The sequence below is a fragment of the Ruegeria arenilitoris genome (assembly GCF_013031355.1).
In the GTDB taxonomy this organism is placed as follows: Bacteria; Pseudomonadota; Alphaproteobacteria; order Rhodobacterales; family Rhodobacteraceae; genus Ruegeria; species Ruegeria arenilitoris_C.
Genome location: NZ_WPZO01000002.1, coordinates 228,031 through 458,716, shown reverse-complemented (window position 1 = coordinate 458,716; position 230,686 = coordinate 228,031). Strand labels below are relative to the sequence as shown.

208 protein-coding genes, 2 tRNA genes and 1 pseudogene (2 of these 211 running past the window's edge) are annotated in these 230,686 nt (G+C 54.9%); 107 read left to right on the top strand and 104 right to left on the bottom strand.

The annotated features are described in order from the left end of the window. Nucleotides 1-1,932, top strand: the 3' portion of a protein-coding gene (locus tag GOX63_RS07765; protein ID WP_367646738.1) for an adenylate/guanylate cyclase domain-containing protein. Its footprint begins 129 nt before the window's first position; only the last 1,932 of its 2,061 coding nucleotides appear in the window; its start codon lies off the left edge, out of view; the stop codon is at nt 1,930-1,932. Nucleotides 1,933-3,274: 1,342 nt separating this feature from the next. Here the strand turns inward: GOX63_RS07765 and GOX63_RS07760 are convergent. Next, nucleotides 3,275-3,472 (bottom strand): transporter substrate-binding domain-containing protein, encoded by a 198-nt coding sequence (locus GOX63_RS07760; RefSeq protein WP_302478368.1) that lies wholly within the window; start codon nt 3,470-3,472, stop codon nt 3,275-3,277. 457 nt (nt 3,473-3,929) lie between these two features. Then, on the bottom strand, nt 3,930-4,811 hold the full coding sequence (locus tag GOX63_RS07755; RefSeq protein ID WP_170545425.1) for a LysR family transcriptional regulator: 882 nt from the start codon (nt 4,809-4,811) through the stop codon (nt 3,930-3,932). A 103-nt stretch (nt 4,812-4,914) separates the two neighbouring features. On the opposite strand from GOX63_RS07755, the gene GOX63_RS07750 reads away from it, so the two are divergent. The 5 genes from GOX63_RS07750 (at nt 4,915) to GOX63_RS07730 (ending at nt 13,124) form a co-directional block, all read left to right on the top strand. Continuing rightward, nucleotides 4,915-6,090: an acyl-CoA dehydrogenase family protein gene (locus GOX63_RS07750; RefSeq protein ID WP_170545423.1), complete on the top strand. Its 1,176-nt coding sequence runs from the start codon at nt 4,915-4,917 to the stop codon at nt 6,088-6,090. A gap of 35 nt (nt 6,091-6,125) precedes the next feature. Then, nucleotides 6,126-7,748, top strand: coding sequence for an AMP-binding protein (locus GOX63_RS07745; protein ID WP_170545420.1), 1,623 nt, complete (start codon nt 6,126-6,128; stop codon nt 7,746-7,748). Nucleotides 7,749-7,897: 149 nt separating this feature from the next. Continuing rightward, nucleotides 7,898-9,559, top strand: a complete 1,662-nt coding sequence (locus GOX63_RS07740) for a GMC family oxidoreductase (RefSeq protein WP_170327434.1) — start codon at nt 7,898-7,900, stop codon at nt 9,557-9,559. Between the two features lie 356 nt (nt 9,560-9,915). Then, complete coding sequence (locus GOX63_RS07735; RefSeq protein WP_254435886.1) at nt 9,916-10,797, top strand: FecR family protein; 882 nt, start codon at nt 9,916-9,918, stop codon at nt 10,795-10,797. A 92-nt stretch (nt 10,798-10,889) separates the two neighbouring features. Further along, the gene (locus tag GOX63_RS07730) at nt 10,890-13,124 is read left to right on the top strand and encodes a CHASE2 domain-containing protein (RefSeq protein ID WP_170327435.1); all 2,235 of its coding nucleotides are present in this window, start codon (nt 10,890-10,892) and stop codon (nt 13,122-13,124) included. Nucleotides 13,125-13,246: 122 nt separating this feature from the next. On the opposite strand, the gene GOX63_RS07725 is transcribed toward GOX63_RS07730, so the two are convergent. After that, nucleotides 13,247-13,990 carry a pyridoxine 5'-phosphate synthase gene (locus GOX63_RS07725; protein WP_170327436.1) on the bottom strand — a complete coding sequence of 248 codons (744 nt, stop codon included), beginning with the start codon at nt 13,988-13,990 and terminating at the stop codon, nt 13,247-13,249. Between the two features lie 9 nt (nt 13,991-13,999). Continuing rightward, the gene (locus GOX63_RS07720) at nt 14,000-14,650 is read right to left on the bottom strand and encodes a pyridoxamine 5'-phosphate oxidase family protein (protein WP_170327437.1); all 651 of its coding nucleotides are present in this window, start codon (nt 14,648-14,650) and stop codon (nt 14,000-14,002) included. Nucleotides 14,651-14,710: 60 nt separating this feature from the next. On the opposite strand from GOX63_RS07720, the gene GOX63_RS07715 reads away from it, so the two are divergent. Beyond that, nucleotides 14,711-16,147: a PLP-dependent aminotransferase family protein gene (locus GOX63_RS07715; protein ID WP_170327438.1), complete on the top strand. Its 1,437-nt coding sequence runs from the start codon at nt 14,711-14,713 to the stop codon at nt 16,145-16,147. Between the two features lie 129 nt (nt 16,148-16,276). Then, nucleotides 16,277-18,196 carry a DUF3604 domain-containing protein gene (locus tag GOX63_RS07710; protein ID WP_170327439.1) on the top strand — a complete coding sequence of 640 codons (1,920 nt, stop codon included), beginning with the start codon at nt 16,277-16,279 and terminating at the stop codon, nt 18,194-18,196. Nucleotides 18,197-18,320: 124 nt separating this feature from the next. Here the strand turns inward: GOX63_RS07710 and GOX63_RS07705 are convergent, their stop codons facing one another. The 5 genes from GOX63_RS07705 to GOX63_RS07685 form a co-directional block, all read right to left on the bottom strand. After that, entirely contained in the window at nt 18,321-18,566 is a 246-nt protein-coding gene (locus GOX63_RS07705) for a hypothetical protein (RefSeq protein WP_170327440.1), read from the bottom strand. Between the two features lie 137 nt (nt 18,567-18,703). Continuing rightward, nucleotides 18,704-23,035: a beta strand repeat-containing protein gene (locus GOX63_RS07700; RefSeq protein ID WP_170545417.1), complete on the bottom strand. Its 4,332-nt coding sequence runs from the start codon at nt 23,033-23,035 to the stop codon at nt 18,704-18,706. A 375-nt stretch (nt 23,036-23,410) separates the two neighbouring features. Then, entirely contained in the window at nt 23,411-23,899 is a 489-nt protein-coding gene (locus tag GOX63_RS07695) for a helix-turn-helix transcriptional regulator (RefSeq protein WP_170327442.1), read from the bottom strand. Between the two features lie 195 nt (nt 23,900-24,094). Beyond that, complete coding sequence (locus GOX63_RS07690) at nt 24,095-25,039, bottom strand: DMT family transporter (protein WP_170545414.1); 945 nt, start codon at nt 25,037-25,039, stop codon at nt 24,095-24,097. A gap of 9 nt (nt 25,040-25,048) precedes the next feature. Then, nucleotides 25,049-25,663 carry a nitroreductase family protein gene (locus tag GOX63_RS07685; RefSeq protein ID WP_170327444.1) on the bottom strand — a complete coding sequence of 205 codons (615 nt, stop codon included), beginning with the start codon at nt 25,661-25,663 and terminating at the stop codon, nt 25,049-25,051. A 161-nt stretch (nt 25,664-25,824) separates the two neighbouring features. Between GOX63_RS07685 and GOX63_RS07680 the strand changes: the two genes are divergently transcribed. Next, a complete protein-coding gene (locus tag GOX63_RS07680; RefSeq protein WP_217356186.1) occupies nt 25,825-26,703 on the top strand; it encodes a LysR family transcriptional regulator in 879 nt (292 codons plus the stop codon). Here GOX63_RS07680 and GOX63_RS07675 read toward each other — a convergent pair. From GOX63_RS07675 to GOX63_RS07655, 5 genes are all read right to left on the bottom strand, one after another. Beyond that, nucleotides 26,700-27,548: an enoyl-CoA hydratase/isomerase family protein gene (locus GOX63_RS07675; protein WP_170327446.1), complete on the bottom strand. Its 849-nt coding sequence runs from the start codon at nt 27,546-27,548 to the stop codon at nt 26,700-26,702. The two genes, GOX63_RS07680 and GOX63_RS07675, sit on opposite strands and share 4 nt — an antisense overlap. A 71-nt stretch (nt 27,549-27,619) precedes the next feature. Beyond that, nucleotides 27,620-28,408: an SDR family NAD(P)-dependent oxidoreductase gene (locus tag GOX63_RS07670; RefSeq protein WP_170327447.1), complete on the bottom strand. Its 789-nt coding sequence runs from the start codon at nt 28,406-28,408 to the stop codon at nt 27,620-27,622. 12 nt (nt 28,409-28,420) lie between these two features. Further along, nucleotides 28,421-29,386: an LLM class oxidoreductase gene (locus GOX63_RS07665; RefSeq protein WP_170327448.1), complete on the bottom strand. Its 966-nt coding sequence runs from the start codon at nt 29,384-29,386 to the stop codon at nt 28,421-28,423. Nucleotides 29,387-29,399: 13 nt separating this feature from the next. Further along, a complete protein-coding gene (locus tag GOX63_RS07660; protein ID WP_170545411.1) occupies nt 29,400-30,176 on the bottom strand; it encodes a CmcJ/NvfI family oxidoreductase in 777 nt (258 codons plus the stop codon). A gap of 55 nt (nt 30,177-30,231) precedes the next feature. After that, on the bottom strand, nt 30,232-30,927 hold the full coding sequence (locus tag GOX63_RS07655) for an NAD(P)H-dependent oxidoreductase (protein ID WP_254435885.1): 696 nt from the start codon (nt 30,925-30,927) through the stop codon (nt 30,232-30,234). 110 nt (nt 30,928-31,037) lie between these two features. On the opposite strand from GOX63_RS07655, the gene GOX63_RS07650 reads away from it, so the two are divergent. The 5 genes from GOX63_RS07650 (at nt 31,038) to GOX63_RS07630 (ending at nt 40,704) form a co-directional block, all read left to right on the top strand. Then, entirely contained in the window at nt 31,038-31,952 is a 915-nt protein-coding gene (locus tag GOX63_RS07650) for a LysR family transcriptional regulator (protein ID WP_170545408.1), read from the top strand. Nucleotides 31,953-32,404: 452 nt separating this feature from the next. Further along, on the top strand, nt 32,405-33,433 hold the full coding sequence (locus GOX63_RS07645; protein ID WP_170545406.1) for a LytTR family DNA-binding domain-containing protein: 1,029 nt from the start codon (nt 32,405-32,407) through the stop codon (nt 33,431-33,433). 51 nt (nt 33,434-33,484) lie between these two features. Continuing rightward, entirely contained in the window at nt 33,485-34,090 is a 606-nt protein-coding gene (locus GOX63_RS07640; protein WP_254435884.1) for a helix-turn-helix transcriptional regulator, read from the top strand. A gap of 596 nt (nt 34,091-34,686) precedes the next feature. Beyond that, complete coding sequence (locus GOX63_RS07635) at nt 34,687-39,018, top strand: beta strand repeat-containing protein (protein WP_170545403.1); 4,332 nt, start codon at nt 34,687-34,689, stop codon at nt 39,016-39,018. 339 nt (nt 39,019-39,357) lie between these two features. Beyond that, a complete protein-coding gene (locus tag GOX63_RS07630; protein ID WP_170545401.1) occupies nt 39,358-40,704 on the top strand; it encodes a ferredoxin reductase family protein in 1,347 nt (448 codons plus the stop codon). Nucleotides 40,705-41,261: 557 nt separating this feature from the next. Here the strand turns inward: GOX63_RS07630 and GOX63_RS07625 are convergent. Then, nucleotides 41,262-42,161 carry a LysR family transcriptional regulator gene (locus GOX63_RS07625; RefSeq protein ID WP_170327455.1) on the bottom strand — a complete coding sequence of 300 codons (900 nt, stop codon included), beginning with the start codon at nt 42,159-42,161 and terminating at the stop codon, nt 41,262-41,264. A gap of 134 nt (nt 42,162-42,295) precedes the next feature. On the opposite strand from GOX63_RS07625, the gene GOX63_RS07620 reads away from it, so the two are divergent. The 4 genes from GOX63_RS07620 to speB all read left to right on the top strand — a co-directional run bounded on the left by GOX63_RS07620 (nt 42,296) and on the right by speB (nt 46,254). After that, nucleotides 42,296-43,312, top strand: coding sequence for a TRAP transporter substrate-binding protein (locus GOX63_RS07620; RefSeq protein ID WP_367646739.1), 1,017 nt, complete (start codon nt 42,296-42,298; stop codon nt 43,310-43,312). Between the two features lie 71 nt (nt 43,313-43,383). Then, nucleotides 43,384-43,986: a TRAP transporter small permease gene (locus GOX63_RS07615; RefSeq protein ID WP_170327456.1), complete on the top strand. Its 603-nt coding sequence runs from the start codon at nt 43,384-43,386 to the stop codon at nt 43,984-43,986. After that, nucleotides 43,986-45,266 carry a TRAP transporter large permease gene (locus tag GOX63_RS07610; RefSeq protein ID WP_170327457.1) on the top strand — a complete coding sequence of 427 codons (1,281 nt, stop codon included), beginning with the start codon at nt 43,986-43,988 and terminating at the stop codon, nt 45,264-45,266. Before GOX63_RS07615 ends, GOX63_RS07610 begins: the two co-directional genes overlap by 1 nt. 22 nt (nt 45,267-45,288) lie before the next feature. Next, entirely contained in the window at nt 45,289-46,254 is a 966-nt protein-coding gene (gene speB / locus GOX63_RS07605) for an agmatinase (protein WP_170327458.1), read from the top strand. A 486-nt stretch (nt 46,255-46,740) separates the two neighbouring features. Here speB and GOX63_RS07600 read toward each other — a convergent pair whose 3' ends face one another. Next, nucleotides 46,741-46,893 (bottom strand): ectoine synthase, encoded by a 153-nt coding sequence (locus GOX63_RS07600; protein WP_170327459.1) that lies wholly within the window; start codon nt 46,891-46,893, stop codon nt 46,741-46,743. A 17-nt stretch (nt 46,894-46,910) separates the two neighbouring features. Then, the gene (locus tag GOX63_RS07595; RefSeq protein ID WP_170327460.1) at nt 46,911-47,660 is read right to left on the bottom strand and encodes an SDR family oxidoreductase; all 750 of its coding nucleotides are present in this window, start codon (nt 47,658-47,660) and stop codon (nt 46,911-46,913) included. A 118-nt stretch (nt 47,661-47,778) separates the two neighbouring features. On the opposite strand from GOX63_RS07595, the gene GOX63_RS07590 reads away from it, so the two are divergent. Further along, nucleotides 47,779-48,657, top strand: a complete 879-nt coding sequence (locus GOX63_RS07590) for a LysR substrate-binding domain-containing protein (RefSeq protein WP_170327461.1) — start codon at nt 47,779-47,781, stop codon at nt 48,655-48,657. 351 nt (nt 48,658-49,008) lie between these two features. On the opposite strand, the gene GOX63_RS07585 is transcribed toward GOX63_RS07590, so the two are convergent. Next, a complete protein-coding gene (locus tag GOX63_RS07585) occupies nt 49,009-49,647 on the bottom strand; it encodes a cysteine hydrolase (protein ID WP_170545398.1) in 639 nt (212 codons plus the stop codon). A 305-nt stretch (nt 49,648-49,952) separates the two neighbouring features. Here GOX63_RS07585 and GOX63_RS07580 point away from each other — a divergent pair, with 305 nt between their 5' ends. Both GOX63_RS07580 and GOX63_RS24080 read left to right on the top strand, forming a co-directional pair. Then, nucleotides 49,953-50,888, top strand: coding sequence for a LysR family transcriptional regulator (locus GOX63_RS07580; RefSeq protein ID WP_170327463.1), 936 nt, complete (start codon nt 49,953-49,955; stop codon nt 50,886-50,888). Continuing rightward, nucleotides 50,881-51,021: pseudogene (locus GOX63_RS24080) on the top strand (IS5/IS1182 family transposase); the annotation flags it as partial. The gene GOX63_RS07580 and the pseudogene GOX63_RS24080, both read left to right, overlap by 8 nt. A gap of 433 nt (nt 51,022-51,454) precedes the next feature. Here GOX63_RS24080 and GOX63_RS07570 read toward each other — a convergent pair. Next, nucleotides 51,455-54,298, bottom strand: coding sequence for an autotransporter outer membrane beta-barrel domain-containing protein (locus GOX63_RS07570; RefSeq protein ID WP_254435908.1), 2,844 nt, complete (start codon nt 54,296-54,298; stop codon nt 51,455-51,457). A 260-nt stretch (nt 54,299-54,558) separates the two neighbouring features. On the opposite strand from GOX63_RS07570, the gene GOX63_RS07565 reads away from it, so the two are divergent. From GOX63_RS07565 to GOX63_RS07545, 5 genes are all read left to right on the top strand, one after another. Further along, nucleotides 54,559-56,655, top strand: a complete 2,097-nt coding sequence (locus GOX63_RS07565) for a tetratricopeptide repeat-containing sulfotransferase family protein (protein WP_170545392.1) — start codon at nt 54,559-54,561, stop codon at nt 56,653-56,655. A gap of 855 nt (nt 56,656-57,510) precedes the next feature. Continuing rightward, entirely contained in the window at nt 57,511-58,107 is a 597-nt protein-coding gene (locus GOX63_RS07560; protein ID WP_217356185.1) for an SET domain-containing protein, read from the top strand. Between the two features lie 75 nt (nt 58,108-58,182). Further along, entirely contained in the window at nt 58,183-59,370 is a 1,188-nt protein-coding gene (locus GOX63_RS07555) for a hypothetical protein (RefSeq protein ID WP_170327466.1), read from the top strand. Between the two features lie 70 nt (nt 59,371-59,440). Next, on the top strand, nt 59,441-60,085 hold the full coding sequence (locus GOX63_RS07550; protein ID WP_170327467.1) for an SET domain-containing protein: 645 nt from the start codon (nt 59,441-59,443) through the stop codon (nt 60,083-60,085). A gap of 52 nt (nt 60,086-60,137) precedes the next feature. Continuing rightward, complete coding sequence (locus GOX63_RS07545) at nt 60,138-61,238, top strand: polysaccharide pyruvyl transferase family protein (RefSeq protein WP_254435905.1); 1,101 nt, start codon at nt 60,138-60,140, stop codon at nt 61,236-61,238. A 709-nt stretch (nt 61,239-61,947) separates the two neighbouring features. Here the strand turns inward: GOX63_RS07545 and GOX63_RS07540 are convergent. The 3 genes from GOX63_RS07540 to GOX63_RS07530 form a co-directional block, all read right to left on the bottom strand. Next, nucleotides 61,948-62,250 (bottom strand): SH3 domain-containing protein, encoded by a 303-nt coding sequence (locus tag GOX63_RS07540; RefSeq protein WP_170327469.1) that lies wholly within the window; start codon nt 62,248-62,250, stop codon nt 61,948-61,950. Nucleotides 62,251-62,898: 648 nt separating this feature from the next. Next, nucleotides 62,899-64,941, bottom strand: coding sequence for a dockerin type I domain-containing protein (locus GOX63_RS07535; protein ID WP_170327471.1), 2,043 nt, complete (start codon nt 64,939-64,941; stop codon nt 62,899-62,901). Between the two features lie 217 nt (nt 64,942-65,158). Then, nucleotides 65,159-67,537: a calcium-binding protein gene (locus GOX63_RS07530; RefSeq protein ID WP_170545390.1), complete on the bottom strand. Its 2,379-nt coding sequence runs from the start codon at nt 67,535-67,537 to the stop codon at nt 65,159-65,161. A gap of 1,068 nt (nt 67,538-68,605) precedes the next feature. On the opposite strand from GOX63_RS07530, the gene GOX63_RS07525 reads away from it, so the two are divergent. Beyond that, nucleotides 68,606-69,088 (top strand): hypothetical protein, encoded by a 483-nt coding sequence (locus GOX63_RS07525; protein ID WP_170327473.1) that lies wholly within the window; start codon nt 68,606-68,608, stop codon nt 69,086-69,088. A gap of 206 nt (nt 69,089-69,294) precedes the next feature. Here the strand turns inward: GOX63_RS07525 and GOX63_RS07520 are convergent, their stop codons facing one another. Beyond that, nucleotides 69,295-69,504, bottom strand: coding sequence for a hypothetical protein (locus GOX63_RS07520; RefSeq protein WP_170327474.1), 210 nt, complete (start codon nt 69,502-69,504; stop codon nt 69,295-69,297). A 627-nt stretch (nt 69,505-70,131) separates the two neighbouring features. Here GOX63_RS07520 and GOX63_RS07515 point away from each other — a divergent pair. Next, on the top strand, nt 70,132-70,776 hold the full coding sequence (locus tag GOX63_RS07515; protein WP_170327555.1) for an acyl-homoserine-lactone synthase: 645 nt from the start codon (nt 70,132-70,134) through the stop codon (nt 70,774-70,776). Between the two features lie 318 nt (nt 70,777-71,094). Here the strand turns inward: GOX63_RS07515 and GOX63_RS07510 are convergent, their stop codons facing one another. Together GOX63_RS07510 and GOX63_RS07505 are read right to left on the bottom strand one after the other, a co-directional pair. Beyond that, complete coding sequence (locus tag GOX63_RS07510; RefSeq protein ID WP_170327475.1) at nt 71,095-71,247, bottom strand: hypothetical protein; 153 nt, start codon at nt 71,245-71,247, stop codon at nt 71,095-71,097. A 65-nt stretch (nt 71,248-71,312) separates the two neighbouring features. Continuing rightward, complete coding sequence (locus GOX63_RS07505) at nt 71,313-72,566, bottom strand: MFS transporter (RefSeq protein WP_170327476.1); 1,254 nt, start codon at nt 72,564-72,566, stop codon at nt 71,313-71,315. 182 nt (nt 72,567-72,748) lie between these two features. Here GOX63_RS07505 and GOX63_RS07500 point away from each other — a divergent pair, with 182 nt between their 5' ends. Further along, entirely contained in the window at nt 72,749-73,036 is a 288-nt protein-coding gene (locus GOX63_RS07500; protein WP_174825901.1) for a hypothetical protein, read from the top strand. 289 nt (nt 73,037-73,325) lie between these two features. Beyond that, entirely contained in the window at nt 73,326-73,541 is a 216-nt protein-coding gene (locus tag GOX63_RS07495) for a hypothetical protein (protein WP_170327325.1), read from the top strand. 52 nt (nt 73,542-73,593) lie between these two features. On the opposite strand, the gene GOX63_RS07490 is transcribed toward GOX63_RS07495, so the two are convergent. Continuing rightward, nucleotides 73,594-74,223, bottom strand: a complete 630-nt coding sequence (locus GOX63_RS07490) for a response regulator transcription factor (protein WP_254435883.1) — start codon at nt 74,221-74,223, stop codon at nt 73,594-73,596. 219 nt (nt 74,224-74,442) lie between these two features. Here GOX63_RS07490 and GOX63_RS07485 point away from each other — a divergent pair, with 219 nt between their 5' ends. The 5 genes from GOX63_RS07485 (at nt 74,443) to glyA (ending at nt 80,145) form a co-directional block, all read left to right on the top strand. Continuing rightward, nucleotides 74,443-75,684: an aminotransferase class V-fold PLP-dependent enzyme gene (locus tag GOX63_RS07485; RefSeq protein ID WP_170327324.1), complete on the top strand. Its 1,242-nt coding sequence runs from the start codon at nt 74,443-74,445 to the stop codon at nt 75,682-75,684. A gap of 28 nt (nt 75,685-75,712) precedes the next feature. Beyond that, nucleotides 75,713-76,909 carry a malate--CoA ligase subunit beta gene (locus GOX63_RS07480; protein WP_170327323.1) on the top strand — a complete coding sequence of 399 codons (1,197 nt, stop codon included), beginning with the start codon at nt 75,713-75,715 and terminating at the stop codon, nt 76,907-76,909. After that, complete coding sequence (gene sucD, locus GOX63_RS07475) at nt 76,909-77,796, top strand: succinate--CoA ligase subunit alpha (RefSeq protein ID WP_170327322.1); 888 nt, start codon at nt 76,909-76,911, stop codon at nt 77,794-77,796. The genes GOX63_RS07480 and sucD overlap by 1 nt, the downstream gene beginning before the upstream one ends. Further along, nucleotides 77,796-78,767 carry a 2-hydroxyacid dehydrogenase gene (locus GOX63_RS07470; RefSeq protein WP_170327321.1) on the top strand — a complete coding sequence of 324 codons (972 nt, stop codon included), beginning with the start codon at nt 77,796-77,798 and terminating at the stop codon, nt 78,765-78,767. The genes sucD and GOX63_RS07470 overlap by 1 nt, the downstream gene beginning before the upstream one ends. Nucleotides 78,768-78,849: 82 nt before the next feature. Further along, a complete protein-coding gene (glyA, locus tag GOX63_RS07465) occupies nt 78,850-80,145 on the top strand; it encodes a serine hydroxymethyltransferase (protein ID WP_170545387.1) in 1,296 nt (431 codons plus the stop codon). 62 nt (nt 80,146-80,207) lie between these two features. Here glyA and GOX63_RS07460 read toward each other — a convergent pair whose 3' ends face one another. Next, on the bottom strand, nt 80,208-80,582 hold the full coding sequence (locus GOX63_RS07460; RefSeq protein ID WP_170545384.1) for a hypothetical protein: 375 nt from the start codon (nt 80,580-80,582) through the stop codon (nt 80,208-80,210). 49 nt (nt 80,583-80,631) lie between these two features. Between GOX63_RS07460 and GOX63_RS07455 the strand changes: the two genes are divergently transcribed. Then, nucleotides 80,632-81,432, top strand: a complete 801-nt coding sequence (locus GOX63_RS07455; protein ID WP_437436604.1) for an alpha/beta fold hydrolase — start codon at nt 80,632-80,634, stop codon at nt 81,430-81,432. Between the two features lie 4 nt (nt 81,433-81,436). Here the strand turns inward: GOX63_RS07455 and GOX63_RS07450 are convergent, their stop codons facing one another. The 5 genes from GOX63_RS07450 to GOX63_RS23955 form a co-directional block, all read right to left on the bottom strand. Further along, entirely contained in the window at nt 81,437-81,811 is a 375-nt protein-coding gene (locus GOX63_RS07450; RefSeq protein WP_170545382.1) for a rhodanese-like domain-containing protein, read from the bottom strand. A 77-nt stretch (nt 81,812-81,888) separates the two neighbouring features. Next, nucleotides 81,889-83,241, bottom strand: coding sequence for an HlyD family type I secretion periplasmic adaptor subunit (locus GOX63_RS07445; RefSeq protein ID WP_170326722.1), 1,353 nt, complete (start codon nt 83,239-83,241; stop codon nt 81,889-81,891). A gap of 11 nt (nt 83,242-83,252) precedes the next feature. Further along, the gene (locus GOX63_RS07440) at nt 83,253-85,061 is read right to left on the bottom strand and encodes a type I secretion system permease/ATPase (protein WP_254435882.1); all 1,809 of its coding nucleotides are present in this window, start codon (nt 85,059-85,061) and stop codon (nt 83,253-83,255) included. A 463-nt stretch (nt 85,062-85,524) separates the two neighbouring features. Then, a complete protein-coding gene (locus GOX63_RS07435; RefSeq protein ID WP_170326724.1) occupies nt 85,525-87,483 on the bottom strand; it encodes a type I secretion protein in 1,959 nt (652 codons plus the stop codon). A 128-nt stretch (nt 87,484-87,611) separates the two neighbouring features. Next, nucleotides 87,612-89,927: a hypothetical protein gene (locus tag GOX63_RS23955; RefSeq protein ID WP_170545379.1), complete on the bottom strand. Its 2,316-nt coding sequence runs from the start codon at nt 89,925-89,927 to the stop codon at nt 87,612-87,614. A gap of 600 nt (nt 89,928-90,527) precedes the next feature. Between GOX63_RS23955 and GOX63_RS07425 the strand changes: the two genes are divergently transcribed. From GOX63_RS07425 to GOX63_RS07415, 3 genes are all read left to right on the top strand, one after another. Next, nucleotides 90,528-91,295 (top strand): helix-turn-helix transcriptional regulator, encoded by a 768-nt coding sequence (locus GOX63_RS07425; protein WP_170545376.1) that lies wholly within the window; start codon nt 90,528-90,530, stop codon nt 91,293-91,295. Further along, nucleotides 91,288-91,785 (top strand): hypothetical protein, encoded by a 498-nt coding sequence (locus GOX63_RS07420; protein WP_170326727.1) that lies wholly within the window; start codon nt 91,288-91,290, stop codon nt 91,783-91,785. The genes GOX63_RS07425 and GOX63_RS07420 overlap by 8 nt, the downstream gene beginning before the upstream one ends. Nucleotides 91,786-92,159: 374 nt before the next feature. After that, complete coding sequence (locus tag GOX63_RS07415; protein WP_170326728.1) at nt 92,160-93,641, top strand: hypothetical protein; 1,482 nt, start codon at nt 92,160-92,162, stop codon at nt 93,639-93,641. A 152-nt stretch (nt 93,642-93,793) separates the two neighbouring features. On the opposite strand, the gene GOX63_RS07410 is transcribed toward GOX63_RS07415, so the two are convergent. The 5 genes from GOX63_RS07410 to GOX63_RS07390 form a co-directional block, all read right to left on the bottom strand. Beyond that, a complete protein-coding gene (locus tag GOX63_RS07410) occupies nt 93,794-94,021 on the bottom strand; it encodes a hypothetical protein (protein WP_170326729.1) in 228 nt (75 codons plus the stop codon). Nucleotides 94,022-94,562: 541 nt separating this feature from the next. Next, nucleotides 94,563-94,970 (bottom strand): hypothetical protein, encoded by a 408-nt coding sequence (locus GOX63_RS07405; protein ID WP_170545373.1) that lies wholly within the window; start codon nt 94,968-94,970, stop codon nt 94,563-94,565. A 569-nt stretch (nt 94,971-95,539) separates the two neighbouring features. Beyond that, entirely contained in the window at nt 95,540-95,935 is a 396-nt protein-coding gene (locus GOX63_RS07400) for a thermonuclease family protein (protein ID WP_170326731.1), read from the bottom strand. 125 nt (nt 95,936-96,060) lie between these two features. Continuing rightward, nucleotides 96,061-96,306, bottom strand: a complete 246-nt coding sequence (locus tag GOX63_RS07395; RefSeq protein ID WP_170326732.1) for a hypothetical protein — start codon at nt 96,304-96,306, stop codon at nt 96,061-96,063. A 10-nt stretch (nt 96,307-96,316) separates the two neighbouring features. Further along, on the bottom strand, nt 96,317-97,081 hold the full coding sequence (locus GOX63_RS07390; protein WP_170326733.1) for a glycoside hydrolase family 108 protein: 765 nt from the start codon (nt 97,079-97,081) through the stop codon (nt 96,317-96,319). A 252-nt stretch (nt 97,082-97,333) separates the two neighbouring features. Between GOX63_RS07390 and GOX63_RS07385 the strand changes: the two genes are divergently transcribed. Continuing rightward, on the top strand, nt 97,334-98,560 hold the full coding sequence (locus tag GOX63_RS07385) for a hypothetical protein (protein ID WP_170326734.1): 1,227 nt from the start codon (nt 97,334-97,336) through the stop codon (nt 98,558-98,560). Nucleotides 98,561-98,696: 136 nt separating this feature from the next. On the opposite strand, the gene GOX63_RS07380 is transcribed toward GOX63_RS07385, so the two are convergent. The 6 genes from GOX63_RS07380 to GOX63_RS07355 form a co-directional block, all read right to left on the bottom strand. Then, nucleotides 98,697-99,041 (bottom strand): hypothetical protein, encoded by a 345-nt coding sequence (locus GOX63_RS07380; protein ID WP_170326735.1) that lies wholly within the window; start codon nt 99,039-99,041, stop codon nt 98,697-98,699. Further along, nucleotides 99,020-99,478 carry a DUF1064 domain-containing protein gene (locus GOX63_RS07375; RefSeq protein ID WP_170326736.1) on the bottom strand — a complete coding sequence of 153 codons (459 nt, stop codon included), beginning with the start codon at nt 99,476-99,478 and terminating at the stop codon, nt 99,020-99,022. The genes GOX63_RS07380 and GOX63_RS07375 overlap by 22 nt, the downstream gene beginning before the upstream one ends. Further along, nucleotides 99,478-99,756: a hypothetical protein gene (locus GOX63_RS07370; protein ID WP_170326737.1), complete on the bottom strand. Its 279-nt coding sequence runs from the start codon at nt 99,754-99,756 to the stop codon at nt 99,478-99,480. Before GOX63_RS07370 ends, GOX63_RS07375 begins: the two co-directional genes overlap by 1 nt. Before the next feature lie 75 nt (nt 99,757-99,831). Further along, entirely contained in the window at nt 99,832-101,418 is a 1,587-nt protein-coding gene (locus tag GOX63_RS07365) for a DUF2235 domain-containing protein (RefSeq protein ID WP_170326738.1), read from the bottom strand. A gap of 275 nt (nt 101,419-101,693) precedes the next feature. Continuing rightward, nucleotides 101,694-101,778: transfer RNA gene (locus tag GOX63_RS07360), tRNA-Leu, on the bottom strand. Between the two features lie 1,098 nt (nt 101,779-102,876). After that, complete coding sequence (locus GOX63_RS07355) at nt 102,877-103,110, bottom strand: hypothetical protein (protein WP_170545370.1); 234 nt, start codon at nt 103,108-103,110, stop codon at nt 102,877-102,879. 135 nt (nt 103,111-103,245) lie between these two features. Between GOX63_RS07355 and GOX63_RS07350 the strand changes: the two genes are divergently transcribed. From GOX63_RS07350 to GOX63_RS07305, 10 genes are all read left to right on the top strand, one after another. After that, on the top strand, nt 103,246-103,998 hold the full coding sequence (locus GOX63_RS07350; protein ID WP_170545368.1) for a Crp/Fnr family transcriptional regulator: 753 nt from the start codon (nt 103,246-103,248) through the stop codon (nt 103,996-103,998). Between the two features lie 446 nt (nt 103,999-104,444). Next, a complete protein-coding gene (locus GOX63_RS07345) occupies nt 104,445-104,753 on the top strand; it encodes a hypothetical protein (protein ID WP_170336653.1) in 309 nt (102 codons plus the stop codon). Nucleotides 104,754-104,756: 3 nt separating this feature from the next. Continuing rightward, on the top strand, nt 104,757-105,110 hold the full coding sequence (locus GOX63_RS07340) for a hypothetical protein (protein ID WP_170336655.1): 354 nt from the start codon (nt 104,757-104,759) through the stop codon (nt 105,108-105,110). Then, complete coding sequence (locus GOX63_RS07335) at nt 105,100-105,954, top strand: hypothetical protein (RefSeq protein ID WP_170545366.1); 855 nt, start codon at nt 105,100-105,102, stop codon at nt 105,952-105,954. Before GOX63_RS07340 ends, GOX63_RS07335 begins: the two co-directional genes overlap by 11 nt. A 92-nt stretch (nt 105,955-106,046) precedes the next feature. After that, complete coding sequence (locus GOX63_RS07330; protein ID WP_170545363.1) at nt 106,047-107,246, top strand: DUF1611 domain-containing protein; 1,200 nt, start codon at nt 106,047-106,049, stop codon at nt 107,244-107,246. Further along, nucleotides 107,243-108,364 (top strand): alanine/ornithine racemase family PLP-dependent enzyme, encoded by a 1,122-nt coding sequence (locus GOX63_RS07325; protein ID WP_170545360.1) that lies wholly within the window; start codon nt 107,243-107,245, stop codon nt 108,362-108,364. The genes GOX63_RS07330 and GOX63_RS07325 overlap by 4 nt, the downstream gene beginning before the upstream one ends. Before the next feature lie 379 nt (nt 108,365-108,743). Continuing rightward, complete coding sequence (locus GOX63_RS07320) at nt 108,744-109,316, top strand: hypothetical protein (RefSeq protein WP_170545357.1); 573 nt, start codon at nt 108,744-108,746, stop codon at nt 109,314-109,316. Between the two features lie 557 nt (nt 109,317-109,873). Further along, a complete protein-coding gene (locus GOX63_RS07315; protein ID WP_170403722.1) occupies nt 109,874-110,506 on the top strand; it encodes a tyrosine-type recombinase/integrase in 633 nt (210 codons plus the stop codon). A 1,639-nt stretch (nt 110,507-112,145) separates the two neighbouring features. Next, nucleotides 112,146-112,835 (top strand): hypothetical protein, encoded by a 690-nt coding sequence (locus GOX63_RS07310; RefSeq protein WP_170328729.1) that lies wholly within the window; start codon nt 112,146-112,148, stop codon nt 112,833-112,835. A 74-nt stretch (nt 112,836-112,909) separates the two neighbouring features. Beyond that, nucleotides 112,910-113,158 carry a ParB N-terminal domain-containing protein gene (locus tag GOX63_RS07305; protein ID WP_039524390.1) on the top strand — a complete coding sequence of 83 codons (249 nt, stop codon included), beginning with the start codon at nt 112,910-112,912 and terminating at the stop codon, nt 113,156-113,158. On the opposite strand, the gene GOX63_RS07300 is transcribed toward GOX63_RS07305, so the two are convergent. The 3 genes from GOX63_RS07300 to GOX63_RS07290 all read right to left on the bottom strand — a co-directional run bounded on the left by GOX63_RS07300 (nt 113,150) and on the right by GOX63_RS07290 (nt 115,335). Further along, a complete protein-coding gene (locus GOX63_RS07300) occupies nt 113,150-114,163 on the bottom strand; it encodes a fatty acid desaturase (RefSeq protein ID WP_170328728.1) in 1,014 nt (337 codons plus the stop codon). The two genes, GOX63_RS07305 and GOX63_RS07300, sit on opposite strands and share 9 nt — an antisense overlap. Nucleotides 114,164-114,235: 72 nt before the next feature. Further along, entirely contained in the window at nt 114,236-114,442 is a 207-nt protein-coding gene (locus GOX63_RS07295) for a cold-shock protein (RefSeq protein ID WP_170328727.1), read from the bottom strand. 503 nt (nt 114,443-114,945) lie between these two features. Further along, complete coding sequence (locus tag GOX63_RS07290) at nt 114,946-115,335, bottom strand: MerR family transcriptional regulator (RefSeq protein ID WP_170545354.1); 390 nt, start codon at nt 115,333-115,335, stop codon at nt 114,946-114,948. Between the two features lie 98 nt (nt 115,336-115,433). On the opposite strand from GOX63_RS07290, the gene GOX63_RS07285 reads away from it, so the two are divergent. Together GOX63_RS07285 and GOX63_RS23740 are read left to right on the top strand one after the other, a co-directional pair. Beyond that, nucleotides 115,434-115,757, top strand: coding sequence for a hypothetical protein (locus tag GOX63_RS07285; protein WP_170499188.1), 324 nt, complete (start codon nt 115,434-115,436; stop codon nt 115,755-115,757). 4 nt (nt 115,758-115,761) lie between these two features. Continuing rightward, nucleotides 115,762-115,980 carry a GDCCVxC domain-containing (seleno)protein gene (locus tag GOX63_RS23740; RefSeq protein ID WP_237217120.1) on the top strand — a complete coding sequence of 73 codons (219 nt, stop codon included), beginning with the start codon at nt 115,762-115,764 and terminating at the stop codon, nt 115,978-115,980. 575 nt (nt 115,981-116,555) lie between these two features. On the opposite strand, the gene GOX63_RS07280 is transcribed toward GOX63_RS23740, so the two are convergent. The 6 genes from GOX63_RS07280 to GOX63_RS07255 form a co-directional block, all read right to left on the bottom strand. Continuing rightward, nucleotides 116,556-117,971 carry an FAD-binding oxidoreductase gene (locus GOX63_RS07280; RefSeq protein WP_170326741.1) on the bottom strand — a complete coding sequence of 472 codons (1,416 nt, stop codon included), beginning with the start codon at nt 117,969-117,971 and terminating at the stop codon, nt 116,556-116,558. A gap of 115 nt (nt 117,972-118,086) precedes the next feature. After that, nucleotides 118,087-118,344, bottom strand: a complete 258-nt coding sequence (locus tag GOX63_RS07275) for a DUF4242 domain-containing protein (protein WP_170326742.1) — start codon at nt 118,342-118,344, stop codon at nt 118,087-118,089. Nucleotides 118,345-118,371: 27 nt separating this feature from the next. Beyond that, nucleotides 118,372-121,971, bottom strand: a complete 3,600-nt coding sequence (locus GOX63_RS07270; RefSeq protein ID WP_170326743.1) for an adenylate/guanylate cyclase domain-containing protein — start codon at nt 121,969-121,971, stop codon at nt 118,372-118,374. 501 nt (nt 121,972-122,472) lie between these two features. Beyond that, nucleotides 122,473-123,186, bottom strand: a complete 714-nt coding sequence (locus tag GOX63_RS07265) for a DUF3313 domain-containing protein (RefSeq protein WP_170326744.1) — start codon at nt 123,184-123,186, stop codon at nt 122,473-122,475. Between the two features lie 270 nt (nt 123,187-123,456). After that, nucleotides 123,457-123,900, bottom strand: a complete 444-nt coding sequence (locus tag GOX63_RS07260) for a hypothetical protein (protein ID WP_170326745.1) — start codon at nt 123,898-123,900, stop codon at nt 123,457-123,459. Between the two features lie 373 nt (nt 123,901-124,273). Beyond that, entirely contained in the window at nt 124,274-126,151 is a 1,878-nt protein-coding gene (locus GOX63_RS07255; protein ID WP_170545350.1) for a DUF3604 domain-containing protein, read from the bottom strand. A 780-nt stretch (nt 126,152-126,931) separates the two neighbouring features. Here GOX63_RS07255 and GOX63_RS07250 point away from each other — a divergent pair. Further along, nucleotides 126,932-128,449, top strand: a complete 1,518-nt coding sequence (locus tag GOX63_RS07250; RefSeq protein WP_170326747.1) for a trimethylamine methyltransferase family protein — start codon at nt 126,932-126,934, stop codon at nt 128,447-128,449. Nucleotides 128,450-128,717: 268 nt separating this feature from the next. Here GOX63_RS07250 and GOX63_RS07245 read toward each other — a convergent pair whose 3' ends face one another. The 4 genes from GOX63_RS07245 to GOX63_RS07230 form a co-directional block, all read right to left on the bottom strand. Further along, nucleotides 128,718-129,404, bottom strand: a complete 687-nt coding sequence (locus tag GOX63_RS07245; protein ID WP_170326748.1) for a c-type cytochrome — start codon at nt 129,402-129,404, stop codon at nt 128,718-128,720. Beyond that, nucleotides 129,391-130,722, bottom strand: a complete 1,332-nt coding sequence (gene soxC, locus GOX63_RS07240) for a sulfite dehydrogenase (RefSeq protein WP_170326749.1) — start codon at nt 130,720-130,722, stop codon at nt 129,391-129,393. Before soxC ends, GOX63_RS07245 begins: the two co-directional genes overlap by 14 nt. A gap of 37 nt (nt 130,723-130,759) precedes the next feature. After that, on the bottom strand, nt 130,760-132,022 hold the full coding sequence (locus GOX63_RS07235; protein ID WP_170326750.1) for a cytochrome c: 1,263 nt from the start codon (nt 132,020-132,022) through the stop codon (nt 130,760-130,762). Between the two features lie 977 nt (nt 132,023-132,999). After that, complete coding sequence (locus GOX63_RS07230) at nt 133,000-134,040, bottom strand: LacI family DNA-binding transcriptional regulator (protein WP_170326751.1); 1,041 nt, start codon at nt 134,038-134,040, stop codon at nt 133,000-133,002. Nucleotides 134,041-134,238: 198 nt separating this feature from the next. Here GOX63_RS07230 and GOX63_RS07225 point away from each other — a divergent pair, with 198 nt between their 5' ends. The 4 genes from GOX63_RS07225 (at nt 134,239) to GOX63_RS07210 (ending at nt 140,109) form a co-directional block, all read left to right on the top strand. Next, nucleotides 134,239-136,458, top strand: a complete 2,220-nt coding sequence (locus GOX63_RS07225; RefSeq protein ID WP_254435881.1) for a DUF1989 domain-containing protein — start codon at nt 134,239-134,241, stop codon at nt 136,456-136,458. A gap of 36 nt (nt 136,459-136,494) precedes the next feature. Continuing rightward, entirely contained in the window at nt 136,495-137,466 is a 972-nt protein-coding gene (locus GOX63_RS07220) for an ABC transporter substrate-binding protein (RefSeq protein ID WP_170326753.1), read from the top strand. A gap of 65 nt (nt 137,467-137,531) precedes the next feature. Next, a complete protein-coding gene (locus GOX63_RS07215) occupies nt 137,532-138,581 on the top strand; it encodes a quaternary amine ABC transporter ATP-binding protein (RefSeq protein WP_170545347.1) in 1,050 nt (349 codons plus the stop codon). A gap of 10 nt (nt 138,582-138,591) precedes the next feature. Further along, nucleotides 138,592-140,109, top strand: a complete 1,518-nt coding sequence (locus GOX63_RS07210; RefSeq protein WP_170326755.1) for an ABC transporter permease — start codon at nt 138,592-138,594, stop codon at nt 140,107-140,109. 137 nt (nt 140,110-140,246) lie between these two features. Here GOX63_RS07210 and GOX63_RS07205 read toward each other — a convergent pair whose 3' ends face one another. Continuing rightward, nucleotides 140,247-140,714: a hypothetical protein gene (locus tag GOX63_RS07205; protein ID WP_170545344.1), complete on the bottom strand. Its 468-nt coding sequence runs from the start codon at nt 140,712-140,714 to the stop codon at nt 140,247-140,249. On the opposite strand from GOX63_RS07205, the gene GOX63_RS24075 reads away from it, so the two are divergent. From GOX63_RS24075 to GOX63_RS07190, 3 genes are all read left to right on the top strand, one after another. Next, nucleotides 140,715-140,957, top strand: coding sequence for a transposase (locus GOX63_RS24075; protein WP_170326757.1), 243 nt, complete (start codon nt 140,715-140,717; stop codon nt 140,955-140,957). Between the two features lie 275 nt (nt 140,958-141,232). Next, complete coding sequence (locus tag GOX63_RS07195) at nt 141,233-141,475, top strand: hypothetical protein (RefSeq protein WP_170326758.1); 243 nt, start codon at nt 141,233-141,235, stop codon at nt 141,473-141,475. A 26-nt stretch (nt 141,476-141,501) separates the two neighbouring features. Then, entirely contained in the window at nt 141,502-142,500 is a 999-nt protein-coding gene (locus GOX63_RS07190; protein ID WP_170326759.1) for a hypothetical protein, read from the top strand. Here GOX63_RS07190 and GOX63_RS07185 read toward each other — a convergent pair. Then, on the bottom strand, nt 142,475-144,028 hold the full coding sequence (locus GOX63_RS07185; RefSeq protein WP_170326760.1) for a winged helix-turn-helix domain-containing tetratricopeptide repeat protein: 1,554 nt from the start codon (nt 144,026-144,028) through the stop codon (nt 142,475-142,477). The genes GOX63_RS07190 and GOX63_RS07185 overlap by 26 nt on opposite strands. A 168-nt stretch (nt 144,029-144,196) precedes the next feature. Between GOX63_RS07185 and GOX63_RS07180 the strand changes: the two genes are divergently transcribed. The 3 genes from GOX63_RS07180 (at nt 144,197) to GOX63_RS07170 (ending at nt 147,538) form a co-directional block, all read left to right on the top strand. Further along, complete coding sequence (locus GOX63_RS07180) at nt 144,197-145,153, top strand: homocysteine S-methyltransferase family protein (protein WP_170326761.1); 957 nt, start codon at nt 144,197-144,199, stop codon at nt 145,151-145,153. A gap of 125 nt (nt 145,154-145,278) precedes the next feature. Further along, entirely contained in the window at nt 145,279-145,536 is a 258-nt protein-coding gene (locus tag GOX63_RS07175) for a DUF1127 domain-containing protein (protein WP_170326762.1), read from the top strand. Between the two features lie 250 nt (nt 145,537-145,786). Then, nucleotides 145,787-147,538 carry an adenylate/guanylate cyclase domain-containing protein gene (locus GOX63_RS07170; protein WP_170326763.1) on the top strand — a complete coding sequence of 584 codons (1,752 nt, stop codon included), beginning with the start codon at nt 145,787-145,789 and terminating at the stop codon, nt 147,536-147,538. Between the two features lie 219 nt (nt 147,539-147,757). Here the strand turns inward: GOX63_RS07170 and GOX63_RS07165 are convergent, their stop codons facing one another. From GOX63_RS07165 to GOX63_RS07150, 4 genes are read right to left on the bottom strand one after another with little or no spacing between them, the layout of a single operon-like run. Then, a complete protein-coding gene (locus GOX63_RS07165; protein WP_170326764.1) occupies nt 147,758-148,606 on the bottom strand; it encodes an ABC transporter six-transmembrane domain-containing protein in 849 nt (282 codons plus the stop codon). A gap of 6 nt (nt 148,607-148,612) precedes the next feature. Beyond that, nucleotides 148,613-149,035 carry a DUF2141 domain-containing protein gene (locus tag GOX63_RS07160; protein WP_170326765.1) on the bottom strand — a complete coding sequence of 141 codons (423 nt, stop codon included), beginning with the start codon at nt 149,033-149,035 and terminating at the stop codon, nt 148,613-148,615. Then, nucleotides 148,999-152,160 (bottom strand): efflux RND transporter permease subunit, encoded by a 3,162-nt coding sequence (locus GOX63_RS07155; protein ID WP_170326766.1) that lies wholly within the window; start codon nt 152,158-152,160, stop codon nt 148,999-149,001. Before GOX63_RS07155 ends, GOX63_RS07160 begins: the two co-directional genes overlap by 37 nt. 3 nt (nt 152,161-152,163) lie before the next feature. Continuing rightward, nucleotides 152,164-153,312 (bottom strand): efflux RND transporter periplasmic adaptor subunit, encoded by a 1,149-nt coding sequence (locus tag GOX63_RS07150; RefSeq protein ID WP_170326767.1) that lies wholly within the window; start codon nt 153,310-153,312, stop codon nt 152,164-152,166. A gap of 101 nt (nt 153,313-153,413) precedes the next feature. Between GOX63_RS07150 and GOX63_RS07145 the strand changes: the two genes are divergently transcribed. The 9 genes from GOX63_RS07145 to GOX63_RS07105 all read left to right on the top strand — a co-directional run bounded on the left by GOX63_RS07145 (nt 153,414) and on the right by GOX63_RS07105 (nt 159,463). Next, nucleotides 153,414-154,031, top strand: coding sequence for a TetR/AcrR family transcriptional regulator (locus GOX63_RS07145; protein WP_170326768.1), 618 nt, complete (start codon nt 153,414-153,416; stop codon nt 154,029-154,031). 703 nt (nt 154,032-154,734) lie between these two features. Beyond that, complete coding sequence (locus GOX63_RS07140; RefSeq protein ID WP_170545342.1) at nt 154,735-155,919, top strand: tyrosine-type recombinase/integrase; 1,185 nt, start codon at nt 154,735-154,737, stop codon at nt 155,917-155,919. Next, complete coding sequence (locus GOX63_RS07135) at nt 155,919-156,623, top strand: hypothetical protein (protein WP_170545339.1); 705 nt, start codon at nt 155,919-155,921, stop codon at nt 156,621-156,623. The genes GOX63_RS07140 and GOX63_RS07135 overlap by 1 nt, the downstream gene beginning before the upstream one ends. 111 nt (nt 156,624-156,734) lie before the next feature. After that, nucleotides 156,735-156,908 carry a helix-turn-helix transcriptional regulator gene (locus GOX63_RS07130; protein WP_170545336.1) on the top strand — a complete coding sequence of 58 codons (174 nt, stop codon included), beginning with the start codon at nt 156,735-156,737 and terminating at the stop codon, nt 156,906-156,908. A 104-nt stretch (nt 156,909-157,012) separates the two neighbouring features. Beyond that, entirely contained in the window at nt 157,013-157,387 is a 375-nt protein-coding gene (locus tag GOX63_RS07125) for a hypothetical protein (protein WP_170545333.1), read from the top strand. A gap of 100 nt (nt 157,388-157,487) precedes the next feature. Further along, the gene (locus tag GOX63_RS07120) at nt 157,488-157,694 is read left to right on the top strand and encodes a transcriptional coactivator p15/PC4 family protein (protein WP_170545331.1); all 207 of its coding nucleotides are present in this window, start codon (nt 157,488-157,490) and stop codon (nt 157,692-157,694) included. Next, the gene (locus GOX63_RS07115; RefSeq protein WP_170545328.1) at nt 157,695-158,222 is read left to right on the top strand and encodes a hypothetical protein; all 528 of its coding nucleotides are present in this window, start codon (nt 157,695-157,697) and stop codon (nt 158,220-158,222) included. 146 nt (nt 158,223-158,368) lie between these two features. Then, complete coding sequence (locus tag GOX63_RS07110) at nt 158,369-158,815, top strand: DUF5681 domain-containing protein (protein ID WP_170545325.1); 447 nt, start codon at nt 158,369-158,371, stop codon at nt 158,813-158,815. A 315-nt stretch (nt 158,816-159,130) separates the two neighbouring features. Next, nucleotides 159,131-159,463: a hypothetical protein gene (locus GOX63_RS07105; RefSeq protein ID WP_170545322.1), complete on the top strand. Its 333-nt coding sequence runs from the start codon at nt 159,131-159,133 to the stop codon at nt 159,461-159,463. Between the two features lie 98 nt (nt 159,464-159,561). Here GOX63_RS07105 and GOX63_RS07100 read toward each other — a convergent pair whose 3' ends face one another. The 5 genes from GOX63_RS07100 to GOX63_RS07080 all read right to left on the bottom strand — a co-directional run bounded on the left by GOX63_RS07100 (nt 159,562) and on the right by GOX63_RS07080 (nt 163,375). Then, nucleotides 159,562-159,819: a hypothetical protein gene (locus tag GOX63_RS07100; RefSeq protein WP_170545319.1), complete on the bottom strand. Its 258-nt coding sequence runs from the start codon at nt 159,817-159,819 to the stop codon at nt 159,562-159,564. A gap of 269 nt (nt 159,820-160,088) precedes the next feature. After that, nucleotides 160,089-160,484: a thermonuclease family protein gene (locus tag GOX63_RS07095; RefSeq protein ID WP_170545316.1), complete on the bottom strand. Its 396-nt coding sequence runs from the start codon at nt 160,482-160,484 to the stop codon at nt 160,089-160,091. Between the two features lie 49 nt (nt 160,485-160,533). Beyond that, nucleotides 160,534-161,475 carry a RadC family protein gene (radC, locus tag GOX63_RS07090; protein ID WP_437436606.1) on the bottom strand — a complete coding sequence of 314 codons (942 nt, stop codon included), beginning with the start codon at nt 161,473-161,475 and terminating at the stop codon, nt 160,534-160,536. 504 nt (nt 161,476-161,979) lie between these two features. Further along, entirely contained in the window at nt 161,980-162,819 is an 840-nt protein-coding gene (locus GOX63_RS07085; RefSeq protein WP_170545313.1) for a hypothetical protein, read from the bottom strand. Between the two features lie 238 nt (nt 162,820-163,057). Beyond that, nucleotides 163,058-163,375, bottom strand: a complete 318-nt coding sequence (locus tag GOX63_RS07080; RefSeq protein WP_170545311.1) for a hypothetical protein — start codon at nt 163,373-163,375, stop codon at nt 163,058-163,060. Between the two features lie 191 nt (nt 163,376-163,566). Between GOX63_RS07080 and GOX63_RS07075 the strand changes: the two genes are divergently transcribed. The 6 genes from GOX63_RS07075 to GOX63_RS23950 all read left to right on the top strand — a co-directional run bounded on the left by GOX63_RS07075 (nt 163,567) and on the right by GOX63_RS23950 (nt 169,268). Continuing rightward, nucleotides 163,567-164,025, top strand: coding sequence for a hypothetical protein (locus GOX63_RS07075; protein WP_170545306.1), 459 nt, complete (start codon nt 163,567-163,569; stop codon nt 164,023-164,025). Continuing rightward, the gene (locus GOX63_RS07070; RefSeq protein WP_170545303.1) at nt 164,025-164,990 is read left to right on the top strand and encodes a hypothetical protein; all 966 of its coding nucleotides are present in this window, start codon (nt 164,025-164,027) and stop codon (nt 164,988-164,990) included. Before GOX63_RS07075 ends, GOX63_RS07070 begins: the two co-directional genes overlap by 1 nt. A gap of 50 nt (nt 164,991-165,040) precedes the next feature. After that, entirely contained in the window at nt 165,041-165,262 is a 222-nt protein-coding gene (locus GOX63_RS07065) for a hypothetical protein (RefSeq protein ID WP_170545300.1), read from the top strand. Then, the gene (locus GOX63_RS07060) at nt 165,259-166,650 is read left to right on the top strand and encodes a hypothetical protein (protein ID WP_170545297.1); all 1,392 of its coding nucleotides are present in this window, start codon (nt 165,259-165,261) and stop codon (nt 166,648-166,650) included. Before GOX63_RS07065 ends, GOX63_RS07060 begins: the two co-directional genes overlap by 4 nt. Next, nucleotides 166,647-168,863, top strand: coding sequence for a hypothetical protein (locus GOX63_RS07055; protein WP_170545294.1), 2,217 nt, complete (start codon nt 166,647-166,649; stop codon nt 168,861-168,863). Before GOX63_RS07060 ends, GOX63_RS07055 begins: the two co-directional genes overlap by 4 nt. Before the next feature lie 183 nt (nt 168,864-169,046). Continuing rightward, entirely contained in the window at nt 169,047-169,268 is a 222-nt protein-coding gene (locus GOX63_RS23950) for an HGGxSTG domain-containing protein (protein ID WP_302478365.1), read from the top strand. A gap of 30 nt (nt 169,269-169,298) precedes the next feature. Here GOX63_RS23950 and GOX63_RS07050 read toward each other — a convergent pair whose 3' ends face one another. The 3 genes from GOX63_RS07050 to GOX63_RS07040 form a co-directional block, all read right to left on the bottom strand. Further along, a complete protein-coding gene (locus GOX63_RS07050) occupies nt 169,299-169,883 on the bottom strand; it encodes a hypothetical protein (RefSeq protein ID WP_170545291.1) in 585 nt (194 codons plus the stop codon). Beyond that, entirely contained in the window at nt 169,876-170,253 is a 378-nt protein-coding gene (locus GOX63_RS07045) for a hypothetical protein (protein WP_170545288.1), read from the bottom strand. Before GOX63_RS07045 ends, GOX63_RS07050 begins: the two co-directional genes overlap by 8 nt. A gap of 268 nt (nt 170,254-170,521) precedes the next feature. Further along, the gene (locus tag GOX63_RS07040) at nt 170,522-171,244 is read right to left on the bottom strand and encodes a hypothetical protein (protein WP_170545286.1); all 723 of its coding nucleotides are present in this window, start codon (nt 171,242-171,244) and stop codon (nt 170,522-170,524) included. A 369-nt stretch (nt 171,245-171,613) separates the two neighbouring features. On the opposite strand from GOX63_RS07040, the gene GOX63_RS07035 reads away from it, so the two are divergent. The 7 genes from GOX63_RS07035 (at nt 171,614) to GOX63_RS07005 (ending at nt 178,957) form a co-directional block, all read left to right on the top strand. Beyond that, complete coding sequence (locus GOX63_RS07035) at nt 171,614-171,856, top strand: hypothetical protein (RefSeq protein ID WP_170545283.1); 243 nt, start codon at nt 171,614-171,616, stop codon at nt 171,854-171,856. Continuing rightward, entirely contained in the window at nt 171,853-172,098 is a 246-nt protein-coding gene (locus GOX63_RS07030) for a hypothetical protein (RefSeq protein ID WP_170545280.1), read from the top strand. The genes GOX63_RS07035 and GOX63_RS07030 overlap by 4 nt, the downstream gene beginning before the upstream one ends. A gap of 936 nt (nt 172,099-173,034) precedes the next feature. Next, nucleotides 173,035-174,537: a patatin-like phospholipase family protein gene (locus tag GOX63_RS07025; RefSeq protein WP_170545277.1), complete on the top strand. Its 1,503-nt coding sequence runs from the start codon at nt 173,035-173,037 to the stop codon at nt 174,535-174,537. 378 nt (nt 174,538-174,915) lie between these two features. Next, the gene (locus GOX63_RS07020) at nt 174,916-175,782 is read left to right on the top strand and encodes a DUF5677 domain-containing protein (RefSeq protein ID WP_170545275.1); all 867 of its coding nucleotides are present in this window, start codon (nt 174,916-174,918) and stop codon (nt 175,780-175,782) included. Nucleotides 175,783-176,067: 285 nt separating this feature from the next. Beyond that, nucleotides 176,068-176,817: a hypothetical protein gene (locus GOX63_RS07015; RefSeq protein ID WP_170545272.1), complete on the top strand. Its 750-nt coding sequence runs from the start codon at nt 176,068-176,070 to the stop codon at nt 176,815-176,817. A gap of 137 nt (nt 176,818-176,954) precedes the next feature. Then, the gene (locus GOX63_RS07010) at nt 176,955-177,713 is read left to right on the top strand and encodes a hypothetical protein (RefSeq protein WP_170545270.1); all 759 of its coding nucleotides are present in this window, start codon (nt 176,955-176,957) and stop codon (nt 177,711-177,713) included. A gap of 179 nt (nt 177,714-177,892) precedes the next feature. Further along, nucleotides 177,893-178,957, top strand: a complete 1,065-nt coding sequence (locus GOX63_RS07005) for a DUF5677 domain-containing protein (RefSeq protein ID WP_170545268.1) — start codon at nt 177,893-177,895, stop codon at nt 178,955-178,957. Nucleotides 178,958-179,233: 276 nt separating this feature from the next. Here GOX63_RS07005 and GOX63_RS07000 read toward each other — a convergent pair whose 3' ends face one another. Beyond that, a complete protein-coding gene (locus GOX63_RS07000; protein WP_170545266.1) occupies nt 179,234-179,668 on the bottom strand; it encodes an NUDIX domain-containing protein in 435 nt (144 codons plus the stop codon). Between the two features lie 993 nt (nt 179,669-180,661). Next, on the bottom strand, nt 180,662-181,453 hold the full coding sequence (locus GOX63_RS06995; protein ID WP_170545264.1) for a hypothetical protein: 792 nt from the start codon (nt 181,451-181,453) through the stop codon (nt 180,662-180,664). A gap of 674 nt (nt 181,454-182,127) precedes the next feature. Here GOX63_RS06995 and GOX63_RS06990 point away from each other — a divergent pair. Beyond that, nucleotides 182,128-182,733 (top strand): hypothetical protein, encoded by a 606-nt coding sequence (locus tag GOX63_RS06990; protein WP_170545262.1) that lies wholly within the window; start codon nt 182,128-182,130, stop codon nt 182,731-182,733. Nucleotides 182,734-182,943: 210 nt separating this feature from the next. Here GOX63_RS06990 and GOX63_RS06985 read toward each other — a convergent pair whose 3' ends face one another. The 5 genes from GOX63_RS06985 to GOX63_RS06965 form a co-directional block, all read right to left on the bottom strand. Further along, nucleotides 182,944-183,192, bottom strand: coding sequence for a hypothetical protein (locus GOX63_RS06985; protein ID WP_170545260.1), 249 nt, complete (start codon nt 183,190-183,192; stop codon nt 182,944-182,946). Continuing rightward, complete coding sequence (locus GOX63_RS06980; RefSeq protein WP_170545258.1) at nt 183,185-183,961, bottom strand: hypothetical protein; 777 nt, start codon at nt 183,959-183,961, stop codon at nt 183,185-183,187. Before GOX63_RS06980 ends, GOX63_RS06985 begins: the two co-directional genes overlap by 8 nt. A gap of 20 nt (nt 183,962-183,981) precedes the next feature. After that, the gene (locus GOX63_RS06975) at nt 183,982-184,644 is read right to left on the bottom strand and encodes a hypothetical protein (protein WP_170545256.1); all 663 of its coding nucleotides are present in this window, start codon (nt 184,642-184,644) and stop codon (nt 183,982-183,984) included. A 202-nt stretch (nt 184,645-184,846) separates the two neighbouring features. Further along, nucleotides 184,847-185,134 carry a hypothetical protein gene (locus GOX63_RS06970; protein WP_170545255.1) on the bottom strand — a complete coding sequence of 96 codons (288 nt, stop codon included), beginning with the start codon at nt 185,132-185,134 and terminating at the stop codon, nt 184,847-184,849. Nucleotides 185,135-185,197: 63 nt separating this feature from the next. After that, nucleotides 185,198-186,580 carry a hypothetical protein gene (locus GOX63_RS06965; protein ID WP_170545253.1) on the bottom strand — a complete coding sequence of 461 codons (1,383 nt, stop codon included), beginning with the start codon at nt 186,578-186,580 and terminating at the stop codon, nt 185,198-185,200. 807 nt (nt 186,581-187,387) lie between these two features. Here GOX63_RS06965 and GOX63_RS06960 point away from each other — a divergent pair. Further along, nucleotides 187,388-190,588, top strand: coding sequence for an SIR2 family protein (locus GOX63_RS06960; protein WP_170545251.1), 3,201 nt, complete (start codon nt 187,388-187,390; stop codon nt 190,586-190,588). A gap of 500 nt (nt 190,589-191,088) precedes the next feature. Beyond that, nucleotides 191,089-191,946 carry a DUF2971 domain-containing protein gene (locus GOX63_RS06955; protein WP_170545249.1) on the top strand — a complete coding sequence of 286 codons (858 nt, stop codon included), beginning with the start codon at nt 191,089-191,091 and terminating at the stop codon, nt 191,944-191,946. A 210-nt stretch (nt 191,947-192,156) separates the two neighbouring features. Here the strand turns inward: GOX63_RS06955 and GOX63_RS06950 are convergent, their stop codons facing one another. From GOX63_RS06950 to GOX63_RS06940, 3 genes are all read right to left on the bottom strand, one after another. Next, the gene (locus tag GOX63_RS06950) at nt 192,157-193,206 is read right to left on the bottom strand and encodes a hypothetical protein (RefSeq protein ID WP_170545246.1); all 1,050 of its coding nucleotides are present in this window, start codon (nt 193,204-193,206) and stop codon (nt 192,157-192,159) included. Between the two features lie 1,268 nt (nt 193,207-194,474). Then, the gene (locus GOX63_RS06945) at nt 194,475-195,743 is read right to left on the bottom strand and encodes a DUF6538 domain-containing protein (RefSeq protein WP_170545244.1); all 1,269 of its coding nucleotides are present in this window, start codon (nt 195,741-195,743) and stop codon (nt 194,475-194,477) included. 60 nt (nt 195,744-195,803) lie between these two features. Continuing rightward, nucleotides 195,804-195,879, bottom strand: a tRNA-Thr gene (locus GOX63_RS06940). A 180-nt stretch (nt 195,880-196,059) separates the two neighbouring features. On the opposite strand from GOX63_RS06940, the gene GOX63_RS06935 reads away from it, so the two are divergent. Continuing rightward, a complete protein-coding gene (locus tag GOX63_RS06935; RefSeq protein WP_170326789.1) occupies nt 196,060-196,935 on the top strand; it encodes a hypothetical protein in 876 nt (291 codons plus the stop codon). 205 nt (nt 196,936-197,140) lie between these two features. Here GOX63_RS06935 and GOX63_RS06930 read toward each other — a convergent pair whose 3' ends face one another. Continuing rightward, nucleotides 197,141-197,410, bottom strand: coding sequence for a DUF2312 domain-containing protein (locus GOX63_RS06930; RefSeq protein WP_170326790.1), 270 nt, complete (start codon nt 197,408-197,410; stop codon nt 197,141-197,143). 162 nt (nt 197,411-197,572) lie between these two features. Here GOX63_RS06930 and GOX63_RS06925 point away from each other — a divergent pair, with 162 nt between their 5' ends. Next, entirely contained in the window at nt 197,573-197,791 is a 219-nt protein-coding gene (locus tag GOX63_RS06925; RefSeq protein ID WP_170326791.1) for a hypothetical protein, read from the top strand. A gap of 9 nt (nt 197,792-197,800) precedes the next feature. Here the strand turns inward: GOX63_RS06925 and GOX63_RS06920 are convergent, their stop codons facing one another. Next, nucleotides 197,801-198,016 (bottom strand): hypothetical protein, encoded by a 216-nt coding sequence (locus GOX63_RS06920; RefSeq protein ID WP_170326792.1) that lies wholly within the window; start codon nt 198,014-198,016, stop codon nt 197,801-197,803. Between the two features lie 244 nt (nt 198,017-198,260). Between GOX63_RS06920 and GOX63_RS06915 the strand changes: the two genes are divergently transcribed. From GOX63_RS06915 to GOX63_RS06900, 4 genes are read left to right on the top strand one after another with little or no spacing between them, the layout of a single operon-like run. Continuing rightward, the gene (locus tag GOX63_RS06915) at nt 198,261-199,124 is read left to right on the top strand and encodes an MBL fold metallo-hydrolase (protein WP_170326793.1); all 864 of its coding nucleotides are present in this window, start codon (nt 198,261-198,263) and stop codon (nt 199,122-199,124) included. 31 nt (nt 199,125-199,155) lie between these two features. Continuing rightward, on the top strand, nt 199,156-199,578 hold the full coding sequence (locus GOX63_RS06910) for a YeeE/YedE family protein (protein WP_170326794.1): 423 nt from the start codon (nt 199,156-199,158) through the stop codon (nt 199,576-199,578). Beyond that, nucleotides 199,578-200,009 (top strand): DUF6691 family protein, encoded by a 432-nt coding sequence (locus GOX63_RS06905; protein WP_170326795.1) that lies wholly within the window; start codon nt 199,578-199,580, stop codon nt 200,007-200,009. Before GOX63_RS06910 ends, GOX63_RS06905 begins: the two co-directional genes overlap by 1 nt. A gap of 9 nt (nt 200,010-200,018) precedes the next feature. Then, nucleotides 200,019-200,450, top strand: coding sequence for a TIGR01244 family sulfur transferase (locus GOX63_RS06900; RefSeq protein WP_170326796.1), 432 nt, complete (start codon nt 200,019-200,021; stop codon nt 200,448-200,450). 1 nt (nt 200,451) lies between these two features. On the opposite strand, the gene GOX63_RS06895 is transcribed toward GOX63_RS06900, so the two are convergent. The 5 genes from GOX63_RS06895 to GOX63_RS06875 all read right to left on the bottom strand — a co-directional run bounded on the left by GOX63_RS06895 (nt 200,452) and on the right by GOX63_RS06875 (nt 206,367). Then, the gene (locus GOX63_RS06895; RefSeq protein ID WP_170326797.1) at nt 200,452-201,558 is read right to left on the bottom strand and encodes a FliM/FliN family flagellar motor C-terminal domain-containing protein; all 1,107 of its coding nucleotides are present in this window, start codon (nt 201,556-201,558) and stop codon (nt 200,452-200,454) included. A 77-nt stretch (nt 201,559-201,635) separates the two neighbouring features. Next, a complete protein-coding gene (locus tag GOX63_RS06890) occupies nt 201,636-204,314 on the bottom strand; it encodes a sensor histidine kinase (RefSeq protein WP_170326798.1) in 2,679 nt (892 codons plus the stop codon). Beyond that, nucleotides 204,302-204,616, bottom strand: coding sequence for a hypothetical protein (locus GOX63_RS06885; protein WP_170326799.1), 315 nt, complete (start codon nt 204,614-204,616; stop codon nt 204,302-204,304). The genes GOX63_RS06890 and GOX63_RS06885 overlap by 13 nt, the downstream gene beginning before the upstream one ends. Further along, on the bottom strand, nt 204,613-204,993 hold the full coding sequence (locus tag GOX63_RS06880; protein WP_170326800.1) for a response regulator transcription factor: 381 nt from the start codon (nt 204,991-204,993) through the stop codon (nt 204,613-204,615). The genes GOX63_RS06885 and GOX63_RS06880 overlap by 4 nt, the downstream gene beginning before the upstream one ends. Before the next feature lie 78 nt (nt 204,994-205,071). Beyond that, nucleotides 205,072-206,367: a helix-turn-helix domain-containing protein gene (locus GOX63_RS06875; protein WP_170326801.1), complete on the bottom strand. Its 1,296-nt coding sequence runs from the start codon at nt 206,365-206,367 to the stop codon at nt 205,072-205,074. 205 nt (nt 206,368-206,572) lie between these two features. Here GOX63_RS06875 and GOX63_RS06870 point away from each other — a divergent pair, with 205 nt between their 5' ends. The 4 genes from GOX63_RS06870 (at nt 206,573) to aat (ending at nt 209,799) form a co-directional block, all read left to right on the top strand. Continuing rightward, nucleotides 206,573-207,109, top strand: a complete 537-nt coding sequence (locus GOX63_RS06870; RefSeq protein ID WP_170326802.1) for a LuxR C-terminal-related transcriptional regulator — start codon at nt 206,573-206,575, stop codon at nt 207,107-207,109. Between the two features lie 152 nt (nt 207,110-207,261). Beyond that, nucleotides 207,262-207,759 carry an acetyl-CoA carboxylase biotin carboxyl carrier protein gene (gene accB / locus GOX63_RS06865; protein WP_170326803.1) on the top strand — a complete coding sequence of 166 codons (498 nt, stop codon included), beginning with the start codon at nt 207,262-207,264 and terminating at the stop codon, nt 207,757-207,759. A gap of 9 nt (nt 207,760-207,768) precedes the next feature. Next, nucleotides 207,769-209,118, top strand: a complete 1,350-nt coding sequence (gene accC, locus GOX63_RS06860; protein WP_170326804.1) for an acetyl-CoA carboxylase biotin carboxylase subunit — start codon at nt 207,769-207,771, stop codon at nt 209,116-209,118. A gap of 48 nt (nt 209,119-209,166) precedes the next feature. After that, nucleotides 209,167-209,799 (top strand): leucyl/phenylalanyl-tRNA--protein transferase, encoded by a 633-nt coding sequence (gene aat / locus GOX63_RS06855; protein WP_170326805.1) that lies wholly within the window; start codon nt 209,167-209,169, stop codon nt 209,797-209,799. Here aat and GOX63_RS06850 read toward each other — a convergent pair. The 6 genes from GOX63_RS06850 to GOX63_RS06825 all read right to left on the bottom strand — a co-directional run bounded on the left by GOX63_RS06850 (nt 209,754) and on the right by GOX63_RS06825 (nt 213,501). Beyond that, nucleotides 209,754-210,122: a DUF2155 domain-containing protein gene (locus tag GOX63_RS06850; protein WP_170545241.1), complete on the bottom strand. Its 369-nt coding sequence runs from the start codon at nt 210,120-210,122 to the stop codon at nt 209,754-209,756. The genes aat and GOX63_RS06850 overlap by 46 nt on opposite strands. Further along, the gene (gene mlaD, locus GOX63_RS06845; RefSeq protein ID WP_170545238.1) at nt 210,119-210,571 is read right to left on the bottom strand and encodes an outer membrane lipid asymmetry maintenance protein MlaD; all 453 of its coding nucleotides are present in this window, start codon (nt 210,569-210,571) and stop codon (nt 210,119-210,121) included. Before mlaD ends, GOX63_RS06850 begins: the two co-directional genes overlap by 4 nt. Nucleotides 210,572-210,583: 12 nt before the next feature. After that, the gene (locus GOX63_RS06840) at nt 210,584-210,967 is read right to left on the bottom strand and encodes an NADH:ubiquinone oxidoreductase subunit NDUFA12 (protein ID WP_170326808.1); all 384 of its coding nucleotides are present in this window, start codon (nt 210,965-210,967) and stop codon (nt 210,584-210,586) included. Nucleotides 210,968-211,046: 79 nt separating this feature from the next. Continuing rightward, on the bottom strand, nt 211,047-211,409 hold the full coding sequence (locus GOX63_RS06835) for a RidA family protein (protein WP_170326809.1): 363 nt from the start codon (nt 211,407-211,409) through the stop codon (nt 211,047-211,049). A 62-nt stretch (nt 211,410-211,471) separates the two neighbouring features. Continuing rightward, nucleotides 211,472-212,737 carry an ATP-dependent Clp protease ATP-binding subunit ClpX gene (gene clpX / locus GOX63_RS06830; RefSeq protein ID WP_170326810.1) on the bottom strand — a complete coding sequence of 422 codons (1,266 nt, stop codon included), beginning with the start codon at nt 212,735-212,737 and terminating at the stop codon, nt 211,472-211,474. Between the two features lie 131 nt (nt 212,738-212,868). Continuing rightward, on the bottom strand, nt 212,869-213,501 hold the full coding sequence (locus GOX63_RS06825; protein WP_170326811.1) for an ATP-dependent Clp protease proteolytic subunit: 633 nt from the start codon (nt 213,499-213,501) through the stop codon (nt 212,869-212,871). A gap of 308 nt (nt 213,502-213,809) precedes the next feature. Here GOX63_RS06825 and GOX63_RS06820 point away from each other — a divergent pair, with 308 nt between their 5' ends. Beyond that, a complete protein-coding gene (locus GOX63_RS06820) occupies nt 213,810-214,151 on the top strand; it encodes an ArsR/SmtB family transcription factor (protein WP_170326812.1) in 342 nt (113 codons plus the stop codon). Nucleotides 214,152-214,284: 133 nt separating this feature from the next. Beyond that, nucleotides 214,285-214,422 carry an entericidin A/B family lipoprotein gene (locus GOX63_RS06815; protein ID WP_170326813.1) on the top strand — a complete coding sequence of 46 codons (138 nt, stop codon included), beginning with the start codon at nt 214,285-214,287 and terminating at the stop codon, nt 214,420-214,422. Nucleotides 214,423-215,531: 1,109 nt separating this feature from the next. Here the strand turns inward: GOX63_RS06815 and GOX63_RS06810 are convergent. The 4 genes from GOX63_RS06810 to GOX63_RS06795 form a co-directional block, all read right to left on the bottom strand. Further along, on the bottom strand, nt 215,532-215,978 hold the full coding sequence (locus GOX63_RS06810) for a hypothetical protein (protein WP_170545235.1): 447 nt from the start codon (nt 215,976-215,978) through the stop codon (nt 215,532-215,534). Nucleotides 215,979-216,149: 171 nt separating this feature from the next. Then, nucleotides 216,150-216,635, bottom strand: coding sequence for a hypothetical protein (locus tag GOX63_RS06805; protein ID WP_170326815.1), 486 nt, complete (start codon nt 216,633-216,635; stop codon nt 216,150-216,152). A gap of 115 nt (nt 216,636-216,750) precedes the next feature. Next, entirely contained in the window at nt 216,751-216,930 is a 180-nt protein-coding gene (locus GOX63_RS06800) for a CTP synthetase (RefSeq protein ID WP_170326816.1), read from the bottom strand. Nucleotides 216,931-217,345: 415 nt separating this feature from the next. Beyond that, nucleotides 217,346-217,588 (bottom strand): hypothetical protein, encoded by a 243-nt coding sequence (locus GOX63_RS06795; protein ID WP_170545232.1) that lies wholly within the window; start codon nt 217,586-217,588, stop codon nt 217,346-217,348. A gap of 341 nt (nt 217,589-217,929) precedes the next feature. Between GOX63_RS06795 and GOX63_RS06790 the strand changes: the two genes are divergently transcribed. Further along, on the top strand, nt 217,930-218,550 hold the full coding sequence (locus tag GOX63_RS06790; protein ID WP_170545230.1) for a hypothetical protein: 621 nt from the start codon (nt 217,930-217,932) through the stop codon (nt 218,548-218,550). Nucleotides 218,551-218,652: 102 nt separating this feature from the next. Here GOX63_RS06790 and lepA read toward each other — a convergent pair whose 3' ends face one another. Continuing rightward, nucleotides 218,653-220,452: a translation elongation factor 4 gene (lepA, locus tag GOX63_RS06785; RefSeq protein ID WP_170545227.1), complete on the bottom strand. Its 1,800-nt coding sequence runs from the start codon at nt 220,450-220,452 to the stop codon at nt 218,653-218,655. 162 nt (nt 220,453-220,614) lie between these two features. Here lepA and GOX63_RS06780 point away from each other — a divergent pair, with 162 nt between their 5' ends. The 3 genes from GOX63_RS06780 to GOX63_RS06770 all read left to right on the top strand — a co-directional run bounded on the left by GOX63_RS06780 (nt 220,615) and on the right by GOX63_RS06770 (nt 223,037). Then, on the top strand, nt 220,615-221,721 hold the full coding sequence (locus tag GOX63_RS06780) for a Hint domain-containing protein (RefSeq protein ID WP_170545224.1): 1,107 nt from the start codon (nt 220,615-220,617) through the stop codon (nt 221,719-221,721). After that, complete coding sequence (locus GOX63_RS06775; protein ID WP_170545221.1) at nt 221,718-222,029, top strand: hypothetical protein; 312 nt, start codon at nt 221,718-221,720, stop codon at nt 222,027-222,029. The genes GOX63_RS06780 and GOX63_RS06775 overlap by 4 nt, the downstream gene beginning before the upstream one ends. A 66-nt stretch (nt 222,030-222,095) precedes the next feature. Further along, entirely contained in the window at nt 222,096-223,037 is a 942-nt protein-coding gene (locus GOX63_RS06770) for a LysR family transcriptional regulator (RefSeq protein ID WP_170326822.1), read from the top strand. Here GOX63_RS06770 and GOX63_RS06765 read toward each other — a convergent pair. Continuing rightward, a complete protein-coding gene (locus GOX63_RS06765; RefSeq protein ID WP_170545515.1) occupies nt 223,034-223,477 on the bottom strand; it encodes a low molecular weight protein-tyrosine-phosphatase in 444 nt (147 codons plus the stop codon). The genes GOX63_RS06770 and GOX63_RS06765 overlap by 4 nt on opposite strands. Nucleotides 223,478-223,505: 28 nt before the next feature. Between GOX63_RS06765 and GOX63_RS06760 the strand changes: the two genes are divergently transcribed. Together GOX63_RS06760 and GOX63_RS06755 are read left to right on the top strand one after the other, a co-directional pair. Then, the gene (locus GOX63_RS06760; protein WP_170545219.1) at nt 223,506-224,201 is read left to right on the top strand and encodes an NAD-dependent deacylase; all 696 of its coding nucleotides are present in this window, start codon (nt 223,506-223,508) and stop codon (nt 224,199-224,201) included. A 69-nt stretch (nt 224,202-224,270) separates the two neighbouring features. Then, nucleotides 224,271-224,879, top strand: a complete 609-nt coding sequence (locus tag GOX63_RS06755; RefSeq protein ID WP_170326824.1) for an HdeD family acid-resistance protein — start codon at nt 224,271-224,273, stop codon at nt 224,877-224,879. 88 nt (nt 224,880-224,967) lie between these two features. On the opposite strand, the gene GOX63_RS06750 is transcribed toward GOX63_RS06755, so the two are convergent. From GOX63_RS06750 to meaB, 5 genes are all read right to left on the bottom strand, one after another. Next, complete coding sequence (locus GOX63_RS06750) at nt 224,968-225,441, bottom strand: copper chaperone PCu(A)C (protein ID WP_170326825.1); 474 nt, start codon at nt 225,439-225,441, stop codon at nt 224,968-224,970. 40 nt (nt 225,442-225,481) lie between these two features. After that, nucleotides 225,482-225,832 carry a hypothetical protein gene (locus GOX63_RS06745; protein ID WP_170326826.1) on the bottom strand — a complete coding sequence of 117 codons (351 nt, stop codon included), beginning with the start codon at nt 225,830-225,832 and terminating at the stop codon, nt 225,482-225,484. A gap of 405 nt (nt 225,833-226,237) precedes the next feature. Then, nucleotides 226,238-226,525 carry a 50S ribosomal protein L28 gene (gene rpmB / locus GOX63_RS06740; RefSeq protein WP_170326827.1) on the bottom strand — a complete coding sequence of 96 codons (288 nt, stop codon included), beginning with the start codon at nt 226,523-226,525 and terminating at the stop codon, nt 226,238-226,240. A 119-nt stretch (nt 226,526-226,644) separates the two neighbouring features. After that, nucleotides 226,645-227,829: a Hint domain-containing protein gene (locus GOX63_RS06735; RefSeq protein ID WP_170326828.1), complete on the bottom strand. Its 1,185-nt coding sequence runs from the start codon at nt 227,827-227,829 to the stop codon at nt 226,645-226,647. A gap of 112 nt (nt 227,830-227,941) precedes the next feature. After that, entirely contained in the window at nt 227,942-228,919 is a 978-nt protein-coding gene (gene meaB, locus GOX63_RS06730) for a methylmalonyl Co-A mutase-associated GTPase MeaB (protein WP_170326829.1), read from the bottom strand. Between the two features lie 129 nt (nt 228,920-229,048). Between meaB and hrpB the strand changes: the two genes are divergently transcribed. Then, nucleotides 229,049-230,686, top strand: partial view of an ATP-dependent helicase HrpB gene (gene hrpB, locus GOX63_RS06725; RefSeq protein ID WP_170326830.1) — the 5' portion only. Its footprint extends 816 nt past the window's final position; the window shows 1,638 of its 2,454 coding nt (coding positions 1-1,638); it begins with the start codon at nt 229,049-229,051; the stop codon falls past the right edge of the window.

Sequence of the window (230,686 nt, the reverse complement as noted above, 5' to 3'; positions counted from 1 at the left end):
AACAGTCAAATTGCAAACACCGTTCGTATAGAGGTGGGCGTAACGCTCAGGTCGGCCGAAGCAGCCTGGGCAGCCGTACGCACGATATTTGTCCAGAACGTTATCGCGACGCGACAAGCCGACAAAAGAGAGTTCGTGTTTTTATCACAATTGCAGGCACAACCGAATATTTCATGGATTTTCTTCGGTTGGCCCGATGGGAATTTTTTCGCGTCACATCGTTTAGGTGACGGCGGGCTTGAGATGATTGAAATCGACAAGGATATCCGTGAAAGGATGTTGCGGAAGGATCGCTATATCTTCATTCCAGGAGACATCCAGTTCGAGGAGCGAACCTTTACCGAAACATCCTACGATCCACGCGAACATGCGTGGTTTAAAAACTCTATGGGCCTTGAGTCCACGGGATGGATTGAAGCGCGCGACCTCCCGGAGAGTAACAAAACTGTCTACACATTTGCTGGTCCGATAGACGTCAACCGAAAGCGGCAAGGCGTTCTGGCCGTGGCGATCGAAACGGATCGGCTTTCGCGCTTTCTGGCGACTCTTACGCCCGGTGAATTCGGCGCAGCGTTTGTTCTGGATGCCGATGGTAAAGTGATCGCGGTACCCGATGCAGAAGCAGATGAGGTCATACCCGCACGCATGGGTGAGGGTGAGCTTTATGAGGTCGCCAAGATCGCCGGTGAAAAGCTGTTGGGTGACCCCACAACGAACGCCTCCGGTTCGTTGTCTAAGCGCGTTGTCATCGAAGGTGTGCCTTACGCGGTTGCTCTGACGCCATTGGGGTTCTACGGCTGGCGCGTTGCCACCGTCATCCCTGAAGCTGCCTTTCTTTCGGAAATAGACAAAACGCTGATAAACCTGATCTATATTCTGATCGGTGTGGTTGCTGTTGCCACAGGATTGGCTATCTGGTTGGTTCGCACTGTCGTCGCAAATCCATTGGCATATATCGCCGAAGACCTGAGCAAAATAGAACGCTTTGACGTCGAACGTGTTTCGCGCAGGCCCTCCAAACTCTCTGAGCTTGAAAACCTCTCTGCTGCAACCGCAAGTATGGCTGCAGGTCTATCAGCATTCCGCAAGTATGTACCTACCGACTTGGTGCGCATGCTGGTTGCCGAGGGCATCAAGACTCAGCCAGGCGGAGACATAAAGCAGATTTCCGTGCTTTTTTGCGATGTCACGGGTTTCACAGGCCTGTCTGAAAAACTTGGCCCCAGAATCGTCCAAATGATGGAACCTTTCTTTAACGCGTCTTCTGCGGCCATCGCTCGTAATGGGGGAACTATCGACAAATTCATGGGCGATGCTGTGATGGCCTTCTGGGGCGCGCCGCGCAAGGATACCAACCACGCCGAAAACGCCTGTCGCGCGGCACTGGACCTTGTCGCCGCTGTAGAGGAGGCCGGAATTGAAGACGACTCTGGCAACCCCCTGCGCGTCAGGATCGGGCTAAATAGTGGCGACGCTCTGGTCGGCAACATAGGGTCAGAGCAGCGTTTGAATTACACTGCAATTGGCGATGTGGTAAACGTTGCCAGCCGGTTAGAGGCGGCCAACAAGGATTACGACACGCTTATCCTGATTGGTCCAGAAACCCGACGCCAAGCGGCTGATACGATCGTGGTGCGTGAGCTGGACACGCTAACAGTATTTGGGCGCACAAAGGAGTTGGTGGTCTACGAACTGATTGCGATGGCGGATGGGATTGCCGGATCGCTTGCGTGGATTGAGCCCTACAAAGAAGGCCTTACACACTATCGAGCAGGGCAGTTTGAAAAAGCTGTTGCTGCCTTTAAGGCCGCTGATCAAGAACGAAACGGAGATCCCGCCTCGGTGGTCATGATGTCCCGCGCCCAAGTTTTGTTGGAGAATCCGCCACCGGAAGATTGGAACGCAGTTACGAACACCAATAAGAAGCGGTAGTTTGTGGGGCTCGCAAACTCTTATTGTCTTTTGAAGATTGGAACAGAGAGAGTTTTTGCAGCGACAAACAAATGCAAGGTATGCTTTGCTGCTCAATTCTGCCGTTCGATGTGCTGGATGCTGCAACCGCAGTGAACGGCGGCTGTGTGGCCTCCACCCAGTTTATGCTAGTACAGCTATCCACGACATCGGACGGGGTGATCTCGCACAGGTTGCCGGTGTTGCTATCCAACCCGGGTTGATGATCTTTGAAAGGGTCTGCCATTGGAACTCCTCCTTTTCGCATTGTGTTGAGATTCAGTCGAATAGCCCGAGTTGTTCGTGCTCCTTAAAATCGATCGGCTCCCAGATCCAAGGGCCGCAGGCCGTGGGTAGCGCCGAAAGAGCACCACGCATGTCCCGCCGCCAATGGGCAAACGCCGGTGCCAAGCAGCTTGAGAGCGCGTGATCGGGGCGGCCAGCCCATCGACCCATCGACGAACAGCGGGCTGAGACGCCGCGGCGCACGGCCCTTCCAGAGCCGCCGCGAGACCGCTTGCCCATGCGAGCGCATTATCCAAGCCTAAAGCAGGTGCGAGATCGGGGTGTGCGGCGAGGTCGCGCGGCGTGACATTCGCGACGTGCAGCGGATCTGGTGCAAATCTGGTGCAACAGGGGCGCGCGTTTTGCTTAATGGCTTGATTTAAAGGGGTTTTTTGGAGTTGGCGCGGCCCTTAGCAAGGGAGCGCCTTCGACCACTCGGCCACGTCTCCGCCGACGCGGTATATCCTTGCAAACGCTGGAAATACAAGGCCAATTCTGAGTGACTTAAAATTTTTCTTTGAAACCTCGGAACCCCTTGGAATCGCGTCAATTCGCACCGAAAAGCATCAGTTTTGGGTAAGATATGTCAAAGCTTTCCAAACCCTGCTCAGTCGGAAAAACGATCTGAGCAAACTGATTCACCTACGGCAGTCCAGTTGAAGAAAACACCTTTCAATATTGTTTCAGTTTTGAACTGATCGAACCCCATTCCTCTGGAATCAAAGGCAGTGGCATAAAGGGCCTAGAACAAATCCAAGACCTCCCGCCCCCTCAAATTCCATTTGACTACTGACCTTGAGACAGATGTGCACAAGCACAATACGGCACTATCCACCCAAGTCTGCTTTGTGCGGAAAGCGGGTTTCGAAAAGCCGCCTGAATGGCCCTTTACCGCCGTTTACGTTGCTGCCGCCATGTTTCGTTGCAACCCTTCAAGCCGACCTTGATCGCACCCTCAGATGACAGCCGAGGTTCCCATGATCGTCCCACCAGCCTTGGAATAGGCCATCCAAACAATCGGAAGTATTGCGCCCGAATATCAACTTCCCCGGTTGCGGATTGCGTGGGTGATCAGTCCTTTGAGGTCAGCGGGCAATGCGTTCGCCAGACCATGGCCTTTCGCCGCAACAAAGCGGATTGAGTTGAAATGATTGGGGTCAGAGAAGCTGACGACCTTGCTACGCGCATCGGTGATCGTCATCGAAGCGATGATCGTGTCGAATTTGTCTGCGATCAGGGTTGGAGCATTTCCGTCTCAATCGAATGTGATCCATTCGCATTTGACGTCCATCCACTTGCAAAGCGCAGTGGCGAGTTCGTGAAGACCAAAGCGGCCAGTTTCGCAAACACAATTCTCTCCCTTCGCATTTGCGCTTGGCGGGGGTCCTTATGGGTGTCTGATCACCGACAGCCTGATCGCTTATGAATTGCTCAGAGGTTGTCATGATCCAAGGCGCCTCTCACAAACGCGCCGTTTTCATGCTGCTCGGTTCAGGGTGCATCACGAGCAATCTATCCTGGCTGAAAACCAATGAACCTGGAACCTTTGGAAACCGCACCAGACACAGCTGTTTGCACCGATTTCCACGTTTCAGATCCGGAGCTGGCTACAGGTTCGCGAAACGCCCCGTTGTGCCACCGACCTCGGGTCAGCATCTGATGCCGGACCCCTCGTGACCCCCTGCCTTGCGCCATCAGTTTCTCAAAAGGTCTATGACCAACCGCCCCTGAGCCGTTTCCCAAAAACCTTCCCGGCCAAGAACCCAATATCCGAAATCCGATCGCGCATGGTGGGTCGACATGGGAACCAGGCTCTTGCCGTCGATCAGGTCCTGTATGATCCCCGTCCACCCAAGCGCGACTCCGGCCCCGGTCAGGGCAAGATGCAGCGCCATGCCGTGGTCGTTGACCACAACCCGGTTGTCGGAAAGACGCCAATCGTCTTCAGAGCGATCCAGCCATGCCTCCCAACTCAGCCAGCGCCTTTCCGGGTCTTCCTGTTCGATCAACGGAATGTTGGACACATCAATGCTGCCATCCGGTTGCCGGTATCGTTCGATCAGGCTGGGGGACGCGACGGGGCAAACGGTTTCGTCAATCAGCTTTCGGGCCTCAAATCCCGGCCAGTGGCCCTGACCGAAGAGTATCCAACAATCTGCCGGTTCCGGAAACAGGTCCGCGTCTTTGACCAGAGTGATCACCTTTACCTGAACACCCAACCGTTCCGACAGTTCGGGCAGGCGCGAAGACAACCAGTAGGTTCCGATTCCTGGATAGGTCGCGATTGTGAATATCCCATCGCCGTCTTTCGCCCGAATCCGGGCCGCCGTCGTTCGTATACTTCGAAAAGCTCGTGAGACAGTGTCGTACAGCTCACTCGCGTCCGGAGTCGGGACCAGACGACCGTGCGATTTCTCAAAGAGAGCGATGCCCAGATCCTGCTCAAGCTGTTTGATCTGATAGCTTATTGCCGGCTGCTGCACGTTCAGCGCCTTTGCTGCCAGCGTGAAACTGCCATGCCAGTAGGCCTCTTCGAATGCCCTTAGACCTTTGAGTGTCGGCAGACTGTCAGTCATTGAAAAATTCAATCTCGTGTTCAGAATTTTCCACATATTGTAAAGGAAAAATCTGGTTTAAACAGTCGTAAATATTCAGACACCGGAAATTGGGAGGTCCTGCTTGTCTACTGAAATCGAAAAAATTTTGAATGTAGCGCGTGAACACGCGGCCACTGAAGTTGCCCCGAATGTTGACGCCTGGAACCAATCAGGGGTTTGGCCCCGCGCTGCGTCGGACAAGGCAGGGGCAGCAGGTCTAACGGGTCTCTATGCGCCCAAGGAATATGGTGGTCAGGGGCTTTCCCTTGGCGACGGCATCCGGGTTTACGAGGAACTGGGAACAGCCGACGGTGCCTATGCCTTTGCGCTGTCGATGCACAATATCTGCACCTTCGCCGGATGCGGCTATGGAACCGAAGCCTTCAAGGAACAGTGGGCCCGTGACCTGACGTCTGGCCGGAAGCTTGCGAATTTCGCTTTGACGGAACCGCAATCGGGCTCTGACGCGACCAACATGTACAGCCGCGCCGTGATCAACTCGGACGGAACCTGGACCATCAATGGCGCAAAGGCCTGGGTCAGCCTTGCGGGTGAGGCGGATATCTATTTCACCGTGGTGAAGACAACCGACCAACCCGGGCATCAGGATATGGCGATGATCGCCATCCCTGCCGACGCTCCAGGCCTGAGCTTCGGGCCCCGCTATGAGACACCCAGCTACAACTTCCTGCCCCTGTCCGAGATGTACATGAAGGACGTTGTGGTTTCGGAAGACAATATCATCCTGCCGATCGGTCAGGGCTTGCAGGGATCGCTGATGGCGATCGACATCGCCCGCGTGTCCATCGCCTCTGGTTGCTGCGGATTGATGCAGGCCGCGTTGGATACGGCGCTGAGCTATTCCAAAAACCGCAAGATGTTTGGCGGCAAGAATCTGGACCTGGACGGCATTCAATGGATGCTCGGCGATGTGGCCACCGAGTTGGAGGCCTCGCGCCTGTTGTACCGGGCGGCGGCAAATGCGCTTGGAACGCCCGAAGGCCCCGTGATGGCTGCGCACGCCAAGCGGTTTGTCCCGGATGCGGCGGTCAAGGCGGCCAACACCTGCACGCAGGTGCTTGGGGGGATGGGGTTGCTCAAACCCTATGGTTTGGACCGCCTGTCGCGGCTCAGCCAGATGCTGCGAATCGTTGATGGCACCACGGAAATCAGCCGGGTCGTGATCGGGCGCAGTTTGGCGAAGCGGGCGAAAACCTTGCCGGACCTGCCTGTTCCGAAGGGTTTTGGAGAAACCTGAGCCAAGTCACGCTGGTCTGTTTGGGAGGGTTGACCATGCAAAAACACTTTGAAGCGATGGAAAAGACAGCGGCGAACCATGTGCCGCTGTCCCCGCTGTCATTCCTGAACCGCGCGGACGCCCTGCACGGGCACCGCACGGCCGTGATCTACGGGGACGTTCGGCGCGATTGGACCGAGGTTGTCCGGCGCGCGCGCGCGGTTGCGCGTGGGTTGGCTGAAATGGGTATTGCCAAGGGCGACACGGTTTCCGTTCTCTGCCCCAACATTCCCGAACTGTTCGAACTCCATTTCGCGGTGCCCCTGTCCGGTGCCGTTTTAAACACGCTGAACACGCGGCTGGAGCCTGAGACGATTGCCTATATTCTGGACCACGCCGACACCAGACTGGTGATTGTCGACCGTGAGCTGGTGCCGCTTTTGGCCAAGGCTTTTGCCCTGCTGGGTCGTGAGATTCCAGTTGTGGAAATCGCCGACCCCAATGCGGCGGGTGGAGAAAGCCTCGGCGGTCAGGACTATTCCGAACTTCTGAACAAAGGCGGACACGATGGTTCGGCTCTGCCCAATGACGAATGGGATGCAATCGCGTTGAACTATACATCGGGCACGTCCGGGCGCCCGAAAGGGGTGGTGTATCACCACCGCGGCGCTTACCTCATGGCTCTTGGCACCGTTGCCGCATGGCAGATGCCCAGCTATCCGGTCTACCTGTCTGTCGTGCCGATGTTCCACTGCAACGGCTGGGGGCACCCGTGGGTGTTGGCCCTGCAGGGCGGCACAATGGTGTTCACCCGAATACCCGCCGCGGACAAGATCATGACCGCAATCCACGAACATGGCGTGACTCATCTGGGCGCGGCACCGATTGTGCTGCAGATGCTGGCCGAACTGGACTATACCGGAGCCGAGCCCTTCGACCCGGCCATCAAAGTGATGACCGCTGGTGCACCGCCGCCCCCTTCGGTACTTGAGAAGACCAAGGCGATGGGTCTGGATGTCATGCAGGTCTATGGCCTGACCGAAACCTACGGCCATATCTCTCAATGCCTTTGGCAAGAAGAGTGGGCTGCAGAAGACCCGGGCGAACAGGCTCGTCTGCAAGCGCAACAGGGCATTGCCTTTCCAATGGTCGATTCCGTTGCAGTCATTGACCGCGCCCGCGGGGAAACCGTCCCCCGGGATGGCGAAACGCAGGGCGAGATCGCCATTCGCGGCAATACGGTCATGAAGGGCTATTACAAGGACCCCGACGCCACGGCCGAGGCTTTTGACAACGGGCGCTTCTGGTCCGGCGACGCCGCCGTGGTCAATCCGGACGGCTACATGCAGATTCGGGACCGGTTGAAGGACGTCATCATCTCGGGCGGCGAAAACATCTCATCGGTTGAGGTCGAGGCCGTTCTCTACCGCCATCCAGCCGTACAGGCCGCTGCGGTCGTGGCCAAACCCGATCCCAAATGGGGCGAAGTGCCCTGTGCCTTTGTCGAATTGCGCCCCGGGCAAGAGGCAAACGCTGACGAAATCATAGCGTACTGCAGGGAGCATCTGGCCGGGTTCAAGGCCCCCAAGGCCGTGGTGTTCATGGACCTGCCCAAGACATCAACCGGGAAAATTCAGAAGTTCCAACTCAGGGCCAAGATGAAATCGACAGAGACCTGAAAAGTCCGATCACCACGCAGAAAAACAACGACGCACGCAGCAAGAACGTTGCCAAAGATCCCTGGCTCGGTATCCTGCAGCGCCGGTCGGAGGGCGCATCGATAGCGCCCTCCTTTCTGCCCCTAACCCACTGACTCCGGAGCCTGAACATGCCTGTCGAAACGTTTGACTACATCGTCATTGGTGCGGGCACCGCGGGCTGCCTACTGGCCAATCGCCTCAGCAAAGATCCGTCCAAACGAGTTCTGTTGCTGGAAGCGGGGAAAAAGGACACCTACCCGTGGATTCATATCCCGGTCGGATATCTGTACTGCATCGGTAATCCGCGCACCGATTGGCTTTATCACACCGAACCCGACAAAGGTTTGAACGGTCGCGCGCTGCTCTATCCACGCGGCAAGACGCTAGGCGGGTGTTCCTCGATCAATGGCATGATCTACATGCGGGGTCAGGCACGGGACTATGACAACTGGGCCAAACTGAGCGGTGAAGAAGACTGGAGCTGGGAAAACTCGGTCCCGGACTTCAAGGCCCACGAAAACCACTACAAGCTGGACAACGGGGCCGATCCGGTAACCGGCGACAACAGCCGGTTCTCGGACCTGCACGGGCATGGCGGCGAATGGCGCGTGGAGAAGCAGCGCCTGCGCTGGGATGTGCTGGACTCGTTCGCCGAAGCCGCGAACGAGGCCGGGATCGAATCCACCGACGATTTCAACGCGGGTGACAACGCCGGAGTTGGTTATTTCGATGTGAACCAGAAGTCGGGCTGGCGCTGGAGCACCTCAAAAGGCTTCCTGCGCCCGGCGAAAGAGCGTCAGAACCTGACCATCTGGACCGAAGCACAGGTCGAACGCCTGACCTTCGACACCGCGCCCGATGGCGCAACCCGCTGTTCCGGTGCCGTTGTGCGCCGCGCGGGGCAGCCGGTGACCGTGAACGCCTCGGCCGAGGTCATTCTGTCCGCCGGAGCCGTCAATTCCCCACAGATTCTACAGCTGTCGGGAATCGGCAACGGCGCGTTCTTGAAATCCCACGGCATAGACGTGGTGCTGGACGCACCCGCCGTCGGAGAAAACCTGCAAGACCACCTGCAAATTCGCGCCGTGTTCAAGGTGGACGGGGCCAAGACCCTGAACACGTTGGCCAACAGCCTTGTCGGCAAGGCCAAGATCGGCCTTCAATATGCGCTGCAACGGTCGGGTCCCATGAGCATGTCGCCGAGCCAGTTGGGCGCCTTTACCCGGTCCGACCCAAGCCGGGCCCATGCCAACCTAGAATACCACGTGCAACCGCTGAGCCTTGAGGCATTCGGTGAAGACCTGCACGATTTTCCGGCCATCACCGTCAGCGTCTGCAACCTGAACCCGAGCAGCCGCGGCCATGTGCGCATCCGGTCGAACAAATACACCGACGCGCCGATGATCACACCGAACTATTTGGACACGGATGACGACCGCCAGGTCGCCGCCGACAGCCTGCGTCAGGTGCGAGAGATCATGTCCAAACCCGCAATGCAGAAATACAAGCCGCAGGAATGGAAACCGGGCATTCAGTTCCAGACGGATGAGGAATTGGCGAAGCTGGCCGGTGACATCGCTAACACCATCTTCCACCCCGTAGGCACGGCAAAGATGGGGCGCGAGGACGATCCGACCGCCGTGGTCGATCCTTATCTGAAGGTCAAAGGTATCAAGGGTCTGCGCGTGGTCGATGCCAGCATCATGCCCGAGATCACCAGCGGCAACACCAACGCTCCGACTCTGATGATCGCGGAAAAGGCCGCGCGCTGGATTCAGGAAGGCCGGTAGCGCGGCAGGCAGTTCTTCTGGCATGATCAGGTCGACATCTTTTTTCGAGAACATCGACACATTTTGCACAGAAAACTTGCCAAAAGCGCAGGTCATAAGGCATATTTGTATGTGTTTAATAAATACTAATTCATGTAATCGAATTTCTTGAGGCCAAACCGAGCGGCGGGCGCTATGCGCCCGGGACCACCTGTGGGGGAAGGAAGTTGGTTTTGGCTTGGTTGAGATCGTTACTCGTTATTTGCAGTGTTTTGCTACTGCCAACGCAGATTTTAGCGGAAATCGGGAAAGTCATCGGCGTCAAACAAGGCGCACAAATCACGCGCGCGGGAAAGACCCAGCCGTTGCGGGCTGGAATGGGGGTTGCTTCGGGGGATTCAATTTCGACCGACCGCAGCGGTGTGGTTCAGCTTGTTTTCGTTGATGAAACCAAGATTGCCATTGGGCCGAACGCGCGCATGATGCTGGATGTGACAATGCTGCGCGGCAACCGAAAGGCCAAGAATTTCGCGGTCCAGGCCTTGGGTGGCAGTTTTCGGTTCATTTCCGGCAAGAGCAAAAAGCGCGCCTATTCCATCAACACACCGACCGCAACCATGGCCGTGCGCGGCACAACTTTCGACCTTTGGGTCGTCCCCGGCACTCAAAGCGCCATGTTGGTTCTGCAAGGTCGGGTAGAAATGTGCGGGCAAAGCGGTAATTGCCGTGAAGCCGGGCGCCAGTGCAGCCTGCTGGCAACAACGCAGGCTGGCAATGTCGGGCGTCCTGTCGATCGGGAAAGTTATGACAAGGCGCTGGAAAACGGGTTCCCGTTCGTTCAGTCGCAGGAACAGTTGCTGGCCCCCCTGCAGATAGACGTCAGAGGATGCGGAACGGATACCCTGCCGCCGCCACCGCAACGGTCCGAGGCACGCGAACCCACTCGTGAACGCAGCGAGCAAGGCGATGTCCAAAGCGCCGCGGCTTCGGAATCGCGCAGTGAACCCCCATCGGGGCAAAGCGTCGGCAAGGGAAACGGCGGCAACATCGGCGGCAATACCGGCAGCGGCAATGGTAATGGCGGCAATATCGGTGCCAGCAGCGGCAGTGGGGATGGGCGCGGCGGTTCGATCGGGGGCGGCTCGGGCAGCGGCGGTCCGGGAAGCGGCGGCACAATCGGCGGTGGTGACACCGGTGGATTCGGGGGCGCACCCGGCGGCGGAGGCGCTGGCGGGAATGGCGGTAACAGCGGCGGCTGAAGACACATGGGCGCCGCTAGATGAGACCAGTTCAAGCGATGTCTTGGCGACACCCGCACGTTCGGGGCTGACCACGGCATCCGGAGGCTAACGTGACCGGAAAGCCCAAGGAAAGAACGGGGCGACGACGAGCCTTTCAGCTTGTGGGGCTTGGCCTGATCCTGTTCGGGTGTTTCATCAGGGTCCTTGACCCTTACCCGGTGCGGATGACGCGGATGATCTATTTCGATCTTCTGCAACGCATTTCGCCACGGGACTACAACCCCGACCTTCCCGTGCGCGTGGTGGATATCGACGAACAGTCGCTGGCAAACTGGGGGCAATGGCCATGGCCACGAACCCTGCTGGCGCAAATGGTCAAAAACCTGGGCGAATACGGCGCCGCCTCCATCGCCTTTGACATGCTCTTTGTCGAACCCGACAGATTCTCACCCGCGCGGCTGCTGAAAGACCCCTCTTTGGCCGGTGTAGTTTCGGTGGACCATCAAGCCTCGAAACTGGACAACGACGTGCTGTTCGCATTGGAAGTCGCCAACTGGCCGGTGGTTCTGGGCGCCGCGGCCCGGCAATCCGGCGATGGCAGGGCCATCACACCCCACGCCGGCATCATAGAAATCGGGGAAGCGCCAACTGCGGGTCTGGTTTCGGTCCCGCATTGGACGCCCCCTGCCCCACCGCTGGATCGCAGCGCGGCGGGCATCGGCGGGGTCAATGTTTCACCTCTGGGCGGCATGGGCATCATACGCCGCGTTCCCGTCCTGTGGGGCGGCCCGGACGGGGCACTGCCCGGGTTGGGGATCGAGGCGCTCAGGGTCGCACTGGGCGAGCCCGTCATCATCGCCGAAGGTACGCCGGACGAAGCGGGTATCATGCTGGCGGTCGAGATTGGAGAGTTTCGCCTTCCAACCACGGAAAACGGCGAAATCTGGGTCCGGTACAGGCGCGACAATCCGGATTTGTACCTGTCGGCGGACGAAATCATGCAGGAACCGGACAACCCCGCCCTGCGCGCCGAAATCGAGGGTCGGATCATCCTGGTCGGCACCTCAGCTGCGGGGCTGTTCGACATGCACCAGACGGCGCTGGGTGAATCCGTTCCGGGTGTGTCGATCCACGCTCAAATTCTGGAGCAGATCCTGACCGGCGAAATGATGAGCCGCTCGGATGTGACTGCCGCCCTCGAATTGCTGTCCTTCGTCACTCTGGGCATCGTGGTCACGGCTGTCATGGCCCGGTTCGGTGCTGTGGCCTCATTCGTGGCGGGCGGTGCATCGGCAGCGGTTGTTCTTGCCATCAGTTGGCTGGCCTTCCAGAACCAGCTGATCCTGTTCGATGTCACCTTTCCGTTGATGGGTGGCATGGCCAATTTCGGCCTTCTTGCGGGCTATCTGTTCATTTCGACCGAGCGTGAAAAGCGCGTGATCCGGCAGATCTTTTCGCACTATGTCGCGCCCGAAATCCTGGATGAGATGGAGGGGGCGGGTCATCAGCTGCAACTGGGTGGTGAAACGCAGGAAATCACCGTTATGTTCTCTGATATCCGGGGCTTTACCCCACTGTCCGAGTCGGTGTCGGCCACGGATCTTGTAACGCTGCTGAACCAGTTGTTTTCACAGATCGGAGATCAGATCCTGCTGGAACGGGGCACCATCGACAAGTTCATCGGCGATGCGGTGATGGCCTTCTGGAACGCGCCGCTCCCGGTCGAGGACCACCCCCGCCGTGCGGCACAAGCAGCGCTGCTGATGCGGCAGGCGCTGGTCGGCTTCAATGCCTCGGACGTCATGAAGGGCCAGCCTCCGATCGCTCTGGCCACGGGTTGTGCCACCGGCCGGGCCTGCGTCGGCAATATCGGGTCCAAACGCCGGTTCAATTACACCGTGATTGGGGATGTGGTGAACGTCGCCGCGCGGATCGAACAAAGCTGCCGTCATGTCGACTATGACATTCTGGTGTCCTGTTCGGTTTACGAGAAAACACGGCAAGACATGGCCATGCTAGAGGCCGGGTTTGTCGATCTTAAAGGACGAACCGATCTTGAGCCTGTATTTGTTCTGGTCGGCGACAGAACCATGCTGAATACGCCCGCGTTTCAGAGGCTGGAAGCAACCCACAAGGTTCTGATCGAGGCCATTCGGGATCGTAAGCCATCGGATCAGATCGAAATGATCTGTGAGGATTGCATAGCACAGGCACGTCAAATCGAACCCGGTCTGCTGAATTTCTACGGCGCGCTGTCCGGCCGAGCGGCAGACTTTAGGTCGGACTTCCAATCCAGCCAACTGATTTTCAGCCATCACGATCGCGAACCTACACCAACTGCCTGAGGCGTACGAACAGGCCACCAAGCTGGCGCATCTGGCACGGCGCGCCCGGGCCGCGAAGGCCGGGGCGCGTTCTTCCTGTCAGTTTTGCCCTGTTCACCAGTTCCGTTTCCCGGCGACCGTCATCATTCGGACGGCGCGCAGGATTCCAGATAGCGCCGAACGGTTTCGGCCATCCCGAATGTCAGCGCATCGCAGAACAGGGCATGGCCGATCGAGACCTCAGAGATCGACGGAATGCGGGTGATCAACTTGCGTGTGCCGCTGACCGTAAGATCGTGCCCCGCGTTGACCATCAAGCCCTGCGCCTCGGCTGCGGCCGTGGCGTCGGCCAGACGGTTAAGTTCCCTTTCTTCGGCGACCGGATCGCTATACGCACCGCCGAATGGGCCAGTATAGAATTCGACCCGATCCGCCCCTGTCTGGGCTGCATGAGCCATATGCGCCGCCTCCGGGTCGCTGAACAGCGACACGCGATGGCCGTGTTTCCTAAGCCCGGCAACCACCTCTGCAAGCATCTCGCCCTGCACCTCGAAATCCCAGCCATGGTCGCTTGTCGCCTGCGCCGGATCATCCGGCACAAGTGTCACCTGATCCGCCCGAACCTCGTGAACAAGCGCCAGAAACCGCGGGTCGGGATAACCTTCGACATTCAATTCCCGGTCCGGAAACTCGGCATCAAGCAAAGCGCGCAGCGCCCGCACATCACCGGGCCGGGTGTGGCGTTCATCCGGCCGAGGGTGCACCGTCACACCTGCAGCACCCGCCACAAGGGCGATCCGGCCCAAGTCCACCACATCCGGCCACGGGTGCTCTCGCCGGTTTCGAAGCAAGGCGGCGACGTTCAGGTTTACCGAAAGGTCTGTCATAGCCCCACCTTACAACTGAAAGGATTGAACGTGCTCGGGCAGTGGCACGCCATCGATGTTCCTCGGATCGGGAATCGGGTCGCCGACCGTGGTGTGGACGGGAATGACCCCGGCCCAGATCGGCAAGTCGTAATCTTCTTCCTCGTCCTTGGGTCCGCCGGTGCGGATCTTGGCGCTGCCTTCGGAAATCTCCATGCCCAACACCATGGTCGCCTTCAGATCTTGCGCGTGATCCGACCGCAGGGTTTCATAACGGCCCGGAAACAGGCCGTCCACAAACCGGCCGAGCTTTTCCAGTTTCTCCGCAGGGTCTTCGATCTTGAAAGCTGACCCGAACAGCGTGACTGAGCGTGAATTGACCGAATGGTGCATCCCCGATCGGGCCAGCACAAAGCCATCAAGGATCGCCACTGACAAGCACACCTGCGCGTCGCGCGCGTTGCGCAGGGCGCGACTGGCCGAGGAGCCGTGCCAATAGACATGGTTGCCCTCGCGCCATTGCAGGGTTGGCGTGACAAAAGGCCTGCCATCAATAACGTAACCCACGCTGCACATAGGCTGCGCGTCCAAAATCTGGTTGATTGTAGCGCGATCGAAATGCCCCCGCTCGTGCGATCGGCGCAGGCGCGTTCTGTCGGTGATATCCAGTGTCTCGTTCATAGTCATAGCTCGGGTTTGTTCTTGCTATGAGCGTAATGCCCGGATATTGGGTTTTATCAAATGTCCAGTTTTGAAACTTTTTCTAAGGCCAATTTGCACCGCGACCTGTTCGCGATCTCGCTGGATACGTCGCTTAAGGCGTCATTGCAGGCCCAGTTGCTGGATGCGTTGCGGTCCATTGTCTCAAAATCTCCGGATCTGGTCGGCGCGCGACTGCCTGCCAGCCGGACCTTGGCGTCCGAGCTTTCGATCTCGCGCACGACGGTTCAGGCAGTCTATGACCAGATGATTAGCGAGGGGTATCTGATCACCCAGCAGGGCAGTGGCACTTTCGTCGCCAGCGAAATCACCCATCTGTCGCAGCCGCAGCCGATCCAGCGTCCGGCCGGTCCAGTGACCGAGGAGTGGCGCCCCTTTCAAACCGGGTTGCCCGATCAAACCCTGCTGCCCCACCGGCAGTGGGCGCGCCATCTTGAACGTGCATGGCGCGACCCTACGCCCGAATTGTTAACCCGCCCGGACCCGCTGGGCTGGTATCCGCTGCGCGAGGCGATCTCGGACCACCTGACCGCGTGGCGCCACCTGTCCTGTGATCCCGGTCAGGTGGTGATCACCTCGGGCGCGCGCGAAGCTTTCGAGGTAATTTTCCACGGCCTGCTTGGCGCAGGCAAACAGATCGCAGTTGAGGATCCCTGTTGGCCCAAACTGCACGCGATCCTTGCTGACACGGGCAACAGCGCCCACCCCGTCCGCATCGATCAGGACGGGCTGGATGTAGTCCGCCTTCCGCAAGGTGCACATGCTACGATCGTCACCCCTTCGCGGCATTATCCCACGGGGGTGAGCCTGCCCCTGTCCCGCCGGGTTGCCCTGCTGGATTGGGCGCGGAATACCGATGCGCTGGTGATCGAAGACGATTATGACAGCGAGTTCCGATACCGCGGACAACCCTTGCCCTCGCTCTCGGGGCTGGACGGTCTGAACAACACGATTTACCTCGGCAGCTTTTCGAAACTGGTCAGCCCGGCGCTGAGGATTGGGTACATGGTTGTTCCCAAGAGATTTTTGCCCAACACACTGGCTTATCTTGGCCGTGTCGGTCCCCGCGCCTCGCTGATCCCACAGCCCGCATTGGCGGCGTTCATGAACAGCGGTGAGTTTGCCATGCACCTGCGACGGATGCGGCGGGTCTATGCCCGGCGGCAGAGCCACCTGCTGGATACTCTGTCCCCGGTCGCGGACCTTTTGGACCTTGAACCCGATTCATCCGGAATGCACTTGTGTCTGTCGCCGAAAGCGCCACTGATAGACCGCATGTCCGATCTTGAGATCAGCAAGCGGGCCGATCAAAACGGCCTGCGCATCAGCGCCTTGTCAGCGCACTGCGTATTGCCTGAGAAACTGCAGGGGCTGTTGCTTGGATACGCGGCCTTTGACGAGGACACGCTCTCAGACGCAGCAGAGCGGTTGATCACCATCCTGCGCGCTCAAGCCTGAGCTGTCGTTCAAAGCTGTCCCCGAGACCGGCCAAGTTTTTGCCACCTTCACCGAACATCGTGATATCATGAAAACAAGATATATATTTTCGTAAATTGGATTCGCGGTGTCTGTGAGGGGGAGGATCACATGCTTCGACTGTCTTTCTGTTTGTTTTCTTTGGCAACCCTGCCGGTAAGCGCGCTTGCGGACGCAGTTCCCAGCAAGGAAGCCGCCGAGGGGACCTTTGCCGAGCGGCCGTTCTCGCCCTATGCCAACCGGTCCTTCCCCGAACGTCCACTGTGGGGAGACACGCATCTGCATACCGGGCTGTCGCTGGACGCGGGCGCGTTTGGCAACACTTTGCTGCCGGACGACGCCTGGCGGTTCGCCAAGGGCGAGCAGGTCATTTCCTCGACCGGCCAACCGGTCAGGCTGGCCCGACCGCTGGACTGGATGGTGCTGACCGATCACACCGACCTGATGGGCTTTGCCCCCGATCTTCAGGCGGGCAATCCCGGCATTCTGGCTCAACCGAAAGGTTTGGAATGGTATGAAGGCTACAAAGCCGGTGGCGAAGACGCGGCCAAGGCGGCGTTTGATATCATCACCAACTTCTCGCAAATGACACTGCCCGAGCTTCTGCTGGAATCCTACAGCCCCGGCGCGGATGCCTTTGCCTTCACGTGGGAACAGATTGTCATGGCTGCTGAACGCCACAACGATCCGGGCAATTTCACCGCCTTCATCGGGTTCGAATGGACCTCGGTCCCCAAGGGGTTCAACCTGCACCGCAACGTGATGCTGCGGGATGGCCCGATCCGGGCACTGCAGATGGTGCCACCGGTGACGCAACCGCCCTATGGGGATACTGACCCAAAGGCGCTTTATGCCTGGCTTGAGGAATACCAGTCCAAAACCGGCGGCCGGGCCGTTGCTTTTGCTCATAACGGCAACCTGTCGAACGGTTGGATGTTCCCGACCGAAGACACCTATCACGGCGGCAAGGTTGACGAGGAATACGTGCAGAACCGCGCCAAGTGGGAGCCCCACTACGAGGTCACGCAAATCAAGGGCGATGGCGAGGCGCACCCGTTCCTCAGCCCAGAAGATCCCTTTGCCGATTATGAGAACTGGGATGTCGGCAACCTCGATATCACCGAACTGAAGACGGAGGACATGCTGGCCGGCGAATACGCGCGCGAGGCCCTGAAGCGCGGTCTGGCGTTGGAAGAAAAGTTCGGCGTGAACCCCTATAAATTCGGGATGGGCGGCGCGACCGACAGCCATACGTCGCTGGCCACTGCGGAGGAGGAGAACTATTTCGGTAAATCCGTCAGCGCGGAGCCTTCGGCCACGCGGGTGTTGCATCCCTTTGTGCAAAGCGATCTGGGCGCGTTTGAAGGCCACACGCTGGTTGCGTCGGGATACACCGCCGTTTGGGCGGCCGAGAACACGCGTGCGGCCATCTTCGATGCGTTCAAGCGCCGGGAAACCTATGCGACCACCGGCCCCCGGATTGGCCTGCGGTTCTTTGGCGGCTGGGATTTCACCGAAGAAGACCTGCTGACCCGTCTGGTTGCCGATGTCGGCTATACCAAAGGCGTCCCGATGGGCAGCGATCTACGCCCGCGCGAAGGAGATGGCGCCCCAAGTTTTCTGATCGGTGCCCTGCGTGACCCGATTGGCGCAAATCTGGACCGGGTTCAGGTGGTCAAGGGCTGGCTGGATGCAGACGGCGCGCTGCAGGAGAAGGTCTATAACGTCGTCTGGTCCGATGACCGGGCACTGGGCGAGGATGGCAGCCTGCCCGAGGTCGGCAATACCGTGGATCTGGACACCGCAAGCTGGAGCAACACGATCGGCGCGTCCGAACTGGTCACCGTCTGGACCGACCCGGATTTCGACCCCAATGAGCGCGCCTTCTACTACGTGCGCGTTCTTGAAATCCCCACACCGCGCTGGGTGCTGTATGATAAACTACGATTTGGTGTCGACCTGCCGGAAGAGGCGCAACTGATCCATCAGGAACGCGCCTATTCCTCGCCGATCTGGTACACCCCCGGCTAAGCCGTAAGCAAGCCTGGAAACCGGGCTAGATTTCAGAAGACCGTTTGACCTGCCCCCCAAGGGCAGGCGACCACGGATTGGTCCAAAACACCAACGCGTGTTTTGTCCGGCGGTCCGATCAAACTCAGATGACCGCCGAAATCACCAGCCCCCAAAAAGAGGCCCCGAGAACCAAGCCGGGAAGGATCCACCAGCCCGCGACACGTGTCGCATCGCTGACCGATATCACGTCAGGATCGGTGAAACTTCGACCGCCCAAGCTTTTCAACGCGCCGATGGTCGAGCCCTCGAACTCGGAGCTCACAAGAAAACTGTTGTCATAAGCAGGTCTGAGGCCAAGCAGTGCCGTGTTATTTTTCGATTTTCTCATGTCTCTCACATCAATTGAAAGGGCTGCACAAAAATCTTGGACAAAGCAGCTGAAGGCGCTGCCTTGAGGTTTTCAGAGGCGCACCGGCCTCGGTTCTGCCGGTGCGCCGTAAAGTGATTGCATGTGCCTGCGAGAGGTCAGAACCGCCACTCGTAGGACGCCCACGCGGCCTGCGTGGAAACATCAGCCCCAAGGGTCGATCTTGCCTCGAGGCGCAGGGTTCCGCCGTGGTCAAAGGCTTTCTCAAAGCTCAGACCGATCTCGCCAAACGTATCCGTGCCACTGCCACCGGACGCAAGCGCAAGCGTGTTGCCAAAGATTGCAACGTCGACCACCGAGGGCGCGTCGGCATCTCTGTGAACCGCTGCCAGCGACGCAGACAGGCTGCCGCCGCCCATCGCAGTCGAGTAGGCCCCGCCAATCCGGGTTTCGCTGAAAGTGACGGTTCTGTCGCCAACGGTCGCATTGGCCGAGCTGCCGGTATCGGTATAGCCGTCCAGATCTTGCTCACCGTACAGAAAGCTGACGCGTGGGGTCAGGATAGCGCCGTTTTCCAGGGCAAAGTCCCGTTCCGCCGCCACCAGCGCGGTGATCATGTCGCTGGAATAGTCGGCATCCGTTGTGACATTGCCGGACCGGGTTTCGTCGTGGTCCAGATCGCCATAGCCCAGACCAAAGCTTAGATCGGCAAACCCGAAATTCTGAGCAACGATACCACTGATAAACACACCGGATGTGTCGAAGGAGGACGTACCAAAGGTGCCGTTGTTCTTGAGATAGCTGGCCCCGAACCCGTATCGCAGCCCGGTTCCAAGATCACGGGTTACACCGGCACTGACGCTCCACATGTTGGACGACAGGGATGCGGAACTGCCGCTGGCGGTTCCATCGCTTTGGCTGCCGCTGACCAGGAAATAAGGCCGGAACCCTTCGATGGGGCCGGTACCTTTGGTGCTCAGCACGACACGATCACCGTTGGAGTTGCCACCGTCTGCGCTGTCCAGCTGGCGCGCCAGATCGTAGGTCAACCCGGCAATCTCGAACGTCTGATTGGTGTTCGGTTGCACTTCGGTCGCGTCGAACGAGGCATAGACGGGTGCAACCCCGCCTTCACCATCAACAAACCACCCCTGCGAGGCCGAGGTGACCGCGGTGGTGAATGTACCATTGGTCACGTCCTCATCCTGGAAGTGATAGACGACCCGTCCGCCCACATGCGTCAGGTTTACGTCGTGATCGCTGACCCGAATGGTACCGTCGATATCCGCCGTGGTTTCGACATTCAGCGTGCCGCCACCGTCACCCAGAAACACAGCATAGCTTTCGCCGGAAGACGCGACAGAGATATCGCCGGTGATCTTGGCCGTTCCCCGTGCCGTTTCAATGAACAGCCCGTAAGCCACGGTCTCTGGGCTGGTCGGACCACCCTCTACCGGACCTTCCTCAACCGGACCACCTTCTGTCACCTCTGCGCCGGTCGCCGTGACATTAATCGTGCCGCTATGTGTCACTTCTGCGCCGGTCGACAATTCGTCCATGCTCAGGCCATAAGCCCGAGCCGAGGCATCCCCTTTGGCCGAGACCCTGATACTGCCGCTGTTCTCCAGAAAACCGCCATTGTCGGATGCGACAACACCGAAGGCCAGCGCGTTGGAAACACCGATCGTGTTGGCTGTGACCATCACGGCACCGCTGTTGACGTAAGAGCCTCCGGCAAAGATGTCATCGGTTTTGATGCCCTGGGCAAGGACCTCGTACCCACCATCCGCATCCAACGTCACCGCAATGTCGCCCGAATTCTGGAGGTCACCCATAACATGAGAAGTGCGGATGCCCTCTGCGTTGGCGAACAAGTTGTCTTGCGTCGCCAGCGAGACCTGGATTGCGCCGGAATTCGAGACTGAACCCGTATCGGACACAGTGTTCAGCACTATGCCGTAGGCCTCGGCAAAAAAGCCCGAGCCGTTCTGCGTGGAAACCACAATATCACCTGTGTTCGTGAACGCCCCGTTCATCTCGTCGCCACTGATTCCAGACGCCGACACCCCGAAAGACCCGACAGACTCGGTCGAGACAGCAATGGTACCCGAGTTCGAAAACGTGGCGTTGGCGTCCACTATGTCGAATTGAATACCGGCAGCGCGAGCCGAAGACGATCCGTCATTGCTGGCACTGACAACAATGCTGCCCGAGTTTTCAAAGCGTCCGCTGATATCGTTGAAGACTTCAATGCCCGCAGCATAGGCTGACGTCGTTCCGGCAGCCTGAACCGAGATTGCACCCGCGTTGTCGAAAGAACCGGAGACATCGTAAACTTGGATGCCGTCCGCTTGCGCGTATTCGCCCTGGGCATTTACCGAAATCGACCCCGTATTTGTAACCTGCCCCGTGATATCGGTAACGTTGACACCGTGAGCCACCGCGGAAGTGAAGCCAGTCGCCTGCACCACGATGCTGCCGCTGTTTTCGAATGTCCCGGAAATGCCGTGCGTTTTGATACCTTCGGCGAAGGCAGACGAGGTTGCATTTACGGCAACGGTCAAATTGCCGGAGTTGCCGAACTGGCCCGCAACACTGCCGACGTCGATTGCCCGCGCCACAGCCTGGGTCGCGTTTGTGATGTTGATGTCAATGCTGCCCGAGTTTTGAAGCTGACCCGCGACACTTGCCGCAGAAATACCCTCGACCCGCGCATCGGACCCATTGCTCTGGATGGAAATCGACCCGCTGTTGCTGACGGACCCCGAGATATCGGACAGGCGCATACCACTCACCTCGATACTGGATCCTTGCGCGTTGATGCTGATCGTCCCCGAATTGACGAGGCTCCCCGCAACACTGCGCGTATCGATACCGTAGATAGTTGCGTGGTCATCGGCGGTCACCGTCAAGGTCAGAGCGCCGGAATTGCTTAGCTGTCCGTCTATGTTTTGGGTGAGAATGCCGTAAGCCTCTCCGCTCGAGGCGTTCTGCGCGCTGGCGACAATCGCACCGGAGTTGTTCAGGGTTCCTGTGGCCGCGATTTCCTGCACGACAATGCCCTGCGCGTCCGGGCTGCGCCCCGTGGCCGTAACCGTCATATTACCGGAGTTGCTGAGAGTTCCGCTCAGATCACCGGCTGCGATGCCAGTTGCAGGTCCACCCGCAGTCGAAACCGCTGAGACCGAGAGCGCCCCCGAGTTGACGACGCTTCCACTGACGTCATCAACCTGAATGCCGGTCGCGGTCGCCTGACCGGTCGCAGCCTGAGCTAGCACCGTGATGTCGCCACTGTTGGACAGTGAACCCGACACATTTACGGCTTCGATACCTCTGGCCAGGGCATCTACCGCGCCTTCTGCCACGGCAAGCAATGTGCCGGAATTCGTCACTTTCCCGCCGATATCCGAGAAATCCAAAGCATCCATTGCCGCGTTGCCGGTGGTTGCGGTGGCCTTCACATCGACCGCTCCGCTGTTGTTGACGGTTCCGGCAGACAGCACATTTCCGATATCAAACCCGTCTGCGAAGGCCTCATGGCCGGTCGCGCGACCAAAGATTGCCCCGGAGTTGTTCGCGCTGCCGGTAATCCCCGCCCCGCTGAAAATCTCGATCACGTCAAAAAACGCGCTGCCATCCGCAGCGTTCACGTCTATCGACAGCGCGCCGCTATTCTCGAAGCTGCCCGACAGGTCCAGCAACTCGATGGCATCGCCGCCGGCATTGGTGTTGCCACGGACCTGAACATGGACCGCACCGGTGTTGGTCAGGTTTCCCGAAAGGTCGTTGATTTCGATACCATCTGCGGCGGCCGACCCGGCCAGGCTGGTTGCAGTGACGGTGATCGGGCCAGAGTTGCTGACCTGACCGCTGGCCTGATTAATCTGGATGCCGTCGCTGTTGGCTGAAAAACCACTGGTGGACGCCGCGACATTGATCGAGCCGGTATTCTCCAACGTTCCGTCCACACGCGTCGACCTGATGCCATCGGCAATCGCCCGGTCGCTTGTGTCCACGTCTACGTCGAGTGTGCCCGAGTTGGAGACGGAGCCAACAATGTTGCCCGTCAAAATGCCGTAGGCCGTTCCAAATGTCAGCGCCGAATTCGCGATGTTGATCGTGCCTGAGTTCTGGATCGACCCCAACACCTGACCCTGCACCTGAATGCCCCGAAGGTCGGCGCTGTCACCTGCTGACGCGCCCATCGTGATCGTGCCCGAATTGAGGATTGTTCCCGACAGGTCGGTACTGATGTTGATCGCCGCACGTGTCCGGTTGATCCCCTCTGCCGAGGACAACTGACCGGCGTTGGTTAGGGTGCTTGTGTAATCCGGAAGAGCGAACACAACCAGACCCGGCCCGGGAAGAGGGTTCACATCGATCGATCCGGTGCCCGTGATGCTCAGGTCTTCGTCCACAACACTGACGAACGGAGTGGTCCGCGCGCTATCGATCACCTCGGCATGTCCCGAGGCGGCCGAAACGGCCACTAACGACACCGAGCCCAGCAAGAGCGAGGGCGCAATACTCGCTACTCTACCTTTCCACTTAGTCAAACGCCCCCCGCGCGCGAACGCACGAACTCTTTGCTCGGTCTGCATGTAATTCTGCCCCATCTGGCTGGTCTCCGTTCCCCGGATCCGCAAGGTTGTTTCCCTTGCGTCACCCACTCGATGCGCCATGTGTTGGCACACCCATGAACGGGGTTAAAAGAGCGATAGAAGGCGGAAATGTGGCTAAACCGACGGTTTAGAACTTTGGTTTATGCAATTCGGTCAGGGGTTTATTCAACTATGAGACTTCCCGGCCCCGGTTAGGGAAAAGGCGCGGTGTTTGACCACCGCGCCCTGTGCGTGCAGTCGGCTTCAGGCGACCGATCCGCCGTCCGTCAGGTCCTCAAGAAGCGCGCTGAGCAGCTGCGTTTTGCCACCATAGCCCGACTTTTTGTAGATCGCGTTGGTCTGCGCCTTGATGGTGCCTTCCTTGGCGTTACGAATCTCGGCCATTTCGGCGGTCGAACAGCCCTTGATCAAAAGACGGGTCACGTCACGCTCTGCATCCGAGAAGGACCATTTCTCGAAATAGGCGTTCAACAGATCCTCGAACGCACTCGAAGCGCGCGCAACCTTGTCCTCCAGCGTCTCCTGATACCGGCGCATTTTCAGAACTTCGATGCCCAGCACCATGATTGCACCAAACAGGGACAACATGATCAGAACCTCCCAGACGTGAATATCGTCCCATTCATCAATCCAGGCCACTCCCATGGCTTCGCCAATGTCTTCGAACAACATGACGCAGGCACAGAAGAGTGAGGCAAAGAAAGAAAAGGTCAGGCGTTTCTTGGAAGGCATAGATAGTCTCGCTGCTTTTTTTAGGTGGCTCGTGTTTGTCCGATGCATATCAAACCAGCAGCTTCGTCAAGGCATTCAAGCGGGTTCACGTATTTGCGCGGCAGAGAGGCAACGATTGAAGGGGAGCACCCTCCGCGGCTCGAAGGTCTGCGGTTCCTTCGGTGCGCCGGTTCAGGTGGCGTTCCGTGTTCAGAATTATGGTGTCGGGCAGGGTTTTGACCGCTGCTTGCGCCTTCCGGCCTGCAGGTTTGACTGTAAAACGACCGTCGCCACGATCACCAGCATCACGCCGGGCCATGTCGCCAAGGGTGGCGGCGTGCCCCCGAATGCCAGTCCGATGACAAGGACCAGCGCCGGGTTCAGGAACGTATAAGCTGCAACCCGGGTCGGACCGATCCTAGTCGTACTCCATTGGAAGGCGAAGAATGTCACGATCGTGGTGAAAATCGACAGGTAGGCGATCCCGGCGAATACGCCGAAAGGGATCGCAGACCATTGGACATTACCGAGCTTTGGCAGAGACAGCAAAAGCAGCCATACTGATCCGGTCGCGAGAATCCAGAACGTCATTTGGGCCATTGGCTCGCCCCGGTGCAGGACCTTTACCAGCGTGCCATAGGCCGCAAGCGCGAATGTACCCGCAAGGAACACGATGTCGCCTGTGCCAAACTCAAGTGCCATAAAGGCTGTGGGATCACCCCGAAAAATGACCCAGATCGCTCCAATTGCCCCGATGGGCAATGCGACACGTGCTGACAACGACATCCTCTCACGCAAAAGCACTGCGGCCAGGGTCGCCGTGATAATGGGGTTCAACGCAAATATCGCCGCTGTATTGAGGGGGGAGGTCATGCGCAGGGCCGTAAACATGCACCAGAAGAACGTGACCAGCAGGATGCTGAGCACGCCGTACCGCAAGAAATCGGATGCCTTGGGGATAACCAGCCCGTATCGCCACAACACGATTGGTGCAAATAAGAGGGTCGCCAGAGCAAAGCGTATCAAAGTAAGCACAACGCTATCCAGGCCGCCCGTTATCGCGGCCGCGACCGGAAACGATGTGGCCACCAGAAAAGTCGCCGTCAGCATTAACCCATGAACCGGCAGGTCCGAGGCAGAATTGGTCGGTCGAAGCGGCATTATGAACTCCTACTCGGCTGCAATTGTGTTGAAACGGCTTGGAAAGGGCCCCGGAAAGGAAATCTGGTCCAGTGGCATCCGTCCGCTTGGCACTTCGCGCGCTTTCAGGTCTTCCGGCAAACGTGCTGCATCGGCCTGACGCCCGAGCGCGATCCCTATTTCGATCTGGAACCGATCCGGCAACTCCAGCACGTGTGGCACCCGTTCAAAGGAAAGTCCTGCCATCGCATGCGCGGCGTAGCCGAGTGCCGCGGCCTGAAGTGCAATCTGCACCCACGCCGCCCCTGCATCGAAACTGTTGTAACGAGAGGGTTTGTCGGGTCGGTTTTCGTCACCCGGCATTACCGTGTCCGATACCAGGAAAACCAATGCCGAGGCGTCGGTGGCCCAATTCTGGTTGAACGGGTCGAGCAGGGAAACAAAGGCCGACCAATGCGTGCTGTCGCGCATGGCGTAGAGGAACCGCCACGGCTGAACGTTGAATGCGGACGGCGCCCAACGACCGGCTTCGAGAATGGTGAGCAGATGTGGCTCGGGCATCGCAGAGGCGTCAAAGGACCGTGGCGACCAGCGCGACAGGAAAAGCGGGTCAATCGGATAGTCCGGGTTTCTTTCAGGGCGCATTTCAGGCTCTCGTGTTTGTTTGCATTGGGTCTTCGTTCGGGATGACGGGCGCGGTTGAGACGATCCGCCGATCTCATGCAAAAGTAGGCCCATGTATCTGAGTTGATAATTCAGCGATTGGTAACAACACTATTCACTGATAGTGAATAAACATGGATCACATGACAGCACTCAATATATTTCGCACCGTCGTAGAGCGCGGCAGCTTTGCAGCGGCTTCCCGTCATCTTGGCCTTTCGCCTGCAGCGGTCAGCAAGAACGTCAGTGAGTTGGAGACGCATCTTTCGGCGCGCCTGATCAACCGGACCACCCGTAAAATGAGCCTGACCGAAGCGGGATCGTTGTATTTCGAACGCGTCGTTCAAATCCTGGACGATCTCGAGGAGGCGGACGGAACCCTTCAAGCCGGTCAGAGCACGCCGAGCGGCTTACTGCGTGTCAGCGCTCCGGTGACGGCCACACTTGTTGGTTTGTCGGGCGCAATTCCAAAGTTTCTGGACCGCTATCCAGAGGTGTCTTTGGATCTGAATCTCGATGACAGACGGGTTAACCTGGTCGAAGAAGGGTTTGATATTGCCTTGCGCGGCAGTGACAGCCTTGAGGATTCAGGTCTCATCGCGCGCAAACTGATGATCATGGAACATGTGCTGTGCGCAGCCCCGTCTTACTTCGACGCGCATGGACGGCCCGAACGACCCGAAGATCTTTCGCAGCACAATTGCATCCAGTTCAGCTTATCGGACCATGCCGCGAAATGGTCTTTTCGGAACGCCAACCGTTCAGTCAGCGTTCCGGTTAACGGCCGCTACAAGGTCTCCTCCAGCCTTGCGGTTCGCGATGCCCTGCGCGCTGGATTTGGCCTGAGCCTTATTCCACGCATGTATGTCGCGGACGATCTTGCGTCGGGCCGGCTTTGTGCTGCGTTAGAGCATTGGACACCAAATGAAACCTCACTTTATGCGGTGTATCCGTCCCGGCGCTATGTCGTCTCAAAGGTACGCGTGTTTCTCGATTTTCTGGTCGAGGAATTTTGCGCTTAGCCAGTGATCTCCTGCACCTTCATGACAAGTTCATTCCAATTGCGCTGATTTTCGATGTCGTGTTCCAAGCCCTGCTCGTCGGCAATCCTGAAGCGGTTGACCGCAGGTGTTTTGCTTGTCGCCTGATAAAGCCAATAGGCTTCTGCCTTCAGAGCTTCGGCAATGGGCTTATCGATGGATTCGTAGACCATTTGCTTGCAGGCATTTATCGATTCAGCCGGGAATTGCGCGATGCGGTTCGCCAGCGCATCGACGTAAGGGCCGATCTCATCTGGCTCCAACGCCTTGTTGATCGTTCCCATGCGTTCAGCATCATCTGCATCATAGTCCTGAGCACTCAGAATGATTTCAAGCGCGCGCCCAAGACCGGTCTGACGCGCCATCCGTGACGCGCCGCCGCCACAGGGCAGGATACCCATGCCGACCTCCATCTGCATGAACTTGAACTTCCCACGGGCCGCAAAGCGCATATCCAGCGCAAGCGCCAGCTCATGCCCGCCGCCGCGTGCAAAGCCTTCAAGTTTGGCGATGGTGGCCTGAGGGACTTTGCTGAGGCGTTCACAGACTGATTGCAGGTCCAGCAACTGGACATCTTCGCGCGAAACGGCCTCGGTCGACATGTCCTTGAGCAGCTCTGTATCGTAATGACAAACCCAAATCTCCGGGTTTGCGGATTGGAAAACCACTACCTTGGTGTCCCTGTCCCGCTCCAGCCGCATGGCAAGGCTGTTGAGGTCCGCCAACATCTCCTGGCCCTGAACATTTACCGTCCCGAAATCGAACGTTACCGTGGCGACCGCATTTTCGACCTTCACATCGAATGTTTGGAAGTTTTCATATTTCATTGAACAGTCCTTTCTTGGCCCTCGGCATCGCTGATGCGAGGGGTGGGGTTAGACGATTGGGGGAGCGCGGCTTAACTTTGCTGGCGCGTAATGGCGCGAATTGTCCTCATCACATCTGTTGCGTGCTCGGTGTTCAGCGCCGCGGGATGCGGGTCGGCGAACGCGCCACTGTCATTGTCGAAATAACGCCCTGACGCATTTGAGAAGTGATCGCCCAGCGCGGCTTCGATCAGGATATCTGCCCCGATGTTGAGATCGTTGCCCGCAACGCCAAAGCCATCCTTGACCATCTTTGAAGCAAGCAGCGAGCCCGGGTTCACGGCAATCAAAGCCGGCCCGCCGGCTAGTTCCCTGGCCCACTCACGGGTCCAGATTGTAATTGCCAGTTTGCTTTGGGCATACGCTCCCATATCGGACAGACGTGTTTCACCCTGCATCGCACCGATATCCACCGGTGCCTGAGCCGCCGACGACAGGTTCACGACACGTCCGGTTGCGGGCATGATTGGCAACAGCAACTCGGTCAGCAGATACGGCGAAAACGTGTTGACGACAAAGCGGATATCAAGCCCGTTTTCGAGCACAGGTTGCGGTGCCTTCAAGACACCCGCGTTGTTTATCAATACATCCAGTGAACCGTTTTTGGCCCGGATAGCTGCAGCAAGCCCGACCACCGCTGACATATCCGAGAGATCCGCACTGTATGTCTCGGCCTGGCCTCCAACGGCTTCTTGGGCGGCTTTCAGCTTTGACGGGTTGCGGCCATGCAATAGGACTCGATGGCCATCACCCGCAAGCTTTTTGGCCGTAAGCAGTCCGATACCGTCGGTTGCACCCGTGACAAGAATGGTCTTGGTCATGTCATTGTCCTTCTATGAAAAGTCGGACAGAAGATCGTCTGCCAGACGTTTGAGCGTTGTTTCGATGGAGGTCTGGTTAAACCTCAGATTCAGGGCGACGTGGTTCACCCCCATGGCCTCGATGTCGCGCAGGTATCGGCGCAGGAAGGTCGTGCCTGATTGGAAACCCAAGTGGATCGGACGCGCCGGGGCGTCGGGCTCCTCAAGCAAATCGACGTAGAGCGATTGCATCACCGGTTTGTCCGGTTGTCCCATCTTTGCCAGTCGATCCCGATAATCTGACACGACACGCGCCTGCGACGCCACATCCCGGGGATAGGTCATCCACCCGTCTCCGTTTTGGGCGATCCAGTCGGGCGATTGTTGGCTGCCTCCTGTGATCAACAGGGGCAAGCGCGCGCCCGTGGGTTTCGGCAACAGGTCGATATTGCCGGAAAGATGGCCCTGCCTGCTTTCGTGTGTGGGATAGGACGCCCCAACGGCGCTGATATAGCCGACACTGTCACGGAACCGTTCCCCGCGATCCGGATAGGTTTGGTTCAAAGCCGGGTATTCTTCGGGCCGGTCGCCGGACGCGACCCCCAATAGCAACCGTCCACCGGACAGCACATCCGCCGACGCCGCGGCCTTGGCGACATGCGCCGGATGGCGCAGGGGCAAAACGATGCTCGCTGTCCCAAGCGCTATGCGATCCGTCACGGTTGCCAGAGCACCAAGATAGACGAAGGGATCAAAGATCTGACCCGCATCACCAAAGCTGGGCACGTTGAAGGGCACATCCCGCAGCCAAAGCGCCGAGAACCCCAGCCGCTCGGCCAGTTGAGCCGCTTCAAGGTGACCTTTCATAGTCGGTTCGGCGCCGACCGCGTAAGCTTCTAACGGGATTACGAGTCCAATGCTCAGCCGATTGGGGCGAAACACCTGGTTGAAGGCCTTGTTGATTGGGACAAATGCCGGGTTTTGGCTCTTATCCAACATGATGACTCCTCGCTCAGTAGCGCACCAAAGTGCGGCTCTCGATGCTTTTGCGCGGGGTTGTGACCGTCGGGTCCTCGACCATATCGAGCGCGCTATGCGCGACCGAAGGCAGTCCCTGATTGTCATAGATATTGAACACCGCGACCTCATCGGGCGTCATCTTGGACAGGTAAAGCCAATCGTGGTTCTCATTGCCCACAAGCCCCATGATCTGGCCTTTGCGGTCCGGGTAGATCAGGTCGAGCAAAACCCAGTCGTCCGGGTCAATGCTTGCTGTGCGAACAAAGCCCAGAGGCGCGCTATTGATTGCATGTTGAACCGGGCGCCACAGATTGACAAACGCATAATGGCCTTGCTCCCATTCCGCGGCCGCCTCTGGACCAAGCAAGTCGATCAGACGTTGTCTGGCGCCATTCTCGCTATAGTCGCTGTGAACATTGCGCGCTGGCTTGCGTGTCGCTTTCGGGTCATCCACCCGAACCGTATGATCAAAGACCACGACCTCGCGGGCAGCCAACTTGCCCGTCAGCAGGCGCGTGATCTCCTTATCATAGGTCTGCGCCCAGCTATCACCGGAAAACGCGGTCAAAGAACTCGGGGCGAAAGCAAACTCGACCCCGTCTTCCGCAAAGCGTAAAGGCTGCGCCGACCCGCGCATGTCGGTAAGAGGCACTTTGGTGGGTGCCAGTTCAGGCGAAATCAGATTGCCTACAATTCCACCGGCGTCCAACTCGAACGCCTGCCGCTCCGGCTTGTGGACGTGGTAGTTTACGATACCAGTTCTTTGCATCCGATTTCTCCTTCCCTACCCTGATCGGGCAGCCTTTGCGCTTTTCGAGGCGGCCTTAGAACCAGCTCACAGTCTCGGCCATCGAGCGGCGGGTCTTCGGGAATTGAGGATCGCTGGCCCGATGTCCGAACGCGAACATGACCGCCGGTCTCCACTTGGTCGTATCCACATCGAAATGCATGGAAAGCGCCTCGGTGGTCAGTTCCATGTCAAACCCCTCGATCGGGCAAGAGTCGATCCCCATCAGGGCCGCCGCTGTCATCATGTTGGCCAGGACGATATAGGCCTGCTTGCCGGACCAATCCGCAATCTCACGGTCGGAGGTGACGCGGTGGTCCGTTGATTGAAATTTGCCGTAGGCACCGTTGAACAGCTCGATGACATCATCAGGCAGTTGTTTCACCGTGCGGTAGTGGTCCTGCAGATATTCGGACCCTGCGGTCATGGTTTCCGCGGTGCTGGCAAGAATGATCCCGAAATGACTCGCCGTGCCCAATTGGCCCGTGCTGCCGTTCATCATTCCGTTTGCGCCCCAGGAAAATTCCCGAAAGTGCTCGCGCATCTCGGGCGACTGGATGATCAGGACTTTGAACGGCTCGTGCCCAAAGGAAGTTGGAGACAGGCGCCCGGCCTCAAGAATGGTTTCGAATTCGGAATCGCTGATCTTCTTCTCGGGATCAAAGATCTTGGTCGCGTGCCGAAAATTGAAGGCTTCGAGGATCTGTGACTGGACGTTAGGACGAACGGACATTTGTGACTCCATCTGATGTGTCTTTCGTTGACCCCGAAATAACACTTGCAGAAACCGATAAAACTGGGGAAAACGGGTTTCAGTTTTCGGTTTTTGCTTATAATTGAGCTATGGATACCCAAGCCCTTCGCCTTTTCGTTCTTGCCGCGGACAAGCTAAACATCTCGGCCGCGGGACGGGAACTGGGGTTGGTTCCGTCTGTATCCAGTGCACGGCTTGCCAAACTGGAACTCCAACTGGGGGTTGAACTTCTTCATCGCTCGACGCGCAAAGTTTCCCTGTCGGTGGAAGGGGCCGAGTTCCTGCCCTACGCGCGTGAGATTCTGGCACAGGAAGAGACCGCTTTAGCCGCTTTGGGACAAGGTGCGGCACAAGCCACCGGTACCCTTCGCTTTACCGCACCCAGCACGTTTGCCCAGCTATACATCGCGCCAATCCTTGCGAAGTTTCAGGATCAACAGCCGGGAGTTACGCTGGACCTGCGTCTATCGGACACCCAGTTCGACCTGATCGAGGGCAGCTATGATCTTGCACTGCGGAACGCGCCGCTGGTCGACACCAGCCTCAAGGGGAGAAAGCTGGCGGATGACAGACGCATCTTATGCGCCGCACCTCACTATCTGGACGAGCATGGCGTACCGGAAACCCCGGACGATCTGACAAACCACAAACTCATCGCATTCCGCCATATCCGCGCGCGCACACTGAAATCCGCGGGTGGCGCTACCGCGACGTTCGATCCGGGGGCAACCAAGTGTCCGCTGATCATGGATGATGGCCTCAGCCAAAAGATCGCAACCGTCGCTGGTGCCGGTATCTCGATGAATTCGCTTTGGAGCGTCCACGAAGAGCTTGCATCAGGCAAGCTAAGGCATGTCTTGCCCGACTATGAAGCCGCAGAAGAGAACGTTCTGTGGCTTATCTATCCAAAATCAAACGTTCTGTCGCCCAAGGTTCGCGTGTTTATGGATTTCCTGATCGCCGAAATTGCCACACATCCACCGTGGGAAAAACCGGTGGCGTAGATTCCCTTTGCAGCGCGCAGGCGCCCAGCGCGATGGGTTGAGCCCGCGAAATCGCATCAATCGTTCGGTCAGTGATGCCATATCAGCGAACTCGGGCCCAGATCAGCAGGGTTTGCATCAAGCCTATGCCATAGCTGTCCGCGCGCGTTACTCGCACCAAAACGCCAGTTATTCGCACCAAAGCGCGATTTCTCGTACTTTGGCCGGTTTTTGATGAGGCGCATTCAGCTATAGGTTCCGCATCGGGTGGACCTCGAGGAAATGGTTCCACCGGACGGAATTCCAGGTTTGGGATTTCTTGCTGAGGAAAATCGGCGTGTCGGGCAAATTCGACGTTTGTTGGATCGTAACCCTGTAGCGGAAAGACGTTATGGGAATAGAGGTGGTCTTCATGACTTTCGCGCTCAAGCGCCATGCTAATCGGGTCAGGCCTGCGTTTGAACAGCGACTCTATGCCCAGAACCCATTCGATCGCTATCTGGCCGCACCAGATTGCGGTACTATTACCTCCGGCGAAAGCCTGTTTGCGTCGGATCTGGAACTGGCGCCGCACCGACGGTCAGCTTTCCGGTAGTGGTAGCAAGCAGAAATGTCCGAAGTGTTGGTTTCCTGGGGAGCATATTTCGTTGCTGACAAAGGCTGAACTTGCTGTCTGGCTGCGTGGCTTGATGAAAGACAAAGTCTTCATTTCAGCCTACGCCGTGGTCTTTCTGGCTCTTGTGATTGTAGAGCGGGGACATGCAGTTCCGAACATCAGCCAGGTTCAACACGCTTTGTACGTGTTGGCTTGGGTGATTGCATTCTACGCGTTTTATTTTTTCGCGGGGCCCACCCTGTTCTACTGGTCCATTCGCAACTCCATTTGTGTGTTTTGGACCACGTTGGGAAGCTATCTGATAATTCTATTCCTTAAGACCTTCATTGTGACCCACCTGCTGGCGGGCGGATCGTCTCTTGGACACGCAGTCCTTTATTACCTTACCTCTGCATTTGTCTCGACTGTGGTTACCTACGCCATATTTTTGCACTTCAGGGCTCAGGCGGTGAAGGGTTTCGGATACGACCCGCTGAAATACCTGTTTCGGCGTCCTCCAAGACAAATGGAATGTCCGATCCAGATGAAGCTCGACGAGGCAAATCGCGGCCCGTTGCTGATGATCGAAGCGCAGAACCAGTATGTGTCGGTCACAACTGAAAACGGCACGCAGCTGATACGAATGACACTGAAAAGCGCTACTCAGAGCTTGGACCCTGATGCCGGTTTGCTAATCCACCGATCGAGGTGGTTGTCGAAAAAGCAAATAGACGAATTGGTCTACAAAAATGGAAATCCCTACGTCGTGACCCCAAGCGGCAATGCGTATTCGATAAGCCGAAAGATGGTGTCCAAGGTTAAAGAGACCATTGAACAGCGCAAGGCGCAGTCTTTCAGCATCGATCAGACGGGACCCGCAACAAGAAACGAAAAAGCACAATGCTGAATTGCGGGCAGGCAGAAACAAAAAATCGCCCCACCGCTTAGACCCGTCAGTTTGGATTTTTCGAAATCGCATCCTTCGACATGGCAAAGCTGGTCAGCCCCGACACCGCAAACAGAAGTAACGACCGGCGTAACAGTCACCGGCAACTCGAAAGAACTTACCAAAATGCCCTCCAAAGAACGTCTGACGCTATCATTCTTTGCATCACTTGCCGCGGCGCTCCTGATGCTTCTGGAAGAGTTTAGCGAAGCGATGGGATTGGCATGGGTGCACAACTGGGACGATTACCACATCTGGGCAATTATCGTCATGCTGTGTTTGTTGGGTTCGATCATAGCCCTTGGAGTCGAGTTGCTCCGTATGGGTCACCACGTGATAAAACTTGAGGGAAATGCGAGCCGTGCCTCAGAAGCGTTTGAGGAGCTATTGGTGGGCTACTTTGACAAATGGTCATTCACCAGAGCCGAGAGGGATGTAGCGCGACTTCTTCTGAAAGGATGCTCCACCGCAGAGATTGCCGAAGCCAGAGATGCGAAAGAAGGCACTGTGAAGGCACAAACAAACTCTATCTACAGGAAGTCAGGATTCTCCAACAAATCGCAGCTTTTCAGCGCTCTCTTGGAAGATCTTACCGGCGACGGATCAAAGCAAAACTGACCCCCAAGAAAGTATGAGCGGCTTCGTTTCAGCCTGGCGCTTAGCCCCCGGCCCTGTTTCCAAGGCGCCCCGGTGAAAGGATTTTTCACAGTGCCTTTCTGCTACTTTTACCCTGTTCCTCAATGCGGGTAACCTCACGACCATCTGAATAAGTTAAGGCCGAGGCACTGTGTTTGACCTCGTCCGGTAGGTTAATGAGAGCCCGGTTGGTTACCCTTGTTTCCTGAACATACGACAAAACACCATTGAACCGGTTACACCGGGTTTTCGAATGAGATTTCAGGCCATTCATTCTCCCGCCAGCACCTTAAATCGGGTGACTAAGGGGCTCTGTTTCGTCGATGCAAACTCCAAGGCACACGCCTTGGTACATCGGCATTTCATGGTTTCAAATCTGTGAAATTTCGTTGGCGATAAACTAAGGTGTAAGCCGCATAAACCAAGGTTCAATATTGCCTAAACAGCCTCATTATCGCCCTTTTTGACCCTTCAAGCCCAATGCTGAGTGTGCAAGCAAATGCGCATTGAAGGGGTGACGCAGGGTAACCAGCTCTGCTCGCGCACAACAAAATCTTTAGCCAGATGGGGCAGGAAACATGCAGGTCGAGCAGAGGGTACACGCGTTCGCGCGCGGGGGACGTCTAACCAAGTGGAAGGGAAAAGTGGCGAGCATTGCGCCCTCGCTGTTCTTGTGCTCCGCCTCGGTTTTGGCCGTCTCGGCAGGGTCCTCGCTGGCAGAGGTTGTCAATGGGGCACGAACCACGCCGCTGATCAGTAGTGTGGATGAAGACCACACCATCTCGAACACCGGGTCGATCAGCATCAACCGTTTGCCGGGGCCTGCCTTGGTTCAGGTCAACGTGGCGGATTATTCCAGCACAGTGACGAACGCCGGGCAACTGACAGCCCCAGAGGCGAACGTCAGGACTCGTGCAGCGGTCGACATCAATGGTGACTTGTCAGGCGCTGTTCTGAACTCGGGCTCCATCACGATGGGTGCCTCATCCGGCGACTCAGCAGTGATCTTTGGAGTAGATGTCTCTGGGAACACGACAGGTTCGGTACAAAACACTGGCGTTATCAGTATCGCAAATTCAGCGCTGACCTCCGGCACCTCTGTGGGTATTCTAGTCAATCAACTCGATGGCACACTGTTCAACAGTGGGACAATCGATCTTCGGGGCAACAACAGCAGCAGAGCTATTGCAATTGGACTAACGGCCGACGTTGTGAACGGAGCTGCGAGTAACAGCGGCAGCATTGGTATTGATGTCTCAAGCTCTGGCGGGTCGGCTTTCGGATTTGGCATGTCCTTTGTGACAATCAACGGAACGGTCGATAACTCCGGCCCCATTAGTGCATCTGCATCCGGAACAAATATTGGCCGCGCGGCCGGTGTTGAAATTGATCGTCTGTCAGGGGAATTTAACAGTACCGGGGCCATCAATGTGTTGGCAGCTGGTGGAAACCAGGCAACCGGGGGCGCAATTGAGATAAACAGCCTCTCCGGGCGTCTGCAAAACAGCGGCGCACTTACTGTCGAGATGACAGCGGGTAACACCGGAAGAGCAGACTATGACGTCGTCAAAGTCTCCGGCCTGAGCGGAACACTGACCAACTCGGGGATGGTTTCCGGGCGGGGTTTCGGCGGAAACGCTGTTGCAGATGGGTTCGATATCGGGGGCGTGGGCGACGGCGCGAATTTCGACAATTCGGGCACAGTGAATATTCAGGCACTTGCTACATCTACAACCGCAAATGCCGACGGATTCGACTTCGGCAATGTTGCTGGCAATGTATCGAACTCTGCGCCCGTCAATGTTATCGCAGGCGGTATCAGCCAAGCGCAGGCCAGAGGGATAGCGGCCAGCAACGTCTCGGGTACTCTGCTCAACAGCGGGGCGATTTTCGCCGATGCCCGGGCGAGCAATGGCGCGGGTTTCGCACGTGGCATCCAGGTTAACGATGTCAGCGGCCAACTCACCAATACCGGAGCCATCGTGGCGAGCGGCGTCGGACTAAGCGCTGGCGGGCCTGTCGGAGTTTCCAACAATGGCGGCGCGACAGGAATCTCCACAGGTACCATTTTGGGGGGATTGACCAACAACGGCGATATCACTGCGACGGGACGGGGAAGACGTGCCAGCGTATACGGCATCGACGCGGGGAACGTCGACAACGCTTTGGTCAATACCGGCGCGATCACACTGACAGCAAACGCCACCGGATCGGGTAGTGCGACAGGCATCCATACCGGAAGATTGAACGGGACTCTGCAAAACTCTGGAAGCATCGCCATTCAACTAAGCGCCGCCGACCATGCGTCCGCATACGGAATTGACGTTGGCGAAATATACGGTGCTCTGAGCAATTCGGGCTCAATCACCATCCAGGTGGATAACGGTTCTAGCATCGAAGCCATTGGCATTCGGTCTTCGACGGTACAAGGGACGTTTTCCAATAGCGGAAACATCACGGTCGCCAGTCATGGGTCCACCGGCTCAGCCGAAGGACTCCGTGCAGGTTCCATTGCGGCAACTGGGACTATGACCAATACCGGCACGATCACTGCCATCGCTGAGGGGCAAGGATCAGGAGCGGGCGCCGAAGGGATCAGGATTTTGGGCCGTGTAGCGGGCACGCTGGAAAACAGTGGTCAGATCATAGCCCAGGCGGTCGACACCAGTTCCGCCACCGCAACCGGCATTCTGACAGGTGCCGTTGATGGATCAATAACCAACAGCGGGACAGTAACGGCCGCGGCAGGAGGAGGATCCTTTGCGTATGTCGAGGGAATTGAAGTAAGGGGAAACGTCGATGGGTCCTTCAATAACAGTGGTGCAATTACAGCCCAGGCCGTCGGCACAAGCTCTGCCTACGTGGATGGGATCAATGTTATCGATGTTAGCGGCACGTTCAGCAACTCGGGCGTAGTCTCTGTATCCGCTCAGGCGGCATTTGCAGGTGCAGAAGGGCTGAGTTTGGATGATATTCAAGGTTCAGTCGATAATTCCGGGGATATTTCGGCAATAGCCTCAGGAACCGGCACCGCGAGAGCGAGCGGGATTAATCTCGGCGCCATCGACGGCCGTTTTTCAAATTCCGGAAGTATTGTCGCAAGTGCGGCAACAGCCAGCTCGGGCGCGCCTTTTCCCTTCCAACGCGCTGTAGCCACCGGGATTTACGTGGATAACATCAACGAAGATCCGATGGGCGGTTCCGGTGTGTTCGAGAATTCGGGCGCGATAGCGGCCTCGGCCTCAGGTTTGAACGCCTCCGCCTTGGGTCTGCGGTTCTCTCACGTCGGCGGCAAGCTGTCCAACAGCGGCAACATCTCTGTCAGCGTGGTGGCGGATCAGGGTTCTACAGCCTTTGCGGCCGGGATTACCGGTGCAAACGTTCGTGATAGTGGGGACGTCTTAAACTCTGGCACCCTGCAGGTTTCCGCAGCAGGCCAAAATGTTTCAACCGTTGCTGCCGTGGGGATGTCCTTTGACCAGATCGGCAAGACTGTATCGAACGCCGGAGCGATATCGGTTTCGGCCCAAGGTGACACTCTTGTCCGCGCGCACGGCATTACAACGGCCGCATTGTCCACAGGTGGCGTTCTGAGCCATAGCGGCTCGATCTCGGTCTCTGCCAGCGGGGGCACGGATACGGAAGCTTATGGCATTTTTGTGGGTAGCGCCCAGGGAACAGTCAATGTGACGGGTGACGTCTCGGCCGCTTCATCCGGCAAGAGTTATGCGGTGTTTCTGGGCGACGGCGGTGGCACGCTGAATGTCGAATCCACCGCAGATATTGACGGCACCATCCGGGTCAGCGATCACGACGTCAATCTGAGCAATGTTGGTGGACGAGTTGTCTATCGTTTCCAGGACGATGACACGGCCAACGGTGTGTTCACGACGTCTGTGTCCTCAGCCTCTCAAGGTTGGTTTGTTGATAATGAAGGGGGCGCGGCGCCCGTTTATGCATCGTTCGACGCCACCGAGCTGCAACCCAACACAAACCAAACGTTCGAGATTGCGGGTCTGTCGTACAATCTCGCACGCCAGTTGGACCGCGCCGATGTTGGCACTGCCAGCCGCGACCGGGTGGTACTCAGCACGCGCGGAAGCGGCCCAATCGAAGGGTTCCGGCCATACTTTTTGGTTAGTGGCAGCAAAAGCGACGGAACAGCAGGCGGCAGCTCTTCGGCACTTTCGTCAAACTTGTGGAGTGTCAGTGCAGGTGTAACCCGCGATCTTGGAACCGGGCTGCGATACGGGTTTGGAGCCAGCTATTTCAAGAATGACGGAACCTTTGGCACTTCGTCCTTTGATACTTCGGGTGTGTTTATCAGCGGCATCGTCGCACAAAACTTCGGATTTGCCGATCTGAGCTTTGGCTTGGGATACGGTGACCTGGACAATGATGAGACCCACTCCAGCGGCAATGTTACGTCGGAGGCTGACTATTCCAGCGACATGATAACAGCCTTGGTCGCGGCAGAGCGGGATCTTGCCTTGAAAAACGGCGCGATCCTGACCCCTAGGGCAAGCTTTCTGTACGGAGAGCAAAACCTGGACGGCTACACCGAAACGGGTGGGACCGCCAATGCAACAGTGGGGGATCGAACCGTCACCTTCAATGAAACCCGGATCGGTGGTGCATACGCAACTTCCATGCTTGGCGGGCGCCTGTCGGCATCTCTGGATGCTGTTCGCAGGGACGCGGATGCGCCGTCGGTCGTGGATGTAACCATATTTGGCAACACACTTGCTCTCGCCTCAGGCGGAGGGGGGACCGACACCTTTGGCGAGGTGGGGCTAAACTTCGAGAAACCCTTCCATCATGGGGGAATCCTTCACCTTGAAGCGAGATCAACCCTTGGGGCTGACGTATCAACCCAGGCCCTCTGGGCGTCCTACGAATGGAAGTTCTGAATAGGAGATACGCACATGTTTGAGTCACCCAAAACAAACAGTTCTATTTGGCCACCCCGACCCCTTTGAGTGTGGCCTTGAGATAGCGGTCCACCAAAACTGCTATCTCTGTGGACCACCCAAGCCATTCACACGGGTGGTCCACAATCTCTCTTCGAGAGCTTCAATATCAGGCAAAGTGACGCGACTGACATGGGCTCGGCCAGTTTAGGTCAATTTTCGCAACGTGATGTGCCTAAACCTTTGGCCTATGACGCTTGAAGTCTGCTGATCGGCCAATTTTGTCGGGTGTTGCAGCTTCCCGGCAACGATGAACCCATTCTCAGAAAAGAACCAGTCATGAACCCAATCGGCCTCATTCTGATCGCAGCAACGGTGCTTGTCCCGGCATATCAGCTCTTTTCCCTGCCAGGTATCACTGACCAAGCCGCGTTGTTTTCCCAGTATCTGGGGCTTGCCGCGCTTATTCTAATGGCATGGAGCCAGATGCTGTCCACACGCCTGCCGGGTATCGAGCATCTGTTCGGTGGCTTGGACCGTGTCTACATCCTCCATAAATGGACAGGCATCGTGGCAATGGGGGCGGTCCTGATGCACGATACGATAGGCGCTGAAATGCGCGGGCTGGGTCGTGAAACCGCATTGAATGACTTTGCTGAATCCCTCGGCGAAATCAGTTTGTATGGCCTACTGCTACTGGTTCTCATATCAGTGGCGACTTTTATTCCTTATCATCTGTGGAAGTGGTCACATAAAGCAATGGGTGCCCTGTTTGCGGTTGGCGCTTTGCATTTTTTCCTGATCACCAAACCCTTTGCGATGACCGATCCTGCAGGGCTGTATACGGGGTCGTTCTGTGTGGCCGGAATAGTCGCCTATCTGTGGATGTTGCTGCCGCACAGACTGCGCCCATCTTATCGCTATAAAATCGCAAAGCTTGAAACCACCGGCGGAGCATTGGCCATTACACTTGCACCAAAAGGTAAAGGGATACGCCCATTACCTGGGCAATTTGGAGTCCTGCGCTTCACCGGCGCCGGAATAAATGAACCTCATCCGTTCAGTTTCTCGAAAATTGATTATGACGGCACAGTGTGCGTGACAGTGAAGGCGCTTGGGGATTTCACGTCAACTCTGGATAAGGTTTTGAGAATAGGCCAGCGGGTACGTGTCGCAGGTCCCTTTGGAAAGTTTCGCTATGCCGGTAAAGGTCCTGAGGTTTGGATTGCGGGAGGGATTGGGATCACGCCATTCCTTGTCTGGGCCGAGAACCTGAAAGCAGAAAGCGAACCGGTCGACCTGTTTTATTGTATCAAGTCGAGAACGGTAGCGCCGCACTTAAGTGAGATCGAAAAGCTGGCTGCCTGCAGGCCAAATCTTACACTGCATATTGTCGCTTCGGGTGAAGGCCAACGCATCAGCGCAGAAATGATTTCTAATGCAGTTGGGCCTGGTCTTTCGCGAGCCAAAGTTTCTTTCTGCGGGCCGCGTTCCCTTCAGGAGGCACTCAAGAAGGGATTGAAACACTATGGTGTTGAAAACCGGCAATTCCAGAACGAAGAGTTTGAATTCCGGTCCGGGATCGGGATCAAAAGGTTGATAAAATGGCTGGGTGGTCGGTATCTCAGGTTTCGCAATCGCAACAGGCGAGCACGCCCCTCGCCTTCCCCCGAAAACATGACATGACGCACGTCAAACAAAAACCAATTGACGACGCCTTTCTTATTGGCATGTCGCCCTTTCAGAATGGGAAATTGCAACCTGCCTAGACGCTATTTTCTGAGATCGTCCGGGCGGCACCTGGCCACGCACATTTTCATCAGATGCCGGGTTGATTGCGTTTCCGACCCGGCAGCCTGAACTTACGGTGAAAGCGATGTGCGAAGCTGTACGGCTCCGGCCGAATGACGCTTCGTTTCTGACAGTTTTGCGGAAATTCTGCGCGCAAGTGCCAAATTGGTTCCGCACATATCTGTTATTCACACTTTGAAAGAAAGCATCGCCGTACGCGAATGACTGGTCTGGGAAAGCTGCAATACAGAAGGCTCGAAGGCTTTGGACGGCAACTTTGGGCCGTTCTTATCTGAGCGAGACGGATTTGCCGACAAGATGTTGCGCTTGCTCCGATACCAGCAATGAACCCAAGTCACCGAATACTGCGACGTATTTTTAATGGCAGTAAAACACCTCGAAACTGACGCCAATCGATGGCACTTAAAGATCACCTCCTGATATCAGCTATTTCATAGTCCAGTGCGCGCCCCGCAGGACTCAAGCACATCCTCAACAAACAGCTCGACAGCCCGCCTGTGCAGGTTTGTTGTGCGGGTCGCAAGGTAAAAAGTGGAGGTCCAGTGCAGCCTGTCCGGAGCCAGTTCCCGAAGTCTCCCACTCTGCGATCTGCTTTCCACGAAGTGGACCGGCAGTGGCCCAAGGTAGTGCCCGGTTTCAATAAGCGTCGCCATAGCTTCCATGTTTGCCACGACGGCCTTCGGATCAGTGGATTGAAGCTCTGGTGATACCAGCATGCTGTAGGAACGTTGACATATCTGATACCCCGAGATGACGTCGAGATCGATCTTGTCATTGGGCAAAGCGAATAACGGGTGGTCGCGGCCGCAATAGAGCCTGTGCTCTTCCTGGCACAATTTGGTGTAGGTCAGATCGGCAACCTGATTTCGGAACGGCGCAATCGCGACATGCAATTCGCCGGTGATCAACCGTTGTGTCAGTTCTGTCGGCGAGGCGACAACGATTTCCAAACGAACGTCGTTTGGCCGGTTCAGGAACTGTTTTAGCGACTTCCCAAAATTCAGATCGGAAAGTGTGTTGACGGCATCCACGACACCAATCCGCAGATCACCAGTCGTGACGTCCCGAAGTTCCAGAAGTTCTGCGTCGAAATCGCGTGCGTTGCGCAGGATATCTCTTGCCTTGGCATAGGCTATCTCTCCGCGCTCCGTAAGGCGAAAGCCACCGCGTCCCCGCTCACACACGCGGTAGCCAAGCGCCGCTTCCAGGTCGCGGATTCGGATGCTGATGGCGGATTGCGTGATACCCAACGCAAATTGTGCATCCGTGAAGCCGCCGCAATCAACGACGGCCACAAATGTTTCAAGAAGCGTATTTCTCAGCAGTTTCAAAGATCAATCCTCCCCAATCACATTACACGAATATTTTTTATGTGAACATTGCTAAAATAGTATTTTTTCATGAAACAACTCATGATGTGATCCTTCCCAGAAGTGACGACTTAGCGAAATGGGAGGACATTCGCGTGACATTCTCTTTCAACACAATGAAGACAACCGCAGCCGTTGCGCTGTTGGGGCTGGCACCACTCGCCGCTCTGGCCGAGGATTGGAAATTCGCCATCGAAGAAATTCCGGGCTCGATCATGGACGCCTACGCGCAAGAGTTCAAATCGCGCATCGAGGCGGCCACGGACGGCGAAGTGACCGTCACCGTTTATCCGATGGGCACGCTAGGGACACCCACCGAAACGGTCGAACAGGCCGCCGATGGCGTTATCCAGCTCACCAACGTCTCGATCGGCAACTTGGGCACCGTTGTACCGGAAAGCCAGGTCTTCCTGCTGCCCTACCTGCTGCCTTCCGACCCGGCGGCGATCTCGAACATCCTGAGCAGCTCGGAAACCATCTATGGACCGCTGAACGAGGATTTCCGCAAGCGTGGTCTGGAAGTTCTGACCATGTATTCCGAAGGCCCCCAGGTCTGGACCACCAACCGTGAAATCCGCACCCCCGAAGATTTCGACAACTTCAAAATGCGCGTCATGGTCTCGCCAATTTTGGTGGAAACCTACAACAACATGGGTGCCAGCCCGACCCCGCTGCCGTTTGGCGAAGTGTTCGGCGCATTGCAGCTGGGTGCCATCGACGGTCAGGTCAACCCGATCCCGACCATCGAAGAGATGAAGTTCTACGAAGTCACCAGCCACCTGATCTGGGCCGGCGAGCAGGAGCTTGTCACCACAGTTGTTGCCGGTTCCGACTGGTTCGAGACCCTCAGCCCCGACCGTCAGCAGCTGGTGCATGATACCATGGCCGACATGACCGGCTTCATCGACGGCGTTGTCACCGACTTCAACCAACAGCGGTTGGACATCATCAAGGAAGCCAAGCCTGACATCGGTCTGGTCGTCCTGAACGAAGAAGAGCGCGACGCGTTCCGCGAGCGCAGCACCGGCACTTCGGCGACCTATGTCGAAACCGTTGGCCCTCGTGGGCAAGAGCTGCTGGACGCGCTGCAGGCGGAACTGTCGGGTAACTGATCCCTCCCAACCACTCACGTAAAACTTCCTCACGCGTCTTGCGCGTGAGGCTTTCAAAAAGGGGGGACACCATGGAAAACGGTACTGCCACTCCTTTCGGCTTCTTGGGAAAGATCGATGCTGTCATCGGACGGATCGAAGTCTGGATCCTGGGCTGGGGGATCATCCTGATGGCCGTAAACACGATCGCCAATGTCTTTGGGCGGTACGTGTTAAGCCAGTCCATCTATTTTTCCGAGGAACTGAACGAGTTCCTGATCGTCATCGTCACCTTCATGGGGCTGGGCTATGCCACTCGCAAGGGCATCCATATCCGAATGTCAGCGATCTATGACGCGCTGCCGATCAAGATGCGCAAGGCCCTGATGGTCGTTATTGCCGCTACAACAGCCGTCGTCATGGCGGTATTGGCCTGGTACGCGCTGGAATACGTTCAAAAAGTCGCCGCCCGAGGGCGCATCACCCCGGCGCTGCAGCTGCCGCTGTACCTGACCTATGTCTGGGTCGTGGTCGGCCTGGCGCTGGCTTCATTTCAATATCTGTTGACCGCGATCCGTAACTTGAACTTCGCCGAGGAAGAGGTCTATGTCTCGTATCTCGAAGTCGACAGTTACGAAGATCCCGAAACAGCAGCAGCCATCAAGAAATTCGAAGACTCCGCGGAGGCAGAATAATGACCGAGTTGATGCTAGCCGTCATGATCATCCTGCTGCTGGCAGGGTTTCCGATGAAAATGCCGCTGATTTCGGCAGCGGTATTGGGGTTCCTTGTCTATTTCCCCACGATGAACATGCAGATCCTGATCCAACAGATGATCGGGGGTGTTAAACCAGCCGCGCTGATTGCAGTGCCGATGTTCATTCTGGCCGCTGACATCATCACACGCGGACATTCGGCAAACCGGTTGATCGACCTTGTGATGAGTTTCATGGGTCACATCAAAGGTGGTCTGGCCATCTCGGTTACTTCAGCCTGTGCGCTGTTTGGTGCGGTGTGTGGCTCGACCCAGGCGACCGTGGTGGCCATTGGTGGGGCCATGCGACCCCGGATGCTGAAATCGGGCTATAGCGACAGTTTCTCGATCGGTCTGATCGTGAACGCTGCGGACCTGGCCTATCTGATCCCGCCCTCCATCGGCATGATCATCTATGGCGTTGTTTCGGGCACTTCGATCTCACAACTGTTCATCGCGGGCATCCTGCCGGGGCTGCTGATTGTCGTCCTGTTCTCGGCCTATTGCATGGTCTACGCCTATCGCCACGACATCCCCGTGCTGCCGCGTGAAGGATGGGGGCAGCGCTTTACCGCCCTGCGCAAGGCGCTGTGGCCAATGGGTTTCCCGGCCATCATCGTGGGCGGCATTTATGGGGGCGTCTTTTCCCCGACCGAAGCAGCCGCGATCTGTGTGCTTTATGCGGTCATCCTTGAGGTCGCGATCTTCCGCTCGATCAAGGTGAAAGACCTGTTCGACATCGCCCTGTCCACCGGAGCCATCACCTCGGTCGTGTTTATCCTGATCGCGGCAGGAGCGGCTTTCAGCTGGACGCTCAGTTTTGCGCAGGTGCCGCAAACCATCATTGCAGCGCTGGGTCTGGAAAGCGCCAGTCCGCTGATGGTGTTGCTGGCGATCAACGTAGCCTTCTTTGTGGGCTGCATGTTCGTGGACTCGATTGTGGTCATCCTGATCCTAGTTCCGATCTTTGCGCCCATGATCAAGGCCAGCGGGCTAGACCCGGTTCTGGTCGGCGTTCTGATCACGCTGCAAGTCGCCATCGGCGCCGCAACCCCACCCTTCGGCTGCAATCTGTTCACCGCCATCGCGGTTTTCCGGCGGCCCTTTGTCGAAGTCGTGCGCGGGGTACCGCCCTTCCTGATCATCCTGCTGATCGTGACCGGGCTGCTGATGGCATTCCCACAAATCGCCCTGTTCCTGCCGGAACTGGCTTACCGATAAACCCTAAGAAACGGAGAAAATCATGTCGGGACATGGTTATGAAGCTGGTCGTCTGAACCTGCCCTTTGTCGGCATCTCGACCTTTGGCAAGAAACCCTATGTCGAGAACTGGGACGAGATCGACGCAGACGTGGCGATCCTCGGCGCACCGTTCGATTTCGGCTGCCAGTACCGCCCGGGCGCGCGGTTTGGCCCGCGTTCGGTGCGCGAGGCCTCGACCCTGTTCAGCTTTGGTCATGCGGGTGCCTACGATCACGAGGACGACGCAACCTATCTGGGCAGCGACGTACGCATCGTCGACATCGGGGACGCGGATATCATCCATACCAAAACCGAAGAAAGCCACGCCAACATCGAATACGGGGTCAAAAAGATCCTCGATGCCGGTGCCATCCCCGTCACCATCGGTGGCGATCATTCGGTCAACATCCCCTGCATCAACGCCTATGCCGAGGATTGCGCCAAGAACGGCCCGATCCATGTGATCCAGATCGACGCGCATTTGGATTTCGTAGATGAGCGCAAAGGCGTCACCGTGGGCCACGGCAACCCTATGCGGCGCGCCATCGAGAAAGACTATGTCTCGGGCATGACCCAGCTGGGAATCCGCAACGTGTCCTCGACTGCGAAAGAAGGATATGACGATGCACGCGCACGCGGATCGGACATTCTGTCTGTGCGACAGGTGCGCAAGCTGGGAGCAGATGGCGTTCTAAACCGCATCCCCGAAGGCGCGCGTTACTATGTGACTATCGACATCGACGCCTTCTGCCCTTCGATCGCGCCCGGCACCGGCACGCCCAGTCACGGCGGATTCCAGTATTACGATGTGCTGGAAATCGTTCAGGGCCTGACCAAGCGCGGCGACGTGGTGGGCATCGATCTGGTCGAGGTCGCCCCGGCCTATGACCCGACCGAGAGCACACAGATTCTGGCCGCCCAGCTGCTGCTGAACTTCATCGGATTTATCTTTCACAACAGAAAGTGACTTCCCTCCCCAGGCATTCATCATCTCGGATGTCCTGATACCCCGGCACGCAGCCAATCAGAATTGCGTGCCGGGATTTGCCACCTTTTTGACCCGATAATCATAGCAACAGGGCGCTCTCTAGCTTGTCATTCAACCCTATAGCTCGACAATGCTCTCTTCGCGCTTTGCAACTTCAATTGCTGACAGATGCGTCGTTTCACGCTTCCTAGGATGGCTTTTGATCCATTCTGACATCAATTCACAAATAGCTAACGGTAACTTTGTGTCTCGGCTCACCTGATGAATTTTCTTGCGCGGTGAATGTCCGGACTGCGACTGCAATGATCAAAGACTATGCCCATGGTCGGCTCTGGGCTGTCCTTATCTGAAAGAGGTTGGTTTTTCGGCCTGCTGCTGCAGCGCATCCGAGGTCTGCAATGAGCCCTTGTTACCCATTGCTACGCGCCGAATGAATGGTTGGGTTGCTCAGGTATTACCTTGCCCTCAATACAGTAGCTCCACACCCTTTTTGATGATCGTATCCGTAATCGAAACCCCCATTCCATCAGAGGCAGGCAGCAACCTGCCGCTTTTCGACTCCAGGCCAGAGACGTCCCGATCCGTGCAAAGGATACCCTTGAACGCCGTAACAATCATTCTTCACCGCCTCGTTTCTATCGTACCGCGCGGTTCATTCCGCCGTCGGACAGAATACTCTGCCCGTTGATATATCGGGCTCCATCGCTGGCGAGAAACACGCAAGCTTGTCCAATTTCCTCGAAAGTTGCTGGCCGCTGAGCAGGAATTTCCCGACGGGCCTGTTCGGACAGGTTCACATTCTCGCAGAACCCAGGGAGCAGGTTGTTCATGCGAATGTTGTGCCGCGCATAGCGATCCCCAAAAAGCTTGGAGAAACTGTGCAGAGCGCCGCGCAGCATGCTCATGGGATATGGTGCACGTGGCTCGATTGCATTCATGGACGAGATGTTGACGAAAGCCCCCCCGCCTTGTTCGATCAGAATTGGCGTGACGATACGGGCAATCTTCACAACGTTCAGCACATACATGTCCAGACTTTCGTGCCACAATTCGTCACTGAGCTCCAATAACGGCCCGTCAAAGTCAGGATCGAACCCAACTGTCTTGATGGCCTCCGGCACTGTTCCGCCGTGCCCCATATTGCTGACGATGGCATCAATCCGCCCGTATTTGCTTATGGTGTCGTCAATCATCGCTTGCAAATCATCGACGTCCAGCACAGAGCCGCGGCGGCCGATGCCTCCAAGCTCCTCTGCGAGTTCGACCGAGCGATTGGACGGGGACATTAGCGAGACCTTGTAGCCAGCCTTAGCCATTTCAATGGCGCAACCCCGGCCGATGCCCTGTCCTGTTCCTGTCATGAGTGCGACCTTGACCTCGGGCATGGTGTTTCCTTTCTTCAGGCAGATAGCTTGTGAGGTTTTCTGATTTCGAGTCAGTGTAAGCCCGAAGAATTGAGGGCACCTATCGAGTTTTTGGAGCATAGCTGTTAGGTTTTCTCACATGGCAGAAAACCTCAGACACCTTCGCGCCCTTCAGGCCTTTGACGAAACTGCAAACCACTCCAGCCTGACTAAGGCCGCGGATGTGCTGAACGTCACCCACGGAGCAGTCAGTCGGCAAATCAAGTTGCTGGAAGTGCATCTTGGGGCGACACTCTTTCATCGCCGCCCCAATGGCGTCGAATTGACCAAAGCCGGGGAGCGCCTGCATCAATCAACGCGCGGGGCATTTTCGGCACTACAGTTGGGTGTAGCGGAGGTGAAGCGCTTACATCACCGCCAATCGATTACAGTGTCATTGTCCACATCGCTGGCGCTCAAATGGCTTGTGCCGCTACTCAGTTCTTTCCAGAAAGAACATCCGGGTATCGCTTTGTTGCTCGACACAAATGATGCCTTTGCAGATTTTGATGCGTCCGAGGTCGACGTGGCCCTGCGTTTTGGGAAACCGGGTTGGGACGGGCTTTATCATGAGCAAATAAGACAAGAGGAGTTGGTCGTCGTGGCCGCGCCTTCCCTTGTTGAGAGAACACAGCTGCCAATGCGCGCCACAGACATTGCGGATCTCCCCTTATTGCACGATGCCTTCAACGTCGGATGGGAAAGCTGGGCCGCGCAAGTTGGGTTGAGTGCTGATCGGATCAATTCGCAGAGCATCAAATATGTGGACAGTGCCGTGCTCTTGGAGGCCGCAATTGACGGACAAGGCGTAGCGCTGGCGCGACATCTGCTGGCGGCAAGAGATTTGGAACTTGGTCGGCTGATCCGCCTTGATGAAAGCAGTGTTCCATTGGATCGTGGGCTCTACTTCGTCTGTCGACCCGGCGACCAAGAGCGGGTCACCGTGAGAATTTTCAAAAAGTGGCTGATGTCGATTTGATGTCAGTGCGCCAATCGAAGCCCCGAAAAATAGGCCATTTGTTCAAGTATTACCGAAACCGGCTCCGTCCGCAGGACTGACCTCGAGAAACACATAGGTCTAGCGGGCGCGGCGAGTGGCCGGATCGTTGAAGCCGCATTGCAGCACTTTATGCCATGATGAATGGCTGGGCGCTGGGGCCGCCTAACCATCGCGCTTGCCACCAACAACATCGTCTGCGCGAACATCGTTCGGCACACCTGAAACTGCCAAAGCTTGGCCTTTTCCACCACCGATGCCGCGAAATTGCCTGTGAAGCTGAGAAACGCCGAGGCCGCGAGTGCAAGACCCGCCACCGCGCTGTTGTGTTGTTTAAGCATGACGTTGCGCATGAGCTTCCATTGCGCTGAGAACCGCATCTATGGAGCGGATCGCGCCGTGTTGGAGATACTCCATGGCCTTCAACGAAGCCTGATGCGCCTCAAGGCTCGATCCCGCAACGCAGTCTTCGATTACCCGGCAGAAATAGTCACCCTGATGCCCGTCGACAAACGTGTAGTGCACGCAAACATCAGTGAGACCGCCAGTCAGAATAAGGGTATTTACCTTTAGCCCTCGCAGCAATATTTCCAGGTCCGTGCCATAAAACGCTGAGTAACGGCGCTTCTGGATTCTGTAGTCGTCCGGCCGGATGCCCAACTCATCTACTGCCAGATCTGTCAGCGGATTGTTCTCCAGACAGTGAATCTGTTCGTCTCCGTCTGTTTCCCGCCCCATATCCACCAGATCGGAGCGGTGGATTTCCTGTACGAAGATAACGGGAAGACCCACCTCGCGGGCTTTGTCGATCACCACCTTGGTGCGCGCCATACGGTCGGCGTAGCCCGGCATATGAGCAATTGCCCTTTCATCATTCGACAGGGGAGCAAAGGTGGATTTCTGAATATCTATGACGAGCAGGGCAGCACGCCCCTCGATCAAATCGTGCTTTTTCGCTCTGGTTTCAGCCATGAAATACTCTTTCGTCGGGTTGGAGGGTTTTGTATTGGTTGCGGGACAAAAATCACGTCGGAACCGGGTTCTGTTGAGCATTTTCGGTTTGCCAAACCACCGGGGCACCCATTCAGGACTTCGACGGTTCCATAAAATTTGTGGAGGTCACTCACCATTAGCGAGTGATCGGGTTTGGGGGCCTGCAAATATGGCATACGGCCTCCTGTCGGCTCTCGTAAGTTATTCAATGGGTAGCGAATTAGCCGTTTTCTGATAATCAGGAATAACTGGCCCTCAGCGTCGGTTTTGGATACGCTCGCGGCATGAACTCATCCCTCCGCCATCTGAACGCGCTTCGTGCATTTGAGGCGGCAGCGCGACATCAAAGTATTTCCAAGGCCGCGGAAGAACTGAACGTCAGCCACTCCGTCATCAGTCAACACGTGAAAACACTGGAAGACTGGTTTGGCACAAAATTGTTCATTCGTACGGGTAATCGTATCACGCTAAGCGATGACGGGCGGGCCTTGCTGCCCCGCATTTCGAGCGGGATGCAGACCCTGACGGATGCTTGTAGTGATCTTTTGCGCTCCACTCAAAAAGACACCGTGATCGTTAGTGCAGAGCCTGCATTGGCCTCACAATGGCTCAGGAAACGGATCACCGAATTCTGTTTGGAACATCCAAAGATCAATGTGGACTTGCGCCCCGCGTGGCAACCGCCTCAACTGGGCGAGGGTCACGCCGATTTAGTCATTCACTTCGAGACGCGATTGCCAACGACCGGGGCACAAGTGCACCGCCTGTTTCCAATCGATGGATACCCGGCCTGCGCTCCAGGTGTTCGTGACCAATTGTTTGGTGAAGACGGTTACGTGAATTGGAATGAAGTGCCACTCATCCATGACAACGGCCATGAAGTTTGGCATCAATGGTATCTTACACATGAACCCGGTAGTAGCCGTTGGCAGCAGGGACGCCTCTATTCCGACTTATCTCTAGCTATTGACGCCGCCTTGGATGGCGAGGGTATCATTTTGGCCGATGACGTCCTTTGTGAAAAAGAGATGCTCAATGGCACCCTTGTTCAAATGGACACCCGTAAGATCAGATGTGTCTGGTACGCAGTCGCACTGCCAAAAAAAGCGATCAGGAAACCTGCCGCAAAAACCTTTTCAGACTGGCTGCAGAATTGTTGTACAAATCACGTCGAGGATTCACTGTTTGAATCCAGAGAGATATCCGAGCGAAATAAGTAGTTGGGGCTCTTCTGAATACAATACCAGGAACTGGCCTGCGTATAACACAGCGTTGAAGCAGCGCGGATCGCTGTCGATTTGGTTTGACTCTGAGATGGCTAGGGAGCCGCCATTCGGCGAGCGCGGCCGTCAACAATAACTGCGTATGCAAAATACGGCGAAGTTGCCTATTTCTGACCTTGAGCAACTGGTTATTCCGGATCCGCTTTTGGGCAGCGTGCAAAACAACCATTGAGTGGACACGCAAGTCACAACGAGGCGCGAACATCGCTGAACGGGTGAAATGTGTACCGACCGCAGGTTGAGTGGGCCCCACATCTGCGGAGCAAACGAACCATCACTTCAATCCACCAGAAGGCAGCCGTTGACACCGTACGCAGAGAACGTCTGTTTCGAGCTCAAAGCTACCATTTCGACATTGGGCGTCGGCTCCCATCGTGGCAACGCAGTTTCTGGGGACAATCAAAGACTGTCTAACTGGTCAGCAGAGAGTCGGAACGCGCTCAATTCCAGTTTGCGGCCGTGGTTCTGCGGCGCCAGAAGTGGCGCCGCAGGGTTTTTTAGGATCAGAATGACCACTGAAGACCGATACGTGCGAACGGACCTTGGGCGTTGCCTCCGATCTCCTGTTCTACGCTGACTTCCAAAAGCATATTCTGGACGACGTCCTTCTCGTAACCAACTGCCAGACTTCCACCAGTGAAGTCATTCGACGCAAAGATCAGAGACTCGGTCGTCGAGAAGACGGTCACATCGGCGTCGGAATCACCGACATCACGACGTACAACACCGCTTACCTCTCCGGTCAAAAACCCACCGTCGGCAAGCTCTGCCACGGCTTCGACGCCCAAGCGACCTTCGAATACCTCGGTGGTGACATCTCCAACGGTCGCATTCGCGCTTGAGCCGGTCTCGGTGTAGCCGTCATCCTTTTGGTTGGTGTATCTGGCATCCGCAAACCCGAACAGTCCGACAGTGCCGCTGACATCGAATGCGCGTTTGACCGCGACATTGGCCGTAATAAGTCGGCTGTCATATTCGGCTTGGGCATCCGAGCTGCCTGTGATCTGACGTGTTCGGTCTGTCGAAAGCCAACCGTAACCAATTCCGCCTTCAACCGTGTACGCACCGAACTGCCGTCCAAAGGCGGCGTCGAGGTAGAAACCGGTGGTGTCGAAGTCGGTTGTGCCAGTGTCACCATCGGACGAGAACACACCCATGCTCAGAGCCATCGCAAGACCGTTGTCCAATTGCCCTGCAAAACCGGCGCTGCCGCCGTACAGTGTCACGTCAGTTTTGACGCCAGCATCGGATTCGAAATCGCGGCGCTGAAGATCGACCGCCGCAAAAGGCCGCAAACCAGCGACAACCGCGCCCTGTGCCACCTGCGGCGACTGATTGTAGTTCAGCGCGTTGCCACTGCTGCCCACAACACTGCCATAAAAGGCCACCACATCGGCTGAAACCGCAATGTCGTCCCGGTTAACTGCAGCATAGACCGGCGCCGCACCACCTTCGTCCTGAACGAACCAGGTAGAATCTTCATCGGAAACCGTAGTGGTAAAGACACCTACGCCCGGCGCGGCATCCTCGAAATGGAACACTGCACTGTCACCCTTGGCGTCAAGCGACACGTTGTGTTCGTTGACCCGGATCAGACCTTCGACATCGTCTTCAGTACTGGCGTTCAATGTCCCGGTACCGCTGCCCAGAAATACGGCATAGACCTCGTCATTCCCCGAAACCTTGATGGTGCCCAGCCCGTTGATCGTGCCGTCGAAATTGTCGAACTGGATACCAGCTGCGCGAGTGCCCGAGCTGCCTGTTGCATGAGCGGAAATCAGGCCCGTGTTCGAGAAGGTTCCTTGCATGTCATAGGCATATACACCGATTGCCGTTGACTGGTCTGGAGACGAGCTATCCGTATCCATCCCACCTTGGGCGGAAACGGTAATGCTGCCGGAGTTTGTGATATCTCCTGTGGCAATCTCATCCACATACACACCATAGGCTTCGGCCTCGGTGTCCCGCGAAATTGCAGTTGCCGTCACGCTACCCGAGTTCGTGATGCTGCCACTCAGATTATCAGTCAGGTAAAACCCGGATGCGGTTGCAGAATCCTCGGCTGCTTCCGCCAGGAGCGTCATCGTGCCCGAGTTGGTGACCGTGCCCGAAACGTCATCACCAATATAGATGCCGGTGGCCGTTGCGTCGTCAGCAGTGTTCAGCGAAAGGGCGGTACCGGTGATTGTACCCGAGTTCAAAACTGTCCCTTCGACCAAATCCTCCAGATAAAAACCACCCGCATTGGCTTCGTCATCAGTATCGGCGCTGGCATACGCGGTTATCGTACCGCTGTTGGACACTGTCGCGCCTTCCAGCATGTCATCATCAATGTACACGCCGTAAGCAGAGGCGTCGGACTCAACCGCTATCGCGGTCACATTGATCGTACCGCTGTTTTTGACCTGCCCTGACAGATCGCGGTCAACCAAGACGCCATAGGCGATCGCTTCATAAGTCGATGGCGCGGAAGCAAATGCATCGATTGTGCCTGAATTGCTGATCACACCGGCTGCATCGCCGTCAACTTCGATCCCGATAGCCGACGCAGTACTGTCACTGGTGGAAATAGCCACTGTATTGATCGAGCCCGAGTTCACAATCTGGCCGGTTTCCTCCAGATCGTCTTCGACATAAATGCCCCATGCATAGGCATAGTCGTCGGCGAATGATCGGGACTGGACGTCAATAGTGCCAGAGTTACTGATCAATCCCGCTACATCCCCATCGACTGCAATGCCATAGAGCGATGCGGTGCTGCCGTAGGTGATCAGCCCGTCGACCTTGATAGTGCCCGTGTTGATGATTGCGCCTGTTTCGGAAACATTTCCGTCGACGAAGATACCCCAAGCCTCGATGTCGCCATCGGTCGACAACACGTCAACTTCAATAGTCCCGTTGTTTTGGATCAACCCGTCGACGTCACCATTAACCTGGAGAGCGTAAATGTCCTGCGGATCGGAACCCGTGATATCCAGGGAAATGGTGCCGTTGTTTACCAACTGACCTGTTTCCGACAACGTTCCATCCAACAGAAGGCCCGTTGCTGTATCGGTGTCTGTAGCCGTGACCGAGATGGTCCCGTTATTGGTAGCCGTGCTTGAGTAGTCCGTAGCAATTGTCAGAGCGGCTTGCGTTGAGGATGTGATCTCAACCGCGCCGGTTGACGTAATTTCATGATCCTCATCGGTTGACGTCACTTGCGGCGTGGTCAAAACCGTTGAGATTGTGTCCGCCTGAGCAACCCCGGTCGCCAGCGCAATCATTGAAACCTGCGCAAGCAATGCAGCTGGCGCGGCGCTGACGATTTTCCCTTTCCACTTGAAAAGTCGCCCACCACGAATCATGGGGGTCACAACCCCCGCCTTACTATTTGACATGTACCGTCCCATCGTAACTTACATTTTTCCGAAGCTCGCTGCTTTGCCACGTGCGGCTTCGTTAACGTTTGGTTAATCAACCGGGATTCGATACGCAATTGGTCAATTGTACATTGCGTCGAAGGATTAATAGCTGTTGGAAAATCGTAGAAAATCTGCAACACAATGTGGCAATTTGACGGCGCTCCAGACCGGAAATCCTCATCTGCAAAACCGGAGATATTCGAATGTCAACGAACCAAACGCTTTCCGTCAGCGAAGCCTACAGCCACGGTGCCAAGGCTTTCGAGGCGGGAGAGTTGAAGCGCGCAGTTAACATTCTGAATCAAATACTTAAGGCCGCCCCAACATACGCGCCCGCCCACCAGCTTCTTGGCGTCATTGCGTTCCAAACCGGCCAAACCGGCCCTGCCGAAAGCGCGATGCGCGAGGCCACCCGGTTGCATCCTGACAATGCCGGATTCCTTGCAAACTTCACAGAGGTTTTGCGCGCAAACGGCAAGGTAGACGAAGCCCTGAAGGCAGGCAAACGGGCAGTACAACTGGCGCCAGGGAATGCCAGCGCGCATTCCAATCTCGGGCTGGCCTATTACGACTCCGGAGACCTGACAGAAGCTGAGGCTTCTCAAAAAAGGGCGTTGGCACTTGCCCCCGAATTGACCGCCGCGTTAAACAACCTTGGGTCGATTGCGCGGGACAATGAAGATCTGGCAGGAGCGATTTCCTTCTACCGCCAAGCCATAAGTGTGCGGCCCGATAGCATGGAACCCGTCAACAACCTTATATCCGTGCTGATCGAAACCGAGGCCTTTGACGAGGCCCGGACCCTTGCGGACGATTACCTTGGAAAACCCTATGTTTCAGCCGAGCTGCATCGCAACCGGGGCCGCCTGCATGCCCTGTACTGCGAATGGGATGAGGCCGAACGACAATTCCGCAATTCCATCGCCACCGATGAGAAAAAACCCGAAGCCTATGTCGGGCTAGCGCAGGTTCTGACAGAGAAGAACCTGCACGAACTGGCGCTGCTGGAAGCCGAAAAAGCGCAGCGGCTGGACCCCGAACATGCCCCCGCCTATCATTACATAGCCCTGTGTAAATCGCATCTTGGGGATATTGAGGCTGGCTTTGCCAATTACCAGAAAGCACTTGAGCTCAAACCCGACTTCACGGCGGTTATTATGGCGTTGGGTTATCTGGAAATGGAAAAGGGTAATTTCGACGCGGCCCGAAACTGGTTCAAAGAAGCAGCCGAGAAAGACTCAGCGCGCTTGAACGCCCAAATTGCTCTGGTCAAGCTGGATAAGGTGACAGAAGACAGCGCCGAATTCCGGGGCTTGGTCGCAGCTTTGCCCGACGCTGAGACTATGCTTCCGGAACAATCGGTTTCGTACCACTATGCGTTGGGCAAGTGCTATGAAGACCTCAAGCACTATGACGACGCATTCGAGCATTTCGCAAAAGGTGCTGCGATCAAGCGCAGTATCATTGATTTCGACGCGGACGAGATCGAAGAAACAGCAAACGACCTTATCGCTCGCTTTACACCAAGCCTGATCGACAGGCTGCGTAAAAGCGCCGTGGACAGCCGCCAACCCATCTTTGTGGTCGGGATGCCCCGCTCAGGAACAACCTTGACCGAAGCGATCCTTGCCAGCCACCCGGACGTTTTTGGCGCCGGTGAATTAAGCTATTTGCACAAGCTCTTTGCGGACCAGTTGCGCGGCGGGAACAAGAAAACGGGCAGTTTGATCGAGGGCTTGTCGGACCAAGAGCTCACCAAACGCGTCCAGCGATATGTTCAGCGGTTAGATGCACATGCACCCGGCTCGCCGCATATCGTAGACAAGATGCCCGCCAACTTCCTGATGGTTGGCCTCATTCATGCCGTCATGCCCAACGCCCGGATCGTCCATATCGCGCGCAATCCATTGGACACCTGCCTGTCCTGTTTTACGCGTGTGTTCCAGCGCAGCCAACTTCACAGCTATGACCAGGTTGAATTGGGGCGCTATTTCAACGCCTATGTGCGAGTGATGCAGCATTGGAAGAACGTGCTGCCCGAAGGCAGTTTTCACACCGTTCACTATGAAAATCTGGTCGATGACATTGAGTTCGAAGCCCGGGAATTGATAGCGTATTGCGGTCTTGAATGGGATGAAAACTGCCTTGCCTTTTACAAAGGAAAGCGCCGAGTTAGGACCGCAAGTGTTCAGCAAGTACGCCAACCATTGTATGCCTCATCAAAGGAGAAATGGCGCAAATACGAGCGACATTTGGCACCGCTCATCGAGACTATTGGTGCGTCCGCGATTGATTGGTAAGTGAATAGACAGGGGTCCGCAGAGTTTTCGTTGCGCGGACTTGTTACCGACAAGAGAGCTCATCCGCGATCCAGGCCAATGGCAGCTCTGCAGGCACCGTGTTGGGTTATTTATGAACGCAGCGAACTTCAGCTTCCCGCCCTTTAATTTCATCTTATGAAGTTGACTTGTCGACATATGGTGACGGTATAGCCTGCTTCACCGCTTTTGTTTCGTGAGCTAGCGGTATTTGGACGAGCCAAACGCCCCTGGCCGCAAGTGGTAAGACGCTGCCTTCCCCCTCGCGCAACCCTGTTAGATAAAACCGTGTCCCCAGCTGCGCCTGCGGACCGCGCGAATATTGTCGAATAGCATTGCCTCGCCCCCTCCCCGTTCGTCGCGTGGCAGATCAGCAGGAACGGGCGCCTTCGGCGTCTGATCTGCAAATCAGCCCTGGTTTTTCCAAAAGGAAGTCAGGACCAATGAAATTGGTTTGGATGCTGGATGAGGGAAGTAGTGCGAAAACGGCCAGGCTCGGTCGCTGGTGGCAGAACTATGTGCAGCCTTACAAGGATATGTGGAACGCCAATATTACTTGAATCAATCGACAGCCAAAACCTCGACAAGTTGATCGATCACGTCAATCAAATCTGACGCAAACATCCAGCATTTCTGACCCAATGCTCCAACGCCGGAGTAATGTTGCTGTGCTTTTGACGCCTGGCCAAGTAAGCGCACGAACCGGGGTTGAAAGGCGGGTAGAAAGCACGTTTTCAACATCACGCCCGACCTTCTGGATCAAAAACGGCACGGTTGCTACCGGTATGCTTGTAGGGTACTGCCCCAGTGGCATCCCAAACCGCGAAGAGGATCCTCGTGGAATTGTTGAACTCCCTCAAAAATAGAATTCTAAGAACATTCGGACGTCGACAAGGTGCCAACGAAACTCGCACTTTTCCGCCCGAAGATGCGCCAACATTATCCGTGGGAAAATCCGATATAGATAGGCAGGGTTCGTTCGCGACGTCTGACATCCCAGAAGGCCAGCTCATTAGGCGCATGAGCGGCGAGGTGCTAAGCTTTGAAGAGGTCCTTAGCCGGATTTTGAGCGGTCAACTGTCTCCGGACGACCCACTGCAAATTGATGCAGATCTGTACATTGATCTGGATGCCCAGTCTTTGGCTATTAATCACAGCTGCTCCCCAAACGCCGGGATAAGAGGGCAGAATGAGCTGGTTGCCATTCGCGATATTCGTGCAGGGGAAGAGGTGACCTTCGACTATTCCACAACTGTCAGTTCCGACGTGGCCGCCGAGGACTGGAGCATGGACTGTCAGTGTCATTCCGCGAATTGCAGGCAGACAATTGGCAATGTGCTGACGGTCCCGGAAGAGATGCTGGAAAGATACACCCGCCTGAATGTGTTGCCACAGTATATTCAGGCCGAGCTTTCCAAATCACCCGATAGATAGAAATGTCTCTAAGGATCGTGCTAAGTAGCCAGAAGATCGCCTCCGAGCTCTGCCAAAACCTGATCTGGAATAGGAATGACGACTTTAACATTGGAGGTCGAAGACGCGCCGTCCTTGGACCGACAAACCATCATCCTTCATGATGACAATGGCGGCAACATTCGCGTGCAAACCGAATTAAGCGCTCCCAGGTCAGATCCTCTTACGTTGGATGGCCCGCTGTGCCTGGTTGTTTTCCACGCTATGCAGCACTGTAAACGGCTGAAAATAAACGGCGTCATAAGCGAAAAGCTCTATCGCAATATCGTTGCTTTTCAGGAAGCTTGGCATTGTCACTACCCAACGTGGTATCAGATGGTAGAGATCGAGCCAGAAGGCATCGCCAGATCCGATGATACCGCACGAGAGACAGAAAACCGTGGTGTGATCCAGACGTTTTCAGGCGGGGTGGATTCGATTTTCACCCTGCAAAGACCTCAGAGCCCTATCAATTCTGCAAATGATGGAACGCCTAGGTCGGCCGTTCTGGTTCACGGTTTCGACATACCTCAGTCCAATCAAAAAGACTTCGACATACTTCGCAAACGTGTCGAGAAAATAACCGATGCAGCCGGCGTCGAGTTGCTTGTCGTCAAAACATCGCTCCGTGACAGTTTGCCGTCTAATTGGGAACATAGCCATGGTGCCGCGCTTGCCGGGATCTTGCATCTTTTTGCACACGACAATTACGCGGGGGTAATCGCCAGTTCGGACCCCTATAACTACGTCAGTTTCGTACCGCATGCATGGGGGTCCAGCCCGGCAACTGACTATCTGTTATCGGGCGACGAATTGGAGATTATTCACGACGGTGCAGGATATTCACGCCCCCAGAAAATTGCCTATTTGGCAGAAGAATGGCGTCAAATGCTGGGTCTGGCGCAGTTTTGCTGGGAAGGAAAAGTTCGCTCGGAGAACTGCGGAGAATGCGATAAGTGCATTCAAACGCGTTTGGCTCTCAGGGCCGCTGGTCAGGATGAACTTATTTGCTTTAAGACCAAGTTCGAGCGCCGCATGATCAACCGTCTTAAAATCAACGATGGGACTATGGGTGATCTGCTGCCTTTGATTGATTTTGCAGACGAGCAAAATTGCTCTGAACCGTGGGTTCAGGATATCAAGGAACAGGTCAGTCCCTTTATGCCGACAATGTACAAATCAGATGGTTCTCTCGCACGATCGTTAAGGTATTTTCGGTCTGCCGTCCGAGAACTTATATCCTGACAACGACACAAACCCAATGTCTTGTTCGGCTGTCCGAGCACGCCACAAACTAACGTAAGAGAGCAGCCACGTGATACATCCCGATACAAAGCTGGTCGCAATCAACGACGCCACTGGCTCGGGAATTGTAGCAACTGCCGATATCTCAAAAGGTACAATAACTTGGTGCCGAGACGCGCTGGACATCGTGCTGACACCCCAAAGCACCGAGAGCCTCCCAGAAGTCCTCTACAACGACTTTTTGAAGTACGCCTACCGAAATGATCAGGACCTCTACATATTGAATTGGGACAACGGCCGATATCAAAACCACAGCTGTGACCCAACCTCATGTCTGGTCCGTGACTACGACTGCGAAATCGCCATTAGGGATATCCATGCGGGCGAGCAGATCACGTCGGATTATGCCACATACAATGTCGGGGCGGAGTTTGAGTGTGGCTGCGGATCACCAAAATGCCGGAATATTATCGACCCTCGGGATAAAGAACAAAGATGGCTCGACCTTCAACCGAAAGTATTCGATGCTCTGGAACTTATGAACAACGTCCCACAGCCCTTGTCGTCTGTTGCGCTGAACTTCCCTACGCCTGAACAGGCGCTAATGGGCGCCACGCAAGAGCAATGTCCCAACCACAATCGCCCGTCTTCTTTTGCAAGGCGATTACGCGCGCGGTGGGATGCTCTCGCTGAAAGTAAGTGGCCATTACGCTGAGGGATTGAGGTTTTCGGATCCTACCGCTTTCACAGCGTAACCATTCGTGCAGATGGTTTTTGTGATCTGGTGGAGGACTGGAGTTTGGGTTGCAGAAAGCGTGCGTCTTGCCATGAACGTGATAAAGAACAAGAAAAAGTTCGGGGTAGAAAGTACGGCGTTTCACCTCAGCTCGCCCTTGCAACGCATCGAAACTGCATTGGATGATGTCCTTGGCAGCGAACCGTCGCCCAATTGGGCGCTACTCGATTTCCCTGCGCATGCCAATGTAGGGGACAACGCAATTTGGCTTGGTACGAACAAACTGCTCAGGAACCACTTCGGTCGAAGGCCACGTTTTGTTTCAAGGACATTGATTTACCCGACAAGGTTGCGGGAATTCATGCCTGTTGGGACAATTTTTCTGTTGGGCGGAGGCAATTTTGGAGATATGTGGGAGTGGTATAGTAGCCACCGTGCAAATACACTCAGGTTATTTCGCGACTACAAAGTCGTGCAATTGCCTCAGTCTATACACTTCTCAGATGAAAACGGAGAGGCGGTTAAAGAGACACAGGCGGCTATTGCAGAACATCCTGATTTCACCTTGTTGGTCCGCGACACAGCCAGCCTGGAATTTGCCCGGAGGAACTTTGATTGTACTTCCGTCCTTTGTCCTGATCTGGCTTACGCACTGGGCCCTCTCGCGGCAAAACGAAAACCTTCTGTCCCGATCCTGGCTTTGACCCGTGATGATCGGGAAAGAAAAGCGGACTTGTTTGGCCAGCAAGAACAGGGAAGCATTCTGCAGGTTGCGGACTGGGCGCATGAAGAACGATCGCAATTACTAATTGAAACGGCACCCAAAATCGCAGAGTCAGCACCTTACTCATCTGCTTTTCTTATGCGTCTCGTTGACAACGCTTTTTGGAATTGGAGCCGATCCAATTTACAACGCGGAATTGAACTGCTTGGGTCGGGTCAGGTAGTCGTAACAGATCGCCTGCATGGCCATATTTTATGTAGTTTGATGGGCAAGCGTCACGTAGTGATGGACAACTCCTATGGTAAGATATTTGGGTACCTGGACACGTGGCACGGGAATAAACTTGCTTCACGTGCCTCTACATCGTGCGAAGCGTTGTCGATAGCAGAGGGCCTACTGCAAGAATAATGGCTTCGTCAAATGTCGAACCCTGTCAGGAGCAAGAGAACAAATGATCATTGTCGACTGCGTCGCCAAACGGGCCGAATATCCCGACGCCTCAGCATGATCAAAGGCGCACAGCCCATTCAACTACCTTTTAGACATGGGAGTCCTCCGAAACTCGCTTGGCCTCAAAGTGATTATGACCACGCCCGAATAACACGACAAGAAAACTGCGATTGCTCAGGGCATCACGCACCTTGTCTCGAAAGTGCTTTTTAGATCGGGACCTTTGTCTTCGCATACGAAAACTGAGTGCTTTGACCTCCCGCCCGAGGCGATTTCGACAGTGCAGCGGGACGATCCTGACGTATTTGAAGAGGTTGAGACCACCGATCCTTACGCGGAGGACGTGAGGCGGCGGCGCTTTGGCCTAGCAGTCACTCTGGGCACTGGGTTAGAAGCTAAGCTCTCCTTCGACCAGTCGAGCTAGTGGACAACGAATTTTAGTTTTAAAACAGTAACTTTGTTGCGTGCCCCAGACATCTGGCGGCTCCAAACAAGTATCTGCTCTTTGCTGTATACGCCGCAACCCTATCGAATGCACCTCTATGGGCTCTTCGTGGCTCAGAACCTGACTAAATCTCTATATGGGCGAGCGTCAACCGAGCTGAAACGAATTTTCCCATCGGAATTCCCAGGCGTCGTCAAAACGACTGCGCTAACAACTATTGAATCAGATTTTTCGCAAGTATGCCCAGGAGACATAGCCCTTTAGCCCTCGCGCGCGCTGCAGGGACACGCGACACCAACGGGTGCCACCGGTCTGCTCACAGCTATGAACTCGCAAAGCGGTTCCATTTGGAAGACCTACGATCACGTTGAAACCTGTTCCAGGTCCTGCACGCAGTTTCAGCATGTCTCCATTTTCAACGCCAAAAACCTCGTATCGACCTAGAGAAGCCGCCGCTGCGGATTCAGCTTCGATAATGGCACCTAGGAAAAATGCTGCTAAGGGTAAGAAGATCGCACTGCGCATCACATTGACCTGCCTGTTGCCTCTACTCCAATCCTAGCGAAACAGATCATCTAGCGGAACTACCTAACAGCAGAATGCGCACTTCTTGACTGCGTACGAAGCAAATTCTCCACTTTGCGGGAGGTTTGGTTTACTCCAATAAAGTGACACTGAATTCAAGTGCGGGCAGCTGTCCAGTAGCCCGTCGCCGAATTAGGTTACGTAGAAATACTTTGAACTGGAGCGCCTTCCAATGTCGAACGTCAACCGCTTTTCTGGTCCAACTGTGACGGCTGGATCAGGTTCGTGTGACATTCATCAGGATACTGTGGAATGTCACTGATCTTTGACTCAATTGACGACCAAAACCTCAATAAATCGGTCAATCACGTCAAGCATTTCTGACCCAAACGTCAAGCATTTCTGACCCAATATAAATGGCGCTCATTCATCGACGCTGCAGCCAAAATCCCAAGAAAGCCCAGTACTTCCGATTCTGCGCTTCACCAAGACTGCCGGAAAACGCAGAATGCTGACATTTGAACTGCAAGGGCGGCCCGTTTGCTGCAAGGAGTATTTTCACCTTCTTTTAGAGATGTCCATACAGAGAGCGAACTCGTTCAATCCAATAGGCTTCACATGCACAAAGTTCGGGGATTTCCCGTTAAATTATAGCTGTTCTATGTTTCCCAATAGGATTGAAGTTGCTTCAATTGAAAAATCCCCATTCAACGCAACTACTGAAATTTTAGGATCATAGTGCGTTGCGTCGGCTGTTACCCCTGAAATATCGGTATTGGAATCTAAGAATATCCATTCCGCATCATTTTCTATTGGCAACCCCACTGAGGCACGCAGAATGTCTAGTGCATCCCAAGCGTTAACTAACCCGTCCCTGTTGATATCTGCAGCGATAAAGTTTTCTGGTTGAGCAATCCCCCAAGTTGGCTCTAAACCGACAGACATGCGTAGCACTTGTAGGGCGTCGAGTGCGTTGATTTCTTGGCTATTAGTCGAGTAGGTTTTTATGATTTCAATTTGACCCACCTGCGAGCCAGCAGGCAGGTCTAGATCAAACCTACCTTGGGCATCAGCTTGCACAACAATGGGATCATTTCCTTCTTGAATGAAGTGAACTTCCGCATCCCTAATTCCAGGATTGTCCCCAACAGTGCTAACTGTCACCAATCCATTTACTCCGGAAGAACTTTTTGAATTGGAGAAGTTCTCGTTTGGACCATTCGGCAAGCGAGTGGGTGCGTCAAAGAAGTCTCCGACCACGTCAGTTTGCGAAAGAGATCCGCCGTCTGCGCTTTGTAACACTATTGCTTGACCACGAAAGTTAATTTTTGCCCCGTCATCAGTACGTATGAAATCCAACTGGTTTGGAAAACGCAACTGCCCGAAATCAGACATGTCCAACCTGTCGACTCCCACCTCAAAATCAGTGATGATGGTAGTCCTACTCCCATTTTGCACAACGAAAGTGTCAGCCCCCTGGCCACCCGTCATGACCGTTGTTCCACTCCCGGCGACAAGTATGTCGTTTCCACTTTCTGCGCGAAGCGTTGAACCACCCACGCCAACAAGAATGTCATCGCCGTTTGTGCCCGATTGTATACTGTCGCCTTCTATTACACTTCCCAACTTGTCCAGCGACAGGGAGAATTGTGAAATTCCGTCCATTTGCTGATTGGCCGCGAACACTTGCAGCTCATTGCCGACCTGGACAGCGGAGAGAGTTTCGACGCTTCCCAATCCGTTTTGCTCAGTACCTTCTGTCGTTTCCAAGTGCACCAACTGGCCACCGGGTACCAAGGCAAATAGACTTATTCCGGTGTCATCCCCACCAGCGAAAACAAAAACTTGGTCACCAAAGGTGGTGACTGCGATATCTTGAATTGAATTAAATTTCGTGCCGTCGCTATCCAGCACATGATCTGTTGGTATTAGACTTCCATCTGAACCCAGTTCCATCACAGAAATCGAATTGCTGCCCGATCCCGCAACAAGCACCCAAGAACTACCGTGCGCCTGGATAACTTCCATTGCGCTTGGAGTATTCAACGCCAAGTGCGAAATCGCATCAGAATTGTCTACTTTGATCAGCTCCCCTGGCTCAGTGTCGACCTGATAGGTAACCACTGAGTGCGTTGATAAATCTGCGGACAGGACCAACGTATTGGAGGCCACTTCAACGGTCTCCAAAAAAGCCGGTCGTCCTATTTCAGTATCCAGCTCTACAAAGGTACCAGTTTCTTCGATACGAAACGTAGAAATTTGGCTTCCACCTTCTGTCGCAGCGACGAAATACTCCGTGTTGCCAACGGAGTAACTAGTCAACAAAGTGAATCCTCCACCTTCTGTCGGCAGTTGAAACTGGTGTGGATCACCGATCTCCCCAGTCGGCTTTAAGCTATATCCAAACATTGATCCCGACGAACTAATATCCAGAACAAGTAGATTTTCATTGACTAAGTCTGCAACTTCTATCGTCAAACCGCCATCCAATGAAATATTTGAATCAAATACTTGAGAATCCATGAAAGTGGGAACACCTTCGCTGTTTAATTGCCAAGCCACCAACCCGCCGCCAGAACCAGAAGTACTGTATAGATAAGTTTCCACTCCAAACTCAATTGAAACCAGATCGCGAATTCCGCGATCAAAAAAATCGAATCCGGTCGTCAACGTCCTTTCAAATTCAATCATGAAATCACCTTCCTAACCGCATCACTTCTGCAAATACGGTCGCGCAAAATAATTAACGGCGAGATAAACTTGCTGCATGGGCTGGGATCTTAGAGCGTCATTTACTTAGAAATTTACGGGTTTTCCTTGAACTGCTAGCAACGCACAATACACTCAAACGAAAAGCAAATTCCCGCCAGGAAGTACCTACTGACTTTTGCGCTAATTTTGACCTCAATTAGACGAACTGAAAATCATCAGCAACAAGGGCCTCTGGCGACACTCCTAAAATTGCAATAGGAACATCATCCAGTTCGACAAGAGTGTCGTTGCCGTGTTCAGTTAGCGTTAAGTCCTCGAAATTCGCGCTCGTCACATTGATCTGAACAACATCCACACCGTGTTCGAAGTCGTAGGCGCTATCAAGGCCCTGGCCCGGTCGAAAAACAAAAACGTCTGCCCCTTCGCCACCGATTAGCAAATCATCACCCCATCCTCCATCGAGGACATCGTCACCAGCACCGCCTTCCAAAATGTCAGCGCCATCCCCGCCCGAAAGGGCGTCGTCACCCATCCCCCCGGACAACACATCATCACCCGCGCCCCCTTTGATGTGATCGTTGCCTTGACCGCCCACTAGTACATCTTGGCCAGCACCACCATCTATTCGGTCGTCATCAGTACCACCATCCACGTAGTCGTCACCGTTTTCCCCAAGAATTTCGTCTTCGCCGTCGCCACCAAGCAACCGGTCATCACCTTCACCACCGAATATTTCATCTGCCCCCAGGCCGCCGTTTACAATATCGTTGCCAGTCCCACCCAAAAGAACGTCACCAATTGTATCGCTTACTCCTGCAATCAGAATATCACTTCCGTTACCTCCCGAAATATAGTCAGCTCCGCCGCCACCTTCGATATAGTCATTTCCATCATCACCCAGAATTTCCTCATGGGAATCCGATCCCATCAGAGTGTCACCTATCTTAGATCCAGCAACTTGGTCATAGGGGGTTAAAGTGATCTCCACGACCTCATAAGGATCCAGCTCAATAGCCACGGCACCAGCGTCACCAAATAAAAGTTCTTCGACATCTACGGTAACGTCGGTCTCACCAGCAAAATAATAGTGGTCAAGACTTGTCGCCGTTTCAGGGGTGTATCCGGGCTTTAAGAGAATGGTGGACGGCGGCGGAAGGTATGTTCGGTAAGTGCCTTCTTCGTAGGAAGATATTTTCCTGGAGCTAATCACCCCCAAAGCGAACAAGTTTTGGAACTTCGCTTCCAAAGATAGCCTTTCAGCTTCATCGATGACTCGGAGCTTATTACGAGAGTTGGGAACCAAATTGCCATTCTCGTCGTATTCAGCCCGATCACTCAAACCGTCTGAACTCCCGTCGAGGATTCCGAGTTGGCGAACAGATATGAAGTGTCTTCCTTCCACCAATTGGTCCAAGTCTAGATCAACTGACACACCGAACTCTTCCGTTCTGTTGGAAGCGTAAAGAACAGTTTTCCCTTCCCCGGTAAAAGCGTTTATTTCAATAGGGCGGTGATTGTCAGGCAGCCCACCCAAATCCATCAGAGAGAGTCCAACCCCATCCTCGTTAACCAAGCTTTCCCTCATCCAGGAAAAAACCTGACCAGCAGGTGAACGATGAACCCGGCTGGCCTCAGTAATGCCACCAGCAAATGAATTGTAGTTTCTATTCAGAACCGACCATATTTCCGCTGCGTCTACACCAGATTCCAACATGGTCTCGAACATCTCAAGAATTACCGACGCCGCCTTCAGACCTTGCTGAGTAATATTGGCATTCTGAACATTCCATTCGGTAACGTGATAGTCTAATTCTTGTTCAAAATACTTGTACCACATATCAGGTCGTGACCCGATTTCCCGGTTTTCATAGTAACCGTCAGAGAAAGTATTATCCTCTCCGTAGCTTTCATAGAAATAATAGTGGGAAACTACTCCATCCACCGCTTCACTCGCGACGGTTGGCTGAAATCCATCCGACAAATCTTTGTTGGCATCAAAATGCTCAATGATCTCCTTGTTTTTTTGGTCCATCGTGCTATCTGGACCAACATGCCACGGCGGCGCTGTTTGCACCAAGATTTTTGGGTCATAATCAGCGATAGGGTTTTCAGCATTGTATGCGCCGTATGCATTTGCGAGATACTCTGTCGCCAGTGCTGCATCTCTTCCGTACTCGGACGCTTCTTGAAAACTCCAATACTCGTTGCTAATTTCTATTGTGGTCAAAAGATCGCCGTTTGGCCCCAGTTGTTCATACACCGCCTTGACAAATTCCGTCATTTCTGACTGGTTCACTAATTTTTCTCCAACGGGAATACTCAAAGTGAACGTAGTACCTCTTTCAGAAACCCAATTCAGAAACTCAGTCAGATTTTCGTTTAACTGGCCATCAATCAGATTTGTAATATCTTCCTTTTGGGCACTACCCGAGGGGTAACGCAAATGAGTGACACCCAGCATATCAAAGGCTTCTCCGATATTTGGAAACATGCCTCGAAAATTCGCGCCAAAATGGTTCTCGCTGACGGTTTCTGAAACTGCGCCAGGCGTTAACTCGTAGCTATAGCTGACCATTTCACCCCCACAATTATACCAACCCGAAAAAAACACTCCAAAGTTACATTGTGAGATAAAGTCTGATTTTTCAAAGAAACAACACAAAGAACTTGTCTGATAATAATCTATAATTCTTTGCACTTTTTAGTATTTTTCGACACAGGCGGGATCGACTCGGCTAAAGTGGGAACAGTACCTTGGCGCGGGATTCTCTGCTAATAGATGACCATCGCATTGAGTACAGCGGCTAGGAGAAAGACCTTTGAGCATCTAGCGCATCGGGTTGTGAGACGTTTCGGGGACTTGAGTCTGCCGAAACCGATTGCGCCATTTGTCCCGGCGTTTGTCTTACTTCGTAGCTGTCTTCTGCAGTTTCCTAGTTGCCCTTCGTCCTTCAGCGGGCCGCTGTACAGTCCTTTGCGAACAGATCGAGCCACCCGCCTCACCGGCAGAGAGCTTCGGTCAAGCGGACCCAGTTGTCGTGGAGGCACGCAGCATCGCACTTAATCCGCAGTAGTCAGCCCAATCTGGCGTTAGCACCGCCTTTATTTGACGCCCATGCTGATCGCAGTTCGGGGTACCTAAACGTGGGGCGCATCAAGCTTAACGGTTTTCTTCTCGCGTATTCCGCCGACAGGCCAGTCACGACCCGAGCTAAGACACCTTTCTCGCTCCATCACTTCCAGGGATCGTGAAGCGTTTTGTGCGTACCATTCTTAACAGTAACATCACGCCAACGTAAACCATGGCAGTTTATGGACTATTGTCTCGCTCAGGACGCACTGATCGTTGACCCACGGTTTGCCATGAGGCTTAGCGCAATTGGGGCCAAAGCGCAGCGATAGGGCATCAGCAAGTCGATAGAGATCACAGATGGCACCACTCGTTTCACAGATCATGTTCCGCAAAATAACGGGGAAATCAACAGGCGCTGAGCCTAAACTTGAAACTAACCGATTCCCCGAGATGTCAGTCAAGAAGGTCGCCTACCGGCGAAGCAAGATATAGAAAAACTCGATAGCATGTTAATTCAACGTTATTTTTTTACCTCCATTTTATGATTGTCTTTAACGAAAGGTCGGTTATTTGTTCTGCCCCACAACAACTCCTTTTGATATCCAAGACATCACTCCAGTGCTGTCGAAGCCACTTAGAGAGGTTGAGACTGCTTGGGAAATTTTGCGGCCGCACTTCGGAGTTCAGTTGCACTTTGGTTGCGGTAGAACTGTAGCAGTCCCAAACTTCTTCGATGTCATTGCAATGAGGGTGTTGACGGAAATCCTTGTCGCCCCTCAAAGCACTGATAAGCTGACCCAAATTTCGGTGAGAATAGCTGAGGAAGTTGCAATCATTCTGGACCAGCGTGAATTCGAAAATCCGTTCGAAGAAAAGCAAAGAGCCGTAGTCCTTTTCCGCCTAATCTCCTCATTTAACAGAGGAGACTTCCAAGCCGGAGTCAGACTTGACTTCAATGAATTTTGGGTTATTGCAATAGGTATAATTGACGTATTTAAGAAGGTGCAATTAGCCATTGAGAGCAGTATTGGCACTGACACACGGTGCGCATAAAGACGCTTCATACGTTATTCCGAACGACCCGATGTTATTCATAAATAAGTATATTTACTTGATATGATAGAATCTCCTCTCGCTACGAAACCTTCTGACATAGCTTTCGAAAAATTGATTTTAACCGCATTCCAAAGTTTTGAGCCTCTCGAAAAGAATTAAAGCCTCTTGCCTCGATTCGGTTGGATTCAATAATCTCCTAGTTCCTATTTTGAGACAGTCAGCTCTCTGGTTTTTTTTGTACTTTCTCGAATTAGGTCGTTGACAAGGCTTTTTTCTTCTTCTGTTAAGCCAGCTTCATCGCAAAAAACTGAAAGTGCAGTGCGCAAACCATGCAGTACATTATGGTGATTGTTCAGCTTTGCGTCATTAACCATTTCTGATACTGCTGCGACGAACCAATGGTTGTTTTTCATGAAACACCTCAAGTTGTTTTTACCAACTTCAGCGTGACCTGGTTAATGCTCGGTTAAATTAGTCCACACTTCTGGCGCTTTTCTATGCCTCACCTTCTCTATGCCTCGAGATTGGTCCACAACATACGTATTGACAACCTGCCTTATCGCTTGAGCAGTGAGAAACATCCCCTCCGCCTCGAGCCTTAGCTCGATGTCGGTGACCCGTTGCAAGAAATTCTCATCCATCACCAAACTCCTCATCTCCACATTTGCGCCTAAATTGAACCGATTCCGTTAACGAGTGGTAAATTGTCCAGTAAATTACAGTCATCCCTATGTATTACGTGTGAAGCTGCCACAATATGTATGATTTCTTGCATTCAATCGGATATGCACACAAGATTTGTTTCCAAACCTTGCTCAATACGCTTAATTTTTTTGAAGCTCATATCTTGAAACAGATAAGGGTGTCGAATTTTCTTGCGTGTCACGTTGGCGCGATGGTTAGTGAATTAGTATCGCCTGTGATGCTCTTTTCATTCATTAAAGGTAAACGAGACCTTATCAGACTCTCGGGATAAAGACGAACAATTAACCACATTCCATCACCACTTGTTTCCATCGCAGAATCAGGAGGTGAGTTTGATGCTCAGGTATGTTTACGGGGACGAATTACCAAAATTTTCATTGCTGTCTGAAGGGATGTTCAAGGACAGAGCGGATCAATTCAAAACTAGGCTGGGGTGGGATGTCCAAGTAAATTCTTTGGGGGAGGAGAGAGATCAATACGACGAACTGAACCCTCTATATGTAATCTGGCAAGAGCCAGATGGCAGCCACGGCGGATCGATGAGAGTTCTGCCAACGACAGGTCCAGTGATGATAAATGATGTATTTGGGCACCTTACCGGCGGTTCTCCAGTGCGAGATCCTCGTATTTGGGAAGTAACCCGTTTCTGCCTGTCGCGTACAGCAAGTCCGCGCACAGCAGGAGCCATAATGCTAGCCGGTGGAGAGTTGATGGAAAAATTCGGCCTCACTCATATTGCCGGTGTATTCGACGCGAGAATGATCCGAATATATCGTATGATTGGCTCTTCACCGATGCTCTTAGGGTCGGAAGGGCAAGGTCGCGAACAAGTATCAGTGGGACTTTGGCCTTATTCTGCGGAAGATTGCAATCGCGTCGCCAGTAGAGCCGGGGTTTCCAGAGAACTGTCCAAGCTTTGGATAAATTTGGCCCTTGGTCAATTGAGGCCCGTCAGGGAACAGTTTCAACGCTCGGCTTAAAAAGCAGAGGTTAGAGATGGGTTCCTGAGCTAAGAGACGAGTTTACAATGGCGCCTTTAAGTTGTTGCTATTGTTGATTCCCCACGGATAAGCAGCACATTTTTACGCAAGGCAGTCAACAACTGTGGTTCTGTTGCAGCTTCTTCGACTAAAGCTTCGCAACATGGCTTTACCCAGTCAGATGAGGCTGCTCACCGGCGGCCTTTGCGCGTCTTTCGGCGGATGTCTTTGACAACCCGATCGACCGTCCGCTTGTTGGTTCCAGCTTTCCTTCTCAACTTCACTCCTTGACGATTCAGATGAGCCAGATACCATCCTTTATGCAAATCCGCTAATCAGGCCCACAGTTGCTGATGCCAGACAGACCAACCGTCCAGCAGTGTGACGGGCATCATCCACGGCCTGTGCAGTCAGGAACTCGTAATCCTCTTTGCTGCAGTCTTTCATCTGGGTGAAGCTAACTTTTTTCATCCGTGCCTCCCTGTTAAGTGAATTGCAGACCAACCGCGCCGTTGAATGCGCCCAGAACTGGAGGTCTAGGCCTCTCCATCTTGTTGAATTGCATCTTCTTCCTGAACCCAGCTTTCGGCTTGCAGAACACCCGGTTGCCCGGTGCCGATGAACCCCACAACTTGCACCTCTCCGGTCTCCGCGGGCGCCTCGACCTGATAGCGTCGGATGAGGGCAACCACTGCAACGGAAATACCAACACCGGCCAAAAGAAACTGCAGCCCCCTGCCCCCATGCAGAGTGATTGAGTTTGGACCTAGTATCGTCCCCATCAGCAAGCCAATATTCAGCAGCAACACCATTGTGCCGCTGGCGGGTACGATCTGAGACAGTTTCAGCTGGTCGTTCGCATGGGCTGTCAGGATGGAATAGGCAGGGTAAAGTCCGATCGCGACCAGAACAAATCCGTAAACAATATTCGATGTCGAAGTGTCGATGGCCATCCAGAGGCTGGCCACAGCAGCCACTCCCCCCAGGCCGATGATCACGTAGCGTCTGTCGGTATGATCGGAAATCCAACCAACCGGGTATTGAACGGCGGCACCGGCAATCAACGCCGCAACAAGCGCGCCCGATGCCTGCGCTGCCGTAAATCCTTGCTGCAAAGCATAAAGCGGCAGCGTGATGTAGGATGCAGAAACACCGATACTAACGATGACGATGCCAATCACTGCAACGGGCGAGACCTTATACAACCGGGTAACAGGCATTCGTTCTGGGGCGGTGTAGTCCGGTGCTTTGTTGCCGGACAACAAGAGCGGCACAATTGAAAGTGAGATCAGTATTGAGACGACACCAAACAACAGGTTGCCTGTTGGGTCAGGAAACCCGACAAGCGCTGTTCCCAAGGCGGGGCCAGCAAGCTGAATAATGAAATAGAGCGACAAGACCTGTGCACGAATGCTGTTGTCGGACTTTGCGTTCAGCCAACTTTCGGTAATCACGTATAGGCCCGGATAGCAAAACCCTCCGAGAAACCTCATTACGCTCCAGCTGACAGAATCGCTGGTCAAAAGGTGAACAATCGCAGCGATTGAAACTAGGGACGCGAGTGCAGAAAACGCCCGAATATGACCGACGTTTTCTACCAACCTTGGGGCCAGTGCCGTGCCCGCAAGCGCGCCGAGCGGATAGCTGGCCTGCATGATCGATATGGTGAAGTCGCTGAACCCGAGGCTCGCCCCACGAATTGTCAACAAAGTCGCCAAGAGGCCGTTGGCGACCATCAGCATGAGCATGCCAAGAAACAAAGCCCAGTTTTCGTTCAAAGCGCGTAGCATACCCAGCGGCTATCGCGGGGAGTTGCGCAAGTATAACCTTCCCGCGACATCGCGATGTCGCTTGAAAGAAAGTGAATTGGCGGAGAACCAGCTTTCGATTAATCAGCCGGCAGATATGTTCAGGGACCTTCAAATGATGCGCGCGATGCCGTGTGAGAGCGAGAAAAGGACAAATCAGCGGAGTGGCAGTACGAACACTGTTATTGACCCAGAACAAGAAGGCGCGGGCTCGGCGATTACTCCGCGCACGTCACATTCTGGATCACTACTATACCGGCCCTGCCAGAGATGACCGGGTGCTGGAGATCTGGGGCTATACTGATCGATATACCTACCGCCCCGGGGACACGGTTGAGTTGCACTTCTCGACCACGGTCAGGACCTGGTCGCTGGAGGTTGGCCGGGATGGAACAGACTATGTGCCGGTCCTGCGCGATTTCGCAACCTATGGATGTTCGGCGCCGCCGTAACAAACTGCGGACATCGCAGTATGTGTGTTATGTAAAACCTTCAACTCAAATTCACCTACAGGTTAGGTTTCTTGCAAGATCTGTGCTGTTCTCAAACTCAAAATCTCAAAACGAACAGCTTGCTTAGCCACAGTCTCCAAGCATCTTGATCGCAACCAGAAGGCGGGTGATTTCCTGTTCAGTATTGTAGCGACAGAATGAAATGCGGATACAGTCCGGTAGGCCCCGCGGCGTTAGCGCGTTGCCCGAATAGTGATCGACCTTGCGCGTGTGAGTGCGGATACCTTTCATGCGGCACAGAGGCGAACCGGTCGCGGATGGCGTCGATCAGGGCGGGATTATTCTGGATCATGGGTCGACCCTGTCAGTTGGCACGGCGCAAGGCGCGGTTCTTTGGCAACCATTGTCATTGGCGGACGGGATGCAATCTTTCGCATTTCCGGCATCAGACGGTCTGCCGCCGTCGCTGCGGGGTCAGGGTCGGGCGCGGGTGGAACAGCGGTGACGGCCGCGCTGTTCCGCAAGGCTACCAAAGCAGCGCAGTGTCAGCCTGCAAGTTAGCTTCCGGACAACTGCGACGAATAAAAATAGGCAATGGCCTGGGCCCGGTTTTTCACCGCCAGTTTCTCGTAGATATTGGAAAGGTGAAATTTGACGGTGTTGGTCGAAATCTGCAGTTCCTTCGACAAGTCCCGGTTCGACATGCCCTGTGCCAGCGCTTCAAGGATGGCGCGTTCTTTACGGGACAGATTTTGGATCGGGTCCTGCTGCATTTTGCGGACGTCGATGAACGGGAACACCATCTTCCCCGCTGCCACATCGGCGCAGGTTTCCAGCAGGCCTTCCACCTCGCCGGACCGGGCGGCAAAGCCAGCGGCCCCGGCCTGCATCGCCAAGCGCGGGATTTCACCGGTCGTTTCCCCGTAGACAACAAAGCGCGGGGCGTTGGCCTGTTCGCGCAGCACTTCGATCAGTTTCGCCGCCCCCAGCACCGGAAGGTTCCAGTCCACCACGCCCACCTGAACAGGCACCCGCATCACTGTTCCCAGAAACCCTTCGGCCGTGGCCGAGGTCGCCACCAATGAGAATCGCGGGTCGCGCTCGAAGATTTCGGACATGGCAGACAAGACCAGCGGGTTGCTGTCCGCAAGCATGACATCGATCGGACCGTTAGCGGTAGCAGACATCTCATTCACCCTGTTTTTGCCAATTACTACCCATTTGGGTAGGTGGAAAATCGGTATACTTTGGTATTTTTACCTAAATGGGTAGGTAAACCCCCATCCATTTAGACATCCTAAAACAGTAGTAAGTTACGTTGCGTTACAGGGCAAGTCCGCGTTTTCTGTTCGGCAACGTAACACAACAGGCCGCAGGGCCCGAATAACCGCCAAGGATGTCTGACGATGACCTTTCAAATTTTCCCACCGCTCGAAATTCCCGAAACGCTTGCCGCGGGTCCGGGGCCGGGCAACACTGACGCCCGTGTTCTGAACGCCTTTGCCAAAGCAGGCGTCGCAGACCACATGCAGGGCGACGTCCTGCGCGGCATGGTCGAGTGCAAGCATATGCTGCGCAAGATCTGGGGCACCGAAAACGCCTATACCTTCGCCGTGGCCGGCACCGGTTGGAGCGCGCTGGACACCATGTTCTCGGCCGTGATGCCCGGCGACAAGGTGGTTGCCTTCACCAATGGCACCTTCTCGGGCATTGATGCGCTGACTCTGCGGATCAAGGCTGCGACACCTGAAGAGCACGCCGCCAACCCGCTGGACCCACAGGCCGCCAGCGTCACCGTGATCGAAGTTCCGCATGGCCAGCCAGTGACGGGTGAGCTGGTCGACGCCTCTCTGTCAGAGCATCAGCCGAAATGGGCCTTCATGGCGCATTGGGAAACCGGTTCGGGCCGTATCAACGACCTGCGCGGGTTCTCGGACGCCTGTGAGCGTCATGGCGCGATGGGTCTGATTGATGCGGTCTCGTCGCTGGGCGTCGATGACTTCTCGATTGATGACTTCCCCGGCATTGCCGGTTGGGCCTCGTGCCCGCAAAAAGGCCTATGCTGCCTGCCGCTGACCTATGCGCCCGTCAGTTTCACGGACGCCTATATCGAAACCCTGAAGTCAACCGGTGCCTACACCTATGTTCACAACCCGATTTTCGAGGCCCGCCACTGGGGTATCGTCGATGGTCAGGACGTGGAAAAAGGCACCTATCACCGCACCCATTCCGGATACGCGGTCGCTGCTTTCCACGAATCCCTGCGTCTGACCCTGCAAGAGGGTCTGGCAAAGCGCTCGATGTCCTACCGGACCCACGAAAAGGTCTTGCGCGACGCGGTGATCGAGATGGGGTGCGAAGTGACTTCGGATATGCCCAGTCTCATCGTACTGAATCTGCCGCCGGAACTGGCGGGCCGTGAGATGGAACTGGTGCAGAACTGCCGCGCCCGCGGGTTTGGCATCTGGCCCACGCTCAGCGCGCCGGTGCAGGTCCGCATCGGAATCCTGAACCAGCTGAACCGACAGGCCGTCAGCCGGATCGTTCGCCTGTTCGCCGAGGCCCTGCGTGAACTGGGAGGAGAGGTTGACCAAGACTCGATCGAAGCCTTGCTGGAAAGCCGCTACGGCACGTCGATCGCCGCTTAATCACACTGCATGAACGGGAGGAATGCAGATGGATATCCATGAATATCAAGCGAAAGAGCTTCTTTCGAATTTCGGTGTCGATGTGCCCTCGGGCGCGTTGGCCTACAGCCCGGAACAGGCGGCCTATCGGGCGCGTGAGCTGGGCGGCGACAAATGGATCGTCAAGGCGCAGGTCCACGCAGGCGGGCGCGGCAAGGCCGGAGGAGTCAAGCTGTGCAACACCGAGCACGAGATCTACGAAGCCTGTGACGATCTGTTCGGTCGCAAGCTGGTCACACATCAGACTGGCCCGGAAGGCAAAGGCATCTACCGTGTCTATGTCGAATCCGCCGTGCCAATTGACCGCGAGATCTATCTTGGGTTTGTGCTCGACCGGTCCAGCCAGCGGGTGATGATCGTGGCCTCGTCCGAGGGCGGGATGGAGATCGAGGAAATCTCGGCTGAGCGTCCAGACAGCATCGTACGGTCCATTGTTGAACCCGCTGTTGGCTTGCAGGAATTCCAGGCGCGCGAAATCGCATTCAAACTGGGGCTGGAACCGAAGCTGGTGCAACACATGGTGCGCACGCTGCAGGGCTGCTACGCCGCCTTCAGCGATCTGGACGCCACCATGGTCGAGATCAACCCGCTGGTCATCACCGGGGACGACCGCGTTCTGGCGCTGGACGCCAAGATGAGCTTTGACGACAATGCCCTGTTCCGTCACCCGCAGATCGCCGAGTTGCGCGACAAGAGCCAGGAAGACCCGCGCGAAAGCCGCGCGGCGGATCGTGGCCTGTCTTATGTAGGTCTGGACGGCAATATCGGCTGTATCGTCAACGGTGCCGGTCTGGCGATGGCAACGATGGACACGATCAAGCTGGCTGGGGGCGAGCCCGCCAACTTCCTCGATATCGGTGGCGGCGCTTCACCGGAACGTGTGGCCAAAGCTTTCCGGTTGGTTTTGTCCGACGACAACGTGCAGGCGATCCTTGTCAACATCTTCGCCGGTATCAACCGCTGTGACTGGGTGGCTGAAGGGGTCGTGCAGGCGCTGAAGGAACTGGAGCTCGATATCCCTGTGGTCGTGCGCCTGGCCGGGACCAATGTGGAAGAAGGTCAGAAGATCCTTGCCAAATCCGGCCTGCCGATCATTCGCGCCACCACACTTATGGAAGCCGCAGAACGCGCCGTGGGCGCATGGAAAAACGACCTTACTCAAGGCACCAAGATGAGGGCTGTGTAATGAGCATTCTTCTCGATCGTGACTCGCGTGTCATCGTACAAGGTATCACCGGCCGTATGGCGCGGTTCCACACCAAGGACATGCTGAACTACGGCACCAACGTTGTGGGCGGCGTAGTGCCCGGCAAGGGCGGAGAAACCGTCGAAGGTGTTCCGGTCTTTGACACCGTCAAGCAAGCCGTCGAAGCAACCGGTGCGGATGCCAGCCTTGTCTTTGTGCCACCACCATTTGCTGCGGACTCGATCATGGAAGCCGCAGATGCGGGTATCCGCTATTGCGTCTGCATCACCGACGGTATCCCGGCACAGGACATGATCCGGGTGAAGCGATACATGTACCGCTATCCCAAGGAAAAGCGCATGGTGCTGACCGGGCCGAACTGCGCGGGCACGATCTCGCCCGGCAAAGCTCTGCTGGGGATCATGCCGGGTCACATATACCTGCCCGGCCACGTAGGCATCATCGGCCGGTCCGGCACGCTGGGCTATGAAGCCGCAGCACAGTTGAAAGAGCGTGGGATTGGTGTATCGACCAGTGTCGGCATCGGCGGCGACCCGATCAACGGCTCGTCCTTCAAGGACATCCTGCAGCGGTTCGAAGAGGACGAGGATACTCACGTCATCGCCATGATCGGTGAAATAGGCGGCCCGCAGGAGGCCGAAGCAGCCGAATACATCCGCGACCACATCACCAAACCGGTTGTGGCCTATGTAGCTGGTCTGACCGCACCCAAGGGCCGCACCATGGGCCATGCGGGCGCGATCATCTCGGCCTTTGGCGAAAGCGCCAGCGAAAAGGTCGAGATCCTGTCCGCCGCCGGTGTAACCGTGGCCGAAAACCCTGCCGTGATCGGTGAAACGATCGCCCGTGTGATGGAGGCCGCGTGATGGTCAAACCCTCGGTTCTTGTTACCCGTCGTTGGCCTGCCGCCGTCGAGGCGCAGCTGGCCGAGAACTATAACACCGTGCTGAACACCGGGGACAAACCAATGTCCCCGGCCGAAATCCGGCAAGCACTAAAATCTTATGATGCGGTGCTGCCCACCGTCACCGATACGCTGAACGCCGAAGCAATGGATGTGCCCGGCGCGCAGACAAAGATTCTCGCCAACTACGGCGTCGGCTACAGCCACATCTGCGAGCCCTCGGCACGTGGGCTGGGCATGACCGTGACGAACACGCCCGACGTACTGTCCGAATGCACCGCCGATATCGCCATGACGCTACTGCTGATGGTGGCCCGCCGCGCCGGTGAAGGTGAGCGTGAATTGCGCGCTGGCAACTGGACCGGCTGGCGTCCAACGCATCTGATCGGCACCAAGGTCAGCGGCAAGACGCTGGGCATCATCGGCTATGGCCGCATCGGGCAGGAAATGGCCCGCCGCGCCCATCACGGGTTCGGTATGGAGATCCTTGTCTATAACCGCAGCCCGATTGCGCCGGACATCCTGGCCAAGTGCAACGCGACGCAAGTGGACACGGTTGATGAGCTGTTGCCGCAATGCGATTTTGTCTCGCTGCACTGCCCCGGGGGTGCCGCAAACCGTCATATGATCAACGCTCGCAGGCTGGACCTGATGAAACCCGATGCGTTCCTGATCAACACGGCACGCGGCGAGGTCATCGACGAACGGGCTCTCATTCAGTCCCTGTCCTTCGACATGATCGGAGGGGCCGCGCTGGACGTGTTCGACGGTGAACCGCGTATCAATCCGGGCCTTCTGCAATGCGACAACCTCGTGATGCTGCCGCATCTGGGCAGTGCAACGCGCGAGGCCCGCGAAGCGATGGGGTTCCGCGTTCTGGATAACCTCAGCGACTTTTTCCAAGGCCTCGAACCGCGCGACCGGGTGATCTGAAAACCCACCCAAGCGCCAGTCAAAGACCACCGATGCGGCCTAAACGGCGGCATCGGCCCCTCTTCTACAGGAGATTTGCCCCGTGAACGCCCCGCACCGTACCGACGGTTTTTTCACCCAGTCCCTTTCGGACCGTGATCCTGAGCTTTTTGGCTCGATCACATCCGAGCTGGGCCGCCAGCGCGACGAGATCGAGCTGATCGCGTCCGAGAACATCGTCTCTGCCGCCGTGATGGAGGCGCAGGGCTCGGTGATGACCAACAAATACGCCGAGGGCTATCCCGGCCGTCGCTACTATGGCGGCTGCCAGTTCGTCGACATCGCCGAGAACCTCGCCATCGACCGCGCCAAGCAGCTGTTTGGCTGCGAGTTCGCCAATGTCCAACCGAACTCAGGCTCTCAGGCCAACCAGGGCGTGTTCCAGGCGCTGATCCAGCCCGGCGACACCATTCTGGGCATGAGCCTGGACGCAGGCGGTCACCTGACCCACGGCGCCGCGCCCAACCAGTCGGGCAAGTGGTTCAAGGCCGTCCAGTATGGTGTGCGCAAAGAAGACAACATGCTGGACTACGATCAGGTCGAGGCGCTGGCGAAAGAGCATAACCCCAAGCTGATCATCGCAGGCGGTTCGGCCATTCCGCGTCAGATCGACTTTGCCCGCATGCGCGAGATTGCGGACATGGTTGGCGCCTATCTGCACGTGGACATGGCGCATTTCGCCGGTCTGGTTGCGGCGGGTGAGCACCCCTCGCCTTTCCCGCACGCCCATGTTGCGACCACCACCACCCACAAGACCCTGCGCGGCCCGCGCGGCGGCATGATCCTGACCAATGACGAGGTGATCGCCAAGAAAGTGAACTCGGCCATCTTCCCCGGCATTCAGGGCGGCCCGCTGATGCACGTGATCGCAGCCAAGGCCGTGGCCTTTGGCGAGGCACTGCAGCCGGCCTTCAAGGACTACATCAAGCAGGTCGTGGTGAACTCGCAGGCGCTGTCGGATCAGCTGATCAAGGGCGGTCTGGATACCGTGACCCACGGCACAGATACCCACGTGGTGCTGGTCGACCTGCGCCCCAAAGGCGTCAAGGGCAACGCCACCGAAAAGGCTCTGGGCCGCGCGCATATCACCTGCAACAAGAACGGCGTTCCGTTTGACCCGGAAAAACCGACCATCACGTCGGGCATCCGCCTGGGCTCGCCCGCCGGCACCACCCGTGGGTTCGGCGAGACCGAATTCCGCCAGATCGCCGACTGGATCATCGAAGTGGTCGACGGCCTGGCCGCCAATGGCGAGGACGGCAACGGCGAAGTCGAAGCCAAGGTCAAAGCCGAGGTCGCAGACCTCTGCGCTAAATTCCCGATCTATCCCAACCTGTAATCAGGTTTAAAATCAAAGACCTGAGCGGCGCCTGATGGGCGCCGTTCTTTTTTGGGGACGTATCAGATAAACCCCTGCCACCGCAGGAAAATGATCAGCAGAGCCAACAAAGCCAGCAGGTTGAACGCCAACCCGCCCAGCATCCCCAGAAACCACCCCAGACGCTGGTCGGCTCGGTTGATACCGCTTAGATGCGCCTGAACCTCTTCGGACGCGCGCGCGAGTTTCGGAGTATCCAGCACCAGCCGCAGCTTGGGATGTGCCGCCATTTGCTCGGCATTCGCCAGCATCAGCGCCTGCTTGTAAATCCGGCGGGGCAGCAGCCGTTTCGCCTTGCGGATCGAGTCCGCCAGCGTCTTGTCCTTCACCCCCAGTTTCTTGCGCAACAGCTGAACCGTTTGCGCAATCTGGCTTTGGATATCCGTATTTTCCGACATGACGGGGCCTCCGAAGCTGCCAACTTAACCCCCATAGACGAAGGCGACAATGGGGCTGGTTGTTTCTGATCGCGACGGGTATCACAGCCTCATGCTGAACACGATCATACATGGCGAACCGACCGCGAACCCTCCTTTGCTGATTGCGCACGGGCTTTATGGCTCGGCCCGGAACTGGGGGGTGATCGCCCGACGTCTGGCGGATGAGCGGCAGGTTGTGGCCGTCGATATGCGCAACCACGCCTACAGCATGTGGACCGATCAGCACAGCTATCCGGAATTGGCCAATGATCTGGCCGAGGTGATCGAACATTTCGGCGGCGAAGCCGACGTGGTGGGCCATTCGATGGGCGGCAAGGCGGCGATGACGCTGGCCCTGCAACATGGGCATCTGGTGCGGAAATTGGTGGTCGCCGATATCGCGCCGGTGACCTACACGCACAGCCAGATCCAATTCATCGAAGCGATGCGCGCCGTCGATTTCTCGGCGATCGAGCGGCGCTCGGACGCGGCACAGCAACTGGCCGATCAGGGCGTTGAACCCGCGCTTCAAAGCTTTTTCACGCAATCTCTTGATATCAAGGGAAAACGCTGGCTGCTGAACCTTGATGTTCTGGCGGCTGAGATGCTCAAGATCATGGGCTTTCCGGAACAAGACGGGTCGTGGGACGGCCCGGCCCTGTTCCTGTCAGGCGGAGATTCCGAGTATGTGCTGCCCGAATATCGCAATCTGATCCGCGCGCTGTTTCCGGCTGCCAAGTTCGCCAAGATTCCCGGCGCGGGCCATTGGCTGCACGCCGAAAAACCGCGCGAGTTCGAGGCCGCCGTCCGGGCGTTTCTGAACGCCTGATCTTTCAGGCTGTGACCTCACCCCCGCCATTGACCCAATCGGGCAAACCGCCGAGGTTGTAGACCCGCTGGTACCCCATGTCCTTCAGCAGCTTGCCTGCCAACGCGGCGCGACCACCGGCCGCGCAATACAGGACAATCGGGCGGTCTTTCCGAAGTTCCGGGTCATGGGATTGCAAACTCTCATCAGCGCGAAATTCCAACATGCCGCGCGGGATATGATGGGCACCGCTGGCCCGCCCTGCCTGCTGCAACTCGACGGCATCCCGCACGTCCAGCAGCAAACCGCCCTGCCCCAGCAGTTTTTTCGCTGTACCGGTGTCGATACGATCGACCACAGCATTTGCGGCCTCCATCATGTCTTGAACTGTCAGGGCCATAGGCAATCCTCCGGTGATTTCACCGGAGGGTAACACGCAATGCGTGGAAGGGGCAGACCGGCCCTGCGGCCAGCCCGTTACTGTTCGCGGAAGGCACGCGACATGCTGTCTGTCACAGGTTTCGCGATATAGGCCGCGAAAGTGCGCTCTTCGGTCTGGATCATGATCTCGGCGGGCATACCCGGTGTCGGGATAAAGCCCCGTACGCGCTCAATTTCTTCCGGTTCCAGCGAGATGCGAGCCAGATAGACCTCTTGCGGCGCGCCAGTGGAATCCTCGATCACTGAGTCCGCCGACAGATAGAACACTTGGCCTTGCAACACCGGCGTCGTCCGCTGGTTTAGAGCGACCAACCGCACCGTGGCGTCCTGTCCGGTAACCACGCTGTCGATCTCGGTGCGCGGGATCTGCGCCTCGATGATCAGGGGGGCGTCGGCTGGCAGGATCTCGGCAATGGGTTCACCGGTTTCGATCACCCCGCCCGGCGTGTGATAGTGCAGCCGCACTACGGTACCAGTCACCGGAGCCCGCACAACTGCGCGGTCCAGAACGCTGCGCGCCTGGCGGGCTTTTTCGCGGACACTTTCCAGATCGGCTTCGATCACACCCAGTTCATCCAACGCAGCCTCACGATAGGCTGCCCGGGTACGGGAAATCTGTTCTTCGTATTTCAGCAGCATCTGGCTGATTTCAGCCGCCTCAGCCTGTAGCCGCGCGTGCTGGCCTTCGGCTTCGGCTTGAACCCGGCGAATGGTGTTCAGTTCACCCTTGCGCACAAGCCCTTTTTCGAACAGCGCCTGTTTGGTGTCGAACTCTTCCTGAAGGATTTCCGACCGTCGCGTCATGCTGTCAAGCTGCGCCTCAAACCCACTTGAGCGAATGCGCAGAGCTTCCATGTTGCGTTCGAGCAAAGCAATATCGTTCAGCAAGGTCTTGCGGGACAGGTCGAATGTAATTTTCTGCCCGTCAAGGATGCTCATCACCTCGGTATCGTCCGAGGCGGCGATCAGATCCGGGGAAAACTCCAGCCGTTGTTCTTCACCATATTCCGCATTCAGACGCTCGGACATGGCCTGCAGTCGGATTTTGCGGATGAACAATTCACGTTCGTTCGCTTCTGCCGAGGTTTGGTCCAGCGTCATCATCACTTGCCCGGCTTTGACGGACTGGCCTTCGACCACCTGAATTTCCTGAATGATGCCGCCTTCCAAGTGTTGCACAATCTTGTTGCGGCCAGTGGCGACAAAGCTGCCCTGTGCGATCACCGCCGCCGCCAGAGGTGCACGGAAAGACCAGACACCAAAGCCCCCAAAGCAGGCGACCAGCAGAACAAATCCGATAACGATCAGACGATTGATCGAGCGCGGAACTTCGGCATACCAGACCGTCGGATCATTGGGATCGTTGTTCACGGGTACCAGTTCATTCATATCGCACCCCCTTACTGCTTCTGAATGCCGGGCGCATTGTTACGCGGCCCGTTCAGTTGTTGCAGAACCTGTTCGCGGTGGCCAAACAGCGCCACCCGGCCATCCGTCAGCAGCATGATCTTGTCGACCACGTTCAGCAGAGTTGGCTTCTGGGTGATCACCACCACAGTGATTTTGCTTTCCTTGGCCTGTTCGATGGCCCGCGCCAGCGCCTTGTCGCCGGCCACGTCCAGGTTCGAGTTCGGCTCGTCCAGCACCACCATGCGTGGATTGCCGAAGAAGGCCCGTGCCAGCGCGATGCGCTGTTTCTGACCGCCAGACAGCGGTGAGCCGTCTGCGGCCACCACGGTTTCATAGCCCTGCGGCAGCGTCGCGATCATGTTATGCACATCGGCCAGAACGGCAGCGTCGTGTATCTGCTCATCCGTCGCGTCCGAACGCATCCGGCCGATATTGTCCTTGATGGTGCCGGGGAACAGTTGCACATCCTGCGGCAGGTACCCGATGCTTTCGCCAAACTGACGCGGGTCCCAGTTGCGGATATCCATAAGGTCAAGACGCACACTGCCAGATGTCGGAAGGATCGACCCGACCAGCGTTTTACCGAGCGTGGTTTTACCCGCACCGGAATTGCCGATGATGGCCAGCGTCTCACCCGGATTCAGCGAGAAACTGATCCCGTTCAGGACGACGCGCTTGGTGCCGCCGGGCACGTAAAGCAGGCGCTCCACGTCCAGTCGGCCTTCGGGGCGCGGCAGGCGCAGCTTTTCGAATTGCAGCGCTGAATTAGACAGCAATTGATTGATCCGGCCATAGGCAGCGCGGGTCAGCAGGAAGCTGTTCCACCCTTCGATCGAGCCTTCGATCGGCGCAAAGGCCCGACCGGCAATGATCGACGCGGCAATAACCATGCCGCCGGTGATCTCACCCTGCAGCGCCAGAAACGCGCCCCAGCCCAGAATGGTGATCTGCGTCAGCAGACGCACCGCGCGGGAAATGGCGGCAAAGATCACGTTCCGGTCCTGCGCGCGGACCTGCCATGTTAGCGATTGCGCGGTGTCGCGGCCCCATATGCGCACGGCCTCGGGGATCATAGCCAGAGCGTTGATGATCTGACTGTTTCGCGACATCGAATCCAGATGCAGGTTGGCCATGGATTGCGCCTTGTTCGCCTCGGCGAAGGGCTTGGCGGTCATGCGCTGGTTGATGAATGCGATCGTCATCAACAGCAGGGCCGTGACGATCACGATCATCCCAAGCTGCGGATGCACCAGAGAGATCATCAAGATGAACAAGGGGGCGAAGGGCACATCAAGGAAGGATATCAACGTGCCCGACGTCAGAAATCCGCGCACTTGTTGAAGGTCGCCCAGTGTTTGATATTCACGTCCGCTGCCATGCAGCGAGGCATGGGCCGCCGCACTGAGGATCGGAGCGCCAAGACGGGCGGCCACTTCGACCGCGGTTCGCATCAGCATGAACCGTCGTACCGCGTCGAAGGCCGATTGGAAAATCACCGCCCCGGCGACAATAGCCGTCAGCATGATCAGCGTATCCAGCGACCGGCTGGTCAGAACACGGTCACTGATCTGGAACAGATAGATCGGGATCGCCAGGATCAGGATGTTCGTCGCACAAGTCAGGACCAGCACAAAGGCCAGATTGCGATAGATTGCCCGCAACGAGGTACGCAGTGTCTTGCGAAAGTCCTCTGGCGGGGTGCGTTTGTGGAATGTTTGGGGTGGCCCATTCCCATCGCCGCCACCTGAATTGCTGCGCAGCAATGGTTCGTTCGCCTTGGCCTCGATAGTGGTGCCCATGCGATCACCGCCATTCGAGCGCGACGCGGGGGGTATACGGTCGCTCGTCTTATTGACGGGTTCTGGATCGGGGCTCTCTGCGTCGGCCACCCCAGCACCGCTGCCCTGTTGGTCACTGTCTTCGGCAGGCTGCGGCTGCTTGCGCCGGGGGGGAGGTCCGGCGCGCAGGTGCGGTTCCACTTTCGCTTGGTGATGAGCAGGTTTTGCTTTCACGGTATTTTCGGCGCTCGCATCGCTTTCGGCGACTGCCTCCCGTTTACCGTCTTGCGGATCACCGATGCGTAAATCTTCGCTAAGTCGTAATCCGGGTGTTTTCTTTGGTTTCTTATCAGACTGGCCCGCGCTTGGCGGCTTAGAAACGCCGCCGCCGTTACGATCCAATGGGCTGGCGTATCGACTCGGGCGCGACGGAAAAACAATCGACATGTTAAAACTTTCAGGTCACTCGTAACAAACAGGGTTACTACGCTAGCATAGTTTGTAGGCCGTCGTCGATGGCAGCCATCTCAGAGGAGGTCAGAGTAGACGCGCCGGACTGGTTTTCAGCATCGCCTGCCGCATCGACCTCTTCCATCAGGATCGCAATCGCTTCGTTGGCCAGTTCGCTGTTTTCTTCTTCCGGGCTGTCGATCAAGCTTGCCTGATGCAACATCACTTCAGAATACTCTTCTTCCTGAGCCATAACGACAGAGTCGACACCCATCTTGGTCACATTGGCCGAGTTCAAAAGAGCGTTGCCGGCACCCAAGGCTGAAACCTCTTGCCCGCCCGGGTTGTCGATATAAACGTCGTCGTCATCCTGCAGCAAGGTCACCTGTTCGATCACGTTGACCTGCAACAGGTCGCCTTCGATCTTGAGCACCCGGACCAGTTCGGTTCCGGCATACATGGGATCGTTCAGCAGAGCATCCTCGAGCGCATCGGAATCGACTTCCTGCATTTCGATTGTACTGGCCATGTTCTGGCTCAACGCTTCGTGGGTATCTTCACCCTCGGCCTTCAGTGAGACCTTGTTCATCACCAGGTTGTCTTCTGCATCGGTCGGGCTTGCACCGTGAACCACATCACTGTCCATCAACACGATGGTCTGGTTCACGACATCGATCGAGATCATGTCACCGCCGATGATGATCAAGTCATAGAAAGAGCCGAGCTGAAGGATGTCGGTCACGTTGGTCAGGATGTTGTCACCCAACGTATACGCAGTGGACGATGCCGTGATTTCGGCAGAAATCTGGTCGATATCCGTGGCGTCGATAACTTGCTTGATGAAGTTCGTTACCAGCAGATCGCCACTGATCCAGTCGATCACGACGAGGGGGTCTTCGGCCTCCTCGCCTTCCTCGCCTTCTTCTGCGACATTGTCTTCCAACCAGGGCGCAACATGCGATTCAGAATTGATCTCGGACGCCTGCACCACATGCGTTTCGCTCTGGACGCCTTCTTCACCTTCATCGACATCCACAACAACGGCGACCTGGCTAACCACGGTCAGGTTCACCGAGTTTCCGCCGACCACGATATTGGGCGCGTCAACCCAACCGACAGAGACCGAAACCTCGTTGACGGCCCAATTGCCGCCCGCGACGACGGAATGGCCGTCCTCGAATTCGAGGTCTTCGGACTGGTCCCACTCGGCTGGCAACGCCTCGGAAAGCTCGTCCTCTTCTTCTTCCTCAATGTCCGCTTTGTGGTGCTCTGGGATCAATTCCAGAAAATCAGGCATTTCATCGACATGCTCGCCGTTCACGATCATGCCAGTGGCGCCTTCGCCCAGGAACTGATGCACCGTGATACCGTCAATTTCGACGTTCACGGGCGTATAAATCTGATCCAGCAATAGCTCGACCGCTTCGCCGGACTGGTAGTCCATTATATGGATCGACGGGGGTGTCACCGCGTGCAGGGACAACGCCACCTGCAGCGTAGCTTGACCCTGCGCCATCAGCGCCTCGACATCGCGGAAGTCCCCTTCGCCCACGGTGTCGTTGTCATTCAGTTGAATTTTCTGGAACGTGTACGTAACAGCCGAGCCGATGAGTTCGGTTTCGAAAACCGGCTTCATCACGACGTTCAGCTGCGTCATGGCCGAAAACTGCGCATCGGGAAAATATGCATCCGGGACGAAATCGGGGCCAAAGGACACACTGGTGTCTTCAATCGGGCCAGGTATCGCAGGTGGTGGGGGGACATCGGCTTTTACGCCGGAAAACTTGTAAGGCAGCGGGTCGTAATTTCCCGGGTCCAACTTCAGATCGGCTTTGACTTTAATGCGTGTGGGATCTTCCAGTTCTTCAAGCTCAGCTTTTCGACGCAGCGTGGTAAATTCTTCGTACTGGTCACGCAGCCGGGCCTGTTCAGTCGTTAACTCAAATGTTCCAACGAAATGCGCAATTTGTTCCGTAATACTGTCTAGCGACATATCGGTTTCCTCTCCCCGCACCGGCCTGAAATTTCCGGATTAGGTTCAGCTGGGCCGAGGCCGCCTAGCGCGGCCTCGGCGTTTTCTTTAAAGAGGTCAGAGCCCGCCTGAGCGGGCTCTGTCTCCAATTAAACGTCGGTATCGTCGCTGGAATAGCTCGACGACATGTTACCGCCAACCATCGTCGTATCGACCGAGTTACCAAGGACGTTGGCACCCATCACGATTGACTGGTTGAAGGCGGATGTATCGACGACCGCTGCAGCGGACGCATAGGATTCACCGCTCACAATTCCGTCACCGGCATTGTTCGAACCCCACGTTCCTGCGTTGCCGCCGGCACCGCCATCACCCGAGTTTGCACCCGAGGCGTTGCCACCGGTGTTCATGCCGCCTTTGGCGTCGCCAGCTTCAGCAAATCCATGCGCGTTTCCGCTGGTTCCGCCGAATGCTTGTGCGGCACCGCCGCCGCCACCGATGCCGGATTCCGACATACCTGTGGCCTCACCGGTTCCGGTCGAGGTTGCGTCGTTGTCGGAGTTTGCCGCACCGCCGTAACCCGAAATCGCTTCGGAAAGGCTGTCAGCACTACCATCGACATCGGCAGTTGCGAAGACTTCGGACATGCCGCCGTCACCGGCTGTGTTGGTTGCATCAACAGATCCGGTACCAGTACCGTCCGAGGTTGCATCCTGGTCGACCGCGCCACCGCCGCCGCCAACACCGTCAGCGTTTGCGTCTGCGGATCCGCCAGCATCTGCGGTACCATCGGCATCGTTGAACCCGCCGGCTCCGGCATCGGAATCTGCGTCCTGATCGCCAACACCGCTGGCATCGACTTTTGCGTCACCCGTGCTGCCACTGCCGTCGGCACCATTGCCGTCGCCACCGTCACCACCAGCGCCATCACCGCCGGAACCGCGTGCGCCGTCGCCGCCGTCGCCGTCACCGCCAACGCCCTTGGCGCCGTCGCCGCCGTCACCGTCACCGCCGTCACCGCCAGCGCCGCCGTCACCGCCGTCGCCACCGTCGCCGCCGTCACCGCCATCATCGCCGTCACGGCCGTCGCGACCGTCTCTAGTCTCGGCAACTCTCAGGAATGGGAAGCCGCCATCTGCGCCACCGTCACCGCCGTCACCGCCGTCACCGCCGTCACCGCCGTCACCGCCGTCACCGCCGGTTCCGTCACCGCCGTCACCACCTGTGCCAGAAGCACCGTAGCCGTCACCGCCGTCACCGCCGTCACCGTCACCGCCGTCGCCGCCTGCGCCGTCGCCGCCGTCACCGTCGCCGCCAGTACCGTTTGCATAGTTGGCTGCAAGACCGCCAGCAAGACCCAATCCGATGTTACCCGCACCACTGTCGCCGCCGTCTGCGTTGCCAGTTGACGTGTCGTTGTCAGCATCGCTCTTTTGGTCGGCATCTGCGTCGGAGTTATTGTCTCCGCCGGAGGAATCAGCAGCATTGCCGGCACCCGACAGTCCAAGACCCAAACCAAGGCCAAGCGAAGCTGCGTGTCCACCATCACCGCCGGTACCATCAGCGTCTACATCCGAATCGCTCTTTTGGTCAGCTTCAGAGTAGCTGTCTGCGTCGCCGCTGTCGCCACCGTCGCTATCGCCGTCCGCAGAGGCTTCGGACTTACCAACGCCCAAGCTCACATTATGTGCTTCACCCGAGTCACCGCCGTCGCCTGCTGTTGCATCGGCGCTGGCATCACCAGTGTAGCCGCCACCCGCAATTGCTGTGGCACCTTTAACATATGAACCCGCGTCACCCGCGTCTGTCGAGCCGCCATCGCCGGAATCGCCACCAGTTGTGCTGGATGAGATACCTTCGCTGGCTTCGGCAGTTCCACCGTACGCATCACCGTCTTGCGAGAAATCACCATAATTTCCGACCGTGGCGTTACCCAGCTCATCGTTGTCCTGAAGATGTGCCATCTGGCTATTGAAGGATGCCATATCGTTGCCGGCACCGTCCAACGAGACATCGATGTTGATGTCGTCACCTGGATCATAGTCGAAATCACCACCAACGGTGATAACGTCTTCTACAGAACCACCTTTGGAAACGTCGATATCTACGTGATCATCGTCGCGAGGAATCCACTCGCCTTCGCCAAAATCAATGTTGACGGAGTTCGAGTTGTCATTGCTGTCATCGCCGCCATTATTGTTTTGCTGTTGCTGCTTTTGATCCTGATCCTGATCTTGCTTCTGATCCTGTTCGTTTTCGTTGTCGACTTTTGTGTCTTGATCTTGTTGCTGTTGCTGTTTCTGATCGTTATCGACGCTGTTGTCGTTCGTCTGCTCCTGTTCATTCAGGTTCGCATCGATTTCAGCATTTTCAACATTAATATCGGCGTCAATCGGAACGTTTGCTTCTTTAACGTTCACTTCACCGATTGCTGTCACTTCATTATAAGGTTGACGGTTTTTCATATCAATTTTCCACTTATTAAGCGTCTGACCGTCATTCATCTACAAAACGGCTACCGACGCGGTTGAAACAAACTTTGGACACGCGGGCGCAAAACACACCTGGTGCTGTTTCTTCTGTGAAGTTTTTCCACCTCCCTTTCCCGGCTAAGCCGATGCGCTGTCTGCGGTATTGAAGCGCGCTAAAAATTGCGAATCGCAGACCCGTCAGGAACGAAGCTTCCCAAATTGAAGCAGGAACATGGTTGCAGCAGGAAGGCGGTCTGAATAGCTGCCCGAAAGCACTAATCCGGGTAAAATACTGTTTTCATTAGCTACTAATAATATTAACTCTGAGAAACCGCGCATAGGCACGAAAACAGGGCGGAATTTCGGCCGATCGGTTAAGGCTATATTTTTGCAGTACTTTTTTGAGAGGGCCGAGGAGGAACCTATACTAAAGTTCTAATCCCTATCGGCAGGACAACACGGAAAGTTGATGAAAAATAGACTTTCAGGTATAGTTACTTGGGAATAGATGTTAATTTACCGTTAATTTAAGCACCGCGTGTTGTTTTACGATTTCGCCGCAGATTTGGTGGCGTGTGTTTATAGGGGGAAGTTATGAGCAATCCGTTGCAGGATAGTGCTGCCCAACTAAGCGTTTGTTCCGAGGACTTTTCGATCAATTTCATCGGCAAGGAACTCTTCTATTCAAATCAAACTCTACGAAGTGTTCAGTCGGAGTTCGGCGTGTCCGCGCACCGCTATGAGGACATTGCCGATCTGAAACGGATAGGAGAACCGGGCTCGGTTGCCGGCAAGGTGGTGGTGGTTGATCAGATCATGCTGGATGATCTGCTTACCCGCCCGAGCGCCTATACCGAAGCCGCCGGGACAGGCTGTCTGGCTTTCGCCTACCGCAAGGAAGACGCCGCGCGGTCATTGTTCAAAACCTGGGACCGGGCTCAGTTCGGAGATATCGGGTACCTTCCTATGAATGTCGCGCCGGACGTTTGGCGCTCGATCTTGCGGCTGCTGATGCACGAAGAGCTTTACCTGCCCAGCTTCCTTGCCGATTGTGTCTCTGCGCCCCGCCGTCAGAGCAAACACCGCCTGCTGAGCGAAAGCCCCGTAGAGCCGAAGCCGAGACCGAATGAACCTCATCCAATCTACTCGCGACTGACGCGGCGGGAAAAACAGGTTCTGCAACTGGTCTCGAAAGGTCAAAGTAATAAGATCATCGCAGCCAACCTCGGCATCACCGAGCACACGGTAAAGCTGCACATGCACAATGTTGCGGGCAAGATAGGCGTCAGCAACAGGACTGCAGCCGCGCAGTTCTATTTCGAAGTGACTGCAGACCAAACGCATAGTCAGACCATTGACTGAAACGCTCGAAACCCGTTTTGACCGCCTGATCCTGCTGGTCGGCAAGTTGAACTACATGTGGACCAACACGGAAAGCCTGTTGATCCACCTGATCGCCGGCCTGAGCGGCACCAACAAGGATGTCGCGGTCATCATCTTCCTGACCCTCAACACCACGCGCGCCCGGATCGATCTGGTCGAGCGGCTTGCCAAGATGGACGGCCGACCGGCCGAAATCCGCGATCCGATTCTGGAGCATACCCAGCGGCTGACCAAACTGTCCTTCATCCGCAACAGATACAATCACTGCATCTACTCGTTCGATGCCGACAGCGGAAACCCCAAGACAATCCTGATGCGTATCGCGGATCGAAAGACCGACATAAAACTGGGGCGCGAGGATACAGTTGACGAAAAGGCCATTCAGGAGATCGAAGACATCGTGGCACAGCTCTCTGCCGCGAACCGCGATATCTGGCGGCTGATCACTCAGCTGGGTTTCCCGGTCTGACAGGTTGAGTGGTGCGGATGGCGGGGATCGAACCCGCAAGTCCTAGGACGAGGGATTTTAAGTTAAATCGACTTTGTTTGATTTCAGCCGCTTAGCGTTTTTTACTCACACAAACATATCAAGAACGTATGGTGAAAGTGTGAGTGACCTTTTTCGACCTAAGTACCGCTCCTCTTTCTTTCCTTTTTGCAATTCAAGGCCGTTACCTATTCACGCATCCACTTGTAGTGCGGTCATTGCCAATTAGCCGCGCTCAAACACAATCTTTGCTACACTCTAAGTTGTTGCTAAGCTCAAAGGTACGAAATCAGGGTGCCATATCGGCAACCTCGCATTTCTAGTTTTAGAAACATATTTTTGGTTAGGAGGGCATTATGCGCCCACAAGATGCACACACGTTTCTGGAAAATTTTTGCAACGAAGATGCTGGGATCGGGATATCAATAGATATCATTGAACGTATCCTGCGAGAGCAAGTCAGTAGCTCCAGCACTGCGTTTCAGAACATGCCATCAAATGAAACTTTCAAAGGCTACGACGTGGCTTTTGACGCAAACGTAGACCTTTCCACAGTACAGCTGAATTTTACCCAGGTTAATGGGAGAGCTGCGCTAAAGATAAGCAATTTTGAGATCACGTTTGCGATGAAAATCGATACACACGCTGTCGCGAACGTCCGGATATCTTATTCGGAGGTCATCGGATTATTCGATTTTGTAGATCGAAAAATCACCATAACGCCTCTTTCTGACAAGCACACCCCAAGCGCTCTAGACTATATTTGGGAAACCGACGCCAACCTGAAGGATATGTTTGAAGCTTCGCCTTATTCCTTCGACGAAGATGACTGGGACGACCTAAAAATATTTATTCGGGCAGCAATCTTGAATGCTGCATCTCCCATGGCTCGCTCTGTTATTGAAGCCCTGGAATTGCCGGACTTCCTTGAAATTTTTGTTGGAGTAGTCTTTGGCAATGACTCTCGATTTGAAGTCGAGTCTGGCCTTCTGATGTTCTCCGCTTCCTCGGCTTTGAATTTTGACAATTGCCCATCTTACAAGCCATCGGGCGGTGGTGGAGCGCGAGCACGTTCCACATTTGATGGCGATGAAGTCACAAGCTTGTCCTCGGATCAGTCTCAAAAGTTGGGTGAGGATCCAAGCGCGTTAAGTGTTGGTGGATCGTTGGACGATAATTATCCAGACTACCAATGGCCAGTTCCTCTCCCAGATAATCCCTTGGACATTGGACATGTTTTTTTGTTCACGCCAGTGAACTTACTGCAAGTAAATTTTGATGGTGCGCTAAAGCCTGCAGTCAATACCAATGATAGACGACGGCATGGTCCATTCTTCACCCATTACTCTCTTACGGCTGCTCTGGATGGGCCTTTGAAGCTCGACCTTGTGAGCTTGTGGCCAATTGTGTTTCAGCTTCGGACTTCTTTGTTCACAGCGGGGCAAGCAGGAGCAGGAATAAAGATTGGTAGTATTTGGTATGAGGCGATTGGTGCTCGGTTCACAGGTGGAGTAGACCTCGGTGTCGAATTCTCAATTTCCTATGATCCACGAAGAAGAGACATAGTGTTTGTTTCCCGCGTCTACGAAGCGAATGCCTATAATTTTTCCTTCGCCAGCACCCTGCCATGGCCTCTGTCCTCTGTGGCAAATTGGATCCTCGAGAAAGTAGTCGAGAAGCTATTACCTACCTTGGCCCGCAGAGCGGTATCCGTTTCCAGAATTCCGATTGCTGAACTTGGGTTGCTGGCCGAGGTGGCGGATCTTCTTCCAGGACTTACTGGTCACTCTGACGCGGGCACAGGGAACGCAACGTTTGGAGTCGCTCTTGATCTTTAGAAATCATCTCAGCTTTAGCTCGCAATAGCAAAGCGGTCACATTTGGGGGGGCGAGTTGAAATTCGCCCTCCTGATCTTTCACATGAGGTTGAGAGCTTTCATCAGGTTCTCTCCATTTGTTTGAGACACCCTGCTCCAAAGCCTCCCTTGGGTTATGTCGCTTTCTCTACGAGCACAGCGGAAAGATCGGCTGCGCGCGCTCTTATCAACCCAGATCCGTTGGCATAAAGAGCGTGATTGATGTTCGAGCCAGTTACATCAGGGTTTGTCCCAGTCTCATTGTAAAAATCGCTTGCGATGTCTTCCGCACGAGTGTGGTCGCAAATGAGCGAATGAACCGCGCCGCTCTTAAACACTAGAACCAGCTTCACATCTGCCATTTCCTATCTCCTTTAAGTGAATATTCTCAACAGTATCGGCAAAGCGAATACACAGACAACAAGCCCGATGGTCAGTTCCCTATCACCGTTCCGCCACATCTGTATGATCGTTGGAGCTAGTATGAGGGCCAGTGCGACGAATATCAGAAGTGGCAATACAATTCCCATGCGTTCGCTTCTCTTCCTATTTGTTAATAGTATGTCCCAAGCGTCTCTTCCCATTGCTTCAGGAAGGGGAGATCAAGTTCGGACTCAAGAATTTCCCTGCTGCCCAACATAAATCGTGGTGCATCTGGCCTTTTAGTCTTTCTCCCGAACGTACCGACTTTCCGCCAATAAAACTTCACTAATTGCTCTTTAGGATACAACCTGCAGACCTCACCCTCATACCTAACGACGGTTTGATCACCATTGCAGCCAATCACTCTATCAATTCGCTGAAGATAGTAGTGACGATCTACGCGATCCAACACATAGATTGGCCTTCGAAACAAATGCCAGCGGACCTGAAAACGCATCCTGTGCCGCTCCGTATTGCTAACTAGATCTCGTATTTGGAAAAATGCTCGTTGAACCAACCAGGCAGCGACGACCACGAATATCTTCCACGTTCATCCCAAGATTTCGTTCCAGACATTTTTCCAAGCGCCAAAACCTCAGCAAGAAACTCATCGTGGGGATAAATAAATGCTCTACCGCGAGTATACAGACCGATGCGTAAATCCTTGAACTGATACTTCTTGTGGAAGCACAACCTGCTTTTGGCTTGGATCTTTGCGAAAGATTGACCGTCCACATGAACTGCCAGAAAGTCGGCACCATTCCAGTCATCGCTAAGACGGATGCAGTTGTACCCATAATCCGCCAGCTTCGCAGCAAGCTTCTGAAATAGATAATTTTCTTTCTGTCGGCTGTTTAAATTGCTGTATTTACATATTTCCAGCTTCAAAAAAGTTGCTCCCTATTGTGAATTTACTCCAATCGAACTGTAGCGGTGTAGTATGGGCTTGCGCCTACGGACAGCGTAAGCCGACCGTTTGATACGTCACGGGACACTTGTAAGAGTCCGCAATCTTCACCCTTACGACGAGTCCGAGTGCATTCCGCAATCTCATCTGGGTTCAAGTGACGGCAAGCAAGACGCCGCAAGAACTCCCCCATCTGCTTTTCAGTGAACGAGCCGAACCTGAATTCGGATTCATAAATATTGTTGGTGCCGTCCCAGCCGTGAACCTTCCAAACCAGCATCTTGGCCCCCCTATTTCTCGACTTCTATTGAGATGTCGCGTTCTATTTTGTTCCGCAGCAGCATGAAAACGAACACCATAGCCATTGACGCGAAGCGGACGTAATCCTCATGGGATGCAAATGGCTTTGGCAAGAAATCGACTTCCGGGATTTCGATGTTGAAAAACCTTAGAGGCAAAGAGTATCTGACCACTACCAAGAACGCTATTGCCGCCAAAAAATGAAAAATCCTAATAGAAAACTTTTGATTTTTCATGACCACCCCACTCGTCATCTACAGTACTTCGCTCGCTTGAGCCGTGACCGCGCTGCGCGAGTCTCGAGGTTCTTATACCGGCCACCGGAGTACCTAGCGCAATCCAACGCGTGTCCTGCAGCAATAACGGCCGCTCCTACGTCTTCCCCATCGGCGTAACAAACCCCCACCCAGCGGTCATAGGTGCGCTCACCGTTCAGTTTGCAGGAGATCGACTTGCCCCGGAGGTAGTTCACCATCCAGCGCTTTGCATCCTGACCGGATCGAGTATCCAACTCAGGCGCATCGACGCCATTCAGGCGAACCGGCGTACCATCGTCAACAATGGTGTCGGCGTCTCGAACATGAAGGGTGCCAGCAGCGGCAGAGGTGGCAAGAAAAAAGGTAGCGGCGGCAACAAGGTACTTCATCAAACAGGGAAACTCTCAAATAGCAGGGCCTGCTATTGAGGTAGCTGGCAATGCCAGTATTTCCGCCTTGCTCCACCCGGTATATCTGGCCAGCTTTAACGCCCCGGCCCTGACCTGATTGGGCGTTAGGACAAAAAATCCTGGTAGGCCGCCTGCAGCCGCCGGTATTGGCGCCACTTGAACGAACTGATCGTATCGGGTGCCTGTTCGGTCAGGTTGGCGACTGTCACAGTCACGGTTAGAACGGTTCGCGCTATGCCCTCATATTCCGGAGGCAGGCCCAAAACCACAAAGTGATCCAGCAAGACCAGCATTTCGGACGCGAACGCCACCAGCGCCATAAAGACGTTGAACCAAATGGTTTTCGACAACCACCACGGCTTAGCCTTTGGTCATTTCCTCCAATTTTTCACGATAGGCAGCGGCACGGCGGGCGTGTTGGGCTGCATTCAAGGCAAGGATAAGCGTGCAAACGGTCAGAACGCCGATAACAGACCAAAGGGCCCATTCCGGCAGATCGACCAGCAGCGCGCCACCACCACCCACAGGTGTGGCGCGTGCGCCTTTGGCATGTGTTGCGCTTGCGCTTTGGGCCTTGTCCGCTTCGGCTTTGACGCGATCGGGCGATTGCGTGGCCATGGCCACCGCTTCGGCCTCGGTGTCAGCCACTCTGCGGGCCCAACCGCGCCCGAATGTCGACCACGTGCGCAGTATGCGCAGGAACGACATGCGGGCTGCGCTGGCCTTCTGGATCACGCCAACGGTGTCGTTGGCCATCAGTGCCGCCCCAAGGGTTTCGCGCCCGATCTTGCCGTCAGCAGCGACACCAAGGCCCTTTTGCAACCACTTGGCACCACGCGACGGGCCCGAGTTCACAGCACCGTCATAGGCAACCAGATCGAGCCCTTGCGGCAGCTCATCGCCCTTGATCGGGTTCCAATACCCTTTGCGATAGATCCGCCCCGCCTCGGCAATAGTCAGGTTTTTGACGTCCTGTTCGGTGGTTGTCCGACGTCGAAAATCGGCCAGAGAGCCGATTGTGATGCCGTATTTAGTCGCGCCGCCGGGATCTTTGGGGTGGTTGACATAGCCGCCTTCCCATTTCAGCACATGCGCGAGACACGCGTCGTAGTTCTTTCTGCACATTTGAGAAATCTGCCGATTCTCGATTTCTCTCAGTCTCGCGCGGCTGTGCCACTCGATCCTCTGGCGGTTTCCGGCATCGTCGACAATCTGCCCCAGATTGGGTCGACTAGCTTTAACCGCAATGCGATTGGCTACTCGCTATCACCATGAACAATCAGCATAAATTGCCAAACACATTTGCTTTTATGATGTAGTTTGTGATGTTACCTGTATTTCCCAAAATGATTCCCACAGGTTACGAGCGCCGCGAACATGGAAATTGAAGCAACAGGTAGCGCAATAATTCGTCATGCAGGTACTGGTGAGGATTATGAGATCGGTGCGGATGAACTCGAATGGGAGTTAGTGTCGTCGCAAGAAAGAGGCATGGGAACAGAAACGCTATACGGCGCTACAATATACCATCCTGAACTCGGTCTTTTGCAATGGTCGATTTCCGAGTACCCCCCTGGGGCCGAGAACTACACTATGTCGGATTTTGGGGATCACGAAACGCTAACAAACTTTTCAATTGAACTAGTCCATGAACCAGAGGATCAGGACAAGTTTGAGAGCGCGATTTCAGAAGTTAAGGAGTGGTTTCGATCTCAATACGACGACCCAGCTAACTGGCTCCCCTACGAGTCTGCATCAGATGGATATCAGTGGCTTCACGGTGGCCCCTACTCTGCATCTGAAGCTTTAGAGCAAGGGTTTTCTGGGGCATATCCGGAGTGGCTATTGCAGAGGGCCGCTCGAGAGATTGAGAATGAAGCTGGAGGAATCCTTGAATGGACACCAATACCCGAAGAGGAAATCGCTGCGAGTGATTCCAGTTCCTCAGATTTCAATTCCAGCGATTTTTTCACTGATAAGAGTGTCCAAAGTCCTAACCAACCCGAAATTCTGTCGGTTAATCTCAATGACCGGCGCAATGTAGCCGGGAAGCTAGAAGCCGATGTCGCAAAGGTATTGGATTTACTGAAACCATTTGTCGACCTTGAGAACGACCGCCCAAGTCAGAACAATTCAAACGATACAGCCGGAATTGGGCATAATCGACCTCCATCCCCTTTAGAAGATCTGGGCCTGCCCCCTGATTTCTTCTCTACTCTCGAGAATACCGCGCGCCAACTTGGTGACAACACCAAGGCACTGGAGAAAATACAAGCATCAATTGAGGAGCGTCGCCAATCAGAGAAAGCCTCAGTCGATGCGCTCGAGCAACATAAACGTGCCGTTGAGGACAACACCAAGGCAATCACCGAGCGCACGGAGCAACTGCAAAGTCTGAAAAAGACGGGCCTATGGGCTGGCGGAATATGGGTCGGCGACAAAATCGTAGGTAATGCAATTGGAACCATGGGAAGCAAGTTGGGTGAAATTGCTATCACAGTAATCTCGGAGCCACGCTTGGTTCTAGATCCGCTGCTAGCAGCATTGGCAGAATTGATTGCTACGGCAACCAAGTATATCGGCGCCATTCCCACCTTGTTTTGATAACGTGTTCCAGTAGCGGGACTGCCTCGGAGGATCGATCGTATCAGCCGATGCTAAGCTTTCCAGGCCAAAAAATTGGCATTTGATGAGTACATGCGGACGACAAATCAGTTGAACCAAACATTGGACGATGCACTTAACCATTGGTAAGAATCTCGCGCACCCGATCAATTGATAGATCAACACCGTGCGCAATTTCTTTGACGGAACACCCCTCCTCAGCCATCTCTCTGATCCTGCGATTGCGCGCGGCCCTAACGATGAAACGACAGTTCGACGGCTGCAGGATCATCCCCGCGAACGCACTGACCAGTTTGTTCGCGTCTTCCCATCCAAGAATTCGCACAAGCTGGTGATCCACCGCCGGCAAGCGCTTCGGCACATAGAAGCAAACGCGCCAGGCGCGTGATCCGGATTGGGGCAGCGATCCGATCAGGTGCAATGCCTGATCCCGGCCGATTACTTCGGCAATCTCGGCCACGCTTTCAGGCAGCGGCGGGACAAGGCCGGTCGACGCACTAACGTGACCAATACCTCAACGCCCTGCGCGGCTAGGATCGACTTCACCAAATTGAACTTGTCGGTTGCATGTCCCTTACGGTCTTCGATGACCTGCGCGACCAGCGCACAATCGAAATAAACAAAGTCTGCGGTCCATGTACGTTGCCGCTTCCCGCCATCTGTCATGATCGGCCCGTCACGCCCTTCAAGGCCAATTTTGACCTGGCGTTTCAAATCTCTAATTTCCCCCGCGCGCTGCAGCAGCTTTAGTTCACACCACCGGTCAGCCTCGGCCTTGCTATCGAATGTGATTCCGTCAACCGTTGTGCGCTTGGCGTTGCGTACCCGGCGTTTGTCCTCTTTCGAAGTCTCGGCGTTCTGCTGCGCGCGAAGCTGTTGGGCGGCCATGCGTTCCATCACTTCTTGCCCTGATGAGCTTTGAGTTGTTGGCCGGCGAATTTCAGGGCGTCCGCAATATCGCGCGCGATGGGATTGGTTGCGGCCAAACCAATCTGGACCTGATAGGCCCCCTGGATTTCTTCAAGACCGTGCAGGCGCATCTTGCGCGGCACCAAACTAACCGGCCCCCTGCCCGGCGCGATGACAACGCAGTCACCGGCGACCAGATCAATCGTCACGACGGCTTGGCCAAAGCGCTGGCCGTGTGTAGCTGGATCAGAGTGCGGCGACGTCATAGCAGTTTCCCCACAGCGCGGCATTCCGGCACGGTGACAAGCTCAGCCTGCACGCATTCCCACTAGGATTGCTAATCAGGTTGAATTTTTGCAGTTTTTTCTTTGTGGAAAGAGACTTTCGCGTCTTTCGACCACTTCGAGCGTATTTGCTTCCCTGTCCAGTTTCTCAAAGAATTCCCTATCCTTCGAGTAACTCACCTTCGTACTCTGGCGATCTTTAACGGACCAGTGAACTCTGATGTCCTTTTTTACATCTTCTTCAAGTTGCTGCGCTGGAAAGTGCTTTTTTAGATATAGTGCGACATGATCGACATTCACTGGCCGCGAAAGCGAACGCAAGTACACTTTCCTTTCGTTTAGAAAGCCAGAGCGGCCGTGCCCCCACCGTCTGGAGTGAGCTATCGGTTCACGTGAATTTCTCGTGGAAATTTCTTTTCGTAGGAAATTCAGATCCAGCCTCAGGCCGGCTGCATAAGCCTTATAGGCCATCCAATCCAGTGAGTGACTAGATAGCCCAGTTTTAGTGTACCCGCCCCCAATGTTTGCGTGAGCGCCGGCGAACCAAACTTGCTCGAGAACCTGATTTGGTTTTGCTTTTCGTGTCCACAGAACCGGCTTGTAAGGTTGGCGCATTTCATGAATCGCAAGCGCTTGATAAGCATGGCTTACATTTTCGGTTAGGTTGGTTTCAAAGAAGTCGTCATAGTTAACCGTCAACCATGAGAGTCCCCTTACTGGAATTCCTAATGCACTAACGGTGTCCCAAACGCCTAGGAACTCAACATCAATCGATCGGTACTCCTGATGGACAAAATCTTCCCAAATCAGTTCGGTATGCCGATCCAAGTCCTCACCCGTTGCCAACATTTTCTCATACTTGTCGAAGAAGAACGGCAGAAGGTGAAGGCCTTCTTTCTTTATGAGTCCAAAGCGATTAAGAAATCCACTCAATGCTCTGGCTGCATAAGCACCTCTGCTAAACCCAAAGAGAAAAATCTCGCTGTTGTTTGGCCGAGGCTCATTCGCTTCTTTCCACTCCAAATTGTGCGATATGAAACGATATGCATCGACCACGAGCCTAGTCAGGCCATTTCCAGTGGCTCCGTCGATTAACCTTGAAGCAGCAAGTCCTGAGGTTCCGACGCCCCGAAAATACCCAACCACCTGCGGAACATCAGTTTCCGAGTTGTCAGTTACAACGCCTCTGAGTAGGCGCACAACGTTAGTGATTGGAGGCAAGTTTTCAGGATCATATTTCTTAACATGGTGAGGTTCTTCAGGTGTATTCCATGTTCCGTCAATGAACACGACAATCCTGCGCCCATGGTCGAGCTCCTTTGGTTCCGGTAACAGGTCCCTTACTTCGTCTTCGGCCTCGCAACGCTTGGTTCGTGTTTCGTCAAAGCGCTCCAGTAGCTCTTCAACCCAAACTTCAATTTCGGATGAGTTATTGGCGCAAAACTCATCGAAATTCTGTCTTTCCAAAAATTGGCGTCTTGTAAAGAGTGTGTGATGAATACCAGCCCTCTCAGCTGGTATCAAACTTTCAATACAGGGCTTATTCTTGAACCTTTCTAAACACTTGACTGGATCGCCTATCGCTGGGTCAGCAAGGCTATTTTCGACAAAGCGCAGTAGTGTCTGGCTTGATTTATTACCCATAGCTAACCTTTCACAAAAAAATGAGTAAACCAAATTCCCTGACCGAGTATATCACAGAGTTCAGCAAGGCTACTTCTGCACGCGCAAGCAAACGCCCCTCAACCGCTTGGACGCCTGCACCTAGAATCAACTTTCGTAAGAATTGCAGGTAAATCCAGGTGGGAACAGAACAAGCCCAGAACGTACCGTGAAAGTGTGAGTTAGCACTGTGAGTAAAGAAAATCACCGATTTGGAATTCGCCGAAAACTTCCCGCTAACCCATTGATCGTAAAAGTGGTGCGGATGGCGGGGATCGAACCCGCAAGTCCTAGGACGAGGGATTTTAAGTCCCTTGCGTTTACCAGTTTCGCCACATCCGCGCGTCACTGAGGCGCTAAAGCCAGCGACGTCTGAGAACTCTTACTGCCAACCAAACTGATTGAAAAGCCGCTAAGTGGGCCTTTGCAAAGGGAACCTGTCGAACGCTCTGTGTACAACAGGGTGACTGCACCGACCCGAGCCAGTCCGAGACTCAGCTGAAGGGTTACCGCCAAGTCTTGTCGCGGTGCATGCTGTTGAGATGTTTCCGCTTGTGGTGCTCCATGATCGCCCCCCAAAGCTTTGAAGGTTCCCATATTTTTGCGCCCTAAATCTCGGAGTGACAGCCCGATGAAACAGAGAATAATGGCTATGAGTTAAGAGTAGTGGTGCCCCACACGGAATACAAAAACAGAGTAAGGGTGTACTTTTAAACCACAAATTTCATGCAAAACCTAATGGCACCCCGATTGGTACCCCCAGTAGTGAATTTGCTTCGCCTGCATCTGCAGTGAACTTGACGCGATGATTCAACATGTAGAGGTCAATTTTGACTTCGAATACAACTACGCCCTCAAAAACTGGTCGTTCGTAGGATCCGAACTTTGCGATCAATCCGACAACGAGCCGGCTTCATAGATTTGAACATTGATGGCAATAATCTGGCCCTTCGCTGATGCGTGTTTAAGTGACCGCTTTGCAGACAAACCGGACTTGTGCGATTGCGGCAATTGCTGACGCAGCATTGATTTGCTGTAGCAGCACATTCATCGCTGCGTTGCAGCTGTTGTCGCCAGACCGGTCATTCAAAGCTATGATGATGCGATACTATCAAACTGTAGTTTCGCTGCACATAGGATCAGCAACTTAGACGCCGAACAAAGCCAACGTTTGCGTTGTCGCAGGCAGTGCAGCAGGACAGGCCATGCGGGCCTTCAGCCAGTAAGCAAATTCTCGTTGTGGCTCATGCAGGTCGGCGGGGAAGAGGGAGTAAGTCGCGGTCGTGGAATTTTTCATTAAGTCGAGATATTGTAGAGATTGGAACTTCGGTTCTTGCTTCGTGTTTGAATTGATCGGGAACGAGGCACCAATAGTACTTCTATTTGTTGTTATGCTTTTTTGACGAGTGTAATCTTGTTTTTCTGACACAGAAATTAACGTTACTGCCGAACGCGATAGCCGGAAGCAATGATCTGGTTTATCAGAACAGCGGCGGCCTGGTTCATATCCTTTTCTTCCTTGTTGCCAACCGCTGCTTCGTGGGCAGCGGCTGCGTCACGCAGAACTCCCACAATCTCATGTTCGGGGAGGAGCTCACGATCTTTAATTGCAAGCAAAAGCGCTTCACAGATTGAGAGTGCGGCTATTCCTGAGTAGTCTTGCCGGTCGGCCATGGTAGACGTCCTTTTTTGACAGGCGTCCAAGCAAGGAAGCGCCACGATGAATTGCACCATTCTGGCATGGATTGCAGTATACTTAACTGATCGAAAGCAGTCTTTGCGTGGTATAGTTTTGCGGACGGCTCATTGATGAAGGAAGAATATTTGCCCACTATCAATAACAGCCCCCTCACCCGAAAGCTCTCAAACTTCGTCTCTCTGACTGAGGTTGAACTTGCGGTATTAGCGCGCCTGCACAAGCGTCGCAGGACCTTTGAAGCGGGACGTGACCTTGTGCATCAAGGGCAATCAGAGCAGGCTGCCTACGTTCTGTCCTCGGGCTGGGTTTGTTCCTACAAAACCCAGACAGACGGTTCGCGTCAGATCGTCGACTTCCAAGTACCGGGTGACTTTCTGGGCTTGCGGAGCGTTCTGCTGCACACCTCGGATCACAGCATAGAACCAATCATGGAAATCCAAGCCATTGAGGTAGTAGTGGATGATCTCCTGGAAGCATTTGCGCAAACGCCCCGGCTGGCGACAGCAATCCTTTGGGCGGTCTCTAGAGATGAAGCGATGGTGGTTGAGCACCTGGTCAACATAGGACGGCGAGATGCGAGTGAGCGCATGGCGCATTTTCTTTTGGAACTTGGTGTGAGGCTGACTCAGGTCGGGATGGCAACCAAGATGGGATATACCTGCCCACTGACACAATACCATCTTGCCGATGCGCTGGGACTGAGTGCTGTACATGTTAATCGTGTCCTACGGCAACTGCGGGAGAAGGGGCTGGTTACTTTTCAATCCGGGCAAGTGGCATTTGATGATTATGACGGACTGGTGACGTTGGCCGGTTTTGACCCCACTTATCTGGATCAGGTCGGGCCACTGTTGAAACAATAGGTTCACCCCTTCGGCGATGCCGGGATTTTGACGATAGTTGCCTGGTTAGAGACGCCATTCGCTTCGGCAGATTTGGGATTTCACTGAAAAAGAAGCGCAAGATAAATACAGTCCGATTGCGGTACTGGATTTCCTGCGCTTCTCAAATACTCGTTAAGAACACGCCAGCAAATATCCCGCCAACACACATCACGTTGCCGGAATCCAAACATCGTTGCACTGACGCAGGTTAGTCAATTTTTGGCAGTACCTGATCCTCGGGCACCAAATGCATTTGAGATTCCAATAAAATCTCAGGTCATTGGCCGCAGACTAACATCGATCAGCGCGCGTCTGCCATTTGCACATTATTCTAAATTACAACGCCAGTACTACCGCGGTGCTTACGAGCGTGTACCGCGGCAGACTGCGCGGGGAAGATCCAACAAACTATACGGAGGACCAAGGTGAGCACGAGATCGTCCAGTTCTTTGGTGACGTTTTCAAATCCGTTCTCTTTGTCCGGCTACCCGGATGAACTTCCTGCAGGCGAGTATGAAGTAGTTGTTGAAGAAGAACTACTCCAGGGCCTGAGTTTCGAAGCATATCGAAGAACCGGAACCTACCTGACCGTTCAGGGCAAGGGCAGCAAGCCAGGCCGCACAGAAATGCGCCCAATTGACCCAGAAGATTTTGAACTGGCGCTCAAGCACGACCAGACCTTGGCTACATCTAACAATGACAGCGATGCGGCGCTTTCCCCGCAGGAGGAATAGATTATGAACACGCCCGAATGGCTTAAACCCGGAATCTACGGTGCCCTGATCGGAGGGGTTTTCGTAGGCGTCGTTGGATTTTCTTGGGGTGGATGGATGACCGGCGGTAGCGCGGACAAGATGGCCAACGCCATGTCCCGCGACAATGTAATCGCTGCGTTGGTTCCGGTCTGCGTCGACATGGCGAGAACTGACGCCCAACGCGCCGAAAAACTGACGACAATCAAAGAAGCTTCGTCTTTCAAGCAGAAGGATGCCGTCATGGCCGCTGGCTGGGCAACGGTACCAGGATCCCAAACTCCAAACAAAGATCTGGCGCAGGCCTGTATTGAGGGGCTGAACCTGGATGAATCGTAACTCAACAACTCAACTTTCGGACGACGCCGTTTGCACCAGGACAAATAGAAAAAATCAGCACTGGTTTTGCTCTCACTTCATGACTGCGTTGTTTGTTGCCGTTTTCAGCTGCTTGGTGGGCTCCTTTATCTCATCAAGTCCCGCATCGGCCGAAACAAATTCGATCCCGGATAACGCGCATCCCAAAAAGTATGGCGACGGTTGGGAATGCGATTTGTCCTATCGGTTGGAAGGCGAAGAATGCGTGGCCATTGTCGTGCCGGGAAATGCCTACCCCACAAACAGAACCTACGGCTCAGGGTGGGCATGTATGCACGGCTTTGTTGCAGTTGGCGGCACCACATGCACTGAAGTGATTGTGCCTGAGGGTGGATATCTCGATCCATCAGGTGAGAGGTGGCGGTGCCTGCGTGGATACACAAGAGTAGACGATAGCTGCCAGAAAATCGTGGTGCCGGATAATGCTTACCTGACGAATAGCACTTATGGATCTGCATGGCGTTGCAACCGTGGCTACGAAATAGACGGAGAAGCATGCGTGGCAGTAGCGGTGCCGGAAAACGCTTTTCTGAACGCATCAACCAGCGGGCGTCCCTGGACGTGCGAGCGTGGGTATTTTGAGCGCGACGGAAGGTGCGATGCCGTCTTTGTGCCTGAAAATGCTTTCTACGATGACGCGATCCATGGAGTTGGATGGAAATGCGAACGTGGCTACGAGGCGTCCGGTGATCGCTGCAATGCAATCGAGCTACCGGCAAATGCCCATATCGACCGATCCGGCAATGGGTGGCAATGCCACAAAAACTATCATCGATCAGAAGGGCTGTGTGTTCTGAACCAGTGAGAATTCAGACAGAAAGCCCACTTTCCCAAACTTCACAATTTTTGCCCGTCCTTACCAAGGACGCGCGTTTCACACTCCAAAAAGGAACAAATATGAAACCCGTACCCATTGCGTCGGATGCCAAGCAGTTCATTGCCAGCGATGCGCAAAAGCTGCCGCCTGAACAAGCAGTTTTTCCAGAGCTTCACCGCAAGACACTTGTGACAGATACACCGACTGCAATTGTGTATTGCGAAGGAAACTTCGCAAAGATCGATGGCAAGACGGCTAATGGTCTCGTTCGACATTCACAGGCCTATCGCGTTCTTTCGGTGATCGACAGCACGTATGGCGGTCGTGACAGTGGCAAAGTGCTTGATAATGTCGCAAATCAGGTTCCCATCTTCGATGATCTTGATGCCGCCGTCGCTAATGAAGCTACGATCCCCGACACGTTTATTTACGGAATGGCGCCGGCCAGCGGCAGAATGTCCCTTGAGGATCGCGAAGTTGTCGTGGATGCGATAACGCTCGGAATGAACATCGTGAGTGGACTGCATGAATTTCTTAGTGATGACAAGGAGCTCGCCGGATTTGCCAAAATTCACGATGTCACGATACGCGACATTCGCAAGCCGCGGCCAAATCCCGACCTGCGCCTGTTAGATGGCAGTATTGGAGACGTCCAGGCGATCCGCATCGCGGTGTTCGGCACCGATTGTGCAATTGGAAAGCGTACGACCGCGACAATCCTGACAAACGCACTTAACACGCATGGGATCAAAACAGTTTTAGTTGGCACCGGCCAGACAGGTTTGATGCAGGGCGCCAAGTATGGCGTTGCGATGGATTCGGTGCCGCCGCAATTTTGTTGTGGCGAACTTGAGCGTGCTGTTGTTGCAGCATCTGAAGGTGAGCGCCCCGATGTCATAGTGATCGAGGGCCAGGGCGCGCTAAGCCATCCGGCCTTTTGCACATCAGCCTTCATTCTGCGAGGCAGTCAACCACATGCAGTTATTCTTCAACACGCGCCTAAACGAAAACGTCGATGTGATTTCCCCAACATGACTATGCCCGACCCTTGCGATGAAATCACCCTGATCGAGGCTTTTGCGAACACAGAGGTAATTGGCATGACAATCAACCATGAAGGAATGAATGATATTGAGATTTCAAAGGCCATCACAGACTATAACCGCAAATTGTATCTCCCGGTCACTGACGCATTGAACCGTCCTCCAAAAAACTTGGTGAATATGGTTCTATCTGCCTTTCCGCGCTTGCAACCCGTACGTGCTACGACGATTGAATGAGCAAGCTGCGTATTGACGTTGATCTGGACAAAATTCGGTACAACACACGGTTCCTGGTCGACCACCTTAGACCCCGCGGAATTACGGTGACAGGTGTGACAAAAGCCGTTTGCGGTCATCCTGAGATTGCGAATGCTATGCTTGAAGGTGGCGCGACAGGGCTGGCGGACGCGCGGATCAGCAATATCATGCGTATGCGCGATGCTGGGATCTCGTGCTCCATATCCTTGATCCGAACGCCCATGCTGAGCCAGGTCGCGCAAGTTGTTGATAACTGCAATGTCAGCTTCAACACAGAGATGGACATTATCGCAAGCCTGGCCGTGAGTGCGCTGGGAAAGAACATTACTCACAATATTATCCTGATGGTGGAAATGGGGGATATGCGGGAAGGCATCTTGCCTGAACACATTGAAAGCACTGTTTCTCAAATTCTTAGAATGGAAGGGATTTCTCTGAAGGGGATTGGTGCAAATTTTGCCTGTCTGGGTCATGTGGCACCCTCTGCAGGAGCAATGGAATTGCTTTCGTCGCTTGCCGTCGGCACCGAACTTGCAAATGGACCCGCTCTGGAAACAGTGTCAGGCGGCGGCTCAGCCAGTTTGCCATGGGCGCTTGGCAAGGGGGCGACCGGAAAGATCAACAACCTGCGTCTGGGTGAGGCCATCCTGCTGGGTACTGACCCCATTTCGGGGTACACGATCGACGGGCTATACACAGATGTTTTCACGCTTTGGGCGGAAGTGATCGAAACGAAGACCAAAGCAAATTCAAATCCCGTGCAAATGACTTATCCTATGCCTTCAATGCGGTGTGTGACTTTAGACAGTCCTTCGAACACTCGGTCGATCCTTGCCATTGGACTCCAGGACACCGATGCGGCGGGTCTAATTTTCCCTACTGGCGTCACGTTCGTCGGAGCCACCAGTGATCATATCGTTGTTGAAACCACCAATTGCCTGCTTCGCGCTGGTGGCGAGATGAAACTGAAATTGAACTATAGCGCGCTCTCGCGCGGCATGGCTGCACCCGATGTAGCAAAAGTCTTCCATGGTGATGGCGCATTGGTTGACTGCACCGCAGCGAACACTGATCGCCCATATTCGAAGCGAAAGTAGCGCGCCAGGGTTGCCGCCGCCTCGGCTCTGCTTCAGCCACCCGTCTTATTCTACGGCTTTACGTAGTAAATGAGGCACCCAATCCCTATATTGGATGTAGCCGCATTCACTTTTCACACCCCATCTGGGCTCGTGGGTGGTGCGGACAATCAAAGGATCAAAATGATGTCTTTCAAAGACCTGACGACCAGAGCGGCTGCCGCACTGAAGGAAAACGATGCGGACGCGTCAAAAAAAGAAGTGACGTCGAAAGGGCAGGACACCGTCCCCGAAAAACCAAAGCCTAAACCCCAAAACTGATAATACCCTGCCGGGAGTGGGTGGCTTGTTCTTGTCTGCATCTCCGAGCGAGCAGTATCAGCAAAGGAGAACTACCCAAATGAACCAGATAATCAGCAAGACAATCGCAGTCTTTTCCAGGCCGTTTACTTTCCCTGGCTTCGACGAATTACTCCCGGCAGGCGAATACGACATAGAAACTGAGCTTTCCGCACCACCAGATTATTCGGACCCAGAAGCCTGGAAAGCATCGGTGTTAATCTGTCTGCATCCACGGAAATCTCACCCCGGTCTGGCGCGTACCTTGACCGTTTCTCTTACTGATTTGGAGAGAGCCCGCGCGAAGGATAAACTGTCTTCAAAGCAGTTGTCGCAGTTCTTGCTCGACCAACTTTTGGCCGATCCCATGGTGCAATTGATTATGGAAGCGGATGGTGTGTCTGAGACTCAACTTCGGCACCTCTACTCGGAGTCGCTCATTTCTGAGGCAGACGACGGATCATCAGATCAACGAGCCATACCGCGAGGATGCGCAAGCGGTTCTCGGTATGCTTTCGCTGTCCAAGCTGCTGAGAACGAAGGAATGCCAGTTCGTCCTATTAAAACCCCTCGGATTACAGGCCGTCCCATCGGACAGTCTGAACCAGGCAGCTCCTTCAATCTCAAGGCTTAGGGCTCGGAACTTTCTTTTCCAGTCGCTGTATAAACCAAAACAGAAATCGAGGCTAAGAACTGATGGAAGACTTCGACAACGACGCAGATACGATCATGGCTCGCGCCCACAATGACGTGCCGCAAGAACGCCCGTGTCTTCGTTGCAGAACGCCATTCTGGAGCGAAGGGTTCGGAGAGCGGATTTGTCGACGCTGCAAGGGGTTGAGCGCGTGGCGAAATGGCGTATCAGTAAGCCCCGGGTTAGCTCGGCGTCGCTGATAACTTGACGCCGGTCTTACCAGCTTTTCTGATCATATCTCATTTTATCTTATTGGTGCTGACCCGGGCCTTTTAACGTGGAACCCGATCGGTAATCGGTGCTGAAGACGAAGCGTACGCGCGGTTTGGACTCGAACCGTTCTTATGCGTAGTGATATGGGCTCAAGCCGCCTAATGCACACACTTAAACCATGCCAGTATTCATAATCGGACAGCAGGCATTCACGCCGCTTGTACTATTCGGTGGTCAGCGCGGTGCTGTTGCTTGGGTGCGGAGGGTGGATCGGAGTGCAAAATATGCCAAGAGTCCAACTACCTGCAGTCACCCCAAAACCCAGAGCTTGGAACAAGGGGCGGATCATCGGTCAGAAACGACCGCTACTCCCAAAACAGGTCTGGGCGATCCGTGCCCGGCTCGAACTTTCTGGAAATCTGCGTGATCTCACAATGTTCAACGTCGCGATTGATAGCAAGCTACGCGGCTGCGATCTGGTCAAACTCGCTGTGACCGATCTTGTCAAAGACGATCGCGTCCGTGAGCGTGTTTCGGTGATCCAGAGCAAAACCAAGCGATCTGTTCAATTCGAACTGACGGAAAACACGCGAGAAACTGTATTGGTATGGGTAAAATCACCGGAAATGTTTGCTAGCCGGTTCATGTTTCCAAGCCGATTCCATGATCGACCACACATCTCGACGCGCCAGTATGGCAGGCTGGTTCGAGACTGGGTGACCGCAATCGGATTGGAACCGAGCGGATATGGCACGCATTCGCTTCGCCGAACCAAAGTAGCTGAGATCTACCGCAAGACAGGAAATCTCCGCGCGGTCCAACTTCTGCTTGGGCACACAAAGGTCGATAGCACCGTGCGATACCTGGGCGTTGAATTGGAAGACGCGCTAAGCATTGCAGAGCGCATAGACATCTGAGACAGTTTGGCGAGCGGCGCTGTCGGTCGCCAATCCATAGTGGTTCTAGTTCTTTTACGCAGGAGTGGGACGCAGCGTGCCCTGAGCGGAAGTGTCAAAATCTTGTTGCGTACGCTCGCAGCACAGTTTTCTCGGCTCAGGCGCAATTTGCAGGGTGCGGGACCGAGCGGCCATTTGATCACGCCGCGAGTACTTGTGCAGAAGCGGCGCGAAAATCGCTGCGTTGCAGCCAATGTCATCAGGCCAGTCATTCATAGTCACGGGGAAGCCTTGATCACATACTCCTCTTTCGCCGCACTCAGGCCAGACAATTTCTTTCGGTAGTTCACCAAGGATCTTGGTCACCGGCAGTTTCAAAAACTACCTGCCCTGGCGGTACTTGCATTGCGACGAGGGAAACTTCCTTGACTCTATTCTGGCTAAGGACCACAAACGTGCATTGGTAAAAATTACTCGACGCCGCGATGCTGCCGGCTTCGATGATCCAATGGCCTTCAGACTAACTGTAGCATGTGCCCCAGCATAGGAACGGGTTTCGCTGGGGTCTTCGCGATGAGCTCGTTCCTCGCAAGCATTCGCAATTGTCACCTGACATGCACCAGTCATTGCGTGACCCATGAAAGAAGGCGCCGTATGAACAGCACATGGCTCATAAATTGCGTGCTTGATGCCCGATAGATCAGGTCTCAGGCTCAGTTTCAATCAGTCGTTCATCGTGTTTACGCGCTGCATTCTTTGTCTGATCCCGACACTCTTGGTGTTGCTCTCAGGAACGCAGCTTCCTGCCCAAGTCGCAGGCAATGCCGATGGATCGGTTTGTGATGAAGGTTTCGAAAACAAGAACGGATCGTGCCAAAGAACAGACGTACCAGAAAACGCATATTTGACGGGTAGCTCCTATGGTAGCGGCTGGGAATGCAATCACGGTTTCCAGAATGTCGGAGAACTCTGTGAGGAAATAAGAGTTCCTGAAAATGCCTATCTTGCATCAACCGGAGATCAGTGGGAGTGCAATCGGCTGTTCCAGCGTGTCGGAGAACTCTGTGAAGAAGTGATGGCACCTCAAAATGGATACGTCGAAACCCGGTTTGGCGTGCAGGAAATACACTGCAACTGGGGATTTCGTAAGGAGAACCAGGATTGTGTTGCGATAAATGTCCCGAGCAACGGCCGCCTGACTGACAAAAACAGCGCGGATGGTTGGGTGTGCATCAGAGGTTACAGGGCAGCGGATAGCGGCTGTGAGCCCGTGGCAGTTCCACAGCATGCATACCTTGCGCCTGAAACGTATTCCGGATGGAAATGCGAACGTGGTTTTCGCGCAAACCGGGACAGGTGCGTTGCGATCCTTGTCCCTTCAAATGCTCACTTAAATCGAAGAGGTGATGGTTGGGAATGCAATCGGCCGTTTACACGACAGAACGATACGTGCACCGAAAATGTGCCGCGACAATAGGTTGGTGGAAATCAATCTCGCCCGACATATCCGGAAGGACCAAGCCGTGAACCATGACTCGATTGACGAAAATCTGGGCAAAAGGCTCAAAGCCGAAAAGGCTCATCGCAGGTCCTACAGGGTTAAGATGTTTATCGCGTTAGCGGTTTTTGTTGCGGCGATAGTTGTAGTGGTGTTTCTCTGATGCGTAAAAATGCCCCTCAAGTGACCCTTCCGGACTCAAAGATGTCAGCTCGTGGTTTGGAACAAAGAGCATTTCAGGACCGCAGTGTTCGTAAGACGCGGAACGCTGACGTATCCGGGGTGATTGAAGAAGAGTTTGGAAAGTACTTGATCAAGGCTGGCATTCTGAGCGGTAACAGCGTTGCGCGCGCATTCCCCAAGCCACCAGCTAAAACGCAGGCAATGATTGCCGATGCAGTCGGCGAAACACCAGCATTGGCCATTGAAACCTTAAAAGAAATTCTCGAAGAACGAGACAGGAAACGTAGCGGTCAACGCCGTTTGGAGGGAAACTCTGGCACCTTCGTTCCCAGCGAAAGAGAATATGCCGAGGCATTGCGCCAGATCAGGCTCACCCCTGCGCAGGTCACAATGCTCAAAGCACTTACAATCGCAGGCAAGGAAGGTCTGACCATTGGTCACTTGTCTCAGGCGACCGGTTACAAATCCCGCGAGGCCTCCATCAAGGTCTTCAAGAAAATCGGACTATTGATCGCAGAATATCTAGAACTCGTACTTCCCGAAGCCGGATCGGCACAGAATGACGGTGCTGCTCAGGTAATCGCATATTCTCACGTCGAAAGTGACGATGAACCAGCTACTTGGATCATGCATCAGGAACTGCGCGATGCTGTTCGCTCGGTTCTATGACGTGCGTTTCAGCCCCCGCTTTTGTAGCGAACTCTGAACCGGATCAAATGCACGAAAGGTTGCTCACGTAGCTTATGTTGGAGAAAAGACCATATCCGCTCGACCTGATCTATGTACCTGTGAAACGGGCGAAAACGCTTGATCAACAAAAAGTTCTGACGCTGGCCGAAGATATTCTGAAGAACGGCCAGAAGACCCCGATCCAGATACGCTCGGACAACAAGAGGTTCGTGCTGATTGAAGGCCTTCACCGATTAGAGGCCATTCGCGCCCTAGGAGGTGATACCGTCGAAGCCTATTTGGTCCGCGCCAGACTACACTAAATACCTATTGGAATTGGCGTTCGACAAAGCCTCGGAAAATGTCAGCAGACGTTGACTTTTTTCATCCCAAAGATGCAACCGTGCGCAATGAAGGCTCTCAAATAAAGTAATACGCTGGCAATCTTCCAACTCAGAATGGTCACGCAAAACCTCGTTTAGCCGATAAAACGGTATGCGGCTGGCGAGATGGTGAACATGGTGCACACCAATGTTGCCAGAGAACCACCGCAGGATGCCTGGCAGGGCATAGTGAGAACTGCCATAGAACGCGGCGTTCTGAAGGTTCCAGCCCTCTTCCCGATCCCAAGTCGTGTGTTCGAACTGGTGTTGAATGTAGAAAAGCCAAATACCAATGGATGATGCGACAATCACGGTTGGCAGGAAAACACACGCCAACACCTCAAAGCCTCCGGCCCATAAAATCAGAGCCAATAACCCTGCAATTGCGGCGTTTGTTCCCATCGCACTTGCCCAGTACAGCCAGCCCGACCGCATGAAACCAACAGGTAAGCGGTATTGAATAAAGAACGTATAGATCGGCGCAACACCGAACAGGACGACTGGGTTCCGGGTCAGACGATACGCGGCACGCCCGAACCAATTCCGTTTCAGGTATTCCTCAATGGTCAATGTAGGGATATCACCCATACCACGCCGATCAAGGTTACCGGTTGAGGCATGGTGAATCGCATGGCTTTGCCGCCAAACGTCATAGGGTGTCACGGTAAGAACACCTAGAACCCGGCCGGTCCAATTGCATGCGTTGCGGTTTCTGAAGAAAGATCCATGACCACAATCATGCATAATGATGAAGATACGGACCAGAAATGCGGCATTTAGGACGGCCAGCAATATTGCGATCCAGACGCTAAATGATAACGCAAACCACGCTAGAGCCCATAGCGCGAATAAGGGGACAACGGTGATCGCAATTTCATAAATACTGCGCTTCGCATCGGGCACACGGTATTGCGCGAGCGCCCGCGTCCAGTCTTTTGGTTGCAACTTACTTGTTCTCCAACGGCTTATAGTTGCCCATTGTGCAAACGGGCACCCAGAAAGGATGCCCGTAAAAGGTCAGGCCAGTGCCAGATTGGCGGCGCTTTCGCGCCCGTCACGGCCAGCTTCGACGTCAAAAGTAACCTTTTGACCGTCTTTCAATTCGCTAAGGCCGGAACGTTCGACTGCTGAGATATGTACGAACACGTCGCGTTTGCCGTCTTCAGGCTCGATAAAGCCAAAACCTTTGGTCGAGTTGAACCATTTTACTGTGCCATTTGCCATGGTGGAAGTCTCCTAATACTTGCCGCCCGCATCATTGCGGCGACTCGGCGTGGTCGGTCTGAATCGAAAGACTGAACGCCGAGTTTGGGAGACAGCAGGTCGAAAAAGAAAAACGTAAGCCCTGTACATATGGACTTCGAGTACACACGATACAAGCCTTGATGCAGGGGAGGACCACAGAATATCTGAGTCCGCCTAGCCCAAGTTAGGACAAGGATAAGCAGAACCATTGCTCTGTGGTTCGGAATTCAGAGGTCGGCTTCTGATAAAGCCTGCCGAGTGCGTATGCAGCAAATTGATTGCTCAGGAACGGCAGGTAGGGCTGTCTGTCCGAATTCACCGCGCGCTACAAGAACACCGTGGCGATGCACAAATGTTCATTGATTGATGGAAACATTGCTAAATCAACGAGTTGACCTCTTTAACGAACGGTAGATTCTGTGCGGCCCGAATCTTGGGTCATGCTGCGTTGGCATAGGGCGACTGCGAGCCTCAAAGTGCCATTAGTAGGTCCGTATCTGCGCAAGCATCGGGCAAGAAACGTTTCCGATGTTACAGTTGGCCGTAAGTTCATTCAGAGCGGCCTCCAATCGCTTTAGTTCATTTATCTTCATACGCACATTGGAGATATGAAGCTCGGCCAGTTCCTTAACGGATTGGCAATCCTCGCTATCACCTTCGGACAGGTTGAGAAGCACCTTTGCATCGGCAAGCGAAAAACCCAAGTCTCGGCACTTCCTTATAAAACAAAGCCGTCCCACATCGTGCGCAGAGTACATGCGTCGATTATTCGATGCCCTTTCTGGTTTCGGCACGATCCCTTCGCGTTCGTAGTAGCGGATAGTTTCAATTCCGACACCGCTTTGCCGGGATGCCTCCCCAATCGCAAACATGTGAGATTTCCTGTCTTGATCCTGTAGTGGCTACAGAAGTTATACGAGAGGTTGTTGTCTCTACAACTCCGCGTGACGTAGTCCATCAGGGAAACAGAATGCAGAAGTACCTTAGCCTCAGCTATTTGGGATCGCTATCAGCGCTTGGCGTCGCGACTTGCTGCGTTTTGCCCATGATGATGATGTTACTGGGGCTGGGCGGCAGTTGGTTGGCAATCTTTGGGAAGGTTGCGGCAGCGAGTTACTATGTGCTGACGATTTCAACGGCGCTCGTCGCGATATCGTGGCTGGTATCTTATCGGCGCGGTTCCTTACCGACGTTGAAATGGCGGCTTGCAGGAACAACTCTAATCACCGGCGTGGCTTGGGTCGTTGTGTTTAACGAGGCACGGATTAACGATTACCTGATAATGCAGATGTGAGACTATGACAAAACAAACTGTAGTCCTAGAAAGCACCCTGATTTGCCCGAAGTGCGGCCACAGTGAAACCGAGCAAATGCCAACGGATGCTTGCCAGTGGTTCTATGAATGCAAGTCGTGCAAAACAGTTTTGAAGCCGTTGGAAGGCGACTGTTGTGTTTACTGTTCATATGCCACGGTCCCGTGTCCACCAATTCAGCTAGGCGATAGCTGTTGCGGATGAAGTGAAGGACGGTTTTGTTGAGCGAACTGTGAGCCGCCGCCGCGAGCATCGCTGCTATTTGCATGAATGACAGTTTTTCCGCTGCTTGGCCGCACAAGGTATTCGGCAGTTGCAGTGTCGTTACTGCTGCAAGCGCATGCAGCAATAAAATCCAGGGTACAGGTTGGGCTCTTTCCGGACATTTGACGACCTCTATCAAGCACACGGCGGTTCAGTCGTGCGGAGCGACCAGTATGCGGACTTTGCTGCCGTTCGCCGCCGATGCAGCTTGAGCGGTCTCGCGCGTTCGCTTTGCGTAGATAGTGATTTTTGCAAGGTCAGGTGGTTTCGCCGAAGTAGACCCTCGGCTCGACAACCGCAAGCGACGCTTCGAGTTCCAAAGTTGACGCTTACGAACGTCGCATTTCTTAGGCGAACTTACGGTAAATACATCAAGGCTGAAGCATGATGTCCAGTGTGGATGAAGTTTAGAGGTTGAACTTGGCTTGGTAGTTGGCCAACGAGAAAAGCAGCGTGTTGTTAAGACAGAACACTCAGCGTAAATCTAGATCTGATTTTTGCAGTTCCGAATTGCCTCATGCAGGTAAAATATTGTGGTTCACCCTGAACAGGTTAGCGGGGTCATAGCTGCCCTTGATCTTAGAAAGCTTCTCACCGTTTTCGCCATATGCTCCGGTCATGTGATCCGCCTCGTCTTCGGGCATGAAGTTGACATACGCACTGCCGCTCGCATGTGGTTGCATCTGATCGTAAAGCTTGCGCGCCCAATCAATACACTCAACATCCTTGCCCGCGTCCTCCCAACGCGTGTGAACATTCATGATGAAGTGAGCAGATCTTTGGGGATAGGCCGTCGAACCGGCTTCGACGCGCGCCATTGCGCCGCCGACATGGGCAATAAATACCTCACAAGCAGGGTCCGGGAGCGTGGATATTGCCTCAAGAAGACCCGCGATAGCTTCTGCGGAAAGCGCATCGAAATCATGGCTTTTCCAGTAGTTCCGAGCGCCGGGTGTTAGCAAAGGATCGAAGGCCGCTTGCCAATCCACAAACTTGTGAGGAGAGATGACGTCAGCGATTGGCTCTCCAAGCGCACGTAAAGCCGCCATGGCTTTTTCACCTTCGTCCATCGGACCACTATAGCAGGCTGCAAAGATCAGCACCTCTCGCCCATGCCACTCTTCCGGTAAAAACGGTAGCGGAGGAGCTTTTCGCATCACGCTCCAGACCGTCAGTTCGTCGGGCGACGTATCAGCAATGACCGAGAACTCTCTCATTAGGTCCGGTGCCTTTTCGATAGGATGCACGATCAGGCCGGACAGCACATCGGGTCCATGATCATGCAACTGGAACTCGAATGAAGTCACAACTCCGAAATTGCCGCCTCCGCCGCGGATGGCCCAGAACAGTTCCGGATGACTGGTTGAGGAAGCGGTGACTATGGCGCCGTCCGCTGTAACGACTTCTGCCGACAGCAGATTGTCAATCGTCATACCGAATTTACGAGTGGTCCATCCAAAGCCGCCGCCAAGGGTCAGCCCGGCGATACCCGTGGTCGAGTTGACGCCTGTGGGAACAACAAGCCCATGTGCCTGAGTTTCGCGATCCACATCTCCCAGCAGTGCTCCTGGTGCGACGCGAGCGGTCTTATTGACAGGGTCAACGTGAACCGACCGCATCTGGGACAGATCAAGCATTACAGTTTCATCTGCAACTGCATGCCCTGCGATCTGATGCCCGCCGGACCGAACTGACATTATAAGGCCACTGTCACGTACGAAGTTCACGGCCTTCTGCACATCGCTTGCCCCCAACGCGCGGATCACGAAACCGGGGTAACGTTCGAACATGCTGTTCCACGTCGTCCTGGCATCTTCATATTCCGGGGTACCCTTATGGTAGACCCCGCCGCGAAGCGATGAATCAAGCGCATCTAACGCGTCTTGAGTCACAGTTGCCGTGCCGCCATCAAGTGATTTTAGGTCAAACATGCGTAAGCCTCCCTATTCATGGGTCAGGCTTCTTGCAGGGCTGCCTCAGGTAATTGTTGTTTCCGTCACGTTGGTCCGCGAAGGCGTTGCAGTCAGTTGGATAAAGGACTGATGGTCAGGCGAAAATGCCCGGATCAATCCGATCTACGGGCGTTATGACGTCGGCAGGAATATTCAGGCGCTCGGCTGCCCTTCTCAGGCTTTCCTCATCCGGGGCTTCGTACAAGCAGTACGTTTTGCGTTTATCTGCACTGAGAAACGAAAAAATCCACTCGACGCCGACTTCGTCATTGATCTCTTTGATGTGAATTTTATCGTCATCACTGACGTTCAGCTGCTCGGCGAAATTTCTTTCTATTATGTACCTTGGCATAATGTCCCCCAAAACAGTTTTATTGCCTTAACTCACTACTCCTTCGAGCTTTGACCTGAGGGAAACCATACTCAATTTCTGTGAAATTGCCAACGCTTCCCCTTCCAGTTGAAACGCCTGCTCTACGTCATTCGGGCGGCCCCGGCGCCTTAGTGCAGTTGCATATGCCGCCTTGCTGTGCGCGATCCAAGGCGGGCACTTCATGCGAGTGTCAATCTCGATCGCCTTCTGGAACATCATCTCAGCGGCATCCCAGTCTTTCAACACCGTGCTCAGGCTGCCAAGGCGCCGTGCAGCTGCGCCTGTGCAAACTGTGGTTGCCCCTGCAGTGATCGTCAATTCCTCGTAGGGGACTAGCATGTCATAGAGTGTCTTGGCATGTACCTGATGCTCAATGGCGACACATATGTCGGCTAAATAGGACAATGTCGTTGAATACATGGCGTCGGGCGGAAGATCGAAACCATTGTCAGCCATTTCATTCAATATACGATCAGCGGGTTCTTTGTATCCAAGCTCGGCAGCGATAAGGCCAAAACCCGGCTTCCACGAAATGTCTTCAGGGCTGTCCGTCATCAGTTGCTTGATCACAGGTGCAACCTCGTGCAGTCGGTTTTGCTCGCGGCGGATGGTGAACATCTGAACCCCGAAGACGCCCTCAACATGTTCCCCATGGGTCTTGCGACCGATCTTCACCGCCTCAGTGGCGTGTTTCTCAGCCTGGTCAAAATCGCCGTCCATAATTGCAACCATGGCGCGTGCGTGTTTCTGAACCCAATAGAGCTGTAGATGATTGTCCTTTTCCGAAATCTCGGTAAGCAGATCTAGAGAATGGTCCATCAACTCACGGTCGGCCATCTCGGCCCCTACAAACAAGCTGAGCGTTCGGTCCCGCCCTTGATCGATACTGCCAAGATGCTCGGCCACACCATGCATGGCCTCCAGATTTTCGCGCCAATGGTGGGCCTCTCTTCCCTTCCGTGCAACGAATGGGGCCCCAAAATGCATCATCATGACAGAGAATTGGGACTTATAGTCGCCCAGTTTTGCGGCCAGCTCCATGGCTTGCTGGCCGAAAAGTGCCCCCTCGGAAAACTGACCTACGAACATGTGAGCTCGTGCAAGTTGGCTCATTAATCTGCACCGACGGACTTCGTCATCGTCGGGCAAGCCGTTCAGAGCACTATCGCAGAGTTCAATGGCCTCACTGTGCCTCTCGCTCGACATCATGCAGGAGTCGGCAAAATGGTTGGCCGCGTCAGCGGTTAGCTCGACGTTGTGCACCGCCCGCGCCGCGTTGGAAGCGTCTTTGAGAACTGCTATCCCTTCAGGCAATTGGCCCAGGCTGTCGTGGCTGCGGCCAACCAGAATCTTGCCTTTGATCAGTTCTGTATTGGTTCCTGAGCCAAGTTTTTCGGCAGCACGCAGAGTTTCCCTGGCGTTTGTCATCGCCTCTTGGCTGGCGGATCGAGCCAACGCCATTTCTGTCGCAATCTGCCATTTTTCAAACGCAGCCCCCCAGTCCTCAGCTTCTGAAAGGTGGTGGGCGACGAGTTCGGGGCGACGCTCAATCTCAGCGGACCTCTTCCGCATCAACGCACGCGCCACGTCTGAGTGTTGCTGTCTGCGGGATGAGCGCAGCATGGACTGATAGGCGGTATCGCGGATAAGGGCATGACGGAATACAAAGTGCCCACGATTATGCCCGCTTTCAAAGATCAAGCCTGTGCGCGAAAGTTCTTCGAGGCGCTTGTTGATCTCAGGTCCTTCGAGGCCCATTGCGGCGCTCAATATGCTGGGCTCAAACTCCCGGCCAATAACCGACCCTGTTAGTGCGACTTGTTTTGCCTCAGGCGAAACCGCATCGAGGCGCGCCATCAACGCCCCTTTCAAAGAGGACGGAATGTGGATTTGCTCTTGCGCACCAGCCTCCATAATTGCTCGAGTCATTTCTTCCACGAACAATGGAACACCATCGGTTTTTTCAATTATTGTCGAGATCAGAGTATCGTCCGGCCTCTTTCCTGTAATGTTTTGAACAAGGTTAGAGACATGTGCGGAATCGAACCGACGCAATACTAACGACTGAAGGTGCGTGTCCCCATCGTCTCGAGCCAGTTCCCAGCCAGGTCTGTGAGTTACCAACATCATCAGAGGAAGATCGGTGCAAATCGATTTGAACCGCTCCAACAAGGCTTGTGTGGACGGATCGATCCAATGAGCGTCTTCAACACACAGAATAACCGGGCGCACGCTTGACCGCACCTGCACTGTATGGACCAAAGTTTGTATTGTTATGTCGCGCTGATCCTGCGGTGACATCTCGAGCACTTTCCGCGCGGGTGTGCTACGAGGTGCAACCAGAGCAGCAAAGACAGGCAGAACCGATTTCCAGTCAAGGCCTGAACGTCCTTCCAGCATCTTCCTGACATGTTGAAGGATCAGATTATCATCAAAATCGGGTTCAACACCTGCATCCTGGGAAATTCGCTGGGTTACCGGATGAAAGGGGCTGCTGCTAAGATAAGGGGAACAGTTCAGCCTTATGACATCGGCCTGGTCGCCTGCGGCAATTTCTGCAAGAAATTCCTCTGTAAGGCGCGATTTTCCAATCCCGGCTTCCCCGGCCAGAAGGATAACCTCTCCGTGACCGTTCTGAGCACGTTGCCATGATTGCAGCAGGATACCCTTTTCGTAGTCCCGGCCAATCATGGCGCTGTCGACATCATCGCGATGTGAGGCACGAAATCGGCTTTCCGCACTGCGTTCCGACACCACTTTCAACAGAGTGCGTGGTTCAGAAAACCCCTTTAGCTCTGTCTTTCCCAGAGATTTGAACTCGAATATCCGATGCAAAGCTGTCTCGGTTTCTTCAACCGGCAAAACGACTGAGTTTGGCTCTGCATGTTCTTGAATCCGCGCCGCAAGATTGACAACGGGGCCAGTCATTGCCCCTTCCTCATATGCGTTTTCGCCGATAGTGTCACCGACCACGACATCGCCGCTCGCAACACCCAGCCTCACCGACACACTTTCTCCGTCCGGCGTTTTGAGTTCCCTGACCCGGCGAACGGCCTCAAGACCAGCCTTAATCGCCCGAATAGCGTGATCTTCGTAGGCCCTCGGCCAACCAAAAAACACAAGAAGACCATCGCCCAAGTATTTTGCGACGTAACCACCATATCGGCTAACGGCTCCTGCAACGGCATCTTGGTAGTTCTGTAGCAAGCCCCGCATGTCTTCGGGATCAAATCGATTGGTGAGTTCGGTCGAACCGACCAGATCGGCGAAAAAGACAGTTACGTGGCGCCTTTCCGCAGTAGCCGGTGCGCTATGCCTCCGTTTAAGCAGATCATCACTTTGTTCATTGTCTGAAGCGGATGCATCTACGTTTTCCGGCGGCTGTTCACGAGATGCTTGTGGCGATGGGGGCACGTGTTGTCGGTCGACTAGCTCTTGCACTGCAGCGAGGATGATCTTGCGGTGACCAAGGCTTACCCCGAGCTCTTTTAAGTCGTCGTCTGACAGTAGTGGCAAAACACGCGCATCGATATCATTTGCCGCAAAAACATCTGCGTACTGACTCAGTTCGAGATCGTTTAACCACTTGTTAATTTCAACCGGCATCTTTGGATCATGCTGAGATACGCGACACTAATCAAGAAAACGCTATCATCACGGTGTCTGTATCAAAGTATAGCGCCAGTATTCATTTGTTTGCGGCGCACCCGATAAAATCAGCTCTTGCTTTAGCATTTCATGTTTTCACCAATGGCTAATTGGCTGCACGAATATGATGTAGCGCCTTTGAATACGTTTTGTCCGAAACTGGATACTGCAAAGCGAAAATATGAAGGGCTGCTACCCGCCGGATGCATTGCAGCATCCTAGTTCGACAGCAACGGCGGCTCAGGGCTCAAAAGGCTTGTTGAATCATGTCGCAGAGAATGTCCCGTTTGAGCCCATTTTGACCGATGCTGCGCGATGCCCCAATTACAGCAATGGACAGCTAACAGACTTTGCAAACTCACGTTGGCCAAGGCGACACAATATGTGCAATCGGTCTATAAGACATGACTTGAAGTGGAATAAAAGCGTCTCATAATGACTAGCAAAATTGAACTCGGGTTACCTCACAGTCGGCGGTTTGCAGTCTGGCATCTTGCGTAGCAAGCACAGGCGGTAACGCATACCTTGCGCGTATATTTCCATCGCCTTATTAACGTCCGACCAAGCGTCGAATTGATCTTGCGTTAGCACTTTGCCGCCAACGCGGGAATCTATACCTGCTCCCAAAAGTTCGCGGCTTAAGGAATCGCGCATCTCGAATTCGATCTTAAGCTGGCCGTTGAACACCGGCTTGTCTGTAACATAGCCGGCTGCTCTAGTGGCGACATGTGCTACAGGTACAACCGTGGAGATTGTGTCCATTGTCACGTTCTTTTTGGTAGCCTTGATAATTGCAAGCTTGAACCGCAACGTGTTTGGCCCCGGCGAGGTAACCAGTTTAAGGTCCTGGCTGAGTTCATTAGCGATCAATGAATAGAAATAGTTGCTAAGCGCTTGGGAATCCTGTGCGTTCAAGTTACCGCGACCCGCCTGGTCGGTGAACGAGACGATGGGGTCAAACAAGAGCTTGTCGTAGCCAGAGGCGTCGAAGTCTGGGTTGATATAGCTTAAGCCCGCTCTCAACGGATCGCCGGGTTCCTCAAGCTTGGCGTAGATATCCGGTGTTAGGAAGCCACTAGGGTCAAGGTCGCCGGTTTGCCTGATAGCATCGCATCCTGTCAAAGCCAGAAACACTGCTGTCGCGGCAACGTATCCATACTTTTCTAAATGCACTTTCACCTCCCTCGAAAATTACCTTCTCTACCCTGCGCTGGTCCGCATCTCCAAAAATTGGTGACTACTAGAAGATGCAGATTTTGCTGCGAGGTCCCTGCACTGGCCCCCAAAAAGGCTGTGGAAAACGGACTTAACAATGGTGATGTCTTGATATGCTATCAATTTACCCGAAAACAGTACAATAGGCACTGGTAGTTTCATTGAATGCTTACGGTATTCAGACTCATAAACTGCGCCCATATCAAAATTGTTTTCAATGAGATTTTGTCAGTCATTTAGGAACTGGATTGTTACTACTTGATCTTCAGGAAGTGACATTTTCAGGCCGGCGGCCACACATTTCGCGACAATAGTCACGCATTGAGAGTTAACCAGGGTTAAGTTGCCGATCCCAACGAGTGGAAGCGCGTCTCCACTTCCGCCTTTATAATGTCCATTGAAATTGACCAGTTCTTCCAGTCCAATTACTTCCCCTTGAATATGGCCAGATAATACGCCTGTCTCTCCCACTTTGATCCCTCGCGCCGAAAAGGGAAACTCCTGAACGTTTTCCAACGTCAGGACACCAGTTCCCCTGCGATAACCCACAAGGAAAGACACCGATTGGCCGTCAAAAGTGATTGTGCCGGAGCGAGCAGGGTTCTCGATGCATTTCGAGCCTACTGTTTGTGCATTTCCGACTTTCACCACCGCCCGAATGGTTATCCGCACTGGGGCATACACCTGGCAGCGCGAAGTCCACTTTCTGCGCATTGCCTCCACTTGCGCATTACGCGGCGTAGGTCAAAGTGGGGCTCGATGCTGTCATCGGGGCAGACTTGGTGAACGTCAGCTTTGTCCGCTCACCTACCATTTGCCGCCTAGTTCTGAACGTCCGGAAAGGGCGGGATGCAGCCGTTGAGCGAGCCGCCATCCATATTCTGTAACGACCTGGATCTGATGACGGAGAACGATAGGCACCGCGGCGCGGCGAATACCTGGATGCGGTGGCGCGGAGCTGTTCAGGCAAGCGCAGAAAGTGGCAATTGCAGGTGTGATCATCCAGTCGTAGGAGCAAAGCCATGATCGATGAAGTTCGGGAACCTTACTTGGCAGGGGTGTACCAAATCGGCGAAGTGTAGGCGCGTTCCTGAAGTTGCATAACTGTACCTTCAGGCATTTCGACATCAAAGAACTTTGCATCGTATGCTGTCCATCGGGGCGTCGGTATTTCAATCACACGCGCGTAGTAGAATGCCATTTGCGTCGGATCGAACTCGGGGTCGATCCAGTGTGCTGACAGGACAGCCCGCCCGATCGAGTTAGTGAATGATGCATCCGCTATGTCTACTGTATTTCCCACATCGGAAACGCACGCACCGTCCGTAACATCTCGGTCGGAACACGCGATATCCCAAATTTTCTCTTGGGTCTGACCTTCCGCGTCGATCCATCCCTTGACGATCTGTATGCGGTCGAGGTTCGCACCGTCAGGGTCTCGCAGCGCACGCACCAAAAAGCTTGGCGCGGCTCCATCTGGGGCATTTGTAAGGTCGCCTCCCATTGGCACCCCCCGAGCGTATCCCTCGCGTGCGAAATCGGGTCTGACTACTTCGTCGGCCTCAAAATCCCAACCGCCGAACACCCGCACCCGGATCCGCGTTCCTGTTGTCGCAAAGGTCTCCTTGCGCGCCATTGCGTCCCAAATCGCCTCGCGCGTGTTTTCTCGGGCCCAGACCGCGGCCAGCCCGGCTGCACCTAGATCTGTCATCATGATCGACAGGGCGGGGTCAGGTGCCTCGACCAGAGCATGTTTAAACCGATCGGCTGACGGCTCAGCGATATGGGCTTTGCTGAAGTTGTTTTCCTCGCGGCTTGTAGGTAGGGCTCCATGCGCGTCGGTGCTGCCAATCATACCGAACTTGAACGGGTTCGTGCCAAGCTCAGCTTCCACTGCCAGGCCATTCTTGAGCGCTTCTCGCGCGTACTCGAATGGCAGCATCTCTGGGGTCTTGGCCTCCTTGCCGCTCAAATTGCCCGCATCGATTGTCTCGAAGTCAGCGAAGACATCATCAGGGGAAAGGAAGGGATGCGCTTCACCATCGCCTTTCATCTGCGTCACTTCGACCAGAGGTTCATACTGCTGCCGCATCTGCACATATTCTGGGGTCAGCGGACCACCCGAATAGGTTTCCAGCTTGAACATGTAGCCGTTGGACAGGTTGCCGTTATGCGGAATGGCCAATACACGCCCGCCGGTTTTTTCCTCGTAACCCGCCATATAAGCCCAGAGATCCTCGGCATCGACCGAGTCATACTGTGAGAACGGCAGCACTTGGTTTGTCCGGTCTTCACCATCCCGGAAAATGACGACACGGTGCATGTTGTTGCCGCCGGGATGTGATGTCCACTCAAACCCGTGCAAGGTAGTGAACGTGCCCGGCTGATAATACTCGTCAGCAAGTTCCGTCGCCATAGCCCATGCCGACTGCGCCATTCTTGGCTCGTCGATTAAGTCGGTGCTCTCGTCGCGCAGCCACTCCAGAAAGGCATTGTACCCATCGCCAGATTTCACCATATCGTGCCACCTTTTGCCGGTCTCGTTGGCGAGCACGAGGGGATCAGACCGCTGAATGAAGTCGGACAAGTCAAGGTTCTCGGCATGATCAGCGACCACGACGAAGTCGAGTGGACGGATGAGCTTCACCTTCCAGCCAGAATGACTCGTCACCCGTTCCCCGCGCGAAGCCCGATACGCAATATCCGGGCCAAGGGTTGCCCCACCCAAGCCGGAGTCGGCTGACCAGGACGAGTGCAAGTGCGTATCACCAAAGAAGACCTGATTAGGAAAGAAATCATCCACATAGGGAGAGTATTCTTTTCGCGGGCTGGTGTATGTGCTTCTTTCAATTAGAAGGTCCTGCGCCAAGGCTGGGACAGCTAGGAACGCAGCAATGGCCGTGGCAGTGGCAAGGCGGGTCATGTCAGTGTCTCCAAAGGCTATTCAAAATTGCTCTGTTTAGTTTCGGCGGCGGCTTAGCGCCCTACCCTCCTTGGGAGCCGAAATAATCAAGCTCTTCTTTCGTCTCGTAGAGTTCGGCCCCACAGGACGCACAGCAGTGTAGGTATTCAGAAATGTCCGATCCTTTCATTTTCCAGGGTCGCGCATGGGAAACTGCCGAAGCTTTTCAATAGAAATGAAATCTGCCAACTCCGGGACTGTCAACTGGATAGACCTGTTTTAAGAAACAGCGAAAGGATGCTCACCAGTTAGTGCAGAGGCACAGGTATCCGATTGAACCGTTTGGGCTCCCCGTCGCCACTCTCTGCAGTGGGCATCGATGGGAGGTAAGAGCCTTGAACAGACCTTCATCGGTGGCTTGAGTGTTGCGCGCGCGGCGAGTTGCAAACAGCGCATTGCTGCCATCCGTGGTGCTTGATGCCGCAACCGCAGAGAAGGTTAGCATGAGTGGCGGTGAGTTCAGCGAAAGCTCAATCTCACGTATGGTGCGAACGGCAGCAATGCGGGCTGCACCCGCAGTATTTCAAAACAACATTCGATGACGGCACTGGACCGGCCGGCTCATTGAAAGGCGGTCAGGCATTCGGCCGATGGTGAATTTAGCCGGAACGGCTATCAAGTTTCTTTGTACACTGAGCAGAATTGTGTCGCGATCAACTGCCTTGGTCGTTCCTGGAGCAGACTGTTCCATCTTTTTTGGAGAACTATGCAGTATTAAAACCGTGAATTGCAGGAAAGCTCATGCCAGCCACGCGTCGACGTCATACCCGCCGAAGTTCGGCGCAAATTAAGGCGCCGCTGATCACGGGTGCTCGCCGCGAGATTCCCACCTATGACCTGATGCACGATGAAGGTCTGGAGTTGATTGAGGCTCGATCCGAGCAACTCCTGCAGGAGGTTGGGGTAAAATTTCTCGATGATCCCGAGGCGTTAAAGCTGTGGCGCGCATCCGGTGCGGATGTATCGGGTGATCGGGTTCGTTTCCCACCCGGGCTGTTGCAAAACCTACTCAAAACGGCACCGAGGGTCTTTCGGCAGCACGCCCGAAACCCAGCACGGACCGTCGAGCTGGGCGGTAATAACGTGATATTTGCCCCGGCCTACGGCATGCCATTTGTTAGCGATCTTGACGGTGGTCGTCGCTATGGAACAATCCGGGACTTCGAGAACCTGACAAAACTTGTGTATATGTCGCCCTGGTTGCACCATTCCGGCGGAACCACCTGTGAACCGACCGATTTGCCGGTGAACAAGCGCCATCTGGATATGGTCTATGCCCATTTGAAATGGACTGACAAACCCTTCATGGGATCGGTAACCGCTCCGGAACGAGCTGCGGACAGCATTGAGATGGCACGCATTGCCTTCGGCGCAGATTTTGTGGATCGGAACTGCGTAATCATGGCAAATATCAACATGAATTCGCCGCTGGTTTTCGACCATGCGATGTCTGGGGCGATCCGCACCTATGCGGCTGCGGGGCAATGCCCGGTCATCGTTCCCTTCGTTCTGGGAGGCGCCACTGCACCGGTGTCGATGATCGCTGCAGTGACTCAGGCCTATTCCGAAGTCCTGGTGGGATGCGCGCTGGCTCAGCTTGTCCGCCCGGGTGCGCCGGTGGTCTTTGGCAATTTTGTTACTTCGGTTGATCTGAAGACCGGCTCACCTTCATTCGGCACTCCGGAATCTGCACTGGCATCTTACGTGGCCGGCCAATTGGCGCGGCGGGTAGGCCTTCCGGTGCGGTGTTCGGGCGCGTTCACCAGCTCCAAACTGCCCGACGCACAAGCTATGATGGAAAGCGTGACCGCCTTGCACGCAGCGGTTCTTAGCGGCGCGAATTTCGTGCTGCAATCTGCGGGCTGGCTAGAAGGCGCATTGACGCTATCCTACGAAAAGCTGGTCATGGATGCGGACTATCTGGGCGCAATGCATAGGTTTATGGCCGGCCTGACCCTCGAGGATGATGCATTTGCCATGGACGCATTCGCCGAGGTCGGCCCGGGCGGGCATTTCTTTGGTTGCGCCCATACCCTCAGGCACTACGAGACCGCATTTTATGACGCCGAACTGTCGGACACACAGGCGTTTGAAAACTGGTCCGAACAAGGCGCGGTCGACATGGCGCAACGGGCCAACGCCAAATGGAAGTCCAGCCTCAAGGATTATGACGCACCGCCTCTCGACGAGGGAATTGACGAAGAGCTCCTATCCTTCATGACCCGCAGAAAGGAACAGTTGCCGGATATCTGGCACTAAACTTGAATGATTGTATGGCGGAGTTCGCGCAGAGCCCAGTCTCGCACGCGCAGCGAATGTCTCCTGTCACGAGCCGTAATGCAGCGTGGATTGTACTCGACAGATGGCGGCTTTGGGCTGCTGGAACGTTCGCCTGAAAGAAATGTTCAGACAGTTACTGCCGGGTCGCGGTTGGATATGGTCTTCGAAACTAAAGTTTAGGACCTGTGGTTATGCTCGAGCCAATTTCCTGAGCGTCAATCGTCTGCAAAAAACGTTCTGGCAGTTACTATCGAACCATGCAGTCCGTTAGAGGAACTGGTTTGCCATAAGTCTCTCCCGATCCGATCGAAATACCAGCGTCGCCGGGTACAGAACAATTTGACATGCAGCGGGGCGCGAACACGTCTGGGCGGGCATCGCAAATGAAACCATCCACGTTAGGCATTGTCACTTGCATCAGACTGTCTCGGTCCAGGTTTGCTGCTGCAGGTAGGATATCGTTCAACACCAGGATATGCGCGGTGACGGCATAGACTTCGTCATTGCTTAGTGAATGGGCTGTTGCAAAGGGCATGGCGCGGCGGACGTAATCAAAGAAAGTTGTAATATATGGCCAATAGCTGCCGACGGTTTGCGCAGGCTGTTGCTCTGTGTCGGTCAATGGCGGCGTCGAACCGACAAGGGTTGGAAATGCACCGCGATCCAGCAGAACCTTCACCCCAACGCCTTCTTCGCCGTGGCAGGCCGAGCATTTGTCCCTGTAAATTTGTCGACCCTCTTCAGCATTGCCCATTCCATCGGGAAGCCCGGTTCCATCGGGGAATACGTTAAGGGACCAGACCGCCAGATCTGCCTCGGAGATTGTCTGGCCAAGACATAGGGGGCGATCACTGCAGTCGCCGGTCTGCGCAACTGCCGGTCCAGAAGCCAACAGTGGTAGAATGGCGCAGAAAACCAGGTTAACCCGTCGCATTATACACCTCGCCATTGCTTTCGATCCGCCACGTCTGAATGCCGTTGTTGTGGTAGGATGAGAACTTACCGCGTGCTTCGACGAGTTGCTGAACGAAAGGCTGCGTATAGCCGGTTTCGTCAGTGGCACGGCTCATTAACAGCGTCTCACTGCCGTCCCATCTCCAGGGCAAGGTGAACTCGGTCAGGCACTTCGACATCACCGGCTCCGTCAGTTGCGCCGGGGTCCAGTTGCGCCCGCCATCCAGTGACACATCCACATGCGAAATCTTCCCGCGCCCAGACCAAGCGATGCCTCGGATCTGGTAGAACCCTTTTTCCGGCAGGGACTGACCACCCGACGGGAAGGTGATGATCGATTTGGCCTCCATCACCAGCGAGGATATCCACGCCTTGCCGGATTTTTGCAGATCGGTGTACTGAGCGGTTTCAAACGTGGCAAACAGGGGTTGGTCAGTCACCTCTATCCGCTGCACCCATTTGATGTTTAGATTTCCTTCACACCCTGGCACGAGTAACCGAACCGGATATCCCTGTTCCGGCCGTAGCATTTCGCCGTTTTGTGCAAAGGCCAGGATGCAATCGTCCAGTGCCCGAGCCATCGGCAAGCTGCGCGCCAACGCTCCGGAATCCGCGCCTTCGACGATCAGCCACTTGGCCCTTGCTGTATCGGCTCCTGCCTCACGCAAAAGGTCGGATAGCCGAACGCCGGTCCACTCTGCGCAACTAAGAAGGCCGTGAATGTCTTGCGCGGTCAAATATGGTGAAGTTTCCTGCCCGCCATAGGTTGCTTTGCCCCAGATCAGATCGCTGTTGCCGGAACATTCAAGAAATCTGAACGTGGTGACAGTGGGAAAGCGGCGCAGGTCCTCCATGCTGAGTTCGAGGTTGCGGTCGACAAGCCCGTGAATGACCAATTTGTGCTTTGCCGGATCCATGTCTGCATAGCCGCCATGGGATCGTTCATAGAACAGCCCGTTGGGTGTAATGATCCCACGCAGGTCCTGTAGCGGCGTGCCGGTCCAGGAGGACTCGTTCATTGGTGGAACATAACCCTTTGGTGCATACTCGGAAGGAGTCGGGCGACGGATCACTGTCTTTTCGAAGGAAGACGGGTGGCCATAGGGATTTGTACCGACCGGATCGCCCAGTTCGGTCGCCCATGGGCGTTGCAACGGACCAGCCGCCGCGCCTTCGGCTCCAAGCCCGGCAACCAATGTGGCCGCCGTACCGGTAGCCACGCCGACCCCGCCTGCCAGCACGCTGCGCCGTGTCACGCCGGTTTCGCTATTAGCCTGCTTTTCTTGATCATCACTCATGTCATATTCCACTTTTCCCATCCTCGGCAGGCGCTACCTACTTCAGTATCGCCTCAACGTCGGCCTCGGTAAACTTGGGCAGGTCTGGTGTTTCGGCCGCGAAGGTGTGCCGAAGATAATTGGCCAATTGCGCGATCTGCGTCGGGGTCATGCGGTCCTTGAAGGCGGGCATCGGGCTGGAATTGGGGACGGATCTGGAATCTGGAAATCCGTTAGCAATTGCGTAGAGCATATTGCGGCCCCCGACCTGTGCAATCGTGGAATTGCTTGCCAGCGGAGGCGCCCCACCTTTGACCCCCTTGCCGCGCGGGCCGTGGCACATCGAGCAATTGTTCAAAAACAGTGCCCGCCCCTCTGGATACGGGTCTGCAGTCTCTCCATCTGTGGCAGCAAGTTCAACGTTGCTATCGACACGTGGGGTGGATGGCAGATCCAGAAGATAGGTTGCCATGGCGATCCGATCTTCATCGGTCAACTGCGACAGTGAATTCTTCACCACCAGATACATTTCTTTGAAGGCTGTACCTTTGGGCCCTTGTCCTGTTTTGAAGAATTCGGTCAGATATTCAGCAGTCCATCCGCGTTGTTTCAGAGCCTCCGGCCGGATATCGGGCGCTTCATAATCTCCAAGCGGTGCCCCCGCCAATGCCCGGCTACGCTCAGCGGCGCCAAAGGAGTTATGTGGCGTGTGGCAGGCGCCGCAGTGGCCCAGACCTTCGACCAGATAGGCGCCGCGGTTCCAAACAGCATCTCGGGACGTATCCGGTTCGTAAGTCCCCCGCTTCGCAAAGAGCACATTCCAAAAAAGCACAAGCTGTCGAATATTGAAGGGAAAGCTAAGTTCGTTTTTTGGAACGCTTGTGTCGACCGGCGTCTGGGTCATTAGATACGCAAGCATCGCATCGGAATCCTGGCGTGTCACCAAGTGGTATGATGGATAGGGCATTGCTGGATAGAGAGGCTGAAAGGTTTTGTAAGAGCCAAAAGCGAGGACTTGGTAGAACTCGGCCGAGCTCATGCCTTTGATGCCTTCATCCGACGGGGTAATATTGGCGGAATAAATTCCACCGAACGGGGTATCAAGTTTAAGCCCGCCTGCGAACGCAGCTCCGCCCTCGGTGGTGTGGCAAGACGTGCAATCGCCGGCAGCGGTCAAATACTCCCCCCGCGCAATGGTTTCAGCATCGGTCGCGATCGGGTGGTTCTCGACACTGGGCACAGCCCACAGCCAGAAGAAAAGAACGATCAATGCCACTGCACAGATGACAATTCCAAGAATAACTTTGAACAAACGCACCATAGTTGCTTCCCGACCAATCAGTTCGATCTCAAACGTATCAGGACGATGCTAAAGCATTACCACATCTACACATATCTGTCTCGGTACGTGGTTCAAGTGACCTTCAATCGGATGTTCAAACTTGGATTTGGACGTGTCTGAGACCTGTATTTCAGGTCATACGTGACTAAATCTTCGGGCGACGGTGCGTGTGTTTTGAAGGCCCGGAATGGGTGGGTTTGGTTACATTGTCTCAGATGAACGGCCTCAAAAGATACAACAGCATTCAAAGGACTATCGAAACCGCTGCGAAGGACGGGTGTCGGGTAGCAAAGTAGCGCGCTACCCTTTCGTACAGGGCGCAGCGAATGGTAGACATGCGGGTTGCAACTGCAGAATGACGGCACAGCGCCCAGTGACCGCTTTGGGCCGAAGTGGCGGCCTGCTAAAAACCTAACAGATGGAACCAACTTCGAGCTCCAGCAAATGATCTGCGGCTCTGGATCTCAATTCGTTTCTAAAAGGAAATCTGACTTGGGGTGCTTTCTAATGTCGAACGTACGCTTACTCTCTGGTCCACCTATGACGGTTGGATCAGGTTCGTGTGACGTTCAACAGGATATGTGGAACGTCACTGACAATTGGCGCAATCGTCGACCAAAACCTCAACAAATCAGAGTTTCTCGTCATTCAATTCTGACCCAAACGTCAAGCATTCCCGACCCAGAACGAAGAGCGGCCATTCTTCGATGCTGCGGTAATGGCCTCAAAGAGCACCTACCCGTCAATTGACACGCTTCCGCCTTTCGTGTGTGCAGCACGATGCCAACTGCGGAAAGCGGACGTTGGCTGGTGAAAAGCGATCAAATGGATAGTAGGGTTCGTTTGGCCGATCAATGCACGTCACGAAAATGACCACTGCTAGCCCAATTTAGGCATTCGACACTTTGCAAGGGAAGGCCACTGGAGATTCCTTCTTAGACTGTCAAAAGAAAGAATTATTTCTTTAGTGTTTCGTTTTGAATAGTTGAGTTTCTTTCGATCAATTTTGCCTCTAGCTTTTCAGCCTCCGGTCTCTCCTGAGTAGAAATCCACCGCGCCAACGCGACGGCTGCCCTTTCGCCCATGCGGGAAACCGGAAGGTGAACTGTTGTTAATGATGGTACAGCAACGGCAGAGCTTGGTAGATCGTCCAAGCCCATTAATGAGATTTCTTCTGGGACGCTTATCCCTTTCGACTGCAGGCCGAACAGGACCCCTAAGGCCACGACGTCGGAAAGACACAGTATGGCGTCAGTCTTGGCCGAATTGCCTACGATGCGCACAGCCGCTTCCGCCCCACCGCGAAGACTGATGTCAGTCTCTACTGTCGTAAGCTGGCCCTCCCAGTGCACCGAGCGCAGCCCGGAAAGCCTAGCCAGCGTCCGGTCATTATTGTGAACAGGTCCGTGTACGACGGTGATCTGCCGATGCCCAAGTTCAATGAGGTGCTGCAAAGCCAATTTCGCGGCGGCTTTGTTGTCGTACCCAATTGTCGGCAGAGGATTGGTACCATCAAAGTAGGATGTGATGATGGTGGGGATCATCGTACGTTCTATAAGTTCATGGAACTCATCGGAATGTGTCGCGCCGGTAACGATCAAGCCCTCTGCCCCGATATCGACAAGCCCCTTCGCTTTGATGGCTTCAACCACCGGTTCGGACTCAGTTGTGGACACGATCAATGAAAGCCCATCTTCGGAGAGCTTTCGTTCCAACGCAGCAAGAAACCGAGCGAAAATGGCGTTGTCCAATGTCGGAACCAGCGCGCCTACGAAACGCGTTCGGCCCGAGTTAATAGCCCTGGCAGCCGCACTGGGGACGAATCGAAGATCCGCTATTGCTTTCTGAACTTTCTCCAGAGTGTCCCTTTTCACTATGCCAGGTTCGTTCAGGACGCGGGACACCGTAGCGACTGACACGCCCGCAGCTTTTGCGACATCTCTGAGATTTGCGCGTTTTTTCAACGCCGGGTCTTTTTGTGTCACCTGATTTTGCATCCATTTTGCCGGCTTTCAACGAAAGTGTTGACATATGTAACTAGTTTCATCAACCTCTGTAACTAGTTTCATAACTGAGAATCTAACAACGTCATGCAAGGTTCGACCGTCTTACACGAGTTCTCAAATTCCGGGTTCGTTAGCCCGGGGCGCAGATTTCCGGGGTTTCCGGAGACATCGGGCGTTCGAAAATATGTCTTGGGATCGCGCGAAGCGATCCGCGTGGAGATGGACGCAGGTGACCTGCTATCTTTGGAAGCAACATCGCAGTCGCATCCGCTGGACGTTGTTGCATTTCGCAACGGAAAGCCGACGCTCGCTCATCTGGGCTTAGAAGCAAACGGAACAGTTGATCGCAACGAGTTCAACAGCGAACCAATCACGGGTTGGATTGGTGCAAATGGCGGAAATCCGGCACAAGAAATTCCGCGCTCCAGGGTGATCACCTCTACTGAGCCGCTGGTTTTGCGCACTAACGAGCGGATTACAGTTTGGCTGATCCGGCCAACTCCTGTTTTTGGATTGATTGAAGGAACCGGAGCTGGCTGTGTCGCAGTTTCTCATACAATCGCAGCTTCAAGCGGACCTTTGCTGCCGCCGCTTTTGGGCGACACGCGGGACGAGTTCACTGTGCCGCGCGGGACCGGAATCGCATACGAGCTGAAAGCCGGTGAATTCGTTCAAATCATCGACGTGGAAGGTCAGCAGTGCTCTGACTTCATGGCGCTTCGTTCCGACGGGTTGGACCGCGGTGCCGAGTGGTCGATCGACTCGACCGCGACGCGGTCGATGGTGCGACGCGCCTATCCTGGGCCTGGGTTGCTGGACAAGTTTTACGATCGTGAAATGCGGCCACTTCTAAATGTGGTGCAGGATACTTGTGGTCGGCATGACACGTTCGGTCTGGCCTGCACCGCCCGAGGTTATGAAGAGCGCGGCTTTCCCGGTCACGTGAACTGTTCCGACAACATGTCGAAAGCGCTGGCGCCTTACGGTGTCGCGCGTCGGGCGGCTTGGCCAGCGATCAATTTCTTCTGGAACACGTGGATCGATCCGGCGACGCATCACATCCTGACCGAAGAATCCTATTCCCGCCCCGGTGACTATGTCGCCATGCGCGCGATGGAGGATCTGGTTTGCGTTTCGACCGCCTGCCCAGACGATATTGACCCAATCAATGGCTGGAACCCGACGGATGTGCATGTCCGCATCTACCGCCCGGAAACACCTATCCGGCGAGCGGTTGCCTATCGTGAAAAGGAAGATGCCCCGATGTCGATCAGTCAGGAATCCGCATTTCATGACCGGCTTGCCCCTTTGACCCAACAATTCGCGCCTGCACGTGATCTATGGACGCCGGTCAGCTTTCCAGCGCACGGCACGTTGGGTGAATACTGGGCATGTCGCGAAGCAGTGACGGTGCAGGACATGAGCGGGCTGCGCAAATTCGATATTGTCGGCCCGGATGCCGAGAAACTGCTGCAGCAGGCAACAACACGAAACGTCGCCAAATTGCCGGTCTGGCGCGGATCTTACACGTTGATGTGCGACGAAAGCGGGTCGGTCATTGATGACGGCACGCTTTTTCGGCTTGCGCCCGAGATTTTCCGCTGGTGCTGCGGCTCCGAGGAAAGCGGTCGCACGCTGCAGGCATTGGCTACGGATCTGGACCTGCAGGTTCGGGTGCACGCAATACAGAACACTATGCCGAACCTTGCCATTCAGGGGCCAAAATCGCGAGACCTTCTTCGCAAGATCGTCTTCACTCAACCGCATGTGCCGTCGCTGGAGGACCTGAAGTGGTTCGGAGTTACGATTGCGCGGTTGAATGATCGGGAAGGCGCGCCGTTCATGCTCGCGCGCTCGGGTTATACCGGAGAACTGGGTTACGAAATCTTCTGCTCGAAATCCGATGCGATTGCGATCTGGGACGCAGTTATGGAGGCGGGTGAAGAGTTTAAGCTCACTCCTATGGGCTCGGCGGCGCTGGACATCATCCGGATCGAAGCCGGGTTGGCCGCGGCAAATGCCGAGTTTGCACCGGGTGTTGACGCGTTAGAGGCTGGGCTAGGCTTTGCGGTGGATCTCAACAAAACCAGTTTTACGGGCAAAGCCGCGCTTGAGAGAAACGCGCGAGAGCCACGCCGCGCGCTCAAAGGGTTGTTGATCGGCTGTGATGATGTGCCTGCCCATGGCGCCCCTGTTTTTGCAGGCGAACGGCAGGTGGGCGTGGTCACTTCGGCCACCCGCTCACCGACGTTGGAACACGCGATCGCCATGGCGCGGTTGTCGGTCGAACACGCAGAGAACGGGACCCGACTGGAGGTTGGCCAACTTGACGGGCGAATGAAGCGCCTGGGGGCAACAGTATCGGACATTCCATTCATAGACCCGCAACGCACGCGGGCGCGCGCCTGAAGGCGCAACCATCACAATGTAACGGGAGAATTTGGCATGAAGAAACTGACAACACTGACGGCAACATTGGCCCTCGCCTTAGGTTCTACTTCGGCGTTGGCGCAAGACAAAGTCATGGTGGGCGAACCCAGCTGGCCCGGCGCCAAAATCATGAGCCGGGTCATCGGTCAGGTCATCGAAACACGCCTGGGCGGTGAAGTCGGGTATGCCCCGGGTGCCAATGCCGTGATTTTTGCCGCTATGGACGGCGGGCGCGGCGACATAGACGTGCACCCTGATGTCTGGTTGCCGAACCAATCCTCGTTCACCGACGAATATGTCGATCAGAAAGGCACCGTGGCGCTGTCTTCCGGCAACTACGAGGGCCGCGCGGGGATTTGTGTTCCGAACTACATGGTCGAAGATCACAACATCAAATCGATCTACGATTTGGCCACGCCAGTGGCTCAGGAATTGTTCGACTCGGACGGCGACGGTATGGGCGAAGTTTGGGTCGGCGCGTCGGGTTGGGCCTCAACCAACACCTTCAAGGTTCGCGTGCGCGACTATGGCATCGAAACTTTTCTGACGCCCACTACCGAGGATGAAACCGTCTTCTATTCGCGTCTCAAAGATCAGATCGACCAGAAAAAGGGTGCTGCTTTCTACTGCTACGCGCCGCACTACGTGCACGCGCTCTATGACGTGACGATCCTGGAAGAGCCTGAGCATGATGCGGCTACATACAAAATGGTACAGCCAGATCAGGACGCGGATTGGTATAACAATTCGCATGTCAGCACAGGCGAGCCTGTAAAAACTGTAACTGTTGCCCATTCCAAGTCTTTGGAGCAGCGCAACCCGGCCGCGGCTTCTTTCCTAAGCAACATCAACATGGATGCTGATCAACTCAGCGGCCTGACCTACGAAGTCGTGGTCAAGGGACGCGACACGGATGAGGTTGTCGCCGAGTGGATTGCCGCGAACGGCGATATGGTCGACGGCTGGCTTGGCCTGAAGACCAATTGACACCAATTGGCCCCCGGCCGGTTTCCGGGGGCACAATCTGCAAGCTAGACCAAAGTGGGGCCAGTATGACGGCAGATATTGCAATCGATGCACGTGGCGTTTGGAAGGTGTTCGGAGCACGAGCGCAGGACGCGTTGAAAGCCATTCACAGCGAAGGACTGAGCAAGGCCGAAGTGCTGGAACAGTTCAACTGCGTTGTCGGTGTCGCCGATGCCAGCTTTGAGATTGAGCGCGGTGAGCTGTTTTGTGTCATGGGCCTGTCCGGGTCGGGTAAGTCGACCCTGGTGCGCCACGTAAACCGCCTTTTGGAACCTACCGACGGCCATATCTACCTGGACGGCGATGATGTGATGGGCCTGAACGACGAGGGCCTTCGCGACTTGCGGAACCGCCGCGTTGCGATGGTGTTCCAGAACTTTGGTCTGATGCCCCACCGGACAGTGCGCGATAACGTTGCAATGCCCTTGGAAATTCGCGGCACCGGGAAGGCGCGTCGTTGGGAAGAAGCGGACCGCGTTCTTGAGTTGGTGGAGCTCAACGGCTGGGAAGACAAATACGCTCATGAGTTGTCCGGTGGCATGCAGCAGCGCGTCGGCCTAGCGCGGGCCATCGCTGCAGACCCGGAGATCCTGCTGATGGACGAGCCCTTCTCGGCCCTCGATCCGCTGATCCGTAAGCAATTGCAGGATCAGTTCATGGACCTCAGCCACAAGCTCAACAAGACTACGATGTTTATCACGCACGATCTCGATGAGGCGATCCGTATCGGCCACCGCATCGCGATCATGAAGGATGGACGCATTGTTCAGATTGGTACACCCGAGGAAATCATACTGAATCCGGCCGATGATTACGTTGCAGATTTCGTCGCCGGGATCTCCAAACTCAACATGATCTTCGCCCATTCGGTGATGAAGCCGGTCGACGAATTCGAGGCACATCATGGCGAGGTTCCAGACGACGCCAAAGAAGCGCATCCGGACATGGACTTGTCCGACCTGATGAATCTCTGCGTCGAAGGGCACGGCGTGGTTGCGGTTACGCAAGATGGCAACACCGTAGGTGTGATCAACCGCGCGGGGCTCATCCGCGCCATCCAGGACAGTCAGGCATAAGGGGACGACGATGAAACACGTTGATGCACAGCAGGTCAAACCCGAAACCGCCGACCGTTTGGAAGGTTTGATCGGCGATTTTGTCGGGCAGAGCCAAGCCTATTATCAGAAAACTTTTGCCTACATGATGCAGGCGCCGGGTTATCGGTTCACCCTAAACAAAGCTGCGGCCATTCTCGGCCCGGTCTGGTTCGGGGCACGTGGACTCTGGTCGTGGTTCTTGGGCTTTCTGGTGCTTGAGACGCTCGCCTACATTCAAATCGGTTTGGGTTTGTTCGGCGATCTCGGGCGGGAGTTTCGTGAGCGGGCTGATCAGATCGAGCAAACATTGGCGCTGCGTAGACAGCAGATCGAGGCGGCGGAACAATCCGGGGCTGCTTCTTTGGACTCCCTTAAACGCGCAGCAGAGTCACTGGAGGGTGCCCTGGCTGGAGCGCAGGAAGCCGCCCAGAGCGCAGACTCTACCGGAATCGCGTATCTGGCGGTCGGGATCGTATTGCTACTGGCGGTCAAGTTCCTTGCGGCATCGTTGGCCAACTGGACGCTCGAAGGTCAGTTCGCGCGTTGGCGTTCGGATTCCAGTGTGGCGCATGGATGGTCCGGGACCCGAATGGTCGTTGCCTCCGCTCTGACGCTAGTAGTTGTCGTATTGTCGGCCATCAAGTTTGCCCAGCCAGACGCATTGGCTGTTCTGAAGACTTTCCCGACTAACCGCGATTGGCGACTGAATGTTGGGGACGGCGTGCAGGCTGTCTTTGAGTGGACTAAAACAGCCGGGCGCGGCTTTTTCGATGGGCTAACCTATGGAATGCGTACGCTGCTGGACTGGATCGAAGTCGTTCTGGTCGACACCCCCTGGCCGGTAGTGGCGCTGGTGATCATCATGCTGGCGTACCTTTCCGCAGGACCACGCGTTGCGATCTTTACCGGTGCAGCACTGGCTTATCTGGGACTGCTGGATTTCTGGGAAAAGGCAATGACGACCATAGCGCTGCTCGGAGCAGCCGCGTTGATCTCGATCACGCTGGGAATACCACTTGGTATCTATTGTGCGCGCCGTCCGCGCGCGTTTGCGATCGTGCGACCAATTCTGGACTTCATGCAATCGATGCCCTCCTTTGTCTACCTTATCCCGGTTGTTGCCTTCATTGGGTCTGGCAAACCGGCTGGTGTTGTGGCGACCATGATTTTTGGCAGCCCACCGGTGATCCGCTTTACCGTCCTCGGACTGCAACAAGTGCCTGAAACAGTGCGAGAGGCTGCACTCGCCTTTGGTGCCACGCCGCGTTACCTGCTGTGGCGGGTTGATCTTCCTTTGGCGCACAAAACGATCATGGCCGGAGTTAACCAGACCATTCTTATGTCGCTGGCAATGGTTGTTGTAGCGTCTCTGATCGGCGCGAAAGGTCTGGGCGAAGATGTGTTGGAAGCACTGCAATATGCTGCGGCAGGCCAAGGCATACTGGCAGGTCTGGCAATCCTGTTCTGCGCACTCATCCTTGACCGTATAGTGGCGGGAAAGAAATGAGTTCTGACCCGTGGATTGAACCAGACAAACCGAGAAAAGCAACATGCCATCAACACACTAAAATCCTTGAAACAATAAGGAGAGTGGCCTGTGGGCGTTATCCTCTCAGGCATGCCCTTCCTCAAGGAAATGTTGAATCACGACGACCAACCTGCGCGCCGATTCTGCCCACCGAGAACCAAATCGTAATTGGTTCTGCCGAGAGTGTCAGATCGTGCATGCCGCTCTTTGCGCTTTTTCGCGGTAACCCGAACCTGATAGTCAGCCATCACCGGAAGCGGGATGATCTGCTGGACGTCCACGAAAACTCGCCCGTCGTGATCGTAAGGTTGGAGACGCACACACCGGATCTCAATTTCGCGTTCAATCAGCCAGAGGACCGCTGTCGTTACCTCGCGAGCGAACTCAGCAGAGGCCAAAACGATCCGGACGTCTTGCGCGAACGCATCTTCATCAGGCTCGACCCATCCGAGGAAACCAAGCAGTTCGGTCTGCGCGTCCCTATCGACAATTCCGTGCTGTGCCAGGTAAAGACCCAACACTTCAGTGGCCTCATCGAAGGTCTTGCTTGATACCATTGCGGAGCGGGTGGCCTGAAAATCCATGTGACCGCAATCCTCTGTTCATTTGAATTCAACGACGACGAGGTTCGTATCGAGGTAGATGTAGGTGCGTATTTCGGATTGACGCCAAGGCGCTACCAATCGGGCGAGACCGATTGGTCCGGCCGCATTTCCAAACGCGGCGCTCCCTACATGCGTAAATTGCTCTTTGACGCTGCGAAAATACTAATCCAGCGGGTCGCAAAGTTCAGCCCATTGAAAGGTTGTGCAACGCAAAGGGCCTAAAAAGGCGGCGGTCGTAACTGCACGCAAAATATCGGTCATCCTGACGCGGCATTGGCGAGATGGAACCAAATTTGATCGGACAAAGGAGGCCTCGCCTACATGGTTTGAAACTCAGAGTTCTGCAAACTGCGGAAACTGGTCCTGTCGGGACGGAGACAGGATGACCTTGTGATGCAAAGTCGTGGCACCTTACCGGGTGACTTCGCATCGGCCTTTGGAAGGCATCCCATCACCGACGCAATCATGGGGTGGCTCGTTCGGCCCCGGAGAGAACCATGAGCCCGACGCGACCTGAAGCCGTCCTTGAATTCGAAGTCGCAGATAGAAAACTTTGCAAAATGTCCCGCGAATTGTTCGGAGCGGACGCTCCGCAGAAAACGTTTTTAGGGGGTTTCGCGCATATAACTGCCGCACACAAAGCGACTGCCGATAACCATTTTGGCAGCGTTGACCAACAGGTTTATTTAAACAAACATCGAAATGGACAGGAAACCCGCCAGGCAAGGATGGTCAACTGACACGCTCCTTCTATATCGCGTTAGCGGTGACAATTCTGAACACGATGCCGATTTGGTTGGCTGAATTGGCCGCCAAAAGCGGGAGTTCCGAAGTTGTGGTCGGGCTGTTGGCCAGCGTTGTCCTGCTGACCGCCGCGATCGGATGTGTGATTGGTGCTGTCGCCGGGCATGTTTTGCCGCGGGTCGCCGGGGCTGTTGCGTGCATCGGAATTGCCACTGCTGCGATGGAGCAGACCATTGCGACGGCGATACTGTTTGTCGGCGCAGCTATCGTCGGTTCGTCGCTGGGCATGGTTTTGGCTGTGCCTCTGTCGCGCAGTTCCGGCGTAGCCAGTGTTTTGCGAATGATCAGCAATGGAATGGCGATCGGCTGCGCCGCTTCATTCGTTCTGTTGGCCGGTGTCCATGCAACCGGGATATCATTGCTGTTTCCCTTGGCCCTTCTAGCGGCGATACAGGCCATCCTGCTTCTGCTGTATCTGCCCGCTCCAGGCAAACGCTATGTCGGGCACTACAACTGGAAACAGGATCTTAGTCTGTTGCCGTTCTTTATCTGCATGGGCGCCTATTGGGCTTTTCTGGAAGTGTTTTCGATAGAACAAGAGCTTGGCAGCCTCAGCGTCTGGCTGGCGGCGAGCCTGTGGCTTTCTGCACTGGGGTCGTTTCTTGCCGGCATCATCCTAGACCGGCTGAGGCTTCACGCCCAGATAGTTGGTCTGTTACTGGCCACCTTTGCAGGTGGGCTGACCTATCTTTCAAGTTCCGAACTGCTGATGGGCGCGACGATCCTTGTCAACGCATTCGGCCTGTTTCTTTTCTTCCCGCTTTATCTGGACCGAACTGACGCCCCGGCGTCAGGCATGGCACGCTACCTTTTGGGGTTTGCAATGGGTGGCGGAATGGGGAGTCTGGCGATTGCCATGGGCGGCTATCCGGCCTTGGCCAGCGCGATTGTCATTTCGGGCTTGATCGCTTTACCCGCCCTGATGCGCGTGCGACCTAAGTCGGATATTCCGGGATTCTAAGCCCCGCCTTGCGCCATCCTCGAACAGCCATCTCTCCGTGTTCCGGGGTGATGCCGGTCATCGCAAGCTCTTCATAGACGACGTCTTCGAAGATCGGAAACATTTCCCGCATGACTGCGGCTGCCGCTTGGGCTTTTTCTGTGTTGCCCAATTCGCCATGAAGCCATGCCAGATGTGCCTGATACCAGAAGAAATCCGGCATCGGCACTTTCTCGATCTCAATCAGTGCGGCCTCGGTAAACCCCTGCGATGCATAGAGCCAGCACCGCGCATAGTGATACCAGCCTGGATGGACCGGGCTCAGATCAATCGCCCGGTCCAGTAGTTCGACCGCTCGATCATATTCGCCCAGAAACAGGTGACAGGAGCCGATCTCGGCCAGAACATCGCAATGGCCGGAATTCAGCTGGAGTGCCCGATCCGCAGCAGCCCTGAACCTTGCTATGTCCATCTGGTAGAAAATGGTCAGCGCCAGGGTCATTTGCGCAAAGGCGTTCAAACCGTCACACTCGACCGCCCTTCCGGCTGCCTCGGTTGCGAGCGCCAAGGCGTCGACATCTGGTCGCTGGTTGATGTGATAGCGGTACTCTTCCAGCAACAGCATGGCATAAGCAGCCCACCCATCTGAGGAATGGGTGTCTTTTTCCAGCGCGACCTTTAGCCTGTCCCGGATTTCGGCATGTATCGAATGATCATAGGACCTGTAATACTCGTAAAACTGCGCGACGAGAAAATAGGTCTCCCAGAAATGCGTGCGCCCGGCAGGTAGTGATCTAGCCACCTGTTTTGCCATCAATCCGTGGCGGCTGCCAAGACGGCCGGCAATGAGCGCGGCGATGTCTTCCTGAATCTCAAACAAATCTTCGGGCCCGCCGCCGCGATCGAATTGTTCGGTCGCTACCAGTCTGCCGCCGCTGGCTTCGGTTACTTGCACAGTCACGCGCAACTGGTTTTGCGACCTTCTAATACTGCCTTCGACCACGTGGGTGATGGCATATCGTGCCGACATTTCGGCGTTCGAAACCTTTTCTGCAGCCAGCTGTGCGGTTGTGCGATGGGACAGCAGCGTAAGTTCGCGAAACCGGGACAGGTTCGTGATCGCGTCTTCTGTCAGACCTTCGGCCAAAAAGGTGTCGTCGGTGTTTATGCCCAGACTTTTGAATGGAAGTACCGCGAGGACAATACCATCAGACGTCGGAGCGTTTCGCGTGTCGGCAACGGGCATTACGATTTCCGCGACAAAGCGAAACCCTGCGCCATGTACAGTGCGGATCGTGTGCTGATCCCGCCCTGTGTCGCCAACCGCCTGCCGAGCTTCTTTCATCGCGGTCGACAAGGTCGCATCCGTGATGAACCGGCCCTGCCACACCTGCTCGACCAGTTCATCTTTCAAAACCACCCGATCCCGGTTTGAAATGAGATATTCAAGAATTTGCAGGGTTTGCGGCGTCAGGCTTCCAGCGACACCGCCACGCGATATCTGAAAAAGATCGGTATCAATCGTGCAATCATTGAACTCGTACTTCATTTCCCAAAAAACCGGCCCTGTTGCGAACAATTCCCGTTTGCCTCAAGCCTACCCCTCATACTTTCTCAGGAAAAGCTCAGATGCGGCTCGAGGTTCAAAACCGAGGCGCTGCTATTCCCGTTTCATCCTAAACGGCCCGAAAAGGGGCCCAGAAACAGGAGAATGGCAATGAAATACCGAAACGCACTGCCCCAGTTGAACGGCACCCAGATGCTGGCCGATGGCGGGCTGGAAACGACCCTGGTCTTTCACGACGGGATCGATCTGCCGCTCTTTGCAGCGTTCAAGGCGCTGGACAACCAGGTCGGCATTGACGCCATCGACCGGTACATGCGCGGATTTGCCCAACTGGCGGTAAACAACCGTCGCGGCTTTGTCATGGACACACCGACATGGCGCGCCAGCCCCCGGTGGGCTGCCGAACTGGGCGTAAACCACGATCAACTCAAGGAGGTTCATCGCGAGGTCATCGCCACGCTTGTAAAGATGCGTGAAGAACATGAGCAACCGGACTCCCCCTTTGTGATCAATGGGGTGATCGGACCGCATAGCGACGGCTACGCCCCGAGCGAAATCCTGAGCGATTCCGAAGCTGAAACCTACCACCGGACACAGGTGGAATGGTTCGCTGAGATGGGCGCAGACATGGTTTCGGCCATAACGATGACCTATGCTGACGAAGCCATTGGCATCGTAAATGCCGCACAGGAGGCCGGCATTCCCGTGGTGATCTCATTCACCGTCGAGACCGATGGGCGCCTGCCTTCGGGTCAGGGGCTGCGCGCTGCCATTGAACAGGTCGATGCCGCCACTCAGAGCGCCGCAGCCTATTTCATGATCAATTGCGCGCATCCTGACCACTTCCGCTCGGTTCTTGAGCAGGGCGGCGACTGGACAAAGCGTATCATGGGTTTGCGGGCCAATGCGTCGCGCCTTTCCCATGCCGAGCTTGATGCTGCGGAAGAACTGGATGACGGAAACCCGCAGGAATTCGGTGAGCTTCATCAGGAACTTGCAAAGATTCTGCCCAACCTGACCGTTATCGGCGGGTGCTGCGGCACCGACCACCGTCATGTCGAGCATGTTTGCAAAGCGGCTCGGCAACCTACGACCGAAACCGTCTGACCGGCGTTTCGGATCACACAAGTCCGGGCCGCTTTCGCCCGTTTTCCCTCGCAGAATTGCAGAGGTTTGGAAGCACAGTGGTCCGGGCGAAATCGGCGCAAACATACCAAAATCAGGAGGCCAAAATGACAACTGATCGTAGTTCTATTTCCCAACCGCAGAGCGTGTTGTTTCGACCAGAGGGAGGAGCAAGCTCGCCAGTTAAGAAACTGTACAACCTGTTTTCACACCTGGGCATGGCCGCAATCCGCGAATACCGAATTCGTCGCGACATCCGGCATGTTTCGCAGTTTGACAAACGCCTGTTGAAAGACATCGGCCTTGAGCCGGATCAGTACGTCGACGCCTTGCGTTACGGGCGTGACGCATATTGGAGGGTATAAGGTTTGGCGCGCAAAGGAAGGCGCAAACAACCTCTGGCCAAGGATCTTCGGGGCGTGCTCAACAAGTTCAGAGCACGCTCCCAATTTCAAAATGATGACAAACTCGGTGACACGGTTGAACCAGTCTAAATAGGGGCGTGGCTAAACATCCAGAATAGTCTGAGAAAAGAAACTCGCTTAGTGCCCGGACTTCAATTGAGTTGGATTCTCGTCACTTCCAGCGGTATTCTGGTGGTGATAGGAGGTCGTCTTGGAACGCCGGCTTGCCGCCATTTTAGTTGCCGATGTGGTTGGCTACACGCGCCTTATGGGGCAGGATGAAGCCGGCACTCTCGAGTGTTTGAATGCTGTTCGCAGCGATGTAATCGAACCACTTATTTCCCAATATCATGGTCGAATTTTCAAGCTTGTCGGTGACGGGATGTTGGTGGAGTTCGCCAGCATCGTCGACGCCGTCGACTGTGCGATCGAATGGCAAAAGGTCCTAATTCAGGAAAGGAGAGCGGGCGAAGGACACAGACGTCTTAGTTTTCGCATCGGGCTTAATCTTGGCGACGTCATTGTCGACGGCGAAGACCTTTTGGGAGACGGCGTCAACATAGCGGCTCGACTTGAAGCCCGGGCTGAACCAGACGGTATCTGCCTGTCCGAAGATGCCTATCGTCAAGCTAACGGAAAAATCAATGCTGAGTTCAAAGACTTGGGCAAACTTGAACTCAAAAATGTAGATCAACCCATTCGCGCTTATAGCGTAACGTTGAGCGGTGCCGATCCACAAGGGGATGTTTCGTCAACACCGCTTGCGGCTACGAAGAAACCCTCCATTGCAGTTCTTCCGTTCCACAACTTGAGCGGTGAAACTGATCAGGAGTATTTCGCCGATGGTGTGTCGGAAGACATCATTTCCGCACTGTCCCGTAACCGATGGCTGATGGTCATCGCCCGCAACTCAAGTTTCGCTTACAAAGGTGAAGCGACAGACCTGAAGAAAATCGGCGGACAACTCGGGGTACGCTATGTGCTCGACGGAAGTGTTCGCAAAGGAGGAAACCGGGTCCGGATTGCCGCTCAATTGATCGACGCGGCATCTGGAAAGCAAATCTGGGCCGAGCGGTATGATCGCGTCCTCGAGGATATTTTTGCAGTCCAGGATGAAGTAACCGCAGCCATTGTAGGGGCCATTGCGCCGGAATTGGACAAGGCAGAGCAGCAACGGGCGACATCCAAGAAGTCCGGTAACCTGACCGCATGGGATGTCTATCAACGAGGCATGTGGCATCTTTACAAGCGCACCAAAGAAGACCTGATGGAGGCGCGTGCGCGGTTTGAGGCCGCTCTTTCACAAGATCCCAACCTGTCGCTGGCATTTTCCGGTTTGGTGGATGCTTACTACTATGAAGTGGTGCTTGGTCTGGCGGATTCTCCTGCAGAGAATTGCGAACGTGCACTGCAGGCGGCCCGGATGGCGGTAGAACTGGATCCAGATGACGCCGCCGCGCACTGCGCTATGGGAAAAGCCCGGATCGTTGCTCGCGAACACGAAAACGCTATTCCGGACCTCAGGCTGGCCATTGAACTCAATCCCAGTCTTGCTTGGGCTCATTATGGTCTCGGCGCTGCCGCAGTGTTTTTGGGAAATGCCGATCAGGCTATTCCACATTTGGAAGATGCCATTCGCCTCAGCCCCCGTGATCAGCATATGGGATCATATATGGTGAGGTTGGCAGAGGCGCACTTGTTGAAACGCGACTACAGGCTGGCGATTGAATGGGGAAGGAAAGCGCTTCAACAACAAGGATTCCAGTGGTCCCGCTACTCTGTCGTTCTCGCTGGCCTGGGTTACTCAGGCAAAACTGAGGAAGCTGCGCGCTTAATCTCCGAGTGTTCAGCCCATCGACCTGACTTTTCCGTTTCAATGGTCCGGCGGTGCCATCTCTACACACACGCCCCAGCGCTCGAACACTATCTGCAAGGTTTACGAAAGGCCGGGTTGCCGGAATGATCTGGTTTGCTCAACAACCGACTTTGAAAGCCCATTATTGAGCAATGGCTTTTTTGCGCTATCCGTGAGTGCGCGACCGCAAACAATTTACAGCCGCAGCGAATGTCTGAATTGCGGGCTTCAAGCGCGGCATACGAGGACTGTGTTGGATGTTGGCTATGGGCCGTCTGTACTTGATTACAAATCCCGCTCCACTCAAGGAATGGTTCAGAATTCCGGTCAATCGCTCTGCAATCGGGTCGTGATTTCGGATAGTCGTGACCAGGACTGCAAGGTCACCGGCAAGGTAAGCGCTGCTTCAGCAAACTCCCACGAATAGCTGACAATCGAAAAGATCATTCCAGGTGTCGCATCCAGGTTTTGCGTCGCGAACCACAGGTTGAACAGGATCAAACCTATCAGCAAAGCAAAGATCACGCCGTACAGTATGGCTTCGGTATCCGAGAGCTTTACTTCGGACCGACGCAGTTTTTCCAAGTGGACAAGAACCGGGCGGTCGCGGCGTTGCTCCAGAACGTTGACCTGATGCTCCATTTGCTCATTCAGCGCACGGTTCCATTGCCAAAATGTCGAATGAAACAGAGCGTAGACGGATATCATTCCGACAAGAACCCCGCAGGCTGACAGAGCCAGAGCCGGCGAGAAGTAAAACAACAAGATTGCCGACACGACGAATTGCACGATCCCTGAGATTGCCGAAGGCAGGATCTCCTCCAGGAAGTCGGCCAGTTCACGCCCCATTCCGATCCGGGCGTTAAGCGATGAAATTGGCAGATTCGAAAACCGCGCAGCAATCGCCTTGCCCAGTTCGACACGGATCATTCCGTACACACGTGTATCGTAAATCCGCCTGATCACGCCGATCAATGTAAGGGCGACCATGAGAGTGCCTAAATGCACAAAGGGCTGAAATTTTCCGCTCAGCAATCCATCGATAGCAAAGCCGATGAAAAGCGGGATCAACACAGTTAGCGCCGTTTCCGCCAGGATCTGAAACCACGTAAGCCCTACGCGCCAACGAAACACACTCAGAAGCGTGCCGATTGTCAGTTTTCGATCGGTCAGCATTGTGCACTACTGATCATAGTGAATGCGAACACGGACATCGCCGGGCCAGACCGAGGCGGCCTTGAAATCGGGCTCATCCTGAGGATTTGGGGCACCTGTTGAACCCAGCCCCTCCAGCAGTTTCGTGGCAGTCATGTTCAGATTTTCGTCCTTGTTTTCATCATGAAACAACAGCACGGCATAAGGGCCTGCGTTCAGGTCAGCGAACGCATGACTGACACTGCCTTTGCGGGACGGAATCTGGGCGTAGTCAATCGCGCTCCAGACATCCAAACTGTCAAAGGCGCGCGCATCATCAAACACAAGGATCACGATGTTTCCTTTGGCGTTGCGGATGCCGTCCACAGTCACATTCAGACCATCAGAAGCGGCAGGCGTCGCCATCAGCGCCATCAGTGCGAATGCGGGGGGCAGAAGATTCTTTGCCATGGCTTTGTCCTTTCTTCAGAAGGCTGCGGAAGGGGTGGCTTGAGAACTGCAATGACATCTTCGGTGATGGCGATCAGCACCGGCACCAGCAGCAGCATCAGGGCGGTGCCGAATAGTTCCCCAAAAGCCAGCGAGATTGCCGCAGGGATCAGATACTGCGCTTGCTCAGAGGTTTCAGTCAGCAAGGGCAGCAGTCCAATCACCGTCGTTGCGGTGGTCAGAAAGATCGCTTTGAAACGCCCTATGCCTGCGCTCTTCAGCGCCAGATTCACGGACTGACCTTCCTCGCGCGCCTGATTGTATCGGGTGATCATGACCAGACTGTCGTTCACGATCACGCCGGTCAGCGCCAGCATGCCAAAAAACGAAAACAGCGACAGCGAAACACCCATGATCAGGTGCCCGACGGCGGCCGCGATAAAGCCAAAAGGCACAATGGCCAGAATGACAAAAGGTTGCCAATAGCTTTTCAGCGGCACAGCCATCAGCACATAGATCAGAACAGCCGCCAGCAGCAGCGCACGTTTAAGGCCATCGCTGATATCGGCCATCTCTTCCAGTTCACCGGCAGGCAGGACTGTTACGCTGGGATATTTGGCGCGGAGTTTCGGGACCAGTTGTTCGAACACCGCCTGCCCCACCTCTTCGGGGGCGACACGATCACGGTCGATGGATGCGGCCACAATGTTCATACGCTTTCCGTCACGGCGGTCGATGGTGCCAGAGGTGTAGGCGCCTTCGATGTCGGCAACTGTCTCAAGCGGCACCCAGGCGCCGGATGCGCTGCGCAACCGGGTCCGCATCAGATCGGCGAGCGTATCGCGGTTTTCCCGCGCGTTCTGCACAACCACGCGGATTTCGGCCCCATCGCGCCTGACCTTGGTCACCTCGGCCCCGCCAAACCCATAGCCTATCTGTCTGGCCAAGGCCTCGGCGTTGAAACCAAGGTGCCGCGCGTCCGGGCGCAGGCGGAGTTTCAGTTCAGGTTGACCGCCCGCCAGCCCATCGCGAACATTCGCCACGCCCTCGATATTCGACAGGAAGTCTTTCATCTCGGCGCTGGCTTGTTGCAGCAGGTCTTCGTCTTTTGACGCCAATCGGATGCGGAACCCTCCGGCGAGCGCTTCTGATCCGGTGAACTCCAGTTCGGTTGCACCTTCGACCGCACCAACCCGGTCACGCCATTCACTGACGACGGAGAGGATCGGAACATCAGGGCGCTCGGTCACCGGGATCATTTCAGCGTATAATTGCACGCTTCCAGCGCTGTTGATGATGGTGAACACCGTCTGAACGGGCAGCGTGGCCATACCGGCGTCTTCGGCAAGTTCGGCGTTCAGGTCATTCAGGACCGCTTCAATCCGATTCACGTTCGCGCGGGTCAGCGCAAAGGGCGCGCGGGCGTCCATTTCCAGATTCATCGTGATGATCTGACCGGGCACTTCGGGGAAGAATACCGTTCTGACCTTGCCCTTGTACATCAGGCCAAGCCCCAGCGTTGCGGCGGCAATGAACAGGATCAGCACGGCGTAGCGCTGTCGCACCGCCGCAACGAGCAAAGGCTGGTAGAGGCGATCCCGAACCCAGTTCAACCCGCCCTGTGCGGCATCCTGTATCCGGCCCCACAGGCGGGTCAGCAGATAACGGCGCTCTTGCCCCATCGAGACCTGTGCCAAGTGGGCGGGCAGGATGAACTTGCTTTCGATCAGTGAGAAGACCAGCGTCAGGATCACGATGCCCGCAAACCCGGCCAGTACCTTGCCTAGCGGATTATCGATCAAAAGCATCGGGAAAAAGGCCGCGATTGTGGTCAGCACGCCAAAGACGGTCGCAACCGCGACCCGATGCACGCCGCGTTCCGTGTCTTTGATCGGGTCGTTGCCCTTGCGCCGTTCCTCAAAAACGCTTTCACCAACCACAACGGCGTCATCGACCAGAATACCCAAGGCGATGATCAGTCCAAAAGTCGTGACATCGTTCAGCGAGTAATCCACCCATTTCGAGCCCGAGACCGCGATCGCCCCCATGACCGAAACGGGAATGCCCATGGCGACCCAGAAGGCCAACCGCACGTTCAGGAACACCGACAGCATCAAGGTCACAAGGATCAACCCCTGCACCCCGTTAGACCGCAACAGCGCCAGACGGTCCGAGATGTAGCCAGCGCTATCGCCCCAAACCTCGACCTGAACCTGCGACGGCAGCTGGCGGTTGAACTCATCCACCGTGCGGCGCACAACGCCACTGATTTCCAGCAGGTTCTCTTTCTGCCCGACCAGAACCTCCATACCCACGGTTGGTTTGCCGTTCAGCCGAAACAGGTACTCGCCGTCCTGAAACCCGTCTTCGATTTTGGCAATGTCGCCCAAAGGCACAAAGGACCCGTCATCACGCTCAATGATTGGCAGGGCCGCGTATTCCGGAGCATATTTTGCCCTGTTATCCGCTCGCAGATAGATCGTACCGCCCTCGGTCCGCAGACGACCTGCCTGAAAGGCCAGCGAATTCCCTTCGATGGCGCGAGTTACATCAGAAACCGTCAAGCCATAATGACGTAACAGCGCCGGGTCGATCTCGATGCGCAGTTCCCGCGGGATCAAGCCCCAGATTTGCAGCCGGGACAGTTCCGGTTGCGCCAGCAGTTCTTCTTTCAGCCGTTGCGCCAAGCTCTGCAATGTGGCCGGGTCTGTTTCGCCGAACAAGTTCAGATACAGCGCCGGAAAACCGAAACCTGACGCTTCGATCACAGGGCGGCGCGCGGTATCGGGCAGATCGGTCAACCCGTCGATCCGAATTCGAACCCGGTCCAGAACAGTTTGAAGTTTCTGGCCACCTGCGCGGCGGACGGTCACGACACTCAGACCATTTTGAGATTGCGAGGTCACACTGCGCACTCCCTCCAACCCTTCGAGCGCCTGCTCAACTTTCTGGGTCACCAATTCATCGACCTGTTCGGCCGTGGCGTCCGGAAACTCGGTCGCGATTGTGACGCTTTCCGGCGGAACGCGTGGGAAACCTTCGATCCGAATGTTCAGCAGCGTCTGCACGCCGAGAAAGAGGATCAGCGCCATCATCAGATTGGCAGCAACCGGATTGCGGATAAACCAGGAGGTCAGCGCGTGCATGGCTCAGCCCTCATCCGATTGCGGCGTTACCCGCTGTCCCGGCAGAAACGAAGCCAGAGGTGTTCTGGCCACGCGCCATGGGCCAATCCCATCGGGGGCCAAAATTGTGACCGCACCTTCGCTGCGAAACAGGATGTTCGGGCTGAACCTCTGCAGGTGGTCCTCATCATCCACAAGCCAAATGTAACCCGCACGTGTCACTGCGCTTTCCGGTAGGGCCACGGTGTCTGCAATCCGGCGTCCGGGAATGTGAACCTGCAGGAAATCTCCAGCGAGTATGCGTTCATCGGGATTTGTGACGTCCAAAAAGACGCGCACTTGTCGCGTGTCTTGATCCAGAAACCCGCCTCCACGCCGGACTTGAGCCTGCCCCAGGGCTTCGCCCGAGCGCTGTGTCAGATCAGCAGTAACACCAGAGATCGGATGGTCAATAAGCGCCCAATCCGCTCGACTGAATTCGGCAACCAGCTCGAATTTCCGGTCGTCCGAAAGGTGTATCAGGGCATCGCCCGGGTTGACCGTCTGGCCAAGGCTGGCAAAGCGATGGGTGACAAAGCCCGAAAACGGGGCAACAACTTCCGCATCGTTCAGATCCCTTCGCGCCGCATTCAGGCGTGCCTGCGCCGCCGCAACGGTTTTTTTGGCAATGCGCAGTTGCGGCAGGTTCACAGCCAGTTCGTTTGGCGGCTCTGTTTCATCCCGCTCGAACTGCCGTTGCGCAACAGTTACGTTATTCTGCGCGCGCAATAACGCTAATTCCGCTTGCTCAAGCTCCATCTCGGCCGCAGCAACGGCACTTTGATAAGGTGCATTTTCGATTGAAAACAATCGGTCGCCCTGCTCCACCCGTGCACCGGCCAAAGCGGCAGAATGCACTGCGGTGATGCGCCCGGACACCGCAGATCGCAGCTCAGCATCCCAACGAGGCCGAACTTCGGCAAAGGCCGAAATCCGCGCCTGCACGGTTTCCGGGGCAACGGTGACGACAGAGACGGTCGGTGGCGGAGGTGCGCTGTTTGTTGCCTGAACATCAATTGTATCCTCTGTATCAAACAACAGGATGACGATCGCAACAAACAGCGCCAGCGAAAGACCAATCCAGAGCCATCGTCGTGTTGGTCTTTGCTGAGTTTTCAAGGTTTGGTCTGTCATAGCCCTGTTTTTCCTGTGCCGCCGAATCCATTGCACCTTGTGGCATGAGGTAAATTGTCATATACTATGAACGATCGTTCGTTCAATATCTAAACGTAAAAATGACCGAAAACACGAAAAAGCCGGGTTCAACCCGGGAAAAGACAACAGCCAAGCGTCGCAACCAGATTTTGGAGGCCGCAGTTATGTGTTTCCTTGAACGCGGCTACCATCAGACCGGTGTCCGCGATATTGCAGCGCGGGCGGGCGTCAGCCTTGGAAACCTCTACAACCATTTTCGCGGTAAACATGATGTGCTTGTGGAAATCGCAATGCTCGAACGCCGCGAGATGGAGCCGTTTCTGAAAATCCTGACCTCAAAAGCGCCCGCGCCAAAAATCCTAAAAAGGTTCATCGCAGCCTACGCCAAGTATCTGGCAGTGCCGGAAAACGTTATTCTTACGCTGGAGATTTCAAGTGAAGCCATCCGCCAACCGGACATCGCACAGCTGTTTGTCGAGAACCGAGCCAGGCTGACCGAGGCGCTTGAAGCGGTTGTGAGGCGTGGAGTAGATGCAGGTGATCTGCGCGCTGTTCCGGACCCCTTTCAGTCGTCACAACTGGTGATAGAGGTTCTGGAGGGCAGCGCGTATCGCAGCGTGTTGTCAGAATTACCCATGAACAAGATCATTGGAAGCGTGGAAGATTTTGTTCTGAGCTCGCTGCTGGCACGTCGATAATACGTGTGATGCGTTTCAACTTAGAACTCATGAAAGTCTGCTAAGGAGAAGCCACGCTGCGGCATTGGTGCAGGCAGCCAAGTTCGGCTTCGGGCCGTTAGCTTGACTTTGCAAAGCGCATCTCTGCCGTTTGTGGCCGGCGCGGCAAACGACACCTACTCCAGCACCTCATCTCCATCGCGAGCTGGTGGCCGGGATTGCTTTTCTTTGATCATGCTTGCTCTGGTGTTTCGAGTTCTCGCTACAAAACAAGAAGCCGACTGGACCGATGCGATTGTATGCTCCGGAAGCTTGCTGTTCCCGCACTTCAGCTTCGCCCGAAATGAAGGATAACTTGCGAGAGAAGCACTGATTGGCGAGGACTACCCTTCATTGCCTCTCTCACTTTTCGGCTTGGCATAAGGAATGCTTGGATCGGTGTTCGTGCTTCTGGTCGGCCTCGCATCTCGAAATCGATTCCGGCTTTGAATCCAGCGTCCGACTCGGATGGATTCGGACGGAAAGCCTCACCGAAGAAGGGAAAGATGTTAAATTTTAGTGATTTAGTGGTGCCCCCACACGGCATCCAATCCTTGTTTCAGGGTGTTTCACCGCACCCCAAGTAATCACGAAACAATTGATTTTCTGTGATTTTACTATGTCACCGTGTTCCACTGTGCCCCACCATATACTATATGTAGAGGGTGGATAGAGAGGTGGATGAATGTCGCGCCCTTTAAACAAGCTCAGCGCAGCAACACTAAAGTCGACGTCGCCGGGGAAGTACTCTGACGGCGGTGGGCTGTGGTTCCATCGACGTGAGGACGGCGGGGCGCAGTGGTTTCTCCGCGTCACTGTACATGGTCGTCGGCGTGAAATGGGGCTTGGCTCATTCCCTGAGGTATCGCTGAAGGAAGTCCGTCAGGAAGCGGAGAACTGGCGGACCGTCGCTCGCAAGGGCATAGACCCAATCAAGGAGCGGGAACGCCTCAAGCGCGAGGAAGCCAGCAAGCTTCATCTCTTGAAAGACGTTGCTGAGGATGCGTTCGAAAGCCGTAAGGCCGAGTTGAAGGGCGACGGCAAAGCCGGACGGTGGTATTCACCGCTAGAACTTCATGTGCTGCCAAAGCTGGGTAAAGTTCCCGTGGTTGAGCTAGACCAGAAAGACATTCGAGACACGCTCGCCCCTATCTGGCATGAGAAAGCCGACACGGCGCGAAAGGCTTTGAACCGACTGTCCATCGTGGTGCGCCACGCTGCCGCCCTCGGCTTGGATGTGGATCTGCAAGCGACAGACAAGGCAAAAGCCCTTTTAGGCAAGCAGCGCCACAAAGCTCAGAACATCCCTGCAATGCCGTGGAGCGAGGTTCCTGCTTTCTACCAAAGCCTGGATAGTGGAACGACAACGGAGCTTGCACTGCGCCTGCTGATACTCACGGCAGTTCGGTCCTATCCATTGCGAAACCTGCATCTGGATCAGGTTGACGGCGACGTTTGGACAATACCGGCCGAGGCAATGAAGGGCCGTAAGGATGCCACCGAGGAATTTCGGGTGCCTCTGTCTAGTGAAGCCTTAGCCGTGATTGAGAAGGCCAAACCGCTGGCTCGTGATGGTTTCCTGTTCCCAAGCGTTCGACGTGGCGTGATTTCTGATATGACCATGGGTGCGTATATGAAGCGCCATGGCTTGATTGAGCGTCCACACGGCTTCCGGTCATCATTCCGTGATTGGGTGGCGGAGACGCAGAACGTGCCATTTGAGGTAGCAGAAACTTGTCTGGGTCACGTTGTCGGCGGGGCTGTCGAGCGGTCCTATAAGCGCACAGATTTCTTGGAGCAGAGGCGCGCATTGATGGAGAAATGGGCGGATAATTTGTCATTGAATCCGAACAAATCGGTGGCTGGTTGATGAAGCGTTCATTTCGAATCAATTCACCCGACGGCAGCATCAGGCCAACAACCGTTCAAAGTTTGGATATGTTGGCGTTCTTTGCAGATGATGAGAAGAGCGCATTGCAAGCAATCCAAATGATGACGATGGAGTTTCATGATTACAACGTCGAACAAGATGCATGGGAGCTCGGCGGCGTCGCCAAAATGTTGATGGATTCGTTGAACAAGCGGTCTGCGCAAGTCTTCGTCTGCGGATTGGTTACCCTTATAATGGCCCACTTGAATGAAGATGGTAGCCCCGCCAGCCTGAACGAAGCTAGCCAAATTACTTCTCAGTTAGCTTATGATGTAAACGCCCTACAGTTTAAGCTGCTGAAATCGAGAGGCTGGGAAATCAAAGACAAACCGATTGTTGGTGATGCCGCGACAATCCAGAGGTACTTTCGGAAGTACCGGCCAGCAGCCCACATCTGCGCCGCTAAAGCCCTAATTGGAGCAGAAGGAGACAATTCGCACCCTATGGTCCAACCTCTTCCGAAGACGCTCAAAACTGTTTCAACAGTCCTGTTTTATCAGAACCTCATTAAGAAATGGCCAGGCGCGGAAAATTGGAACTTATGGGAAGTGTGGCATGAGGGGGGGCATTTCGAAGAAGCTTATCCACCCGAACAGCCTCACGAAGACTTTTTGCATCAAATTCGTCAATTAAAACAAAGCTAAAGCTACTTGTTTCAACCTCCCAACATCCTGGGGAACATCATGTTCCCGAATTCCTTTTTCGAGCCATGAGGGCGATTCTTAGTGCACCACGAAGCAACACGGTGCACAGCAATGAAACTACTTTCCTTCCATGACCTGCAAGCCAAGCTGGGTGGACGCAGTCGTTCCAGCGTTTACCGCGATGTAGAACTAGGCCGCCTGCCAGAACCCATCAAATTCGGTTCTCGTCTCTATTGGAACGAAGCCGATATCGACGCTGCAATCGAGAAACAGGTTGCTGCCTAAAAGACACCCCCACCCGAGGCACGGGCGGAGGCAAAATCTTTTAGGTCACGCTGAAAGTATAGCCGTAAGCCCAGAGCCTTTTCAACAATAAAAGGTAATGGAATATGATTATACGGAAAAACCAAAAACAGGAATTCGAACACCCACCTACTAACGCACTGCGCGTGTATCGCTGGGCAGACCTTCCCAACCTGACTGCCCCGGCGTTGTACCGGGTCACTGATCCGGGTCAGGAACCGCGCGAAATTTACGCTTCCAAGCACAAGCGCCAAGTCCTTGAAGGGTTGATGCGGTCGCCTCTCTACGCGGCCAGTTACTGCCGCCTCTCGGATCAAGTGCTGCCCCTGCGGCGCGATGACGGCGTGAATATCGAATGCAAGATGTATCGAGGAGATGCAGACACCGGACGTCAGAAGTACGGCATCTATGTTCTGGTGTCACAGGTGGAGCTGATCGAAACCAAAGAGGTGGCGGCATGAGAACCGTTGACCTGCAAGTAACTACTCTTCGCCGCAAGCACGGTCTTTCTGAGGCCGCAGCACGGCTTGTCGCAACTCTGCACTTTGGGGAGGGCCGCTAATGGCCCTCATCACACAGATCCCGAAGAACAGCCGCGAGGAATACCGCGTCAGCCGGGATGAGTTCCGGGGGCACGACCTCATCAATATCCGCGTCTATTTCGTCTCTGAGGATGGCGACATGCGCCCTGGCAAACAGGGTGTGTCGTTCCGGGCCTCCTTGCTACCGGAATTCATGAGCGCGCTCAGCAAGGCGGAGGCTGCCTAAATGGGGCGGGACAAGCGAAATGAGAAACGCGGCGAACACTGGACCAAGATGGCGCGAAACATGATGGAGGAGCCCGCTTGGCGGGCCCTCTCATCAACCGCTCAGGCACTGTACCCGTGGCTCAAGCTGGAATGGAAAGGACCGGACAGCAACAACAACGGTAGGATCAGCATGAGTGTCCGGCAGGCCGCAGAGTGCCTTGGTGTGACACGCAACACAACTTCGAAGGCCTTTCGCGAACTACAAGCCAAGGGTTTTATCGCAGTCACCCAGCCACCCAAATTGGGCGATAGTGGAGTAGCGTCTTCGCCGCAGTTCGAACTTACAGAGATTTCTTTGCCAACGGCGAATGGGAACAGTGGTCGCAGACTTTACAAGCAGTGGTCTGACGGCGCGGATTTCCCGGTCGTCAAAGCCCCGACTCACAATCCCAAAGGGGCCAACGGAAAAGAAAAACCCCGTCATCAAAACCGTGACGGAACCGTCGTAAAATTTGCGACGGGGAAGACAAAGGCGGCACAAAAATGATGACGGCCCGTCCCAAAAATTGCGACGAAAACACCCCATTTTGGCGGGTCTCCCGTCCCAATAATGATGACATCCTTAATCTACCAGGGGGTCTGGGGGAAACGGACACCTTCTGCACCAACAATCCAACAACCGAGGCATGAGCGATGACAGGCGAAGCAGACCGCAAAAACGGAACGAATACGGACGAGAGAAACCCAGACGGCACATTTGCCACCGGCAACTCCGGCAAGCCCAGAGGAACCCGCCACCGGGTCACACGGGCGGTGGAAGTACTGCTCGAAGGCCAATCTGAGCAAATCACCCAAAAGGCGCTTGAGATGGCGCTTGAAGGCGACAGCACGGCCCTGCGTCTTTGCCTGGAACGGATCGCGCCCACGAGAAAGGACGCGCCGGTCAACTTTGACCTACCACCCATCAAATGCGCTGAGGACGCCTCGGAGGCTGCACAGGCGGTGCTACAAGCCGTTTCTCAGGGTGAGGTGACCCCGCTTGAGGGCGCAACTGTCATGGGTCTGGTGGAGCAGTACAGGCGTGTCCTTGAAACCACCGAACTGGAACGCCGGATCACGGCTTTGGAGGCAGAAAAATGAATATCAGGAATAGACTGGCAGCACTGGAAAGCAGGAAAGCTGTAAGCGCCATATCGAACTCGGGCGCGTCGGATCAATTGACCAAGCAACTGCGAAGCACCGCAGAGCGAATGCGAGACGTTCCTCTGGACCAATTGACCACCAAGGCATCCCCAATAGAGGTTGCAGCCCTCATTCTGGATGGCCGGGTGGATGATGAAGTGGCCCGCCAATGCGTCGAGCTTTCTAAGCAATCAGCCCCGAGCGCACTACTGCTCCAATGCTTGTTGGACGCTGCCGGATGCAGCCAAGCAAACACAACAGAGGAGGGTTGATATGAGCATCAAAAACCGATTGACCAAACTGGAAGCGAGGTCGCCAAACGTGCTCGAACTTCCCATAGTTTTCTATCAACTCTGCCGGATCAAGAAAGGCACTGAGCATACCACTCGCATCATCGAAAGAGAGCCTGGCCCGGCGACAATTCCTGGCCTCAGTTTTGGCCGCATACACCCACACGAAGGCGAAAGCCAAAGCGAGTTCAAACGCCGCGTTTTCGCCATCAAAGCCGGTGGAAAGCTCATTGAGGACATGACCGAAGAAGAACGGGTAGCAGCATTCGCAGCGGCGGATATCGAACTGGAAGGAAGCAGCAGTGACGATAAGTAAACGCATCAGCAAATCGACCGACCCGAAAACTGAGGCGGGGCGTAGGCGTATTGCTGAGGCTCAGAAACGACGATGGGCCGAAGCGAAATGCAGCGTTCCTACCCGCTAATAGTTTTGGGTTTTAGGGCGTCTGATCCCGTGACCTCTGTAATCGTCACTTTGAAAGTACGGCCAGCATTTTCTAGCAAGAAGTCAAAGGAGGCCGTATCGCCTGCCCCCTCAACGTTGGCTGTGTTGGGCCGGTTCTTTGGCGCGAACTCATCGTCAAAGAGATAGCATTGGATGCCGATTTCAAGCTGTTCAGCGATCCATAGTGCCGTGACTTCCATTTGGTCCTTATCTTTTTTCTCGAACACGCTAGCACCCTATTTGTCGGCTTCAATGAAGATGTCGCTTTGAATTATGTTCCGCAGCAGCATTAAAACGCACACCAGAGCTATTAACGCATAACGGACGTAATCCTCATGGGATGCAAATGGCTTAGGTAAGTAATCGACGTCCGGGAGTTCGATGTTGAAAAAGCTTAGTGGTAAAGAATACCTGACCAATATCAAGAACGCTATTGCGGCCAAGAAATGGCAAATCCTCATAGCTAATTTTTGATTTTTCATGCCCGCCCCACTCGTCATCTACAGTACTTCGCTCGCTTGAGCCGCGACCGCGCTGAGCGAGTCTCAAGGTTCTTGTACCGGCCACCGGAGTACCTAGAGCAGTCCAAAGCGTGTCCAGCAGCGATAACAGCCGCGCCTACGTCTTCACCATCGGCGAAACAAACTCCCACCCAGCGGTCATAGGTGCGCTCACCGTTCAATTCACAGGAGATAGATTTTCCCCGGAGGTAGTTCACCATCCAGCGCTTAGCGTCCTGACCGGATCGTGTGTCTAGTTCAGGCGCATCGACGCCGTTCAGGCGGACAGGTGTGCCATCAACAACGATAGTGTCAGCATCACGAACGTGGAGGGTGCCAGCGGCAGCGGAGGTGGTCAGGAAAAGGGTGGCGGCGGCAACAACGTGCTTCATCAAAACAGGGAAACTCTCAAGTAGAAACGCTCGCTATTGAGGTATGCGGCTAAACTCTCGTTAGCAACCCATGAGTGCTGAAAGAGTATTCCTCCTTCTTCCCAATGATAACGTGGTCATGGATCAGAATGCCCATGGTGTTGCAGGCATCCTGTATGCGTTCGGTCATGAGAATGTCTGAGGTACTGGGGGTCGGATCACCCGACGGATGGTTGTGTACCAGGATCAGCGAGCTTGCGTTCAGCTCCAGTGCCCGTTTGACAACCTCGCGCGGATACACCGGCACGTGGTCGACCGTACCCTTGGATTGTTCCTCATCGGCAATCAGAACGTTCTTGCGGTCGAGATACAAAACCCGAAACTGCTCGGTTTCACGATGGGCCATTGCGGTACGGCAGTATGTCACGAGGGCTTCCCATGACGACACAACATCCCGCTTCATCACTTGGGCTTGCGCCATCCGGTGCCCGAAGGCTTCGACAACCCGCAGATGGTAGTAGACCCAGTCGTTTGCCCCCTCCACCTTCAGCACCCGATGCTTGGAGGCCGCAATGACTCCATTCAGGTCACCGAACTCCGCCAGAAGGCGCTTGGCCAGCGGCTTGACGTCTATCCTCTGAATTGCGTTGAACAGCAGGAGTTCCAGCAGTTCATATTCAGGCATCGGGTCATGGCCACCTTTCAGGAACCGTTGCCGCAATCGCTCTCGGTGCCCCCAATAGTGCGGGCGTTTTGCCCCATCGCCGTCTTTGACTAAGCCGCCCCCCGCCGCGTTCTTTGGCGATAACCGGTCACGATACACATAGGACGGTTGGTGCGCTGGTTCAGTTACCGCATCAGGTGGCGGCATCCGCGCGTTCAAATCCTCCAAACCTTTCAGCGCATCCTCTGAAAAACCGCTCTGACCGTCGTACTTGACCAGCTTGCCGAACTTCTTTGGGTCTCCGGCTATGACGCCCTTCATTCGCTCCAAAAGTTGGCTTTTCATCACCGCTTCCAATCCACGCATCTCTTTCTCGACCATGCCAAGGAGTTGGTTAACGATTGGTAAAGAGTTCAGGGTGCAAAAAGGGTCAAGGTCGGGAGGAAGGGAGGGAGGGACTAGTCGGGGATGCGGCACGACGCGCCGAACTCGTACCCCCTCGTTGAAATCGCTAACCCCCTCAGGCGCGCCGCGTCCTCTTGGTATCTGCCAGCTTTGCCTGAAATGTGTCTGGAAGATTAATTCTACTGAATACGGGTAAACCCCAATTTCGCGGACCCGCATAGTTCAGTACGTTTTGGTTAACGGAGCAACCACACACAACTCCGCAAACCCCCAGGATTGTGGGGCTGGCTTTTACCCCCTCGTCCAGCCCCTCGCTCCAACCATCACGTTGGCGTTGATATGACAGGCAGTCATAGGCAGCGCAGCCCTATAGGGCTCGATGAACCGACATATAGATGCAGACAGTCTTTGGCTAAGCGCAGATAATTAGCCGGTCAAATAGCACTGTTAGCGCCTTTTCAATTTCCGGCACAATTCTCTTATGTTGTTGAGCTCGCTCTCTGAGATTTTGCAAAGTGTGTGAGCTGAAAACTCTTGCTCAATACCTCGCGAGTAATATGCACCTTCCAATGAGCAAATAAGGTCAGCTGAAACACCCCCAGATATAAAGTCGCGACCGTCCAAAACACCAACCACTTGAAGGAGCTTGTTTGACCATTTGTCATTGGCATCAAAGTAAGCTTTCTGGTCTTCTATCGCCATCGTCGAAACCCTCAGCATGTTCTTCTGCTTTTTCACAGTGTGCGGACCATGAGATTCCGACAGGCCAAATACGGCGGGACAGATTAAACGTCCGTCAGTTTGTTTCGCGAAATTCATTTTGGAGAGAGTAAGTTCAGTTCCGGAACTTGGGATATCCAACCCCCGCTCAGCTGGAAGCAATTCAATCAGCAGCATAGCATCCAGCTTTCTGGATGCCCCAGATATTCTGAACTTGTCCAGAGCGACTGTTTTAGCTTCAACGCTTGGATCGGAGGTAACGAGCTCCACTTCAACCGAATTTGCATCATTGGCAACTTTAACAGCCCGCACGAAGAACTCCGGCGGGCGTTCCGCTAGTAAAAACCCTTTTGCTTCAGACAGAAAGAGGGTTCCAACTGATAGAGCGGCAATAATCAAACCAAGACTTGCGGTGGAAATACTTAGGTGCTTACGCCAGCCCAACTCTGATTGGCAAACCGGGCACTTGTCCGCATTTACTGAGATGCGGGCATCACATCGGGTACATTTCTTAGGCTTTAGTGCTCGCTTTCTGGCCTGAACTTGCTTCAAATGAAGGTTTTTCATAAAGCGTTGTAAATCCTTTGGTTTTCCGCTCTCCGCGCTGACGCAGCCCCAAGCTGGCTCTTACGCCTGTATCGACCACCAGAGTGCCGCGCGCAATCTAAGGCATGTCCTGCAACGATAACAGCCGCGCCTACGTCCTGATCTAATCTTTGGGCTAAGTTCAGGCGCTTCAACGCCGTTTAACTTACCAGAGGTTCCGCCTGCTACAATGGTATCAGCGACGTCAGTTTATCAATGTTTACGGGCTCTTAGTTGCGTAAAGGATGCAGTTGGTGTCTGGATTCAGTTCCTTGCAGTGGTCGAGTGCGGCATTTTTAGCATCTTCGAGCGATACTTGGCCCCCAATTCTTCCCCCTCCCCCTCCCGTTTCAGTAACGTAGAGAGCGCCATACGGATCAACTTGGTTGACGAAATCACGGTATGCGCGCGGCATCGGCCCATTGAGTTCAATTTCGCTATATCTCTGGACCGTAGCGCTATCGGTAAATTGTGCCTCCTCACAGCCAGATAAAGTAACCGCCGCCAAGCAACAAATTCCAATTGCAACAATCTTCATAGGATAAGCTCCCCTGCATCAACAAACACCTACTTGATATCACGGAATTTAATCAACGAAATCAAAAGATGTTTCCGAATTGACGGCAGGGCATTTGCGCCTCAATCTACCACGTTTGTTCCTGACTTGTTCTTGCCTTAAATGGGGTAATATGATACCTGTAGGGGTGAGGATTAGCAGGGAAGTAAGGCATGAGTGCAGAAGACACAGAACAAGACACCGCGACCCGACCAGCAGGTGAATTAATCCGCCCTGCAACAGTCGATGACCTCCCAAGGATTGTTGAGAACGGCGCGAAGTTTCACGCAAAATCAAAGCAGCCTTTTCCCTACGATCCCATAGCGGCAGGCAAGTTTGCCCGGATCATGATTGGGAACGACGACTCTCAGATTTTCATCAGTGACACAGGTATGATTGGCGGCGTTCTCACACCATCGTTCTATGCCCCGCAGTGGGTAATGGCCGTGGAGCTTTTCTGGTGGGCAGAAAGGGACGGCCTGAAGCTACTGAAGAAGTTTGAAGAATGGGCCGAGGAATCCAACGCAACCGAAGTGCGCATGACGTCCTTGGGCGCTTTGCCCCGCGCTGACCGGTTGCTGCGAGAGGATTCCTATGAGGTCGCAGAAATCAGCTACAGGAAGGTTTTGTAATGGCTGTTGGAACAGGTGCAGCAATTCTTGGCGGAAGTGTGCTTGGCGGTGTCGCCAGCGCCAGCGCCGCAGACAAAGCGTCAGACGCACAAATGGAAGCCGCAGAGCTTCAGGTTGGCCTGCAGCGGGATATCTACAACGAAACCGTTGATCGATTTGAGCCGTTTCTGGACCTCGGAACGGATTATTCCAACGTCCTGAAATATGAGCTTTTGGGCGGCGATGCGCCTATGATTGGTGGAAGTCCGGCCCAGATTAACGAGGTTGTGCCCCAGGCATCCGGCGGTGGCACTGCAAACCATGCGCTTAACCAAGCCATGAATGCCATCTTTAACCCCAATGGGCTTTTCCCCGGCCTCGCAACAGGCACCAATGCTGACGGGTTTAACAAGCCAAAGCTTACAGTCTCGAACGGGGGCGGAAATCCGCAATACGAAGTCAACGGGCAAATCTTCAACAGTTATGCTGAGGCTGAAAAATACGCCAACAACAACAGGGTCGGCGGCCATCAGTACCAGGGGTTTCAAGCAACGCCGGGCTATCAGTTCGCCTTGGATCAGGGGCAAACCGCAATTGACAACAGTGCGGCGGCGCGGGGCAACGTGTTCTCCGGCGCAACTCTCAAAGCGCAGCAGGAGTTTGGCACCGGGCTAGCCAATCAGGAATACGGAAACTATCTGAATCGCCTCACCGGACAGGCCGCACAGGGTCAGGCCGCAGCGGGCAACATGGCAACCGCAGGGGCCAATTACGGCGCGGGTGCTGGTGCGGCTTATGGCGCTATGGGTAACGCACAGGCGGCGGGACACATCGGGCAGGCCAACGCAATCAATGGCGGCATCAATAACGCCATCGGCGCATTTGGGTACATGAACAACGGCAGTTCAGGCGTTAACGCACTGACAGCTTCGAACGGGGTTCAGGTCCCGTCTAGCTTGATGAATGGCGTAGGAGCCATGTTCTGATGGGTTGGCGAGAGGCTTGGATTCAACAGCGTGACGCCGGAGGTGGTGCAGTGAGCGTGGAAATCAGAGAAATAATAGAGGCGGCAAGGCAGCGAGAAGAGGCAGAACTGGCCGAATTGAAGCAATGGATTGATGGCAACCGCCGTGAGCCCCTCACGCCCGAGCTGAAAGCCCGATGGTTGGGAATTGTGGCCGAACAGGGCGGTACGCTCGCCGCAGCCCAAACGATGGATCAGCTTGCAACCCAACCCATGCCGGAGGTGGTACAATGAGCAACCTGAACCCAAACATCATTCTAGCTGGAAATCAGCCGAACCCTGTTAACGCCTTTGCCCGAGGTCAGGCCCTGCGAGCACAGACGGATCAGTCGCAGCATCAAAACGCGCTACGGAATCTGTTCCAACAGCAGGGGGCTAACATTCTGGCCGGTGATAGTACCGCACTGAACGCACTTGCACAGTTCGACCCCGGCGCGGCGCTGGAAATCCGGGGACAGCATCAAGTTCAGAACAATCGCGCAGCCACAGCAAGGCGTCAGGCAGAGATGCATGAACGTGCAATAAATGCTGCTGAGGTGGAACAAGACCTTGCCAAGATCCGACAGGGCATTGCACAGGCAGCGGCACTTCATGCACAAGGCGACCTTCAGGGCATCAATCAGCTTTTGGCGCAGGTAAATCACCCGCCAATTCAAAGCCTGGACGAATTTCACGGCGTTGCTATGAAGTTTGCGGATGCTGAGAAAGCAATCGCTGATTTCTTGGCACCGAAAGACCGGGATTTCAGCAACTTCAAGGTGGTTGGCAATCAGCTCTATGACCTTAGCGCAGAGGGTGGCCCTGCCGTTGTCGGCAGCAGTCGGCAGACTCCAGGTTTCAGCGTAACGACGCCTGACGGGACCGTTGTGCAACACGGCTGGCAAGGCGACACGCCTCCGGGGCAAAACCCGGATGCCACCGGCACCCCGCGCAACCCGACCCAGTTGGGCAAAGAGCTATCCAAGATAGACGCCGCAGCCCTTGAGGAAATCAATGCCGCAGGGCGGACGGCAACCGACCTTGAAAGCCTTGCAACCCAGCTAGATACCGTTGCGCCGCAGGTTGGTTATACCGGCCCCGGCGGGCAGGCTTACGGCTTCGTGGATGATGTTGTTGGCTTCCTGCCCGGAGATAGTGGCGCGCGCGGTGCCTTCAAGTCGCTGGCGATGGAAGCACAACTGACGTTTACCGAAAAGACCAAAGGCGCAATCACGGATCGGGAAATGGGCATGTTCCGCGCTGCTGTTCCTAACCTTGGCCAGACACCAGAGGGAAATGCCGCAATTGCTCAAATCATGAAAGCCGGGGCTGCTCGGGCGCAATCCCGCGCAGCGTTCTTTGAGAATTGGGCGCGCAAACATGGCAGCCTCGAAGGCGCGCAAGAGGTGTGGTCCGAGTACATGCGGGATAACCCGCTAATCTCTCAGGGTCAAAGCGGAGAGATTCAGGCAAACCCCGAGGGTGATTGGCAAAGCTATCTGAACCGCCAGCCCGCCATGAGTTACACCCCGGAAAACATCATGCAGATGGACGCCGCAGGATTGGCACAGATTCCGATTGAGAAACTGACCGGGCCGCAACTTGACGCCTTGGAGCGCCGTTTTCAGGATCTGAGCCAATGAACGGGGACATTCAGCAGCGCATCGCAGATAGGCGCGCAGAACTCGCCCGGCAAGGAAATCTGACGGGAATGCAGGAGCGCATAGCGAAGCGCAGACAGCAGCTTTCCAGCGAGTTGGTGGCTACAACAGATGACGGTGGGCAGGTATTCAAATTGCAGGACGGTTCACTGTCCTTCAAATCGCCCGGATATGCCACAAACGACCAAGCCCGCATTCAGGAAATCATGCAGGGTGCAAAGCCGGTGGATTTGGTTCAGCGCGACTTGGATCAAGAGCGGATTGCCGAGAACCCGGTTGCGGCCCGAGCTCAAGAGTTTGTGCAGGGCACCCCGTTCGTGGGGGAATGGGCAGACGAAGCTGTTGGGATGGTAAGCCCACAGGCGGCTGAAAATATGCGCCTGACCTCTGATGCAATGGAGCGCCAGCACCCCGGCCAATCTGCGGCGCTGAATGTCACGGGTGGGATAGCCACGGCCATACCGTTGGCGGCAGGTGCGGGTGCAACCAAGGCGGCAGACTTCATCGCTAAGGGGTCGAATATGCTGACCCGTGGTATCCGCGCTGGGGCTGTTGCAGCACCTGTAGGAGCGGCTGAGGGGGCATCAAGTTTTGCTGGTCGGGCTGACGAAGGCGAACGGCTGATTGAAGGCGCAAAGGGTGCTGGTATCGGCGGAACACTTGCGGCGTTTCTTGGCCCCGTCGCCTCCCTGACTGGTGAGGGGATCGTGAACATTGCCCGACGTGTCAAAAAACTGGATATCCGCTCAATTGCAGATGAGTTGGACATTTCCCCCCAAGCGGCGCGGATCGTGAAACAGGGGTTAGTGAGTGACAACCTTGATGAAGCGCAGGCCCGGCTTGCCCAATTGGGTGAAGATGCGTTGTTAGCCGACGCAGGGCCGTCTACCGGCGCCCTATTGGATGCTGCGGCCACTACAGGCGGTAAAGCCCTAAACGCCGCCAGAGACGCCGCAGATGGGCGCGCAGCGGTAGCCGGTAAGCGCCTACCCCAAGTTCTCGATAACGTATTTGGGAAGCCTAAAGGCACCAAAACTGCCGCGAGGGAAATTTCGCAGAACACCGCCCCCGCAAGAAAGAGGGCCTATGACGCGGCTTATGCCCAGCCCATCGACTACGCCAACACCAGTGGGCGCAATATCGAAGGGATATTGTCCCGCGTTCCGCCCCGCACGCTCAGAACCGCGATTGACGAGGCTAACGAAGCTATGACGGCCAGCGGTCAACGAAATCAGCAAATCATGGCGCAGATTGCGGATGACGGCAGCGTTACTTTCCAGGAAATGCCAAACGTGCGGCAACTGGACGAAATCAAGAAAGCGCTGGATGGCATTGCCCGTGAATCGGTGGATCAGTTTGGGAGAATGAATGCGAAGGGCCTCAGGGCGCGCAAACTGGCTTCAGAGTTACGGGACGCCACAAAACAGGCTGTGCCCTTCTACGGGCGTGCTCTGCGCCTCGGTGGCGATAAGGTTCAGCGGGACGAAGGCTTAGCACTTGGTAAGAACCTGCTGTTCAAGGGTACTGCCGTTGAGGACGTGAAAGCCTTCTTGAACCAGGGCGTTTCCAACGAGGCCCGTCAAGCCGTCAGGCAGGGTGTGCGGGAAAGCATCGAACAGAACTTGTCTAACGTGCGCCGCACCATCACAGACCCCAACACAGACGCCCGAGAGGCCATGCAACTGGTTAAGGAAATGTCCAGCCGGGCAAATGTCGAGAAGCTGCGCCTTGTTCTCGGTGGGCCTCGTGCAGACCGACTGTTGAACGAACTGGACCGTTCAGCAACGGCGCTGGAACTTCGGGCAGCGATTGCTCAGAACTCCAAGACTGCTATCCGGCAATCCATTCAGGGACAAGTGGCGGAAGAAACTACACCCGGCCTTGTTCGTCGAACAGCGGGCAATCTGGGCAATCCATTGGACGCCGCAAAGGAGGTCACGCAGTCAATCACTGCAATTGACCCGCGCAGCATGTCAGCGCGCGAGCGAGAAATTTTCGCGGAAATCGCTAAAGCCCTCACTGGGATCAAGGGAAAAGACGCTCAGGACGCGCTCAGGGCCGTTAGAGGGGCATTGAAGGGTCAGCCTATTAAAGACGCCCAGGCTCAGCTTATTGGCCGTGTGGTGGCCGGTGCGAGCGCTCTTGGGATCTATCAATCAGGGATGCAATCCCTAGAACAGTCACTGTCCCGCTAAGGCAGGCGATAAAAAACGGGATAAAGCCGAACTGATTGTAAATCTGCATGTATCCCCAGCCTATCGAATAAACTGTTATCGGGCCGCAAAGCAGAATGAGAAGAATGGTAAGGGCAATAAAATATCTACGCATGATACCAACGTAGGAACTCACCCTGCCCCAGTCCAGACAGGAGGCATGACATGACCAGCAAAACCGGGATTTGCGGAGCCAAAACCAAGGATGGCGTTTGCATGAACGCCCCTGTGCAGGGAAAGGCCCGGTGCCGTCTGCATGGTGGTCTATCGACCGGCGCAAAGACTCCTGAAGGACGCAGACGTATCTCAGAGGCCAATGTAGCCGCTTGGGCAGAACGAAACCGATTGATTGAATTGGCGCGGTCTCTTGAGCAAGCAGCAAGTTAAATCGAATTTCCACTTAACATCAAAGCAAGATCAGCAGAAGTACACCCAGGGAAATACGCGACAAAAGTAATTGCTTTCGTTGCCTTCATCGATGGAAACCGCTGCAATTCTCTCTGCACTTGTTAAACTGTCTACGGCTTCCTTCACAGTTTGAATTTCCGTATCAATGCCTATTTCACCTAGCCCATTGGTTACGTTTGCAATGAGTGTTTCATTCTGTGTTCCTCGTTGACTGCCGGATAGCGGGTCACTTTCCTTGAGCGCTTCTTGTATAGCTAAACGTTCGGCGCTTCCGTCATCTGTTGATAAACGCTGGAGCAAATTCCAAATCTCAAAATCACCACTTGCCAATGGAGGTAACTCCAGGGAGTCAAGCTTTTCTGGATCTGAGACGCTAGCTTGGTTCTGTTGCAGATATATCCCCAACGTCAGAGAGTACATAATACTCAAATTACTATAGAGCAGCGCAACAGTTTGCGGGGTTTGCAAATACTCAACAGTATTCTCTATATCTGGAATATTTTGGGCGTATGCAATATTAGCCTTCCCGGCGGCAACAAGTGCGATAGAACCAACCAATATGGATCTACGGTTTTGATCAATAAAATTAGTCACTTAATGCGCTCCCGATAACTTTTGAATTGAGGAAAAAAACAGCTAGGAAAAGTAGCAACGCTACAGCAAACGCTCCACATTGTACGACACCAGAGAACGCGGCATCTCTATAATACTGTAGAGCCTCGCCACCAGAGTCCGAGACTCTAACCATCTCCACAACTGATCCGTACGTCAGATAGCCAAAAACCATGGAAAGAAAATGACCAATTATCGAACCACCGAGGGCCAACTTTGCGATCAGCCCGAGTGTTTCCTTTCTCCCTGTCAAAAAGCGCGCAATTAGGTAGCTTTCCGACACGAGCATTGCTAGCGCCACCGACCATAACAGGTCTACCTGAGACGTAATAACGCTCCCCACGTCATCCATGAAATTTTTTCTCCAAATAAGGACTTAGATCAACAATGTCGCATTAATTGTAGATTCAGTTTACACGGCGCCGAAAATTTATCAAATTCGCGATTTCCTGTACAACAAACAGTCACGAGGCAAAAAAATAGCGAATGAGTTGAAATCCAAAGTGTGTCTCAACCATCTGAAAAAATGCTGTGACGGTAGCTAGTTTAGCAACCTCAACGCACCAACCGGTATAATGGCCTGATCTTCAGCCTCGCATTCTGAGCACTGTAGGGATTGACTAACGAAGCACCTTGACGTTCACACCCTTCCATAGTGATTCAGCGTTTCGCTTGTGCATTTCTTTCGCACTGTCCCAGTCAAACCCTGTTCCGTTTAGGCTTAAGTAAAGATTATTTACGATTGTTACTGTTTTTCTAAGCAGTCTACGTTCGTCTCCGTAGCGAGGTCGGGGCACTGCGGCTTTCTTTTCTTCGCGAGTTTGCTCTAATTGGTGAGCAAGTTTGTCTCTGAAATTTCGTGCATTTCGGAGAGTGCCTGACGCTTCGAGTTCATGCGCGGCACGGACGCCCGTTCGTAATCTGCGCCGCGCTTTGGTCCCCCACTCCTTAGACCAACCTAAGTCGAAATTCTGATAGTGAGTAAAGTGATCGTCATAGACACATTGAGTCACACCAGAGCAGTCGGCCAATGCCGCGATTGTTGGAATGCTCCTGCTGTCGAGGTCAACAGCGTCCCAGAATGTGCATAGCCTGACGATTTCATAGTGCAGGACGCTTCGTTGAAGCTCCGAAAACGCGTGCGCGGCATATGAATCTGGGATCTGGTTCGCGATTTGAGGGGAGTACACTAACCAATAGGTATTCTCGTGAGCGCGCATGTGCTGAAGCAGAGTTGGAACAACCCCTTCGTTCTTATCATCGCTCATTTTTTCGCGAGCCAAATGCCACCTTTCTCGGGGTGGCATCTTTTGAATTTCTTTTAGAGATTTGTCTTTGTGCATTCTCTATGATCGGCGTCTTTGCAATTCGGAGTAAGGCCAAGTGGCTTCATTACTTATCTGAATCCACGGTTAAAACGACCCCAACACCATTAGCCGTGTCCCCCACATCCAGGAACTGGATTCCCCGAGCTTCCAAGGTGTTTCGTATTGCTTTTACTGTCTCTTCTCGCCCCCCAATTTCTCCGGATGAAGCTTCCAGCCTCTTGATTGTGGGAACCGAGATTTTGGACGCATTAGCCAGGTCAATTTGTGACCACTGTAACAAGGCTCTCGCGGCTTTGACCTGCTCTATTGATACTTTTAGTATTGACACCTATATACCCCTGTGATGATACTTTTAGTATAAATACTAAATCGGAGGAAACAGCAATGACTGAACAACGCGCCAGCGCGAACAGGGAAGTTTTTTCTTATCCCAACAAAAGGTGCACTCGGGCTGAATTGCAGCAAGAGGCGCTAATCATAGAAAGCCTTCTAGAAGCGGCAACCGCTCTAGTCGGCGGCAATGACAGCGGCGATAACATGATTGTTGTTATGGAGATGGCTCAGGACCGGGCCAAGAAACTCAACGCCGCCTTGGATTCAGTAAACCATCCGGAGTTGGCGTCATGAATGATACGTTTGATCTGTATGACAGCAAGGTTACGAAGTCGGCTGAAGGCAACTGTTACGCCATCTTCAACCTTTGTCGTGTGGGGATCGCAGCCAGTGACTCCACTATGAACATCGACCTGGCGAACAGGGGTGGCTATGACGCCCTGCTTGAGGCAATCGCCGAACTGGCAGCGGACGCCATTGAACGTTTGGAAACCGCACATCCGCCAAAGGACGAAACACAAGTTGAAGCTGCTTAAACCAGATTCACCATCAGGGCGCGGAAAAGACTGCGCCTTAATTATGTTCGAGGTTCCGTATGAGTTTCTACAGCGTCAATCGACACTGGTCAGACCAATTCTTGCCAGAGATAAAGAGCATCATCGGCAACCACATTATACAGGCCGCGCCAGATCCGCTGGACCACTTTCAAGCCACGGACTTGTTGATGCTGGACGCCAAGGACATGCGGATAGCAGCTAGAGTCAGACGCCACGGCTACGCATCCAGATACCCGCATCAGTTCACTATCCGCGCAAAGCTGCCAACAGGCGCTGAAACCGAGTTATCCAAGATAGTGAACGGACACGGAGATTGGATGTTCTATGGCCACGCGGGGCCTGACGGACAATCGATTGTAAGCTGGTGGCTGATTGACCTGCGAGCGTTTAGAGCGGCACTGATACGGCACCGAACAACTGGTTCGCAGCTATACATGGGAGACGCGCGAAACGCGGACGGGACGTGCTTCAAGTGGTTTGACATTCGGTCGTTTCCAAAAGAGCCGCCACTGGTGGTGGCAAAAAGTGGCCCGATCCCAACGCCAAGGCAGTGCCTTTTGTGATGAGTTCAATCGCCTGATCCATTGGGAAGCAGAAAGACTGCTTTGAGCCCAACTTGAGCATTGATCAAGCCCAGTCGACGCGAAATAAGTGCCAATTGCCAGTGGGGATTATTACATTCCAAGACTCGATCAGATAGCCTCAGACGCTGTAGTGAACGAAGCCGATGTGTGACTCTACCAGCTGCGTCGTGACTAACCTGCAAATGCTGACATTTGGTCTTTTCTCAGCATTTGGGATGCGGAAAAGAAAGATTCCAATTCTGAGGAAAATAACGTCACCCAATGATCATAATTGTGGTAGTTTAGTAACCGTGAGAAAACTAAAGCGAGTAATTTGACCGCTAGGTGAAAAATGGATTTCAAGGGAATAGCTCTCTGCCTTTCTGGGGGAGGATTTCGCGCTACTCTATTTCATTTGGGAGTCTTACGCCGTCTCTACGAAACAGGCTTGCTGGGTCACATCCGCGTTGTTTCAGCCGTGTCAGGAGGCGCCATTACTGCGGCTTTATTTCAACAAAATTTTGATCGCGATGGGGATTTTGATTGGGATGCCTTTGAAGCGAAGTTGCTTCGTTCCACATCGCGTGGAGTTCTTCATCACTTTTACTTTTCCATCATTCTATGGATTTCCCTCATAGCATTTGCGGGTTTGAACATTCACCATAGTTTGAGTTGGGCTTGGCTGGTCACCGGTTCCATCTGCCTGTGCAGTTATATTTATTTGCTTCGAGCGGTGCAAAAAGCAAACTGCAAGTGTCGTGAAGAAACGAATCATTGGATGAATTTTTTTGGCACATCCGAGCAAGTCTCTTGGACGCGCTATAGCACCCTTTTGCTTCCAATGATCCCTAGCGAGATGCGAATTGCGACATTGATAAATGAGATATATGAAGGCAATTCGACGGGGCTGCTTAATTCAAACCCAATAATGTGCCTGTCAGCTATCGATCTAATTTCTGGCAAACAAAAGGTCTTCTCAACTGGCGTTTTTGCCGAATTGAGCGAGCAGGGTGCTAAAGCTCTCTGGAATAACAAGGCTGATGATTCAGTGAAGGAACATGGTCACCTGAGTCTTGATACTGACGAAATCAGCTTTGCAGCTTCATACGATTCAAAGCTGGTTCCAATTGCTCGTGCCGTAGCCGCATCAACTGCAATTCCTCCGGTCTTTTCACAGGTTCCGCTGTTTATCGGCAACAAGTATGTAGGAAGTTTTGTGGACGGTGGTGTTTTCGACAACTTGGGCGTCAATCCTGTCGTCCAATTGTCCTACACTTTTTCATCGGATCAATCAGATAATGTAGCTAAAGCACCTAATTCATTTGACAGTTTCGTCTCGCACATCCTAATTGCTGACGCGGGCGGGAGAAAAAAAAGAAAAGTCAAAAGCTATTTTCTTCGAACAAATTTGCTCCATAGAGTCGTTGGAATCATGCTTTCTCATCAAGAAGCCGAAAGTGAGCGAAAAAAATGGTTAATGGAGAAACTCAATGGAGTTTCTGTTTGCATGTTTGGATTACACGTTGGGTATCCTTCTGGTGCCGAGTTATCTGATGAAAAGTGGTCAAGAATCCTGCCACAAATTCGAACTCATCTTGATCCATTTAGTGACGAAGAATCAGCTTGCCTGATTTACTCCGGGTACACTTGGGCCGAATATTGGTATCAAAACGAAATCAGAGGCGTTCTTGACGAATTTCCAAATGAAGCGAATGAAGAAAGCTGCTCAGGTTTATCAAGTATGTTACCCAGTTTCTCAGCGAATCCTGAAGATGAGACAGCTCTCTTGGAAATAGTCGGGCGCCGCGGAGCCACCGATACGTTAAAGCGCTTTGCGAAGTCTATTCTCCCATAATTGCGCCAGCCAAAGCGAGAAACTCCATCGCCGGTCTGCGCGTGAATGTGTTTTCAACAACACCTTAGTCGTTTCAATGGCAGCTTTGTCCGCTTCGCGGCCATTTGCGTCGGGCAAGGTCGTGTTTTCGCCTGTCGTACTGCCGCATGTCCGGTTTGAGCCCAAAGCCGCCTTTGATCACGCTTCGGTCTATCACGAGTGCAGCAAGTCGCGAGCAACGTAAACCGGACATTCAGTTCCGCAGAGTGAAAGGTGACAGTGGGGACTAACCTACAATTCTCCAATCTGGGAACTACGACCATTCAAGGCCCACTCCAGCCTTTGACTTTCTGTGGGCGTTTGTAAGGATAAAAGGATGGATGGCATTAGGTGAACGCTATGGAAGAATTTCAAGAAATTTTCAAGAAATACCAATCGATTAAAGTCCCGGAAGTTGGTTGTGACATTGGTCGACTACTCGATTTCTCCCCTGTTTTTTTTACCGACGTTGCAGAGATTTATGACATCAATACAAGGCTCAAAAATGAAGAACGGAACCCATCCGGATTTGATCTCAATGACGCCCCAATCCTTGGGCTGTTAGTGAAAATCAGCAAGCTCCTACGTGAGATTGTAGTTTACTATAAGGCAGGCGATGCCAACATAATTAGCTACTTGGAGCGACAAGCGATTGAAGCGGGTATTGTCGCACAATACCTCCTTCAAGCGACACCTGAAACCATCGAAAACTACCGAAAATGTTCGTACAAGGATCGTCTGAGGATTTTGGAGGCGCCTGAAAACGAGGGTTTTTATGCGACAAAAGCGGGCAAGCGCTTGAAGGCTGACGTGCTCACACAGCTCAATGCGGAAGGGTTCTCAACTGCCAGCTTTGAAGTTCAGAAAAAGCACAATTGGAAAGTCGACGGAAAGAGCATCCGAGATATGTTTAAGGCTCTAGGATTGGATGCTCTGTATGGCAACGTTTACGGACTCAGTTCAGAATCTATCCATGCAAGTTGGGGGCATTCAATGAATTTCGACCTCCACTACAACGAGGACCAGACTTATTCTGCCTACCCAATCGAGATGCCCGCCGACATTCGATACGTAGCACCGGTTGTCGAGCTTTGTAATCCCGCATTCATCGGATGGTCGAAGCGTGTAAATTTGAATGAGCACGATAGGTCATTGAAGTGGATTGCCAGTGTAAACCGGCGGCTGTTCTACGCATTTGATGCTGTATACGCGGCGAAAGATGGATAACCGCCGATGGCGTCAACGGTTCAATCTTGCTAATCTTCGCACCCGATTGAGGTGATAATCGAGCCCATAGCTGTCATTGCTGGGAGAGACGAATACTGCTTGTGCGTATGTCAGGTTAGCCACCTAACTAGACGTTCGGTCTAACTCGACGAAATGCAGATTGACGGACGATGCAGCAGTTGACCAGTCAACGCTCCACACGTTTTGCGTGCATTGCCTGCTGGTAATTCTCATGTGTCTGCGGCAGTCTGCCTGGGAACTTGTAGCGGGTTAAGAGGCGGCGGATTGCAGACTTTCTTACGTTTGGTGTGTTGGGTGGGTGCAGCCTACTTTTTTGCTTTGGCAAACCTTGGTTACGGATACCCGCCCGATTGGACTGGTAATCCCGGCCTCTGTTTATTGGCAGCGCTGGTGCTGTTCCTGCTCCCTTTCGCGCAGGAATTCAGCCTTACAGGCGTTTTTTCTTTCAAATCTAAGGTCGACGAGGTGAAGAGGGACATGTCCGACTTCAAGTTGGAAGTCGGCGAGCAAATCAAAATCCAAACGCAGCTTATTAGCAGTGTTTCTGCAAATCAGAGCCAGAATGTCCACGTAACCATCCCATCGCTTACCGATGCAGCAAAAGCGGAGAGTGAAATCAGGAGAGGGCGTCCCAATGCCCAGCCGATTCCGCTGAAAGATGTTGAGCAGCTTCGCGAAGAGTATCGCGACATGGAGCCTCTAGAACTGGCAGGTGAAATGGCGTATCTGCGGATAACACTTGAAGCCAAGCTTCGTGACTACTTCGGGCACAGCAAGAAGCTGGTTCCTAAAGAAGGTCGAAAATTCTTAAGCCTTGCAGGAATGTGGAAGACTTACTTGAAGATGAATCCAGAGGCAGAGCACTTGGATTCCGCAATGCGGTTTGTCATGGATGTCGGCAACGCTGGCGCACATGGGCAAACTGTCCCAGTCGAGACGGCGGTTGAGGCGCGTACCCTCGCAAATGCGATTGCGAGAGAGTTAGATGGCAACGGAGTTCGCCAGTCCGACTGACCATTTCAACACTTGGATTTTCGCCCACACCGAACTTTTGGAACAACACTGGACGTTGCAGACACAGCAGTCGCTAACGACCCCAATGCGGATATTGAGCAATCAATAGAAATTCAATTTTCAAGGAAGTACAGGACTTGGATCACTTATACGCCAACGCCATACAGAATATGTCGGCTTTTTTTGACAGTTTGGCTGCTCGCATCGAGCAACCTAAGCAGATTCAAATAGGGGATGGATATACATATCGCTATGATAACTTATCGATTCACGCAGCAATATTACAGAAACTCGCGAGAGTTATAACTGGCATTCAAGCCATGCATACGCTGAATGCCTATGGCCTTACTCAGGAGCAAGCTGCCATCCAAAGAATACTTGATGAGCTGATGGAAGACATCTTATTTTTAACTTACTCAGTCGTATTTGATAACCGCTCCAAACTGCATGATGCGTTTTTGAAAGCGTTTTATGAGGAAGAATGTGACAATCCATCGAGTGTGTTAGATTCCTCTCAAAAACGACCTACGGTATCGAGAAGAAAAATAAGAGCGTACGTTAACAACATTAGTGGTCTGGATGATCCAAGTACGGGAATAGAAGTAAGTCGCACAATACATAAAGGATATTCAGGGTATGTTCATGGAGCATCACCTCACATAATGGAGTTGTACTATGGTACACCCCCAAGATTTCATTTGCACGGTGCCAAGAGCTCACCTCTGTATCGTGATCATGTAGACGACCTGCTAAACTACTATTATCGCGGAATATTAGCCTTTGCGTTTTCCGCAAAAGCCTTTGCCGACGATGATCTTTTTTATGAAATACGTCTTTACTCAAAAGAGTTTGCCGATGAGTCCGGAAGTGCGGAACACCTAACACCGTATAGTTAGTTGAAGGTGTGAGCGTCCGGCTCCTCCAGGTATGGGCCTTGCCGCAACAAGCTATCGTAGCGAAAACCTCTCCGATACCATTCAACACTAATGCAAAAGGTAGACCCCTATGGCTTAGCAATATTATTTATGGCAGTAGCGTGTGGTCTCGCATAGATCCTTTCGAAGGAAACGCAAAGTTGACCGCAAGTACATACGATCAGAAAGACACTTTCTTTTCGAACTTGAGCGACCCAATCATAGCGGCTGTCGAAAGACTGGTTTCCGAAGAAGGTGCCAGCTCGGAGAAGGTCGAGAAGTTTCTAGAACATATTGTCTCTGAAGGGGCTCCGAGTTTGGCGGAGAATCTGAAGAGCGGTGCACCTGAAATGCTTAGTGAAGAGCATCAGCAAACTTCCAGTTTCAAAACTCGGCACCTTGAACGATGGGAAACTCCATTGCGCCTATTGAAGGTGATGCGGCGGTCGGCTCAAGAGGCCGGGGAGGCCCACGCTCGTTCTGGTGTGCCCGATGGAGTTGAACCACTCGTTTTTGATACCTTGTGCATTCTTCACCCTAAAGCCCTGCTGATTACAAACGAAATAATCTGTCTTTTGGAAGGTGGTTTTGCTGATGGTGCGCTGGCGCGCTGGCGCGCACTACACGAAGTTGCAGTTACAGCGATGTTTATCGCTTCTCACGACGGTGCAACAGCACAGGATTACAGGTTGAGCGCCGTTTTCTCTGACTTCAAGGCGGCAAGGAAAGTCAATGAATATGCGGACAGAAACCAGATGGAACCATTTTCTGAAGCCCAAATAGAAAGAATGCGACGGGCATGCGATGCAGCCGAAGAGAATGCTGGCAGACGTCTTAAAACTGATATGGATTGGGCAAAACCAGCGTTAGGTCTCATGGCCAATCAAAAGGCCACGTTTTTTGATTTGGAGAAAGCCGTTGGAATGGACCATTGGAGGCCAAGGTTTAGATGGGCTTGCAAGCATAACCACGCGGGGTTCACTCATCCAAATGCACTGTTGGGCATGTCAGAATCAACACGCCTAATGCATCAAATAGGGCCTAGCGACAGCGGCCTTGCAGACCCTCTGCACATGACGGCGATCTCTCTTCTACACATGACAAACACGTTCTTACTTGCCGGTCAGCACTGTGTTGGAAGATTGGTAATGATCGCGACTTTGCGATGCTTGTCCGACGAACTAGGAGAGGCTGCACTAGATGCCCAAAAGACGCGTCCAAGGTGACCTGCGAGTATTGCCTGCGGTCTAGTCGCGACCTTGCAAAGTCCGCTATTGTGCACTTGCCGCCGTTTGTTGCAACTAGCATCGCAATGCAGCGAACGGCAGCTCCGTGGCCGGTACTTCCACCTGTTCGGGCGGCATAAGGCGAACGTCGGGAATGTCCGCATAGCAGAAATTGCACTGGCTTGGACCGCATCAGCAATCAACATTATGCGGCGGATTTTTTGTATGAGACTAGCGCTGTCATTTTTCATCCCGGATACTCAGCGCGTTCATCCATCAACCCTCCCAGAACACCCGAAACGCAGCTTGAAGCTCAGGTACAACGTCGGTTCGGTTGACAAATTCTTTGATTGGCATCATTCGCCAACACTGCCCCTCTTCACCAAACCTAATAGCTGAAATGACGTCTTCCGATACAATTATGGCAAATAGGGCGACTTCTCGTTTGGGTAGAGGTCCCGCAGCTTCAGCGAAGTAAGTTGCTTCGTAATCAATTGGGCTCTTTGGCAAGCAAATGCCGAACTCCTCCTGTGTTTCACGTAGTGCACATTCTAGGGCGGTTTCGTCTGCTTCTCGCACTCCCCCTGGTAGGTCCCATTGATTTGGGTTGGGAATGTGGTCGAAATCATCTCTCAAATAAGCCACAACCGCATCGTCACAAATGACGGCTATCTTGGCTCCCTGCAAATCAGTCGCTTCAGCTACTCTCATTGGTGCTCCCCCTTGCCGCACTTCTCTTTGTTAATTCAGAGCCGAAGCACAACAACGGTTCTTTCACTGAAAGCAGTGATACGGGAACCGTTAGATAGCGGGAAATACCGAACTGCTATCCATTGCAGGCGCAGCCTGGCCCCTTGTGGCAATTGTAGTTCCGACTGATGCAGCTATCCCCACATGCCTTCCCTTTTCGGCACACCTTGCAGCAAGCAGCGTCATAAACCTTTGCCTTCCCGGTTTTGTCTATCAGTTCCCAGAACAAGCCCGTTTCAACTGGGGTGGCAGTGGTTGTCGCTGGCATTTGGGAATTCTGCGCCCAAGCGGCTCCGAGAGAAAGGAAAAGTGCAATCGCACCGGCTGAAATAAGCGTTTTCACAATCATACTCCGTTAACAATGTATTAACCTTTGCACAGCAACGCGGAACTTGGAAAAGGCATTTCCGAGGTTTCTTTTTGACACTTCGATTGATGAGATTTGGAGCCAATTAATGAGCAGCCTGAAAGATGTGCGAGAAGATTCTGATTGGTCTATGAGTCGCAGCCGTATGAGCACCACAGGAAACCACACAAGGTGGATTAAAGGGTGGATCATCAACTACGTGAAACTCCTACCACACTGTTATTTAATGTCTTTTTTTGATTTGATGGTGCCCCCACACGGACTCGAACCGCGGACCTACTGATTACAATCGTGGAACAGTAAGTCGACCACCAGAACCCCTTGGCAATCCTCAGGATTTCTCCGAGAACCAACATGGTTCGAGTACGACTGTTACTGTAACAGAATCCGGGTGGTCAACCCGTACATGTAAGGGTGAGTCAGATTGACTCAGTTTGGGGCGTTGAGTTGAATGCGAGGAAACCTCGGAGTAACGACAAGACTGACGCACATTGGCTTTGAGTTTCCTTTCACCACTTTGGGGTCGCGGGAGGGTTTGTGGAAGGACCCTCCCAATCCACCTAAACGACTATCTAGTTCCCCGCCTATTAATTAACCAAAACTGAGGCGACAATCTGCCCGACCCCAACCAGAACGAGTGCAAATGTAAGGCGTCCCAACATGCGTTGTTGGGTAATGTTATCGGAGTGACGCCTGTCTGACTCCTCATAACGATCAAGTGTATATGGCGCCCTTGGGGACAACGAATAAGTAAAAGCGCCCTTCGCTTTCTCAAATTCTCCCGACGCAACCAGAGAGTCAAACACGATACTATAGTATCGAGCCAAGCGGGCTTTCTCAGGATGAAAAACGATGAAATCACCATGGCTTTGCCTCAAGTAGCTCAAAGGAGTGAAGACTGGTTTGTGGTCTTCCCGCTCAAGAGTCCAAGTGTAAGCCCACGACAGTATTTCCATCCTGTCTTGTCTTGCGAGTTTCTTGTTTGAGAACCGCCAGACACGAAACCGATGCTTGCACAACTCCCGCGCAGCCTTGAAACTTAGGATTGACCAGAAGAATCCCAGAGCGGATCGGTGTTTTAACTCTAGTTCTTGCGCATAGTGGATTATCTCCAGACTAAGCGGAGCGATAAACCGGTTTGGAACGGAAGCTTTCATTCCATTGCCCATGCCAGAAAACCAATACCCCTCCAGTCCTTTGCGATGAACGGAATCAACAACAAACCTGTCCCGATTGCCTTCATCGGTTAAGTGGACTGAATAGTAGTTTCGTTTCCGCAACCGCTCCATGCCGGACAAAGGAATCGTGTTTGGGGCCTTACGTTTTAGTGCTTTTTCGATAGCTGCTTTCACAAACAAACTTCTCAAATATGTGACCATAGAGTGTTCCAAGAGTTTTGTGTTCTGATCTCTTTTAACTCACTGATCCAGGAAGGAAAAATCAAAACCGAAACCTCATGCCTGGATGACGTCTATCTCATTCGAGTGCCTTAAACGTTTCCGTAAAACCCCTAGTCCTCCCTAGGCACACTCGCCAAAAACTCTAAGTCCCCACTCTCCCAACCGTCCTCAAACGCTTGACCCAAACGCCGCTTTTCCGCGTCCGACTTCGAGCAAGGGTAAACCAGCCCGACAATGTTCTGGTACATGTGCCGCGCCCTACTCTTCTCGTCGCGGTAGAAGAACCGCGTGTACCCATCGATGGCGTTGAAGAGTACACCCGATTGGTTGTTGGCCTCTCGGCTCTGTGGGCGTCTGTTCAGTTCCTTATTTGCCTGATCGAAGAGATCAGGGTCAAGGATCGACAAGGCGTCGTCTGGCAGTGCGCTCAGAGAAGCCCTGAGAGACTCGCTGAGAGGGGTTAGGGGGTTGGTGATAGGTGGGGAATCTGAGGTGGTTTGGGGTGACTCTGAGTCCAACCCAGGTAGGTTTTGTCCTAAACTTGTTTTAGGGTTCAATTCCAATTTAGCATTTCCCGATATAGTATACTGACGGGTCGTCAGTTTGTGTGTTACGATCAGCAACCAATGGCTAAACACCTTTAGAGGTTGCCAATGTCAGAAGAAAAATTTGATGAGTCGATATTAGTAAAGTGCTTGGGGTGTAACAGTAATTTTGACCCGAAATCTAACTATTGTCCTTTCTGTGGAACCCAAAATCATCTGCGCATAGAAGAAAAAGATGGCAAGCAGGTGTTGCATTCCACTTCGCAAAACACTGATTACCTACCAGTTCCCTACAAGTCCAACGTTCCCGTAACTACATCTAAATTGGAACTGGATGTTTCAGCCGAAGGCGATCCCACACAGGCAATACTGCTCCTACTACCTTTTGTTCGCGAAGAAGCAAAACCGGCAATCTCAGAGGCCCTCAGGTCAAGAGAAGATGACTTGACTGATAGAGCAAGCAATGCTGACAGAACGTCCGCTATTGCGGGAACAATTGGCGCATCAATCGGTGCTTCGGTTTTTTCAGGCGTAGTCGTAGCAGCTGCCACTTCTGCCTTTTCGCTACCCTTGATAGTGTTGGGAGCTTCCAGTTTGATCGCATTCACACTCGGTCTAACTATCCACATTGAAGCGAAAAACGAGCGGGACGGATATATCCAAGAGGCCAAACGTATTGGTTATGCCAGACGGAGACACATTGATGGAAACTAGCAGTGCAATGCCTGCATCCTGGTCAGGAATTGAATTACTCGCCCTGCTTGCAGTCGGTCTAGTAATTTGTTTTTTAGTTCTGCTTGTTTTGAAAACATCTCAAAGGAAGAGAGGCAATCTAAGAGCTTACAAGCAACTTACTGCTATAATTTCACGAGAAACGAGACCAAAAGGGTCTGAGAAATAAGCACTATTTCCGATGGCTTTCACTCAAACATCTACTGGGTAGTCAAAACTCCCGTACGGCATCTGACTATGATAGGACGTAGCAGGAACCCTTGGGTCAATCGGTTGAACCTTGTGTTCCTTCATCAGCTTTGCCGCCGTTGAAAGGTCGGTACCAGTTGCGGTACCTTCCTTGATCTTTGCGATCAGTTCCCGAACGAGTAACCCGTTGAGTTCTTCAAGTTCACCTTGGGTAGCGTTCTTGATGCTTTCGGTTTCCATAGGATCAGGCATATGGCTCTACTAGTCGATTAAAAGCTTCGATGGCCGCCTCTCGTGTGATTTGCCCCGTTGCGGCCTTGAACCAAACATTCCTCACTGTTTCCTTTTGATCGCGCGTTCCCGTTTCTGCCAAGTTAGCAAGAAAGGCTACCCGGTCGATTTCATACCCGTCGCCGTTGTTGAGAAAATCTTGCAAGACGCGGTTTCCTACCCCTTCCAATTCGTCAACGGTCTCTTTCGCTTGTTGGGGAGACATGTTCATGTGTCGCTGGAAAAAATCCAAACCGTGCTCGCTAATTTCACCGTTCTGAGCGATATCATTTCCGACTACTTGCAGAACGTCGGCGGCTTGATCCCCAAAGGCTATCGTTAGTTGATCACCTAGCAATATCGCCTCGGCTGGTCGATCATCTACAGGTTCATTCCCTGAGACAACCTCAGCGTCTTGCGTGAAAATCTCTTGAGGCGAAGTGAAATCAGACCCTTTGATCAACCCAAGTGATTGAGCCATCTCATAGGTAACTTCCATTCCATCGATCACCAGCAGATCGGTCGGTTGGTAATCCCCTCCTGCATAGATACGCATTCCGTCACGAGCAACAATGTCGGGATTGTTGTTTGCCTCGGCAGTAGGGATGTGTGCGGATGCAGTGTTGAAGTGACCCTTGGCACGAGCCTCGGCGGTCACGTCTCGGGCAGTTGCTCGCAATTCGCCAGAGTTACCAAGGTTACTGTTAGGTACTGCCGCATTGTCGTCGGCGATGAGGTGTTCAATTGTCATTGTGTAATGTCTTCTTTCTTTTAAGTCTTGAATGGGAGGCCAAGAGCCTCATGAGCCTTCTCAAGAAGGCGATGGTCGGAAAACCACGCTTTGCCCATCGCATGTTCGACAGCTTCATGGAGTTCCTTTCCAATGGCACGGACGATAGGTCCGGCCTTGAAACGGTTGACGGTGACCTTCTTTGTCACCTTCTCAGTGATAGGTCGGGGCCGGTTCTGGACCGGATCATCCGACACGTACCAAGGCTTCTCCCAACGGATGATCTTATCTTCCGTCTTGGTTTTAGAGAATCCTGAATTGGCTAGTACGAACTTCCCGGCCCATGTATCTACAAAGAAGTTCCGGGTCTTAACTGCCCCTCGTTTCCCATCCGGCATCTTCCAGAGGAACTCTGACCAGAGACGACAAGCCATGTAGCGGACCATCGCATCAGAGAGCAAGTTTCTTTCCCGGTGTACGTAGTTGGAGAGGATCACCCAGGCTTTAGCCTTTTGGGTGTACCCCATGTTTCCCTCAAGCCGAAAGAACGGCAGAGCAAAGGCAGGGTTGTGGGTAATGGTGCGCTGGGCTGAACCCCAAGAGGACTTGAAGGAACGCTTGGCAAAGTCTGTGGTGAGGTAGTCTTCTTCGAGCCATGCTTTGATAGAGGCTTCGAGGGATCGGAGTTCACCTTGGGTCGGCAAGCGACCCGTGGGGTGTCCGTATCTACGGTTTCGTTGGAAGTGTTCCCGACAATAGCAGGATACTCCGCGCCTTGGTTTGTCACAGCCGGACACTGCACAAGGTCGGCTTTTGTTCGCAAGTTCCTGCGCGTTCCGCCTCTGACGCAATGCATCCCGAGATGCCCTACTTCGCCTTCCAGCTGGGATGCCGGACAAGGGGAGCTTAGCCACCCCCTGCCCCATCTTTCAGAAACAGCGAATTGATCCTGACCTTACCACTGTTGAGGCGTTGGAGGGCTTCTGGCACCACATTCACACCAACAGATTTCAGAGCTTTTCGACCTTCGCTTCCATCGGGGTAAACAAAGGACTTCATAGCGACACGCCAGAAGTTCTTTGAAAGGTTCAGATCGTTGCGAACTTGGAGAGGATGATAGGGGCCAGCTTTAGCTAGCGAGAAGTATTCGACCAACAAAGGGATAATGGTCGAGTATTTTGAGACATACTCCATAGATAATTTTCCAATAATTTAAATGTCATAGGTGATTGCGAGAGATTGAGGTCAACAATTGCCTCAACGATTAACTGAGTCGAGAATTTGGGTCGGAATCTTGTCCTCCCAAAGCCAACTCAAGAAAAGGTTCCGCATCCTGCGACTTGGCAGATAAAGCGTGATAGGTTTTTTGTCCCTTATCTGGGACCGCCACACCCACTGGATCAGTTCAGTAAGTGCGTAGTCGTCTTGACTGACCGATCCTGCCCCGAGGAACCTTAGGATGTTTGAGTTTATGTACTGGTTGTACAGATAAATCAGGTGCGTCGCGTTCTTGTAATCGTTTGTTCCTCGCGTCGTATTTGGCAACCAATGAACACGACCTCCTCGACCTTGAAGTCTTGAACCTTTGGCATAAGGGCCAGGTAAGTACCTACCAATTTCGACGCCATCAGGACCAACCTTGGGACTCTTCCCCGCCGCAAACCACTTGTTCTTCGGACAGGTCAGCAGAATGTTTTCCAAGGGCACATCTTTAAGTGGTCGCCTAGCCAACGAGCAAAGTGCCTTGGGCACCAACCGGTCATAGACGCTAGGCTTCCCTTCTTTACTATCCGTTTGCTCTGTATAGCTAAATTTCAGATGACCAAGCGACGGGATACTCTTCACTGTAATGAGATCACGAGCCTCACGGACAAATGATTGCTCGATGCAGGGATTTCCCCGGTCGTGCAGTGGGTGCAGCCCAAGGCGATTTAAGTATGCCGCCATGATCGAGCCCTCAGCCTTGAAAGTATAGAGCGTCAAAGATTGTCCTGCTTTGAGAAGCTTTTCCGGCATCACAGCAACGTTGTACCCAGCTTCAATATTGAAAAGCCGACCGGCTTTAGCAGCTTTGTAATACCTCAGCTTTATTTGCTCGGTCAGGTCCGCGCACTCTTCGTCCCAAGCCGCTGTTGGGATTACTTGAGAGGTTTTCTCATCGACGGTGCACAGTCCAGGTTTCAGAAAAAGGCGATCCCAAGCTTTGGCTTTCACGACATAGCTTGCGTCGATTACAGAAAGAACCTCATCAATGTGAACATGACATGGGTCAATCAAGCCTTCATCTGCAACCTCTGCCAAGGTATCGAACATGGCATGAGTGGTGACCACATTCTGTCCTTCCGAGAGAAGTCGCCTCAGTGAATGAATTTTCTTAGTGGTGACAACTTCATCACCATTTTCATCAAACTCGATAGCAGCCTCAGCCTCGGGCTGCTCAAAGGTTATGCCTCGCTGCTGTGTCGCTGCTATCACTCGGTCGCATTCGCTCAAAAGAGGAACAACGACCAAGTACTGTTTATGATGCTCGAATGAGTTGAGCATCTCGGTTGTCTTACCAAATCCGCAGGGTCGGTCTTTGATAACTATCTGTCGAACTCGGGTTGCGGCCCCCAAGTCGAAATTAGGGTCAATTTTCAAATGAATGATCCTTGTCGTGAATGTTAAAATTATAGAGGTGTATTAACTACGGGGCCGGAAACCCCTTATTTTTATGACTCAAATTGAGGTGTGTACCACTTCCAAGTGGCACGGTTGTCTTTTCGTCTCTCGTGATAGGAGCGGAAGTTATCCTCGGAATACCTGAGGATGGCTGAGGTTCACTCTCGTTTGCTGTTGGTGAACCTGAGGAAACCGGAGTACCGTTCATGAAAAAAGGAAGAACGCAAAGGCAAGACACAATATAGTAGGTCGGATTGCACACTTGCGTCGAATGCGAAGCGGAAGGGTGTCTATATGCTATATGGGGTGTTTATTCGGATACCCCTCTGAGCCCACAGAAGGCCCCCCAGAGTCCAAGGGGGCCTTACCCAACCCAACCTACATGAAATCGATAGGGTGACTCAGCGACTCCCTGAGCGACTCTGTGAGCGTCCAGCCAATCCAGAACGATACACCCTAAACCACTAGATATAGTGGCTTTGGTGCTAGACTGGTTTGGGTTGCCATCATCCAAGTGAGCGGTGCAATCCGTACATGTAGCACGTACAGAGTACGGTAAGCGCTTGAAAGGTATGGGATTGCTACGAGTAACAATGCCCGAAGCACCAAGGATCGGGCGTGTATGTTGTGCTATATGGCCACTTAATTCCCCTGCCCTGCCTCACAGTGGATCGAAGGTTGGCTGTCGGTTGAACGGTGTGGACGGTCGGCTGGGCTGTGAGTCTGCTGTAGGGGTACGGGGGGTAGACCCGAGCGGACCTACCGATAATACCCACACAGATTTTTTTGGAAAATTTTGGTACCCTGAACGCTTTTTCCAAGGCTGACCGGGGCAACAATGGTGACGTTGAGGTCACGCAAGCAATCTTGGGGACTCGCAAAGATTGCAATGTCCATCTAAGTTCCACTCAAACACAAACATTGAGCAGAGAAAACCAATTGGCCAATATTGAGAACATTGAGTTTTTCGACGAAGATGCACTGTATGATCGCCTTACCGACGGGTTGCAATACGACAACAAGGAAGTTGTATTTGTAGTAGGCTCTCCACTGACCGCTCCAGAAGAAATGGGGCGGCCAGGAGTATCCACAGTTTCGCAGATGGTCTCGCATATCAGAGAGCAATTCCCTGAGGATTCAATAGGAAGAAACAAATTTGAAACAAGCATTGCCGCTTCCGCGAACCAGTATCAAGCGGCATTTCATTTTTTGCAAGGAAGGAGAGGCCAAGACGTTTGTAACCAGTTGATACGTCAGGCCGTTTTGAAAGCCCGCAATCAGACTGAAAGCTTCGATCCCTCAAAGTTTGACTCAAGGACATTAACCAACGATCAACTTCGAGAACTGGATGAGGATGAGGATGGATGGCACTTGTCCCGTGGGGTCGAGAGCTTGGGGCAGATCATTTCTTTAAAACCAGAGATTTTTGGAAAAACCCTAATAACTTCGAACTTTGATCCACTGGTTGAAGTTTCAGTGCGAAAAGCACACGGGCAAGTTTGGAAAACTTCCCTAATCGCCGACGCCGATTTGTCTACGACCGAAGCACCCGGCTGCCGCGTAATACATATCCACGGCTATTGGCACGGTACCGACACACTCCACACGGGTACGCAACTACTACAATCGCGTCCAGCCCTTAAGTCTTCATTGCTAGAGTACTTGAAGGATAAGGTCGTCGTAGTTGTTGCCTACGGAGGATGGGACGACATACTAACCTCTGCATTGAAAGAATTGACCGGTAACATGTCAGCGTTTCCGGAAGTCCTGTGGACATTTTTTGATACTACCCCCGTTATCGGAGAGCATCTGAGATCAGTACTTCAACCGGGTTTAGATCGCGGCAGAACTACGCTATATGCAGGTATCAACTGTCACGAGTTGTTTCCAAAATTGCGGAGATACTGGGAAGGAACTCCCCCGAAGAGTGCGTCCGCGATCCAAACGCCTCCGCGCTACTCTGCCACTCCTCAAACTTTGAAGCGATTGGAATGTGATCGCCCTCCAACAATTGATGTGTGGGTGGGCAGAGAGGCCGAACTCAGATCGCTAGAGACGACAACGGCACCAGTTGTCATTTTGTCTGGAATTGGTGGTCAAGGTAAATCGCTAACGGCTGCAAAACACATCAAAGATACTTTTGATAACTCTACAAAGTTCAACTTCTGGGATTGGCGAGACTGTAAGGAAGCCGGAGATAGCATACGTACGCAGGTTGCGTCTGCTATCGAAAGGATCAGCTCGGAAGAAACAACCAGCGAAATGCTAGCAGATGCTACAGACTCTGATTTGGCTCATATTCTAGCAGAGTACAGTCGAAACACAAAAACACTGTTCGTTTTTGACAACGTGGATCATTACGTTGATCTGGAGCACTTTAAGTTTGTTGGCCTCATGGAAAAGTTGGTGCAACAGTTTTCAGCTTCCGACACATCCAGTCAGTTGTTGATAACTTGCAGACCAAACGTTTCTTATGCCGATTCAAAGATCGTAACAATCCCCATGCCGGGATTGAGCCTAGACGAAACCGAAACTCTGTTTAGGAAGCGGGGTGTTATCGAAAACAACTCCGACATTTCTGACATACACAGCGCCCACGAAATGACAAAGGGGCACCCAATTTGGCTAGACCTAATTGCAGTCCAAGTAGCGGAAGTCCCCGGCGTAACTCTTAAAGGCTTTCTTGAAGACCTTCGGCGAGGGCGTGAAGAGATTCCTAATATTCTCTCGTCAATTTGGTCCCGACTCGCGGAACGAGAACAAATTCTGCTGCGTACGATGGCTGAGGCTGTAAGGCCAGAAACAAAAGATACTTTGGAAGCATACGTTTCCACGAAACTCCGGTATGCAAAATTCGACAAAGCGCTTAAATCGTTAATCCGCCTCAACCTTGTGGTAGTCAAGCCTGAGCTAGATTCGCCAGATTTGTACGATTTACATCCACTGGTTCGTAAATTTGTTAAACAGAACTTTAGCAGAGCAGAGCGTCTTGACTTTATTGAGATTGTAATCGGGCAGTACCGAGTTTTGGTGCAGCGCCTAGAGAAAGTACTGGGTGCAGAACTACCGCTCCCTATGCTTGGCCGTTGGACGCAAAAGGCAGAGCTAGAAATTGCTGCCGGAAACTACATTGATGCCGCTGAAACTCTCGAGATGGCCAGAGATGCTTTGGTAGGTGGGGGGCATTCCGAAGAGTTTATTCGAGTTACTCGCTTGTTCTTGGAAGCCGTTGACTGGAACACTGCGCCCTCAGAAATCGATGTGTTTGATAAAATCGTTGCACAATTTGTAGAGTGCCTCGACGATATCGGAGACTCTCAAGGCGCTGACCTTATTTTAGATAGATTTGCCAAAACTATTCCTGAAAAAACCGCTCGCTATATTCACTATGCTGATATGCGCTGCCACGCCTATTGGAAGAGAGGGCAATTCGATTCAGCTATTGAGTGGGGAGAAAATGGGAAAGAGCTAAAGTCGGAAACAAATGTCGACACCAGATATGATTGCGAGCACAATCTTGCGCTCGCAAGGCGCGACTCTGGAGACTATGAAAATGCACTAAAGTACTTCATTAATGGGGAAAATCTCGATAGCTTTTTGGACCCAAAATCGAATGTATCCATTGAAAATGGACCTCAACAAGGCAACGTAGGCAGGTGCCTTCAATTGATGGGTGATATTGAAGGCGCACTCGTGTGTTATAAGAAATCGATCAAAGCGCTAGATAACGCGAATGATCACAATCGGCTTTCTAACTTTGCTTATGCACGTTTCTGGATCGCAGAAGTTCTTTATGAAAAGGGAGAGTACCAAACAGCCCTAGCATTCGCCATAAGTGCGGAAGCAATATTGGTCAAATTATCTCCAAGTCGAGCTCGGAAAGCCGAAGAACTAAAGCACAAGATTTCTAGCGCAATAGAGACACCGAGTAGAACCTTCGATGTAGCATGGGCTGATCGTCAAGTTCGCAGATGGACGCATTCGTAGCATAACAGTTAAAATTAAGAGCTTCGAGTAGTACGGTATAGTACTACTCGAATCCGTTGCTTGACTAGTTTTGTTCCTGAAACACAATCCACCTGACATTTTCGCGGTCCCTCTGCCTTCTCTCAAAGAACGCCTGACGCCCCTTTAGTACCGCAAAGCCTTTCGAGTGCTTGTCCATCCATGCCTCTGTGGCTTGCTCATAGTCCCGCTTGGTGCTTGCGATAGCCTCCGCCTTTGTACCTGCGGTTCTCGTCCTATTTAGCAAGGTATTTCTCAGAGTTAACTTTGCCGTTTCCTGAACGCTCAGCTTCGCAAATGGCCACCAAACTGCCATTCGCTGCCCGTGCATCAATGCTTGCCAACCAAGTCTGCAATACGCACATAGCGGCCGTTACAAAGTCGGATGCTTATAGAGTTTCCTAAGTTGCTTTTTTTTACATCTTCTTTGTGGCAAGGCATCGTTAATGATCGCTGCTAGTGCGTATAGATCGGACAGAATGATGAACGGTTGGTTTCCAGAAAAGTTGTTTAGGTATCGCGGAACAACTTCCAAGCACTTTGATGAAGAGCTTGAGCAACTTCGGGATAACAGGGTTTGGTTGAATTTCCTGGACACTCAAAATGATCCATTTGAGGGATGCGTTAGTCACCGGGTAGGTACTTACGATGAGTTCACGTCTAAGCACCGTGAACTGCGCGATCTGTTGGCAAAAGAGTTTCCGGGTTTTGAGCTTTTGCCGGAAACTATCTCAGAGCAGGACTTCAATATCTGTAATATCCAAAGCCCCCTGTTTCACGAGACAGTTCGACAACAAGCTGTAGTCGCATCCTTTAGCAAAGGGTGGCAGAGTACATTGATGTGGGGGCATTATGCAGACGCCTTCAAAGGAATTTGCTTGCAGTTCACTGCAAGTCCAACGGCTGGTGTTGAAGGGCCGCCCTTCTTTCCTGTGCAGTATTGGAAAGAAGAGCCCCCCGAGTTTTCGTCGTTTGACTTTTTCGTCCAAACGCGTGTGGCGGTTAGCTTGAGCGGACTTACAGAAAGTGAACAACGTACCACCATAGCAAACCTTGCCTACGAAAAAATAAAAGTTGCAGCCACATCAAAAAGCTATGACTGGGTCTATGAGGAAGAAGTCCGAATGGCATCATTTTTGGGGGTGCCGGGATATTACCAAGTGCCAGGGATGAAGCTGACAGGCGTGATTTTCGGGCCACGGGTAGAGGCACCAACATATTCAAGAGTTATGAACGCGCTTGGCGAAGGCATTGATTACTTTAGGATGGACTTGCGAGCTAATGCTTATGGCTATGTACTTTTCCCAATAACTACACCGGCGAAGCAGGCATTCCTTTAGGTGTGGGCTATGTGCGGTTTGTAACTTGCTGCACCGGCGAGACATCAAAAGGTGACCATTGGTGCGCCGGACTTGAATGGCGACGATGCGCAGATAGCTGACCTTGCAAAGTCGCAAGAAAGAACAGCTTGGCAACCGTTGGATGGTCAAAATGAGGCATTGAGGCGCTGCCGCGAGAGTTTTCCTATGTCCCCAGAGTCTCTATAGACACTAGAAGAATGGCTCGGACAACAGTTGTGATTTCTCGATCTTAGTAGAAACGTCAAATTTCTTTGCTGTTTCTCGAACGACGTCGACAAACCAATCCTGTGCAAATGGAGATACTATAATTGCATCAAGCGCATTGTTGATATCCATTGGAACAGACACACCAAATACTTCAGGTTCCGAAAGCTGCGTTTGCTGATGAACAATTCGAACTTCCGCTTCATGACTTAGGGATGATCGCTTCCAGAATAATTTGTCATATGTGCCTGCGAAAGCATTCGAGTAGTCAACATACTGTACGAAACCTCCACGTACATCGAAGCGTTGATCAAGTGAGTCATCTAGTTTTCCGAACTTAGTACGAACAGCAACGCCTGTCGGTAGAGATGGTGCATAAAGCCTCCATTGCGCTTCCGACTCAACATGGTTGGAATGCCAGCAGCTAACAAAATTTAGCAATCTATCCCTTTGACTTGTAATGACAAAGTCATCGTACATCTGTTTTGAACGCGAAGCGAGTTCCTCTTCGGGAACCGGCCCATTGTTACCGGGCGCTGTCACAATCGCATTTCGAAAAAAACTTAGGCAATAGTCCTTCCACTCTCTCTCACGAGAGGCCAAGCCCCTCGCGCCCTCGTAAGGGTCACCAAGTTTGTCGCCTCTGGCAAAGTACAATGATCGATCTTTGAACATCGCGACGAGCTTTGCGAAATCCATATAACGCCAAATCATAGTTTCACGATCAGGCCTTGGGTAATCAATCCACCACCAATAGATATGAGACGCCAGTTCAGCGACGAAATGCCTGCAACATTCACCTGTATAGACTGGACGCTCCAGCGCATTGTAGCCAGCGTATGCTGGCTGACCACGAACCAAACCTTGTCCACAAATTGAGCAAGTATTGTGCCGATAATGGACGAGCTTACGCAACTCTATGGTAAATCTACCTGTACTGATCATGAATGACTGCTCCAATTCGCTATCGCCAGATAACGTTGCGTTCTGTATAGCCCTCCCCTTCTGTATCTGCACCAAGGTTTCGGAAGGCATTGTGGTCACTTAACTGGCAGTCCGCTTTGGGCTGCGACCTGCCCTATGCACCCGCAGCTACCAGATCACTCGGCTATGTCCGGTCAGGGCTCACTACCATCCGTATCGAATGCACCAACGACCGTCTAGCATATGACGTTGGATGTCGGTTCCATCCTCTAGGGTACAAACACCAATAAACCTGTCGTAGCTTCGTCTTCCGTTGAGCTTGCACGACACCTTCTTTCCAAGGACGAGTCTGTCCATTTCAAGCGTGGCTTGATTACCTTTTAGGGTGCCAGATTCATCGCAGTCTAAAGTGGCAAGTCGCACAGCTACGCCCTTCACCTCAATTGTGTCGCCGTCGCGAACATGGGTCACGTCTCCCGACAAGATGTGACCATCTGCCTTGGGAAAATACGCTCCACTTTTCATGCTTAAGCCGTCATTCGTGACTACTCCTACTAAAATTAGAAGTGCAATGAATGCAGTCACTACCCATTTGTTAAGACTGAAAGAGCGTTTGAAGACCTTTTTCGTATTTTGGAAGCGAATAATCGCTCTTCGCACCTTTGGTGCTACGAGTTTTCGCCCAATCCTTAGCCCGATAGTTCGAACTGCTGTAACCAATAGGCAAAGGCATAAAGCAGCAAGCAGTATTACAGGATGGCTCAACTCCGACATACGATGGAACTGCCTTTTTTGGGGCCACACAGCAAGCCGGAAGTTACAATACTTCAGCCGCAGCAGGTCAGCCTTTCTCTACTTCGCTGCTGTTGCGTATTTCGATAACAAAATTTCCGCTTTAGACTAAAACCGGGCCTTGGACCTGAGCAACAATAATCGACTAATTCTCTGAAGTCGTCATTTGCGCAAGCTAAAGGAGCAACCGCGTTGAAGCGAACGCCACCAATTATTGTTCTACTTTCCAAGTTCGTTTAGAGCGTCCCCTGAACCGGCGAAGAGAGGTTTCGGTTCACCCCCTTCGCCAGCACAAGGAAATAGCGCCGCTTCCCCCATAACTGGGGCGGCACCAAGGAATTCTAGTGTGTTGAGTACGGTCTCTGGAAGTGACCACAGGCTTTTGTGTGTCCCGTCGCAAGGCGCAATGGACAGCCCCATCCGGTTTCTAGTTCCAACCCTGCGATCAAATCAGCGTTCTTCTGGTCGACCAGCATCAAGTAGTGCAACATCACCCGCTCATGGAGTGCTTGAGCGACCGACAGTGTACCTAGGCTTTTCATAGTCATTTTCTTCTCTCTACTCGTTAGGTTTCTTGGGGATTATTTTCAGTGTGCTTCAAGTCGAACTGAGGGTGACACAAGGCTTGCCCCAAGTTCATCATACAGCGCCTTGAAGGTTGATAGGATCACATCATCCAACCCTGCCCTCTTGGCGTAGACGCTAATACCAATGTCGTCTTTGTTGGAGTGACCAACCGCTAGGTTCCTGGCTTCTCTGGCGACACCAGCGTTTACCAGAGCGGACACGGCAGTTCGCCTGAATGAATGCATGTCCCATTTGGAATGGTCACCCTCAAGGTTCTTTCTCGCCTTCTCCAAGGCTTTCCCAAGGTAGTGGCTTGGTCGCTTGTCGTATCCCCCCAAGTTAATCCGAGGAAACAACCGACCTTCATTCTCAGGACAAGACGGTTCGGCAATGGCAGCTTGTTTCACAGCTTCTCGAAGCAACGCACAATCATCATTGCCAACCACCATGACGGTTCGCTTCCCTGCCTCCGTCTTAGCCTCAGAAATATTGATGCAGATGTGGTCACCACGGTCATCAATGTCGGAGAGGTAGCGCCCACAGATTTCATTGAGTCTGCATCCAGTGACCCAGAGTAGCCGCACAGTGACGAACATTTCGAACTGGTATTTGAGTGCGAAGTTACCTGCGATGTAGGTCAGAAGGCTTTCGGCTTCCTCTCGGGTCACCGGCCTCAGTTTCTTCTCTCTTGGGTCAGCTTTCTTTTTCTGCCCGGCCACACGCCTCAAGAGCGACGAGAAAGGATTACGAACATCAGGATCAACCAAACCCCAGTGATCCAAGACACGCCAGTAAGATGCGAGACAGCACTGATAGGACTGTAGCGAACGGTCTGACAGTAGTTCCCCGGTACGTTCAGAGGGTGTTCGCTTGAGATGCTCCATGAAAGCCAAAGCTAGCTTTCTGTTGATCTGAGAGACCTCAATGTTCCCAGCGAAAGCCTCAAATCCCTCAAGGTGCTGTCGATAACGAGCCTTGGTTGCGTTCTTGATACCATCGGACTCAGCCAACCATCTGTGCGCAGTGTCCCTAACCGTCGTCCCATCAATAGGAGACTTCTTCTTGGTCTTTGTTTCGACCGGTTTCGGGACAGCTCCTTCGCCAATAGACCTAAGAACTTGCTCAACAACTTCCTTCCGCCGAACCAACGCCTCAGCTAAGTCTTGTGTCCCAAGACCTCTAACAATCTCTTTCTTTCCGAGAATCGGTTGGTATTCGGTCGGCACCGCGACTCTTACGGCGTAACCTTTGCCCCGCTTAAAGAGGCCCTTGGGTAACCGTATATCCATAACAAAAGGCTCCACTTCCAGTTACACGAACCGGAAAAACCCTTTGAAAACATTGAGTTCTGGTGCCCCCACACGGACTCGAACCGCGGACCTACTGATTACAAATCAGTTGCTCTACCAGCTGAGCTATAGGGGCACTTGGTGTCGATTACTTTCTCCTGTTGTGGACTGCAAGCCCATTTTTTTATCTTAACTTAGGGATTGGCAGTTTTCCTGGCAGTACAAAGATTCTTCCGTGCATGATGGCGTGGGTTTGACTGTTTTGGTCGCAGACTGTAACCCGGCAAGCGGGCAGAAGCAGGGGCAAGAACCGAAAATGCAGGTTGTTTTCCACGCAGGTGTAGCTTTTACCGACGAAGGTCGGGTGTTGGCCTCGTTGACAAAAAACGCATCCGCCTTGGCGACGCATGGGGCCGCCTTTTTTGGCCCGCGACGGTACAAACGCGTATTCAAGCCAGCATTTGACAGGTTCGAAACCGCGACGGCCGAGCTTCTCGCCCAACAGACTATCGAGGGCATTCTACCGAGCGGCGGGGGCACCCGGCGTGCAATCTACTCAAGCGGTAGTTTTGCAGGCGACCCGGAAATGGCGCTACAGGATGGCCAGTTGTACCCTTTCGCCGGACGTAGAATGGCCTTGCTGGAGCATAGCTTCCGCGACCACGAGGTTGAACTTTTCATGGGGCTGAGAAACCCGGGCAGTTTCGTCCCAAAACTGCTGATGTCGCTGCCCGAGGAAGCACGTACCGACGCAATTCGGGACACCGATCTGAGCTGCCTAAGCTGGATTGGCATGATTGAGGACATCCGGGATCTTGCGCCAAATGTTCAGATCACGTTGTGGGGCAACGAAGACACCCCCTTCATCTGGGGAGATATCATTCGCGCTCTGGCTGGCCTGGACGAAGACACGCCCCTGGAAGACGAGCATGATCTGTTGCTGTCATTGCTGGATGAGACAGGCCGGAACGAAGTGCTGACGCTTACCAGCCAGGATGCAGCCCAAAGCAAGGCGATCCTGCACGAAAACATGGCTCGAATTTTCGACAATCATGCCCAGCCGGAAGAAATCGAAGAAGAACTGCACCTGCCCGGTTGGAGCACCGAGATCGTCGACGCGTTCTCCGAGTTGTATGAGCAGGATCTTGAACGGCTTGGCTCTATCCCCGGTGTTCGGGTTCTGAAACCCTGATCGCATTTCGGAATTCAGCTTTTTGAAACCGCAAAAGCGCGACCATCCGGCTAGGAGCTTGGCGTACTCGATGTCCGGTCGGAAATACCCCAGTCTTCGTTTAACCTAATGGCATCCGGGGCCGGAAAAACCCGACCTGTGATGCGTGCCCCGGATCGCACAATCCCTGCGGGGCACACATGTTTCACGCTTCTGAAGGAGCCCGTCAGCTCATGCCCAGCGCTTCTTTGTACATTTCCAGCACGGCTTCTTCCTCGGCGATATCGTCTTTGTCGCGTTTACGCAGAGCGATCACCTTGCGCATAACCTTGGTATCGTAACCGCGGGCTTTGGCCTCGGCCATCACCTCTTTTTGCTGTTCCGCCAGGTCCTTCTTTTCCGCATCCAGTCGTTCGAACCGTTCGATAAACTGGCGCAGCTCGCCTGCAGTTACGCGATAGTTGGCAGAGGCCTGATCTTCGGTGATGTCGTCCATTTACGTCTCTCCCAGAGGGTAATTTCTGTTGCTGTGGCAGCGGGCAATATGCCGGATACATTGCCGCCGCCCGCGCCGCAAGCGCGCAATCGCTGGCGGGCTTGTGTGCGCTGGGGTTCTCGGCTAAGCGCAGAGGAACGTGACAAGCACATGTGGGGAACCATGTTCGAATTCATCACCTGGGGCGGTGCCGCCCTGTCGCTTGCCGGGCTTGTAGGCCTGATCTGGTGTATTGCGCACGTGATGAAGGCGCGCAAATCCGGCCTGTCGGACGAAGAATTGCGCGCCGTTGTTCAAGGTGTTCTGCCGTGGAATCTGGCGTCGTTGTTTCTGTCAGTGATTGGCCTGATGGTGGTAATCCTGGGGATTTCCTTCGGCTAACCCGCCAGCCTAAACCGGCAGATTATCAAAGCGTGCCTCCATGGCATCTTCGCACAGGGCTGCATCCAACTGGCGCAAACGCGATGGTACGTGCATACCCTCCTGACGCATTCGATCGATCACTTTGGACAGGCTTGGCTGAAGGGCAAGCCGCGTATCAAGGCACGCGCCGTTAAGCTTTTTTTCTAGTTGTTCAGCTTCTGAGTACAAATTGATTGATGACATTTCCATCCTCCCAAATGTCTTCATTCACTCTGATTTATGTGACCATTTTAAGACTTGCTCAGATTACCTGAAAATTGCGCAGATATCCGCCTGTCGGCCCTGCCGTTCCGGTTATCCAAGATCGAATTGACTAAATATTACTCATAGTGAGACTACTTTGCCTTGACCAGTATCAAATTAAGCATGTTGATTATGACATATTCCGTAATTAATATACGAAATGACGACACCGGTGGAGGGCCACATGACACCCAATGTGAAAGCGTTTTTCGACTCCGATACTTTTACGGTCTCCTATCTGGCGCAGGAACCCGAAGGCCTTGCCTGCGCGATAATCGACAGTGTTCTGGACTTCGATCACGCCTCAGGTCGCACGAGCACGCGCTCGGCGGATCAGATCATTGATCATGTGCGGGAGAATGATTTGCGCGTCGACTGGATTCTGGAAAGCCACGTCCACGCCGATCACCTGTCAGCGGCCCCCTACTTGCAGCAGGAATTGGGCGGAAAAATCGGTATCGGTGATCAGATCGTCACCATTCAGGAGACCTTTGGCAAAATCTTCAACGAAGGGACGGAGTTCCAGCGCGACGGCAGCCAATTCGATGCCCTCTTCCGTGAAGGCGACAGTTTCCACGTCGGTCAGATGCGTGGTGACGTTCTGCATACCCCCGGGCATACGCCAGCCTGCCTGACCTACGTAATTGGCGACGCGGCTTTTGTCGGCGACACCCTCTTCATGCCGGACTTCGGCACGGCGCGCTGCGACTTTCCGGGTGGGTCTTCCGCAATGCTGTATGACTCGATCCAGAAAATCCTGTCGCTGCCGGATGAGACGCGGGTTTTTGTCGGCCACGATTACAAAGCCCCAGGACGGGATGAATATGCCTGGGAAACAACTGTTGGCGAGCAGAAAGTACTGAACGTCCACATCGGTCAGGGCCGTTCGATCGAAGAATTCGTCGAGATGCGTGACGCTCGGGATGCAACACTGGCCATGCCGCGCCTGATCCTGCCGTCCCTGCAAGTCAACATGCGCGCAGGGCAGATGCCTCCGGCCGATGAACACGGCGACGTATTTCTGAAGCTTCCCCTGAACAAACTCTGAATTTCTGGCCGCGAACGGCAAAGGACACAAAATGCAAATGGACTGGATATGGGGCTTTGGCGGAGGCCTTCTGATTGGGCTCGGCGCCGCTGTTTACCTGTTGGGCAACGGGCGCATCATGGGCGCCAGCGGCATTCTGGGCGGGTTGGTCGACAACAGTGACCGGTCGCTGGAAAGGCTTAGCTTTCTGGCAGGCGTGATCGGGATTCCCCTGTTGTTGCGGCCCCTACTCTCTCCGGCGCCCGAAACACATCTGACCAGCAATATAGCCGTGGTAATCATCGCAGGTCTGCTTGTTGGCGCCGGGACGCGCATCGCCAACGGGTGCACATCCGGTCACGGTGTCTGCGGGATTTCGCGGTTTTCACTGCGCGGCATCATCGCCACCCTGATCTATATCGGGGCCGGCGCCGTGACGATCACCTTGTTCCGCCATGTCTGGGGGGTGATCTGATGCGTGCGCTTGTTTCCCTTCTTGCGGGGGCTCTGTTCGGTACCGGCCTGCTGCTGTCAGGCATGACCGATACCACAAAGGTGCAGGGTTGGTTGGACTTATTCGGTCGATGGGACCCAACACTTGCCTTCGTGATGGGCGGAGCGATCCTGCCCATGCTAATCGCCTGGAGATTGACAGTCCATCGACGCCCCCTGACGGGTGGCCAGTTTCCGCAACCGGCCGCACCCGAACTGGACCGCCGCCTGATCCTGGGTTCGGTGCTGTTCGGGATGGGATGGGCGCTGGCCGGATTGTGCCCGGGACCTGCGCTTGCCTCGCTCAGCTATGGTGGGATTGGCGGGGTTGTCTTTCTGCTGTCCATGATCGCGGGAATGTTCGCGGCGCCGACATTGGGCGCGCAACTGGACAGAGTCGCAAAGGCGGCCTAATCAATTGCCATGGAGATTCGCCCGATTACCCCCCGCTACGCCGTCTCACCGCAAATCACGGTCGAGGACGTTCCAGCCATTGCCGAGGCCGGTTTTGTCAAAGTGATCTGCAACCGGCCCAATGTCGAGGTTCCGGCCAACATGCAGTCGGATGCAATCGGTGAAGCGGTGCGCGCGGCAGGACTGGAATACGAGGTTCTGGAGCTGACGCACCAGACCATGACGCCCGAGAATGTGGCCTTGCAACGCGAGCTGGCCGAAAGCTGCAGCGGGCCGGTTCTGGCCTATTGCGCATCGGGCACACGCTGTTCCGTGGTTTGGGCGTTGGGTCAATGCGACCGTATGAGCACGGATGACATTCTAGATGCCACGACCAAAGCGGGTTACGCGCTGGAAAACCTGCGTCCGGCCCTTGATCAGATCCGCGGCGGTGCCGACTGATTTAACTCAGGGCACCTGGATCTGTGTCTGATAGCTTCAGTCCGGCCAATTGCGAAATCTCGGCCACCATCTGATCTGAATCGGCGAAATTCAGGTTGGACTCGATGTCGTTTGTTGCGTGCGGATCGAAGGCGACCGGCATCTGCGATGTCTCCGCCCGCGTTGGCTTGTCCATCTCAGGTTGCGACGTTGCGATTTTGCGGGCCTCAAGAAACTCCGCAGCTTCGGATTGGGTCAGCGCCGTCAGAGGCGCGTATTCATTCAGACGCACGGCGCGCATTCCTCCACATTGCCCCAACCGGCCAACCGCAGCGCGAGTGCGGTCAATCGTAAGGATCTCTGCCCGGTCCAGGCGCGACCCCGTCAGAGGCAAAACATCCCCCACCTTGAGCTGAGACAGGGATGTCAGAGGCAGCGACATGCGGCAGATCACTGTATTCAGCTCGGCCCGCAACACCCCAGATGCCTGTTCAAGATTTGGGCCGGTGTCCTCTTGCGTGTCCTCGTCGGAATCCCCGGCAAACAGGTCCGGCAGGAAAATGGATATCTGCCCTTGCCGCAGACCGCCGCCCAGCTCCACTGTCAAATCAAACACCCGATAGACATCTTCGACCATGGCCAGCGACAACGTGCGCAAATCAGCGAGACGCGTGGCAAATTCAAACCCCGACAGGCTGGATTGATCCCCCGGCGCCTCTACCAGATCGACCGCACGCGCGAGCGCATCTTCGACCAAGGGCGCCACCATCGCCCCATCGGTATGGGTAAACCCGCGGGGCGTGGGCTCCTCCGCCATAACTTCGCCAATGGTTTGCACCTGAACGATGGCTGAAACCGCCCCCAGATCCATGCAGATGGCTGCCGACGCCCCGTCGCCGGTCACAAACTGCAACAGCAGCCAGTCTTCCCCGACCTGATCTGCCAATACGTCCGGTGTCCGATGGGATTGCTTCGCGCCGATAACGACCATGGGCAGTTGCAACCGATCCCCGGCGGCCCGGGCAAACGCCAGCCGCAGCGCCCGCAGGATCGAACGCGGCTTGTCGCCCTGCTCTTCCTGCCCGACTGAAAGCTTGCGCGCCAAAGCTGCACTGACCGTCTGCGTCATGCCCCAAACCGCTGTTGATTGCTGTATCTGACATCCGGTCTAACCCGGTTCAGGTTACGAATGTCTTTACATCCGTGTCACTGCGCGGCCTGCTGATACGCCATTGGCAGCCTGACACGAAACGCCGCCCCACCCTGCCCCGGCAAATAGGTGATCTCTCCGCCCAGTCGCTGCATGATCTCGCGGCAAATCGCCAGACCCAGCCCGGCGCCGCCGGCCTTATCGACGCCCACGCGGGCGAATTTCTCGAACACCATCGAGCGGGCTTCGGGCGGGATGCCACTGCCATTGTCGGCAAAATCAATCACCACCTGCCCACCGACATCATGGGCTGAAATCGTCAGCACCGGCTCATCGGCATCACAGTATTTTTGCGCGTTGGAAATCAAGTTAATAAAGACCTGCCCCAGCCGGTCCAGATCCGTTTGCAGCGGGATACGTTCAGCCGTTTTCGAGCGCCGCACCGTCAGCTTCCGGCTAGACCCGGCCAATGCGCTGGACACGGCCCGGTCCAGCACCGAGCGTAGCGTGTCGTCACCGACATTCAGATTGACCCGCCCGCTCTCTAGAACACTCAGGTCCAGAAGATCGTCCAGCAACCGGGTCAGGCGCAGGGCTTCGTCGTGGATGATCGCGGCATAGCGCGTCTGTTCTTCCGCGCTCAACCCCTCGGTGTCGCGCATAATCTCGGAAAACGCGCGGATCGAGGTCATGGGCGTGCGCAGCTCGTGACTGACCTGGCTAAGGAAGCTGTCCTTCTGCTCCGAGATTTGCGTGAGTTTGGCGTTCGCCTCCCGCAATTGCCGCGCGGTACGGGTCAGCTCGGCGGATTTTACCTCCAGCTGGCTGGAGTACTCCAGCAGTTGCGCGGATTCATCTGCCACGGCCAGCAGGTCCTCGACCGACACGGACGAGCCGCCGACGATCTGACCGATCATCGCGTGGGCCGTGGCGGCCCCGACAGAGCCGCTCAGCTCGCGCTCAAGCCGCTCCAGAAACGCGGGGGTCGGCTCCGGCAGACTGGAGCGCCCGCCCTGCTGCTCTGCCTCAGCCTGAAAGAATTCCTGCGCAGGTCCTGCACCCAGTATTCGCTGAGTCATGATCATCAGGTCTTCACTCTGCGCAACCGACCCGGACCAGCCACGGGGCGCGACAGAGTGATCGAAGACGTTGACGAATTGGGCACCCTGCAAGCGCTCCAACGGGCTGGGGAAACTCAGCAGTGACGCGACGCAAAACGCGATGGTGTTCAGGGACAGCGACCACATCACGGTATGCACCATCGGGTCCATACCCTCGATCCCGAACAGGGCCTGCGGGCGCAGCCAACCAAAACCAAACGGGCCATTTTGCAGCACCGTTTCGGGCATCAACACCCCGTCCATCCCCGGAAGCAACAGCGTGTAGACCCACAAGAGGAACCCTACAGTCAGCCCCACCAAGGCACCGGTCCGCGTCGCCCCGCGCCAAAACAGGCCACCGACCAGTGCGGGCAAAATCTGGGAAACACCGGCAAAGGCAATCAATCCGATCGAGGCCAGAGCGGCCCCACCCCCGGACAAGCGGTAGTAATAGTAGCCCATCGCCATGATCACCGCGATCGACACACGCCGCGCCAACAGCACCACGTTCCTGACGTCGCCGGATACGGAACCGGACCCCTCCTGCGTGCTCAGCCAGATCGGCATGACCACGTGGTTCGACACCATCGTCGACAGCGCCATCGCTGTAACGATGACCATGGACGTGGCCGATGAAAAGCCCCCGATAAAAGACAGCATCGCCAGCCAGTCATTGCCCTGAGACAGCGGCACAGTCAGCACGAACAGGTCAGGGTTCGAGCCTTCGGGCATCAGGTCCAGACCGACAACGGCAATGGGCACCACAAAAAGGCTCATCAACAGCAGGTACAGCGGGAAGGCCCATGCGGCGGTTCTCAGATGCCCCTCATCCGCGTTCTCGACCACCATAACCTGAAACATGCGCGGCAGGCAGACAAAGGCTGCGGCAGACAGGAAGATGAAAGTGGTCCAGCGTCCGGCGTCCACGTTCCATTGGCCGATCTCGGATGCGTCGATGCGGTCCATCATCGGCCCGACACCCCCCGCGATACCCCAGACCACAAACGCGCCCACGGCAAGCAGGGCGAACAATTTGACCACCGATTCCAGCGCAATGGCGGTGACAACCCCGTGGTGGCGTTCGTTGACGTCCAGATTGCGCGTTCCGAACAGGATCGCGAACACGGCCAACCCTGTAGCCACCCAGAACACGCTTGACCCTTCGCGATAAAGGCCGGTGGGATCAGCCTCGGCAAAGATCGAAAACGACAGGGTGATGGATTGCAGCTGCAGCGCGATATAGGGGGTGCCACCCAGCACCGCCAGAATGGTCACACAGATCGCCAGCGTGTTGGATTTCCCGTACCGGGATGAGATCAGGTCGGCGATCGAGGTCACCCGTTGGCTGCGCCCGACCCGCACCAGTTTGCGCAGGCCCCACCACCAGCTGATCATGACCAGCGTTGGGCCCAGATAGATCGTGACGAACTCCAGCCCTGACCGCGCGGCATTGCCAACGGCGCCGTAAAACGTCCAGGCGGTGCAGTAGATCGACAGTGACAGCGTGTAAACCAGCGGCGACCGCAGCCATGCCCCCCGCCCGGCGGCCGCCATCCTGTCGGCGGCAAAAGCGACGCCAAACAGCAGCACCACATAACCCAGGCAAACCAGAATCAGAATGTTCAGCGTTGCCATCGGTCCGTCTCGGGTTCGGATTCGTCATGGACCCGCATGCGTCTGGCGGCAAACCCAAACACCAGGCTGGCCACGATCATCGCCGCCCAGCACGTGAAGATATAAAAGATCGCTGAAGACAGGGACACGCCCTCCTGCGTGCCTTGACCGTCAGGCCACAGCAACGGGATGGCCAGCAGGGCCGCCCCCAGAAAGGGCAGCAGTCGTGCGGCATCAGACAATCTGCGGCGGCGATAACTCTGCCGTTCCAGAAACAGCGAAGGCCGGACACCCGAAGGCTTACGGTCTTCGTCCGGTTTCATGACTGCGTTGCCTGCGCGTGCAGGTCCCGCACAGCAGTCAGCATCTCGGTATTGGAAAACGGCTTGGTCATGAAACGACTGACTCCGGCGTTTTCGGCCATCTCTCGATCCCGGGACTGCCCCCGCGCAGTCAGCATCAAAACCGGCAGGCTCTGCATACCTTCCACGTCGCGCAGGTCTCGTAAAATCTCCATCCCGCTCTTACCCGGCAGCATTACGTCCAGAATCACAAGATCCGGGCTTGCGCCCTGAATGACCTGTAATGCATCGCTGCCTTCGGCATGTGTTTCCACCAGCCAACCTTCGCGTGTCAGCAGGAACCGAATGGCCTCGGCGATGTTCGGCTCATCCTCAATTAGCAGAACCTTGCGGCTCATGATTATCTGTCCTCCCCGTGACCGGTCATAAACTGAATGACCCGTCGCCGCCAGCTTACGCGCAGTGTCAGGAAACTGTCAAAAACCTTCGCTCAGAATTGACGGTTCGCGGCGGGACGTACAATCGCTGCTGGGACAAACCCTGCAGCTGGGACCGACCCGGGCAACCGCCTGCTCATCCTGTGCAACATCCTCGACCGACCGCACCAGCATCACCGACCGATAGACCGGCCCGTCATCAAAACCGGATATGTGCTGTGGCCATGCGTAAGCATAGCAATCAAACACGGCGGCTGTCCGCCCAAGCTGCACGATGCGTTTGCGTATGGGCACCAGCGGCCGGTTCAGCGCCTGAAACAGCGGCCACAGTGGACAAGCCTCACCAAAGCGCGGCATGGCAAAACCGGGCACGGATTTGCTGAACAGGATACTGCCGGAAGCATCGCACACCACCAGCCCCGTCGGGCGCCCCAGATACCCGCCCGGCAACGCCGCCAGCCGCCTCAGCACCGTTGCAACATTCACCGAAAACCGCGCCGCCAGTTGCAGCGGGTCCAACGGGGCCTCGGCCAGCGCGGCCTGCAATTGGTCCAGCGGCATGGCACGGGCGTCTGTTGCATAAACCTTGAGGAATTCCTGAGCCACCGTTTTCGCAGCCGACGATTCCAGATCGCTCAGGTCTATGTTGGCATCGGCTCCGCCCTCTTCAACCTCGGGGAAGTGGTGCCCGCGGGCCTCGAAAAACGCTTCGACGTCTTCCATCGGCACGCCGCGATGATCCCCGTCAGAATCGCTTTCATCCAGATAGGCCACCAGCGACTTGGAGCTTTCAGCCAAACGCTCAGCATCCTGGTGCAGGTTGCTGTGAAAGCGATCCTGCCATTCGGGTTCGATATCCTGCGTATCCGCCAGAATCGCAGCGGTTGAGCGAATCGCGGCGGCGGTCGACAGAACCTCGTGCATCGAGGCCGCCAGATGCGGGTCGTGGGTCAGACGGTCCGACAGCGTTTCCACTGTGCGCTCCAGCGAAACAACCCGGCGGTGCATTTGCGCCAACACCCCCGCCCATCCGGGGAAACGCCCGGCGAACTCTTCGAGCCCATCCAGTTCCGCTTGTTGGCCAACGGCATCAGCCGCTGCCTCGCGCAGCGCCGAGATCAGCGTCGCCTCGATCCCCTGCGTCAGAACTGACGGCTCCACCGCCAGTGCCGTCGCGATATCGACCAGCAACTTACCGCCAATCCGGCGGCGGTTATGTTCGATCAGATTCAGATAAGACGCTGAAATCCCAACCTGACGCGCAAGTTCCGCCTGCCGCAGACCCGCGATCTGACGCCTTTCCCGAATGCGGCTACCTGTCAGCGTATCGCGCATGTTCTCACCTCTGCCAAAGCGGAACCATCCGAATTCGACCCCGATTGATTTTCAGAACTCTTGAAGTATTTCTATAGGTTAAGACTAGGTTTTCATAGGTCGTTTACAAAGTTGACAAAACGCATGCGCCCAACGCCGGCAACGCCCACACAGAATCTGTTCAGTCCCCCTTCTATTTCCCCTGAAATCCCGGCACGATAGCCACATGAGCGACCCCGCCTTTGAATATGCGCCAATCGGACTTGTCGAGTTGGAAAACCGGATCATCCGACGCTGCAATCTGCAGTTCGCCCGCACCTTTGGCGGTGAAGCCGCGGATTACCGCAACATGCCCCTGTTGCACCTTTATCCGTCTGTGGCCGATTGGGAACGGATTGGCGCACGTAGCCTGCAGGTGATGCGCGATACCGGCTATTACACCGATGAACGCGTTATGCGGCGGCGCAATAGCGATCTGTTCTGGTGTCGTGCGCGTGGGCGTTCACTGACCCCGGACGACCCGTTCCGCCACGGCATCTGGAGCTTTTCCGACATCTCGGAAGAACGCCCTCTGGTCGAGCTGACCGCACGTGAACGCGAGGTCGCGATCCTGTCCTGCCGCGGCTTGTCCGCCAAAGAGATCGGTGCCGAGCTGGACCTCAGCTATCGCACGATCGAGGCCTACCGCGCCCGCCTTTTGGAGAAATTCGGGGCCCGCAAACTGCCCGAACTGGTGGCGAAACTTTCGGGAATGCCGCTTTAGGCCCCTTCGCACCCTGAAATCTTCTTTAAAACCCTTACATCACAGGCTCAGACTGCGCTTTTCATGACCGGGCGCATGGCTTATAACGCTGCGTAATCAGACCAAAGCCCGCGGAAAACAGACGGGCCAAAGGGGAACCGTCGAGGACACTCATGACAGACACCAAACACGAAGCGGATGTGGCATTCATCAAAGCATTGGCTGAACTGCTGCGCGAAAATGACCTGACCGAACTGCAGGTCAAACGCGAATATGGCGAGGAAGACAGCCTGAACGTGCGCGTCAGCCGTATGACCCAGGCTGTGGCTGCTCCGGTTCAGGTCGCCGTTCCGGCCGCAGCGCCCGCTGCACCGGCTGCCGCTCCGGCCCCTGCCGCAGCAGAGGCACCCGCCGCACAGGAAGATCCGGCCAGCCACCCCGGCGCCGTGACCTCGCCCATGGTCGGCACTGTCTACATGCAGCCCGAACCGGGCGCGCCCGCGTTCATCTCGGTCGGCGCATCGGTGTCCGAAGGCGACACACTGCTGATCGTCGAAGCGATGAAAACCATGAACCACATCCACGCGCCCAAGGCGGGCACCATCAAGCGTATTCTGGTCGGCGACGGCGACGCTGTGGAATTCGGCACCCCTCTGGTCATTGTTGAGTAAGGCAAGCCCATGTTCGACAAGATCCTGATTGCCAACCGAGGCGAGATCGCCCTGCGCGTCATCCGCGCCGCACGCGAGATGGGGATTAAGACGGTCGCCGTCCACTCCACCGCCGACAGCGATGCGATGCATGTGCGCATGGCGGACGAATCGGTGTGCATCGGCCCTCCGCCCAGCCCGCAAAGCTATCTGTCCGTGCCCGCGATCATCTCGGCCTGTGAGATCACCGGCGCGCAGGCGATCCACCCCGGCTATGGCTTCCTGTCCGAGAATGCCGAGTTCGTGCAGATCGTCGAAGATCACGGCATCACCTTCATCGGCCCCACCGCGGAACATATCCGCATCATGGGCGACAAGATCACCGCCAAGGAAACCATGAAGGCGCTGGGTGTGCCCTGCGTTCCCGGCTCGGACGGCGGTGTGCCCGATCTGGCCACTGCCAAGAAGATCGGTGAGGAATTCGGTTATCCCGTCATCATCAAGGCCACCGCCGGTGGCGGCGGTCGCGGCATGAAAGTCGCGCAAAACGCGGCTGAGATGGAAAGTGCCTTCATGACCGCGCGCGCCGAGGGCAAGGCCGCTTTTGGCAATGACGAGGTCTATATCGAGAAATACCTGACCACACCGCGCCATATCGAAATTCAGGTCTTTGGCGACGGTAAGGGCAAGGCGGTGCATCTGGGTGAGCGCGACTGCTCGCTGCAGCGCCGTCACCAGAAGGTCTTTGAAGAGGCTCCTGGCCCTGCGATCAGCCCTGAAGAACGCGCCAAGATCGGTAAGACCTGCGCCGACGCTGTGGCCAAGATCAACTATATCGGCGCGGGCACCATCGAGTTCCTATACGAAAACGGCGAGTTCTATTTCATCGAGATGAACACCCGCCTTCAGGTGGAACACCCGGTGACCGAGGGTATCTTTGGCGTCGATCTGGTGCGCGAGCAAATCCTTGTCGCCGCCGGTGAGGACATGTCGTTTGGTCAGGACGATCTGGAAATCAACGGCCACGCCATTGAGGTTCGGATCAACGCCGAGAAACTGCCCAACTTCTCGCCCTGCCCGGGCAAAATCTCGGCCTATCACGCGCCGGGTGGTCTGGGTGTGCGTATGGATTCAGCGCTGTATGACGGGTATTCGATCCCGCCCTATTACGACTCGCTGATCGCCAAGCTGATCGTACAGGGCCGTGACCGGGCCGAAGCACTGGCACGTCTGGAACGGGCCTTGGGTGAACTGATCGTGGACGGCATCGACACTACTGTGCCGCTGTTCCACGCGCTTCTGCAGGAGCCCGACATCCACAGCGGAAACTACAACATCCACTGGCTGGAGCGCTGGCTTGCGGAGCATATGGCCGATTAATACAACAGGGCCGAAGGGTGCCTGCCCTTCGGCCTTCGGGCATTCTGCATGAGCCTTTCCCCGGAACTCTTGTTACACGGCTATTCCATCGGCATTTTCCCGATGGCCGAACACCGTGACGCCGCAGAGCTGTTCTGGGTTGATCCCAAGTTTCGCGGCGTCTTTCCCCTCGACGGCTTCCATGTCTCGCGCAGTCTTTCGCGCAGTATCCGCAAATGCGGGTACTCGATAACGATCAACCGGGACTTTACTGGCGTTGTCGATGGTTGCGCAGATCGCGCGGACACCTGGATCAATGCCGAATTGCGAAACCTCTATCTACAAATTCACCGCACTGGCCACGCGCACTCGCTTGAGGTGTGGGAGGCCGACCATCTGGTTGGCGGCGTCTATGGTGTTGCACTAGGGGCCGCATTTTTTGGTGAGAGCATGTTTTCGCGCCGAACGGATGCGTCAAAGATCGCTCTGGCCTACCTGGTGGATCGCCTGCGGCAAACCGGGTTTCGGCTGTTCGACACGCAATTTCTAACCGCACATCTGGCGTCACTGGGGGCGATTGAAATTCCCCGCACGCAGTACCGACGGGAGTTGGAAGAGGCGATCAACGCGAGCGCAGATTTCACCGCGCCTTTGGTTCAATCAGCCGAAGGCGTCATACAGCGGATCACCCAGACGTCGTAACGCGCATGATCCAGCGCGTTCAGCGCCGGGGATGTGGCAATCATCCAGCCATCAAACAATTCGTCCGACTTACCTTTTTCCCAGATCGTAAGATAGGCAAAGGCATCACCGGTGGGGTTTTCGGCTGGATAACGGCAATCCCCAAGCGCAACGTCCAGACCAAAAATCGCCGTGGTCTCACCGTTCCGCATTTCCACATCGACGGTCTGGCCGTTGACTTTGTCGAGACCCCGCAGGATCGCCCCGGGACCTGACTGCGCCTTTTGCTGCGCCATTACACCCGTGGCGGCCAGCAGCGCTGCGATCAGGGCAAAACGCTTCATTCGCTGCCGTCCCCGGCCACGAATTTAACCAGCAGCGAGATCAGGCTAACCGCGCCTTGTGTGTCTTCAACCTGATCGCCGGGCTCAAAATAGAACGGCGAGCCACCCGGCATCACCTCGACGAAGTTACCGCCCAGAAGACCTTCGGACGAAATCACGATGGCACTGTCATCCGGCACCAGAATGCCGTCCGCAATCGAGAAGGTGGTGTCTGCGCGATAGGTGTCCGGGTTCAGGGTAACGCCCGTCACAGTCCCGATCTTGACCCCGGCCAGACGCACGTCCGTGCCCACACCAACACCTTCGAGCGAGCGAAACGACGCCTCCAGCTGATATCCCGCGCCGCCCTGCGACAGGCCGGTGGACTGGCTCGCATAAACGCCAAAAGCGACGGCACAGGCCAGTACAGCCCCACCGACAAGAACTTCGGTAACGTTATAGGTCGACATCGCTCGCCTCGTTTATTCCGGGCTCCAGGCCTCGTAATCCGTGCGCTCAACCGGGTTTTGCCGACGCAGCGACCCCGCAGGGGTATAGGCCAGAGCCGTCCCCGTTAGGTTTTCCTGATGCGGTTTTTCCCAGGATTTATGCTCCAGCGGCTTGTCGGTCGGCGGCTCGTCCCAGGTGCGGTGCAGCCAGCCGTGCCAATCGGGGTCGATCCGGCTGGCCTCGGCCTCACCGTTGAAAATCACCCAACGCTTGCTGTCGTCGGCATTGCGATAGAAGACATTGCCTTCGTTGTCTTCGCCGACTTTCTCACCTTTCCGCGCAGTATAGATCTGCGTGTTCAAGGTGGCTCCGTTCCACCAGGTTACGGCCCGCAATAGACTGTTCAGGATACCCATCGGCTGCCTCCGGCATTTCTGTTCCCGCAGATATGGACCAAAGGCTCGCCAAGGTCCAGTGCCACTAGGGCCGCACCTGCTATTCCGGCAAATATGCCGTGACTTCGATTTCGATCCGGTACTTCGGGTCGATCAAACCGCACTCGATCATGGACGTAGCCGGAGGGTTTTCGCCGAAGTATTCCCGCAGGATCGGCCAGCAGGGCTCGAACTCGGATCGGTCCGGCAGCATGTAGGTCACACGCACAACATCAGCAAAGCTCGCTCCGGCCTGGGTCAGCGCCTTGCTGATCGTTTCAAGGGCCGACCGACATTGCGCGGTCACATCATCGCCTTGACCGACCGTTCCGGCGACATGGACCCAGCCACCGGCAACCACCGCGCGGCAATACCCAATTTTGTCCTCGAATTCTCCACCTGACGAGATGCGTTTGATTGTCATAATGCCCCCACAAGAAAACGGCGCAGTCAGTGCCGCGCCGTGATTGGTAACTCGTTTTGAGCTTAACCGGCCGAGGCCGATTCCGCTGAATCCGCGTAGATGATCAAGGGCTGCTTGTCGGACGACACCGCCTCTTCGTTGACCACTACCTCGGTGACGTTCTTCATGCCGGGCAGTTCGAACATCGTGTCCAGCAGGATATCTTCGAGGATCGAGCGCAGGCCACGTGCGCCGGTCTTGCGTTCGATGGCCTTCTTGGCAATCGACTTCAGCGCATCATCGGTAAAGGCCAGTTCGGCATCTTCCAACTCGAACAGACGCTGGTATTGCTTAACCAGGGCGTTCTTGGGCTTGGTCAGGATCGTTACCAGAGCATCCTCGTCCAGATCTTCCAGCGTCGCCAGAACAGGCAGACGGCCGACGAATTCCGGGATCAGGCCGAACTTCAGCAGGTCTTCGGGCTCCAGATCCTTAAATATCTCGCCCACGCCGCGCTCGTCATTGTCGCGCACATCGGCGCCAAAGCCCATGGCCGAGCCTTTACCGCGCTGCGCGATGATCTTGTCCAGACCGGCAAACGCACCGCCACAGATGAACAGAATGTTCGTGGTGTCGACCTGCAGGAACTCCTGCTGCGGATGCTTGCGGCCACCTTGCGGCGGAACCGACGCCACGGTGCCTTCCATCAGCTTCAGCAATGCCTGCTGCACGCCCTCACCCGATACGTCACGGGTGATCGAGGGGTTCTCGGACTTACGGGTGATCTTGTCGACCTCGTCGATATAGACGATGCCGCGCTGCGCGCGTTCGACGTTGTATTCGCTGGCCTGCAGCAGTTTGAGAATGATGTTCTCGACATCTTCACCCACATAACCGGCCTCGGTCAGCGTGGTAGCATCAGCCATGGTGAACGGCACGTCCAGAATCCGCGCCAGCGTTTGCGCCAGCAGCGTTTTACCGCAGCCAGTCGGGCCGATCAGCAGGATGTTGGATTTCGCCAGCTCAATATCGCTGCCCGCTTTCTGGGCATGGTTCAGGCGCTTGTAATGGTTGTGCACGGCTACCGACAGAACCCGTTTAGCCGTAGCCTGGCCGATGACGTAATCGTCCAGAACCTCGCAAATGTCCTTGGGCGTCGGCACTCCGTCCGAGGATTTCAGGCCACTGGCCTTGGTTTCCTCGCGGATGATGTCCATGCACAGTTCGACACATTCATCGCAGATGAACACGGTCGGGCCTGCGATCAGCTTGCGTACCTCATGCTGGCTTTTGCCGCAGAAGCTGCAGTAGAGCGTGTTCTTGCCGTCACCGCCTGAATTCGTCGCCATGTTCTACCTTTCGGGCTTCGTCCCTGCGGTCCCCCTCGGACCGCTTGCCGCCTGTTGGTGCAGCTTAGGCCAGCACCGAGACGGCTACAATCTCAAAATGTGCCCCGCGCAAGCCGCGCGGGGACTTGATCTTAGGCCTCGTCGCCGTCCAATTTGGCGCGGTTTTCGACGATTTCGTCGATGTGACCCCAATCTTTCGCCTCTTCCGGGCTCATGAAATTGTCACGATCCAACGCCTTTTCAACCGCCTTTTTGGTCTGGCCGGTATGACGTACGTAGATGTCATACAAGCGATCTTTCAGTTTCTGCGTCTCGGCCGCGTGAATCATGATGTCACTGGCCTGACCCTGATAGCCACCGCTGGGCTGGTGCACCATGATGCGGCTGTTGGGCAGCGAAAACCGCATTCCCTTCTCGCCACCGGCCAGCAGAACCGACCCCATCGAGGCCGCCTGACCGATCACCAATGTCGAACATTTCGGCTTGATATACTGCATTGTGTCGTAAATCGATAAACCGCTGGTCACAACACCGCCAGGCGAATTGATGTAGATCGAGATCTCTTTGCTGGGGTTCTCCGCCTCAAGATGCAGCAGCTGGGCGACGACCAGATGGCTCATCCCATCATGGATCGGGCCGTTGATGAAAATGATCCGCTCTTTCAGAAGGCGTGAGAAAATATCGTAGGCGCGCTCGCCCCGGCTGGTCTGTTCGACCACCATCGGGACGAGCGTATTCATATAGGTATCAACTGGATCGAACATTCTGAACCTGCCTGCTTTGCTATGGATCGGGACATTACCCGAAGAAACGTTACCTGAGTCTTAGTGTCGCCACCGGGGGGCTGCAAGGGGGGCCGGAGACTTCGGGCCGCGCGGTCGGAATTTGAGTGTTGAACCTGCTCTTTCGCAACCGGCTCCGAGAGCGTTCTTCGTATATTGCAGCCCTTACATCACATCATTTTGATTCATGCATATGGAAATACATGTTCAAAATAAGTACCCAAGACATTCGAGTCCGCGAACCCCACTCACCACCTCCACCTGGTTCGCGCGTAAACAAGGAAAACACGATGGCCCTACCCCAGCTTTCGCAAGACATGCACCCCGAAACATTCGACAAAATGGTTGAAAACGCGACGCGCGCGTCGAATTTCCTGAAAGCCATCAGCCACGAAGGCCGCCTTATGATCCTGTGCCATCTTGTGTCCGGCGAAAAATCCGTGACCGAGTTGGAGGAGCTGCTGTCCGCCCGTCAGGCGGCCGTGTCCCAGCAGTTGTCGCGTTTGCGCCTTGAGGGGCTGGTAACGCCCCGCCGCGAGGGCAAGGCGATCTACTATCGTCTTGCCGATGACCGCCCGCGCCGCATGATCGAACTGGTCTACGACATGTTTTGCGGCGAAGAAAAAGGCTGATCACACCACGTTGTGGCGTTCCGATCACCATGGTTACCCCATCTGCCTTCAAGGGTTGAACAGGCCTCAAAGCACTGGTTCCATTCAGGGAAAGCTGTTACGCAACACAAGACAGACACGAATGGAGACACTGATGATCCGTGCAATTCTGATTGGGCTTGCCCTCTTCACCCTCACCGCCTGCGAAACCGCCAAAGGCGCGGGCAAAGACATCGAGAAAGCGGGTGACGCGATTCAGAGCGCGGCCACGGACGTTCAGGAGAACCTCTGACCTCCAAATCTTAGCAGCCCGCGCAACGCACACCCTGCGTTTAGTTGCTGATTCAGCCGATCCAGCATAGGATTCGGGGGACAGGTGCATAGACGCGGTATTGCATTTCTGACAGGGCAGCGGGGTTCTTGTGAACGCACAAGACCCCGCTGTTTTGTCGAACAAGGGTAAAGTGGCAGCCTGTTTCAAGCCGAAAGACGGCAAAAGGAAAAGGCGTCAGGTGCGCAGACGCGGTCTATGCACGTATCCTTGCGGACACTCCTGACGCCTTGCCGGGTCGACACGTCCGGGGGACGTCCCGAGCCAGTTGCCCTAGCCCCAGAAAGGGCCACGGCCGCCGTGCCGAGCCAAAAAGCACTTCACAGCACGCGTAGGCCTTCTGAGAGGCTGGTCCTCTGATCCGGGTACGAAACCCCGATCACACGACCATCCACCGGTAAGTCTCTGCACAACAAGTCAGATCCTAAAACCTGCCCTTGCCACGCTGACCCCCTGGCCTTTGCGCCCCACCCAGGTTCCTGAGAACCGTTGTGGTAGGATGATCGTTGCACCGGCGCCCTTGTCCTACAAGAAAATAGCACTGCAGCATGAAAATTAGACGGGGATAACGTGTTGATATCCTCTGGGAAAGTTTTGGGGATAACTCCGGAAGTCGCGCAGCTCTGCCGGTTTGAGGCAGGAAAACTCCGAACCGCGTTAAAACACCCATTCAGGCCGAATTTCTGCAACTGCGAAAGGATTGAGCAAGCATTTGTGCGTGAAATCAGGGCACCCTGCCCCCGAATTCCGATTCTGCGATTCGTCTCACGCCTCGAACGGTCGAGAGACATGGAAACGGAACCAAGGCCGGACGCGCCCTCCCCCGCCTGAGACGCCGCGCTGAAGGTTCACGAGGTCCAAACCACCCCGCGCCAGGCTACGCCGCAACCCGGCACGTTCCGATTCGAACCCTGTCGCAGGTGGCGCAATGGCCGTCCGACCCGCCTCCTCCCGTCGGAGACATTGGTTCCGTTTCCTGAGAAGCACTCTGGCCCGACCGGGATTACCAATTACGCGCTGCGACGAACAGCAGCCAGTACCCCCTACAGACCGATCGGGCCAGAGACGCTTCAGTTCACCTGACGTTCCAGAACGGTGCTGTAGGTCGTTCCGTTACGCAGGCTACGGAAATCCGCAAAGATCTTTCCGTCTTCGTACCGGGCATCGATCAACGCGTTCGCGCCGATGACCAACGGTGAGGTTTCTACAATCCCGATGCTGCCAGATCCATCGAGGCTGATGGTGCCGGTGGCCTCGTTCTCATTCCAATCAGTGTCGCCATCGCGCCGCCACTTGCTGGGACCCCAGAAGACGTTTTCTTCCTGAATCTGGATGTCCAGCATCCACTCGGCCTGGTTGAACCGGGGTTCATCCACGCGATGGGTATGGGATGGCGAAACGGTCGTATACGACCCCAGCCATGTGCCGCGCAGGTCCGGCGCGTCGGCCAGAGCGGCCGTTCCAAGGGTGAGGGTCGCGGCCAGAGCGGCTGCTCCGGCAGTCATGTATCTGGTCATTGGCTCTCTCCTCCAAAGCTGTGGCCGTCCTTGGCCTGCTGAACAGATTGGAAGCGAGAGAGTTGGTTGCAACTTACCTAAGGGAAACTTCATCTGTGGTTCATTGAACCCTCAGACGTTTTCGGCGGACGGGGGTATATCCCCCGCCCTAAACCATTGCGAAGTATAAATTTATTCCACCGTGATACTGCCGGTGATCGTGTTTACGAATTTCTTGGTATCGGGGTCGGTCAGAGACGAAAAGCTCCCGCCCCCCGTTGCGCTGGCCCAATTGCCTGAGCCGCCCGAAACCGTCCAGTCACCGGTCAAAGCGCCATCCGCACCGATCCCGGTGGCCGTCCAGGTCATCACCGCTTTTTCGCCCGAGGCGGTGTCGAACACGCAATTCCCAGTACCCGAGACCCCGGCCCCATTGACCAGCACCGCGCCGAAACAGGTACCCGACGCCCCTTCCAGAGGGTGCCCGGCGGCAACCTCGAAACTATCATAATCGGTTTGCGATTTGATCACCGCGTGACCGTCCGAGATACCATAGACCTGGTTCACATTCGTCCCCGTGCCCTTGCCGGTGGCGTCAAAAGTCTCGGCTATGGCCGGGCCTGCGAACAGGCCCAGGGTCAAGGCTGTAGTTGCGGTCGCTTTCAAGAACTTGTGCATAATAACCTCTCATTTCTGAGGGTCTGGCGTTGCAAGCATGTAAAGAAAAAACCGCCTGAACGCGGTCCCCCGCGCGGAGGATAACACATTCCGTTCTTTGCGTCTAAACCGGGTCTCAGCCTTCCAGCTTGCGGGCCACCAGAAACGAGGCCGGGAATGCCGCGACAAAGCCGACAACCGCCGCGATCAGCAGGGTCGTCCACGCGGCGTGCCCCATGACCAGAACCGCAATCACAGCGCACCCGGCAAGGGTGGAGCCAAGGAAGATATGAATGATCAGCGTCAGGGGCGACATAGGGGCCTCGTTTTTCCAGTCTGTTTTGGCGGAGATTAGAATCGAGGCCGAAACTGGTCCTTGATCTGGGTCAGACTGCGCGACATCGCGACCTTCGCCATTTGCTCACTTCTTCCGTTTCCACTTAAAGTAGTAGAGGTAAGACGTTCCCACGATCACGACCGCGCAGATTGTATCGGAGACGAACCATGGTTCGAATTTAGTCCACCGGTAGACCAGCATGCCCGCCACCAGCAGGCACAAAACTGAGAACTCGATCTTGGGGTTGGACTTGCGCATGGTCGTACAATCTCAATCGCTTTCACTTTAAATGCAACCATCTAACGTTTGATAAGTAGAACTGAAGGTCACGACCGGCCCGAGGGCTGGCGCAAACGCACAGCCCGTTCACCAATCCGGATCCGGCAATATAGTGTCAGTTCAAGCCAAGCAGTTCTTTAGCCTGGGCGAGAGTTGCAACCGACGCGTCATGATCACCTGCATCGTGCAGCGCCGCACCTTCGTCGCGCCATGTTTCTACCTGTGTGATCTGTTCTTCAGACAGGTCAGGACCCGCAGCCAGAGCGGCATCGATGGCGGCAATGTCGGTGGGGCATTGCCCGGCAAAGGCGGGCGCGGCGAACAGGCAGAAGGCAGCGGTCAGAGACAGATGTTTCATTGATTCATCCTCCCGTGTTTTGGGGTGTGATGAGAATATCATGAAACGGGTCAGGCCCGGAGGTCGTCAGCATCCGATACGGCGGACCGGCGAAGGATGGCTGATAGCGGGGCAGTTTCGCTTTCGAAGGCGTGGAGCCCTGGGAGCAATTGCGCCTCCTCATGGGGGCGGGTCGGCGCGGCCCGGCGGTACTGCCGGACAGTTTAACTAGGTATGCATAAACTTCACTTCACTCGCAAACGTGTTTTCTGACCACGCTTAGCGAAAACTCTTGATCATGGTTGCGCAAGCTGCCAGCAAATGAATACCGTTAAGACTATGGCTTCGTTGAGGAGTACTCTTTGCGCTATCTTTTTTTGCCTCATAAGGCTATCGCTTTGGCCTTGGTTGTTTTCTCGTCCACCTTATCACCTGCGATCTCTGAAGGCTCAGACGGTGCAACGGTTTTTGACGTTAATCTAAAACTGGCTCTTCTGCCTGAAGATCAAAAGATTGAAGTGATTATTCGGGATCAAGCAACTGACGGCTGCTGGACAAATTCGAGCGGAGCAAAAACAGCCATAGAAAAGAACTTGATAGTCTCAGGTTACAAGAACATTGCCACAGCTGGCGATACAAGCTGGTTTCAAATTGAAATTAGCGCTCTAGGCTTCGAAACTGGTGGGGGCAATTGCGCCATCTATACGGGCTTCCGTGTAATTAGCGGAGAAGCTGACCGCTTTTCTATGAACGACCATGAACTACTAGCTCTAAATTGGAGGGAGCAGTTTTCTAGCGGGACTCTTCTAACTGGATCGAAGAGCGAAATGACAAGAAGAATAAACGAAACTCTGTACCAAATGTCTGATGAGTTTATTGTCGCAGTGAACGCTGCAAGAAATGAACTGCGAAAACAAATCTCCGAATCCAGTGTGATGGAGAGTCAAAAAAGCAGCCTACTTTCAGCTTTTTCCCTAAACTAGACCTCTACGCAAACCCAAGTCCGCGCTTACTCCGTTTCCGTTTCCAAGACCCCAACCGATCACCTTGTTTGCATCGTAACAAGGGCGACTAATCAGGGCGTTTTAACTGTCCATCTTCAACGCTGAAATAAACGCCTCCTGCGGGATATCGACCTTCCCGAACTGGCGCATCTTCTTCTTACCGGCCTTCTGCTTCTCCAGCAGTTTGCGTTTCCGCGTGGCGTCGCCGCCGTAACATTTCGCGGTCACGTCCTTGCGCAGGGCCGAGAGGGTCTCGCGCGCGATGACCTTGCCGCCGATGGCGGCCTGGATCGGGATTTTGAACATGTGGCGCGGGATCAGGTCCTTGAGCTTTTCGCACATCGCCCGGCCCCGCATCTCGGCCCGGTCGCGGTGAACCATGGTCGACAGCGCATCCACCGGCTCGTCATTCACAAGGATCGACATCTTGACCAACGCGTCCTCGCGGTAGCCGGTCATCTGATAGTCGAACGAGGCATAGCCCTTGGTCACCGATTTCAGGCGGTCGTAGAAGTCAAAGACGACCTCGTTCAGCGGCAAGTCATAGACGACCATGGCGCGGCTGCCCGCATAGGTCAGGTCCATCTGGATGCCGCGGCGGTCCTGACAGAGTTTCAGCACGTCGCCAAGGTATTCGTCGGGCACCAGAATGGTCGCCTTGATGCGCGGTTCCTCAAGGTGGTCGACCTTGGACAGGTCCGGCATGTCGGCGGGGTTGTGCAACTCGATCATCTCGCCGTCTTTCATGTAGACGTTGTAGATCACCGAGGGTGCGGTGGTGATGAGCTCGATATCATATTCGCGTTCGATACGGTCGCGGATGACCTCAAGGTGCAGCAGGCCCAGGAAGCCGCAGCGGAAGCCAAAGCCCAGCGCGGCCGAGGTTTCCATTTCGTACGAGAACGAGGCATCGTTCAGGGCCAGTTTTTCAATCGCGTCGCGCAGGTCCTCGAATTCGGCGGAGTCCACGGGGAAGAGGCCACAGAACACCACCGGCTGCGCGGGTTTGAAGCCCGGCAGGGCGACCTCGGTGCCGTTGCGGTCATTGGTGATGGTGTCACCAACGCGGGTGTCGCGGACCTGTTTTATGGACGCCGTCAAGAAGCCGATCTCACCGGGACCAAGCGAGTCGACCATCTCCATCTCAGGGCGGAAGACGCCGACGCGGTCGACATGGTGCAGGGTGCCGTTCGACATGAACTTGACCCGCATGCCCTTTTTCAGCGTGCCGTCCATGATGCGGACCAGAACGATGACTCCGAGATAAGCGTCGTACCAAGAGTCCACCAACATCGCCTTGAGCGGCGCGTCCAGATTGCCCTGCGGTGCGGGCAGTTGTTTCACGATAGCCTCGAGCGTCTCGTGGATGCCCTGCCCCGTCTTGGCCGAGACCTGAATGGCGTCGGTCGCGTCGATGCCGATCACATCCTCGATCTGTTCAGCCACGCGGTCACAATCGGACGCAGGCAGGTCGATCTTGTTCAGCACCGGCACGATCTCATGATCGGCGTCGATGGCCTGATATACGTTCGCCAGCGTCTGCGCCTCGACCCCTTGGGTCGAGTCCACAACCAACAGCGACCCCTCGACAGCACGCATGGACCGCGAGACTTCATAGGCAAAGTCCACGTGGCCGGGGGTGTCGATCAGGTTCAGCACGTATTTCTCGCCGTCATCGGCGGTATAGTCGATGCGGACCGTGTTGGCCTTGATGGTGATGCCGCGTTCCCGCTCGATATCCATGCTGTCGAGCAGCTGTTCCTTCATGTCGCGATCCTTGACCGTTCCGGTCTCCTGGATGAGCCGGTCAGCAAGGGTGGATTTGCCATGGTCGATATGGGCGACGATGGAGAAATTGCGGATATGAGCGAGGTCTGTCATGGATCGGGATATGTCCGTAGATTGGCCCCTCGTCAAGCCGGGAAGCGCCCTGACAGGACACTCAGAGCGCGTTATTGACCAGCCTCGTTTACTGTAAATTGAGGTCTGCCGGTGAATTTGCTAGCAACCGATCAAAACACCGGTGAGAGAGCAGTGTACTAGATGGCTGATTATTCAATATTTGTTATGGGTGAAAGCCAGCTGTCAATCTCGTTGGCGCAGGGGCTGGACGGCCTCAATCAGGGCGACGGCAGCCATCTGATCGGCCAGACCATAACGATCGACACCCGCTCGGCCACCGAAGTGTTCATTCGCGATGGTGGAAACGATGCCAATTTCGCCGACAATGACACCAATCAGCGCCTGGATGGCGATCAAACGATTGACGGTACGCTGTTCACCGACGGCACACGGGTCGAGGCCGAATACGGCATAACGCTGACGGACGGGGTAAACACCTATCAGGCCGTCGCCTTCAACGTGAACAACTCATCCCCGTCCTATGCCACGGTCGAAGGAATTGCCTTCATTGGCGGCCCGGGAGAGTTCCCCCCGGCCGGGGTGGAACTGCAGGTTGTTAGCACGCAGGAAGGACCTAACTTTGCAGTCGTCGATTACGTCACGCCTATCTGTTATCGCCGAGGGACATTTATACGCACCGATCGCGGGGACACCCCTATCGAGGCGATGAAACCAGGCGACGTGGTTTGGACGCAGGACGATGGGTTTGCCCCTGTCCGCTGGACAGGTTCACGGGATGTGATCGCAATCGGGCGGTTCCGGATGGTCGAAATTCCGACAGGTGTGCTGACGAACTTTGCACCCCTAAGTGTATCGCAACAGCACAGGCTTCTGGTCACCCATCCCCTTGCCGAACTGCATTTTGGCGTGCCCGAGGTTTTTGTACCGGCCATCAGCCTCGTGGACACCGGGCTCGCCGCGCTATCGGATGAGAAAACGGCCTGCTATCATCACCTTCTGCTGGATCGGCACGCGGTGATCAAAGCCAATGGCGCGGCTTCTGAAAGCCTTCTTGCGGTACCATCGAACGCGTCTGATGACCCCGACGCCCTGTTCTTTCCTGACCTCGCAGCGCAAGTTCGCAACGTTATGCAAACCGCAAGATTGGCCCTGAAGCGGCGGGATGCCACGTTTTTGATACAGAAAATCTTGTCCATTGATCCAGTGAGGCGTTTGATTCATACTCCTGCCCAGACCGAGAGGGGCGACAGATCTCTCCGGGTAGGCAAAAACGAGGCTCGAGCATGAAACAGCTCCTCTTAATCGCACTCTGTGCCATGTCGATCTCGGCGATGGCACCTCAGGCCGCCGAGGCGGCGCAGATCAAGCGGGCATGTCTGGCGTCTGACCGCACAGCCGCGACGCGAGACCGGTGCAGTTGCATCCAGCGAGTGGCCAATCAGGCGCTGACCCGCAGCGATCAGAAGACGGTCGCCAAGTGGTTCAAAGACCCCCATCAGGCGCAAGAGTTGAAGATGTCCAAAACCGCACGCGATGATGCGCTGTGGGATCGGTATCGGAACTTCGGCCAAATGGCGCAGGCGATCTGCAGCTAAACTTATCTCAATCCTTGACCTGATCCGCACTGCGCCCCAGAAAAGGCGCAGCGAAAGGTATATCTGATGGTTATGAAAGGGCTGACCCTGCGCGGGCTCGAAGTATTCGAGGCCTTGGCGCGGACGGGATCGGTGGCGCAGGCCGCCGAGATCACGGGGCTCAGCCAGCCCTCGGTATCGCAGCAATTGCGCAACCTGGAAAACGCCTTAGGGACCGAGTTGGTCGATCACGGGCGCCGCCCCATGCGGCTGACGCAGGCGGGGCGCAGCTTTCTGGCTCGGACCGAGGCTGTGCTGGCCGAACTCCAGATGGCACAAAGCGAGCTGACCGTGATGGATCTGGGCCATCTGACCACCTTGTCCATTGGACTGATCGACGATTTCGACAACGACCTGACCCCGCGTCTGGCGACTCTGCTGGCCGACAGCCTGACCCGCTCGAACTTCAAGCTGCTCACCCTGCCCAGCCTGGATTTGTTCGAAGAGCTAGAGGCCCAGCGCCTGCATCTGATGGTTTCGGCCCATTCCGGCGAAGTGCTGGAGGGCGTGGTTGAATACCCCCTGGTGCAGGATCCATTCATTCTGGTGACGCCCAAAGGGGTTGAGAACGCCGTTCAGGAACTGCCCTTTCTGCGCTATGCCCGCGATCAATTGATCAGCCGCCAGATCGAGGCACATCTGGCCCGACAGCGGCTGGAATACGAAGAGCGGTTCGAGATCGGTTCCCATCTGGCGCTGATGGCGATGGTCGCGCGTGGCCTTGGCTGGGCGATTACCACGCCGCTGGGCTATATGCGGGCGACCCGTTTTCACGACGCGCTTGAGGCGCACCCCGCCCCGTTCGGAGATTTTGCGCGCACGATATCCCTGTTTACCCGCACCGACTGGTCCGATCAGGTTCCGCAAGAAGTTGCCGGCATGATGCGCCGCCTGATGCGCAACCAGATTGTCGACCCGGCGCTGGCGCAACTGCCATGGCTAACCGACCGCCTGAAGGTGATGGGCTAGGCCCGCAGATGCGCCTCGAGCCCTGCCACGGCGGCCTCGATCAGGTCCAGCGCCCCGTCAAAATCCCGCGTATAGTAGGGATCGGGCACGTGATCGGCTCCCGTCCGGGGGGCGAAATCGGTCAGCAGGCACACCGGGGTCTCATTCCCAGCAGGCCGCAGGCTTTCGATGTTCCTGATGTTCTCGGCGTCCATACCGATGATCAGGTCGAACCGATCAAAATCCTCAGCCACGAATTGCCGCGCCCGCAGGTCGCTCAGGTCGATACCCCGCGCCCGCGCCGCCGCCTGCATCGGCCCATAGGGCGGCTCACCGATATGCCAGCCCGAGGTCCCGGCGCTGTCGGTCATGTGGTGGGGTGCACGAGCGCGAAACTCGCCCTCGGCAGCAGGGGAACGGCAGATATTGCCCAGACAGACAAAGAGGATACGGTGGATCATGGGCCAAGGTGTAGCGCGCGAGGCAAAGATGGAAAAGATCGTCATTTTGACAGGGGCCGGAATTTCCGCCGAAAGCGGCTTGGGAACCTTCCGCGACGAAGACGGCTTGTGGGCACAACATCGGATCGAGGATGTCGCCACACCCGAGGGCTTTGCTCGCGATCCGGCTCTGGTCCATGCGTTCTATAACGCCCGCCGGGTTCAGGCCGCTGAGGCTCAGCCCAACGCGGCGCACAAGGCGCTGGCCCGCCTGCAACAGGATTTCCAAGGGGATGTGGTAATCGTCACCCAGAACGTCGATGGCCTGCACGAGGCCGGTGGCGCCCAAAACGTAATTCACATGCACGGCACGCTGGCCGGGGCGTTGTGTGCGGCTTGTGATCACCGGTGGCACTCTCCACCCGAGATGGTGGTGGGCGAGCCCTGCCCAGCCTGCAATGCCCCCACTGCGCGGCCGGATGTGGTCTGGTTTGGCGAGATGCCCTACCACATGGACGCAATCTATGACCATCTGGCCGATGCAACCCTGTTCGCGGCAATCGGCACCTCGGGGCAGGTCTACCCCGCTGCTGCCTTTGTGCACGAGGCCCGCACGTCCGGTGCGCATACGGTCGAGTTGAACCTCGCCCCGTCGAATGGCGCGTCCAGTTTTGACGACGTCATCCTCGGCCCCGCCTCAGAGACAGTCCCGCTCTGGGTAGAGGGAATTTTAGAGAGTATCTGACTGAAATCCTCGCAGACAGCAGCAGATTTTCCTGTTTATAGTAAAGCCCTAACACGCCGGGAGAGCATTATGACAGACCCCCAGTTTCCACGCGAAGAAATCCTTGATGACGGCACCCTGGACGGCCGCGACGCGCTGGGGGATCAGTTGGCAGGCCTGTGGTGGACCTTCCTGCTGCGTGGGATTCTGGCCGGGGCGCTGGGCATCGCAGCCCTGTTCTGGCCGACGGGCAGCATCTCTCTGCTGTTGCGACTTCTCGGCCTTTTGCTGGTGTTCGACGGCGCACTGACCTTGCTGGGCTTTGGTCGGCGGGGACTGATTGGAGGCGTGGGTATCGGCGCGCTGCTGATCGGACTGGTGCTGTTGATCTGGCCCGAAGGCGTGGCCCGGCTGACCTTCTTCCTTCTGGGCGCATGGGCGCTGATCATGGGGGTCGGCTCTCTGATGGCTTGGCGGCAGATGTCGGATCAACATCCAGATGCCGCTTCGGTCCGCAACTCGGGGATCGTGGCATTGGTGATCGGGCTGGTGCTGATCTTCTGGCCCGGCAGCGGCATGGTGGCCCTGGGATGGGCCATCGCGTTCGGAGCTCTGACCTTTTCGGCAGTGATGTTCTGGCTGACTGCGCGCTTCAAACGCGCCCATGACCGTGTCGCGATGCGGGTGGTCAATCGCTGATCCGTTCGGCACAACGCAAACAGGCCGGGCAAGGCCCGACCTGACGCATGGATGAGGGCCGCAGAGCGGCCCGAAGACAGGCGTTCGCTTAGTTCGAATGCGAACCGTGACCGCCTTTGTCCTGACGTTCCAGATCGACGGGAATCTCGATTTCAACCTCGCCCGCCTTTTCAAAGATCAGGGTCACGGGAACCGTCGCGCCATGCTCGAACGGAGCGGTCAGGCCCATGAACATCACATGGTCACCGCCGCGTTTCAGCATGTGCATCTCGCCTGCCGGAATGACAAAGCCTTCCTCGACATGCACCATCTTGGCCACGCCATTGTCATCAACCTTATGGGTATGCAACTCGACCCGTGCAGCCGCATCCGATTTCACGCCGATCAGCCGGTCATCGGTTTCGCCAGCGTTTTGGATCATCATGAAAGCCGCACCGGCCTTGGCCGACTTGCCCGACGACCGGGCATAAGCATCATTGACGGAAATTGCATCCTGCGCCCAGGCAGAAGTGGCCAGAAGTGCGGTGGCCAAAGTGGCCAGGAGTTTGGATTTGAGGGACATCGTGCCTCTCCTTGTTCAAGTGTCTGATAAGAGTAAATCTTCAGATCAGAACTGGAGGCGCACGGGCCGGTCTGTAGGGAACCGGAAGGGCAATCAGACTGTCCGCCTTGCGCAAGGGTGCCGGCCGACCGGTTTTCGGGACCACAGGCAGTTCGGGTCCCGAAACCGCAATCGCGCCCAACAGGGTCAGAGCGTAATCCGGGCAGAAATGCGGGGGCTTCGCCGGTTGGCCTTCGGCGTCCATATAGACCACCACAGGACCCGAGCCGGTGCACAGCACCATCTGCCCCACCGCTGTGTCCAGCCCGCGCGACGCAGCCACCCCCTGCCCAGTCAATATGACGAGCAGCGAAAGTGCCAAAGGCAGGAATCTGTTCAGAACGGTCTTCATCCTGCGCCGGATATAAGCCCGTCGCAAAGCGGGCTTCAAGCGCAATCGGAGACGCCCGAAGCCCGCAAGGTTGGGTTTGGTGTCAGCCGTCCACGCCGGGACGTTTGACAGACCCTTTGGTCAGGCTCGTATGCAACCTGTTCACCTGTCGTTGCATCCGAAAGCATGTCCCAAACGATTTGCCAACAAAGGCAGCCAACAGGGAGAGGTATTCAGATAGTTTGAAAGACATGAGATAGAACTCCGCCAGATGAATATGACTAAACATAAAACAGGCAGAGCTAAGTGTATGTGAACAATGTCACCAACAGGGGAATTTTAGCTCCAATTTGAGAACGCCCCACGAAAGAAAAGACCCTGCACCTTGCGGTACAGGGTCGAATTTCTTCGCAGTGAAAAAAGGGCTTAGGCCGAGGCTTGTGCCTTGGCGATTTCCTTTTTCACTTTCAGCGCGTTTGCCGACAGCTCTTCGTCCTTGGCTTTGGCCAGGAACGCATCCAGGCCACCGCGATGGTCAACCGAACGCAGAGCAGCAGCCGAGATGCGCAGCTTGACGCCACGGCCCAGAGCTTCGGACTGCAGGGTAACGTCGTTCAGGTTCGGCAGAAAACGACGACGAGTTCTGTTTTTGGCGTGGCTGACATTGTTGCCAGTCATCGGGCCTTTTCCGGTCAGTTCGCAACGGCGCGACATGGTTTCTTCCTTTGTTTCTGGAGGCCGGGCATAACGCCCTCGGCCAAATCACAAGGGGCGCAACCCGAAGTCGCGCCCGAAAACTGGTTGGATGCGTGTAGTGGGAATCGCAGGAAGGGTCAAGACGGATCAAGCGAATTCTTTAAACCGACATCGCTGACTGGATAGGTTTCTGCCCGCAAAAGCGGTTTGTTGTTTTTTCGGTGCCGTTCCAGCAGGCGCGCCTGCTGCCGTCCGCGCGGGATAAAGCGCGCAGGCTTTGGCGTCAGTCGCATTTCGATCAACTCAGGGAAAATTTCAAAAATCTCGCGCCTTGCATCCGCGCCAAGCGATTTCAGGGCCTCAGAACCGGTGAACAGGCTTTCGGTCGGGGCATCTTCGGCAAAGATCACCTGATGGCGATCAAACAACAGGTGAAAATACTCTACCCCCGCCACGGTTTCATCGACAAAAATCCCCGGCAGGACGGTCAGCTTGATAGCAGGGATCAACACCTCGGATGTGCCGAACATGCGTTCCGCGATTTTCGACTGTACCAGCATCCTGTGTTGGCGCGAGACCAGCAGGTCCCGCCGGGGCAGGCCATTGCCCAGTGCTCCGGCCAGAATGCGAACCGGCCAAAGGCGCGGATTGTTCAGCAATGCGGCCCGGTCAAACCCGCGGCGACCAATCCAGTGGATGCTTTGCAGCCCGTGCTCCATGGTGGGGATCATATCCCCGGTCTGCAGCTCTTGAATCGGGCGCTTTCCTGTCTGAGTCAGAATAGATGTGTCACGGGTAAAGCATGGAACCCCCGAGCCGTTTTCGAACGCCGAATACGTAACCACGATGCCGGACGGCAGGGTAAACGTACCGCTGGATAATGAATAGCCGACGCCATCCTCGACCGTGATAGTGCCAAAAACACTGTCATTGATCACGGTCCCGACGGGCAGGTTCAGCGTGTCGGTTCCGTTGCCGCCGCGAATATCGTCGGTAACGGACGTACTGCTGAAATTCAGGGTGTCGTCGCCGCCGCCCAACCGAATGGACCCGACGGTCGAGCCCGTAATATCAACGGTGTCAGCATCCGACCCCGATGCAACGCGGCCGCCGACGGTGCTGTTGGTAACGGTTATGGTGTCACTTCCGGCATTGCCGATCACGTTGTCGGCGATGACACTGTTGGTGACATTTATGTCGTCATCACCGCCTCGGCCCCGGATATTTTCAATAGGAGACCCTTCCGGATTCCCGTTCAGGGTCCCGTTGTTGTTTGTGACGTCGATATCGTCGTCGCTATTTGTCCCAACAATTCTGGGCATTCGGGCCGGTCCAATATTTCAGGAGGCCAGATTAACACGTTTCCGCGCCACCGTCAGTCCGTTAGCCCGGTTTCAGTCCGAGTGTCCGCCGCGTAACAAACAGCCAGAGCGTCTAACGGGGAATCAGTGACGACAACATGGATTCCGCAGCCGCCGAGGGACTCAGCCCACCTGCCCGCACCTGTGCGCCCAACTGCTCCATATCCGCCCGCGCCTGAGCGGTGGACAATTGCGCCAAAAGGGCCGCGCGCACCTCTTGCTCGAACCAGTATTGCGCCTGCGCCGCCCGGTTCGCGTCCCAGTGGCCGCTGTCCCGGCGCGACTGGGTGAGGGACTGCATCTCGGTCCACGCACCCTCCAGCCCATGTTCTTCGACCGCCGAGACCGTCATGGCCTTGGGGAACCCTTCCGGATCCTGAGGGCGTTTGCGCAACAGGCGCAGGGCACCGGCGTAATCGGCACAGGTACGGGTGGCGGTGGCCTTCAGGTCTCCGTCCGCCTTGTTGACCAGAATCATGTCGGCCATTTCCATGATGCCGCGTTTGACACCCTGCAACTCGTCACCGCCCGCAGGGGCCAGCAGCAACAGGAACAGGTCGGACATCTCAGACACTACGGTTTCCGACTGACCCACGCCCACAGTTTCGATTAGGACCACATCGAAAGCCGCCGCTTCGCACAAAGCAATCGCCTCGCGCGTGCGACGCGCGACACCGCCCAGATGCGATTGGCTGGGCGATGGGCGGATAAAGGCGTTTCTCTCGCGGCTCAGGCGCTCCATCCGGGTTTTGTCACCCAGAATCGAGCCACCCGACCGGGCCGAGCTGGGATCGACCGCCAGCACTGCCACGCGCAGCCCCTGCCCGATCAGCATCATACCGAAGCTCTCGATAAAGGTGGACTTGCCCACCCCGGGCGTTCCCGACAGACCGATGCGCAGGGATTGCCGCTCGGACTTGGCGACATGGGCCAGCAGTTCGGTCGCCTGCGCCCGGTGATCGTCGCGGCCGCTTTCGACCAGCGTGATCGCCCGGGCCAGCGCGCGGCGCTCGCCATTCAATATCCTGTCGCCCAGCTCAGCGGTGTTCATGCGCGTCCCCTACCCGATTTTCGCCTTGATGGCGTAGCAGAACGGGGTTTGTCCAGTGCCAAGCGCCATGAGAATTGCCGCAGCCTGCCGGAACTGGACCTTGCGGAAAGGTTGGCGGATAAAGCCCGTATGACACGCTTGCCCATCGACGACGCCATCCCCGACCTGCTTGCCGCCCTTAAGGCTTCGGGCCGTGCCGTGTTGCAGGCGCCTCCGGGTGCGGGCAAGACGACACGGGTGCCGCTGGCGATGCTCGAAGCGGGCGTGTGTGATGGCAAGATCGTGATGCTGGAACCGCGCAGGCTGGCCGCACGCGCCGCGGCTGAACGGATGGCGGAAACTTTGGGGCAGCGCGCGGGTGAGACGGTCGGCTACCGGGTTCGTGGTGACGCCAAGGTTTCGAAATCCACGCGGATCGAGGTAGTTACCGAGGGCATCCTGACCCGGATGCTGCAATCTGACCCTGACCTGCCCGGCGTAGGTGCGGTAATCTTCGACGAATTCCACGAACGCTCTCTGAACGCCGATCTGGGCCTGGCGTTGTGCCTTGAGGTCACCGGCGCGCTGCGGGACGATCTTATCCTGCTGGCGATGTCCGCAACGCTGGATGCTGAACCCGTGGGCCGGCTGATGGAGGCTCCCCTCGTCACCTCCGAGGGGCGCAGCTATCCGGTCGAAACCCGCTGGCTGGACCGGCCCTTGGGGGTGCAGGCTCGGCGACTGGATGCTCTGGTCGATCTGGTGGCCCAGGCCGAGCGGGACACGCGTAAAACCGGCGGCGGCGTGTTGGTGTTCCTGCCCGGCGAGGGTGAAATCCGGCGGGCCGAGGGTGCCCTGTCCGGGCGATTGCCCGGCGATTGCGTGATACGTCCCCTGTTCGGGGCGATGCCCTTTGCTGCCCAGCGCGAGGCGATTACACCGGTTAAAGAGGGGCGCAAAGTTGTGCTGGCCACATCGATCGCCGAGACCTCGCTGACCATCCCCGACATCCGCGTGGTGGTCGATATGGGGCAAGCACGGCGGTCGCGGTTCGATCCGGGATCGGGCATGTCGCGGCTGGTGACCGAGCGCGTGACCCGGGCCGAGGCCACCCAGCGCGCAGGCCGCGCCGGGCGTGTGGCCGATGGGGTCTGCTATCGATTGTGGTCCAAGGGCGAAGAAGGTGCTCTGGCCGCTTATCCCCCGGCCGAGATCGAAGCTGCCGACCTGACCGGACTGGCCCTGGAGCTGGCGCTGTGGGGCGCAGAACCGAACGATCTGGCCTTCCTGACACCACCGCCCGAAGGCACCATGGCCGAGGCGAAGGCCCTGCTGACAATGCTGGGCGCGCTGGATGCCAAAGGGCGGATCACCGAACACGGGCGCGCGCTGGCCGCGCTGCCTCTGCACCCGCGTTTGGGGCACATGCTGGTGCGTGCCGGGCCAAACGCCGCGCCCTTGGCCGCACTGATGGCGGAGCGCGATCCGCTCAGAGGGGCTCCGGCGGACATGCTGCTGCGGCTGGAAGCGTTGCGCGACATGCGCGCGTTTCAGCGCAATCGGGTCTGGCAGGTGAATGCGAGTGCCGTAGATCGGATCAAGGCTGAGGCTAAGCGGCTGCGCAAACAGGGCAACTCCGCCGATCTAAGCCCTGCTTCGATGGCCGCGCTGACCTATCCCGACCGGATCGGGCAACGCCGCAAGGGCGATGTGCCGCGCTATGTTTTGTCCGGTGGTAAAGGGGTTGTGCTGGACCCCGACGACACACTTGCCGCCGCGCCCTATCTG

Coding starts and splice junctions, on each gene's coding strand:
- GOX63_RS07670 (WP_170327447.1), bottom strand. CDS start 28,408: ATGACCAAGACCATTCTTGTCACGGGTGCAACCGACGGTATCGGACTG.
- GOX63_RS07555 (WP_170327466.1), top strand. CDS start 58,183: ATGACGACTTTAACATTGGAGGTCGAAGACGCGCCGTCCTTGGACCGA.
- GOX63_RS07505 (WP_170327476.1), bottom strand. CDS start 72,566: ATGCTACGCGCTTTGAACGAAAACTGGGCTTTGTTTCTTGGCATGCTC.
- GOX63_RS07275 (WP_170326742.1), bottom strand. CDS start 118,344: ATGCCAAGGTACATAATAGAAAGAAATTTCGCCGAGCAGCTGAACGTC.
- GOX63_RS06810 (WP_170545235.1), bottom strand. CDS start 215,978: ATGACCAGATACATGACTGCCGGAGCAGCCGCTCTGGCCGCGACCCTC.
- GOX63_RS07665 (WP_170327448.1), bottom strand. CDS start 29,386: ATGTTGGATAAGAGCCAAAACCCGGCATTTGTCCCAATCAACAAGGCC.
- GOX63_RS07290 (WP_170545354.1), bottom strand. CDS start 115,335: ATGTTTGCGATTGGGGAGGCATCCCGGCAAAGCGGTGTCGGAATTGAA.
- GOX63_RS07655 (WP_254435885.1), bottom strand. CDS start 30,927: ATGTCCGTTCGTCCTAACGTCCAGTCACAGATCCTCGAAGCCTTCAAT.
- GOX63_RS06750 (WP_170326825.1), bottom strand. CDS start 225,441: ATGTCCCTCAAATCCAAACTCCTGGCCACTTTGGCCACCGCACTTCTG.
- GOX63_RS07510 (WP_170327475.1), bottom strand. CDS start 71,247: ATGAAAAAAGTTAGCTTCACCCAGATGAAAGACTGCAGCAAAGAGGAT.
- GOX63_RS06925 (WP_170326791.1), top strand. CDS start 197,573: ATGTTCGAATTCATCACCTGGGGCGGTGCCGCCCTGTCGCTTGCCGGG.
- GOX63_RS07135 (WP_170545339.1), top strand. CDS start 155,919: ATGAAGCGTTCATTTCGAATCAATTCACCCGACGGCAGCATCAGGCCA.
- GOX63_RS07160 (WP_170326765.1), bottom strand. CDS start 149,035: ATGGCAAAGAATCTTCTGCCCCCCGCATTCGCACTGATGGCGCTGATG.
- GOX63_RS07130 (WP_170545336.1), top strand. CDS start 156,735: ATGAAACTACTTTCCTTCCATGACCTGCAAGCCAAGCTGGGTGGACGC.
- GOX63_RS07320 (WP_170545357.1), top strand. CDS start 108,744: ATGAACCAGATAATCAGCAAGACAATCGCAGTCTTTTCCAGGCCGTTT.
- GOX63_RS06820 (WP_170326812.1), top strand. CDS start 213,810: ATGGCCCTACCCCAGCTTTCGCAAGACATGCACCCCGAAACATTCGAC.
- GOX63_RS06910 (WP_170326794.1), top strand. CDS start 199,156: ATGCAAATGGACTGGATATGGGGCTTTGGCGGAGGCCTTCTGATTGGG.
- GOX63_RS06930 (WP_170326790.1), bottom strand. CDS start 197,410: ATGGACGACATCACCGAAGATCAGGCCTCTGCCAACTATCGCGTAACT.
- GOX63_RS07675 (WP_170327446.1), bottom strand. CDS start 27,548: ATGAAATATGAAAACTTCCAAACATTCGATGTGAAGGTCGAAAATGCG.
- GOX63_RS23950 (WP_302478365.1), top strand. CDS start 169,047: ATGACCAGCAAAACCGGGATTTGCGGAGCCAAAACCAAGGATGGCGTT.
- GOX63_RS06880 (WP_170326800.1), bottom strand. CDS start 204,993: ATGAGCCGCAAGGTTCTGCTAATTGAGGATGAGCCGAACATCGCCGAG.
- GOX63_RS07045 (WP_170545288.1), bottom strand. CDS start 170,253: ATGGATGACGTGGGGAGCGTTATTACGTCTCAGGTAGACCTGTTATGG.
- GOX63_RS06760 (WP_170545219.1), top strand. CDS start 223,506: ATGGAAAAGATCGTCATTTTGACAGGGGCCGGAATTTCCGCCGAAAGC.
- meaB (WP_170326829.1), bottom strand. CDS start 228,919: ATGAACACCGCTGAGCTGGGCGACAGGATATTGAATGGCGAGCGCCGC.
- GOX63_RS07460 (WP_170545384.1), bottom strand. CDS start 80,582: ATGTCGGAAAATACGGATATCCAAAGCCAGATTGCGCAAACGGTTCAG.
- GOX63_RS07685 (WP_170327444.1), bottom strand. CDS start 25,663: ATGCGCCCTGAAAGAAACCCGGACTATCCGATTGACCCGCTTTTCCTG.
- GOX63_RS06755 (WP_170326824.1), top strand. CDS start 224,271: ATGACAGACCCCCAGTTTCCACGCGAAGAAATCCTTGATGACGGCACC.
- GOX63_RS07540 (WP_170327469.1), bottom strand. CDS start 62,250: ATGCGCAGTGCGATCTTCTTACCCTTAGCAGCATTTTTCCTAGGTGCC.
- GOX63_RS07725 (WP_170327436.1), bottom strand. CDS start 13,990: ATGACAGACCTTTCGGTAAACCTGAACGTCGCCGCCTTGCTTCGAAAC.
- GOX63_RS06915 (WP_170326793.1), top strand. CDS start 198,261: ATGACACCCAATGTGAAAGCGTTTTTCGACTCCGATACTTTTACGGTC.
- GOX63_RS07175 (WP_170326762.1), top strand. CDS start 145,279: ATGACAACTGATCGTAGTTCTATTTCCCAACCGCAGAGCGTGTTGTTT.
- GOX63_RS07195 (WP_170326758.1), top strand. CDS start 141,233: ATGAGCCCGACGCGACCTGAAGCCGTCCTTGAATTCGAAGTCGCAGAT.
- GOX63_RS06890 (WP_170326798.1), bottom strand. CDS start 204,314: ATGGCAACGCTGAACATTCTGATTCTGGTTTGCCTGGGTTATGTGGTG.
- accB (WP_170326803.1), top strand. CDS start 207,262: ATGACAGACACCAAACACGAAGCGGATGTGGCATTCATCAAAGCATTG.
- GOX63_RS07255 (WP_170545350.1), bottom strand. CDS start 126,151: ATGACCCGCCTTGCCACTGCCACGGCCATTGCTGCGTTCCTAGCTGTC.
- GOX63_RS06765 (WP_170545515.1), bottom strand. CDS start 223,477: ATGATCCACCGTATCCTCTTTGTCTGTCTGGGCAATATCTGCCGTTCC.
- GOX63_RS07080 (WP_170545311.1), bottom strand. CDS start 163,375: ATGAAGATTGTTGCAATTGGAATTTGTTGCTTGGCGGCGGTTACTTTA.
- GOX63_RS07000 (WP_170545266.1), bottom strand. CDS start 179,668: ATGAGAGTAGCTGAAGCGACTGATTTGCAGGGAGCCAAGATAGCCGTC.
- GOX63_RS07280 (WP_170326741.1), bottom strand. CDS start 117,971: ATGTTTGACCTAAAATCACTTGATGGCGGCACGGCAACTGTGACTCAA.
- GOX63_RS07040 (WP_170545286.1), bottom strand. CDS start 171,244: ATGCACAAAGACAAATCTCTAAAAGAAATTCAAAAGATGCCACCCCGA.
- GOX63_RS06885 (WP_170326799.1), bottom strand. CDS start 204,616: ATGAAACCGGACGAAGACCGTAAGCCTTCGGGTGTCCGGCCTTCGCTG.
- GOX63_RS07210 (WP_170326755.1), top strand. CDS start 138,592: ATGAAACACGTTGATGCACAGCAGGTCAAACCCGAAACCGCCGACCGT.
- GOX63_RS06900 (WP_170326796.1), top strand. CDS start 200,019: ATGGAGATTCGCCCGATTACCCCCCGCTACGCCGTCTCACCGCAAATC.
- GOX63_RS07470 (WP_170327321.1), top strand. CDS start 77,796: ATGGTCAAACCCTCGGTTCTTGTTACCCGTCGTTGGCCTGCCGCCGTC.
- GOX63_RS07520 (WP_170327474.1), bottom strand. CDS start 69,504: ATGAAAAACAACCATTGGTTCGTCGCAGCAGTATCAGAAATGGTTAAT.
- GOX63_RS07115 (WP_170545328.1), top strand. CDS start 157,695: ATGGGGCGGGACAAGCGAAATGAGAAACGCGGCGAACACTGGACCAAG.
- GOX63_RS06995 (WP_170545264.1), bottom strand. CDS start 181,453: ATGGTCACATATTTGAGAAGTTTGTTTGTGAAAGCAGCTATCGAAAAA.
- GOX63_RS07745 (WP_170545420.1), top strand. CDS start 6,126: ATGCAAAAACACTTTGAAGCGATGGAAAAGACAGCGGCGAACCATGTG.
- GOX63_RS06945 (WP_170545244.1), bottom strand. CDS start 195,743: ATGGATATACGGTTACCCAAGGGCCTCTTTAAGCGGGGCAAAGGTTAC.
- GOX63_RS07025 (WP_170545277.1), top strand. CDS start 173,035: ATGGATTTCAAGGGAATAGCTCTCTGCCTTTCTGGGGGAGGATTTCGC.
- GOX63_RS06950 (WP_170545246.1), bottom strand. CDS start 193,206: ATGCCTTCCGAAACCTTGGTGCAGATACAGAAGGGGAGGGCTATACAG.
- aat (WP_170326805.1), top strand. CDS start 209,167: ATGAGCCTTTCCCCGGAACTCTTGTTACACGGCTATTCCATCGGCATT.
- clpX (WP_170326810.1), bottom strand. CDS start 212,737: ATGGCGACGAATTCAGGCGGTGACGGCAAGAACACGCTCTACTGCAGC.
- GOX63_RS07020 (WP_170545275.1), top strand. CDS start 174,916: ATGGAAGAATTTCAAGAAATTTTCAAGAAATACCAATCGATTAAAGTC.
- GOX63_RS07060 (WP_170545297.1), top strand. CDS start 165,259: ATGAGCAACCTGAACCCAAACATCATTCTAGCTGGAAATCAGCCGAAC.
- GOX63_RS07285 (WP_170499188.1), top strand. CDS start 115,434: ATGCAGAAGTACCTTAGCCTCAGCTATTTGGGATCGCTATCAGCGCTT.
- GOX63_RS06770 (WP_170326822.1), top strand. CDS start 222,096: ATGGTTATGAAAGGGCTGACCCTGCGCGGGCTCGAAGTATTCGAGGCC.
- GOX63_RS07095 (WP_170545316.1), bottom strand. CDS start 160,484: ATGAAGCACGTTGTTGCCGCCGCCACCCTTTTCCTGACCACCTCCGCT.
- GOX63_RS07635 (WP_170545403.1), top strand. CDS start 34,687: ATGCAGGTCGAGCAGAGGGTACACGCGTTCGCGCGCGGGGGACGTCTA.
- GOX63_RS07720 (WP_170327437.1), bottom strand. CDS start 14,650: ATGAACGAGACACTGGATATCACCGACAGAACGCGCCTGCGCCGATCG.
- GOX63_RS07105 (WP_170545322.1), top strand. CDS start 159,131: ATGAGCATCAAAAACCGATTGACCAAACTGGAAGCGAGGTCGCCAAAC.
- GOX63_RS07690 (WP_170545414.1), bottom strand. CDS start 25,039: ATGCCGCTTCGACCGACCAATTCTGCCTCGGACCTGCCGGTTCATGGG.
- GOX63_RS07590 (WP_170327461.1), top strand. CDS start 47,779: ATGGCAGAAAACCTCAGACACCTTCGCGCCCTTCAGGCCTTTGACGAA.
- GOX63_RS07335 (WP_170545366.1), top strand. CDS start 105,100: ATGAATCGTAACTCAACAACTCAACTTTCGGACGACGCCGTTTGCACC.
- GOX63_RS07355 (WP_170545370.1), bottom strand. CDS start 103,110: ATGGCCGACCGGCAAGACTACTCAGGAATAGCCGCACTCTCAATCTGT.
- GOX63_RS07490 (WP_254435883.1), bottom strand. CDS start 74,223: ATGTCTGCTACCGCTAACGGTCCGATCGATGTCATGCTTGCGGACAGC.
- GOX63_RS07425 (WP_170545376.1), top strand. CDS start 90,528: ATGAGCAATCCGTTGCAGGATAGTGCTGCCCAACTAAGCGTTTGTTCC.
- GOX63_RS07595 (WP_170327460.1), bottom strand. CDS start 47,660: ATGCCCGAGGTCAAGGTCGCACTCATGACAGGAACAGGACAGGGCATC.
- GOX63_RS07495 (WP_170327325.1), top strand. CDS start 73,326: ATGCGGCACAGAGGCGAACCGGTCGCGGATGGCGTCGATCAGGGCGGG.
- GOX63_RS07330 (WP_170545363.1), top strand. CDS start 106,047: ATGAAACCCGTACCCATTGCGTCGGATGCCAAGCAGTTCATTGCCAGC.
- GOX63_RS06895 (WP_170326797.1), bottom strand. CDS start 201,558: ATGACGCAGACGGTCAGTGCAGCTTTGGCGCGCAAGCTTTCAGTCGGG.
- GOX63_RS07245 (WP_170326748.1), bottom strand. CDS start 129,404: ATGCGACGGGTTAACCTGGTTTTCTGCGCCATTCTACCACTGTTGGCT.
- GOX63_RS07515 (WP_170327555.1), top strand. CDS start 70,132: ATGCTCAGGTATGTTTACGGGGACGAATTACCAAAATTTTCATTGCTG.
- GOX63_RS07715 (WP_170327438.1), top strand. CDS start 14,711: ATGTCCAGTTTTGAAACTTTTTCTAAGGCCAATTTGCACCGCGACCTG.
- speB (WP_170327458.1), top strand. CDS start 45,289: ATGTCGGGACATGGTTATGAAGCTGGTCGTCTGAACCTGCCCTTTGTC.
- GOX63_RS07140 (WP_170545342.1), top strand. CDS start 154,735: ATGTCGCGCCCTTTAAACAAGCTCAGCGCAGCAACACTAAAGTCGACG.
- GOX63_RS07125 (WP_170545333.1), top strand. CDS start 157,013: ATGATTATACGGAAAAACCAAAAACAGGAATTCGAACACCCACCTACT.
- rpmB (WP_170326827.1), bottom strand. CDS start 226,525: ATGTCGCGCCGTTGCGAACTGACCGGAAAAGGCCCGATGACTGGCAAC.
- GOX63_RS06875 (WP_170326801.1), bottom strand. CDS start 206,367: ATGCGCGATACGCTGACAGGTAGCCGCATTCGGGAAAGGCGTCAGATC.
- GOX63_RS07120 (WP_170545331.1), top strand. CDS start 157,488: ATGGCCCTCATCACACAGATCCCGAAGAACAGCCGCGAGGAATACCGC.
- GOX63_RS07755 (WP_170545425.1), bottom strand. CDS start 4,811: ATGACTGACAGTCTGCCGACACTCAAAGGTCTAAGGGCATTCGAAGAG.
- GOX63_RS06955 (WP_170545249.1), top strand. CDS start 191,089: ATGAACGGTTGGTTTCCAGAAAAGTTGTTTAGGTATCGCGGAACAACT.
- GOX63_RS06745 (WP_170326826.1), bottom strand. CDS start 225,832: ATGAAGACCGTTCTGAACAGATTCCTGCCTTTGGCACTTTCGCTGCTC.
- GOX63_RS07055 (WP_170545294.1), top strand. CDS start 166,647: ATGAACGGGGACATTCAGCAGCGCATCGCAGATAGGCGCGCAGAACTC.
- GOX63_RS06735 (WP_170326828.1), bottom strand. CDS start 227,829: ATGCCCAGAATTGTTGGGACAAATAGCGACGACGATATCGACGTCACA.
- GOX63_RS07075 (WP_170545306.1), top strand. CDS start 163,567: ATGAGTGCAGAAGACACAGAACAAGACACCGCGACCCGACCAGCAGGT.
- GOX63_RS23955 (WP_170545379.1), bottom strand. CDS start 89,927: ATGAAAAACCGTCAACCTTATAATGAAGTGACAGCAATCGGTGAAGTG.
- GOX63_RS07645 (WP_170545406.1), top strand. CDS start 32,405: ATGCCCAGAACCCATTCGATCGCTATCTGGCCGCACCAGATTGCGGTA.
- GOX63_RS07415 (WP_170326728.1), top strand. CDS start 92,160: ATGCGCCCACAAGATGCACACACGTTTCTGGAAAATTTTTGCAACGAA.
- GOX63_RS06780 (WP_170545224.1), top strand. CDS start 220,615: ATGGCTGATTATTCAATATTTGTTATGGGTGAAAGCCAGCTGTCAATC.
- GOX63_RS07295 (WP_170328727.1), bottom strand. CDS start 114,442: ATGGCAAATGGCACAGTAAAATGGTTCAACTCGACCAAAGGTTTTGGC.
- GOX63_RS06905 (WP_170326795.1), top strand. CDS start 199,578: ATGCGTGCGCTTGTTTCCCTTCTTGCGGGGGCTCTGTTCGGTACCGGC.
- GOX63_RS06935 (WP_170326789.1), top strand. CDS start 196,060: ATGCAGGTTGTTTTCCACGCAGGTGTAGCTTTTACCGACGAAGGTCGG.
- GOX63_RS07165 (WP_170326764.1), bottom strand. CDS start 148,606: ATGCTGACCGATCGAAAACTGACAATCGGCACGCTTCTGAGTGTGTTT.
- GOX63_RS07070 (WP_170545303.1), top strand. CDS start 164,025: ATGGCTGTTGGAACAGGTGCAGCAATTCTTGGCGGAAGTGTGCTTGGC.
- accC (WP_170326804.1), top strand. CDS start 207,769: ATGTTCGACAAGATCCTGATTGCCAACCGAGGCGAGATCGCCCTGCGC.
- GOX63_RS06815 (WP_170326813.1), top strand. CDS start 214,285: ATGATCCGTGCAATTCTGATTGGGCTTGCCCTCTTCACCCTCACCGCC.
- GOX63_RS07455 (WP_437436604.1), top strand. CDS start 80,632: ATGGGGCTGGTTGTTTCTGATCGCGACGGGTATCACAGCCTCATGCTG.
- GOX63_RS07180 (WP_170326761.1), top strand. CDS start 144,197: ATGAAATACCGAAACGCACTGCCCCAGTTGAACGGCACCCAGATGCTG.
- GOX63_RS06805 (WP_170326815.1), bottom strand. CDS start 216,635: ATGCACAAGTTCTTGAAAGCGACCGCAACTACAGCCTTGACCCTGGGC.
- GOX63_RS07445 (WP_170326722.1), bottom strand. CDS start 83,241: ATGAATGAACTGGTACCCGTGAACAACGATCCCAATGATCCGACGGTC.
- GOX63_RS06980 (WP_170545258.1), bottom strand. CDS start 183,961: ATGACAATTGAACACCTCATCGCCGACGACAATGCGGCAGTACCTAAC.
- GOX63_RS07030 (WP_170545280.1), top strand. CDS start 171,853: ATGAATGATACGTTTGATCTGTATGACAGCAAGGTTACGAAGTCGGCT.
- GOX63_RS07185 (WP_170326760.1), bottom strand. CDS start 144,028: ATGAAGTACGAGTTCAATGATTGCACGATTGATACCGATCTTTTTCAG.
- GOX63_RS07220 (WP_170326753.1), top strand. CDS start 136,495: ATGAAGAAACTGACAACACTGACGGCAACATTGGCCCTCGCCTTAGGT.
- GOX63_RS07235 (WP_170326750.1), bottom strand. CDS start 132,022: ATGGTGCGTTTGTTCAAAGTTATTCTTGGAATTGTCATCTGTGCAGTG.
- GOX63_RS07325 (WP_170545360.1), top strand. CDS start 107,243: ATGAGCAAGCTGCGTATTGACGTTGATCTGGACAAAATTCGGTACAAC.
- GOX63_RS07375 (WP_170326736.1), bottom strand. CDS start 99,478: ATGGAACGCATGGCCGCCCAACAGCTTCGCGCGCAGCAGAACGCCGAG.
- GOX63_RS07660 (WP_170545411.1), bottom strand. CDS start 30,176: ATGCAAAGAACTGGTATCGTAAACTACCACGTCCACAAGCCGGAGCGG.
- GOX63_RS07545 (WP_254435905.1), top strand. CDS start 60,138: ATGGTTTTTGTGATCTGGTGGAGGACTGGAGTTTGGGTTGCAGAAAGC.
- GOX63_RS07270 (WP_170326743.1), bottom strand. CDS start 121,971: ATGCCGGTTGAAATTAACAAGTGGTTAAACGATCTCGAACTGAGTCAG.
- GOX63_RS07400 (WP_170326731.1), bottom strand. CDS start 95,935: ATGAAGTACCTTGTTGCCGCCGCTACCTTTTTTCTTGCCACCTCTGCC.
- GOX63_RS07695 (WP_170327442.1), bottom strand. CDS start 23,899: ATGCCTTCCAAGAAACGCCTGACCTTTTCTTTCTTTGCCTCACTCTTC.
- GOX63_RS07340 (WP_170336655.1), top strand. CDS start 104,757: ATGAACACGCCCGAATGGCTTAAACCCGGAATCTACGGTGCCCTGATC.
- GOX63_RS07435 (WP_170326724.1), bottom strand. CDS start 87,483: ATGTCGCTAGACAGTATTACGGAACAAATTGCGCATTTCGTTGGAACA.
- sucD (WP_170327322.1), top strand. CDS start 76,909: ATGAGCATTCTTCTCGATCGTGACTCGCGTGTCATCGTACAAGGTATC.
- GOX63_RS07740 (WP_170327434.1), top strand. CDS start 7,898: ATGCCTGTCGAAACGTTTGACTACATCGTCATTGGTGCGGGCACCGCG.
- GOX63_RS07250 (WP_170326747.1), top strand. CDS start 126,932: ATGCCAGCCACGCGTCGACGTCATACCCGCCGAAGTTCGGCGCAAATT.
- GOX63_RS07530 (WP_170545390.1), bottom strand. CDS start 67,537: ATGGTCAGCTATAGCTACGAGTTAACGCCTGGCGCAGTTTCAGAAACC.
- GOX63_RS07680 (WP_217356186.1), top strand. CDS start 25,825: ATGACAGCACTCAATATATTTCGCACCGTCGTAGAGCGCGGCAGCTTT.
- GOX63_RS07615 (WP_170327456.1), top strand. CDS start 43,384: ATGGAAAACGGTACTGCCACTCCTTTCGGCTTCTTGGGAAAGATCGAT.
- GOX63_RS07535 (WP_170327471.1), bottom strand. CDS start 64,941: ATGATTGAATTTGAAAGGACGTTGACGACCGGATTCGATTTTTTTGAT.
- GOX63_RS06840 (WP_170326808.1), bottom strand. CDS start 210,967: ATGGGTATCCTGAACAGTCTATTGCGGGCCGTAACCTGGTGGAACGGA.
- GOX63_RS06920 (WP_170326792.1), bottom strand. CDS start 198,016: ATGTCATCAATCAATTTGTACTCAGAAGCTGAACAACTAGAAAAAAAG.
- GOX63_RS07585 (WP_170545398.1), bottom strand. CDS start 49,647: ATGGCTGAAACCAGAGCGAAAAAGCACGATTTGATCGAGGGGCGTGCT.
- GOX63_RS07315 (WP_170403722.1), top strand. CDS start 109,874: ATGCCAAGAGTCCAACTACCTGCAGTCACCCCAAAACCCAGAGCTTGG.
- GOX63_RS06775 (WP_170545221.1), top strand. CDS start 221,718: ATGAAACAGCTCCTCTTAATCGCACTCTGTGCCATGTCGATCTCGGCG.
- GOX63_RS07610 (WP_170327457.1), top strand. CDS start 43,986: ATGACCGAGTTGATGCTAGCCGTCATGATCATCCTGCTGCTGGCAGGG.
- GOX63_RS06800 (WP_170326816.1), bottom strand. CDS start 216,930: ATGTCGCCCCTGACGCTGATCATTCATATCTTCCTTGGCTCCACCCTT.
- GOX63_RS06985 (WP_170545260.1), bottom strand. CDS start 183,192: ATGCCTGATCCTATGGAAACCGAAAGCATCAAGAACGCTACCCAAGGT.
- GOX63_RS07370 (WP_170326737.1), bottom strand. CDS start 99,756: ATGACGTCGCCGCACTCTGATCCAGCTACACACGGCCAGCGCTTTGGC.
- GOX63_RS07365 (WP_170326738.1), bottom strand. CDS start 101,418: ATGGGTAATAAATCAAGCCAGACACTACTGCGCTTTGTCGAAAATAGC.
- GOX63_RS07485 (WP_170327324.1), top strand. CDS start 74,443: ATGACCTTTCAAATTTTCCCACCGCTCGAAATTCCCGAAACGCTTGCC.
- GOX63_RS07155 (WP_170326766.1), bottom strand. CDS start 152,160: ATGCACGCGCTGACCTCCTGGTTTATCCGCAATCCGGTTGCTGCCAAT.
- soxC (WP_170326749.1), bottom strand. CDS start 130,722: ATGAGTGATGATCAAGAAAAGCAGGCTAATAGCGAAACCGGCGTGACA.
- GOX63_RS07215 (WP_170545347.1), top strand. CDS start 137,532: ATGACGGCAGATATTGCAATCGATGCACGTGGCGTTTGGAAGGTGTTC.
- GOX63_RS07145 (WP_170326768.1), top strand. CDS start 153,414: ATGACCGAAAACACGAAAAAGCCGGGTTCAACCCGGGAAAAGACAACA.
- GOX63_RS06835 (WP_170326809.1), bottom strand. CDS start 211,409: ATGACAATCAAACGCATCTCGTCAGGTGGAGAATTCGAGGACAAAATT.
- GOX63_RS07150 (WP_170326767.1), bottom strand. CDS start 153,312: ATGACAGACCAAACCTTGAAAACTCAGCAAAGACCAACACGACGATGG.
- GOX63_RS07205 (WP_170545344.1), bottom strand. CDS start 140,714: ATGGATTTTCAGGCCACCCGCTCCGCAATGGTATCAAGCAAGACCTTC.
- GOX63_RS07480 (WP_170327323.1), top strand. CDS start 75,713: ATGGATATCCATGAATATCAAGCGAAAGAGCTTCTTTCGAATTTCGGT.
- GOX63_RS06795 (WP_170545232.1), bottom strand. CDS start 217,588: ATGAAACATCTGTCTCTGACCGCTGCCTTCTGCCTGTTCGCCGCGCCC.
- GOX63_RS07710 (WP_170327439.1), top strand. CDS start 16,277: ATGCTTCGACTGTCTTTCTGTTTGTTTTCTTTGGCAACCCTGCCGGTA.
- GOX63_RS06990 (WP_170545262.1), top strand. CDS start 182,128: ATGTCAGAAGAAAAATTTGATGAGTCGATATTAGTAAAGTGCTTGGGG.
- GOX63_RS23740 (WP_237217120.1), top strand. CDS start 115,762: ATGACAAAACAAACTGTAGTCCTAGAAAGCACCCTGATTTGCCCGAAG.
- GOX63_RS07450 (WP_170545382.1), bottom strand. CDS start 81,811: ATGGCCCTGACAGTTCAAGACATGATGGAGGCCGCAAATGCTGTGGTC.
- GOX63_RS07650 (WP_170545408.1), top strand. CDS start 31,038: ATGGATACCCAAGCCCTTCGCCTTTTCGTTCTTGCCGCGGACAAGCTA.
- GOX63_RS06870 (WP_170326802.1), top strand. CDS start 206,573: ATGAGCGACCCCGCCTTTGAATATGCGCCAATCGGACTTGTCGAGTTG.
- GOX63_RS06970 (WP_170545255.1), bottom strand. CDS start 185,134: ATGGAGTATGTCTCAAAATACTCGACCATTATCCCTTTGTTGGTCGAA.
- GOX63_RS07230 (WP_170326751.1), bottom strand. CDS start 134,040: ATGCAAAATCAGGTGACACAAAAAGACCCGGCGTTGAAAAAACGCGCA.
- GOX63_RS07735 (WP_254435886.1), top strand. CDS start 9,916: ATGGGGGTTGCTTCGGGGGATTCAATTTCGACCGACCGCAGCGGTGTG.
- GOX63_RS07035 (WP_170545283.1), top strand. CDS start 171,614: ATGACTGAACAACGCGCCAGCGCGAACAGGGAAGTTTTTTCTTATCCC.
- GOX63_RS07305 (WP_039524390.1), top strand. CDS start 112,910: ATGTTGGAGAAAAGACCATATCCGCTCGACCTGATCTATGTACCTGTG.
- GOX63_RS07565 (WP_170545392.1), top strand. CDS start 54,559: ATGTCAACGAACCAAACGCTTTCCGTCAGCGAAGCCTACAGCCACGGT.
- GOX63_RS07350 (WP_170545368.1), top strand. CDS start 103,246: ATGAAGGAAGAATATTTGCCCACTATCAATAACAGCCCCCTCACCCGA.
- GOX63_RS07580 (WP_170327463.1), top strand. CDS start 49,953: ATGAACTCATCCCTCCGCCATCTGAACGCGCTTCGTGCATTTGAGGCG.
- GOX63_RS07600 (WP_170327459.1), bottom strand. CDS start 46,893: ATGATTGTTACGGCGTTCAAGGGTATCCTTTGCACGGATCGGGACGTC.
- GOX63_RS06850 (WP_170545241.1), bottom strand. CDS start 210,122: ATGAAGCGTTTTGCCCTGATCGCAGCGCTGCTGGCCGCCACGGGTGTA.
- GOX63_RS07385 (WP_170326734.1), top strand. CDS start 97,334: ATGGAAATTGAAGCAACAGGTAGCGCAATAATTCGTCATGCAGGTACT.
- GOX63_RS06825 (WP_170326811.1), bottom strand. CDS start 213,501: ATGTTCGATCCAGTTGATACCTATATGAATACGCTCGTCCCGATGGTG.
- lepA (WP_170545227.1), bottom strand. CDS start 220,452: ATGACAGACCTCGCTCATATCCGCAATTTCTCCATCGTCGCCCATATC.
- GOX63_RS07410 (WP_170326729.1), bottom strand. CDS start 94,021: ATGGCAGATGTGAAGCTGGTTCTAGTGTTTAAGAGCGGCGCGGTTCAT.
- GOX63_RS07085 (WP_170545313.1), bottom strand. CDS start 162,819: ATGAAAAACCTTCATTTGAAGCAAGTTCAGGCCAGAAAGCGAGCACTA.
- GOX63_RS07310 (WP_170328729.1), top strand. CDS start 112,146: ATGCGTAAAAATGCCCCTCAAGTGACCCTTCCGGACTCAAAGATGTCA.
- GOX63_RS07630 (WP_170545401.1), top strand. CDS start 39,358: ATGAACCCAATCGGCCTCATTCTGATCGCAGCAACGGTGCTTGTCCCG.
- GOX63_RS07705 (WP_170327440.1), bottom strand. CDS start 18,566: ATGAGAAAATCGAAAAATAACACGGCACTGCTTGGCCTCAGACCTGCT.
- GOX63_RS07110 (WP_170545325.1), top strand. CDS start 158,369: ATGACAGGCGAAGCAGACCGCAAAAACGGAACGAATACGGACGAGAGA.
- GOX63_RS07390 (WP_170326733.1), bottom strand. CDS start 97,081: ATGTGCAGAAAGAACTACGACGCGTGTCTCGCGCATGTGCTGAAATGG.
- GOX63_RS07440 (WP_254435882.1), bottom strand. CDS start 85,061: ATGGGCACCACTATCGAGGCCAAGGCGAACGAACCATTGCTGCGCAGC.
- GOX63_RS07570 (WP_254435908.1), bottom strand. CDS start 54,298: ATGATTCGTGGTGGGCGACTTTTCAAGTGGAAAGGGAAAATCGTCAGC.
- mlaD (WP_170545238.1), bottom strand. CDS start 210,571: ATGTCGACCTATAACGTTACCGAAGTTCTTGTCGGTGGGGCTGTACTG.